We start from the raw sequence: 172,889 nt of genomic DNA, 5'->3' as shown, positions 1-172,889 counted from the left end.
ATAGCTATTAACTCGGAGGCCGTCTAAGGGCCACTTAGGCTAATGATTATCAGAACAAAATTAACTGCGGCTTACTGCTCTTGGCCTGCCCCGCAGTGTTATCAGCTAACGGTTTGTTATTACCACGCTGAATAACGTGCTCTGGCACACCAGCCAGATGAACCCGGGGAAGCCTTGCCATAGCGCTTATTTTCCATTAAAACGAGTAAACACAGATAAAGCGTAGCCGATAATTTAATTTTGTTCTGACCCTAATTTAGACCCTAATTTAAAGCAAGGCACTATAAACTTGAATAAGTGCTAAATGCTGGCATAATCAAGGCATTCACACAAAATTCATAGCATATTGGGATAATCAGGCTGTATGGCGGTTAATGCAAACTCTACTCTGTTAAAGCGCTTGCTGCAGCAAGGCATTATTGATAACGATAAGGCCGCCAAAGCCATTAGCGAAAAAAGCAGCCAGTACCGCACCCTGCCCGAGCTGTTAATTAATGAAAAACTGATTGGCCCGGCCCGGCTGGCTGAAATGGCCACCCAGGTTAGCTCGGCGCTGAGTATTGACCTTGACTACTACGAACTGGAGTATGTGCCGGAAGATTTACGTAACGAAAAGCTAATTCGCAAAAACGATATGCTGCCGCTGTCTAAACGTGGCCGTACTATGTATTTAGCGGTAATAGACCCCACCAATATTGCCGCCATTGAAGATTTTGAATTTAACACCGGCCTTAATGCCGAAGTGGTGGTGGTAGAATTTGATAAGCTGCAAAAGCTGATAGAAAAGCTGTTCGACAGCAGCTTTAATCTGGCTGGCGACGCCGCCGACTGGGATTTAGGCTCGTTAGGTATTATTGAAGAAGCCGAAGATGAAGGCATGCAGGCTGATAAAGAAGACCAGCCAATTATTGCCTTTATTAATAAAATGCTGCTGGATGCCATTCGCAAAGGCGCCTCTGACTTACACTTTGAACCTTATGAAAAAATGTACCGCATTCGCTTTCGCATCGACGGCATTTTAAACGAAGTAGCCAACCCGCCGGTGGCACTGGCCAGCCGGCTGTCGGCGCGGTTAAAGGTAATGTCGCGGCTCGATATTGCTGAAAAGCGCGTACCGCAGGATGGCCGCATTAAACTAAAGCTGTCGGCTAAAAAATCGATAGATTTCCGGGTTAGCAGCCTGCCCACCTTGTGGGGCGAAAAAATTGTAATGCGGATACTCGATTCCGACAGCGCCATGCTGGGTATCGATGTTTTAGGCTATGAAGATGTGCAAAAACAGCGCTATTTAGCGGCGCTGGCCCAGCCCCAGGGTATGATACTGGTTACCGGCCCTACCGGTAGCGGTAAAACGGTATCGTTGTATACCGGCCTGGCCATTTTAAATACCAGCGAAACCAATATTTCCACCGCGGAAGATCCGGTAGAAATTAACTTAACCGGTATTAACCAGGTGCAGGTAAACCCGCGCGCCGGCTTAACCTTTGCTACTGCGCTGAAATCATTTTTACGGCAAGACCCTGACGTAGTAATGGTGGGCGAAATACGCGATTTAGAAACCGCCGAAATAGCCATTAAGGCCGCCCAAACCGGCCACCTGGTATTATCTACCCTGCACACCAACTCGGCACCCGAAACGCTAACCCGTTTACTGAATATGGGCGTACCGGCCTATAATGTCGCCAGCTCGGTTAGCTTAATTATTGCCCAGCGCCTGGCGCGGCGCTTATGCCCGCACTGCAAGGCGCCCGAACACCTGCCCGAGGCCGAGTTACTGCGCCAGGGCTTTACTGCCGGGCAGCTGGGCAGTATCACTATTTTTAAACCGGTGGGCTGCGACCACTGCACCAATGGCTATAAAGGCCGGGTGGGCATTTACGAGGTTATGCCCATTAGCGGTAAAATGGCCGATATTATTATGGCCGACGGTAACTCGTTAGATATTGCCACCCAGGCCGCAAAAGAAGGCATTAACAGCTTACGCCAGTCGGGGCTGATAAAAGCCGCTGCCGGCGTAACCAGCCTGGCAGAAGTAAACCGGGTAACCAAGGGCTAAGGCGCTGTTAGCGCCAGCAGGCTGTTCGGCCGCGGCTAAAGATTACGTAACAAGCGTGTAATTACCAAAAGGCGCCCAGCGCCACAACAGGACACATAACATGGCTCAGGCACAAAAATTTAAAATTAAAGAGCTGGAAATTTACCAATATAAAGGGGTAAACCGCCGCGGTAAAAAAACCGATGGCGAGCAAAAAGGCAGCAGCATTGCCGAGGTAAAGGCGCTGCTACGCCAGCAGGGTATTACGCCATCGCGGGTAAAACGTAAACCAAAATCGCTGTTTAGCGGCGAGCGCAAAATTACCCCGGCCGATATCGCCGTGGTTACCCGGCAAATTGCTACCATGTTAGGCGCCGGCGTGCCGCTGGTGCAAAGTGTCGACTTAATCGCCAACGGCTCTGACAATAAAAGCCTGCGGGTGTTAATGCAGAAAATATCGGCCAAAATTCAATCGGGCTTGCCATTATCGGAAGTGCTGCGCGAGCACCCGAAGTACTTTGATGAGCTGTACTGCGATTTAGTGAAATCGGGCGAGCAATCGGGCGCGCTCGACCGCATTTTCGACCGCATCGCCATTTATAAAGAAAAGGCCGAAGCGCTTAAATCAAAAATTAAAAAAGCCATGTTCTACCCCGCGGCAGTGCTAGTGGTAGCCGGTATTGTTACCTCTATTTTATTAATTTTTGTGGTGCCGCAATTTGCCGAAATTTTTGCCGGCTTTGGTGCCGAGCTACCGGCCTTTACCCAATTTGTATTGGGCATTTCTGAGACGATGCAACAGTACTGGTGGGTAGTGCTATTTGGCCTGATCGCCTTTGGCTGGGCCGTTAAAAAAGCCTATGGTAACAGTTTAAAATTCCGCACCCGGGCCGATGCGTTAATTTTAAAGGCACCGGTTATTGGTAATATTTTAAATAAAGCGGCGGTAGCGCGCTTTGCCCGCACGTTATCTACCACCTTTGCCGCCGGTGTGCCATTAATAGAAGCGCTGGAATCGGCCGCCGGTGCCTCGGGTAACGAGATATACCGCAACGCCATTATGTATATTCGCGAAGAGGTATCATCCGGTACCCAGATGTATTTAGCCATGAAGCAAACCGACCAGTTTCCGGAGATGGTAGTGCAAATGGTGTCGATTGGCGAAGAGTCGGGCGCACTGGATGGCATGCTGGAAAAAGTGGCCAATATTTATGAGCAGGAAGTAGACGATGCGGTAGATGGCTTAACCGCGCTGCTGGAGCCAATGATCATGGCGGTGTTAGGCGTGGTAATAGGCGGCTTAATTATTGCCATGTACCTGCCAATTTTCGGCATGGGTGCGATTGTATAATGCACGATTTAACGCATTACCTAAGCCAGCATAGCTGGCTTTTTATTAGCCTGGTAGCGTTTGTTAGTTTACTGATTGGCAGCTTTTTAAATGTGCTGGTATACCGCCTGCCAAAAATGATGGAGCGCGAGTGGCAGCAGGAATACCAGGCCTATTTTCAGGCAGACGCCGCAGCCACTGGCAGCAGCGCCGGCAACAGCACGCCGGGGCGCTATAACCTGGCCGTGCCACGCTCGGCCTGCCCCAGCTGCGATACGCCGATAGCCGCGCGCGATAATATACCCGTGCTTAGCTGGTTGCTGTTAAAAGGCCGCTGCCGCCATTGCAACGCGGCTATCAGCAGCCGCTACCCGGCGGTAGAGGCGTTAACCGCGCTGCTGTCGGGCTTAGTCGCCTGGCAATATGGGGTTGGCATGCTGGCGCTGGTACTTATTTTTATTACCTGGGGCTTAATAGCGCTGAGCTTTATTGATATTGATACCATGCTGTTACCCGACAGCCTTACCCTGCCGTTGTTATGGCTGGCTCTGCTATTTAGCTTAACTGATTCAGCACTGGTTAACCCGGCCGGGGCCATTATGGGCGCCGCTGCCGGTTACCTCAGCTTATGGCTGGTGTACTGGGGCTTTAAGCTGCTTACCGGTAAAGAAGGTATGGGCTATGGCGATTTTAAATTGCTGGCGGTTTTTGGCGCCTTATTAGGCTGGCAACAACTGCCGTTGATTATTTTATTGTCGTCGTTAGTGGGCGCGGTAATAGGTGCCAGTATGCTGGCCATACAGGGCCGCGACAAAGCCACCCCTATTCCGTTTGGGCCTTATATTGCCGCAGCCGGTTTTATTGCGCTATTGTGGGGCGAGCAGTTAACCAATGCCTACCTGGGTTACCTTGCCAACTAAGGCCGCCGCTACACCGCCGCCGCGATTTATAGTTGGCTTAACCGGTGGCATTGGCTCGGGTAAATCGACAGTGGCGAATTTATTCAGCCAGCTGGGCGTACCGGCAGTAGATGCCGACATTGTGGCGCGTGAAGTGGTTGCTAAAGGCAGCCCCTTGCTGGCGCAAATTGCCGGCCATTTTGGGCCGCAGGTATTAACAGCAGAGCAAAGTTTAAACCGGGCCGCACTGCGCCGCATTATTTTTAGTGATAGCAGCGCTAAGCAATGGCTGGATAACCTGCTGCACCCGGCCATTCGCAGTGCCATGCTGGCCCAGCTTAACAGCTTGCCAGCAGCACCTTATGTGCTGTTAATTGCCCCTTTGCTGCTGGAAAATAAGCTAAACAAGCTGGTTAACCGGGTACTGGTAGTAGATATAACGGAACAAAACCAGCTGGCGCGCACGCTAAGCCGCGATGCTGCCAATGCCGGTGCCACCGCAGCACAGGTGCAGGCGATTATAGCCAGCCAGATCAGCCGGCCAGCGCGCTTAGCCTTAGCTGATGATATTATTGATAACAATGGCGCAGCTAACTTGCTACTGCCGCAGGTGCAACAGTTGCACCAGCACTATTTAACCCTTGCAGCAACTTAATGCCACGGGCAGCAGGTTGCAGCGGGAAAACCTGCCTGACAGGGTAGGTTTCGTTTAACACAGGCCAACACCCGATGACGGACACCAGCGATATTATCTACGAACACCCGCTAAACGAGAAAATCCGCACCTATTTGCGCCTGGAGTTTTTATTCCAGCAGGTTCACGCCCAGTTGGCACTGGCCGATGAAAACCAGCAGCAAAGTTTTTTCAGCAGCCTGTTTGCGTTAATTGAGGTAATGGACCGCAATGACGTAAGGCCCGATTTAATTAAAGATATTGAACGCTGCGAAAGCCAGCTGGTGGTGTGGTCGCAGCACCCTTCGGTATCAGACAGCAAGTTACAAACCATGTTGCAGGCAGCCGTGCGCATGCAGTCGGAGCTATTACGCAGTGGTAAGCTTTTGGGCGGCTTAAAAGATGATAATTTTTTAGCGCCTATTCGCCAGCGCTTTAGCATTCCGGGTGGTTGTTGTTATTTTGACCTGCCGCAGTTGCAATACTGGTTCAGCCTGCCACTGGCCGAACGCCAGGCCCAGGCCGAAGACTGGCTGAACCAGGTAGCGCTGGCCGATCAGGCGATACGCTATGTATTAACCTTTATTCGCGAACGCAGCCATTATCAGAATGTGGTAGCCGAAAACGGCTTTTATCAGCAAAATGCCGAGCAATACGAATTACTGCGGGTTAAATACCCGGCCGGCCAGGGCATTTACCCCACAGTAAGTGGTAATAAATACCGCTACGCTATTCGCTTTATGCAATTAGACGCCGACAGCGCCCGCAGCGCCGCGGCAAAATCGCAGCAATTTCAGCTGGCTTGTTGCTGAGCGTATTGGATAAAGCTGAAACAAGCACAGGTTAAACGGGTCGAGCCTGCTTACCCACACAAACACGCCGTAAATACATCCCTGTAGGCTCGTTTCCGCCCGTCCAGGGCTTCAACGGTTTGTTTAGGGTAAGCAGACTCTCGCTCGTGGAATTCGAGATGCTCATCCTGTTCGTATTTAGCGGATCTGTTATACTTAGCGCCGTTTTTAGAGTTTCAAACAGAGTTTTTACTATGCCAACCACTGTTAAATGTCCTACTTGTGACACCGCTGTAGTGTGGGATGCCAGTTCCGCTTACCGGCCCTTTTGCTCAGAGCGCTGCAAACTTATCGACTTAGGTGACTGGGCCGCCGAAAACCATCGCATTCCTGATAAAGCCCCAATAGATGCCGATTTATCCGAGCAATACCTGGCAGAGCTAGAGCAAGAATTTATTGCCCAGGATAATCAGTTTTTTAAGAATTAAACAATAAAACCCAATAATTAAATAATTTATTTACATTAACTATCCGGAAAGTTATGCTTTTGAGAAATTGACTCTCATAAAGGCTCACGGATATGAAATGCCCAACGATAGTAAATCTTGAACTTAGCGAAAGTAGCCTTGAAGCGATTAAGGAAATTGCCGAACTAAGTGACCTGGAGAAGCTAGCAAGATCCGCGTTACTTTTTGGCCAACTCTGGTCAATTTTCGGCGGTGCGTCGAAAAAGGGTGCCAGCGGATCAGGGCTTGAGCAATATGAAAAATCACTAGCTTTTAAGGTGGCTTCTTCCGACACCGCTCAATCTGGCTATGCCATTTATGCAAGCAACTGGGAGCTGTTCTTTAAAGCTAACAGCTCTTTAAGCGCCATTAAATTAAGCCAGATTGAAAAGATTGCCTTTCGTCAGGCCAGCCTTCATTTCCAAAAACCAAAAGAGTATCAATTCTGGCGCGCTATTTACCTGGGGTGCAGCATCGATGAGTAAACCTTTCCTCTCTTTTGTTATTTTCCTTTTTATTTGCTCGCCTGTTATGGCAGCAGAAATAGATTATGCATTTGACTATAGTAAGTCTGTATTGAAAATTTATGAGCAGAAAATTATTAACTGCAGAGCAAAGCAGAAGCAAAATACAAGCTTAACAGAGGAAGAAAAGTTACGTTTAAAAGATATTGCCTATAATCCCGATGTCTTGCCCTATCTCGCCGAGCGAGCGTTTAACGGTTGTGTCCTACCTGAGAAAGCCGATTATATGGAATCGCTGTTGATATTAGGCCAATTGAACCAGTCTGCGAACAATATAAAAGTGACAAACTATTTAAAGCAGCAGCAAGCTGTCAGTTTTACCTACGATAATCTTGCCATTATCAGAAGCTACCAAGCACTACCAGCAGAGTTAAGACAGACCTTTGAATCGATAGAAAGCCTAAAACGACCTTTCAACGGTATCATGATTCTGGAAACTATATGGCCACCTGAACTATAAAATAAGCAGATGGCGCAGCGCAGTAAAGAAGAGCAGCAAATAGCCAAAGCATACGATAAGGGGCCCTGCAGTCGATTGATTTAACAGATATAGCTGTGTTTCACGCGGAAATATTAATAATGGCCAAATAACGCCAGGAATAATAAATGTCCATAGGCCGGTAATAGAAAGCCCTCGGCCCATTTTATAGTGGTAATCGTTGAAAAGTTCCAGCATTCCCTCTTTGCCAGTAACCAGACAACAACCCAGATAGCTGATAAAAAGACCCAGCCCTGCTATTTGATAAAATGAAAGTGGCTTAGCAGAAGATCGATATTCTTCGTAATACCAGAACCCGCTAGTTAACAAGAGTGGCACGACCAAAAACAGATACAAAAACATTTTCAGTGTGCCACTAGCGTAATAGTATTTGCCATGGCAATTACACCAACAAGCCAATATCCTGCTGTAATTTGGTCACTATAGGTTGATTGGCATCAGGAAATTGAATGTCGGCTAAATCGGCAATATTAACCCACTGTAATGGCTGGCCTTCCAGCCCTGCTGGCGTGCCGCTGAAGGCCGTTACCAGCCATATATCCAGGGTTACCTGTCGCTCCGGGTACGTATGCTGTAACAGCATAAAGGGCTCGGCCTGGGTGACGGTAATGGCCAGCTCTTCCTGCAATTCCCGCTTCAGGGCGGCGGCGACAGTTTCACCCGGCTCAATTTTGCCACCCGGAAACTCCCACTTACCACCCTGATGCTGCTTGCTGCTACGCAGCGCTAACAACACCTGCTGCTTACGCAGGATAACCCCTACTGCCACATGCAACTGCGGCAATAAGGTTAATGCGCTATCAGCTAAGTTTGCCATGACACTGTTTATATTTTTTACCAGAGCCACATGGGCAGGGGTCGTTGCGGCCGACTTTATCGCCCTCGCGCACCACAGGGGCTGGCATGGCATCGGGCGCGGCAGCGGCTGGCGCCGGTGCGGCCCCACCCATCTGGCCGGCTTCAGCATGCTGATAGCTGTGTGGTACGGCATCGGCTTTACGGCGCTGTTCTTCCACGGCTTCTACGTCTTCAGCGGCTTTTACCTGTACCCGGCTTAAAATGCCGATAACATCGGTTTTCAGCTCGTCCAGCATGGTAGAGAACAGTTCGAACGCTTCGCGCTTATATTCCTGCTTCGGGTTTTTCTGGGCGTAACCACGCAGGTTTATGCCCTGGCGCAGGTGATCCATCGCTGCTAAGTGTTCTTTCCAGTGGGTGTCGAGGCTTTGTAACATAATGGCTTTTTCAAACTGGCGCAGTACCTCTACCCCAACCATTTGCTCTTTGTGCTTATAGCCTTCGCTAAATTCCTGCTGAATTTTGTCGCGCAGTTTTTCTTCAAACAGTTTTTTGTCGTCGGCCAGCCACTGGCTAACCGGCAGCTGCAGGCCAAAATCGGCCTTTAAGCGTTGCTCCAGGCCCGGTACGTCCCACATTTCGTCTAACGACTGTGGCGGAATATACTGGCTGAACACCGAATCGACCACATCCTGGCGAATGGCGCCGATGGTTTCGCTGATATCAGTGGCATCGAGTAGCTCGTTGCGCTGCTCGTACACCACTTTACGCTGATCGTTGGCAACATCATCAAACTCCAGCAATTGCTTGCGGATATCAAAGTTACGGGCCTCGACTTTACGCTGGGCGTTTTCAATGGCGCGGCTAACCCACGGGTGTTCAATGGCTTCACCTTCTTCCATACCCAAGCGGCGCATCATGCCAGCCATGCGGTCAGAGGCGAAAATACGCATCAGCGCATCGTCCAGCGACAGATAAAAACGCGATGAACCCGGATCACCCTGCCGGCCAGAGCGGCCGCGCAGCTGGTTATCGATCCGGCGTGATTCATGCCGCTCGGTACCAATAATATGCAAGCCACCAGCGGCAATCACTTCGTCGTGCCGTAGTTGCCAGTCGGCGGTGATTTTCGCCACGGCCTCGTCAGTTTTTTCAGCTAAGGCAGCCAGTTCAGACTGTAAGCTACCACCCAGCACGATATCGGTACCGCGACCGGCCATGTTGGTGGCAATAGTGACGGTGCCGGCCCGGCCGGCGTCGGCGATGATTTGCGCTTCGTTGGCGTGGAACTTGGCGTTAAGCACCTGGTGCTTAATTTTGGCTTTATTCAGCAGCTCTGACAGGTACTCGGAGCTTTCAATAGAGGCAGTACCCACCAGCACCGGACGCTTGGCGTCACGGGCTTTAATAATGTCGGCAATAATGGCGTTGTACTTATCTTCCGAATTTAAGTACACCAAATCGGCCATGTCATCGCGCACCATAGGCCGGTTAGTCGGCACAACAATGGTTTCCAGACCATAAATTTGCTGGAACTCAAAGGCCTCGGTATCGGCGGTGCCGGTCATGCCCGACAGTTTGTTATACAAACGGAAGTAGTTCTGAAAGGTAATAGAAGCCAGGGTTTGGTTTTCGTTCTGAATACGCACCCCTTCTTTGGCTTCAACCGCCTGGTGCAAGCCTTCTGACCAGCGCCGGCCTTCCATGGTGCGGCCGGTGTGCTCGTCAACAATAACAATTTCACCGTCTTTTACCACGTAATCAACGTCGCGTTTAAACAGCTGATGCGCGCGCAAGGCAGCATACACGTGGTGCAGCAGGGTAATATTAGCGGCGGAGAACAGGGTGTCGTGCTCGCCCAGCATGCCGGCTTCACGCAGCATGTCTTCTACTTTAATCTGGCCTTGCTCGGTTAAATACACCTGGCGGGCTTTTTCGTCGACGGTAAAGTGGCCATCGCCATGATTACCTTCTTCGTCTTCTTTTTCCTGCTTTTCCAGTTGTGGCACCAGCAGGTTAATTTGCTTGTACAGCTCTGAGCTGTCTTCGGCCGGGCCGGAAATAATCAGCGGGGTGCGGGCTTCGTCAATTAAAATCGAGTCAACTTCATCGATAATGGCAAAGGCTAAATCGCGCTGCACCCGGTCTTGTGGCGAGAACGCCATATTGTCACGCAGGTAATCGAAGCCAAATTCGTTGTTGGTACCGTAGGTAATGTCGGCCTGATACGCCTGCTGCTTGGCCTGATGCGCCAGGCCAGGCACGTTAACGCCCACCGTTAAGCCTAAAAAGTTAAATAACGGCTCGTTAGTTTCGGCATCGCGCCGGGCCAGGTAGTCGTTTACGGTAATAACATGCACACTTTTACCGCTTAGAGCATTTAAGTAAGCCGGTAAGGTAGCCGTTAAGGTTTTACCTTCACCGGTACGCATTTCTGATATACGGCCCTGATGCAGTACAATACCGCCCAGCAGCTGCACATCGAAGTGGCGCATATTAAATACCCGGTTGCTGGCCTCGCGTACGGTAGCAAAGGCTTCAGGCAGAATATCATCCAGGCTGGCGCCCTGCTGCACCCGCTGCTTTAACTCAACCGTTTTTTGCTTTAAGGCATCGTCTGACAACGCCTGACATTCGGCCTCTAATGCATTGATTTGCTGCACCAGTTTCTGTTGTTTCTTTAAGAAGCGGTCGTTGCGGCTGCCAACTAATTTGGCGAAAAGTTTTCCAAACATTATCCAGATACCATTTAAGTTAAAACTGCTTTGCAGCCCTGGCCAGGCCAGTTATTTATTGTCGTTGTTGTTTACTGCCTGCCGGCTTAGCGGCTATTGGCAGGATATGGTGCCAACCGGGATAACTTTCAAGCCCGGTGGATTGTGGCAGCACCGATAAAACCTGTTACACTTAACCGGCCTGCTGTTAAGCCCGTTAAGTAAGCTGTTGATGAAACGCTATAACCATAAACCCGAAGATTTAACCAAGCTGTTTGGCCAGAGCTCTCTGGTAACCATGCAACAACAGTATGAACTTGTTCGCAAATTAAATACCGAGTTATGCCACATTCTGCAGCTGGAACACCTGAGTTTTTGTCAGGTATCGAGCATTAATGCCGGGCGGGCGGTTATTTTATGTCAATCGCCTGGCTGGGCTAACCGGTTAAAGATGCAGCGCGATGCCATTCTAGACAATTTCCGCCGAAAAATCTTGCCTGATTTAGCCGGAATTGATATTGAAGTGTCGCCGCACGGCCAGATCGCCCGCCCTGCCAGCACAACCAGCGCCAAAGCGCAGGCCCCGGTTAAGCAGCAAAACTTATCAGACAGCGCACGCGCCGCCCTGGAGCAAGCACTGCAGCATAGCGACGATAAAGTAAAACAAGCATTGGCCCGCCTACTCGCTAAATAAATCTCGCTGACTCATATTATTTTGGGTACAAAAAAACCGACTGAATGTCGGTTTTTTTAATTTTATCGCTGAATTATGCCAGTTGCGGTGCCAGGTAAGAGATAGGCATTTTCGCTTTATCTTCAAAGCTGACAAATTCCCAGTTTTCCTGCTCGGCTAATACAGCGCACAACAGTTGGTTATTTAAGGCGTGGCCGGTTTTGTAAGAAACAAACTCGCCCAGCACGCTGTAACCAGCCATATATAAATCGCCGATGGCATCTAAAATTTTGTGCTTTATAAATTCGTCTTCGTAGCGCAGGCCGTCCTGGTTTAATACCCGAAACTCGTCCAGTACCACAGCGTTGTCGAAACTGCCGCCCAACGCCAGGTTATTAGCCCGCAGATACTCGATGTCGTGCAAAAAGCCAAAGGTACGGGCGCGGCTGATGTCTTTGATAAAGCCGGCCGCTGAGAAATCCATTTGCATGCGCTGGGTGGTTTGAGCAATTACCGGGTGATCAAAATCAATGGCGAAATCGATTTTAAAGCCGTTGTGCGGCTTGATTTCCGCCCATTTGTCGCCGTCTTCTACCCGCACAGTGCGCTTGATGCGGATAAACTTTTTCGCCAGTTTCTGCTCGCTGATACCAGCTTCCAGTAACAGGTAGACAAACGGATTAGCACTGCCGTCCATAATCGGAATTTCAGCCGAATCAACTTCAATAATCAGGTTGTCGATACCCAGGCCGGCAATAGCGGCCATTAAATGCTCGGTGGTAGACAGGCGCACACCCTGTTCATTAATTAAACAGGTACACATAACCGTGTCACCCACCATTTCTGGGGTAACTTTAAAGTCAACTATCGGGTTCAGGTCAACACGACGGAACATAATGCCCGTGTTGTCAGGTGCAGGCCGGAGAGTGAGCGTAACCTTTTCACCCTTGTGTAACCCAACACCAATAGTACTGACTGTGTTAGCGACGGTACGTTGTTTAATCATAATTTCTTCCTGCTCAAATTTTAAGCAATCACAAAATGGCGGCGAAGCTTAGCACAACATTGGCTAATGTGCCAGTTGACCATAGCAGCTATGTTGACAAAAGCCAACTGAACAGCGGCTTAATTTCAACCGTTGCTAATATTCTTTTCACCACGCCGGGCGCGCGCCACACCGGAGTTAACCGGCCGCTAGCTGCAGTTTAATCTGCCTGCTTGCGTAAAAACGCCGGGATATCGAAAATATCGATGCCGCCTTTGTTTTCTGGCTGGGTTTTCGCCTGTGCCACATCTTCTTTGTGGGCGTGGTGCGCGTGAACCGCAGGTGCCGCCTGACGCATGGTATTGCCCTGCTGCACATAAGCCTGCACTGGTTCAGCACGGTGGCTTGGCACCAGGCTGATATCTGGCCGGCGATCGGCACCAATTCCGGTAGCCACTACGGTTACCCGCAGTTCGTCGTGCATGTCCGGGTCGATAACTGCACCCACTACTACAGTGGCGTTTTCAGAGGCAAAGGCTTTAACCGCGTTACCGACGATTTCAAACTCTTCAATGCTGATATCCAGGCCAGCGGTAATGTTAACTAAAATACCTTTGGCACCTGACAGGTCGATATCTTCCAGCAGTGGGCTGGAGATAGCCTGCTCGGCTGCTTCTTCGGCACGGTCCGGGCCTGACGCACGGCCGGTACCCATCATGGCAGTGCCCATTTCCGACATCACGGTACGAACGTCAGCAAAGTCGACGTTGATAAGGCCTGGCCGGGTAATCAGTTCTGCAATACCCTGCACGGCGCCTAATAACACGTTGTTAGCGGCTTTAAACGCATCCAGTAAGCTGGTGCCTTTGCCTAATACTTTTAACAGCTTGTCGTTAGGAATGGTGATCAGCGAATCAACATATTTGCTTAATTCCAGAATACCTTCATCGGCATAAGCAGTACGCTTTTTACCTTCGAACGGGAACGGCTTGGTAACAACCGCTACCGTTAAGATCCCCAGCTCGCGCGCCACTTCAGCCACGATAGGTGCTGCGCCAGTACCGGTACCACCGCCCATGCCGGCTGCGATAAAAATCATATCCGCGCCTTGCAGGGTTTTCTTGATGGTTTCGCGGTCTTCCTCAGCAGAACGACGGCCGATTTCCGGATTAGCACCGGCACCTAAGCCTTTGGTGACACCGGCACCTAACTGCAGGGTAACGTTAGCAGACGAATTACGCAGCGCCTGGGCGTCGGTATTGGCCGCTACAAACTCTACGCCTTCGATATTGCTGGCTACCATATATTCGACAGCATTACCGCCACCGCCACCAACACCTATTACTTTAATTACAGCTTCTTGGCTGTGGTTTTCCATTAACTCAAACATAGCTCTCTCTCCGTTTTTACGCTCTTAAAACTCACCTTTGAACCAGCTGCTGATTTTCTTCAGCAAGCTGCTAACTGGATCGCGGCTTTGTGCCGCGTTTTTTTGCTGGGCACGCACATCTTTGCCATACAGCAATAACCCCACTACGCTGGCGTAGGCAGGGTCTTGTACATATTCTTTTAAACCGCTGACATGCATTGGCTGGCCAACCCGCACCGGCATTTGAAACACGTCTTCGGCAAATTCTACCGCACCTTCCATTTTCGAGGTGCCGCCGGTTAACACTAAGCCGGCAGCAATTTGCTCTTCTAAGCCAGAGCTGCGAATTTCTTCCAGCACTAACTCGAACAATTCGTGGTAGCGCGGCTCGATCACTTCGGCCAGGGTATGGCGCGACATCGAACGGGCGGGCCGGCCACCGACGCTGGGCACTTCAATACTTTCTTCTTTGCCTACCATGCTGCGCAGGGCGCAGGCGTATTGCACTTTAATATCTTCGGCATGGCTTATCGGCGTGCGGAAAATTTTGGCAATATCGCTGGTTACCTGGTTGCCGGCCACCGGTATAACAGCGGTGTGGCGCAAGGCACCATTGGTGAAAATGGATAAGTCGATAGTGCCACCGCCCATATCCACCACACAGACCCCCAGTTCTTTTTCATCGTCGGTCAGCACCGCATAGCTGGAGGCCAGTGACGAGAAAATCAGCTGGTCTACCGCTAAACCGCAGCGCTCAACGCATTTTTCAATATTCTTCGCCATATCGTTGGCGCAGGTAATAATATGGGCCTTGGCCTCCATTCTTACCCCGGACATGCCCACCGGGCTTTTGATGCCTTCCTGCATATCGACCGAAAACTCCTGCGGCAACACATGCAACATGCGCCGCTCGGCCGAAATAGGCACCGATTTCGCGGCGTGGATCACACTGGCGACATCGTCTGCGGTCACTTCAGTGTCGTTAATCGGTACCATACCGCTTTCGTTCTGGCAGCGAATATGTTTGCCGGTAATACCTAAATACACCGATGATATCTGACAATCGGCCATCAGCTCGGCTTCGTTGATAGCCCGCTGTACCGCCTGCACCACCAGGTTTAAATCGTTAACACCGCCTTTATCCATACCCCGCGAGGCATGGGTACCCACGCCAACGATGCTGAGCCGGTTATCAGAGGTAATTTCGCCTACTACTGCTTTGATCTGCGACGTGCCAATATCCAGCCCTACTATCAGATCTCGTTCAATCGACTTTGTCATGCTTTTCTCTTTGGCTCCGTACTGGCATAACGCACGGCAATGCCGGTGTCATAGCGCAGATCGACTTCAGCTAATGCCTGCGCCCGATGTTGTTGCATAGTCGGGTACAGCTCAATAAAACGTTGTAACCGCTTCATGGTGTCCTGGCGGCCCAGTTGCAGCACCAGGCCATCCTGCAGTTGCAAGCGCCAGGAAAATCGCTCGGTTAACCACATTTGCTCAGCGCTGAACTGGTGCAACTGCAGTAAACTTTGCATATGGCGAAACATTGTCAGGGCATCCTGCTCACCGCCCTCTGGGCCGTGTAACCGGGGCAGTTCCGGGATCAGCTCGCTTAGCGGGGCGCTGAACAACTCCCCTTTATTATTGAGCAAGTGCTGCTGATTCCAGACTGCGACCGGCTGCTGCTCTGTCACAACCACCACCAGGGTATCAGGCCATTGTTTGCGCACGGCTACCTGATATATCCAGGGTTGTTGCTGCAGGAACTGCTGCACCTGATCAACGTCCACCCGAAAAAAATTACCGACATATTCCTGCTGCAACCGTTGTTGCAGCTGCGTAGCCTTTATATGGTTAAAATCACCATACAAGCGCACCTGATTAATCGGCGCGCCCTGCTGACTTTGTACCCAGCTATGGATTTTTAGCCCACCCCAGACCAGCAGCGCCAATGCCAGCAGAAAAAACACCAGGCCACCGACAAAGCCGGGCCTGTGGTTTAACTGCTGGTAGTACTGGCGCAGGCTCACTGTTATTCTCCTTGCACTGCGGTTGCGCTCTGCTGCTCTGGCGTCTGGGTTTGCTGCAAAATACGCAGCACCAGCTCGCTGAAATTTAAACCCGCTGCTTTGGCAGCCATCGGCACCAGAGATTTTTCGGTCATGCCCGGTACGGTATTTACTTCCAGCAAAAAGTGTTCGCCCTGCTCGTTCAGCATTAAATCAACCCGGCCCCAGCCCGAGGCCCCCACCGCTTTAAACGCGGCCAGCGCATCGTGCTGCATGGCAGCCGTTTGCCCGGCGGTTAACGGCGCCGGACATAAATATTCGGTACTGTTAGCCTGATATTTGGCTTCGTAATCGTAAAAAGCCCGCGGCGTGCGCATTTCGACAATGGGCAACACGGTATCGCCCAAAATCGCAATGGTAAATTCGCGGCCGTTAATCCAGCGCTCAACTAAAATTTCACTGTCGTATTGCAGCGCCGCAGCAATAGCCTGTTCCAGTTCTGCCGCGTTGACCGCCGCACTCATGCCAATGCTGGAACCTTCGTTGGCCGGTTTTACCATAACTTTACCGCCCAGTTCAGCCAGCAAACCGGCGTAATCAAGCGTGTCGTTATGCACTACTGCAAATGGCGCTGTGGGCAGGTTTTGCGCCACAAACAGGCGCTTACAGCGAATTTTATCCATCGCCAGCGCCGAGCCCAGCACGCCACTGCCCGTGTACGGCAAACCCAGTAATTGCAGCGCGCCCTGCATGGTGCCGTCTTCACCGCCGCGTCCGTGCAACACAATAAACACCCGGTCGGCCTTAACATCATTCATCAGCGCGGTTAATGGTTGCTCTGCCGGGTCAAACGCTACGGCGTTAACGCCCGCTTGCTGCAGGGCATTCAGGACCGCTGTGCCTGAGCGCAGCGATACCTCACGCTCCGCTGAGCTGCCGCCAAACATCACCGCCACTTTACCAAAAGTGTTCATGCGGCTCCCTCCGATAATTGTTTTAAGCGGACAATATCCAGCTTTACCGCGGCCAGCTCTTTTACCAGGCTGCCAATATTGCCCGCGCCCTGAGTCAATACAATATCGCCATCGGCTAATACCTCGGCCAGCGCGCCGGCTAAGGCTGCGGGCTCTGCCACGTATACCGGCTCCAGCTGGCCACGGGCGCGGATAGAGCGGCACAGGTTGCGGCTATCGGCACCGGCAATCGGTGCTTCGCCGGCGGCGTACACTTCCAGCAGCAACAGTTTGTCGACACTGGACAGCACCTGGGTGAAATCTTCGTATAAATCGCGGGTACGGCTAAAACGGTGTGGCTGATAGGCCATCACTAACCGCCGCTCAGGCCAGGCACTGCGCACCGCCGCAATAGTGGCAGCCACTTCCGTGGGGTGATGACCGTAGTCGTCAACCAGCAGTACTTTGCCACGGCCGGTGTCAAATTCGCCGTATTGCTGAAAACGCCGGCCAATACCTGCAAATTTGCGCAGTGCTGCCAGGATAGCCTGCTCGCTAATGCCTTCATCTGCTGCCAGCGCAAAAGCCGCGGTGGCATTTAACGCGTTGTGTTTGCCAGGCAAATTTAACTGCACTTCGCGTTGATTGCCGGCCGGGTCGGTAATTACAAACAAGCTGCGGGTGCCCTGCTGGCTGAATTCAGTGATCTTGTAATCGGCATCTTCACTAAAACCATAGGTCAGCACGGTACGGCCAATCGCCGGAATAAGCTCGCGCAGCACCTTGTCGTCAATACACACTACCGCCATGCCATAAAACGGCAGGTTGTGGCAAAACTCCAGATAGGTGTCTTTTAGCTTTTCAAAGTCGCCCTGGTAGGTGTCCATGTGGTCCGCTTCGATATTGGTAATCACCGTGGCCATCGGCTGCAAATGCAAAAACGATGCATCGCTTTCATCGGCTTCGGCAATCAGATAGCGGCCAGCACCTAAGCGGGCATTAGAGCCGGCAGAATTCAGTAAGCCGCCAATCACAAAAGTTGGGTCGGTGCCGGCTTCAGCAAATATCGAGGCCAGCAAACTGGTGGTGGTGGTTTTGCCATGGGTACCGGCAATGGCGATGCCATGGCGAAAGCGCATCAGCTCGCCAAGCATCTCGGCGCGGCGCACCACTGGTATACGCAGTGCTAACGCGGCAGCCACTTCCGGATTTGCCGCTTTAATGGCACTGGATACTACTACCACACTGGCGCCTTCTACCTGGCTGGCATGATGGCCAAATTTTACTGTTGCTCCCAGGCTTAGCAGCCGCTCTACCACCGGGTTGGTTGTCAGGTCTGAACCGCTGACCTGATAGCCTTCGTTTAACAATACTTCGGCAATACCGCCCATACCCGCGCCGCCGATACCGACAAAATGAATGCGCTCGACCCGGCGCATGGCCTGTTTTTTCTGTTGCAGGGTGGTAATCATACTACTTGTCCTGTTACTTGCCGGCACAGGGCGGCGATATGCGCTGCCGCATCGTCAGTTGCCAGGCTGCGAGCCCGCTGTGCCATCTGTGCCAATGGCGTTTTATCGGTTAACCAGGGTGCCATTAATGCCTGCACGCCCTCTGTTTGTAATTGGTTTTGCGCCAGTAATACGGCGGCATCGCGCTCAGCCAGCACCCGGGCATTGGCCGTTTGATGGTCGTCAATGGCGCCCGGCAACGGTACAAAAATTGCTGCAACCCCTACTGCCGCCACTTCGCTGACAGTAAGTGCACCCGCGCGGCAGATCAGCACATCAGCCCAGCGATACGCCGCGGCCATATCATCAATAAAGGCGCTAACCTCGACCTCGGCGCCGCTGCTACGCAGCGCCTGGTAAGCTTGCGTTACTTCCGCTTGCATGGCACTGCCAGTTTGGTGGCGCACGGCAATATCGCCGGATTTTGCCAGTTCAGTCAGCTGCGCCGGTAAGGCCTGATTCAGTGCCTGCGCTCCCAGGCTGCCGCCGACAATTAAAATATTCAGGCTGGCACTGGCAGGCCGGTTCAGCCGGCTTTGCAACAGCTCAGCCCGGATAGGGTTACCGACCAACTGGCGTTTGCTATGGCCGGCAAAAGCCCCATCAAAAGCCACCAGTACTAAATTAGCCAACCGGGCCAGTAATTTATTGGTGCTGCCGGCTACCGCGTTTTGTTCGTGGATCAGTAACGGCGTACCGCTAAGCCAGGCGGCTATACCACCAGGGCCGCTGGCATAACCACCAAAACCTATCGCCAGCTTTGGTTTTAACTGACGACACAGCCGATGCGCCTGCCACAGTGCTTTTAGCAACATCCAGGGCGCCGTTACTTTGCTGGCCAGGCCTTTGCCACGTAAGCCACTGACGGTGATGCCATAAAACGGCCAACCGAAAGCCGGCACTAATCTGGCTTCCATCCGATCGTTGCTGCCCAGCCAGGCAATATCCCAACCGTCAGCCAGCAGCGCTTGTGCCACTGCCTTAGCCGGAAAAATATGCCCGCCGGTGCCACCGGCCATGATTAACGCCAGCGGTTTAGCCATGTTTGCCTCCGCTTAGCGCCTGCTTGCCTTTTAAGCGCACTTCAAAATCAATGCGCAGCAACAGGGCCGCCGCCATCAGCATAATAACCAGACTGCTGCCGCCGGAACTGACAAAAGGCAAGGTTAAGCCTTTGGTTGGCAGCGCGCCGGTAGCCACACCAATATTGACCGCCGACTGAAAGCCAATCCAGATGGCCAGCGCATAGGCCATAAAGCCGTGGAAACTTAAATTTTTCGCCAGCGCCCGCTGGCCAATCCACAAGGCGCGATACACCAGCATAAACAGCAAACCCACCAGCACCGTTACGCCGATAAAGCCGGTTTCTTCGGCAATTACCGCCAGAATAAAGTCGGTATGGGCTTCTGGCAGGTATTCCAGTTTCTGAATACTGTTGCCCAGGCCCTGACCAAACCAGCCACCACGGCCAAAGGCCATTAACGACTGAGTTAGCTGGTAACCACTGCCAAACGGATCAGCCCAGGGGTCGAGAAACGCGGTAACCCGTTTCCAGCGATATTCGCTGTAGACAATTAACACCGCCACCGCCAGCAGGCCGGTGGCCATTAAACAAATAAATTGCCAGATTTTGGCGCCGGCTAAAAACAGCAGCGCCACGGCAGTGGCAAACATCACAATAACGGTGCCAAGGTCTGGCTGCATTAACAGCAATACCGCAAATAAAAACAACACCAGCAAGGGTTTCAGGAAGCCTTTCAGGTTGTCGCGCACTTCTTCATGCCGGCGCACCAGATAACTGGCCAGGTAGACAAAAAAGAATAACTTGGCCGGCTCAGCCGCCTGTAAGCCGATAGGGCCCAGCGACAACCAGCGGGTACTGCCGTTAACATTGCGGCCAAACAACAGCACCGCCACCAGTAACAACAATGCCAGCAGCAACAGCCACATATTGCCGCGGTGCCACCAGCTAACCGGTACCCGTAGCACTAATACCGCCAGCGTCAGGCCAATACCCAGGTACACCAGATGGCGGATAGTAAAATGCAGCGGATTATTGAAAATACGATCGGCCACCGGCATAGAAGCGCTGGTAACCATTACCACGCCAATGGCCAGGATCAGCATCAGCAAGGTTAAGAATAATTTGTCATAAGCGGCGTTGTCATCGCGCTGCCATAAATTACTGATACTTTGCCATGGGGTCTGCCAGGCAGTTAAGGCCAGCTGTTTCATAACGTCAGCTCCTTCACAGCTTTGGCAAATAACTCACCACGCTCAGCGTAATTTTTAAACATATCCAGGCTGGCACAGGCTGGCGATAACAGCACCATGTCACCGCTTTGCGCCAGTTTGGCTGCCTGCTGCACGGCCGCGGTTAAATCTTTAACTTGTATGGCATGTGAATGCAGCGCGGCAATGGCCGGACCATCCTGGCCCAGGGTTATAACATGGCTGACATCGCGGGTTAATACCGGCCTTAACTCGCTTAAATCAGCGCCTTTGGCATCGCCACCGGCAATTAAAATCAGCTTACCGCGCACGTCTGGCCGTAGGCCGGCGATCGCCGCCAGGGTAGCGCCAATATTGGTGGCTTTAGAATCGTTAATCCAGCGAATGCCCTGATGAGCCCGCACCAGCTGGCAGCGATGCGCCAGGCCGGTAAAGTGCTGCAACGTCCGGGCAATAGCCTCACGGCTGGCACCGGCGCTCAGCGCCAGGGCAGCCGCGGCCAGTGCATTAAACTGGTTATGGCTGCCGCTTATAGCCAATCGGCTAAGCGGCAGTAACGGCTCGCCGGCGACATTCAACCAGCGCTCGTCGTGTATTTCAACAATGCCATAGTCGGCATCATCCAGGCTGATTGCCAGTGACGGCGCCTGGCCTGCCGTAGTGCCCGGATAGCTTAGCGGGTCGGCCTGGTTATACACTGCAAGTTTGGTTTGCTGATACACCCGTTGTTTTGACGCGGTATAAGCGGCCATATCGGTATAGCGGTCTAAGTGGTCGGCACTGACGTTCAGTACACAACTGGCCTGGCTTTGCAGGCTGCTGGTGGTGTCGAGCTGAAAGCTGGACAGTTCCAGCACAAAAACGTCGATATCCGGCTGGCGCAACGCCTCCAGCACCGGCAGACCAATATTACCGGCAGCAATGGCTTTAATACCACTGTGTTGCAGCATGTCGGCTACCAGCGTAGTAACGGTCGATTTACCATTAGAGCCGGTAATGGCAATCACTGGTTTTTGATTAAAACGGGCAAACAGTTCAACATCGCCCAGTATTTCCACCCCCTGAGCTTTGGCAAAGCGGATAGCCGGGTGACTTAGTGCCAGGCCCGGACTCAGTACAATCATATCCATCTGCGCCAGGCGGTTGGCGTCAAACTCACCGAGGTAAATGCCATCAACTTTATCGGCGGCAATGTGCTCCAGCCCGGCAGGCTTAGTGCGGCTGTCCATCAGTACCGGCTTAACCCCCTGCGCCAGCAAAAAGCGTACTGTGGCCAGACCTGACAGGCCCAGCCCCACTACCGCTATGCGTTTGGCGTGCAGGTTAGTTAGCATCTGTTATCTCAGCTTCAGGGTCGCCAGACCCACCAGTACAAAAATGATTGATAAAATCCAGAAGCGGACAATCACCCGCGGCTCTGGCCAGCCTTTTAACTCGTAATGATGATGAATAGGAGCCATCCGGAAAATTCGCTGGCCGCGCAATTTATAAGAGCCCACCTGCAGGATCACCGACACCGTTTCCATCACAAAAATGCCGCCCATAATAAACAGCACAATTTCCTGGCGCACTAAAATGGCAATCACGCCCAGCACGGCACCCAGCGCCAGTGAGCCGACATCGCCCATAAAAACCTGGGCCGGATAGGTGTTAAACCAGAGGAAACCCAGGCCAGCACCAATCAGGGCCGAGCACAGCACCACCAGCTCGCTGGCATAGGGTAAATAAGGAATATTCAGGTAACCGGCAAAAATAACATTACCACTGGCGTAGGCAATAATGGCAAAGGCACCGGCCACCATAATGGTCGGCACTATGGCCAGGCCATCCAGGCCATCGGTTAAGTTGACAGCATTACTGGTACCGACAATCACAAAGTAACTCAGCGCCAGAAACAGAATGCCCAGCTGGGGCATCACGTCTTTTAAGAACGGCACCAGCAAGGCCGTTTCGGCCGGGCGTTCGGCGGTCATATATAAAAACAGCGCAGTAATAATGGCAAATACCGACTGCCAGAAATATTTCCAGCGGGCGATCAGCCCTTTTGGGTCTTTGCGGATCACTTTGCGATAGTCGTCAATAAAACCAATGGCGCCAAAACTGACCAGCACAAACAGCACCACCCAGATATATTTGTTACTCAGATTGGCCCACAGTAAGGTACTGATCAGAATAGAGCCCAGAATCAGCAGGCCACCCATGGTAGGCGTGCCTTTTTTCGAGAAGTGACTTTCCGGACCATCGCCACGCACCACCTGGCCTATTTGCATTTTCTGCAGGCGGGCAATCAGGATCGGGCCGAAGTACAAGCTTAAAAATAATGAGGTTAACACGCCCAGGATCGAGCGAAAGGTCAGATAACTGAACACATTAAAAAAGCTGATATACTGGGTTAAATATTCGGCTAACCACACTAACATGGGCTACGCTCCTGCTGACATCGTTCTAGCAAGTCCTGTACAACTAACTCCATTTTCGCGCTGCGCGAACCCTTAACGAGTATGGTGACATTTTGCTGGGTTGTAATTAACGGCATAAGTCGGTCTAACATTGACTGCCGCGAGCTGAAATGCGCGCCTTGTCCGTTGAACAAGTCACTCGCGCTCTGTGATAACACACCCAGGGTGAATAACAGATTAATACCGGCATTTTTGGCGTATAAACCAATTTCTTCATGGTATAAACGGGCGTTAGCGCCAAGCTCTGCCATGTCGCCCAGCAACAGCACCTGACAACCCGGGTAACTGGCCAGTAAATCGATAGCCGCCTTAGCCGATTCGACGTTAGCGTTATAACTGTCGTCGATAAGGGTTATCTGTGGGCTTAACTGCACAATGTTGGTGCGGCCTTTTACTGCCGCCATCTGGGCCAGCCCCAATTGCACATCACTTAGCTGCGCACCAACAGCAATGGCCGCAGCGGCTGCGGCCAGCGCATTGGCGACGTTGTGCTTGCCCGGCAGGCTCAGCTGTACCAGCACCCGCTCGTTACCGTATACCAGGGTAAAGCGGGCACAGCCTAAACTATTCAGTTCAATTTGCTCTGCGCGGATGTCGGCATCGCTCTGTGGAGCATCGGCACTGTAGTTACTGGCAAAACGCACTACCTTTAATTCCTTGCAGCGGTTAAGCCAGTAGTCAGTGAATTCACTGTCATGCTGAATAATGGCGGTACCGCCAGGACTTACGCCAGAGAAAATCTCACCTTTAGCGCGGGCTACGCCATAGGTATCGCCAAAGCCTTCCAGATGAGAGGCTGCTGCGTTGGTAATAATGGCCACGTCGGGTTTAACCAGTGAGGTAGTATAAGCAATTTCACCGGCGTGATTGGCGCCCAGCTCCATCACGGCATACTGGTGTTGTGCGGTCAGCCGTAATAACGTCAGCGGCACACCAATATCATTATTAAAGTTGCCCTGGGTCGCTAACACCTGGCCACAGCGGCTTAAAATGGCCGCCAGCATTTCTTTTACTGTGGTTTTACCGGCACTACCGGTAACTGCGATGGTTTTCGGTTGCAAACGCGCCTTAATGGCCGCACCAAGCTGCCCTAACGCCAGCCGGGTATCGGCAACGATAATCTGACTGATGCCAATATTGTCCAGTGGCCGCTCAACCACTATAGCCACAGCCCCTTTGGCCATAACATCCGCAGCAAAGCGGCTGCCATCAAAGTTTGGCCCCTTCAGGGCAATAAACAAGGCGCCGGCGCTTATCGTTCGGCTATCTGTGCTGACCTGACTGATCAGGTGATCGTCGCCAATTAACTGCCCCTGCAACAGGGTGGCTATTTCTGCACAGTGTAGCGTTATCATGATGCCATCTCCGACATTAGTTGCCGCACATAGGCACGTTCATCATAGTGTTGCTGTTCGTGCCCGATAATTTGGGTTGTTTCATGGCCTTTGCCAGCCAGTAAGATCACATCGCCCGGCTGGGCACTTACCAGCGCCAGTTTAATGGCCAGCTGCCGGTTAGGTTCCAGCCGGTAGTTGTCTGTACTTTGCATACCCGCTGCGATGTCCTGGCATATTTGCAGTGGATTTTCGCTGCGCGGGTTATCAGAAGTCACAATGCAATGATCAGCATATTGCTGTGCTAACTGGCCCATTATTGGCCGCTTGCCTTTGTCGCGATCGCCTCCGCAACCAAACACACACCATAGCCGGCCGCCGCAATGCTGACGCAAGGCTTGCAGGGCTTGTTGCAGCGCATCGGGGGTGTGGGCGTAATCAACCACCACGGTAACACCGTGGCTGAACGGAAATTGCTCCATCCGCCCGGCCAGCGGCTGCAAATGGCCGGCAGCGTGCAACAGTGCGGTTAAGTCATAACCCAGTGCCAGTAAGCTGCTAATTGCGGCTAAAGCATTCTGCACATTAAATTCACCCAGTAATGGTAGGTGCAATTCATGCTCGCCGGCATGGCTGCTTAACAGGCAGCGGTAACCTTGCTCGTAGGCGGTTAACTGGTGATAGCCCAGAAAGCGCGGCTGCCCCTGGCAATCTTCGGCTTTACCATAGGCCCACACCGGAATATCGTGCCGGCTGGCCAGGGCTTTACCCAGGGGATCAGAAACATTCAGCACGGCGCAGCGGCTCATATCAGGTTGAAACAACAAACTTTTTGCCTGGCCATACTCTGCCATGCTGCCATGGTAATCCAGATGATCACGGCTTAAATTGGTAAACACAGCAACCTGAAACTGTAAACCCGCTACCCGCTGCTGCACCAGCGCATGTGACGAGACTTCCATCGCTACCAGCTCGGTTTTCTGTTGCAGCAATTCACTTAAAATGCGTTGTAAATCAATATAGTGCGGCGTGGTATTAAGCAGTGGTGTTAACTGCTGCCAATGGCCGTAACCTAAAGTACCCACTACCGCAGCCGGCGTAGCGCACTGTCCGGCCAGCTGATTAATGTAACAGCAGGTGCTGGACTTACCATTGGTGCCGGTAACCCCCACTAACTGCAGCTGCTTTTGTGGCTGATGATAAAAACGCGCCGCCAGTGCCGGCATTTGCGCGACCAAATCGCTGATCACCAGCACTCGCTCGTCCTGATAACTGCCACTGTCAGTTAGCACCAGCGCGGCGCCCTGAGCCAGCGCCTGGTTGATATACTGATTACCGTGCTCACGGGTACCCGGCAGGGCAATAAACACATCATCGCGGCTAACGTTACGGCTATCCAGCTGCAAATAGCGCAGTGGCCGGTCGGCCAGCTGTTGCGTGCGCTCTGGTAACCATAAATGTAACTGGTTAGTTGGCATGGCGGCCCCCTGCATGACTGATAAGCGCCGGGCCGGTATTGGCGTCGGGTGTAACATTCAGTAGTTGCAGACTGGCGCCCATAATGCTGGCAAATACCGGTGCTGCAATTTCACCACCGTGATAAAAATCACCGGCAGGCTCGTTAATTACCACCACAGTGGCAATACGTGGATTAGAGACCGGACCCACCCCGGCAAAAGAGGCAATATAGTCATCGCCATAACCCCCGGCGATGGCTTTGCGCGCAGTACCTGTTTTACCACCAACCCGATAACCCTGCACCTGCGCCCGGGTGGCTGTGCCACCGGGGCCAATATTGGCTTCCATCATTTCCAGCATGGCCAGCGCATGTTTATGTGCCAGCACCCGTTGGCCAGGCTCAGGCTCGGTAGTTTTAATAATACTCAGCGGCCGGTTAACGCCGCCGTTGCCCATGGTGGCGTAAGCACGGGCCAGCTGCACAGCGGTGACCGATAAACCATAACCGTAAGAAAAGGTTGCTCGCTCAAAATCAGACCAGCGCTGCCGATAGCTGAAAATACCACTGCTCTCGCCATTTAAGCCCATGCCGGTATCTTCGCCCAGCCCCATATTATTGTATAAACCCAATACATGCTGATGCGGCATATCCAGTACCAGACGGGCTACCCCGATATTACTGGATTTCTGAATAATGCCGGTCAGATCCAGTTTCTTGTAGTTAATGGCATCGCGTACCCAGCTACCGCCGATGCGCATGGTACCAGGATGGGTATCAATTACCGTATCCAGAGTGGCACTGCCAAACTCCAGCGCACTGAGTACCGCCAGCGGTTTCATGGTGGAACCGGGCTCAAAAGTATCGGTAATGGCGCGGTTGCGAAAGCGATGCACCGGGGTATTGCGCCGGTTATTCGGGTTAAACGACGGGCTGTTCACCATGGCCAGAATTTCACCGGTTAGTACATCTACCACCACTGCAGATCCTGAGGTGGCGCCGTGCGACAGTACCGCTTTTTTCAATTCGCGGTAGGCCACGGTTTGAATGCGCTGGTCAATGCTCAGCTGCAGGTTGGCCGGCGCAGTGGCATCCTGGCGCTCCAGCACTTCAATTTCCCGGCCTTTGGCATCTTTGCGAAATACCTTGCGTCCAGCGGTGCCGGTCAGCAGGGCATCGAAGCGTTTTTCAATGCCTTCCACGCCTATATCATCGACATTGGTAAAGCCGATTAACTGGGCGGTAACTTCACCAGCCGGATAATAGCGACGCGATTCCTGCCGAAAGTAGATACCCGGCACTTTTAATTTTTTAACGTAGTCGACCACGGCCGGATTTACCTGGCGCTGCAGATAAACAAAGCGTCGCTGCGGGTTATCACCCACCCGGCTTAACAGCTGCTGTGGCGTCATTTGCAGTATTTCTGCCAGCGCATGCCAGCGCCGCTCATCGCCTGGGGCATTGCGCTCTATGACAATTTTCGGATCAGCCCAGATGGCTTCAACCGGCACACTGACGGCCAACGCTTCGCCATGGCGGTCGAATACCATGCCGCGCATAACGGTATCGGCTTCTACCCGCAAGCTACGACGGTCGCCCTGGCTTACCAGCATGTCAGGCTCGACTACCTGCAACCAGGCAGCGCGGGCCAGCAATGCCACAAACACCAGCGATAAACTCAGCATCACAAAAGCGAAACGCCAGTTAATCACCGACGGATACTGGCGGGCTTTAGCCTGGCTTTTGCGTGGTTTAGCACTCATTGCGGCCTCACCATAATATCGTTGTCACCACTTGGGCGTTGCATATTCAAGCGGCGCCGGGCGATGTCTTCTACCCGGCTATGCTCTGCCAGCGCGCGTTGTTCCAGCAATAAATTGCGCCATTCGCTATCGAGCTGATCACGCTGCTGATAGTAGGTATCCTGCGCAATGGTCAGCTGGCGGTTTAAATGGGCCAGATACACCACGGCCAGCGCCGCAGCTATACAAGCCAACAGTAACACTGCCACCAGTTTGTGCTGGCGCCAGTCCTGACTGATTAAACGTTCCAGCTGAATCTGGCTCATATGGCTTGTTTCTCCGCTATACGCAGCACGGCACTGCGGGCGCGCGGATTGGCATCAAGCTCGGCATCAGATGGCATAATGGCTTTGCCGATCAGTTTCAGCGGAATGGCCTGCTTTAACTGGGCATCGGTCAGCGGCATGCCACGTGGCACCGGCTCGCCTTTAGAGAAGCGGCGCATAAATTGTTTTACCAGCCGATCTTCCAGCGAATGAAAACTGATCACCACCAGCCTGCCACCAGGCTTTAATACTGCCATCGCCGCATGCAGCGCCAGGTTTACCTGCTCCAGCTCGCTATTAACGTAAATGCGGATCGCCTGGAAGCTGCGGGTAGCAGGGTGCTTTTTCTCTTTATGACTTTTCGGCACACTGTCACTAATCAGCTTCGCCAACTGGGCAGTGCGGGTAAAGGGGGTTTCCAGCCTGGCCGCGACTATGGCCTGGGCAATACGCCAGGCATAGCGCTCCTCGCCATATTCGCGTAGCACAAAGCTGATCTGTTCTACATCGGCAGTGGCCAGCCAGGCTGCTGCCGACAGGCCGTTGCTGGGGTCCATCCGCATATCCAGCGGGCCGTCGCGCATAAAGCTAAAACCACGTTCAGCGTCATCCAGTTGTGGGGAAGACACGCCTAAATCCAGCAAAATGCCATCTAATTTGCCACTGAGCTGTTGTTGCTCAGCCACGGTTGCCAGGGCGGCAAAGGGGGTATGGGTGATGTGAAAACGCGCATCAGCTTGCAGTGGGGCTGCAGCAGCAATGGCGGCGGGATCGCGGTCTATCGCAAATAAACGGCCATCCGGGCCAAGTAAATTAAGAATGGCCCGGCTATGACCGCCACGACCAAAGGTGCCGTCCAGGTAAACCCCGTCGGCTTTGATAGCGAGTCCGTCCAGTGCTTCCTGCAGCAGGACAGAGATATGGGCTTGATTGGTCATTTACAGTACAAAGTCCTGTAATCGTTCAGATAATTCAACGTTGCCCGCCTGGGCTTGTTCCAGCTCGATATCAGCGTTTAACCGCTCGTGCCAGGCAGCTTCGTCCCATATTTCAAATTTATTCAGCTGGCCAACCAGCCGGATATTTTTCGACAATCCAGCGTGCTGGCGCAGTGGCGCCGGCACCAAAATGCGGCCGCTTTTATCCATATCACAATCGGTGGCGTTACCCAGCAGCAAACGCTGTAAACGGCGTTCCTGCGGGTTCAGGCTGGACAGGCACTTCAGTTTTTCTTCTATTTCTTCCCAGTCAGCCAGTGGGTACAATAATAAGCAGGGATCGTGCAAATCGATGGTGCAGATCAAATGGCCCTGATTTTCAGACAACAGGATTTCCCGGTAACGCGCTGGTAGCGCTAACCGTCCCTTATCATCCAATGTCAGTGTAAATGACCCACGAAACATAACTTATCTGCCTGGTTAATCTGGCTGCGTTTTTTAGCGCAGCGCCAGCCTGAATCGTCTGGAATATTCCAAATTGATCCACAATTACCCACAAATCCCCACAACGATACAGTTTAGGGCTCAGCTTTGACCAATGTCAAGGTAAAAACGGACTCTGTTGATCGATATAGATCCAGTAAAAACAGGCGCTCGGTAGAAGTGGATGATTTTGGTGGGGAAAAGTGGTGCATGCTAGCAGGACGATGCTTAACTCAACTCAGAATTTATTTCGCCGCCATAGCTTTTTCACCGGAAAACTTGCTATTGCTGAATAAATTATTCAATATAAATTTACATATCGCATAACTCATTTTTTATAGTCGGCCACCGGGCCGGCTGAGCCTAAGATCACCGCCTATGCTGAGTTTACTAAAGATCCGTGGCATGCTGGACCAGATGTCGGTTATTGAGCGCAAGCTGGCCGAGTTTATTCTGGACAATGCCCATATGCTACGCGATTACTCATCGCAGCAATTAGCTGATGCGGTTGGCATCAGCCAATCCAGCGTGGTGAAGTTTTGTCAGAAACTGGGCTACAAAGGGTACCCTGATCTGAAACTGGCCATTAACGAAGCCGTGGTTACCGCCAGTACCCTGAACCGGGATCAGGCTGATAAAAATAATGACGATGGCAGCTTGCTGGGCATTGGCGAGCAGTTGCAGTTCAGCCTGCAGCAACATCTGCGTACCCTGCTCACCATTAATGATGAAAAAACCCTGCTACAGGCCGCCCGCTTATTACAAGCTGCCGATAAGATACTGCTGGCCGGTTTTGCCAAGTCCGCAATAGTGGTGGCCGATATGCAGTTCCGCTTATTGCAGCTGGGCAAGCTGGCTCTGCATCATGCCGATCCGGCGTTAGCATTACAACTGGCCCGCAGTTTAACCGACACCAGTGTGTTGCTGCTGGTATCAGATTCCGGCCAAAACAGCGATTTACTGAAACTGGAGCATTATGCCAAAAGCCGCCAGCTGAAAATTATCTCGCTGACCAGCTACAGCACCAATGCCCAGAGTCTGGCGGCCGACATCACCTTATTTACGCTAAGCGCCGAAGAAGATATCCGGCTCAATCCGCTGTTAACCCAGTTAGCGCAGCAACACCTGTGCCATATGCTGTATTTGCAACTGTGCCAGTGGCAGAACAACGATTTGGCGCTGACCGAAAGCACCGAGTTACTGGGCTTACTGGAAAAACCCTAAACTCAGCACTCAGCACTCAGCACTCAGCACTCAGCTATGCTAGGGCAGCATAATCAGACCATCAATAGCGGTAATGCCCAACCCCGGCGCATTGCCAATGGTAATATCGGCATCATTAAAGTTAACACTGCTGCGCACCGGATCAAAGGCACACAGCGACGGGCCGTCTAAGTCTATTTTGGTGATGACATCTGATTTGGCCACCGCGACGTGCACTGCAGCCGCCACACTGATACTGCCTTCCAGCATGCAACCTATCATGCATTGCATATCGTAGAACGAGCAAATATCGGCAATTTTTATGGCATTGGCAATACCGCCGGTTTTCATCAGCTTAATATTGATAATATCGGCAGCGCGCATTTTAATCAGCTCAATCACCTCGCGCGGGCCAAAACTGCTTTCGTCAGCCATCACCGGCGTATGCACCCGCTCGGTAATGTATTTTAAACCTTCTAAATCGTAGGCTTTTACCGGTTGCTCTACCAGCTCCAGCCGCACCCCGGAGTCTTCCAGTTTGCGCAGCGCATACACCGCCTCTTTGGCGGTCCAGCCCTGGTTGGCATCCAGCCGGATCAGCGCTTTACCGGCCACGGCGGCATAGATGGCTTTTACCCGCTCAATGTCCACCCCGATATCTTTACCGACTTTTACTTTCAGGGTTTCAAAACCGCGGTCGATAGCGCTTAACGAGTCGGCGACCATTTTGTCAATATAGTCGACGCTGATGGTGATATCTGTAGTTATTTTTGGCACACCACCACCGAGTATTTTATATAGCGGCGCCTGATACAGCTGGGCAAATAAATCATACACCGCCATTTCCACCGCCGCTTTGGCACTGTAGTTTTTCATAATGGCGCCCTGAATAAGGCGGATAATATGGTTGAGATCGGCAATTTGCTGACCAAGCAGCTTTGGCTTAATCACGCTTTTGATGGCATCGATAATAGAGCCATGAATATCGCCGGTAATCACAGCGGTGGCAGGGGCTTCACCATAGCCAATATGGCCGGTATCAGTTTCAATCATTACCACCACATCTTCAATTTGCTGCACAGTGCGCAGTGCCGTTTTAAACGGCGTTTTCAGCGGTATGGTCAGCATGCCCAGCCGGATATCGGTAATTTTCATACAAGCCTCGGTTAACGCAACGATTTAATCGCGTATATTTTATCCAGATAACTGCTGTCAGCCTTTAGCTGCAGCGGTGTCAGCGGTGTTACCGCCACCCCGTTTAATACCCCCTGATACAACTGCGGCGGTGCAGCGCCAGCTGTTAGATCAGCAGCATCCACAAAGTACGCCAGGTCATGTACCGAATGGATCACAAAGGGTTCGTCCTTATCGCTGCCCTCAACAGGGGCGCTACCTAAGTACAGCATAACGTGGCCTGGCCGATAAATTAAGTCGCCGGCATTGGCCTGACGTATTGCTGTCAGTTTATCGCCAGTACTGCTTTGCGCGCTGAAGCGGATATTCTGACCATAACTGCCCTCACCCTGCTGGCCGGAATTACGCGGCATCAGCAACCCAAAGCTGCGGTATATTTCGATAATAAAGCCGGTGCAATCGCGGCTGTCATAAGCATGGCCCCAGCCATAGCGGTCGCCCAGAAACTTAAACGCCTGCTGCAGGATATTGGCCGGGGTATAGGGCAAATAGCCAATGCTGACATCATACTGGCGCGCAATTAGCGCCGGGGTAAAATCCAGGCTGCCATCGGGGTTCCTGACCGGCAACTGCACAATATGGCTGGCATGTGGGTTCTGGCCATGCACATTGTGGCCGGTATCCGCGGTAGTCAGCAGCGGTAAGCGCGTGCCCATGTCGAGCATCAGCGCTGAAATATCGGCTCTGGCCGGGGTATAGCTGGTATAAGCGCGGGCAGCGGTTACCACCAGAAACGGCGTTTGGGCGCGATAAGCCAGTACCTGTTGCCGGCTGCCCAGCGCGACATGCTGCGCTTGCACCCAGCCGGTATAATGATAATTCTGTACCAGCAGCCAGCTCGCATCACGGCTTTGATGTAATACTGCCACGGCTTCGCCCGGAAACAAGGCGGTTTCCTGAAAGCGATCTAAATCCAGCGCCATCTGCTGGTTGTGCACCCGGTCGGTGCTGGGCATGCTGCGTAAATCAGCACGTTTTACCACTAACGCAAACTGCAGCGGGTTATCGGCCTGCACCGCCTCAATATTCAGCTGATGCCGGTAGGCTTGCCACTGCTTTTGACTTACTGCCGTGCCATCGGCATAAAACCGCGGCTGGTCTGATTGAGCACTGGCCTGCGTAATCATCGCCGTTAAAGCGGCCGCCGACACGCTGGCAGGCAGCGTAGCCAGTTCGGTCATGGTTGCCTGGCGGGCAAAGGTATCTTTATTTCTGGCGCTGATTTGCTCTGGCGTCAGTAATATCGTATTGGCATCGGCCAGCTTTGCCTGCCAGTAGCTGGCATGCAACTGATCAGTTTTTAGCATCGGAATATCTGACCCGGCATAAGCAATTCCCTGAAAAAGTAGCGCGCTTAACCAAAGATATAAATATAAACAGTAACTTAGCTTCATCTCACCCTCTTAACGGCCTGCTAAAAGCACGGGCTGACTTTTATCATAGCTGCAAATAGAATCAAATATTCCAATTATTAGTGATTTTTAGCATAAATTATTTTCAAAACCAAAAATTTATTGCTATGTTAATTTTGTGCAGAAAATAAACATCTGTCACCAGCAATAATAACGGGCGATCAGAACCCGACTAACGGATAGCGATAATAAGACACAACTGCCAATCCAGGAGAGAGTGATGAAGTTGACTAAAATTATTCAGGCCCTTGCCCTAGCAGGCCTCAGCACCCAGGTTATGGCGCAGGATAATCTGCCGCCAGCCGACGCATCCGACACCGATGCCAAAGTAGTGGAACGTATTCGGGTTACCGGCTCCAGCATCAAGCGTACTGCACTGGAAGGTGCCTTACCTATTACCACTTTCAGTCGGGCAGATATTGATGCCGCCGGTATTACCTCTGCCGAACAATTGCTATTACAGTTGAATATCGCCGGTAACTCGTCTGACAATCTGGCCAGTAATGGCGGTATTGTGTCGGAAGAACAACGCGGCAACAACGGGGTATCGGGCGCCAACCTGCGTGGCCAGGGTGCAGATGCTACGCTGGTGCTGCTAAACGGCCGCCGCGTAGCCACTCATGGTTTAAAAGGCCGGGCAGTAGACTTAAACTCTATTCCGTTTGCTGCATTGGATCGGGTAGAAGTATTACGTGATGGTGCGTCTGCCGTTTATGGCACCGATGCCATCGGCGGCGTGATTAACTTTATCACCAAACGTGACTATACCGGCGCAGAAGCGTCAGCTTTTGTCGATCATACCCAGGCTGGCGGCGGTAATATTTACCGTACTAACTTGCTGGTTGGTACCGGCGATTTTAATAAAGATGGCTGGAATGCTTTTGCAACCTTGTCATTAAAGAAAAACGAAGTACTGAAAGGCTCAGATCGCGACTTCTCAAATACCTTTCAACCTGAACGGGGGTTATCACCCGATACCCGTGGCACGCCTTTTGCGACAGTATTTAACCGCGGCGCAACTCAGCCAAACCTGATTGGTACCGGCCTGATTGATCCACTCGATGGCCAGTCGGTTATTGCCGTGAATATTCTGGATTTACCGGGGGCGGCGGGCTGCGAAAGCGGTGGCGATATGATGGGACCTTATGATCACAGGCTATGGAGCTCTGAGTCATCCCGTTATGCCTGCGCCTGGGATTACCCTGCAGCGGCACGTATTCAGCAACCACAGGAAAGCATCGACTTTGTCGGCCGGGCTTCCTTTAAACTGGCTGAACAGCATACTGCCACTATTGAATTTGTTGCCTCAAAAGTGGATGTCAGTAAGGCCTTTGAACCCTACCAGATTTCGCCAAGTGGCACCTTTGGCCCCAGTACCTGGTACCCCAGCACCGGCGCATCCTATGACACTATTTACAACGCTCTGGCCAGTTATTTTGGTGCCGATCAGCTCAATTACGGCGAAAGTATTGCTTATCGTTGGCGCTGCATGGCCTGTGGCGGGCGTGAAATTGATACGACGACTAAGTCTTATCGCTTGCTGGCGTCGTTTGAGGGTGTGGTCGCTGACTGGGATTACAACGTTGGTGTCTCGCGCGCATCAAGCGAATCAGAGTCGCAATTGGGTGGCGGCTATTATTACACCGATGCGTTACAACAAGTATTAGGCAGCGGCGACCTTAATCCCTTCCTGTTACCAGGGCAAAGTCAGTCGGCAGCCGGTTTAGCTGCATTGCAAAGTGCATCGGCTGCCGGTGTTACCTTATATGGCGGCGAGTCGATTATGACTCAGATTGACGCCACCGTATCAGGAGAAATTGGCCTGGAGTTGCCTGGCGGTGCCATTATGATGGCAGTCGGTACCGACTTACGTCGCGAAGAATTTAAATTTAATGGTGATGAGCGGGCTGAAATGCGTCCGGTGTTTTTAGCACCGTTTGATAATGCCAACGTGCTGGACAAAGTCAGCCGCGATATTAAAGCCCTGTTTGCTGAGTTCTACTTACCCGTCACGGATCAGCTGGAAGTTACCCTGGCCGGCCGTTACGATAAATATGATGGTTTTGGCAGTACCACCAACCCAAAAGTGGCGTTTAGCTATAAACCAATGGACCAGCTAATGTTTCGTGGTGCGTTTAGCACCGGCTTTAAAGTGCCGTCTTTTAACCAACTGTTTAATGGCGTGACAGAGTCACAGTACACCGGCCTGGACTTGGCCGACCCCGCCACTTGTCCCGGCGGCGTTGCCGATGAAACCGTTGCCGGTTGTGGCCGGATCCAACCCGTTGAGCTGTTTGGCGGTAAGCCAGACCTGGATCCGGAAGAATCCGAACAAAAAAGCTTTGGTTTTATTGTGGTACCAACCGATTATTTGAACTTTAGCCTGGACTGGTGGGAAATTGAGCGAACTAACACCATCCGCTCAGCGCCACGCAATGTGCTGATTGATAACTACGATTTATTTACAGGCAACTGGATAAGAAATGCCGCGGGCGAAGTAGTCGCGATTGACCGGCGCTTTATTAATTCCGGCGGTACCCTGACTCAGGGTATTGAACTGGATGTAAACGTGATTGGCGAACTGGCTGGCGGTGCCTGGAAAATTAACCTGAACGGCAGCTACATCGACACCTTTAAAAGCAAAGGCATCGACAGCTTGCCTTACAGTGACAATTTGGTGGGCGAGTACGTACGTTATTACAACCTGCCAATAAAATGGAAACACACCCTGAACTTCAGCTATGTGCGTGGTGACTGGAGCCACAGCCTGACTCAGTTGTATCGTGATGGCTATAAAGACGAATTGCCGGTTAGTGTCCGTAACGGCAGCTATATCCCGTCGGGTTGGAATCCTAATGTCTCCAGCTACCTCACTTACAACTACAGTGTAACCTACAAAGGCATGGAAGATTTAAGCGTGACTTTCGGGATTAAAAACCTGTTTGATCGAGACCCGCCCTTTACCGCGCACCAGAACGATTTTGCTGCCGGTGCGGCCTGGGAGCCAAGAATTGCCGACCCACGTGGCCGGGCGTTTACCCTGTTACTGGAATACAAGTTTATGTAACAAGCTCCATACGTTCCTGGTACCTTTCGCCCGCCTTGCGCGGGCTTTTTTCTGCCGGAAAACTGCCGTGAACCTTGCATAAAAAAACCGCACTCAGCAAAGCTGGGCGCGGTTTTTTAGTTATTAGGTGAGTTAGCCATTAAGCCGGGTTCTGTGCTCTGTTGCCAGAGTGACAATCATTCCTCTAGGACTTAGGTCACCCTAAGCCTCAAGCAATCTACCCGCCCTCAACGCGGGCCGCGCCATAGAGGGCCTATTTGATCTTGCTCCGGGTGGAGTTTACCGTGCCACGAACTGTTGCCAGTCGCGCGGTGCGCTCTTACCGCACCCTTTCACCCTTACCTGATCCCGAACTTACGTACGGGCCATCGGCGGTTTGCTCTCTGTTGCACTGGTCGTAGGCTCGCGCCCCCCAGGCGTTACCTGGCACCCTGCCCTGTGGAGCCCGGACTTTCCTCCCCTTGCTTACGCAAGCAGCGATTGTCTTGGCCAACTCAGCGCGGATTATACCCGAATCGTCAGCTTTCACCAGACCATTCTAACGCCAGCTTATACAGTGGGTTTTTCTTTTCATTGTGAATTTGTGCCGTCAGCGCTGCGGCCTGCTTTACCGGTAGCTCGGCCAGCAGGATTTTTAACGTTTGCTGTGCCTGCTCGCTAATATCGCCGGCCGCTTTGGCGGGCTCGGAGGCAATCATTAACACCATTTCACCCTGGCAGCGCTGCGGGTCGTCATTCAGCCAGGCTTGGATCTCTGCCGCTGTACCATGACAAAAAGCTTCAAAGGTTTTGGTTAATTCTTTAGCCAGCACCAGCTCGCGATCAGCGCCCAGCACCAGTGCCACATCGTCCAGACAGGCTTGAATACGCCGGGCTGTTTCATAACAGACTATAGTGCCGACATCAGCCGGCAATGCGGCCAGTTGCGCCTGACGCTGGCTACTTTTGGCGGCCAGAAAACCAATAAACAAAAATTTATCCGTTGGCAACCCGGCGGCGCATAGCGCAGTAATCACGGCGCTTGGCCCAGGTATAGGCACCACCCTGACACCTGCGGCACGACACTGGCGCACCAGGCTATAGCCAGGGTCGCTGATCAGTGGCGTGCCGGCATCGGACACCAGCGCAATATCCTCACCGGCCTGACAACGGGCAATAATACTGGCAGCGCGTTGCTTTTCATTATGGTCGTGCAATGCCAGGGTGCGGGTTTGCACCCCTAAGTGCGCCAGCAACTTGCCGGTGTGGCGGGTATCTTCAGCGGCGATACAGCTAACCTGTTTTAACGTAGCCACCGCGCGCTCGCTAATGTCAGCTAAATTGCCGATGGGTGTGGCAACAACATACAAAGATCCGGTTTGTTTTGTCATATTTCGCTATTTAATTGAGCTTGGCGGGCAGTCTAAGTAAGATAGCCCTATTAAAAGTCTAATGGTACTGTGCAACGTGAATTCCAGCAAATTAAAGCCTCTGCTATTTTTATGCCTTAGCGGCCTGTTGGCCAGCTGTGCCCAGCAACCTAAACCCGCTACTGAGCGCCCAGTTACCTCAGTTGGCGAGGACATAACACCGACGGTAAGCGAAGATGCCCGTGAATTGTATCAAAAAGCCCGTGATTATCAGGGTGAAGCGCGGCAAATTCATTTATTACGCGCCGCCCGGGTAGCGCTGGAACAACAGCAGTACCCATTGGCGTTAGCCATTACTCAGGTACTAAGCAACAGTGAATACCGATTAATCCGCCAGCGCAATACCTTGCCGTTATTACAAGCGTATATTGCTAACCGCGAAACCGAGCGGGCCAACGCCCTGCTGGAGCAAACCAGCCTGGATACCCTGCCCACAGCTGATGTCAGCGAATATTTATGGCACGGCGGCCAGTTTTACGCGCAGCAGCTACGCAGCCTGGCAGCCAGCCGCTGGCTGCTGCAACTGGACCAGCTGCAGCAAACCAATAGCCAGTACCCTGAACTATGGGACTTGCTGTGGCAGCAGCTTACCGCGCTGAACCAGAGTAACCTGGCCAGTTTACGCACGGGTGCCGGTAACCGCCAGCTGGCATGGTTAAGCCTGGCTGAACTTAGCCGGGTTAATGTTGGCCAACAGCAAGCGTTACAGCAAGCACTGAGCGACTGGCACCGCCGCTACCCCTTTATGCCCGAACAGGATGCCCTGCCGCAGGCACTGCAGCAACTGACAGCCTTAACCCCGTATCAGCCAGCCAGAATTGGAGTGCTGCTGCCTCTAACGGGTAACTTCCGGGCCCACGCCAAGGCCCTGCAGTATGGTTTAATCACCGCCGCCACTGAACAAACCGCCGGTACGGTACAGCTGATTTTTATCGACAGCCAGCAAAGCCCCGAGCAAATTACTGAGGCCTTAAAGCAACAACTGGTTGATTTTGTGGTGGGCCCGCTGCTGCGCGATCAGGTAGATAAAGTCAGCAAACAAAGCGACTGGCCCTGGCCAACGTTATTTTTAAACAGCCGAGAACCGTTGCAGCAAAAGCGCCCGGATCATTTCTTTTTTGCCTTGAGCATGGAAGATGAAGCCAGCCAGATGGCTGAATTATTTCAGCAGAAAAACTACCGGCGGCCGGTGGTGATCAGTGTCCGCAATAATATCAGCCAGCGCATGCAGCAGCATTTTGCCAGCGAATGGCAGGCATTAGGCCATGGCGCGCCCGAGCTATATCAGTTTAGTGCCAAAGCCGAGCTGGAAGCGATTGTCAGCAGCCTGCTGGAAACTGATGCCAGCCAGAGCCGGATCCGCAGTATCAGCAGCTTGCTGGACCGCAATACCAAGCTGGAAGCCGAACCGCATAGCCGGTTGGATATCGATGCTATTTACCTGATAGCTGATCCGGTGCAAACCCGGTTATTTAAGCCCTATGTCGATGTATCGGTCAATCAGACTGCACCACGCTTGCCGGTATACGCCAGTTCCCGCAGTTTCAGCGCCAGCCTGGATCGCAATGAACAGCGCGATTTAAACGGCCTGACCTTTACCGAGATGCCCTGGATGCTGGGCGAACAAAGCAGCGTTGCGCTGCGCGAGCAATACCAGCAGTTATTCAGTGATCAGGATGAAGTGCTGCAACGCCTATTTGCCATGGGCCATGATGCCTTTCAGCTGATTGCCCGGCTGAAACAACAACAACATTTGCCGGCACTGGTGTTTCCGGGGCTGACCGGCCAACTGAGCCTTGATAGCAATGGCAGCATAGTGCGCAGGCTGAGCTGGGCCAGCTATCGCAATAACCGGTTAATTGCCGTGCAAGAACCCTGAACATGAATAACAAAGGCGAGTACTATGAGCAATTGGCCCTGGCCTATCTGCAACAGCAAGGCCTTAGCCTTTTATGCCGTAATTTTCAGTGTAAAGCCGGTGAAATAGATTTAGTGATGCGCCATGGCAGCCAGCTGGTGTTTATTGAGGTAAAATACCGTGCCAGCTCGGCTTTTGGTGGTGCACTGGCGGCCGTTACACCAGCCAAACAACAAAAGCTGCTAAGGGCGGTGCGTTGGTATTTGCAGCAACATGGCGGCCATAATCAGCCTTGCCGCATCGATGTATTAGCAATAGAGGGGCGTGAGCCTTTTTATTACAACTGGTTGCAAAACGCATTCAGTTAGAGGAACAGGGTAATGCAGGAACATATCCGACAGCTTTTCAGCGAAAATATTCAAACCATGATCGCCACCAGCGAAGCACTGGCCCAGCCAATAGAAAACAGTGCTCTGGTTATCGTCAATACCCTGATTAACGGCGGCAAAGTGCTGTGCTGCGGTGCTGGTGCCAGCCACGGCCTGGCAGGCCATTTTGCCCAGCTGCTGCTGGACCAGTTTGAAACCGAACGCCCTTGCCTGCCAGCACTGGCGTTGCAAAACGACATATCAAGCCTGCACCCGAATAACCATATTAATCAGGATTATCTGGCGCGCCAGGTACGGGCGCTGGGTAGCGCGGCAGACGTGCTACTGGTGATTTCGCTGACGGGTTCCGAACAAAGCTTGATTAAAGCGGTCGAAGCGGCAGTCACCAGTGATATGAAAGTAGTGGCGCTGACCATCGATAACGACAGCGATCTGGCCGGGTTACTGAACCAGCAAGACGTTGAGTTAAAAGTGCCGGCGCATCGGCCTGCACGGGTGTTTGAGTGTTATACCTTTTTACTGCATTGTATTTGCGAGTTAATTGACACTACGCTGTTTCCACAGCAGGGAGAACTATGAATATCAGCAAAATAATCGCGTTAGCAGCAGCTGTACTGTTGTTGCAGGGCTGCGCGGCAGCCGTCGTCGCCGGTGGCGCCACCGCTGCAACCAGTGCCAATGACCGCCGCACCCTGGGCTCACAACTGGATGATAACAGCATAGTGATCAGGGCGCGCCGTGCTATCGGCACCGCCGACAGTATTCCCAAAACCAGTAATATTAATGTCACCAGCTATAACGGGGTCATTCTGCTGACCGGCCAGGTCAGTAACAATACCGTAAAACAGCAGGCCGAACTGCTGATTAAAGACACCCCCGGCGTACGGGACATACACAACCAGCTGCGCCTTGGTAACAGTACCTCACTGACCACCCGCACCCGCGACAGCTGGATCACCACCAAGGTTAAAAGCCAGCTACTGGCCAATGATGAAGTGGCCGGCCTGAATATTAAAGTGGTAACGGAGAATGCCGAAGTCTTTCTGATGGGCTTGGTGCAGGGCGCGGAAGCCGACAAGGCAGTCGATATCGCCCGCCATGTCGAAGGGGTGTCGCGGGTTATTAAAGCGTTCGAGCGACGCTAACCCCTCAGGCTGCAGGACTGCTGAGTCCTGCAGCGCTTTTAGCACTTTCAAGTGACACTCGCGCTGCTTCATTACAAATAAGAAAAGGGGAGCCCACAGACTCATGCCCCATTTTCGACCCTTTGTTTTGACTTGCTCTTAAACCGTTAATTTCAACCCAGCCCCATTTGACACAATTCACAACAACAAACTAAATAACAATAAATACACATAAAATTGGCAAAATATCATTCTGGGCTATCTTTTAAAACGAGGCTAAGAATTACCTCAGCTGTAAAATCATAACTGCTGTTAAACAGGACCATTTTACTAACCTAGTGAGGTATCAAATGATTAAAAAACTACTTTTACTACTTAGCTTTACGGTTACTGCTGCTATTGCTAGTACCAGTATTGAAGCTACGAAAGCTTTGGATAGTAATATTGTGGCTGAGTTAAATCGAATCGAGAATGCTCGTAAGATAGTAGCTTGGTAAAGAGCCATTGTTAAAACTGAAACTGATTTAGCAAACTTTTTAGCTTCGGATGTAAAGTCACCTTTAGATAATTTATCTTCAGGATCTAAGGCTGAGTTTTTATCTAGCATTGTTTTTAGGGATAATGGCATAGGTGGTTTCTCTATGCGAGGACTGGAAGCGGAGTTAAGCGTTTCAGAAATTTATGAAGTGCTTGAACTCTTTGGTATTCAGCATACGATAAAATATTTCAGCAATGCTCGGATCGAAAACTCTTTAGACTTGGTGTTATTACAAAGCGAGTTTGCTCCAACGTTGTTTGAGCGTGAACTTCAACCAGAAATATTAACAGATGGAGTGGTACGTCGTGACCATACTGGCTATAGATGTTGGGAACGAGGTACATGTAAGCAAGCTGCTAATTATATATGCACGTCAAATTGTTAATAAGTAGGGGAAGTTTACTTCCCCTAACCTAAAGGAGTCTGCCGTGTTTTTGATTTTGATTTATTTGTCCTTATTTGAACCTGCATGGGAAACGCCTTGTGAGCGTTATCTTAGTATAGAGCATCTTTCTGAGCAGATGACTCAGACTCTATTAGACGATTATGAAGTCACTGAGCAGGTGAACGGTGTGGAAATTATTGCTGATAAAAAAAATACGCTCTTACAACAATTTATAACGACTGCATGTCGACCTTCATTGAGCAACAAATTAATAGCCCTGGTTTAAGTTCAACACATGCTAATATATTGTTTTTACTACTGTCAGATTTGCATTTTTATACCAATAATTTAGCTGTATTACAGCATTTAATACGCTTGGCACACCACCCAGTGATTGAATCAAACCAACAAAGACAATACCTACATATTCTTTATCAACGTTTGGTGGCTGCTTGGATGCTTACTGAAGCAACAGCTCTGGCTGAACAACATACGCTGGATGTGATTGAGGCTTTGCCAGCTATGAATGAAGAAATTAACAACTTCAAGAGCTTACTGTTTTTTGATGATAACAACCAGCTCAGGTTGAAAACATGGCATAGACCAGAACAGCCTCATGTTATTGTAGTTACTAATCCTCAGTGTAATCCGTCAAGGCGATTTTTATCTTGGTTGCAGCATGAGCCAAGATTATATTCGTTGTTTGAGCAACAATCTATCTGGCTGACAAGTCAGGGCGGTTATTTACAGCAGCAGGCAATAAAGACTCACAATCAGAATCATCCACAGCTGATATTGAACTATGTGTATTCTGAATCCGCATGGCCAGAGATCCCCTTATGGGATACGCCGACACTGTATTTTTTTAACGCTGAAGGTAAATTAAGATATCAACTGATTGGATGGCCAACCGAAGGGCGCATTAAGGAATTAGAGACAGCTCTGAAGTTAATCGATATCAGTATCAACAAAACAGAATTGGAAAAAGAGGTTGCAGTTAATTAAATTGAAATTAGGGGGGGGCAGCGGGGCAATGGCACAACAAAATGGCTAATAACATCATGCATTTACGGCTCAACTGATAAGGACTGCCCTTTGCCCCACATCTGGGGCAAGCGAACCCTTCTGGCCACCGCATTTTCAACAAATAGTCAACGCAGCTTATTTCATCATGAAAACAACTGCGGTTTCAGTTGTGCCAGTCCATGATCTTTACTAACACTCCTGCAGCGCTTTTAGCACTTTCGAGTGAAACTCGCGCTGCTTCATGACTATCATCACCACCACCGCTGATACCATAAACAGGATCGGATCAATAAACCATGATAGTGCCGACAGGGAAAAGTAAATGGCCCGCAGGCCATAATTGAAAGAATGGCCTGCCTGGTCAATCACTTTGGCGGCGCGGTTAGCATACAACGCCTGATCATCTTCATTTAAATTGCGGCCATCGGGCGCGGCACCAATTAATACCCCGCAAAAGCCATACTGACGCAATGACCAGGTAAACTGAAAAAACGCAAACACGAAGATAAAGGTCAGCAATAATAACTTCAGCTGTATTGAGCCTTCAGTATATTCGGCCCAGGGCACCAGATTAGATAACATCAGGCTGAGTTTATCTGCCGATGACATGGCGGTCAGTAAACCAGCTAAAATCAGCAGAGAGCTGGATGCAAAAAAGGTGACATTGCGTTCCAGGGTGGAAATAAGCCCTACATCTGCCATTTTGTTGTCACGCAGCAACATTTTCTGCATCCAGTCGGTGCGCTTGCGCCTCAGCTCAAACGACAGACAACTGACCACCTTCGCCCGGCGTTTGGCAAATAAGGTGTAGCCTATCCACAATATAAAAAACCAGATAACGGCAATTAAATCTAACGGGCCTGGCATAATAAGCTCCAGCTATAAGAGGGGAAACAACAACGATGTGTGTTTGGCTGGCTTAGCACACCGCACTGCGTAACAAATTGCGTTGCTCTCGGATATGGCGCCAGGCGTCCATACTATAGATAAGCAGCGCCAGCCAGATAAAACCAAAGGTAATCAGGCTGGCCGGTTGCAACGGCTCCTGATACAGCCAGACTCCAAACACAAACATCAGGCTGGGACCAATATACTGAAAAAAGCCCATGGTCGACAACTGCAGCCGCCGGGCACCCGCGATAAAGCATAGCAGCGGAATAGTAGTAACAAAGGCAGCCGCCACCAGCAGCAGGTTTAAACCAGCACTGTTGTTAAACATATTAACCGCACTACTGTCAGCATAAAACCACCAATAAGCTATTGCCAGCGGCAGTAATAATAACGATTCGACAAAAAGCCCGGTGATGGCCTCAATCGCCAGTTTTTTTCTAAGCAGGCCATAAATAGCAAAAGAGCCAGCCAGTGCCAGTGCTACCCAGGGAATAGAGCCAAAAATCACTACCTGGATCAGTACACCGCTGGCAGCCAGGGTCAGCGCCAACCATTGCAGGCGCCGCAGCCGCTCTCCCAGAAACAGCATCCCCAGCAAGACATTAAGTAAGGGGTTAATGTAATAACCCAGGCTGGCTTCCAGCATATGATTGCTATTCACCGCCCAGATAAACAGGCCCCAGTTAGCTCCCAGAATTACCGCGGTAAACAACAGCCACAGCATCAGTTTGGTCTGGCGCAGCAAACGCAGTAACTGCGGCCCCTGTTTCAGCGCCAGCAATACCAGCAGCAACAGCAGGCAGGACCAGACAATTCGGTGTACCAGAATCTCAGTCGCGGCAATAAAGTTAATTTGTTTAAAATACAGCGGGGCAATACCCCAAAGGGTGTAAGCGCTGGCAGCAAAGGCACCACCAAGCTTCTGTTCCCTGCTTAACGACATTGTGTTACCCCAGAAAGCAGGTTGTTAACCCACCAGATAAGTACCGGTACCCAGTGCAATATGCACGCCTTGCTCGTTATGCAGTTCCATCCGGCACACGGCCACTTTGTTACCTGAGCGGATCACTCTGGCCGTGGCAATAAACTCACTACCCCGGCCTGGGCGTAAATAATCGGTGCGAATATCGATAGTGCTCATTTTACCAAAACGTTGCACCAGCTCGCTTTGCTCAATTTCGCTAAACCGGCCAAGGGCACTGGCCACCGCCATCATGCCGCCCGCCACGTCCAGCACAGTGGCAATAACACCACCATGCAAAATTTGTTGAATAGGATTGCCCACCAACTGTGCCGCCCACGGCAAGCGCACTTCTACCTCGTCATCGGCAAAACGGCTTACCTGCAACCCCAGCAAACGGTTAAAGGGCATCTGGTCAAAGGTAGCAGCAATATAGGGCAGTAGCTGCTCAGCAGACTGGGCCATGTTAGCGTAACCAACCGCTTAAGGTCAGCACCGCGGCCAAAGCCAGAAAAAACAGCATGTTGCGCTTGGCCAGCTGCACCATCGCACTGGTTTCATCTACGGTATTGAGCAGCTCCGGCTCCATCGGCTCCGCCGCACTTGCCACTTCTGTCAGCACTTGCTCATTACTGACGGTAAAATCCAGAAAATAAGCCAGTAAGGCATTAGAGGCCCGGGAGAAATACCCCACCAGGGCGAAACCCAGCCCAAACAAGCGGGCCGGCAACCACTGCGCCCAGTGGTTCAGACATTGCACCGCATCCTGGCCATCGCCTTCGGGTTGTAATGCCGTGTATTCTTCAGCCGTTGCTTCTGCTTCTGCTGCCGCTGACTCGCCCGGTGCCAGCGTGACCGGCTCCTGCAACTGTCGCAACAGCGCATAGGTAATCACCCCAAAAGCACCCAGCAGTAAAAACCAGAAAGCGGTAGCGGCGTAATAACGGAAGTTAAGCCAGACCAGGCTTTGGCCATAACTGTTTTGATCAGCGCTACTGCCACTGTCAGTACGGATCTGCTGCATGGCCAGATGGGCCGCCTCAGCATCGCCGCGCTCCTGCGCATTCAGATACTGCTTATACAACTGACGATAGTGCCAGCAACCAATGCCAACCAGCAACACCAGCGTATTCACAATTAAGGTCAGTAAGCGGTTATCAACCAGACACAATACCAGCGCGACCACAGCACCCGGCAACAGCAGCCACAAGTACTGACCAAACTGATGCCGGGCCAGGGTGGCTAACGGTGTTTTCAGACTAAAACGTAAATAGGCCCGCACATAGCCCTGCGCTTGCCAGGCATGGCTGCGCACTGCCAGCCGCTCGATAATTAGTGCCAGTAACATACTTATTAACGTCATTGCCTGCTCTCCTTATTTACTGCAACACTCAAGCGCTGCCCGGTAAGCTAACCAGTCAAACGCCGGGCCTGGGTCGGTTTTGCGCCCGGGCGCAATATCGCTGTGGCCGACTATCCGCTCGGGGCTGATATCCTTATAACGCGCCAGTAAATACCGGCTCAACGTTATCAGGCTTTGATACTGGCGCTCAGTATACGGCAAATTGTCGCTGCCTTCTAACTCTATCCCTATGGAAAAGTCGTTACAATTGGCCCGACCAGCAAACTCGCTTGGCCCGGCATGCCAGGCTCTTTTGTCAAAAGGCACATACTGAAAAATACTGCCATCGCGCCAGATCACACAATGGGCGGCCACGGTTACCCCTTGCAAATCAGCGAAAGTCGGGTTGGCATTGCAGTCAAGCGTGCCACAGAACAAAGCATCCACATAGCTACCCTGCTGCGGTGCGCTGGCAAAACAGCCGGCAGGCAGGCTGATATTATGAATAACCAGCAAACTGATCACTGCGCCCGCTGGCCGCTCGTTAAAATGGGGGGATGGCCGTTGCGTAAGCGGCGGGCAAGCAGGAGACAACGAGGTTTTCATCGGTTTTTTTGCCTTTAGCCAGCACTGTGATTAAGCTAGAGCACTATTGTCTAGGTTGAGGCCGCTGAATGCAAGCACCCGAGCAACGTACCCCCTTCGCCAAAGCCTTTAGTTGGTTGGCCTGGCTGTTATTACTGGTGATGCTGTTTTTGTTTTTCCAGGATTATCTGGCAGGCAAGCGCAACCCTAATCAGCAGTTGCAGAGTATCCAGGGCAGTGGCGGTGAAATCAGCACCGTGCTTATCCGCAATCGGGCCGGTCACTATATTGGCACCGCTTTAGTTAATGGCCAGCCGGTTGACTTTATGCTGGATACCGGTGCCACCACGGTTGCGGTTGCCGCCAGCACTGCAGACAAACTGGGCCTGCCCCGTGGCCGCGCCATTCAGGTGGCAACCGCCAATGGCATTACCACTGCTTATTTAAGCCAGATTAACAGCTTGCAGCTGGGTGATATTGTGCTGCAGCAGGTGTCAGCCAGCATAGTACCCAATTTAGGCGGCACCGAGATATTGTTAGGCATGAGTGCCTTAAAACAGTTAGAATTCCGCCAGCAAGGCAATCAACTGACCCTCATTCAGCGAAATTAATATGACAAAGCACGTAACAACCGTAAGCCATCATCAGCATTTAGCCCCGGAAATTAAACGCAATGTGCAGGCCGCCCTGGCTGAAGATCTGGGTTTTCTGGCATTAGCCGATGGCGACATTACCGCCAGCCTGATCCCGGCAAGCCAGGACGCCACGGCAACGATCATCAGCCGTGAAGCCTGTGTAGTATGCGGTACGGCCTGGGTCGACGAAGTATTTGCCCAGCTTAATCGTGCCTCGGCCGCTGGCCAGGTAAGTATTAGCTGGCAGGTTAATGATGGCGATAACGTGCCAGCCAACAGCCTGCTGTGCACGCTGAGCGGCCCGGCCAGGCTGCTGTTAACCGGCGAGCGCAGTGCCCTGAATTTTCTGCAGCTGCTAAGTGGTACTGCCACAGTAACGGCCCAGTATGTCAGCTTGCTGGCCAGCAGCCACACCCGCCTGCTGGATACCCGTAAAACCCTGCCGGGCCTGCGGTTTGCTCAGAAATATGCGGTGCAGTGTGGTGGCGGTTTAAATCACCGTTTTGGTTTATTTGATGCCTTCTTAATTAAAGAAAATCATATTGCGGCCGCCGGTTCGATCAATGCGGCGGTGGTGCAGGCGCGCCAAAACTTCCCCGGTAAACCAGTAGAGGTGGAAACCGAAAACCTCGACGAGTTACAGCAGGCCCTGAGCGCCAACGCCGACATTATTATGCTGGATAACTTCAGCCTGGCGGACATCCGTACTGCTGTCCGCTTAAACAACGGTAAAGCAAAACTGGAGGTGTCGGGCAATATTACCGCCGAACGGCTGAGCGAACTGGCGGCCAGCGGCGTCGACTTTATCTCCAGCGGCGCACTTACCAAGCATGTGCAGGCTATCGATTTATCCATGCGGCTGAGCATTTCTAACTAGTTAAACCACTGTTCAGTTATCTTCTGATACACTCAGCTCATCGGAATAACCGGAGTTTGGTAACAGCCGATGCAGCTGACAGGTAAAGTGGTGCACTGGCGCGACGATAAAGGCTTCGGCTTCGTAGTGCCCGACAACGACACCCAGCAATTGTTTTTCCATATCCGTGACTTTGCCGATAGCAAAATCCGCCCGGCAGAGGGCTGTCGGCTGCAATTTAGCCTGGGAAAAGATAAGCGTGGCCGGCCGTTGGCGACTCAGCTGCAGGTTATCCAGGCTAGCAGCACAGCCAGCAGCGCAACTGTCGAGTCGCCCGTCATTGATCTGGACTATACCCGCGATGTCTCGCTGTATTTCCGCTGCGCTTTTCTGGTGTTGGTGGTTATCGCCCTGCTATTTGGCACCCTGCCTTATGTGTTACCTATTTTATATATTGAAGCCAGCTTGTTTACCTACTGGCTGTACCGGGCGGATAAAGCCGCTGCGGTTGCCCGCCAGCGCCAGCGGCTGCCAGAGCAAAGTTTACAGTTATTCAGCTTAATTGGTGGCTGGCCCGGTGCCTTGCTCGCCCAGAAAAGGCTGGCGCATAAAAGACGCAAATTTCTGTTTCAGCGGGAGTTTTTACTGGTGATTATTGGCAACGGCATTTTATTGCTGTGGTTGTTATCACAACATGGCCAGTTATTCTTAGGCCGGCTGGCGCTTTGGTCTTAATCAGCAACCGGCTTAAGCCGGTATTTGCGGCGCGCTGCTCAGCGCTGCTACCGGCACCGGCCGCCCCAGCAAATAGCCCTGAAACTGCTGGCAGCCCAGCTGCTTGAGTGCCAGATACTGGGCTGTGGTTTCTACCCCTTCAGCAATAACATGCAATTCTAAACTGCTCCCCAATGCCAGAATCGTTCTGATTATCGCTTCATCACTGGGGTCATCCAGTAAATCACGCACAAAACTGCCGTCTATCTTCAGCTGATGCAGCGGTAAACGTTTTAAGTAGCTCAGCGAGGAGTAGCCGGTGCCAAAATCGTCCAGCGAAAAGCGTACCCCCAGCGCACGTAACTGCTGCATTTTACCGATAACGGCTTCAATGTCCTGCAGCAGCTGGGTTTCTGTCAGCTCCAGCACCAGGTTTGCCGGATTGGCGCCGGTTTGTTGCAGGGTGTCGGTCACCAGCGCGACAAAGCTGGGATCATGTAACTGGCGCACACTTAAGTTTACCGCCAGATGCCAGCTGGCTTTGAGCGGATCAGTCTGCCAGCTGGCCAACTGCTGACAACTCTGTTGCAAGACCCAGGCGCCGATCGGTAAAATTAAGCCGCACTCTTCAGCCAATGGAATAAAGTCCTCAGGAGATACCGCTCCCAGTTCAGGGTCGGTCCAGCGCAGCAACACTTCCGCCCCTAATACCTGGCCATTACTATGATATTGCATCTGGTAGTGCAGACAAAAACGTTGCTCGCTCAAGGCCAGCCGTAAGCCCTCCAGCATAGACGCCCGGGCCAGCACCTTGGCTTGCAACGTGCTGTCATAAAAACAATACTGATTGCGGCCCCGGTTCTTGGCATCGTACATGGCTAAATCGGCCCGCTGCAGTAGCTCGTCGACATTGCCGGCGTCACTGAACATGGCAATGCCAATACTGGCACTGATGCTATAACTGCGCTCAGCCAGTTTAAATGGCAGGGTCAGCATATCCATCAGCTTCATCGCCAGCAGCTCTACCCGCTGCCCGGCTAAATCGGCGCGGGGTTGTAACTCGGGCAGCAACACCACAAACTCGTCACCGCCAAACCGGGCCAGGGTATCGCTTTTACGCAGCTGTTCACTAAGCCTGCCGGCGACCTGGCTCAGTAGCTCATCCCCCACCGCATGGCCCAGGGTATCGTTTAAATCTTTGAAATGGTCCAGATCGATAAACAGCACCGCGCCCTGACAGGAAATACGTCCAGCAAGACTAAACGCCTGTTCCAACCGCTCCAGCAATAACCTGCGGTTGGGTAGCGACGTTAATGCATCGTAAAAGGCCAGCTGATGAATGGCAGCCTGATTTTGCTTATGCTCGGTAATATCGGTCGAGATACCACACAGCGCGTAAATCTCACCATTGGCATAGCGTAAAGGTAGCTTCACCGATAAATAGGTATGTACCTGGCTGCCATCCGCCATGGTGTTAATTTCTTCTGCAACAACCCGCTCACCGGCAGTTAGCACCCGTTGATCATTCAGCTGCAGCTGACTGACGGTTTTGGCATCAAAAAACAAACTGTCGGTGTGGCCAATAATTTGCTCTGCCGGACGCCCAAATAATGCAGCAACTTTATGATTGACGTACTGATAACGCGAGCGGCGGTCTTTAATATAAATATGGGCATCGACACTGTTTAAAATAGTAGTAAGCCGCGCCAGCTCCAGCTGCATTTGCTGTAACTGGCCGCGGCTGCGACGCCAAAACCAGTACATTGCCGCGCCAGCAAGTATGAGTAGCAAGGCACTAAGTGCCGACCATAGCTTCAGCAGGGAAAAATTCACCACCTTAGTGCCTGGCTGACTCCAGCGGCTAACGGTTTGAAAATAAAATGACTGCGGATCGGCCTGCCACTGCTGCAACTGCTGGTCGATAACCGTTAGCAATTCCAGATTGCGGTCCGGGGCCACCGCAAAATACAATGCTACCGGATCAAAACGTATCGGGCTGGCTTTAAGCTGAAATTCTGCCGCCCGCAAGTCACCAAATAAATGATTGGCCACCGCAGCATCTGCCTGGCCGGCGGCCACTAAATTAAAGGCGGCCTGCAGCGACTGCACCGGCAACAGGGTCAGCGGCAGCTGCTGTTGCCCATTGTAGTGTTGCAAATAAAGGTGCTGCGAGCTGTGTTGCAGCACCGCGATTTTGCGGCCGGCTAAATCAGCCAGCTCTGCAACAGGCTGGCCAGGCAGGCTATAGAGTGTAGACCAGCTGTGTAATACCGGCGTCTGGTGAAAACGCATGCTCAGTGCGCGCTCGGGGCTGTAAGCCACATCGGGTAACAGGTCAATATCCCCGCTTCTGAGCAGTTCCAGGCAGTAGGCCCAATCACAGCTCACCGGCTTTATCTGCCAGTTTTGCTGCTGCGCAATATGTTGCAGCAAATCACCAAAGATACCGCTGGGCATGCCATCCGCCGCCACGCTGATCTTTGGCGGGTTTTGATAAATACCTATGACTAGCTGCCGGCCATTCGGCCGAACCGGCTCGCTTGCCCCAATCTGCTGACTGGTTGCCACAAACCCGCTAAAGATAACCAATGCCCGCAGGGCAGAACAACGCATAAACACATCACTTTATAGTTAATTGCCCTTTGAGCTTACTGCAGGCAGGCCAAATTGCAAATGCCACCAGGGGCCAACTCACTACACTTTGAAAATATGCCCTTTGCGGTAACACCAGTGCATCAGCAGATACGATAACAGCAAAAAAACCAGCGCAAAGGCCAGTGAGCCATTCAGGTTGCCCAACAACGGTTGCAACAGCCGGTTGAACAACCAGCTTTTTAATACCGTATCGCCGACCGGGATCATCACCAGTATCCTGGCTGCCACCCCTGCCAGCATAAAAAATAAAATAGCGTTGGCGCCAAATACCAGAAAAGGTGCACTCCAACGCCGCCAGCGTTTAACATCACACAACCAGACACAGGCCGCCATGGCGATAGCGCAGTAACCGCTGCTCAGCAACACGAAACTGGGCGTCCACAGACTTTTATTAATCGGTAAACTAAAATGCCATAGTTCTGCCAGCCATACCGCTATCAGCCCCACGAACAATAAACCGCGAATTTTCTGGGCCAGGTTACGGCCACTTTGCAGCCATTGCATCAGCAACACCCCGCTTAAACAACTGGCCACCGCCGGTAAGCTGGACCATAAGCCTTCGGGGTCGAAGGCAAAAGGCGTGGCGTTACGGTAATAAACGTGACTGGCTCCCAGCACATTATGATCGAGCCAGGCCGCAAAGCTGTTGCCAAACAGCCACAGGCCGCGGAACTGATTGCCATAGCTATCCTGATAGGGTGCGTACAACATAGCCGCCAGGTATACCGCGCATAGCCCGATTAACCAGGCAATCCGGCCGCGGCTGCCGCAATACAACACAATAAGGACGGTAGCAAAATACACCAGCGCAAGCCGTTGCAGCACGCCCAACCAACGCACGGTTAACAGCTTTTGCTCGAGATAACTGTATGCAGGGTCGGCAAAGTTGTAGTAAAACAGCGCCAGAAACAGCCCCAGCCCAAACAGTCTGGCACTGCGGAATACCGCCTGGCGAATTACCAGCGCCTGTGACAGCTGCTCTTGCCGCTGCAGGCTCAGTTGCAGCGACATGCCAACGATCACAATAAAAAACGGGAAAATCAGATCGGTTATCGTCCAGCCGTGCCACTGTGCATGGCGTAGCGGGCCATAGACATGACTCCAGCTACCCGGGTTGTTTACCAGGATCATGGCAGTAATGGTCAGGCCACGTAACACATCCAGCGCCAGTAAGCGCTGTGGCGGCAATGCCGCCAGAATAGTATCGCAGTGACGCCACAGCCAGCTCAGCATCAGCGAGCAGCTTCAGCCACTGAAGATGGCTGCAAGGCCGCTGCCGGTAAAACCGTTACCGGCAGGCTGCCGCTGGCGCTGGTCTGGCCCAGCAATACTCTGGCCAGGGCAGTATAGGTCGCGCCGGGGTCGCCGGCGGCTATGGCGTTATCGTCACTGTTATAGGCATAACTGGCCAGCACCAGATCGGCGTACTGACCATAAATGGCAGCATCATAGGGCGCCCGCAGGCTGATATAAACATGGGGTGTTTGTTGCTGGCGCAGCTGGCTGAGTAAATTCAGAAAGTCCTGTTGCTGGCGCTGGTAACGCGCCGCCAGCGGTCCCATCGCTGCAATATCATCCATGCCACCAATTTCGGCTAAGGATGGCATTGGCGTAATAAAGCCACTAACTACCACGTCGGCTTGCGCCAACAGCTTACTGGCCTCACTTAAGTCGTCCTGCAGCAAGCTCAGATTAACGATATTAAGCGGCTGCGGGCTTTGTTGTTGTAATGCCAGGCGCAGCGCGGCGGCTTTATTACTATCAGGCATTAATAAAACGATTTTATTGCCTGCGGCCAGGGTTAGCGGTTTGGGCTGTGGCTTGCTGTTTAGCGCTATCTGGGTAATCGCCGCCTGAGCCAGTGCCAGTTCAACCTGCCGATGCATTGGGCTACCCAGTATCTTAGCGGCCTTGGCCAGTTGCCCGGCAGCGCTGCCAGCTGGCAACAGCGGGTACTGCTGTTTCAGGGCAATAATCCGCTGGTAGGACGCCTGTAACTCCGCCCTATCCAGCTGACCACTGGCCACCGCCTGTTCCAGTGCGCTTAGCAGGGCCGCTAAATCGGCCAGCTCGGCCGGGTTTTGCAGTTTAACCGGCATCAGCGCAATATCGGCACCCGCCGCAAAGGTTGCAATTACCGCCTCGTGCGGGCTGAAGAAATGACTAATACCCGCCATATCCAGCGCATCGGTAACAATAACGCCGTTGTAGGCCAGTTGCTGGCGCAGTAAATCATGCAAAATGGCCCGTGATAAGGTGGCCGGTTTCAACATTTGCTGGCCGTCTTTACCACTAAAAGTACTGCTGTCCAGCGCCGGATACTGAATATGGGCTGTCATAATCATCCCGGGATTGCTGCTGCGGATGATCTCAGCAAAAGGCAGTAAATCGACCTGATCAATCTGCTGGCGGCTATGCTCTACCCGCGGTAAGCCTAAATGGCTGTCGATATGCGTATCGCCATGGCCGGGAAAATGTTTTAAAGCGGCGATTACCCCGCGCTGCTGCATAGCGTCTGTCATGGCACTACCGAGCGTAGCGACTACGCCCGGATCCTCGGAAAAAGCCCGCACATTAATCACCGGGTTCTGCGGGTTAACATTAACATCCACCGTTGGCGCAAAGTTAACGTTAATCCCCAGCGCCAGCAGCTCATCGGCCAAAATGCCGCCTACTGCTTGCGCAAAATGGCTACCGTGTAACGGGTAAGTGGCACCAATGGCCATATTGCCGCTAAACGAGGTGCCCAGCTGGCGCGGCAAACGAGCCACCCGACCGCCTTCCTGGTCAATACTGATAAACAACGGCTGCGCTAACGCCGAGCTGGCCGCCGCCTGTTGCAACTGGCGGTTCAGCCTGATGATTTGCGCGCTATCCTGCAGATTTTCAGCAAATAAAATTACCCCACCAATATTATGTTCGCTAATCAGGCTGGCTAACTGTGGCGGTAAACTGGTCAGCGGCGTCCGACAGCGGCCAGCCGCTACCGCCTCATCGCAGTAATAACGCAAGTCGAGCATCAGCTTTTGCCCCAGCATCTGACTGATGCTCGGCTCTTCCACGGCTAACACCGGGCCGCTCATGGCCAATACCCCTGGCAGCAGCATCCCCGCCCACCGCAACCGTTGCCACCAATTTTGCTGATCCGACACACTGTCTACTCCACTTATGTTAAGGTAAGATTTGTTCAGAAACGGCTTGCAGTAAAACAAAAAAAACAGGCAACCGCCAGTAGTGGCCGCTTGCTACCTAACAATTAACCGCAAACATGAGCCCGCAGGAAGCCTGCTATGCAACTCACCCTATTAGACTGGATAATATTTTTCGGTTATTTTCTGCTATTAGCCACGCTGGCTATTTGGGTAAACCGGCGCCGGGCCAACAACAGCAGCGATTACTTTCTGGGTGGCAATAACATGCCGCCGCTACTGGTGGCGATTTCGGTGCTGGCCACCTCGCAATCTGCGGCCACCTTTCTTGGCGGCCCCGATATGGGGTTTCGCGGCAATCTTAGCTATCTGGCCACCAATATTGGCGCCATCATTGCAACCTTGCTGGTGATAAAATGGCTTATTCCGCGTTATTACCAGCTGAAAGTGACTACCGTGTACGAACTGCTGGAAAGCCGTTTCGATGCGACAGCCAAAAACCATGCCGGCAAAATGTATTTATTTGGCCGGGCTTTTGCCAGCGGCGCCCGCTTGTATATGGCGGCGCTGGCCGTTGCCATGTTGTTATTTAACAATATTGAGCCGGCCAGTGTCATCCTGGCCATCGGCTTACTGGCCATTGTCGGCCTGGCGTGTACCATGGCCGGGGGTATTCGCTCGGTTATTTATACCGATGCACTGCAATGCGCGGTGTATGTTACCGCCGCGCTGGTGGTGCTGGGTTATTTATACAGCAGTTTACAGTTAGACCTGGCCAGCCTGTATCAGGTGCTGGCTGCACCGCTGGCCGATGGCAGCTCTAAATTATTATTGTTTGATTTCAGGCCCGATTTTAGCAGCAGCGGCGTATTTACTATCTGGTCGGCGCTGACAGGTTTTGTGCTGCTGAATATCGCCGCTTTCGGCCTGGATCAGGATATGACTCAACGGGTATTAACCTGTAAAACAGCCGCCGGCGGTGCCAAAGCCTTGTTATCATCGGCGTTAATGGTGATCCCGGTGATGCTGCTGTTTATTGTCATTGGCTTATTGTTATATATCTATTATCAGCGGCCCGATGTCTTTAGTCACAGCGGCCAGTACAGTGGCAGCTTTGCCGGTGAACAAATTACCGTCTTTATGTATTATGTCTTAAATGAATTACCATCAGGCTTACGCGGCCTGGTGGTGGTGGGGGTGATAGCCGCCGCCTTATCAACCATTACCTCGGGTTTAAATTCGATGGCGTCAGTGCTGGTAGCCGATATTTACCAGCCCTGGCGCCAGCGCCGGCAGCCGGCAACCGGCGAGCGCCACTATGTGCGGGCTGGCCAGTACGCCATGCTGTTAACCGCACTGACGCTATCGCTGATGGCGGTCCTGTGCTTTTACTGGCAGCAATACTCGGCCATGCCGTTATTGGCCTTTGCTCTGAGCGTGATGGTATTTTCATACAGCGGCTTGCTGGGCGTATTTTTTACCGCGCTGTTTAGCCAACGTGGCAATAGCCGTAGCGTAACAGCGGCATTGATAGCAGGATTTACGGTGACACTGCTGATGCAACCTTATTTACTGACGCTTATCAGCCCCACCCTGGCCAGCTGGGATCTGGGCTTTAGCTGGCAGTTATGTATCGGCACCCTGGTCGCCTGGTTAGTGTGCCTGAGCGGCAAAGCCCAACCCGGCGCAGCAGTAATAACCCGAGTGGAGAACTAACATGTATTTACTGGCCATAGACGGCGGCGGTAGCAAAACCCTCGCCAGGCTGAAACAGCCTGGCAGTAACCAGCTATGGCAGGCTGCCGGCGGTCCGGCCCAATTGTCTAATAATCTGGAGCAGGCACTTTGCAATGTCCGGCAATTAAGCTTACAGCTCTGTCAGCAAGCCGGGATAAGTCCTAGCCAGGTGGTTGCCTGTATTGGTCTGGCCGGTGCCGGCAACCCGCAACTGCACCGCGAGTTTAGCCAGCAACTGGCGCTGAACTTTGCCGCCTGGCAACTGACCACCGATGCGCGCACCTCCTTGTACGGCGCCAATAGTGGCCAACCCGTAGTGATGGTGGCGCTGGGCACCGGCTCGGTAGCCATGCGCTTACTGGATGATGGCAGCGAGCAACAAACCGGCGGCTGGGGTTTTAACATTGGCGATGAAGGTGGCGGAGCCTGGCTGGGTAAGTTGGCGGTACGCCAGTTATTATGGCAACTGGACAGCGATAGTGGCCTGAACAGCCCCCTGACCCTGGCACTGGCTCAGCACTGTGGTGACAACGCTAACAGGGTGCTACCCTGGTTAAAGCAGGCCACAGTAGCAGATTTTGCCGCGCTGGCGCCATTAGTGTTTCAGCATCACGCTTGCCCGCTGGCCCAGCAGTTGCTGCAACAACAAGCCGATGCGATTGCCGAGCTTATTCACTGTTGCCGCGGCCAGCGGCCACTGCCGGTGGTACTGCTGGGCGGCCTGGCCAGTAGCTGCCAATCGTTGCTCAGCGCTGATATCAGCTCGCTGTTACAGCAAGCCAAAGGCGACGCCCTGGATGGCGCCCTGATCCTGGCGGCACGCCAGCTGGCCCAGCTAAACCCCGTTAACCTAACCTGAGTGAACGTCTGATGAGCCAAACCGAATTACTGCAACAACTGGCCAATATGAATACCGAGGCCCGCAACCCGGCGTCAACCAGGCTGGACCAACTGGACAGTCTGGCCATTGTCAGCCTGATTAATCAGGCTGATCATGCGGTTGCCGCGGCAATCACCCCAAGCTTGCCGGCGGTAGCCCAGGCAGTAGACGCTATTGTAAGTGCCTTTAGTCTGGGCGGCCGGTTAATTTATCTGGGTGCCGGCACCAGCGGCCGCCTGGGTATTTTAGATGCCGCCGAATGCCCGCCGACCTTCAGCGTGCCGGCTAATCAGGTGGTGGGGCTGATTGCCGGGGGCAGCCATGCAATCCAGCACGCGGTAGAAGGTGCAGAAGACAGCCCCGAGCTGGCAGTAGAAGAATTAACCGCCATTAACTTTGGCCGCAATGACATTCTGGTGGGCATCGCTGCCAGCGGCCGCACGCCTTATGTGCTTGGCGCACTGGCCTATGGCCGTAAACTCGGTGCCACCACCGTGGCCATTAGCTGCAATGCCAGCGGCCCCATTCTGGCCGCCGCCGATATCGCGATTTGTGCTGAAGTGGGCCCGGAAGTACTGACCGGCTCTACCCGGATGAAAGCCGGTACCGCCCAGAAAATGCTGCTGAATATGTTAAGTACCGCCGCCATGGTACTTACTGGCAAGGTGTATCAGAATCTGATGGTCGATTTACATGCCAGTAATCAAAAGCTGCAGGCCCGGGCCGTCAGAATTGTGATGCAAGCCACCGATTGCGACAGCGTCACCGCCAATGCCGCGCTGCAACAAGCCAATATGAGTGCCAAACTGGCTATTTTGCTGATCCTGACCGGCCAGGATCTGCCACACTGTCAACAGGCACTGGCCGCCAGCCAGGGTTTTGTGACTAAAGCGCTGCAGGCGGCCAAATGATCCGTTGGCTCAGTATACTGGCCCTGCTGTGGCTGGCCGGTTGTGGTGTCGCAAACTTGCCAACCCAGGCTGAGCCTGCAGCCGCCCCCATCACTCCGGGGGCCGAGCGCCTGGCTGAGTACCTGCCGCTGCTGCAAGGCAAAAGGGTTGGCCTGCTGGTTAATCAAACCTCAAGGGTCGGCGAGCAGCACCTGGTCGATGTCTTGCTGGCCCATCAGGTGAATATTGTCAGCATTTTCGCGCCGGAACACGGCTTTCGGGGCGATCACGACGCCGGTGCCAGTGTCAGCTCCGGCGTCGACAGTAAAACCGGCATCCCGCTGTTATCGCTGTATGGCCCCAGTAAAGCCCCCAGCGCCGCCCAAATGCAGGCTGTGGATCTGGTGATCTTCGATATTCAGGATGTCGGGGTGCGCTATTACACTTACATCAGTTCCATGCACTACCTGATGCAGGCCGCGGCTGAGCATAATGTAGCGATGCTGGTACTGGACCGGCCCAATCCAAACGGCCGCTATCTGGATGGGCCGCTACTTGATTTAGCCTATCAGTCGTTTGTTGGTATGCACCCTATTCCGCTGCTGCACGGCATGACAGTGGGCGAGCTGGCATTAATGATTAAAGGCGAGCGCTGGATAACTCAGGCCGAACAACTGGCGCTGACGGTGATCCCGGTTGCCCATTATCAGCGCGCTATGACCTACAGCCTGCCAGTGCCGCCCAGCCCGAATTTACCCAATGATCAGGCCATAGCGCTGTACCCGTCACTGGGCTTTTTTGAAGCCACGCCACTCAGTGTCGGCCGCGGCACGCCGATGCCATTTCAGGTTATTGGCTATGATAAGTTCAGCCTGGGCGATTTCAACTTTACCCCGGTAGCAACCCCCGGCGCCGCTCTAAACCCGCCGCTGAAAGACACCCCCAGCCAGGGCCAGGATTTACGCCAGGTTAGCGCCGGCGGCTTAGACTTAAGCTATGTCATTAACTGGTATCAGCTGTTTGCCGCGCAGCAGGCCACTTTTTTTAACTCCCCGCAGTTTATGGATAAGCTGGCCGGTACTGCCAGCTTGCGCCAGCAAATTGAGCAAGGCTTAACCGAGCAGCAAATTCGCGCCAGCTGGCAACCGGCGCTTAAGGCATTTGCCGCACAGCGCCAGCCGTATTTACTGTACCGTTAATGGCGCGTTGGCGCTGGCTTTAATGTTCGCTGGCGTCAGCCAGCCGCTTAAACCGGGCCAATGGCGCCATCCTGGCCCGGTTCAGGCTTAGCTCGTCACCGGCAATGCTGATATTATCAACCTTGCTCAGCACATCCAGCAGTTGCGGCTCTATGGTATCTTGCAAACAGGCCTTACGGGTGGTGGCCAGCGGACTAAAACTTAGCCGGGGGCCTTGCAGCTGATAGCCACCAGTCAGGTTATTACAGCCGGTATAGCCACTAACCCGCCCCTCAGCATCAAATTGCAAAAATACCTTGTTATCAACGTCAACGGTTTTTTGCAGCAATTCGGTCAGTTGCCACTTGCCGTTAAGGCTCAGTAGCTCACCTGAGGGCTGCGGGTCTTCGTCTGCTTGTTTGGCTAACCAGTATTGCCCGGCCAGCTCACCCCCGATCCGTTCGCCCTGTGAGTCCAGCAGTAACAGTCGATTTTCCCCCACCAGCAAGCGGCTGTTATCCGCATCATCCAACTGAATGATGCGCCCGTCACTGCTCCAGCGAAACTGGCCCTCGGTCAACTCGGGTTCATCTGCCCGCTCCTGGTAATAGCGCGACAAGCTGTACTGCTGGTTGGCTTCCAGTTGCAGGGTCATTTTAATGCCAGGGCAATCGGCACAAGGGATCACCCCCTGATAACGGCCTGGCCAGTCCAGCGCATTCTGGCTGGTGTCGGCAGGAGCCGCCGGCAATTGCGGGATCTGTTCGTTTAACGCCGGGCGGCTTTGATCCGGCTGACAGCCGGCCAGCACAACTAAACATAATACGCTGCAGCCAAGCAGGCTTAATGGGTAACGCATAACAGGCTCCTGAAACGGCTTTTAACCCGATAAATGGTGACAGTATAGCGGCCATTTTGCGGCTGCCAACTTTACCGGCGCTGAACTTCCGCACGAAAAAACCTACCAATGAACTACACTCTACAAACTGTTTTAGACATCAGGAGTCAAAATGAGTATCAATGTGCTGGCCATTTGCGGTAGCTTGCGGGCCAAATCCACCAACCGGGGACTGCTGCGTTACGCCATGGCCAATAGCCCCGACGGCATGAAAATTCACCTGGCCGATTTATTAGACGTACCATTTTACAACGCCGATCTCGGGGCCAAACCGCCGGCCGTTGACACCCTGTGCCAACAACTGGCACACGCCGACGCCTTACTGCTGGCCTGCCCGGAATATAATTACTCGCTGGCACCCGCCTTAAAAAACGCACTGGACTGGGCCTCACGTGAACCCGACAACCATCTGCTCAGCGGCAAACCGGTAGCGATTATGGGCTCTGCCGCCGGCATGGGCTCCAGCCGCGCCCAATACCATTTGCGCCAGGTTTGTGTCTATTTAAATTTGCATCCGCTGAATCAGCCTGAGGTGTTTGCCAATGCCTTTAGCGGCGCTTTTGATACCGACGGCAATTTAACCGACGACAAAATTCAGGCCAATGTGCGCAAGCAACTTGCGACCTTACTGGCCTGGCAGCAGCGACTTAATGGCAACAAAGCCTGAATTACGTGCCAGCTGTCAGTTACCGCTATAGGCATCAACCAGGCTGGCATCGGCCAGCCGGATCAGCCGGCCATTGATCACGGCCCATTGCACAGCGCCCTCTAGCGTCAGCAAAAAGGTGGTGCTGAGCTGCCGCTGCGGCCATAGCGTATTCACACCGCGCGGGTTTATCGCCACCGGCAAGCCAGAGTTATTGGTTAGTAGTCTGGCCTCACCACTAAAATGGCTGTAACCCTCGGCCAACAGCTGCACATAGCGCTCAGCGCTTAAATTAAGCGGCCCGGTAAGTGGATACGCCTTACCAGCGCTATATACCATGCCACTGGCGTCCAGGCTGTGGTACCCACCGTAAATACTGGCATCGCCAATTTCATTTAACACCACCGGGCCCCGGCCATTGCCGCCGGCGGTAAATGCCAGGTCTACCTTAGCCAGCGGACCACTGCCATCGGCCCGTTGCAGCGTCACATCACTGATAATCAGATCTTTCATGCCGTTGCTGTTGTTCATTGGAATGCTGTTGTAACCGCTTAAATCATAATCGCGATAGCTGCCGTTGCTAATCATCGCCAACCAGCTTAAATACAATTGCAGATTTAACTGGCGGGCCTGCTGGCGGAAGCGGTCATTATACTGGCCGCCGGACTCCACCAATACTGTGCTGATGCCCATCGCCGAGAAGGTATCGCCAAAAGAGCGGATAGAATATTCGTCATCATAGCGGCCCAGCTGCTGCGGCAAGGCCTTATCCAGCATGGGTTTTACCGCACTGATTAACTGCATGGCCGCATGGCGGCTGGGGTTTATCTCGCGCGCCTCGTTATAGGCCGGTGCCAGCAAAGAGATAGTTGCCGGCTTTTTACTATCTCCTGCGCCGTGGTAGCGGTTCTGATCATGCAGGTTAAAGCCGTAATGCGGCTTTATTTGCTTGGCTGCCTGCATTAACAGCTGGCCTTCCGGCGTTTGCAGCGCTAAAGCATCGCGGTTAACGTCAATACCCAAAGCATTAAAGCGACTGTTGCGCTCAGCACCATCCGGGTTAAGCATCGGAATTAAATACAGGCTGATGTTATCCAGCCAGGCCGGGGAGGCTTGAGTACTATCAGTTTGCTGTTGTGCCTGCAGCACTGCCAGTAAATCAAACAGCGCCGCGGTGGCGGTGGGTTCATCGCCATGCATTTGCGACCAGGCCAGCACTTTACGCTCACCCTGGCCAATTTTAATTAAGTATATTGGCCGTTGTTCGACCGAGCGGCCCAGCTCTGTGACTTCAAGCCAGTCTTGCTGCTGATAATAGTGAATAAGGGGTGCTATATCGCCATGGGTTATCTGGCCCTTGGCCAGGCCCGGCACGGTAAATTCGCTATAGTCTGCCGCCGTTGCCAGCCCCGATAACACGGTACTTAATGCTAACCATAATGATACACGCTTTAACATGGACCCTCTCTTTCGTTTATTTCGCCCCTAACCGCTGCTAACCATACCACAGCCAACGGCGCTCAGCACACTGGCCAATCCTGGGCTAAGCTTAGCATTCGCTTAGCCAACAGGGATGCTCGCCTTGCTTCGCCCAGGTCAGTTTTACCAGCAACTGCTTCGCCGTAAGGTACTGAACACCATACTGCCTTATCTGGCCATGGTCTGGCTGATTTTGCAGGTGGTGGCGGTGGTTAGCCAACTGTTAAACCTGCCGCCCTATGTGGGCAATATTATTGCCATTAGTCTGTTTGCCGCAGTGCCACTGCTGCTGTATCTGGCCTGGTTTTATCAGTATCAACATGGCCAGCTGCAGGCTATCGCCAACGCCGATGGCAGCGTGCCAGCCCCTTTTGGCTACAAACAACTGAGCATCATACTGCTGCTAAGCATCGGCTGTGCCCTGCTCGGTTATCAGTATTACCTGGCAAGCCGGCCGGCAACTGAGCCCGAACCCGTTAATATACTGGCTGCCAATTCTATTGCCGTATTGCCCTTTACCCAGCTCAGCCAGGATCAGGATACGACTGAGCTGGTATTATTAGCCAGCAGCCTGGCTGAAGAAATCAGCAGTCAGCTTGGCCGCACCCCGGGGCTAACGGTGGCATCTGCCAGCTCGGGTCAGATACTCAGCCGCCAGCAATTAAGCCTGCCCGACATTGCCCGCCGGCTGCAGGTTGCTACCTTACTTACCGGCAGCATCAGCCGCGAGGGCCAGCAACTGCAGATCCGGCTGAATTTGCTCGATGGCCAGAGCGGCCAAACTTTATGGAGTCAACAGTTACAGCGTGAGTTAACCGATATATTTGCACTGGAAACCGAAGTGGCCCGCTCGGTAGTCAATGCGCTGCAGGCCAGTCTAGCGCCCGGCAGTGCCTTACAGGATCTCTCGGCCAATGCCAGTACCCAAAGCGCCGATGCCTATTTAAGTTACTTAAAAGCCCGTGAGCAATACCGGCTGCAAACCAGCGAGGGCATGCAGCAGGCCCGTAAGTTGTTTGAACAAGCCATAGGCCAGGACCCGGAATACGCCCAGGCCTATGTTGGCCTGGCGGATACGCTATTGTTGATGGCGGATAGCGGCAAAGAATTCGGCATCCTTAAAACCGACATAGCCACTTCACTTGGTCAGCAATATTTGGAAAAAGCACTCAATCGGGCACCACAACTGGCTGAAGCTTATGCTGTCAGAGGTAGATTATTTGATATGTTGCAACAGGAGGAACAGGCTCTTAGCAACTTTGATCTAGCAATACAGCTTAATCCTAATCTGGCCATTGCCCACATGTGGCAATACCTGACACTTAAACGTTTGGGCCACTATGGGCAGGCCGTAATGTCTCTGGAGCGGGCTTATCAGCTGGATCCGGTGTCGGTGGCGGTACTGTATAACCGTGGCTATGAACAGGCGATCCGCGGCCAGTTTGCTGAGGCACTAAGTAGTTTTAATCAGTTAGTGCAGGACTTTCCGACGTCACCAATGGGTTATGCCGGCCTGGCGTTAAATGCTTTTCATCATGGCCAATTGGCCGACAGTTTGCATCACTGGCAGCAGGCTTGGCAGTTATCACCAGATAACCTTTTTTATAAGCAAAATTACCAATCTTTACTGTTAACTCTCAATTTGGCAGCTGACCATCCTGAGCTGCACGAAGATCCCAACAACTTGCTACGCCAGGGAAATTATCAAGCTTTGTTCAGTGAAATGGATTTTCGTATGGCAGCCCAACCAAATGACTACTGGCTAATTTTTTGGACAGCCTGGTACCAAATGTTAGTTGCTGAGCAGCATGTTGCAATTAACTTACTGATAAAAAGCTACCCTTTTTTTACTGAGGACGAGCTATTTGCTATGCCAATGTGCAGCCCGGCTATTGAGATAGCCTGGGCTTTGCAACAACAAGACCAAACTCAGCAAGCTGATAAGCTACTGGCGCAATGCCAGCAACAATTAGATGACGCCATGCAAGGCGAGCTAAGAGATAGTTATATTAATCATCTGGCGGCGCGGCTGGCGGCTTTGCAGGGCAATAACGAACTGGCAGTGCTACAACTGCAACAAGCTATGGCCTTTGGCTGGCGTGAATGGTGGACTTTTAATGATCCTATTTTCCAGAGTATTCCGGCAGAGCAGCTGGCGCCACTGCGCCAGCAGTTAGAAACAGCACTTAGCGAGCAACGCCAGTTAGCGCTGGCGCGAACGGAACAGGAATCGATGGCGGCAAAACCACAGCAAACCGATAAATAAGCTTATTGTTGCCGGCCCTGACACCTGCACCGCCCGTTGTTCCAGAATAAATACCTGTTCAGAAGGCGAGCTAAAGCTCAGCACGTCAGAGCGGTTGCCAGTGTAGTAATAGCAATTTTCATCACCGTCATCCAGAAACACCGGATAACATTCATCGCGATCATTGCGATAGTAAAAATCACTGTCCGGGCCGGAATAAAAGGTACTGTTAAAAGTCAGCCAGTATTCACCGGGTAGCAAGTCAGCTGGCATAACGGCAGCAGGGTTAAAGTCATTTCCGCGTAAACCGGAAAATACCCAGCTTTGCTCGCCCTGGCGTAAGGTCCAGCTAAATTCCGCAGCAAAAGCTGCCGGAAAATCCCAAATCAATGCGCTTTCAAAATCCAGCTGTTCGCCCAGTTCAAACTGATAATAGCACGGGTCTTCCTGCCAATATTCCGGTGGTGGAAAAGAATCAAAAGGCAATATCAGCCAGCAGTCCCGCGGCACCGCCAGCAGTGGCAAATCGCCGCTGGTAAAACTAACCCGGTTAATGGCCGGGGCGCCGGCCAGCAGATAGCTGTCAATAAAATAGCTGTTATCATGCAAACCATAACTTTGCGGGCTGGTGGCGGTTTCTGAGCCACGACCACCACCACGTACTAAAGTGGCCTCTACCAAAAAACTACAAAACAGCAACCCTACTACAGCATATTTAAAAAAACGCATAACCAACCTCCATGGTACTGATGCTGCATTTCACCGGCTAACGGCATACCAGACCACGAGGGCAAGCTTCAGGTTAAGAAAACTTAAGTCAGAATGACTTAGTTTAGAGCCCACTAAGTAAAGCAGAAAACCGTTAAAACACCAGTGGCTGGCTTGCCCGCTGCAGCTGATAGCTGTATAAAAGTAACAGCTTGTCTTAAATCTTTGAAAATGACTAAGCCTGACAATAAGAACAATAAAAGGAGCCTATGGTGGCAGACTGGTTAACCCTACTTCCGGCCCTGGTCGCTATTGCCGTGGTGCTGTGGCGCAAAGAAGTGATTCTGGCGCTGTTGTTGTCGCTATGCAGTGCTGAACTGTTAATTTTTCTGCAAAATGGCCAGCGCTTTGGCGCCGGTTTACTGCTCGATGGCAGTATTCAGACCCTGGAGCGGATTATTGCCGTGACCGGTGATGCCGATAACGCCCGCATTTTAATGTTCTCGTTACTGGTCGGCGGCTTACTGGCCTATATGCGCTATTCAGGCGGGGTGTCGGCCACCGTGGCGATGCTGGTCAATAAAGGCATTGCCCGCAATGGCCGCCAGGCCGGTTTACTGACGTTTTTTATCAGCAGTGTCACCTTTATTGAATCTAACCTCAGCTCGTTAACCGCCGGTATCAGCTCGCGCGGCCTGTTTGATAAATTTAAAATGAGCCGGGCCCGGCTGGCTTATATTATCGACAGTACCAGTGCGCCGATTTGCATTCTTATTTTACTTAATGGCTGGGGCGCCTATATTCTGGGGCTGCTAAGCACTTACGACCTACCGCAAAGCCCGGTGGCTATTTTAATTGGCACTATACCGCTGAATTTTTATGCGCTGATAACTTTAGTGGTGGTGCTGTATACCATTATCAGCGGCAAGGTGCACGGGCCAATGCGTAAATCTGAGCAGCAGCTGCATACCTTGTCGCACCACAGCGAAATTGAAACCCCGGCCAGCCATCCCGCTTTTATGCTGGTGCCGTTAATTACCCTGGTGGCGGCGATGCTGGGCTTTATGCTGCTTACCGGCAATGGCCAGCTGGTGCAGGGCTCTGGCTCAAAATCGGTGTTATACGCTACCGCCCTGTCATGCGTGGTGGTGTACTGCATGATGCTGCTAAGCCGCCGCTTTGCCCACCAGCAACTGGTTGATATCGGTTTTAAAGGCATTGGTGAATTACTGCCATTGGTTACCATAGTGCTGTTATCACTGGCATTAGGTGCCAGTTTAAAACTGCTGGGTACCGGCACCTTTATTGCCAGCATTGTTGATCAGAGCCTGCCACAGGTACTTATTCCGGCGCTGCTGTTTTTAGCCGGCGCCCTGATTTCCTTTACCACCGGTACCAGCTGGGGCACCTTTGCTATTCTTATTCCGATTGGTATGCCAATGGTCAGCCTGCTCGGCTTACCCCCTTCGCTTATCCTGGCAGCCATTTTAAGTGGCGGGGTGTTTGGCGATCACTGCTCGCCTATTTCCGACAGCACGGCAGTAAGCTCGGTGGCCGCCGGTTGTGATTTGCTGGAGCATGTAAAAACCCAGCTACCCTATGCCCTGGTGTGTGGCGCTATCGCCTTAATCAGCTTTGTTGTTGCCGGAGTATTGATGATATGAAACTGTTTTCACTCAAACCCATTTGCTTGTTTAGCCTGCTCAGCGTACTGCCGTTGCCAGTGTTGGCCAGTTCACAGCCGGCAACCGACGTACCGGCCGACTTTACCGATGTCACCAGCCTGCTACCTGAAGCGCAAATTCATATGGCATACCTTGGCAGCCATAACTTTGTCGGCAGCCCGGTTGATGGCTATCAGGCCAATAAATGCTATTTACAAGACAACGCCGCGCAGGCGCTGGTAACCGCGCAGCAAGCCGCCGCAGCCAAAGGCTTAACGCTGTGGATTTTTGATTGCTACCGGCCACAGCGCGCAGTAAACCACTTTATGCGCTGGGCCGCCGATTTAGCCGACACCAGCACTAAAGCACAGTACTACCCTAACCTGGATAAAGACCAGCTGGTCGGCGAATACATTGCTGAAAAGTCCGGCCATAGCCGCGGCAGCACTATCGACTTAACCCTGGCAGCCAAAGATAGCACTGGCAACTGGCGGCCCATCGATATGGGCTCACCCTTTGATCTGTTTGACCCGGTATCCAATGTCGGCCACCCCGGCATCAACAAAACCCAGCAAGCCAACCGCCAGTTGCTGGAAACCATTATGTTGCAGGCTGGCTTTAAGGTGTACAACATGGAATGGTGGCACTTTACCCATCAGCCACCGGTGTATACCGAGCAGTATTTTGATTTTGTCGTCCGTTAAATACCCATTTACTTGAACTAATGTGAGACATGGATATGCTAACAACCCTATTGCAAAACCTTTCTATCGGCAAACGTATCGGCTTTGGTTTTATTCTGGTTTTAGTAATCATGGCGGGTATGATTGTACCAGTCGTTAACCATCAAATTAGCAGCACACTTCATACCGCCGAGGAAAAGGAACTGCGACAATTGGCAATTAGTGCAGAAGCACAAATCGCCTCTGAGGGACGGTTAGCAGTGGCTCTGAGTACCTTTTATGCCAATATCCCTGCCCTGCAACAACCTTTAGCCGATGGTGAGCGGGATTACCTTACCACTCAATTACAACCCGCTTTTGCAATAATGCGCGAGAAATTTGGGGTTCAACAATTTCAAATTCATACCCCTCCGGCAACTTCATGGCTACGCTTGCATCGCCCCGAGCGCTTCGGTGATGATTTATCCGGCTTTCGCCAAACTGTAGTAGAAACTAATCGCAGCAAACAGCCCGTCCAAGGACTGGAATTTGGCGTGGAAGGGCTCGGAATTAGGGGTATCAGCCCCATCGGATTAAAGGGTGCTCATCTTGGTTCGGTGGAGTTTGGCATGTCTTTTGGGCAGCCATTTTTCGAACAATTTAAGTTAAAGTACAACGTTGACCTTGCTTTGTTCCTGATTGATGGTAACAGCTTTAAACGTTTCGGAGGTTCATGGGACGGAAATAACCTGCTTGCAGATTCATTAATGCAACAAACTCTGCGGGAAGATATTTATTTCAGTCAGGTTAGCGTGAAATCTGAAGACTATGCTGTTTTATTGAAAGCTGTTCGTGATTACAGTGGCAAAATTATTGGTGTGCTTGAAGTTAGTATGAACCGCAGTGATTATGTTGCAGCACTTAACAAGGCAAGGCTTACAACCCTCGGTATTTCTTTTCTGGCTATTCTAATTGGGATGGCTATTGCCTATATGATAGCTAAAACTATCACTACGCCAATAAAACAAGCTGTAGATGCTATGCATGATATCGCTCAGGGTGAAGGTGATTTAACCCGCCGCCTACCGCAGAAAGGCAACAACGAAATAACTGAATTAGCTGCTGCATTTAATCAATTTGCAGCGAAAGTTCAGGCAATGGTTCAGCAGGTCAGAAGCTCTGTAGAGCAAATAAGTTCAGCCTCTGAAGAGATGTCGTTCATTACCGATCAAGCTAGTAAAGAGGTCGTGCGTCAGCAATCTGAAACGGCTCAGGTTGCAACTGCTATGAATCAGATGACCGCCACCGTTCAGGAAGTAGCGAATCACGCTGCTCTGGCGGCAAGTTCGGCACAACAGGCAAATAATGAAACGCTGGAAGGTAAAGCTGTTATGCAACAAACGCTGAATACCATTAACGCTCTTGCACATGAAGTAGAAAGCGGTGCTGCGGTAATTTCTACATTAGCTGAAGAGAGCAACAAAATAGGTTCAGTGCTTGATGTAATTCGCGGCATTGCTGAACAAACCAACTTGTTAGCATTGAATGCAGCTATCGAAGCAGCTAGAGCTGGAGATCAAGGACGTGGTTTCGCCGTAGTAGCCGATGAAGTAAGAACCCTTGCATCACGAACTCAAAGTTCAACCACGGAAATTCACGCTATGATAGAGCGGCTGCAAACGGGTGCTAAAAACGCGGTAACAGCGATGGAGAAAGGGCGTCACCAGGCACAAAATGGACTTAATCAGGCATCCCAGGCTGAATCATCACTCACTACCATAAGCCGTTCTGTCACAAATATTAACGATATGAATATTCAGATTGCTACTGCTGCCGAGGAGCAAAGCTCAGTAGCCGAAGAAATTAACCGCAATATTGTCAATATAAATCAGTCAGCCGATGCCACAGCTAAGGGTGCGCAGCAGACTGCAAGCGCCGGAGAAGAGCTGGCAAAATTAGCTGCACAATTGCAAAGCCTGGTTGGTCAATTTAAAGTGTAGAACTTTCAATCACTACCACCTGCCAACAAAGCGCTGCTGCAATAGCAGCGCTTTTAATCAGCCAACCATTACATCCCCTTACATTTCATTAACCACTGATTCATCGGGGCTCTGGTATACCTGTTAGTGACTTTCACCCTGGCAATACTCACCCTGTAAAAAAGGAGTCACTATGAACAAGCTACTTCCAACCGCTGTTCTTGTCGGAGCATTTTTCAGCGCAGCTGCGACTGCGCAAACTTACGACACCGGCTTTTATCTGGGGGGCCACTATGGTCAGCATAAAGTAGATCTGGAGTCCGATTTTGCCAATACCGATATAAAATTTGGCGTGGCCGGAGTTAATGCCGGTTTTCAGCTTACCAGCTTTTTAGCGCTGGAAGCACGTTATGCCATTGGCGTAGAAGATGAGCACATTTTCGGTGACAACGACTCGGTGCGCTATGAAATAGACCGCCATATGGCACTAATGGCCAAAGGTTCCTTGCCATTAGGCGACCGCTTCGCGCTGTTTGCCACTGCCGGTTATGGCGAAACACGTTATGCTTTTGCCTATGATATTCCCGGGCTGTCCGGTTCACAAACCAGTACTGAAAGCGGCTTTATTTATGGCGCAGGTGCCACTTTTCATCTGACCAACCGCTTAAGCCTGGTTGCCGAGTATAATATTTTGCCTGATCTGGAAGATGAAGATAACGGTTTAATTGAATCGGACGTGTCGTTGCTGACCGTTGGCCTGAACTATAAGTTTTAATCCCTCCCCTGTCGCAGCTGCCCTTGCAGCTGCCGTTATTGCTATTAGAGCAATGGCGTAGGATCTGTTAGTATTAGGGCATGCTATTTTTTAACCACTTTACAGTAATTTAACTATGGCCAGACGTACTAAAGCCGAAGCAGAAAGCACCCGCGCCGCCATTCTGGATGCCGCCGAGCTGTTGTTTTTTGAACATGGCGTGTCGCGCACCACCCTGGAAAAAATAGCGGTCGCCGCCGGCGTCACCCGCGGCGCCATTTACTGGCATTTTCAGAACAAAGCCGATTTATTTAATGCCATGCTAGAGCGGGTACGGCTGCCATTTCAGCATTTGCTGGCCGCCGTCGACAACAACCCGGCTGCCGATCCATTCGGCCAGCTGCATCAGTTAATCAGCAATGGCTTACGCTTAATTGCTTCCAGTGAGCAGCACCACCGGGTGCTAACCATTGTATTTCATCGCTGTGAATATATTGACGAACTGAATCCGGCGGTAAATCAGCAGGATAAACTGGATGAACAAACGGTAGCGGTAATGCAGCGCGCCTTTGAACGGGCAGAGCAAGCCGGCTTGCTGCGTGCCGGGGTGAGCCCGCGCCTGGCAGCAATAGCTCTGCATATGTATATTGGTGGCATCATCAGCCATTTTTTATTAAAGCCGCAGCAATGCGATTTAATGCAACATGCTCCGGCATTAATAGATGCCATGCTGCTGGGGCTGCAACAAGCATAAAAAGCCTGAAACAGGCCAGCAAAGCTTATTAGCGGGCGCTAAAGCGCCCATATCAGAGTAGCAGCTGGCGTTGCTCAGGCAGGCCCATACTCAACACAAAGGGCATGGCTGCCTGTTGCGCGACGCTGAAATCCTGCTTACTGCTCAGCCCCTGCCAGTTAATGGCAATCAGGCTTTGCGCCACCGCGCTGCCCAGGCCACTGCCCGGGCCCAGTAAAATCAGATGCTCAGGCGCAAACTCTTTTACCGCCACCGCAATAGCCCGGCTGAAATAAAAGGTATCGCATACCTGCTGGCCCAGGGTATAAGCCTTCAGCGCACTGGGTTGGGCCAGCTGACTGGGCCAGATCACGCCGCGACCATCAATTAACGGCAATTGTGGCGTGGCAAAGTACTGCTCGCCAAAGCGCGCCAGCGCCTGATCGGCCGCTGGTTGCATTAAGGGGCTGTGAAAAGCCGCATGGCCCGGCAGTAACAGCGGAAAGCGCTCGTCGCACGGCGGCAGCGCCTGCATGGCCTGCTGTACCGCACTCTGGGTACCGGCCAGCACGGCATAGCCACCATAGGCTATCGACATAAACAAGGCACCCTGGTGCAAATACAGCTGTTCAGCCAGCCGCGCCTGTTTATCCAAATCAGGTTGCCAGTCAGTGTTCAGCAGCGGATAAATAAACTGTGCTCCGGCCGCATTGGCGGTCAGCTGCGCCATACCGGTTACCAGTTGCATGCTGTCGCTGCCCTGCCATACTCCGGCACAACCCAGCGCGGTATACCAGCCCATTGAGTTACCGGTAATGGCCACTATGTCGAATTTATCGCGGTTAATCTGGGCAAAATCATTCAAACCAGCACTGAAAATCAGTGCTGCCGCATTGTCGGCTTTTAAGTGCACCGCACTGCTGAAGCTGGCGGCACTATCAAGCGCGCTAACGGTTGGCACACCCAGTTCTGTGCGCAGCGCATCAAATTCTGCTAATTGTGACGTGAAAAGGCTCTCTGCCGGCAAATGCTGGCCAATATAGCCCAGCTCTGGCCGGTTATAACTGCCACGGCCCGGGCACACCACAACGGCGGTTTTTCTCTGGCTCATACGGCTTGCTTCTTCATTCAGGGTGCTCCGCGCTCAGCAACTGCTGCACTTTATCGATAATCTGTTGTTTCGACGGCAATACGCTATAGGCCGCTGCGCCCAGCGGTATAAAGCTGTCAGCTGCGGTAATCCGGCTAAGCTTAAAAAAGCCCGGCCGCGCTTCACACAGCCCGGTAAACAGCTCTTCGCTCAGCGAGCCGCGCCGCCGGCATTCATCAACTATCAGCACCTGCTGGCAATCTGCCAGCGCAGCGACAATGGCCTCAATATGCAGTGGTACCAGGCAGCGAATATCCAGCAAGCGCAGGCTGTAACCCGAGTCTGCCAGCTCGGCTGCCGCCTGGCGGCTTAAATAATAACCATTGCCATAGCTGATAATAGTCAGCTCGGGCTGTGCCGCCGGGCTCTGGTTAGGCCCTTGATTAGGCCCCTGATTAAAGACCGCCGGCTCACCCAGCGCCGGTAGCAAAGTATCGGGTGACGGGTAATCAGTTAACCAGAGCCCATCACCGGCACTCAGCAAATCGCGGGTCATATATAAGGCGATGGGTTCTAAAAAAATCACCAGCCGCTTTTGCTCATACGCCAGTTGCACCGCCTGGCGCAATAACAACGCCGCATCGGCGCCATTCGACGGACACAGCACAATAATGCCCGGAATATCCCGAAATACCGCAAACGAATTATCGTTGTGAAAATGGCCGCCAAAACCACGCTGATACGCCAGGCCGGCAATCCGCACCACCATGGCATTATGGTACTGACCATTCGAGAAAAACGGCAAGGTGGCAGCTTCACCGCGAATTTGATCTTCGGCATTATGCACATAAGCCAGAAACTGAATTTCGGCGATCGGAATAAACCCCTGCTGCGCCAGACCAATCGCCATACCCAGAATACTTTGTTCATCCAGCAGGGTGTTGATCACCCTGTTACCACCAAATGCCTGGAGTAAATGCTGCGATACGCCATAAACGCCGCCTTTTTTGGCGACATCTTCGCCAAACAGCACAGTATTACTGTACTGAGCGAACAAATCATGCAAAGTCCAGTTCAGCATTTTCGCCAGGTGCTGAGACTTGCCCATATTATGTTTATCGTAGTCGAAGATCGCACTGCGAATGCTGCTGACCGGCAACGGCGGCGCCGGCAGGGCGGGCCGCTCTGGCGCTATCGCCGCCATCACCTGTGCGGCGCTGCTCAGTTTTGGCCGGCTACTCGCCAGCCCGGCTACCCGGCTGATTTGGCTGGCCAGCTCGCTGACCGCGCTGTGCAGCCCGGCCTGGCTTAATATACCGCGCGCCAGCAGACAGGCCGTGCTGGCCAGTAACGGGTCGAGCGCCAGCTCTGCGTCAATTTGGCTTTTGCTGCGATAGGCTGTTTCCGTGTCAGCACCAGCATGGCCAAATAAGCGCACCGTCGATAAATGCAATATTGCCGGCTGGCGTTTGCTGCGCACATAATGCGCGGCTTTACGCGCCACGGCATAAGTCTGGGCTAAATCGCTGCCATCGGCGGCAAAGTAACGCAGCTCCGGCCGGTCTGCCAGGCTTTGCTCGATCCAGCCTGGCGGGGTCGGGGTAGAAATACCCAGGCCGTTATCTTCACAAACAAACAAAACAGGCAACGGTACATGCTGATACGCCGCCCAGCAGGCGGTATTAATGGCGCCCTGCGCCGTAGAATGGTTAGCCGAGGCATCACCAAAGCTGCACAGCACTATGGCATCGGCCGGCCAGTTACCGCTGTGGCCCAGCCGTTTGCTTAAATCTATGGCAAAGGCCGCGCCCACCGCTTTGGGCAGTTGCGAGGCAATAGTACTGGTTTGCGGTGGAATATTCAGCGCTAAGCTACCCAGCACCTTATGCCGGCCGCCGGAGATCGGGTCGTCACTGGCGGCACAAAACGACAACAGCATATCGTACAACGGCGTGCTGCCGGGTAATTGCTTGCTGCGCTCAATAAAAAAGGCACCGCTGCGGTAATGTAAAAACGCCGGATCGGTTAGGCGCAGCGCCGCGGCTACCGCCGCATTGCCCTCATGGCCGGCACTGCCAATGGTATAAAAGCTCTGGCCTTTGGCCTGCAGCAAACGCGACTGTAAATCCAGCAGGCGGCTGCACAGCTGGCTATGCCATAGCCGGTATAGTTCACTGTCACTCAGGCCCTGCTGCAAACTGCTGGCAGGGGCTAAGCTATTGCTGGCAATTTGCTGCAGAAATTGCTGCAGCCATGGATGAAACGCCGGCGCCACGGTTAACTGAACGCCTGTAAGCCGGTTTGCGCCCGGCCTAAAATCAGCGCGTGCACATCATGGGTGCCTTCGTAGGTATTCACCGCTTCTAAGTTCATAACGTGGCGAATAACATGGTATTCATCGGCAATACCATTGCCACCGTGCATATCGCGGGCCTGGCGGGCAATATCCAGCGCCTTGCCACAGGAATTACGTTTAATCAGCGAGATGGTTTCAGGCGCCAGTAAGCCTGCGTCCATCAGCCGGCCAGCCTGCAGGCAGCCCAGTAAGCCAAGGCTGATGTCGGTTTGCATATCGGCCAGTTTTTTCTGTACCAGCTGAGTTTGCGCCAGTGGCCGGCCAAACTGAATGCGGTCCAGCGTGTACTGGCGGGCCGCATGCCAGCAAAATTCAGCCGCGCCCAGCGCGCCCCAGGCAATGCCGTAGCGCGCTTTGTTTAAGCAACCAAAGGGCCCTTTTAAACCGCGCACTTCGGGGAAAATGGCATCGGCCGGCACTTCGACATTCTCCATCACAATTTCACCGGTGATCGAGGCGCGCAGTGAAAACTTGCCGTCTATTTTCGGCGCACTGAGGCCCGGCAGGCCCTTTTCCAGCACAAAGCCGCGGATCTCACCGTCCAGCTTGGCCCATACCACAAACACATCGGCGATCGGGCTGTTGGTGATCCACATTTTAGTGCCGTTCAGCAAATAGCCATTGGCGGTTTTCTTCGCCACAGTACGCATACTGGCCGGATCCGAGCCGGCATCAGGCTCGGTTAAACCAAAACACCCCACCCACTCGCCGGTGGCCAGTTTTGGCAGGTATTTCTGGCGCTGTGCTTCGCTGCCATATTCATAAATAGGGTGCATCACTAACGACGACTGCACACTCATCGCGCTGCGATAGCCGCTGTCCACCCGCTCCACTTCACGCGCCACCAGGCCGTAACACACATAGTTCACTGCCGAGCAGCCGTATTGCTCTGGCAAGGTGGCGCCCAACAGCCCCAGCTCGCCCAATTCGGTCATAATCTCGCGGTGAAAATGCTCATTGCGGTTAGCCAGCAGCACCCGCGGTTGCAGCTTGTCCTGACAATACTGGTGAGCGGTATCGCGGATCATCCGCTCTTCTTCTGTTAACATTGCCGATAATTGAAACGGGTCTTGCCAATCAAATACTGGGCGGGCCATATCGCTACCTCATGCTGTTCGATAAATATGCTGATGTTGAAAATTAATACGTATTGCTCACTCTACTGCGGCCTGATATAAAGTTAAAATATATTAATCCTGTATCTGGTATAGCTTTTAACTATGGACATTCGCCAGCTTAGTTACTTTGTCGCCGTGTATGAACAGGGCAGTGTCAGCGCCGCCGCGCGCCAATGCTGCGTAGCGCAGCCATCCTTATCTGCCGCCTTGCGCCAGTTAGAGCAGGAACTGGCGGTGAAGTTATTTATCCGCCTGCCCAAAGGGGTAACCCCAACGGAGGATGGCGATAAGCTGTATGGCCATGCCGGCAAACTGCTGAGCCAGCTGCAGTCGTTAAAAGCCTCGTTCCGCACCCCGGTTGACCGGGTGCAATTTCGCTTAGGCTTAATTAAAGCACTGGGTGTAGAGCGGATGAGCGCCTTACTACGCGAATTCAGCCAGCAGGTAGAGGGGCTGGAACTGCATTTAGTTGAGCCCGACCAACCCTGTGACGCACGCATTATCACGCCGCAACAGCTGAAGACCGGTGAAGTGCTGCAACCACTGTGGCAGGATCGCTATCTGCTGGCGCTGCCCCCTGCCTGGCCGCTGAGCCTGCAGTTGCAAATCGCCCTGGAAGACTTTGCCAACTTACCGCTGATTAAACGCCTGCCGTGCGATGCCTGGGCCACCTTTTATCCGGAGCTGGTGCGCCGCAATATCCGGCCCGATATCCGCGCCGATATTCAAACCATCGAATATGCCCTGGGCCTGGTCTCGGCCGGCGTTGGCTGCGCCCTGGTACCCGATTTAGACAGCCTGCGCCAACGCCCTGATGTCAGCTTACGCCCCATCCAGGGCCTGCAGCTGGAGCGCACCCTGGTGCTGGCACATGGCCGTAACCACGACAGCCCCGCTTTACAGGTACTACGCCAGCTCTGTCAGCAAGCCGCCAGTAGAAGCTGAGCATATTTTTCAGCCGCTGATCTAAACTGGTCATTAGACGTACATTTGGCAGACAACAGGGATCTTTGATGGAGAACAACACCGCCATGCACATTACCATTTTACTGCGCCAGGTATTGATGCTGCTGACGCTACTGGCCTTAACCTACCTTGCCGCGGGCATTGGTGCGCTGGGGTCAATTAATGCAGCCAATTTTTACCGTGAGCTGCAGTTACCGGCCTTTGCCCCGCCCGGCTGGCTGTTCGGCCCGGTATGGACAGCGCTGTATACTTTAATGGCTATTGCTGCCTGGCTGGTCTGGCGCAGCAGTAAAGCTCACCAGTTGGCATTGGTGCTGTACTTCAGCCAACTTTGTGTCAACGCGTTATGGAGCTGGGTATTTTTTGCCTGGTATCAGGGGGCGCTGGCTTTTATTACCATTATGCTGTTAATGGCGTTGCTGCTTGTTACAATGCTTCTCTTCTGGAAACATAATAAACTGGCAGCTATGCTGTTGCTACCTTATCTGCTTTGGCTGAGTTTTGCCGCCGCCCTTAACTTTAGTATCTGGCAGCTGAACCCCGGCTTGTTGTAAGGCTAATTGGGCCATCCAGACCATAGCAGCGGAGGGCGTTGGTGGTTTTAAGTTGATCTGCAGCAAAATCTTGGCACAATATAGTCCTATTTGCGGTTAATTTGCGCGCAGCAGGGTACAATGTGCGCGTTGCAGACCTAACAGGAGTTATTATGCCCATCAGCACTCAACACAAAGTTTATCTTCCGGCCAGCGCCAAATCTAACCAATATATTCTGGCCGAAATTAAAGCCACCCCAGAGCTGTACCGGCACTATAGCAACGAACAGGCCTGTTATCAGCAGCTCAGCCAGCAGCTGTTTACCCTGGCTGACAGCCTGAATTTACACAACGTGCACCTGATTGCCACCGACAAGTTACCGGTTGTGCGTTTTCATACTGAAGCCCACGTATTTCAAACGGCCGAGCAAATTTTATTTTTCTATAACCCGGCCTACCATGAAGCGCAAAATCTGTTTAGCCAAAACGGTTATCAGGCGCGGAAAATTCGCTTGCTGTTTTTAGCCACCGGCAATGACATCCGGGCAAATGCTGCCGACTTCCACAGCCGGGTGTTGCAGCTGTTGCAACAATTGCAACCGCAACTGCCTGAGCAGAACCTGAAAATTAAAATTCGTGATCACCAGCACTTATCATACGACTTACTGGCCAAAAGCAAAGGCAACCGCGAAAGCTACGGTTACAAGTTACGCGCTATTGCCGGCCGCTACGCCACCCGCCAGCTTAACCTGCCTGAGCACAGCGCCTTAACCTATGTGCATCTTACGCTGCCGCTTAGCCGGGCGCTGAAGCAACAATATGTAGCCAGCGACAGCCTCGACTACAGCCCACTGTATCAACAGCTGGAGCAACAGCTCAAAGCCGCTATTCAGGCAAAAGACTTAAACCGGGTGGCTATTGTTGCCAATGGTTTAACGCCACTGGTACGTAACAGTAAATTTGATAAGCCGGAAACCACCGCCGAGCTGCAGTTGCTGGGCTTTGACCCATCGAACAATGCACCGCAATTTATCAGCGACTGGCAGGGCGATAATCTGGTAGAAGCCGTCAATATTTTAATTGTAGCCGGCAATGACGATATGACAGAAACCGGCTTTGGCCGCTTTATGAATCAGGTTGAAGCCAGCTTGCGCAGTTTCGCCGATAAGTTGGGGGTTAATCCGGAAAAGCAGGATTTAACGGTGCGCTTTCATCAGCATATCAGCTACAGCAACTAACGGCTGAGTGGCACTAAAGGGCCGGTACATACCGGCCTTTTTTTATTCAACCCGCCCTTGTGTTAGATCAAGCCTGCGCCGCCGCCCTGGCGTTACAATATCGCCACCATGTAACCTGGATGCCGAAATATTGCCGATGCAGGATGTCACGCTTTCTTTTATTGCTGAGTTTGCCCCCGAGCTCCTTAACCCGGCGCTTGACGCCATCATGGTAACCAACTGCCAGGGCATTATTCAGTGGGTTAACCCACGTTTTAGCGCGTTAACCGGCTACAGCGCCAGCGAGGCCATTGGCAACACACCAAGGCTGCTTAGCTCTGGCGTGCATAGCCAAGGCTTTTATCAGGCCATGTGGCAGCCATTACTGCAACAGGGCTTTTGGCAGGGTGACATCTGGAACAAACGCAAAAATGGCCAGATATATCCGCAAAAGCTGACCATTAATGCTATTTACAACGCGCAGCAACAGGTATGTGCTTATGCCGCCTTCTTTACGGAAAAACAAACGCCTTAGGGCGTCGCCTCACCCGCTTTATCGGTGCGATCCAGCGCCCGGATAATATCGCGCCAGCTTAAAATACCCAGTGGCTGGTTGGCCGCGTTAACCACCGGAATACACGACACCCCTTCGGTATTAAACAAATGAATGGCATCCATTACCTTAGCGTGTTCACGCAGGGCCACCGGAGCGCGGCGCATCACCTGGTGCACTTTCTTTTTCAGGGTGGCTAAATCGCGCGAGGTTTCCGCAGCGGTGCCAATATTCGGGCTCAGTGCTTTAAATAAATCGCGGTCAGAAATCACGCCCAGCAACACACCATGCTCCACCACCAGTACATGGTGAAATTTCACATGGTCAAAAATCTCTTTTACCACAGTCAGGCTGTCGTCTGGTGACACACTCACCGGGTTTTTGCTCATTAACTGGATCAACGTTGACATGCGCCACCTCTTATAAGCTGTTTGTTGTAGCTTAGCGTATTGTAAGACGCTAAGCAGGCTTTTCAGCGACAAACATTAACCCTGCTTACTTGCCCAATGCCACGCCAGGGGCTGGTGGGCCGCAGACATCATCCTTGCCAGAGGGCAGATAAATAGGAAATGTTGCAGAGGCATGACACAGCTCTGTTATCGGTTTAAGCGCTGAATACTGGCATAATGCTTTATCATCACATTAGTTTAAGGTAAATTGGCTGCAGTTTGTTTCTGAAATAAAGAAAAGCCATGGATGAGCTCACCTTACTTACAGTAAACTTTATCGTTGCCTTTATTGTGCTGGTTACAATGGCGGGGCTGTATCAAACCTCAAAAGCTGACCATTGTCTTATTCACTGGAGCCTGGCAGGGCTGGGCTTTCTGGTTAACTCCGCTATTGGCTTAATTTACGCCCCTTTGGGTTTACCTTATTTTCTCGGGCCACCGCTGGGCAATTCGGCTCTGATAGCAAGCTACCTGCTGCTGTTAAGTGGCGTAGCCAGTTATTTAGCCAAACCAGTAAGCTGGCGACTGCTGGGCGTTTTGCTGGCCAGCATCTATCTGCTCAGCCTAAGTAGCTTCGCTCAGGCTGACGTAATACATCGTTTTTTACTGTCATACCCCATTTTAATAGCCGCCAATCTTTATACCATCTGGTTGTTAGTCAGTAGCCGCCAAGCCGGGCTACGAGCTAGCAGTATCGTGTTACTGGGTATACTCTGCTTTAATGCACTGCAACTGAGTTTACGACTGATAACCTTTTTACTTGACCAGATGCAGCTGACCGCGTTCAGCATTAACTGGCTATTACATACCATTGGTACCCTGGCGGTAATGCTGTTTATGTTGCTGTCTATGGTAGGGTGCGTACTGTTGTGGGCCCGTAAAAAAGAGCTGGCGCTGCGACAGCTCGCTGAAACCGACGCCCTTACCGGCTGGTTAAACCGTCAGTCGATGGCTGAAAAAATGCAAGCAGAATTGCACCTTTGCCAGCGCCAGCGCTTGCCATTCAGCTTGCTAACCTTTGATATTGACCATTTTAAACAAATTAACGACAAGCACGGCCACAGCATAGGAGATACCGTGTTGCAAGACATTGCCTGGCTTGGCAAAACTATCCTGCGTGACTACGACTTATTATTTCGTACCGGTGGCGAGGAATTTGTCGCCTGCCTGCCAGGGGTAACCCCCGACCAGGCCAGCGCCATAGCCCGGCGATTTAAAAATGCCGTAGCTAAGCACCACTTTAATAACAGTAGCACACTTAAGGTAACCATCAGTCAGGGCATTGCCGGCACCGCGAATGCTTACAGCAATCCAGAAACCATCGCCAGTTTGCAGCAACAGGCTGACCATGCACTGTATCAGGCAAAACAACAAGGCCGCGATCAGGTACGGTTGTTTGCAGCTACCTGCAGTTAACCTCTGGGGTAAGCAAGCAGCAATAAGCAAAACGCCAACCCTAAGGTTGGCGTTTTTAAACAGCTGCACACTAGCCTGTTATTTGTTGCGGCCTAAGCGACGGCCGCCTACCAGGGCTAACAACCCCAGGCCAAACGCTGCTAACGACACTGGCTCAGGCACCGCTACCGCCGGGCTGGGTAAGGCGCTTACCTGTACGTTATCAATAAAGTTACCGGTAGTGCTCGCATTTTGCGAGGTAAAGCCCAGCCTGGACAGGCTGTCAGTAGCCACAAAAACACTGCTGAACAGCGTCCAGCCCAGGTTGTTGTGATCAGACAGGGTCTGACTTAAGCCCGCTACACTAATGTCAAACCGCTCATTATTGTTACGAGCCCGATAAAAAAAGCTCAGCTGATACGCTTTGCCAATTTCAGTAGCAAAATCCTGGAAAATATACCATTTTCCACTGTTTGCACCGTGGGCATTTAACTCAATAAAGTTATCGCCACTGACAGCTAGCACGCCGTTCATGGCATTCCAAATCTCAATATTGCTACCCTGCCAACCGGCAACGTGGTTGCTGTTAAACACAGCCCAGTTCCCCGGGTTTACCGGATTCATTTCAAAATCACCATTAACAATCAGTGAAGCCTGGCTGCTAAAACTGGCGGCTAACAACGCGGTGGCACCAACTATATTACGAACTGCGGTAAATGACATCTTGATCCCTCAAAAATTATAATGACGATTGCTGATTATTAAACCAGCACATCTTACCAGTGATCTAAAATATTAGGAACGTATGTTAAGAAATATATTTTTGCTGCCCCGGACTACATAGGATTAAGTGCTTGAGGTAAATAATAAGCATGAAAAAGGAATTGTAAGTGTTTTTAGTAATTCTAAGATTGCTTTACTTCATGCCGCACCCTAAGCCCATATTTTAGCTTATAAGCAAATCGTAAAGTGAGTTCACTTCACCAGTTTCAGGTGCTGGCGCTTATGGGCTTTATCAATAGCCATATCTTTGGCAAGGGTTTTCTCGGGCATTACATCTTCCCAGTTGGGTGCTGCCGGTTGCTTCAGTCGTCCGCCTTATGGCCTTTCATACTGAGTGTGGCATACACGCCGGCGAAAATGACTACCGCGACCGCCAGGCCAAAGTACAGGGTTTCCAGCGTGGCGCCTACTTCAACTGCCTGCTCTAAAAACAGCACCACCAGAATCACCATGGCCACCTGGATTAGCGTCACTTTTAAATCATGAAAATTATTAATTTGCAGCGAGCTTAACAGGCTAGTCGGCCCCAGCGGCTGGCTGGAAACAAACAGGCGGTACAGCGCCACGGCAATAATCTGAAAGGTCACCGCTATTAGCAAGGTATCCAGTATTTTCAATAACTTAACTGCCAGCCGTTTACCGCCATCAGCAGATTGCGGCATGTTGCTCACGGTGTCAAACACTACATGAAACACAATGTTGGCACTGGCAGCATACAGCAGCACCGAGGCAACAGCACACACCAGTACCGTTACCAGCACCAAAAAGCGGCTACTTTTAAAAATATGCTCTATCATCCAGCCCCACCTGCAAAACCCGTTTTAACTTGGGTGTAGATTACACCACTGACAAAAGGTTGCACGGGTTTGCCAGTATTCAGCTATCACCTAGCCACCTGCAACCACTGTTTTACAGCAACCCCTACGCTGTCAGTTTAGCGGAGCGTTTAAAAAAAATTGCAACAAGAAATTAAAAATAGCCCTTCAATTTCAGGTCCAACTAATTTACTATCAGTTTAACCTTGCTTGCAGTAGGGTTAATAGCCTCATAAATAAATGAATGTTATTCAGGGATATAAAAAAAAATTCATAACCAATAATAAGGAAGAGGTGGAACAATGAAAAAGAATTTACCCGTTACCGGGGCAGAAAAAACCTTTCACTCCAGCGCTAACATTTTGTCGACCACCAGCCTGGACGGGAAAATAACCTATATCAACAACGACTTTATTCAGATTAGTGGCTTTAGCAAAGCAGAGCTTATTGGTGAAAATCATCATATCGTACGACACCCTGACATGCCACCGGCCGTGTTTAAGATGTTCTGGTCTGATTTGCACGCTGAAAAATCCTGGATGGGCATCGTCAAAAATCGCTGCAAAAATGGCGACCATTATTGGGTTGATGCTTTTGCCACACCGATAAAACAAGCCGGCCGGGTCGAGGAGTTTCAATCAGTTCGCCGCAAAGCGCACCCCGACGCAGTAGGGCGAGCTGAAAAGGTTTATGCCACCCTGATGTCAGGCAAAAAGTTACGGCAGCTAAATGACGCCATACCGGTATGGACCAAATTAACAATAGTGATGTTGCTCATTTTACTTTTGCCGCTGCTAACCGCCACTTTTGCTAATTCTGTTTTGTCTTTTATTGTGGCTTCGGTACTCGCAACCCTGGTGTCAATTGCCGCACTGTTTATCTTGTCTCAGCCACTGCGAAGTGCGCTGCAACAACTACAGCGCATTTCTGCTGATAAAGTTGCCAGGTTTGTTTATACCGGCCGCGCTGATGAAGCAGGCATGCTGCTGTTAGCCATAAAAAAATTAGAATCTGAAAATGCGGCGCTTATCGGCAGAATTAATGACATGTCAGCCATGCTCAGTGACAGTGCCCAAAATTTAAGTGCAGCGGTAAGCCAGTCTGAACAGGGTACTTTGCGTCAATTTGAACAAACCGAACAAGTTGCCACTGCAATGGAACAAATGACAGCCAGCATTGCCAGTGTGGCAACAAATGCTAAACAGACTTCTGTTGCCTCTGCTGCAGGTTTAGACATTACCAAAACCAGTAAACAGGTAGTGGATCAAAATGTGCAAACTATCTCGGAGTTAAAAGCCCTGATGAGTTCTGCTACCAGCATCATTCATCAGGTCGCTGATAGCAGCGATGAAATTGAAAAAATTCTCGAGGTTATTCTGGCAATAGCCAATCAAACCAATTTGCTGGCGTTAAACGCCGCAATAGAGGCCGCACGGGCAGGTGAGCTGGGCAGAGGGTTTGCCGTAGTGGCCGACGAAGTTCGCTCTCTTGCCAACCGCACGCAGAATTCCACCAAAGAGATCAACAGCGTGATTGAAAGGCTGCAAAGTGGTGTTAAACAAGCGGTACAGGCCATGAGTACGGGCGAGAGTGCGGCTGCAGAAAGCGAACTGAGAAGTAAACAAACCGCTATGTCGCTCGAGCAGATACTGGAGGCCATCAATAATATTTCGCATATGAGTGAACAGATTGCCCAGGCAGTAGCTGAGCAAACTCAAGTGGCCGATACCATATGTGAGAGTGTGGTCAGCATTAAAACGAATGCCCAGGAAAATCTGCAGGCTGCCGCACTTAGCAGCAAAGTTGCCGATGAAACCATGCTGATCACCAGCAAGCTGGATCAGCTCACTAATCAGTTCTGGGAATCGCAACAGGTATCGTAATATGCGACAGGTATCACATCAGTATGTATCAGCTGACAGCTTAGGTGAATTTATCACAGCGCACGGTTTAACCGCCTGCAAAGGGGTGGTGCAGGTATTTTCCGGCGCCAGCCTTGAATTAACCACCCGGCTGCAGCGAGAGCTGAAATGTCAGTTAGCCCACTTTGTGCTGATAGGTGCCTCCACCGCAGGTGAGATCTATAACGGCGCTTGTGTCGAGCAAGCCATCATCTTAAGTTTTCTGATCTTTGACAAAGAAAGCAGGGCTTTGCCCTTCAACCTGAGCCTGCAACCCGCCCACTGCGGGCCGGACACTATCCGTACGCTGTTTCCGCTGCCGCCTAAAGTTATTATTTTTTTCAGCAACGCCTTAGCAACCAGCCCTGAGTCTGTCCTTAAACTGCTGCATCAGCAGCTGCCCGGCTGTATTTTCGCCGGTGGCAACGCTGCTGACAACGCCAGCTTTATCGGTACCTATACGCTGCTGGAAGCTGAAGTCTTCCGCCAAGGCCTGGTCGGCGTAGCCTTATACGGTGACGCGCTGCAGGCACGGCAACACCAGTTTACCGGCTGGCATGCCATTGGCCAGACATTCAGGGTTACCGCCGCTGAACATAACGTGCTTTACCGTCTTAATGATCAGCCGGTACTGCAGCTGTATAAAAAATATCTGGGTGATGACATTGTCAGTGGCCTGCCAACGACGGCAATGGCGTTTCCCTTCAGGGTGCAACACGGCGAAAAAACCCTTCTGCGCGCCCCCGTTGGCGTCAGTCAGGACGGCAGCGGTATAATTCTGGCCGGTGACATTAATATCGGCGACAGTGTTACCTTTTCTTTTGCCGATATTCAGTTGCTAATGCAGGAAGTACAGACACTGGCAACGCTTAGCCAGACGGCGCTGGTTATTTACTCGTGCGCCGCAAGAAAGGCCTATTTAGGCCAGCATATTAACGCCGAGATACACAAGCTGGGCGCTAACAACCAGGCCGCAGGCGGCTTTTTCTATGGCGAATACTGCACAGCCGGCCAGCAGTTTGATTTACTGAACCTGTCAACCACCCTGCTGCTGCTAACCGAGCATGAATTACCCAGCCGCCTGATTTTTAACGACACTGCTACCCAGCCCATCCTACCGTCCCCGCTGTATACGCTGGCCCACCTGGCCACCGCCACCGGCAAAGAGCTCAACGATACCTTAGCCTTTCTGCAGCAGCATCAGCATGCCGTTAATCAGAGCGCTATTGTCTCCATCACCGATGCAGAGGGAATTATTGTTTACGTTAATAAAAAATTTGAAGATATCAGCGGCTACAGCGCCCACGAACTTATGGGTAAAACGCACCAGCTGATTAAACACCCGGCCATGCCGGCGAAAGTGTATCAAAACTTATGGCATACCATTAAACGCAACCGTACCTGGCAAGGCCTTATCTTAAATAAAAAGAAAGATGGCTCGCACTATTACGTTAAAACCGTCATCGTGCCGATCCTGGACCAACACAACACGCTAAGCCGTTATTTAAGTATTCGCCATGACGTTACCGACATTATTAAAGCCAGGCAAACCATCAGAATACAAAATACCGACGCCCTAACCGGCCTGCCAAATCGCACCCGGCTCAGTGCCGATGTTAAAAACAGCAACATTGTGCTGTTAGCGGTGTTTGATACCAGAAATTTCAAACTGCTGAACGATTTCTGGGGCATTGAACAGGGCGACAATGCCATCAGACAACTGGCGCAGCTGTTTAGCAGTGCCGCCACGTCGCTGCAATTGCAAAGCTACAAGTTTCACGGTGCCAGTTTTGCGTTCAGGCCCCTTAGCCAGATATCGCTGCCACAGTTTTCGGCAAAATGCGAACAACTCCGAAGCCAGGTAGAAGCAGCAACCCTGGAAGTGAACGGCCATCTGTTTGATATTAACCTGAGCATTGGTATCGGCGTATCTGAAACCCGGGCCATTGCGCTGGCAGAAAGCGCCCTGGCCGAGGCCAAAACATCTTATTGTTCATCGTTAGTAATAAAAACCGAGCAGGAGTTATCCGGCAATAATGCTTATCAATATATTGAACAAGTGCGCGACGCACTGCACGAAAACCGGCTAACAGCGTGGTTCCAGCGCTTAGCACCGGTAAATCATGCCGACCACCATTGTGATAAATTTGAAGCCCTGGTCAGAATAGACCAGGGCAACGGCGAATTTACCGCACCGGGCGTGTTTCTCGAACATATCAAGAAAACCCGGCTGTACGGCGCTTTAACCCGCGAAATTGTCACCATAGCGTTAAGCACCGCCCAGCGCTTTAACTGCACTATTTCGGTCAATTTATCTATTCAGGATATTCTTGATCCTCAAACCACAGAGTTCATTTTTCACAACCTTAAACTGCATAGCGGCCAGCAGATAATTTTTGAAATTACCGAATCAGAAGCAATTCGTGAATTCTCCAGCGTGGCCGAGTTCATCAGAAAAATAAGATCTTATGGTGCCCAGATAGCAATTGACGACTTTGGCAGCGGCTACTCTAACTTTGCCTACCTGGTTGATATCAAGCCTGAATACATCAAAATTGATGGCTCTATTATTAAAGGCATTGTCGATAACCAGAATAGCCGGCTGGTAACCAAAAGCATTATTGATATGGCGAAAAACTTGGGTATTAAAACCATTGCCGAGTTTGTCAGTACTGTCGAAATTTACCAGTGCTTACAACAGCTCGGCGTAGACATGGTGCAGGGTTATTATATTTCCAAACCGATACCGGCATCGGAAATTGCCGATAACCAGCAGGCTTATCTTGATGCTATGTCATAAAAAACAGGGGTTCCCCTACCACTCCGCCACCTGCAGCCGCTGTTTTATGCCTATGGCCTGAAATTGCAGGGCGTGGAATACTTCGTCAAAGTCACGGCAACCGCTGCTGATATTCGGCAGCGATAAACCGGCTTCAATAAAAAACCGTTGCTGCTCAGCGTCGCTGTGCCAGGCTTGCTGCCACCAGTCTTTTATCAGGGCACCGGACGATTTCAGCCGGGCCTGGCTGGGCAGCCGATCACGCTTTACCCGGTTTTCCTGGCTGCTGGCGGGCAGCAGGTTCCATAAATCATTATTCGGCCAGTAACTAAAGGGCACACAATGGTCGATATCGTAGCTGTACAAGCTACTGCCACTCCAGACACTGCAGACATCTTTGCCCTGCTGGCGCAGTTGCTCGACTTTTTTCCTGACCATGCCGGTATCGTGCTGCCGCTCTAACCAGCGCAACTGGTGGTGATAGCTATCCAGTGAGAACTGCTGTTGCTGGTTCAGCTCATACTTCTGCATTTCGGCAATCCATTGCTGCACCAGCAAAGGCTCAATCCAGCAGCCGTACTGGCGAAAACACAGCCACATCTCTTCGCTGAGAATAAAGCTGCCGAAACTGCCTAAAAAGGTTTTGTCCAGCAACACTGTGCTTTGCCGTGTGGTTTTACTGCGCACCATGCTAAACAGCGGGTTATCTTTATGGCCCTGCCAGATATAAGTAACCGGGCCGGCTTTAATAGTGGCCAGGGTATCGCTGAATAATTGCTGCAACGCGGCGGCGTCCTTACCGCTATAAAAGTTACCTATGGCAAAATCGTCAGCCGTAAGCTGGCTGAGTAAGCCCCAGCCTTCTGGCTTTACAAAGCCGAGGCCTTTGGCTGGATCTGAGTTTTGCTGCATATTGTTATCGACCAGCCGCTTAAACAGCCTGATCCAATACAGCGCCACTAAACCCAGTGAAATGGCGACACTGCCGTCTTGTCTGTCGACCACAGCACCAGGGTGGGCATCGGCAATCCGCACCAGAGTACGCAGCAGTGCCAGCTTGTAGGTGGAAGATTTATTGTCGTTTACTACGATATGCCGCACCTTGCTCAGGCTGCCACTGCCATCATCGGGCAATTCCAGCACCAGAGTTTGCCACTCTACCCCGGCGCGGCCACCGGCATCGGCGGTAATATCACTAACGAAACGCAGCACCAGGCCAAACTGTCTAGCCAGCGCGGCTATTTCATCGACACTTACCGGGTAGGCGGTGCGCTCATCGCTAAAGTCACCAAAGCGCAGGCTTAAAACAAAGCGGCCACCGGGCGCTAACAAGTTAGCTATTTTACGAAAAGCCCGTGGCCGCTCAGATGGCAAAATATGCATCCACACGGCACTGAGTAAGATGGTATTAAATTGCAGGTTCAGCTGATAACAGGCTTTCAGTTCAGGCAGGCTATCGTGCAGCCACTGCACTTTTTGTTGCTTCTCTCGAATTGACTGCGCATCAGTTTTTAACTGGCCCAGCCGCAGCAAATCAGCAGCCGGCTCTACCGCAATCACCTGGCAGCCCTGCCCGGCCAGCCATAAGGCATCACGGCCGCTGCCGGCACCTATATCAAGCACCAATTGCTCTTTTGGCCAGTAAGGCTGCCAGCAGGCATGCACCTGCTCAAAGCTCAGCGCATCATACTGGGCAGCAAATAACTCTGCCTGCTGGTGGTAAATATCAACGGTTTTGCTCATGCCGTAGGGTTAGGCCTTAAGGAGGTTGGGTAGTGTTGTAGCAATAATTCCTAAATCAGGCAATGCCTGTGCTTGATCAGAGCACGAAACGCTGTTGGTACAGCTCGCGATGATAGTGCAAATACTTCAGGTTTTGTGGGCGAACCTCTAAGCGCATGCCATGCCGTATGCCCAACACCTCTGGCCGCTCTAACGCCTCTGCAATCATTATCTCGCCGCTATCTGCAAATGAAATAAAGCCCCGGTCAAAAGCTTTATCCAGATTAGCCAGTAACAACAAGCCATTATCGGGGTCCAGCCGCTCAGTGTTAGTGGCTGAACGCCAGGGTTTGATATGCGACGCAACCAACATCGCCGGCATGCCATAGCCGGTAACGGCACAGCCTTGCCATTGCTCAAGCAAACTCTGTCTGAACTGGCCCTGGCCTACTCTGGCGCTTACCAGAACCGATTTTTCAGTTGCACTTAGCTCATCACTTTGCAGAATGTCGTCAACATCGTTTGTTACATCGACTTGTCCCAAGTCAGCTAAAAACTCACCGTAAGACTTTAAAGCACGGCTGTACATACTGTTGCCACGTGAGTCTTTGTCCTTAAACTCCTGCAATTCGTAAAGAGGTGTTGTAGCTAGTTGATACTCATGAAATGAACCAATTTTTGTGAGCTCGCCTATGGAAAATCGGTGCTTTATTGCCAAGTCACTTAATACCCCCCGCACTGCACCCAAATATTTTTGTGCAGTGCTTTCAGAATTACCGAATTCAAGTACCCATCGTCTATACAGTTCAGGCAAGCGCGTTAAATTTTGAGTAAGCGCTAAGCGCAGGTCTGAGCGGACTAAGCTGCTTTGCATTAAGGTGAATAGCTCATCGTCTAAATAAGCATAGGCAACCTTAGTTTTGCTATAGCCTTTAATGGTAGTAAGTTCCACACTTGGCTGCGGCTGCAGATGCCAGAAACCTTCAGAACTTAAATGGTAAAACGGGTTTTCTGGGGTATCTTGATCCTTGCCGGCTCGTAAACGCTGAAAATGCTCAGTAAAGCTTTGCTTTAAGGTCTGGTTAAACTCAATCCGGTTCTGGCTAATTACTCCCAGCTCAATCAAATCCATCACCGCCAGCAGCATGCAAACTTTATGTGGTTTGTTATGCCCTTGCAGGCGCATGGTATTTAATTCACGAAATTTAGACAGATAAAATTCCAGTGCCATCCCCAATCGCCTAATTTAACGAGCTTTTTTAATTACCCCAGTGTGCCAGGCTAAACTTCAGCCGCCAAGAAGTTATTTTCCCATTATCTCAACTTATTGTGTTTAGTGCCAAAACAGACATTCCTAGCCTTTGCAAGATTATGAACACTGTTGTTATATCCGGTTTTCATCTAGACGCCGCCATCGCTTGTTGGGCGGGTTCACCCGCATTTGTAGCGTACTCAAATATTAGCTGTACCTATAAGTTATTGTAAGTTTTACAAAAGCGGTGTAGTGTTCGGTACATTAAATTTACAAATGCAGGTTAACCCGTGTTTAAGTACAGGGCGACCGGCCCAATAAGCGTTAAACAGATAGAGGAATAGATCTAGTGTTATCACCTCGCACGAACCGACTGCTCCTAAGGCATTTCGATGCATTAGATGATGTGGTGGTTTGCCGACTCACACGTAAACGACCCTGGCAAGAGGAAGCTCTGACTGGGCTTCTCTGTGATTTACTAGATGCGGAAACCCGAGAGGAGGAAAGGGTCTCTTATACGCTTTCGCAACTCCTCGAAGATCTTGGGGAAACCGACGAGGTAAATTGCGCATAAGTCCCAAGACCTGAGACAATCGAAAAAGCGGGAAGAAGCGGACTTGATCGTACTTTCCTTACCATGTTGATAAACTCATCATGTTGATGATGAAGACGGTGATGAAGAATATGGCAGCACAACATCGCGTTGCTCGGCGGTCCCTCCCGACAGGCCCCGTGACAGCGGCGTATAAACGCAAGGTGGATGCGGAGGAGGTGCGACGAGATGACGCGCAAGTCGCTCTGGCGGCAAAACTCGATGCCCTGCACGAGTCTCTTACCTCGCTCCCACCAGTACCCATGCGCACCGACAGACCGTCAGAGAGCAGCTCTACAAGCAGCAGTCCGCTGTTACTGTTACTGACGCGATCCTTGGCATCCGCTCAGTCCTTTCTTCGAAAGAAATTCCATTTGTGGTCTTTTGGTCCACCACCGCGAGGCATGTACATTCATGGACCGGTCGGGGTCGGCAAGAGCTTTCTAATGGATCTCTTTTACGCGTCGGTTAATGTTCCTGATGATGATTCTTGCTGTAATAATGACAGCCACAGCCTCAAACACGTAAAAATTACCAAACGCCGCGTCCACTTTCATGAATTCATGCTAGACGTCCATCATCGAATCTTTGTCTACAAACAGAAGCACCCACGAGATGATGCGATACCCATCATTGCGCAGCAATTGGCACAGGAAGCCCAACTCCTCTGTTTCGATGAATTTCAAGTAACAGACGTTGCCGATGCCATGATTTTGAAACGACTTTTTTTATTATTATTGGATTGGAATGTCGTGGTGGTGGCCACCTCGAATCGCTCCCCCGATGCCTTGTATGAGGGAGGCATTAACCGATCCCTCTTTTTGCCATTCATAGACATGTTAAAACACACGTTCGACATTATCTCCATGGAGGATTCCGCCATGGATTATCGACTCGAAACTCGAGCTGATGGTCAATCCTATTTTTGGTCAAACAAGGATGTTCACGGCGATAATAATAGTGATAACAACATGCAGGCGCAGTTGAAAGAAATATTTGGTGGCACTGCATCCAGAACTGAGGCCGAGGCCATTCACGTACCCTTCGGTCGCACCGTCCAGGTCGCCCGATTGAATGACCGGTGCGCCTGGTTTGACTTTTCCGAGTTATGCTACCAACCACTCGGCGCGGCTGATTATATTTCCCTCTGCGACCGATTTCAGGTCCTCATCATGGACCGGGTGCCGCAATTAGACGCCAATCACCTCGACGAAGCGCGACGATTCGTGACCCTCATTGACGTGTGTTATGAATCTCGCACCCGCTTGGTGCTGGCGGCAAAAGTCCCGCTCGATGAGTTATTTGTCGAGTTTAAAGCGCAAGTTGAAAGCAGTGATGGAAATGAAGAGTTGTTTGTCAGTGAGAAGGGGGGAAACTCGAGTTCCTTTGCGACGACCATGATTCGCACCAAAGAGGGTGAAGAATTTGAGTGGTCGGCGACGGGTCGAAGTGGCGTGTCACTGGCACAATTATCGGCCGCCAATGATCTCGCCTTTTCCTTTAGGCGAGCCGCGTCTCGGTTGGTAGAAATGGGTGGAAAGGAATGGGGACGGCAATGACGAAAGCTTTTTACCTTGCAAACCATTGAACCTATGGCAGATTTTTACCTAGGGAACATGCGAAGCAGGGAGTGAGTTACTTTCGTCAGACAACTTCCAGATTGCGAAGGTGCAGCAGTGGCAGTTTTTTGAGCAGTACAGTCACGAACCATATATAGCGGTTGCGCGCTTCATCGCCAAGTATCTTGGTTTACCTCAAGAAAGGATGGCAGAATACGAAGCCAAGCAGTCTGGGGGACATAAGGCACTGGCAGTTATGGAGAAGCAGCTTTCAACTTCTCCCTACTTAACCGGCTACTGCCTGTCCACAGCGGATATCAGCCTATATGGGTATACTCATGTGGCTCATGAAGGTGGCTTTGATTTGAATGAGTACCCATCAGTCCTGGCATGGATTGGCAGGATACAAAAACAACAAAAGTACATTGGTATGGTGCAGGTTGGCATTTAACAATTTGCTGCACCGGAAAAACAACTCGCTGGCGCTCGCAATTTTCCGGTGAGCAAAGGCGTTAGCTATACAGGAGAATATCTTTGACGATTAAGTGGTGGGAAAAAACAGTAGAATATCTATTTGTTAAAAAACATGTCTCTGAGACTAACCTTGTAATGCCTCTGGATGGTAAGGATGAGTCTCAAGGAGACACAATTCTTGGAAATAAAAATCAATGGATTTTAATCGAGTTTAAAAAAGACAAAGATTCAATTGTCTCTGAAAAAAAGAAATTTCATGATTTTAATGCCGCATATAATCAGTTGAAAGATCGAGATGGGCATCATCATATTATTTACGGGAGCCCAGTCAGACAGGGAATCAAGGTCACACTAGCTCTTAAATCTCAAACGTACTTCTCTTTTGTTGAGAATAATAGTATTGAGTCAGCCCTTCAAACAGGCATTAAATTTGAAGTTTTTCATCAGTACGTAAAGGAGTTTATATCGTTTAAAAAATCCACAGAAAAAGACTCTGGTGGCGTTGTATTAGATACTAACTCCAATGTAATTGGTGTGTCATCAACAGGAGAAGTCATCGAATGTATGACAATGAAAGAATATGTAATCAAGTACATTCCAGAGCTAGCTCCGGTACAACGTGTAACAAACACTAATACATTAAAGCGCTAATATAACCAACGATCTGTTTAACAAGGAAAAATACCGTTGGCTTGTACTCCTCCGTCGCTAAGTCTAACCAACTGTATTTTTTATGTTAGCAGTGCGTTACTCATTCACTGGTGTCACAGACATGGAGCAATAATGCGTTTCAAATTACTGAATTTTTTGCTTTTACTGATTACATTGGTAACCAAGCCAAAGTCTTGGATAGTCACAGGAAAAAGGGCGCGTCCCTAAATACCACTAAATACCATGGAAAAAGGGCGCGTCCCTAAATACCACTAAATACCATTGGCTGACCTGACCACCATGGCTAAGGCAACAATGGGCCCCCCGCTCGCTGGATGAGGCATTGGTATTTTTGGTTAATAGCAAGGCTGGTTGTTAATTATCTGGTAAATTAATTGTTTCTTTATTCTTGTGCCTCATATCTTCCTTGTTATAATTGGCACTATTGTTAATCAAGGAAGACACAACATGCGAGTTCCTAATAGCCACCGCTATGCCAGCCATCAAGCCGAAAAAATAAAAAGAATTCAGCGACAAAACGAAATTGCCCACGTGCTGGAGCAGCATAACACCACCTTGCTGGTGATGAATTCTGCTGAATTTGTCGAGTTAGCGCTTAATATTAAACAGCAAAGCGGCATGACCGAGTTGCAATCCCGGCAGTGGCTGATAGCTTTGCTTAACCTAACAGATGCCTCGAAAAACGCATGGCAAGTGAATGATACTAAAATAAAATTTATCTCTGGTTTTACCTCAGCGGGGTTAGATGCCGCGGCTATGGCCATTATTGCCCGGGACCTGCAGCGTGGCGGTAATGTTTTTGCGAAGTTTCAGGTGCAGCAATTCCAGGGGCAGCAACATATTGTTTTCGAAGGTTATGCAGGCCTGAGACAACACCTTACCGGCACCCGGTATTTGGCGGCCAATCCAAAAATTGTTTCTATGGGTATAGGCAAACTTGGTGCACTAAAAGCGATTAAAATTGGATTTGCCGTAACTATTGTTGTCTCGGTAGCGTTTCATGGCCTGGATCAGTTAATGAATGATCAACGTACCTGGCATCACTTTGTCGGCGGTGTGGCGGCTGACGCGATATACAGTTGTGCAGTGGCTGTTGGCTCATGGTCCCTAGTTGCTTCAGTGGTTGGGGGGGCTTCCATGATGGCGATTGGACCTATACTGGCAGTAGTTTTGGTTGGTGTGGCTCTCGGCTTGATTGTCTACCTTTTCGATAGCCATTTTGAGCTTTCAGAAAAATTAGCGGCGTTATTAGTAGAATTCGAAGCACAACTAAACGCCGATGTAGCCAGTCTAAAACAGCTTAAGGTTGATTATCAACGCGACCGGCAGGGCTTCCTTAAAAGGTTGTTTGCCATTCCGGACATAAGGCCGTTCCATGACAATTAATTCTCGGACTGCTAAACCCTTAACGTTTTCCGGCCTAGTTTCCACTGGCTTGATTCTGCTTTTTATTCTTACTGTTAGCATTTATGGAAGCTTTGAATTATTTCTTATTATCCGGCAGTTGGTTAATATTGAGGATAGGCCTTTATATATTATGGGTAGTCATAATGTAATGGCTCTGGTATTTGGTATTCCGGGTCTATTGCTAGTTGCAGTTTCTCATATTTTGAAAGACTTAAATAAGCTGACTGCAGAGCGACTTAATTTAGGTTTTAAAATAATTGGTTTTCTTTTGGTCGCGATGATAGCAACCCGAATTATTTACGGCGGCTTTTTTCTGGATGGTTATCTGGAAAAATATGGTTATAGCTATTGTGGTCCTATGACAGCGCCAAAAGCCATGGCTATGGAAGTTTGGGTAAGTGACCCTGGTTACTGTCTGGAAGATAGTCGCAACGTTAGTAGCGAAGTACGGGATTGGTTGGATGCAAAAAGGGCAGCCGGTGAGCGGCCTACCGCAGCAGAGGCGGAACAAAAAATAAAGCAATTGGCACAGGCTAATCAGGCGCGCTTTAATCGATTCTAGTTTGATGCAACTTTAAGCAAGACAGGTATACTACCCAATTACGCTCCCCTCTCAGACTTTAGAAGGCCCGATGACAGCCGACACCCACTATCACCTACTCGTTCCCACCTACAGCAATGACTTTAACACCTGCTTTTACTGCGGCTGCATTTCGGCCGCGCATGACTATGCCCCGCCAAAGCAATACTTTGAGTTTTATGTTGCCACCCGCGAGCCCAGTGAGTTTTTACAGGTACCCAGCTGCTTGGAATGTCATGAACACCTGAAGGCCTGCAAGGCCGGTACGTTGGAGGAGCGGCGCAAGTTTGCCAATGACAAGTTAGCCAAAAAATACGCCAAAGCGCTGACCATTTATGACATGTGGACTGAGGACGAGCTGGCCGGGCTGGATTTTAGCCTGCGCCACAGTATTGAGGCCGGTTTAAAGCTGGGGGCGGAAACTACCGAGCGGCTGAGTTACCCGGGCTTTGCTTTTGAAGCGGCCGGGGTGCAGCATAATCTGGCAGAACAGGCCCCCAGTTGCTTTGATGTATTTGGCGAGCAGTTTACCCACTTTCGTGAGGCGCTGGATTTTGCCAGTAAAGCCTACCGTATACCGAAAAACGCCTTAAAAGAAGCCTTTGCCGATAACGACAATAACTTTGAGCAGGCCATTCAGGCCGTGCATAAAGCAGTGGCCGCTAAAGAATTTAGCCAGCAGCTGAAACAGCAGTGCAGCGACTTTGCTAAAAAGCATAAACAGGCGGTGATTTTTGTGCATAAACAGGTAGAGCGCTACCTGAGTGAAAACGAAGAGATGACCATTAGTGAAGCGCTGATGCATTTATTTGAAACCCGGATTAAGCCGCAAAGCCGACCCGGTTAGCCTGATAGATAAAGTTAAACAGTATGCATTTTGAGTAAACAAAGATTCCCGCCTGGCAGAATCGGTTTACTCTAAACCGACCGTTGAAGCCCTGGACGGGCGGATAAAAGCGTCAGGAACGCTTTTAAACAGCCTGGCTGGCCCAACGGGTAAACTTCATGGATGAAGTTTATAAACGAGCCCCCATGGATGGGTTTACGGCGTGTCGGTGTGGGTAAATCGGTTCAGCCCATACCCATGTTTACCAAGTTAAACCTATTCAGCCCGCTGCCGATACCCTGTTACTTAGCACAATAAGGGCCGGAATATGCAACTTACCTCACCCCCCTACTCTATAACCATAAAAGCCCGGGCGCCGAGTTCCCGCGCCAGTGCGCGTAATTCTGCCGCCTGGCGGCAGGGCGCAAAGGCAAAGCAGCTAACATGTAAGCCGGCATCACTGGCAGTATGAATAAACTGACACAGCTCGCTAAAACCATGCTGTGTTGGGTGTACCGCCTGCTGATAGGCCGGCGGGTTAGTGGCCGGCAAATACAACTCCAGCTTTTCTACCCCCAGTTCAGTTAGCTGCTGGCAAAGCGCCGGTGCCCCTGCCGGTGCGACTAAACCATAACTGACCAGGGTAACCGGCACACCGTGGCGCTGCGCTTTAAAGGCCGGCAGCAACTGCGCTAACAACGCAGTATGCAATAAAGGGTCTCCCACCCCGGCGATGGCCAGCCCCTGCAGCTCAAATTCGGTAGAGGCCTGCTGCTCATAACCGGCCTGATAGGCCTGCTCAATCGCCGCCAATAACTGCTGCGCAGTAGGTGCAGGCGCCAGCTGCGCCTGCAAATCTGGCTGCCCCGCCAGTTGCAATAAAGATTGCGCCGCCGGCAAGGCCGGGCCGCATTGCAGCGTTAGCCGATGTTGTGCCATATAGCTGTAAGGGTTAACTAACATGTACCACTCCTGCCCGGATAACTCGTGTATTAAACCAGTGTACTAAAACCAGTGCAGTGTACTACGCTAGCGCATTGATAAGTAGCTTGGGGCGCTGGCACTGGCTTTGTGCCTGGCTATCATAGCAAAGCTTGATCCAGCTCAGCTAATGCGCAGCAGTGATGTACTATTATCACCCAGTACATTAGCAGAACCTAATTAGAGGGTGTAACAATGAGTGATATTAAAACAATAACCGTAAATGCCAGCATGGCCGGCGGCTTTGCTATTAGTGGCGAAATTGATGGCCATACAGTGATGATTGACCAGCCCGTGGCCGCCAAAGGCAGCGGCACCGGCCCGACCCCACTGCAAATGCTGCTTTTTGCTATTGGCGGCTGTATTGGCACTATTGGCCGCATTGCCGCGTTTCAGCAAAAAATTACCCTGCGCGGTATGCAGGTTAAGGTAGAAGGTGATTACAACCCGGCCGGCTTACTGGGTAAAGTCAGCGACGACAGAGTGGGCTTTACCGAAATACGCATCAGCGCCGTGATTGACGCCGATTTAAGCGAGCAGCAAAAGCAGCAGTTTTTAGACGAAGTATGCCAGCGTTGCCCGCTGCACGATAACCTAAGCCATACCACGGCCGTAGTGCATAGTTTGACTTAGCGGCTGAGCAGCCGGCGCGCCTCGGCGCGCTTATCGGGAACTTCTTAATTTTATTGCTCATTTTAAATATGCGGCTACGCTTAATTAGAGTTTGTAACCTCACTTACTATCTTGCATCTTTGCTGGGGGTGTTATGAAGTTATTTAAGTTAATTATGTTGCTTGCCGGTTGTACATTGCTGCAAACGGCACGGGCAGATCTGGTTATTGTGGTGCATCCGTCAATGAATGAGATGGTAACCATTGACGATATTAGCCGGGTTTATACCGGCCGCTCCTCGGTACTGGAGCCGGTTAACCTGGCGGATGCTAATCCGCTCAGAAGTGTGTTTGATGAAAAGGCGCTGGGGCGCACGTCATCGCAGATTAAAGCCCACTGGTCAAAGTTAGTGTTCACCGGCAAAGGCACGCCGCCAAAAGAGTTTGCCAGTGACGACGAAGTTGTTAATTACGTAGCGAATAATGAGTTTAGCATTGGCTATATCGATAGCTCAAAAGTCACGACCAGCGTAAAAGTGCTGCATACGATTAAATGACACTTTGTTCTCTACTTGGGGGCTTTATGAAATTTTTCATTATTATTTTACTATTTTGTCTGCCTACCACATTGCTGGCAGCCGAGTTTAAAGTAAGCGGATACGGTTCAATTGTTGGTGGCAAAGTGCTCAGCGGTCAGAAAGATCCTGCTGGTGAGGTTGAATTCCAGGTCGACTTTTACGACTACGCCTATTACGACGAAGACTGGGCGTGGGACAAAGAGTCCAAGGTTGCGTTGCAGCTGGTGGCGTCAATCAATGAACGGCTGGATGCCACCATTCAGCTGGTGGCAAAAGCAGCTGATGAGTGGTCGCCCGATATTGATTGGTTTTACCTTACCTACAAGCTGAATGACGCCAGCAAAATAATGGCAGGCCGCAGAATGCTGCCGATGTACTATTTTTCTGAGTATATGGAAGTGGGTTTTGCCTACCCCTGGATCCGGCCGCCGGCCAATTTATATTGGTGGGAAATTACCCAGTTTAATGGTTTAACCTATTTGTATAACTTTGAACTTGGCAACTGGGATTTTGATTTCAGCGCCTTTTTCGGTAAAGAAACCCAGACTAAAATTAAATCGCATGATTTCTGGCGCAACAGAGGTGGTTATTACTTCCCGCCGGAAGGCGTTTATATCTCGGGCACCGCAGATGTCACCTGGAGTGATATTATGGGGGTGAATTTGGCGGCCGCCAATGACTGGCTGGATATCCGGGCATCTTATTTCTCTACCCGCTATACCACCACTTCTGACATTATGTTTTTTGATGAAATTGACACTAATGGCGATGGCATCGCCGATACCGTTATCGAACGCAGAACCAACCCGGATGGTACCCCTATTCGCTCAGGACAATGGTCGCTAACCGATTTTGATTTGTCTTTTTATGGCCTGGGCGGCTCGATGTACTTTACCTATGCCACTGTGTTGTTTGACTATAACTATGTGACCTACGACGATGGTTATGGCTCACGCTTCCCCACTTTTTATATCAGTGCTGTTTATAACCATGATACCTGGCAACCTTATGTCGGTATTTCCCAGGCTAAATTAAAGATCACCAGGGATTTTGACGGTTTTGGTACCGGCGAGGCGGAAGAGCATCAAATTATGACGCTGGGTTTGCGCTATAACGTGATGCCCGGCGCAGCGTTAAAGTTTGAACTCAATAAATTCAAGGACAAAGGCGATAGAAGCCCCTGGTATGACTTTAGTTATCATAATGATGCAACGCTATTCAGTGTTGCCCTGGATTTTATTTTCTAACCGCCTGCCCGCCGTTAACCAAGATAAAGGAGCCTGCCGGCTCCTTTATCTTTACTGTTTAAACCAAAACGTACCGGCTTTATGCTTTGCTATCACACCAGCAACGGCGTAAGCGCCTGCGCCAGCAAGGGTGCCATGCTGATGGCATTGCTGGGATGAGCAATGCAGTCGGTGCTCCATACTTCGTTAACCCCCGCGGCTTTAATTACCGTTAAGGCATCACCGGCAAACAGCGCATGGGTTACCGCCACATCCACCGAGGCGGCGCCGGCGGCCAGCAACAACTGGCCGGCGCCGGCCAGGGTGTGGCCGGAGCTGGCAACATCGTCCATTAATACCACCTGGCGGCCTTTAACGCCGATAGCTGGCAGCTGAATGTGCACCTGGGTATCACCCAAACGCTGTTTGCTGCACACGCCGTAATCACAACCAATTTGCGCCGCGGCCAGTGCCACCCATTGCGCCGATTCCGCATCTGGCCCGATTAACAGTGGCCTGCTACGCTCACGGCCAATCAGCTCGGCCAAACGCGGTGCGCCGCTTAGCGCTATGGCCGCACCTGTCGGTATGGCCTGGCTTAACTGCGCAATGCGATGCAGGTGCGGGTCTACCGTAATCACCCCATCAAACAGCCCGGCTAAAAACTGGCCAATGATCTGCTGGCTGACAATTTCGCCGGCGTTAAAGGCGATATCCTGGCGCATATAGGCCAGATAAGGCGCCACCAGCCACAGCCGCTTCACCCCAACCGAGCGGGCATGGCGGGCCAGCAGCAACAGTTCAACCAGCTTATCATTGGGGTTATCCAGGCTGCGATATAGCACCAGCTGCTCGGGCACCGCATCGGCAAACGGCAGGGTGAGTTTTAACTCCTGATCCGGGAAACGGTGCTGCTGGTACAGCGCCAGCGGCAAGCCGGCGGCGTCGGCCAGGCGCTGGGCTGCCGCTTGTTCATCCTGACTGCATAGCAGTAATACTGACATAGGGTGTGATTCCTCAGGGTTTAATATTCGACAGACTAATACTCGACAAACAACGGCTGCAACGCCTCGGGCGGGCCAATAATATAACCTATGCTGCGCTCGCAGGCCTGGCGGGCAAAGGCCAGTTCGGTGGGGTACGCCGCATATACCCGGTACAACAGCTGGCCCTGGCTTACCACCGTGCCCAGCTTGGCCAGCAAGTCGACCCCCGAGCCTTTGGCCCGTGGCGCGCCGGCCGAACGGGCAATCCGGGCTAGCTGCACATTGTCGATGGCCACCACAGTGCCGGCAACCGGTGCTTTCACCTCAAAACTCAGCGCCGATAACGGTGGCTGGTTGGGGTCGAAGTCTTTTTTACCCTGGGCGGCAATAATATCCTGCATTTTAGTCAGCGCCCGGCCCGAATCAAGAATATCGCGGGCAATGCCAAAGCCATCACCGCCGCGCACATCGGGCGCAAACTCCAGCATGCGCCCGGCCAGACGCAACGATTTCTGGCGTAAGTCCATTGGCGCGTCGGCATGGTTTTGCAGCACCTGCATAACATCGCGTGCTTCCAGCGCCGGGCCTATGCCATTGCCTATCGGCTGGCGGCCGTCGGTGATCACCACATCGATGGTAATGCCCATGCGTTTGGCCACAAATTCAAATAGTTTACGCAGCCGCTGGGCTTCCGGCATCGAGCGCACTTTGGCAGTGGGGCCGATTGGAATATCCAGCAACAGGTGGCTGGAGCCGGCCGCCACTTTTTTTGATAAAATAGAGGCCACCATCTGGCCCGGTGAGTCAATCGACAAAGGCCGCTCTACCGAGATCAGCACATCATCCGCTGGCGATAAATCGCTGCTGCCGCCCCAGGCTAAACAGCCGCGGTGCCGGTGCACAATCTCGGTCAGTAGCTCAAACGGCATATCAACCGTGGCCAGCAGCTCCATGGTGTCCGCCGTACCGGCTGGCGAAGTAATGGCCCGCGACGAGGTTTTCGGGCATAACATGCCGTGCGCAGCGACAATGGGCACCACCAGCATAGAGGTGCGGTTGCCGGGAATACCGCCAATGCAATGTTTGTCTACCACCGGGTGTTCGTGCCAGTCGAGCTTGCGCCCCACTTTACTCATGGCGTCGCTTAAAAAGAACACTTCTTCCCGGTCGAGCTCGCCCTGATTACAGGCCACCACAAAGGCGGTAAGCTCAATTTTCGAGTAGCGGTGGCTGGCAATATCCTTCACGATGCGGTTAAAGTCATCAGCGCTTAAGCGTTCGCCGGCAATTTTACGGTGCAGCGCCGGAATAGAGCGCGCCGGCTCGGCCGGTGACACCGTTACCGCCTCGCCATCCGGCACACCTAAAATGGCAAAGGCCTCTTCTGACAGGCCTAACTGCTGGCAGCCGACAATGCTGGTGTCATCTACCACATTCAGGCTGGCCAGAATACGCTTGCCTCTGGCCTGCACTTCTATTTTGGCCAGCGCCTGAAAGCCCTCGGCCCGGTATATTTCGCAATCGCGGTGCAGGTAGGCTACGTTCTCGCGGTAGGTGTCTATGCCTACCCGTTTTAGGGTAAGTTGCATACTTTTGCTGCCGTTATCGGCTTTGCCAGGCGTTGTCATACTGCTGTCTCAAAAGGCTTTTAGTTAATCTAGCCGCCAATGGCCGCTGAGCCAAGCACTTTGCTGATTATCTGCTGTCGCTTTGCGACAGATCAGGTTGTGGCCGGCATAAAAAAAGGCGCTGTGTCAAACACAACGCCCTGGTTTACTGCGAGCGGTTGCTTACTTTGCCCCTGGCTCGGCGAATTTAGTCATCCAGTCTTTTACCTGGTTGTACCAATAAATCGAATTATTCGGCTTTAAGATCCAGTGGTTTTCATCCGGGAAGTAAATCATCCGCGATTCCACGCCACGGCTTTGCAAGGTACGGAATAATTCAAAACCCTGGCCGACCGGTACCCGGTAATCGAGCTGGCCATGAATAACCAGGGTAGGCGTGTTGAATTTATCGGCTGCATAATGCGGCGAAATACTTTTATATATTTCCGGGTTATCCCAGTAACCGCCAAAGCGGGTGGAATGCACGGCAAAATCGGCCGCCATTTGCGAGTACATATTGTACACGGCGGCATGGATCAGCAGCGCTTTAAACGGGTGCTCGGTACCCAGCAAAATAGAGGTGAGATAACCGCCATAACTGGCACCACCGGCAACCATCCTGTCGCTGTCTATCCAGCTTTGGTTTTCAAACCAGTTAGTGGCAGCCTGAATATCGGCCAGCGGCTTAGTGCGCCAGTCCGGGTTGATGGCATCGGCAAAATCCTGACCAAAAGTACTGGAGCCATGGAAGTTCGGCCAGGCCGTGACATAGCCCCAGGATGAAAAGGTTTGCGAGTTCCAGCGGTAGCTGAAACTGTCGGTAAAGGCATTGTGCGGGCCGCCGTGAATCAGCAAAAACAGCGGGTATTTTTTGCTCTTGTCAAAACCCGGCGGGTAATGCAACCACATTTGAATGTCTTTGCCCTCCGCGCCCTGATAAGTGACCGACTCGTAACTGCCCAGCTCCACCTGCGCTAAAATATCATCGTTAAAGCTATCGAGCCGTGTCGTATTGCCGCTACGCGGGTCGATACTAACTAAGCGCGATGGGAATAAAAAGCTGTCGTTAGTGGCAATCAGCCGGTTGCCGGCCAGGGCCGGCTGGCCAAAGCTGGTGGCTTTAGTAATAGCCCGCGGCTTACCACTGCGGCCATCAATAAAGTATAAACGGTTGGTAGCGGCGTCACCGATGCTGGCGTAAAAACCGCGGCTATCGGCAGCCCAGACAAAGTTACTGACCGAGCGGTCCCAGTCGGTGGTGAGCACCCGGCTGGTTTTTCTGGCTAAATCGTATAGCACCAGGCGGGCGGTATCGGCATAAAAACCATGAATTTTCTGCTGGCTGAACGCCAGGCTTTTGCCATCCGGGCTGAATTGCGGGTTGCTGTCGGGCGCCTGGTTAGCGGCAGTAATATTCTCGGCACTGTGGTTTTCTGGATTAGCACCACCAATTTGTGCTAAAAACACATCAATTTTGGCATCAACCTGGTTGTCCCAGCCATTGGCGTTAAAAGCAATGTAACGTTCTTGCGGGTGAATATCGTAACTGGCAGCGCTCTGGCTGGATCGCGGTAATTGATAACCCAGTGGCTGGGTTACCGGCTGTACTGCACCGCCGGTGGCGGCAATACGAAACACATGCGCCTGGCGGTTTTCGTCAAGCCAGTGGTCAAAATGCGAGTAGGGTAAGGCATTCCACTGCCGGGCTGACAGCTTGCTGTCTTTATTGGTTTTCAGCTGGGTTTTCATCTCGTCCCAGTTTTTATCCGGCCACACCCGGCTGATAAAATACAGATGCTGACCCACCCACTTAATACCATAGACGCCGGTCGGCACGTCGGTTAAGCGGCGCGCTTCACCCGGGCCCTGCATTGGCAGCAGGTAAATCTGGCCGGCGTCGTCTTTGTCACGCTGGCTGATAAAGGCCAGGGTGTTGCCGTCGGGCGAAAAAGTGGGCTCGCTGGCACGCAGGCCTTCTGCGGTTAACGCCGTTTGCTGTTTGCCATCGCTGCTAAACAGCCACAAGCGGCCATTGGCTTTGTCGGCGGCCACATCATAGCTGGTAACCGGCGCCACTATATGCTTGCCGTCATTTGACACCACAGGCGAGCCGATGCGTTGCATTTGCCATAAGCGTTCAACGCTGAGGCTGGTGTCGTCCTGTGCCCACGCCAGTAGTGGCAGCAGGCACAACAGCAACACAAGGTGCAGTTTTTTCATTGGTATAACTCCAAAGTTGTAAGGCCGTGTTGATCTTTGCTGATTACTTTTGCAATAGCTGAAAATAACACAGCCAGTAAGGTACTGGCTGTGCTTCGCGATAATCAGCAGTTATAACAGGTTAATGGGCACCTTTAAATAGGTGGTGCCATTGTCTTCCGCCGGTGGCAGCTGGCCGGCGCGGATATTCACCTGCACTGAAGGTAAAATTAACCGCGGCATGGCTAAGGTGGCATCGCGCGCCTCACGCCGTTGTACAAAGTCGGCTTTACTGACGCCGCCGCCAACATGGATATTATGTTGCTTTTGCGCCGCAACCGAGCTCAGGTACTGATGCTCGCGCCCGGCTGGCGGATAGTCGTGGCAGATATAAATTTCTGTGTCAGCAGGCAGCGCCAGCAACTTTTCAATAGAGTCGAATAAGGTGCTGGCACTACCGCCCGGAAAATCGCAACGGGCGGTACCGACATCCGGCATAAAAATGGTATCGCCGACAAAAGCCGCCTGCTCGTTAATAACATAGGCTAAGTCGGCCGGCGTATGGCCCGGCAGATGCATGGCCCGAATACTCATGTTGCCTACCTGCAGCGTGTCGCCATCGGCAAACAAGCGGTCGAACTGCGAGCCATTGGGCAAAAATTCTTTTTCAAGGTTAAACACGTCTTTAAAAATAGCCTGTACCTGGGTAATTTCAGCGCCAATACCAATGCGGGCCCCCAGCTTGCTGCGCAAAAAAGGCGCGGCCGATAAGTGGTCAGCATGGGCGTGGGTTTCCAGCACCCAATCCACCTGCAAATTGTGCTGCTTAACATAAGCCAGTATTTGCTCAGCACTGTCGGTACTGGTGCGGCCGGCTTTGTAGTCAAAGTCGAGTACCGGATCAATAATCACCGCTTGGCGACTGGCAGTGTCGCTCACTACATAGCTGAAGGTTTCACTGTCGTTGTCTAAAAAAGCTTGTACCTGATAGCTCATCATTGTTACTCCCCAAGATAGTCTGGATATTCACGCCTAAAGTTAAGTGTATACTAATATAGTATAAGCTTATTCTTTTTGGAAATAACTTTAACTGATTAAACTCATCATTTAAAGCAATTAGAAACTGAACACCTTTACCTCTGGTGCCAGCATCTGCTTCGCAATGTCGGCTGGCTGAGCCGGAGTAATACCCTGCAGCAAATCAGCCGCTGTCAGCCCTTTGTTCGGCAAATATAATGCACAAACCTGCACCTTAGCACCGCCCTGACGTAACTTAGCCAGTAACTGGCCTGGTGTGGCGCTCATTGGTTTTAACATCTCAGCCTGATGATCCGGCAACGCCAGGTCGGCCGCGCTGTCGCACAACAACACTGATACTGTCGCACCCTGTTGTTGCATCTGACTGGCCAGCACCATCGCCATGCCCTGTGTCTGGCCGGAAGCACTGGCCAGATTGATCAATACCTGTTGCTCAGCCAGCAGCGCGCTGCTAAAGATTGCAGCCAGACTGGCCGCCAGCATAGCCCTTTTTTTCATTGCACTTGTACGATGTAACATAGTAATAACTCCGGTTGATAAAAGCAGTTTAAGGTTGATTGCCAGGTGCTTGCCAGGCCACATCGGCCGGCACCCGGTAGCTCCAGGGCAGGCCAGCATTGCGCCAGCCATCCAGCGCCCGCACGCCTTTGGAGGGCCCCTCTTTTAAGGTATTGCCTTCAAAGCCATCAGTAACAGACCAGACATTGCGGTAACCGTATTCGGCCAGCCGATCCACTGCCGGTGCGCTACGGGTGGCACCACTGCGACAAATCAAAATGATCGGGGTATCTTTTTGCGCGCCCAGTGCCGCCAGACGGCTGAGAATTTGCGCATCAAAATCCGGGTTTTGCTGCATGGGCCAGCTTTGCTGCTGTGCATGCCAACTGCTGGTGTCAGTCAGTTGCCAGGGCACATGTATTTTGGTTGGGGTGGCAAAACCGGTAAATTTCACTTCTACCGGGTCGCGTACATCCACCAGAATGGCAGCGGGTTGCTGCTGCAGCATCTGATACGCTTCCACTGCTGTAACATACAGCCCCAGCTTGCTTTTGGTTAAGTCCTGCGCCACGGCGGGGGTTACAGCAAAGCAACTGGCTGCCAGTAAACCGGCCAGTATTAATGTTTTCATGGTTTAACTCCTTCTCTACGGTTGTTAATATCAGCACTGAGCCAGGCATAGCACTTACAGGGCTAATTGCCGCCACTGGCTGCCGGCTAAAAACGGCGGCGCCTGATGCAGCAGCAATAACACCCATTTGTCCGCCAGCCAGGGCTGCATGTTGTGCCAGATGCGCGCCGCCATCTCGGGGTCAAGGCCATTAAAGGGTTCGTCCAGCACCACCAGCTGCGGCGCACGCAGTAACAGCCTGGCCAGACATAAACGCCGCGCCTGGCCGCCGGATAACTGCTGGCCGGTATCACCCAGCCAGCTATCGAGGCCCTGGGGTAACCCTTCGGCCCACTCGGAAAGTTCCAGCAGCCTGAGTACCTGCCATAACTGCGGCTCGCTGATCTGGCTCAGCCCCAGGGTTAAATTGGCGTACAGCGTATCGGCCAGCACGCTGTTGTGCTGCGTAAGATAAGCGCTATGCTGCCGGATAGTCAGTTGAGCAGCAGCAGTGAGTGGCTGGTTATCAATAAGATAGCGACAGCTCGCGGCCAGTTGCTCAGCCTCTGTTAACCTTTCGGCCAGCATTAAACCGGCTAACGTCGATTTGCCCGACCCGGAACGGCCGGTAACCAGTAATCTGGGCTGGCTTGCATGCAGCTGCAGCTGCAACGGCGCAGCCTGACTGGCTGGCAGCCGCGGGTGCCCTGCTACTGTAAGTTGCAGACTTTGCCATGTTAATGGCGCAACTGGCTGCGTTGTCGCAGTTGACTGTTGCTGCCGGGCCAACGGATAAAGCCGCTCGGCGGCAAAGCGGGTTTTACCCAGCTGGCTGAGCTGAGCGGGCAGCAACTGCAGTAATTCTCCCAGGCCAAATACGGCCAGTACCAGCAGCACGGCCAGCGGCGCATTAAACAGCCCGGCATTAAAACCAGCCATCGCCAGCAGCGCTGCCAGTACCACCTGCAGGCTGTGTAAGGCGTTGACGGCTAACTGGGCGTTGGCCTGCTGCCTGGCACTGTGCTGTTGCAGCTGGCCAAGCAGCTGGTTAAGCTGGCACAAGCGCTGTTGCTGCTGCGCCTGCAGCCTGGCTGCTCTGAGTTCAGGCAGGCCCTGTAAATGGTTGATCAGCAGCGCCCGCGCCTGATTAACCTGGCCGGCCAATTGCTGGCTAAGGGGTTGCTGGTAACGAATAAGCAAGCCAAAAATAACGCTGCATACCAGCAAGCTAGTGCCCAGCAACAGCAAACCCGCTGGCCATGACCAGATACTGACTACCGCGCTGAGCAATATTACACTCAGTAATGCCGTTAGCGGTGGCAGTAACAAACGTAACAGCAGGTTGTCGAGGCTTTCCAGATCGGCTGTTAAACGGCTGAGCCAGTCGGCACTGGCCTGCTGCTCGATAGCGGCCGGGCTCAGACCAGCCAGGCCCTGAAATAACTGTTGGCGCACCAGTGCCAGTTGCCGCAGCACAGAATCATGGTTATACAATCGCTCCAGATAGCGACTGACAGTGCGGCCCAGCGCAAAAAAGCGGATACCACTGCCTGGCAGATACACGTCCAGTGCCAGCATGGCGCCGGCGGCAACGCTGATACCGGCAATGGCGGTAGCGGTGATAAACCAGCCAGACAGGCCCAGCAAAGCCAAACCAAAGGCCGCCGTTACAAAGGCCAGCAAGGTCCCCAGCAAAATCCGACGCCGCTGCGGCCATAACAGTTGTTTGCTCCAGTACGCCAGCGCCCTGTTGTTTGCCGTGGGGTGTGGGCTGTTAATTTTCATAGACGACCTGCCCTGTTGGCTGTGTTACCTGTTGCCCTGGCGGTGCCAGTTGCCAGTGCTGATCGGCCAGGGTCAGCAGTGCCGGGTCGTGACTGACCAGGATCAGCATAACCTGCGGCTTAAGCTGCTGCAGAGCGCTGAGCACCAGATCCCGGCTTTGCTGATCTAAGCTGGCGGTCGGTTCATCTAGCAGCACCACCGCTGTCGGCGCCAGTAATACCCGGGCCAGCGCCAGCCGTTGTAGCTGGCCACCCGACAAGCCCTGCCCCAACTCACTGATTTGCCGGTACAGCCCCGCCTGGGTTTCCAGCACCAGTTCGGCTAAACCCAGTTGCTGTAACACCTGCAACATTTGCGGCTCGGTCGCCGTCGGCGCTAATAATTTCAGGTTGTCGGCCCAGCTGCCATTGATTAACCAGGGCTGCTGTGGCAAATAAGCGATGGCATGCTCTGCCAGCGGCTGCTGGTTAAGTAACATGCTGCCCGGCGGTGTATTAAGGCTGAAGGGTGGCAGTAAACCGGCCAGGGTTTGCAAAATGGTGGTTTTGCCCAGGCCGGACTCGCCACTGATCAGCAGACACTGGCCGGTATGCAAACTGGCATTTAAATTAGCCTGTAAACAGCCCGCTGCAGGGTAACCTACCGCCAGCTGGTTAATAAGCAGATGTTGCCTCGCTGGCGGCGCTGACGCCTGGAGCGGGGCGACCGGGCTGGCTGGCTGGCCTGCTTGAAAATCGGCCGGGCATAGCAAGGGGGCTAACTGGTTGGCCGCAGCCAGTGCGCTGGCTCTGTCATGGTAGAACTGGGCAAAGCTGCGCAGTGGTTGAAAGAACTCGGGCGCCAGTATTAAAATAAACAAGCCGGAAAATAAGGTAAGGCCAGCCGCCGGCCCCCAGCTGATGGCCCCCAGTAAACCAAAGCCGATATACAGCGCTACGCTGGCAATGGCGACACTACTGAAAAACTCCAGCACGGCGGAGGATAAAAACGCGACTTTTAAAGTACGCATTAATACCCGCCGATACTGATCGCTGCGACTGGCCACTTCCAGCTGACTGGCCTGCACCGCCTGTAAGCGCTGAATGGTGGCTAACTGCCTGATCCGATCCAGAAAATGGCCGGCCAGCCGCTGACGCAGCACAAAATGGCGCTGGTTAAGCTGCTCAGCGCCCAGCCCGACTAATACCATAAACAACGGAATAAGCGGTGCGCTGATTAACAGCAGTAAGCCGGCCAGCCAGTCCACACTGCATACCGCCAGCAAAATCAGCAGCGGCGACAGCAAGGTTAAGTATTGTTGTGGCCAGTAACGGGCTAAATAGCCATCGAACGCCTCAACATCTTCCAGCCATTGGCTGGCCAGCGCGGCCGGTGATTGCAACTGCAGCTGATCCACCGGCCGGCGTTGCCAGCTTTGCAACAAGGCCTGGCGTAAAGCCTGGCGGCCGGCGACACTGGCGTTACTGGCTAACAGCTCCTGCGCCCGCAACAACAGCAGACGCAGCGCAATAACGGCCAGTATGCCCGCCAGTACCGGTAGCGGCAGCGCAAAACCGGGCGCGGCCAGCAGGTTCTGATATAACAGCCAACATAACAGATACCACTGGCCAATTAAGCAGGCGCTGGCCAGGGTACCGCAAACCACAGCTAAGCGCAGTTTGCCCGCTTGCTGCTGACTGATAAAGCGCAGCAGCGGTTGCGCCGAGCCAAACTCAGCAGCCATAACGGCTCTGTTGCACCACGGCGTTAATGATAACCGCCGGCTTTAACTTTGCCGCGAAATACCCAGTAGGTCCAGGCGGTGTAGGCCAGCACTATCGGAATGACAAACAAGAAGCCCAGCAGTAAAAATAACTGCGATTCAAAGGCCGAAGCGGCATCGTACAGGGTGTAGTTTGGCGGCACCATATAAGGCCACTTGCTGGCCAGTAAGCCAAGGTAGGTAAACAAAAACAACCCCATGGTGGCGACAAAAGGCATGCCTTCCTGCCGCTTACGTAACGCGTTAAAAATAACGAAGGCACAGTATAACGCCAGCACTGGCAACAACCAGATAGCACTGAAACCGCTGAACCAACGCGTTTTAACATAGGGGTCAACAAAGGGGGTGTAAACACTGATCACCGCAAACACTACCAGCACCATTAACAGCAAACGTGGTGCCAGTTTATAGGCCCATTGCTGCACCTCACCTTCTGATTTCATAATCAGCCAGGTGGCCCCTAACAGCGCATAACCGGCCACCAGCCCCAGGCCGGTAATCACGGTAAAGGGCGTCAGCCAGTCCAGCGCGCCGCCGACATAGCGGAAGTTTTCGGTCTCAAAGCCCTGAATATAAGCGCCAACTACCGCGCCCTGGGCAAAAGCTGCCACGGTAGAGCCGCCGGCGAAGGCCCAGTTCCACAGGTATTTCGAGGTTTTGGCTTTAAAGCGAAACTCAAAGGCCACACCGCGGAAAATTAACCCCGCCAGCAATAAAAACACCCCGATATACAAGGCCGGTAAAAATACCGAGTACACCAATGGGAAGGCCGCCAGCAAGCCGGCACCGCCCAGTACTAACCAGGTTTCGTTGCCATCCCATACCGGTGCCACCGAGTTCATCATCACATCGCGGTGATGCTCATCAGGGGCAAACGGAAACAAGATACCCTGCCCCAGATCAAAACCATCCATCAGCACATACATCATCACGCCAAACGCGATGATGCCTGCCCAAATCAGCGTTAAATCAAATGGCTGTTCCATTAGTTGTCTCCTTCCAGGCTGGCATGGGCGGCTGAGAAAGGCCGCTTGGCGCGTTCAACTTCGTCTTGCTCATGTGGCCGGTTGGCTTTTTCCACACCGCCACGGAATACTTTCAGTAAGTAATACACGCCGGCACTGAACACCATTGCATACACCAGGATATAACCAATCAGGGTAAACAGTGCCATACCACCGGTCAGCGACGGTGTTAAGCCTTCGGCATGGGTCATCTGGTTGTAAATTAACCAGGGCGCGCGACCCGATTCAGTCACCACCCAACCGGCCAGCACTGCAATAAAGGGGCTTAAACTCATTAAGCGCAGGCCCTGTAAAAAGCGACGGCTGCGGTGATAGTTACCTTTATAGCGCAGCAGCAGGCCCCAGATGGCAAACACCACCATCAATAAGCCCATGGCCACCATAATACGGAACGACCAGAACACGATAAATACCGGCGGCTGCATGTCCGGCGCCACTTCATTTAAGCCCGGTACTTCACCATCCCAGTCGTGGGTAAGCACATAGCTGGCCAGTTTCGGTATTTTTACTTCAAAATGATTGGTTTGCGCCTGCTGATCCGGTATCGCAAACAAAATCAGCGGCACGCCAGTGTCGGTTTGCCAGTTCCCTTCCATCGCCGCCACTTTCATCGGCTGATGTTTCAGGGTATTTAAACCATGAAAGTCACCCACTACCACCTGCAGCGGCGCCAGAATAAGCAGCATCCACAGCGCTATTGATAGGGCTTTGCGGTTGGTGTCAAATTCACGTTTTTGTAAAATAAACCAGGCGCTGACCCCGGCCACCACTAAGGCTGCAGTTAAAAACGACGCCAGTGCCATATGGATAAAGCGGTAAGTAAACGAGGCCGTAAACAACGCCTCGCTCCACGACACCACATGGTACATGCCGTTGCGCAGCTCCAGCCCGCCCGGGGTTTGCATTAACGAGTTAGCCGATAAAATCCAGAACGAGGAGATAAAGGTGCCCAGCGCTACCATAATGGCCGCAAATAAATGCACGCCTTGCGGTACTTTGTCGCGGCCGAATAACAACACCCCTAAGAAGGCGGCCTCCAGGAAAAACGCGGTGATCACTTCATAACTCAGCACCGGCCCGAGGAAATTGGCGGTGGCATAGGAAAAGTTACTCCAGTTGGTACCAAACTGGAATGACATCACTATACCGGAGACCACGCCCATGCCGAATACCACTGCAAACACCTGGATCCAGAATTTGGACAGTTTTTGCCATAAGGGGTTACCGGTTTTAAAGGATAACGCCTCTAATACCGCAATAAAGCTGGCCAAACCGATAGTAAATACCGGAAAGATAGCGTGAAAACACACCACAAACGCAAATTGAATGCGCGACAGAAAAAGCGGGTCAAGTTCCATAACGACTCCTGGGTAAAGCATTAATAACGCTAACTGTTACAGTATAACTAAATTACTTAATACTTTTCTTATATAACGGTGTGACATATTGTCGCAGATCATACTTTTGGTTGATGAAAACATCGCCAGGCAGCCAAAACTATACTACCCTAAATAAGATATTACTAATTATAGGGTGACAAAATGCAAAGCAATGTAGGTGGCATCGATAAAGTACTGCGGATTATCGCCGGCGTAGTGTTAATTGCCCTGGCAGCGACCGGCACTATTGGCCTGTGGGGCTGGATAGGTGTGGTACCGCTGTTAACCGGGCTGTTTAATTTTTGCCCGGCATACAGTTTGCTGGGCATTAAAACCTGTAAGCTGAAATCCTGATTTGTTTTTTAAGCCATGGGCACAATGCTGCGACAGGCAGCCGGATTGTCCGACTGGAGCAGTAGATATGAACCCAAACAAACCAGCACAACCGTTACGCCGCCGGATGTTAAAACTGGGCCTGACAGCGGCGGCTCTGTCAGCCAGCCCGTTGCCGGCCTTAGCAGGCAAACAACACAGCACAGCACATATTGTGATTATTGGCGTGGGCGCCGCAGGTCTGGCGATGGCCAACCGGCTGCGCCGCAATGTAACCGGTAACCGCATTACCCTGGTTGGCCAGCGGGCTGAACATCACTATCAGCCTGGCTACACCATGATTGCTTCGGGTTTGTGGCCGGAAAAAAAAGTGCTTTCCACGACCAGTCAGTGGTTACCAGAGGGCGTTGACTGGCAGGCAGCCGATGTGACGGCTATTGATGCCGCACAACAGCAGCTTAGCCTTAGCAATAACACCAGATTGCATTATGACCTGTTAGTGGTGGCCACCGGCTGCCAGCTGAACTATAGCCAGATCGAGGGCTTTAGCCCTGAGCTGATTGGCCAGCACGGCATTGGCAGTGTTTATGCCGGCCCACAGGCCGCCGCTGCCACCAGCCGCCAGATTGAACAACTGATCAGTCAGGGCCAGGGCCGGGCTATTTTCACCCTGTGCGATACGCCGTTAAAATGTGCCGGCGCCCCTCTGAAAATGACCTTTACCACCTTATCGCGGCTGGAAAAAAGCGGTAAGCGTCAGCAATTCCAGGTCGACTTTTTCAGCCCTTTTAAACAACGGGTTTTTTCGGTGCCGGTGTACAACGATTTTGTGTTGCAGCGCTGGCAAGAGCAACAAGTGGGCTTTTTTGACCAGCGTAAGCTCACTGCCATTGATGCTGGCGCCAACACCGCCTATTTTACTGGCGCTGATGGCCTGAGCCAAAGCGAAGCCTATGATTTTATTCACGTAGTACCGCCAATGAGCGCACCCGATGTGGTGCGTCAGTCGGATCTCGTCTGGCAGAGCGGTGCTTTTGCCGGCAACTGGCTGGAGGTTGATCAGTACAGCTTGCAACACCGGCGTTACCCGAATGTATTCGGGGTGGGCGATGTTATCGGCACGCCCTTTGGTAAAACGGCAGCCAGCGTTAAACTGCAGGCACCGGTGGCCGAGCAAAATATCTTAGCCTATCTGGCCGGGCAACCGCTGCCGGCTCGTTACAATGGTTATACCTCCTGCCCGCTGATCACCAGTATCGGCCGGGCTATTTTGTCGGAATTCGGTTACGAAGGTAAGCTGATGCCCTCATTCAGCTTTATCAGCCCGACAGAAGAATCCTGGACAGTATGGATGATGAAAGAACAAATGCTGCAACCGGCGTATAACGCCATGTTGCATGGCCGGGTATAGGAGCTTAGCATGACATTTAGTGGCGTAATGATGATTATGTGGTATGCCTTACAGCCCTGGTTGTGGCTATTGGCATTGCTGCTGGTGGCACTGCTGCTCAGTTACGGCTTTGGCCGCAGAAACCCGGGCAAACCGCGCAAAACACTGTGGCTGCTGGCAGTAATAGCCGGGCTGATCGCCATGCTGGTGGCACCGGCATTAAGCCACTCGCAACTAAGTTATGTGGCAACCTGGCCGGACAAAGCCGCCCTGGCTGCCATTGGCCTGGGGGTGGCATGCTATGTGGCACTGCTGCTGGCCCCCTGGTTGCGGCGCTAACTGATGCGGCAGCGGTGGCTAAAACTGCCAGTTAAGATTTAACCACCAGGTACGCCCGGCTTCGTTAATCTGCCCTACAGGTAAATAACCGCTCACCATAGTGCCGGCTTTACTCAGATGTTCGTGGTAACGCTGATTTAGCAGATTATCAACGCCGGCAACGACAGTGAACTGCTGAGTGACGCGCCAGCCGCTATGCCATGATAACACCGCAAAACCGGGGCTGGCTTCAATATCGGTACCCACTATATTGCCCTGGCCTGGCGCTACCCGGTGCTGTGCCGCAACCAGGCGCCATAACACACCACTGTACCAATTTTGCTTATCGTAGTTTAACGCCAGCTTTAGCTCCAGCGGTGGTTGCTGCGCCAGCGGCAGCTGGTCGGTCAGGTTACGCCCCCGCACATACGCCAGTGCCAGGCTACTCTGCCAGTGGTGGTTAAAGCGGTAACTCAGATCCAGCTCAGCACCGGCACTGCGGGCATCGATATTACGGCTGACAGTGACACTTTGCATAGCCAGCGGCCAGTTTTGCTGCGTCAACAGATAATCATCAATATGATTGGCAAATAATGACAGCCCTAATTGCCAGGCCTGCTGCTGATAAACCAGCCCTAAGTCCAGCTGTGTGGTTTGCTCCGCTTTTATGTTAAAGGCGCTGACACTCTGTTCTGAGGCGCGGTTGGCCCCGGCCAGCTCCCAGTAATCTGGAAAGCGCTCGTTGTACCCCAGCCCGATATACCATTGCCAGGCGGCCTGCTGTTGTTGATACCGGGCAAAACCTGCCGCTAAGTAAGCATCGCGACGCTGACCAAAACTGGGATTCAGCTGCTGTTGTGCCATGCTGCCCAACACCGGCCGGCTATCCTCGGCCTGCCAGTAATCGAGCCTGGCACCAGCGATCAGCTGACCCGTATCATGTAACTGATACACCAGCTCGTTAAACAGCCCCAGCTGAGCAAAGCGCAGATCTTGCTGACGCTCGCGCTGCTGGTAAGGCATGGCCGCTTGATTCATGCTGTTGCGAATACGATGAACATTCTGAGCGCCATCTAACCCCAGTTGCCAGCTAACATCAGCGCTTAACTGCCACTCGGTGAACAAGCGGCCGCCCAGTGTGCGGCGGTCAGGGTTGCTGGCAGCCGGAGCCGGCATCAGCATGCTGGGGGTAAAGGTGCGCAGGCTGAAGTTGTCCATCACATGGTCGATATAGTTGTAATACCACTGTATATCCAGCCGTTGCAGATAACGGTTAATATTAGTCAGCGACCATTTCAGCCCGATGTTTTGCCGTTTAAATTCGCTGCCATCCATCAACCGGTCGGCGTAAGCCGCCTCGCCATTACTGCTGCCGAGCTTCAGCAGCAGGATATTGTCATCTGACGGGGTGTATGCCAGTTCTAATTGCGAGCTCCAGCGCTGATAGGCCGAATGAATACGCTGCCCTGCGCCATCCTGATAATCATCGGCGTTGGCAAAGGTGGCAATAGCCCTGGCATAGCCTGACGTGGTACCGGCGGTTAAATCAATTGCGCTGTCTGAACGTGCGGCACTGGCCAGCGTGCTATTGAGGCTGCCACTGAGCCCTGGCTGAGCCAGTCGCTGATGATTCCGCTCAAATAATACGGTAGCAGCACTGCTGCCCGGGCCATAGCTTACCGTTTGCGGCCCTTTGATCACGGTAAGCTTGTCATAAGCCTGGGGAGCGATATATGCCGTTGGTGGGTCCATCCTGCTGCCACAACCGCCCAGCAGCATATCGCCGTCGGTCAGGATGTTCAGCCGGGAGCCGGCCATACCGCGAAACAGCGGATCGCTGCTGGCCCCGCCTTTGCGAATTGCGCTAAAGCCGGTGATGCTGCGCAGATAGTCGGCACCATCATGTGCCGGTAATGGCTGACGCGGCTGTTTCGGATCAGTTACCACTGTCAGTGGATCCAGCATTGCTACTGTTGTCACCACGATACGCTCAATATCGCTGTCATCAGCATGAGCCGGCAACGTTGCTGCAGCCGATAGCGGATAAGCCAGCACCACACTGACCACAAACATAGGGCGGAACATTAATGTTGCCACGACAACCTCTTACGTTACATCAATTAACCATAGCGACAATGTTAACGGCAAGAGGACATCAGCACGATGCGACATATTGTCGCAGTATAAACCATCTGTATTCCACGAATGGCCAGCTTCGTTTAGCAGGATAAAACCGCCTGCATGTATGCAGGCGGTTTTATTTTTCCAGAAAAGCTTGTTCGATCACGTAATCACCTTGCTCACGGGACGTGGCTTTTTTAAAGCCCCGCTGATTTAAAATGGCCATAGTGTCATCCAGCATGGCCTGGTTGCCACATAGCATAAAGCGATCGGTAGCAGGGTTTAAATCTGGTAAGCCAAGCTGACGGGTTAAGATGTTGGCGCTGAGCAGTGCGGTGATGCGTTGCTGATGCTCAGCGCTGCGATAAGGCTCACGGGTGACGCTGGGGTAGTAAATCAATTTTTGCTGCACCAGCTCACCGAAAAATTCATTGTTGGGCAGGGTCTCACAAATCGTCTGTTGATAGGCCAGCTCAGAGATCAAGCGTACGCCATGTACTAAGATAATTTTGTCAAATTGCTCATATAAATCAGGGTCTTTAATAATGCCCATAAAGGGCGCCAGGCCTGTACCTGTCGCTAGCAGGTACAAGTGCTTGCCCGGTTTCAGGTAACCTGCCACCAAAGTGCCGGTTGGGCGGGTTGATAGCGTGATCGAATCACCTACCCGGATATGTTGTAATCTTGAGGTGAGGGCGCCGTCAGGTACCTTTATACTGAAAAACTCCAGTTCATGTTCATAATTGGCGCTGGCAATACTATAGGCCCGCAGCAACGGCTTACCTTCGATTTCCAGACCCAGCATCACAAACTGACCATTTTCAAAGGTAAATGTTGGCCGGCGGCTGGTTTTAATGCTAAATAAGGTGTCGTTCCAGTGATGTACCTGCGTCACAGTTTCGGTAATGGTATTTCTCATTAAAAACCCTTAAATGCCATAATAACAAATTGATAGTTATTGTTTTTATTGCTGTTAGCGCGCCGCTTATCTGCAACAACGCTACTGGCTGATCTCAGACTGCGCCCGTTTAGCCATACTGATTATTCTGGCCACTATGGCTCGCAGGCCATTGCCACGCAACGGACTGATATGACGTTCTAAATCCAGTGTTTTAAAATAGTCATCAATAGCAAAAGCCAGGATCGCCGCTGGTGTTTGATTGTGATACGCTGCCAGTACCACAGCCAGTAAGCCATTGACGATAACGGCATCACTGTCAGCCTGAAATTGCAGCCGCCCCCCTTGCTGCTGACTGGTAAGCCACACCTTGCTCTGACAGCCGGCAACCAGATGCGCCGCTGTTTTATGCTCAGCAGCCAACGGCGGGATACTTTTACCCAAGTCAATGATGTACTGGTAACGCTGCTCCCAATCATCAAAAAAGGCGATATCTTCTATGATTTGTGCATAACCGGGTAATGTCATAAGCCTCTCTTTGTGGGTGATGCTGTTGGTTAACAGTCACTGCCTGCGTTAAATAATGTGAGTATTAAAAAAACAGGCCAGCTTCCAGCTGGGCTTCTTCGCTCATCATATGCCGGGCCCAGGGCGGGTCAAAAACCAGCGTAACCTGCACTTTCGCAACGTTAGGCACCATACTTACCCGGTATTCAACATCGCCAACCAGCACCGGCCCCATACCGCAGGCAGGTGCGGTGAGGGTCATAGCAATATGCACCGTATGCGTTGCCTGCTCTATTTTCACGGTGTAAATCAGGCCAAGCGACACCAGATTGATAGGTATTTCTGGGTCATAAATGCTTTCAAGCGCCTGAAACACCTGTTTTTCATCAATTTCGCCATGCGCAGGGGGGCTAAATACAAGCTGCAGTGGCTTGCGGCCAATCGCATCGGCATCGGTACCATCGATGCGGTACATATTGCCACGCCAGGTGATAGTGTAATTACCACCCAGCTCCTGGGTAATGCTGACAAATTCGCCGGCGGCGATCAGTATCCGGTCGCCATTAGGTACGCGTCTGACAATACAGTCACGGTGGATAGCGACGATTTTTTGTGGCATCTACTTCACCTTATCTGAAACAGCAATAGCAAGGCGCAAAGGCTTAACCGACGTTAAAACTTTCGCCGCAACCGCATTCCGCCACTATATTCGGGTTGTTAAACTTTAACACCCCGTTCAGGCCCTGTTTGACGTAATCAATTTCAGTATTTCTAACCAGATTTAATGCATCAGGTGAGACGCAGAAAATCAGTTTATCGCTGGCGTTAATCACGGTATCGCCCGCGACCGGCTGTACAGCGATGTCTAACACATAGGCATAGCCGGTGCAGCCGCTGGTTTTGGTGGAAAGCCGTACCACATGGCCGGGCGTACTGGCCAACTGGCATTCAAAATGGTGAATCGCCATGTCGGTCAGGCAAACTATGTTGTCCGCTGCAATATCAGGTGTGAAGGTTTCTACTGTCATTCCGGGTTCCTCAGGCCAGCATTTGCTGGGTTTTGTGTAAGGCTAAAAACAGGGCATCCACTTCATCCAGGGTGTTATAGACTGAGAATGAAGCTCTTGCCGTACCGGGCAACCCTAACCGCTGCATCAGAGGTTGCGCACAATGTGATCCGGTACGAATGGCGATACCTTGTCGGTCGAGGATAAAACCAATATCAGCTGGGTGGCAGCCTTGCAGTAAAAAACTGAACACGCCGATTTTGTCAGGCGCGGTACCCACCATCTGCAGGCCAGCAAAGGCCTGCCCCAGTTTAGTGGCGTGCGCTAATAAGGCACGTTCATGTGCCTGCACCGCTTTGATATCAAGCTGTTGAAACCAGTCAATGGCCGCAGCCAGACCAATAGCGCCGGCAATATTTGGTGTGCCGGCTTCCAGACGATTAGGCAGTTCGCCCCAGGTCGCCGTTTGGTAGCTTACCTCAGCTATCATTTCGCCGCCGGTTTGCCAGACTGGCCAGTTATGCAGTACCTCAGCCTTGCCCCAAAGCACCCCTACACCGGTGGGGCCAAACAGTTTATGGCCGGAAAAGACATAAAAATCAGCGCCAATATCGATAACATCCACAGCGCCATGCGCAATACCCTGAGCGCCATCAATCAGCACCAGAGCCCCTTTAGCTTTAGCTTCTGCCGTTAGCGCCTTAATGGGGTTGATGGTGCCCAGCGCATTCGACACGTGCGGTAGCGCAACCATTCTGGTACGTTCGGTTAATAAGCGGGAAAACGCCTCAGTGTTCAGCGCACCATTGTCGTCAATAGGCACAATTTTTAAGCTGGCACCGCTGCGCAGGCAGGCTTGTTGCCAGGTGACCAGATTAGCGTGATGCTCCATTTCCGTCACCAGCACTTCATCGCGCGGTTGCAGGCGCTGGGCCATGCCATGTGCCACTATATTTATCGCTTCGGTGGTGCCGCTGGTCCAGATAACTTCGTTGCGATTGGCGGCATGAATAAAACTGGCCACGGTATCCCGTGCTTGTTCAAAGCGCCGGGTCGCTTCGTCGGCCAGCTGATGGGCCCCACGATGCACATTGGCATTGCACTGGGTATAAAAATCAGTGATAGCCTGAATTACCGCCACTGGTTTTTGGGTGGTAGCGGCATTATCCAGATACACCAGCGGCTTGCCGTCAATTTGCCTGTGTAAAATAGGAAACTGGGCACGTATCGCCTCAAGATTAAGGCTGTCAGGTGATCGCATCATCGCACTTCCATCTCCTTAAAACGCGCTCTTAACTGTGGCTCCAGCCATTGCGCCAGCAGTGGGTTTGGCATTTGGTTAATCAGCTCCTGAATAAAACCGAAGTTAAGCATTATCAGCGCCTTTGAGCGGCAGATACCGCGTGTGCGCAAATAATACAGTGCTTCTTCTGCAATTTCAGCGACGGTGGCGCCATGCGCACATTGCACGTCATCGGCATAAATTTCCAGTTCTGGCTTGGTGTTGATTTGACCACGCCGTGACAATAACAGGTTGCGGTTTTGCAGCGCCGCCTGGGTTTTTTGTGCCCCGCGATGAATGTGAATGCGGCCATTAAAGACGGCATTGGCTTTATCACCGACAATACCCCGCACATTTTCTTCTGTGCTGCCATGAGGTTTGGCGTGTTCTATGGTGCTGTGCAAATCAAAGTGTTCTGACTCGCCCAGCAGGTATATGGCGTTAAGTTTGGCCCTGGCGTGCTGGCCATTGTGCATGATGTCGATATCTGTGCGCGACAACTCGCTGCCATAACCAAGCATAGTGCTGTTAAGTTCAGCTTTATCATGCAGGCAAATATGACAGCCGCCAAAGTAAATGGCCTGACGGGTATGCATAACCAGCCTGTAATGCTCCAGTTTTGCCTGCTCGCCCAGTTCAATTTCGGTAAAGCCGGTACTGAAGCTGGCGTGTTCGCTTTGCGTTTGCTCAATAATCGTAACGGTTGCCCGGTCGCCAACCCGCACTAATACCCGATGGTGTGACTCCTGCCCCTCGCTAACCCGGCTGATAATACGGATAGGCTGCTCAATATGGCTGTCATGAGCAATATCAATAAATAACACCTCATTTGCCAACACATCGTTCACCAGGCCAAACAGGTGCCGTTGCGGCTTTACCTGTGCATACATAGAGGTGGTGATCACTCGCTGTATTGCACTGGCGCTGCGCAGGGTATGCAGCTGCAATCCGGCAGCTAACGGCAGTTGGCTAATATCCGTTTGTAACACACCATTGACAAACAACAGATCAAGGCTGTTTAAGCCGGGAATAGCCGTTTGCGGCGGCTCTGCTGGCGGTGTTGCCGGCTGCGCTAACCGCAGCTGCTGCTGCTCTAACGCAGCCAGAGAGGTATACTTCCAGCTTTCTGTGCGGCGGGTAGGCCAGGCAGCCTGCTGCAGTGTCTCAATGGCTTGCAACCGCAACGGGCTGAGCCAGTCGTCTATCTGCTGACCACGGTCTATCACCTGTTGCAGCCATGTCATGCGCTGGCCTCCGCGCTGTTATCTAAACCCAGAAAGGCGTAGCCCTCTTTTTCAATTTGTTTCGCCAGTGCGGCATCGCCCGTTTTAACTATTTTGCCATTGGCTAAAATATGCACGAAATCAGGTTCGATAAAATCGAGTAAGCGCTGATAATGGGTAATGACAATAAAGCTGCGCTTGCCATCACGTTGACTGTTGACGCCATTAGCCACTATTTGCAAGGCATCGACATCCAGCCCGGAATCGGATTCGTCTAAAATGCAGAGGCTGGGTTCAAGTAAAATCATCTGCATGATTTCATTTCGTTTTTTCTCGCCGCCTGAAAAGCCTTCATTAATACCACGCTTTAAAAATTCCAGTGGTAGTTGCACTTGCTGACAGGCTGCTTTGGCTTTTTTCAGAAACTCAGCTGCCGTTAGCGGCGTTTCGGCCCGGTGCTGACGCACGGCATTGACCGATTCTTTCATTAATTCCATGTTGCTAACCCCGGGTATTTCAACCGGGTATTGAAACGCCAGAAACAGGCCATGACGAGCCCGTTGTTCTACGTCCAGCTCCAGCAGATTATTGCCCTGAAAGTCTACCTCGCCATCGGTAACCTGATAGCCGTCGCGGCCAGATAAAACGTAACCCAGGGTGCTTTTACCTGCGCCGTTCGGGCCCATAATGGCATGTACTTCACCTTGTTTAATCGACAGGTTTAAGCCGTTCAGGATATTTTTTTGTTCTACGCTTGCGTGCAGGTTTTTAATGGTTAGCATTGACTGATTATCCTACTGAGCCTTCGAGACTGATTTCGAGTAATTTGCCCGCTTCAACAGCGAACTCCATTGGCAATTCTTTAAACACCGCTTTACAAAAGCCGTTGACGATCATCGAAACCGCTTTTTCAGCATCCAGACCGCGTTGCTGACATAAAAATAACTGATCATCACCTACTTTAGAGGTGGTTGCTTCGTGCTCAACCTTAGCACTGGGGTTTCGGCTTTCGATGTAGGGAAAGGTGTGGGCGCCACAGAGATCACCAATCAATAACGAATCACATTGGGTGAAATTACGGGCACCATCTGCTTTGGGGCCCATATGCACCAAGCCGCGGTAGGTATTATTGCTGTGTCCGGCGCTTATGCCCTTAGCAATAATGGTTGATTTAGTGTTTTTACCCAGATGGATCATCTTGGTGCCGGTATCTGCCTGCTGGCGACCGCGGGTCAGTGCTACCGAGTAAAACTCACCGACACTGTTATCGCCTTTCAGGATGCAACTGGGGTATTTCCAGGTAATAGCCGAGCCTGTCTCTACCTGAGTCCAGGAGACTTTCGCATTGGTATGACATAAAGCCCGCTTAGTGACAAAGTTATAAATACCACCTTTGCCATGCTCATCGCCGGGATACCAGTTTTGCACCGTGGAATATTTAATTTGTGCATCATCCATCGCAATCAGCTCAACCACGGCAGCATGCAGCTGATTTTCGTCACGCTGCGGCGCGGTACAGCCTTCGAGATAACTGACAAAACTGCCTTCATCGGCAATAATCAGGGTGCGTTCGAATTGTCCGGTGTTTTGCTCATTAATCCGAAAGTAAGTAGAAAGCTCCATCGGGCAGCGCACACCCTTGGGAATGTAAACAAAGGAGCCATCGGTAAAAACAGCACTGTTTAATGCCGCAAAGTAATTGTCAGAGCGCGGTACTACCGAGCCAAGATATTTTTTTACCAGCTCAGGATAGGTTTGAATAGCTTCAGATATCGGGCAGAAAATAACCCCCGCTTCTTGCAGCTTCTCACGAAAAGTGGTGACAACCGACACCGAGTCGAATACCACATCCACCGCAACACCCGCCAGCATTTCCTGTTCATACAGGGGTATGCCCAGTTTTTCGTAGACCCGCAACAGCTCAGGATCCACCTCGTCGAGAGATTTAGGTTTGTCTTTCATACTTTTAGGCGCTGAATAGTACGAGATAGCCTGATAATTAATTTTTGGATAATGCACATGAGCCCACTCAGGCTCTGTCATCGTCAGCCAGTTTTGGTAAGCTCGCAGACGCCATTCCAGCATCCAGTCAGGCTCGTTTTTCATGGCAGAGATCCGCCTGATTACATCTTCATTCAATTCTGCAGCGAATGTCTCAGACTCAATGTCGGAAATAAATCCGGCATCATAGGTGCGGGATAACGCCTGGTCGATTTGTTCAGTCATACTCTGATTGTTCCCCGATAGTGTTAAACCTGCTTGCCACCTGACAATACAAAATAAAAGGTGGTTTGCATCCCTGCTGGGCTGATTTTTTTACGACAATAGCAGCATAGTATAATACTTGAGTAATTTACTCAAGTATTAATCCCGACTGTTTTACTAGGGTATTTACGCCAAAGCGGCAGTCCTGGCTCAATGGTTGCCAACATTATTTATACGCATAACTTGCCGGCCCTGACTCCGTGCTGTTTATTGCCGGGGACGCTTAAAAAATCTGAGTTTTTGTGTCGGTTTTATTGACGATAATTACGCCAGGTGCAACCGATGGCCACGCGAAAAACCGCTCAATTTATATTGAGCAGCAAGACCAGTACCGGCTTACACCGCTATACGATATTTTGTCAGCCTTTCCGGCATTTATTTCAGTGCCAATCTTTGAAGAAATGCGCAGATACAGCAAGCGTATTCTAACCTAAGGAGTGTCTGGTTTTTTAGAGGAATATCTCGCTCATTTCTGCCTCACCCTAAAGGGCCAGCTAAAGCTGTTCCAATTTACTCCAGGCAAATTGGTCGAACAACGCGTTCTCACTGGGCAAAGTGCCTAAAACACATCCAAAAAATATATTTTCCTTATTTATTATTGGCTTAATAAGTTACTAAGCAATAAAACAACACTAAATTTGTGCCATTTTACACCGATTGGTCACATTTTTGGTCACAGTAATCTTTTTAAAAAATGACTTCTGCCCTGTTTCACTCACGACAAAATTTTTTAAATTCTGAAAAAAAGCTGAGTTTTCCTGTCGGAAATTTTCGACACTTTTTAGATTATTTTTGGTGTTCGAATTGCTATAAATACCCACTATGTTCCAGCCGTAAACCACCAAGCTCAACTTCCTTTATTACGCCACAGCGTATACAAATGTAAATTACGCCTTAGCGTATATTGACAAAATTTACGGTAAGGCGTATACATTCATAACAAAGTACATCTAATAAGGTGGAGTGTGTTTGATGCAGATCACTCGTCCAGAACAACTTAGCACCCTGATAAAAGCATATCGCAAAAAGCACGGTGTTACGCAAGCAGAGATCGCTCAGTTGGTCGGTCTTCGGGTGGCGACAATTTCTGATTTTGAGAACAAACCTGAATCCTGCAAGTTAGCCACATTTTTCAAAATCCTTGCCGCGTTGCAGCTACAGCTGGATATCTCCCCCCGCGATAAATCCGCAGAACCAGACCAAAGTAAATGGCAGGAGGGCTGGTAAATGGACACGCTTGATATTTACATGAATGGGATCAGGGTGGGTGAATACCAGCGCGATAGACGGGGTACGAATGTTTTCACTTACGATACTGATTGGCTGGACTCGCCAGGACGTCGAAGCTTATCGCTTTCCTTAACGCTTCGACCAGAACGTTATACAGGGCCGGAAGTCTATAACTTTTTTGACAACTTACTGCCCGACTCTCGCGAAATTCGCGAGCGAATGGTGGCACGCTTTAAAGCAAACTCAACCGAACCTTTTGATATCCTTAGCCAGGTCGGCAGGGATTGTGTCGGTGCAATACAGCTGGTTCCATCAGGTGCAGCTGCGCCTATCATTAAACGCATTGAGGCGAGTTCGCTAACGGATACTGATCTAGCAAAAATATTAAATGGCTATCAGTCAAAAAAACCCTTAGGCATGTTGGACGATACACAAGATTTTCGTATTTCACTGGCCGGTGCACAGGAAAAAACGGCACTATTATTCCATCAAGGCCATTGGTGCTTGCCGCATAACGCTACACCAACAACGCACATTATTAAGCTGCCAATAGGTGAGATACGCTCACATGATCGTGTGATTGATATGACGCACAGTGTTGAGAATGAGTATCTATGCCTTAAAATCGCCAAGGCCTACGGCTTTGAAACTGCAAACTGTCAGATGATAATGCCGGACGGCATTAAGGCGTTAGCGGTTGAGCGCTTTGATCGCAAGATGGCGGCCGATAACAGCTGGATCATGCGACTACCACAAGAGGATTTCTGCCAGGTTAGCGGCACCTCCCCCGCTCGAAAATATGAAGTAGACGGCGGCCCTGCCATTTCAACCATAATGCAGGAACTACTAGGTGCTGCAAATCCCAGGCATGATAGAGAAACTTTTATGCGCACCCAGGTTTTATTCTGGCTGCTGGGTGCAACCGATGGTCACGCTAAAAACTTCTCCATTTTTCTTGAACGGCAAGATCAATACCGGCTAACACCGCTATACGATATCTTGTCCGCATTTCCTGCAATCTCTAAAAAGGGTTTACATGAAAAAGACTTGCGCTTGGCAATGTCATTAAAAGGCTCTAAAGGAAGAAAAACAGAATGCCGGTTGATCGGCCCTAAACACTTCTTCAACACCGCTAATGAAGTTGGTTTTCCATTATCGGGCATGGAGCGGATACTGCATGAAATGGGAAGCATGACTGCAGATGTAATCAATCAAGTTGCTGATGAACTGCCCGCTGGTTTTCCCGGTTTTATAGCCGAACCAATTTTTGAAGGGATGCGCAGATACAGCCAGCGCTTGCTTTAATCCTACCATTGAAGCTGATACAACAGACTTTTCAGGTGCACCCTAAGTGACTAGGAAGTGCTCTCACGTATTGATGAGGATTATCCACACAAGAGACTATAAAATCTTTTGTGTAAGTGGCTGTTTATCATAACGATACTCGGTCACCATACATAATCATAAACTGCGTCATTGCAGGCTTCCAATCTCGTAGTGGCATTGTCCACTTTTTAGCAATCTGGTGTAAAGCCAGATATAGCAACTTCAACACCGCATCATCACTTGGGAATGACCGTCTGGTCTTGGTGACCTGACGCAGGCTGGCATTCAGTGATTCAATGGCGTTGGTGGTATAAATCACCTTGCGTATTTCTGGCGGATAGTCGAAGAACACGCTAAGCCTTGTCCAGTTATCACGCCAGGATTTGCTGATGCTTGGATGCTGGTTATCCCAGGTTTCTGCGAACTGCTCCAACGCCTGTTCGGCTTGCTGCAAAGTGGCTGCGCCATAAATGGTTTTTAAATCTGCTGCGACGGCTTTACGCTCTTTCCAGCTGACGAAGCGCAGGCTGTTGCGGATTTGATGTACGATGCACAGCTGTACCTGGGTTTTAGGGTAAACCGCTTCTATCGCATCCGGGAAGCCCTTTAAGCCATCAACACAGGCGATGAAGATATCTTCTACACCGCGGTTTTTTAGCTCGTTCATCACCGACAGCCAGAACTTGGCACCTTCGGTTTGTGCTATCCATAAACCCAGCAGCTCTTTCTCCCCATCGGTGTTCACACCAAGGGCAAGGTAGACAGACTTATTTTGGATGCTGCCTGAGTCACGGCTGCGCACGACTAAACAGTCCAGATACACTATCGGGTATACGGGAGCCAGTGGCCGCTGCTGCCAGGCTTTAACCTCGTCCAGTACGGCGTTGGTTACCTGCGAGATAAAGGTCGGCGAAACTTCAACACCATAGGCTTCTTCAAAATGGGCCTGAATGTCGCGGGTAGACATGCCTCTGGCATACAAGGAAACGATGCGCTCATCAAAGCCACCGAGCTGTTTCTCGCCTTTCTTAATCAGCATAGGCTCAAAGCTGCCGTTGCGGTCACGCGGTGTTTCAAGCTCGATGTCGCCATGAATACTGCGTACGGATTTACGGCTTTTACCATTGCGTGAGTTACCGGTATTCTTACCGATAGCATCATGTTTGGCGTAGCCCAGATGTTGCTCCATCTCAGCTTCAAGGGCACGCTCAGCAATTTTCTTAGTTAACTGCTTAAGGATACCTTGCTCACCAAGCAGGTCTTCAGGGGATTTGTAGTCAGCTAATAACTGATCGATAAGCCGGTCTGATACTGGCATTCTTTATTCCTTTCAAATACATGGATAGAATGCCACTTACACAGATTTTTTACACTCTCTCAGCTGGAACGCGCGGTGCTTCAGAGGTACATCCGTCAGATTATTATCAGATGCGAGAGTCTGAGCCTAAAATTTATTATCAACTGCCGCGGTGGCCGAAACACCGTTTTGCAGAGCAAACCATTGAAAAGATTGTATCTGTATTTAAATCGCTATCTGACAAGCAGCAACAGCAAATTCTCAGAGCCTGCGAAAAAACAGTCTGGTACCGCACTAACGATTGGTCCGGCTTTAATTTTTGGCAGCCAGATGAACTCTGGAATTACCTGAATGCGCTCTTGCCCATATTTACCTCTCTACCAGATGCTTTTGAGCTGGCATGTACATTAAGAGTTAACAGGGTAGCCAGTGATCCGACCTGGAGTACCCTGATTGCAAAATGGCAACCGCCAACAGAGCTACAACACCTAGTCACTATTAAAACTAAACCCTATCGAGATACAGGTAAAAATGGCTATACCGTGCTAACGCTCAAACGGAATAGCGACAAGCCCTTAAAGCATCACGTTGGCGATCATGGTTTCTTTGTTGCTCTAGCCGTTATTTATTTTTGTTTTTCAAATGCAAATAGGTCATTTCATCAGACTTAAAGTTTGTTGATTTGACTGAGAAAAGCCGCCCGTACATTTTCAAGCGCAGTTCTCGTAACGAGCTTATCCCCCTGACTCTTCAGCTTATTATTAAGTAATGCCAACTGCTCCGGGTAATCTAACAATGACACTACTGTCTCAAGGGGTGTTTTTCCTGTTATGTCTTTCTTGTTTGCAAGGCTGACGTCTCTTTGTAATATCTGCTCAACCGCATAAACATTACAGCGCCAGGCAGCGGTATGCAAAGGCGTCCTGCCACCCAATGCTTCTGCATCTATAGCGCAGCCAGCATCAATTAATAATTTAACACAGGTATTGTTCATTGATTTTATCGCACCATGCAACGCTGTCTTGCCTGTAAAATCTTGCTTGTCTACTTCTGCACCATTATTTAAAAGCATTTCTACAAACTCCGCGTCACCATGACCAGCGGCCAACATCAATGGCGTTTGTTGTTTAAAGTCACATAAATTAATTTGGTTAGGCGCAAATTCTGCTAAAACCACTAACCCATTACGGATATTATTAAGAATACCGTTAACCATGTCTCTTTCAGATAACTTCCCCCCTGTAAAACCGGGTAAAATGTTCTTGCGGATCTTCTGAAAGCCTTTTAACCAAAACATTAAGATACTGTCGGCTTTTACATAGGGCAAAGGTTTGCTCAAAAGCTTCTTGTGCTGCTTGAGCCACATCAATAGGGCAGAGTTATCGCCCGTAAACACCAGTTTTGTAACATGCTCCAGCTGTGATTGAATTAGTGGTAATTGTTTTTTAAACTGTGGGTAAGGCTTATATAAGTTGTCCCAGAAAAAAGTAGCACACTCAACAGCAACGTCTTCTAAATCAGGCTGCTGCAAAATTCCTGTCATATTCTCCAGACAATTCCATTCCAGTATCGACTCGTAATACGTGGTATGGTTTTCCGGGATTAACCTTTGATTTGAAACAGCCAATGCCAGACAATCTCTTGCAAGCTCACCTTTCATTGAACCAAAACTTCCGGCACCGCAGCGTTTAAATGCTGCACGCATCACTTCAGTTGCTTTATCAAACTGATTCGAATTGACCAAATGTCTGGATTCCAGTCTGAGCAAATTGACGTTTTGCCAACCTTCGTATGCAGCACTTATCTTCGCTTGACCCAGTAAACCATCGACAAGGCTATATGAGTCTTTACTAAATCTATTATTTCGGATCAGTATATTTTCCAGTTTTAATGCAATAATCTGCAGCTTCTCATCATCTGTAACTGCTATCTCTTCCAACCGCTGGTATGCCGCCGCATAGCCTTTATTACTGAGCTGTTGGAGAACCAACGTTGTCATAGCTTGAAATATCGTAACTTTCTGAAATGCCCTCCATGGCGATCCTGCTTTTACCTCTTGCATTGCTGTTGAGACCTGCTCTGATAACTTCACATGAAGTGAGATCAGCTCCACCCGGGCTTCAGAGGGGAAGATCATGCCTCGCTCATTACAGCTAAAGATATCTATTATCCCAGCTTCTGGTTGCAACTGAGAAAAGATAAAATTCAGTGGCCCCGCCAAATCCTGTGGCGTATCTTGTGAACCTGAATTTGTAACAGACTGGTACATCATTGCCTTTTCTAAGGGTGGCAATTTATTGTCAAACCAAATATTTTCATGGGCAATACGAGTTGCTGTATCGTCGATATGTGAGTATTTACGCTCTGCCGCAATGGTTAAGTTGTAAATTGCCTGAAAGCTGAACAATAACTGTAACAGCTTATTTTTATTCGGATCGGAGCAATATTGGTTAACACCAGGACAAAGAAGCTTAAGTAAACGACGATAGCCGTCTTGCACCATTCTGGCAAAAAGTAAGCGCGTTCTGACTAATCCAAAAGATGGCTTGGCATACCGAATAGCCAGTAGGTTAATAAAATGCATTACCTCACCCTGCTCTGCATTACCTGATAACACATTATCAATACGACCCGGTTCAATCATTGGAATTTCATGGCGCAGCTTTTCCGCATTGAGATTTTTTCTGGTTACAAAATCAAGAGCTTCTTTATATACATCCTGATACTTTAAGTCTGTCGTTGGCGTAAAAGTGCCATTAAAAACGAGCATGGAATCATCGGAAAAATATTTTTCTATCGTATCAGGTGAAGGCAATGTGCCTTTTTTCCAGTTATTTAACGATCGATAAACTGTCTCATAGCGGTCAACATCTGGATCAGAATTCATAGCCAAATCCTGTGAAACTCCATGAATAGAAGCGCCCAGCAAGTCCAACAGCCAATCTACAACGTGGGTAACAGGTAATGTTACCGCCTCATTTTCCAGGTTAGGCAAATACCAGAAACGCCCACCGGGCATACCTTTATCGACTGGTTCTTCTAAACTCCAGAATGCAGCTTTCCTGGCAAAGAAAGGGACTATCCTGAATGCTGCTACCCACCAAACAACCTGCTGTTGAGAGGCGTTCTGGGTGAAACAATGCGCCTCGACGGCTTTGTTCGATGCTGAGAATTCAAAAAAGTTGTGCAGGATGTCGCTTATATCAGCTTCCACACCCAGTTTTCCGATGATTGCAGAAAAAATGTTACCGAGCATCTCTTGTCGTTTTTGCAACGACATCCCGGATTTGAATTTGTTCTTTGTTTTTGTTTGAAAGCTGCCGCAACCAAGACTTTCATACACTTCGAGCAGAGTGGATTCAACTGATGGAAATCGGACCAAAATAAATTCTCTTTTTAATTAATTCAAAAACAACAACTTATGCGAACAGATCAGGGTGGGTACGGCACATTTCATAACGGCTAGTCCGTCTCGGCGGCAAGCTTAGCAGGCTTAACATAAGGAGCCTGAAACATGAATACTAACCATACCGATACACTTGTAATTAACTGGCATATCACCGAAGTATGCAATTACAGCTGCCATTATTGCTACGCTGCCTGGAAAAAACCTGATGAGAAACGCGAGTTATTCCATGACTCAAATTCAACTACAAAGCTTCTACTCGAACTATATAACTGTATCCAGTTCCAGTACAACACATTGGATACCTCAAAGTCCCCGACTTACAAAAAAGTACGATTGAATTTTGCCGGGGGAGAACCATTACTGTTATCAAAGAAACTTCTGCCAATTATGCTTGAGGCAAAAAGAATCGGATTTGACGTGTCCATTATCACTAATGGCAGTCTGTTGACGGAAGAGTTAATGGCTCAGATGGCACCGCTACTAACCTGGTTTGGCATAAGCATTGATTCAACTCGGCTATCTTCTAATCATTTAATCGGGCGCCATACCACCCATCAGCAAAAACTCGACGTTGAGCGATTACTTTCCATTATTGATATTGGGAAACACGCCAACCCATACCTGAAAATAAAACTAAACACCGTAGTAAATGCTATCAATGTATTTGACGATTTATCTGATTTTGTTGAGCGTTTATCGCCTCAGAAGTGGAAAGTTCTGCAGATGCTTCCCATCATCACAACGAAAAATGTGATTGATGAGGCACGTTTTGAAAAGTTTATCGCCCGTCATCACGCTTTTCAGAACATCATTTGTGCTGAAAAAAATGACGATATGCGTAATTCCTATCTGATGATCGACCCTCATGGTCGCTTTTTTCAGAATAGCCCTGCTGAGGCAGGCTCTGATTATGTTTACAGCAGTCCAATACTTTCGGTTGGAGCATCACTGGCGCTGCAGGAGATCCAATTTTCTACAGAAAAATTTGATAGACGCTATGCCAGCAACAACGTTGGAGATAGCTGTGATGTACTGTAGTAATAAAGATATCAACAAGCTGATTAGACGCTTTATTAGCCTGGGCTGGACGTTCATAAAAGGGAAAAAGCACGGCAAATTAATCCATCCAAGTGGTAAAGAGTCTGTAGTTATTGCTTCATCACCCAGCGACAAGCGTGCTATGCACAGCATACAAAAACATATCAGACATGCCTCCAGGAAGGCTTGCGAGATGTAAATATCGACGTCGGTATATTTGCTTAAAAAGTAAGTATTTAATAGATCATACTGTAATGCTGCCGTTCGGTGTTTGCATCGCAACGGTTAGCATTCCATCATGCCAGGCAACTGACTTATTACGGCCTTCAGCCTTAGCATGGTATAGTGCATCGTCAGCTCGTTTAATTAATGCATCAAGCTCCTGTTTTTCTTCAGCTATCGCAAATCCGATACTAACAGTTATTTTTTCTTCAGACAGAAGGTCGAGCGCCTCAATTCGCAGCCTTAACTTTTCAGCTTTATGCGTTGCTTGCGTTGCGTTTGTGTCAGGTAAGCAAATCAAAAACTCCTCCCCTCCTATTCGAAAAAGCAGGTCATAATTCCGAAGGTTTTTCTGCGCAACATCTGCTACCGCTTGAATCACTTTATCGCCGACTTGATGACCATATTTATCATTTACGCCTTTAAAAAAATCAATATCGAAGATCATTAACGTTAATGGCTGGCCCTGCCGTTGGCAGCGATTTAATTCCGCATTTAGTTTCTTTTGCATAGACGATCGGTCAAGCAAACCAGTTAATGAGTCTCGCTCGGCGCGATGCTCAAGCTCTAGCTGCCGCTGTCGCGCTAGAATCATTAAACCACCAGTAAGAATCAAGGCGCCATAAATTGTCAGACTGAACCAGCCAAGTTGATAAACAATGGGATTAGGCGCTGGTGTTGTAAAGCCATATTTGCCCGTAATAAACAGGACTCCCCTGATAGTCATCTGCGTAATATTAAAATACATGACCCATTTGAAATACGTGACTACTGAAGAAAACGTATCATTGTTGGCTCTGGCTAACACTCTTAAACAAAGCACGTTAATAAGAATAATGATGCCAAATCCTAACAACAGCCGGGACAGCTGATCCTGCTGGATTAACGGAGTAAGCTGTAAAAAATAAAAAGTTATCGCCACTACCAGCAGATAAAGGCGCTGCAATGGTTGCTCTAGCAACCGGTGTAGTGCGCTCAGCACCATTAGGTGGAGAGCCACAGTAACAGTGTTAATCACAAAAGGACTGATAAAACCAGGCAATGTATGGTACTGATACAGCATCGAAAAAGCGGAGTGAGCAACCAAACATACCCCAGCGAAACATAAATCCAGCAAATACTTTTGCGAGCTGGTTCGGCGAAACTCAATAAAGAAATAAACTGTGGCAAAAAGGCCAATAACCAAATTTATGGCTGACAGGGTAAAAAGGTCCATCTACACTCCGAATTTCACTACCAACAGAACAAGCCCATGTAGTGCATCAATTAGTTTAAGAGAAAAATAACTTGATGTACCTATTATTTGTATTAGTACAAGCATTACAAGTTTAAATCAACCCTGCATCAGCATTTAGTGTGTCACTACACCATTTATGCAATAGCTTTGGTATTGCCCGCCAGCAAGCATCGAAAGACATTAACGGCTATTTACGCGACGTTGCACCGGACAACCTGGAATATGACGGCAAATTAAAAGGCTATAAACCCTCGGCTACTTTTACACCCAAAGTGACCAGTGGCCTGGCAGATGAATACCTGCATGCGCTAGCCAGCATTAAAGATTTTGCCCACACTTTTAGCCAACTCGATTTAGGTTTTGCCCATACTGAAATGCTAACACCACCACTGCGGCAGGTTAATCCGGATATTCTACGCGCCCTGGTACAAGCGGCTCGAGATGGCAAAAAGATAGATATGGGTTATGTGTCGCTAGGCTCACCTAATGAAGAAAGCCGCATCATCGCCCCGCACACCCTGGTATGCACCCCACTTCGCTGGCATGTGCGTGCTTACTGCGAAAAGAACCGGGAGTATCGCGATTTTGTGCTTAGCCGGTTTCGTGGCATTAATGGCCTAGAAGGCGAGGCCGATATGACCAAAGCGCAGGATGAGCGCTGGAGCAACAAAATTGATATCGTGCTGGTACACGACTCCCGCTTATCAGACTATCAAATGGCTATTATCGCCGAAGATTACAATATGACTGACGGTAAACGGGTTATTTCAGTTCGCTCTGCGCTGGTGCCATATGCTGTGCAAGCTCTAAACCTGGACCTGGCCAAAATAGAAGCGCGCCCGGAAGCGCAGCAAATTATGGTGGCGAATTTGGATGAAGTTAAAAGGCATGCGTTTTGAATAAGTAATTAACTCGCGTTCCTGTAAGCTAATAACGAAATACTGTCATCGCTTAACCACTCAACACCTAACTGGCCGGCATTAAGCAGCAAGCGACCTTGCCGGTTTGGCCGGATACGCTTTTGCTTACGCTGTTCCACCAGGGTATCCAGCAGCTCTAAAATTGCGCCTTTTACACCCAGCTGTTTCAGCATTAGGTTATCAGCTTCAGTTAAATGCCATGCTGTCGCAGTTAGCGTGGGCGATTCGTTTTCAGCTACAAACATAATGCTACCGCTGAGTTGTTGTAATAGTGGGTAGTTATGACGCAGTGCTTCCAGGCTCTGCTGTTCAAGTTGGATGACATCATGATCCATAGCGCATCTCCTTAGGCTCTGTTTCAGTGTAGCCAAATTATTTGCTATAAACAGCTCTGAACAGTCCGGATATTTCTGATATTTACGCTAATGATACGGGTGGCAGATTTCATATTTGTGTTTGAAAATGCTTCACAACATTCCGACACGAACTGGTTATCCAATTTATAGAGCAGAGGTCATATCGCGGCAGGTGTTACGTAGTGAATTTCTCAAGCTGGCACAAACATGGCACATTAAACAAAAAAACCACTCAGCTTTCGCGTAAGTGGTTGATTGTTTTGGTGCACCCGCCGCGATTCGAACGCGGGACCTCTGCCTCCGGAGGGCAGCGCTCTATCCAGCTGAGCTACGGGTGCAACCGTCGCACTTTGGTGCGAGCGCGCATTATAGACAGCCTTTGGCTGTAAGTCTATTGTCTGACAGTGCGTTTTTTAGGCAAACAGTTCCTGGCTGGTGATTGCACCGCCGCCGACGACAGGCTAGAGTACCTTAACTGCTATTACGGAAGCTGTTTAATGCTTGGTTTTTTTAGTCTGCTGCGCTTTTGGCACTGGTTATTATTGGTCGGTTTGGCTGGCGCAGCGCTAGTGGCAACTGAAACGTTAGTACAACATGAGCAGCAGTTTAGCCGCAGCCAGCAATTGCGCCAGGAAGTGGCCAGTGCCGGCCAGCTCAAGGCTATGCTGGAATCAGAGCTGAATATTCCGCTGTATTTAACCGTTGGCCTGGCTTCTTATATTAAAGCCAGTGGCGGTTCGGTAAACCAGGCAGAGCTGGATATTTTATTGCCGGGCCTGGTGCAGCAAGCCAAGCATATTCGCAATATTGGCCTGGCGCCCGGCAACCGCTTGCAATACCTGTATCCGCTGGCCGGTAACGAGCGGGCGCTGAATTTATACTACCCCGACCTGCCCGACCAATGGCCGGTTATCGATGAAACCATTCGCAGCGGCCAGGCCCGGTTGACTGGCCCGGTGCGCTTAGTACAAGGGGGCCAGGCCTTTATTTATCGCTTACCTGTTTTTGTTCCGGATGATAGCTACTGGGGTATTTTAAGCACTGTGGTCAATATCGAGACCATCTGGTCATTACTGGCCGCCAGTGCCGCCGAACAACAGGTAACGATTGCCCTGCGGGCCAGAGACCCCGGCAAAAGCGATTATGGCAACAGCTTTTTTGGTGAACCACGGTTGTTTTTTGACGACAGCCTGCGCCTGGATCTGGCGATCCGGGGAGCTGACTGGCAAATGGCGATTCGGACAACAGATAGCTCGCTGGATCGCAGCAACTTGCTCCGCTCAAGCCTGAACCTCACTACCTTTTGTTTACTCACTCTACTGGCCTGGCTGTTTTATTCGCGCCAGCAACTGCGCCAGACAGCCAGCGAACTCAGCCACAGCGAGAGCTATTTACGGGCCGTAACTGACAACGTGCTGGACGCTATTGTTGTCACCAATGACGAGGGCATGATTGAAGATGCCAACTTGTCTTGTTATCGCATGTTTGGCTATAGCAAAAACAGCTTGCAGGGCCTGCATTGGTCTATGCTGCTGGCTACTCCACACAGCATTGAAGCCATTTACAGTGCCACCTCAGCACCTGAGCAGGAATTTGAAGGCCTTGGCCTGCGCCAGGACAGCAGCCATTTTAACTTAGCCTTGTCACGCACCCGGCTGGTGCTGGGACAGCAGCAACATCAGTTGCTATTGATCAGAGATATCACTGAACGCAAACGAATAGAAAAACTGAAAAACGACTTTGTCGCCACTGTCAGCCATGAGTTACGCACCCCACTAACAGCCATTAACGGTGCCTTAGGCCTGGCCATTGGTGGTGCCCTGGGTGACTTAAACCGCCCGACGCAGAAAATGTTAAGCATGGCGCACAGTAGCTGCGGCCAGTTAAATCAGCTGATTAATGATTTGCTGGACACTGAGCGGCTGGCCAGCGGTAAAATGCGTTTTGATACGGTTGCGGTAGACTTAGTACCCGTACTGGAACAAAGCGTTACCCAAATAGCGGCAATGCAGCACCAGCAAAAATTAGTTATCGACTACGACCAGCACAAAGCCTACCTGGTGATGGCTGACAGGGGCCGTTTAAGCCAGGTTTGCCTTAATTTGCTCTCAAACGCTGTTAAGTTTTCGCCGGCCAACAGCGTAGTGACCATAAAACTCACTGAGCAGGAGCAGCTGATCCGGGTCAGCATTATTGACCAGGGCAATGGCGTCAGCTCAGAGTTTTTACCGCAGCTGTTTCAGCGCTTTGCCCAGGCCGACCAACAGGATAGCCGCCAGTATGCCGGCACCGGGCTGGGCCTGGCGATCAGTAAAGCGTTGATAGAGCAAATGCACGGCCAGATAGGCTACCAACGTCAGCAGCAAGGCAGCTGTTTTTACTTTGAACTGCCGGTAGCCCAGCCAATGCAGCGCTAAAATTTGCACTTGGCTGGCTTTTGTCTTAATTTGCTTACCATTGGCTGCAAAGCCCGGCAATTTATTGCCAATTTTGGCATACTAGGCCCGATACAGCGCGCCCACGCCGGCGCAGCTGATAATAATGACTAGCGGCCTTAGCCGCAACCACGCCACGGAGACATAATAATGCGTAAAACACTACTCGCTACCGCGATAGGTACCATATTTGCACTGAGTGCCTGCTCAGACAATACTGCCCCTACTCAGGTTACCACTAGCCCCGCAGCCGTTGAGAGTACCGAAGTGAGCAGCAGCAACCCATTTTTCCAGCAAAGCAGCCTGCAATATCAGGCGCCTGATTTTAACGCCATTAACGATGATCATTTCCTGCCAGCCTTTGCTGAGGGCATGGCCCGGCATATGGCAGAAGTTGAAGCTATCGCCAATAACCCGGCGGCCCCTACCTTTGACAACACCCTGGTGGCGCTGGAAAAAAGCGGCGAGATGCTCACCCGCGTTTCCCGGGTGTTCTACAACCTGACCGGCACCGACAGCAACGAACAGCGCCGCGCCATTCAGTCAGAGCTGGCGCCGAAAATGGCAGTGCACTCCGATAACATCAATCTAAACCCGGCGTTATTTGCCCGGATTAAAACCATTTATGACAATCGCAACGACTTAGGTCTGGATGCGGAAAGCGTGCGGCTGGCCGAAGTTTACTACGAGCGCTTTGTCCGGGCAGGTGCCGAGCTTACTGAACAGCAAAAAACCGCTATTCGGGCACTGAACGAAGAGCACTCTACCCTGACCAACAAATTCTCACAGAACCAACTGGCCGAAACCCGCAACATTGCGGTGGTGGTGGACGACAAAGCACAACTGGCCGGCTTATCTGACGCCCAAATCACGGCAGCGGCCAACGCCGCCACCGCCGCTGGCCATGAAGGTAAGTACCTGCTAAGCATTACCAATACCACCCGCCAACCGGTATTAAGCCAGCTGGATAACCGCGAATTACGTCAGCGGGTATGGGAAGCATCAGCTAACCGTGGCCAGAGCGGTGAGTTTGACAGCACACCTTTGGTTAGCCGTTTAGCACAGCTGCGGGCCGAGCGCGCCAAGTTACTGGGCTATGCCAACTGGGCCAGTTACGGCCTGGAAGCGCAAATGGCTAAAACGCCAGAAGCCGTGTTTGATATGCTGGGCAGTATGGTGCCGGCGGTAGTGGAAAACACTAAAAAAGAACTGGCTGATATCAATGCCATGATCAAACAAATGGGTGGGAATTTTGAAGCCCAGGCCTGGGACTGGGAGTACTACGCTGAGCGGGTACGTCAGGCCAAATATGATTTGGACGAGAACGAAGTTAAAAAGTATTTCGAGTTTAACCGCGTGCTGGAAGATGGTGCATTTTATACCATGAACCGTTTTTATGGCATTCGGTTTGAGCCACGGCCAGACTTACCGGTTTACCACCCGGATGTGAAAGCCTATGAAGTTTTTGATGCTGATGGCAGCAGCATGGCTATCTTCTATGCTGACTACTTTGCCCGCGAAGGTAAACGCGGTGGTGCCTGGATGAGTTCTTTTGTCGGCCAGTCACACTTACTGGGTACCAAACCAGTAGTGGTGAATGTGATGAACATTCCCAAAGCAGCTGATGGCCAGCCTACCTTAATCAGCTACGACCATACCACCACCATTTTCCACGAGCTGGGCCATGGTATTCACGGTATGTTCTCTAATGTTAACTACCCAACACTGGCCGGCACCTCGGTATCACGCGACTTTGTAGAGTTCCCGTCTACCTTTGAAGAAGACTGGGCGCAACACCCTGAAGTACTGCCGAACTACGCCAAGCACTATGAGACCGGCGAGCCTATTCCACAGGATTTGCTGGATAAAGTATTGCGTTCACGCAGCTTTAATCAGGGCTTTGATACCCTGGAATATATGTCAGCAGCACTGTTAGACATGGAATGGCATTCACTTTCAGCCGATAAGCCGTTGCAAAATGTGAACGAGTTTGAAGCAGCCGCCCTGAAAAAGCATGGCGTAGATTTACCTGCAGTACCACCGCGCTATAAGTCAGCCTTTTTCTCACACTCTATGGGCGGTGGCTACTCAGCCGGTTACTACGCTTATATGTGGAGTGAAATTCTGGCAGCCGATGCCTTTGCCTATGTGCAATCGCGTGGCGGTTTAACCCGCGAGAACGGTGATCATTACCGCAAGAACATTCTGGAAGTGGGTAACTCACGGCCCACCATGGACTCGTACAAAGCATTCCGTGGCCAGGAACCGACCACAGATGCACTGTTAATCCGCCGCGGCCTGAAAACCAAAGTAGATTAAGCCAACGCTTGAACTAAAAAGCCCCGCTTTTCAGCGGGGCTTTTTTTTGGGTAAGTAACGTTGCAACGGCTAACCCCGCTGCAGTTTAAGCACCGGCTAACTGCATCTGGCTGATCAGCACCGAGCCGGTCAGCACGCCGCCACGGCGGTCAACATCGTTACCGACGGCGGCAATATTCATAAACATATCGGCCAGATTACCGGCAATGGTCACTTCGGCCACCGGAAACTGAATTTCGCCATGCTCGACCCAGAAGCCGCTGGCACCACGCGAGTAATCACCGGTAACGGTATTCACCCCCTGGCCCATCAGTTCAGTAACCAGCAAGCCTTTGCCCATTTGCCGGCATAGTGCGGCTAAATCGTCATTGCCGTGGCTTACCAGCCAGTTATGAATGCCGCCGGCGTGGCCGGTACTGGCCATACCCAGCTTACGCGCCGAATAACTGGTGGTCAGATAGGTATTGAGTACGCCGTTGTCTATGACCGCTAAGTCATGGGTTTTCACGCCTTCGGCATCAAACGGGCTGGACGCTAAGGCCTGCTTTAAATGTGGTTGTTCGGCAATGGTGACACCGGCCGCCATCACCTGCTGGCCCACTTTATCCAACAGGAAACTGGATTTGCGGTAAATACTGCCGCCACTAATCGCCGACACTAAATGGCCAAACAGGCTGCTGGCAATATCGGCGCGGAAAATCACCGGTACTTTCTGCGTTGGCACCTGGCGCGCACCCAGCCGGGCAATAGTTTCCAGTGCGGCTTCCCGGCCAATTTGTTTCGGATCTAGCAGTTTGCTGTACTGGCGGGCCACGGTAAAGCTGTAGTCGCGCTGCATATCGTCATCTTGCTCGCCAATCATCACGCAGCTGAAGCTATGGCGCGAGCTGGGGTAACCCACCAGCTGGCCGTGGCTGTTGCCGTAAACCTTTAAGCCCTGATGCGACGAAAACGAGGCACCTTCAGAGTTGGTGATCCGCTTATCGGTGGCAAAAGCGGCTTCTTCAGCGCCGGCACACAGGCTAATGGCCAACTCAGTGCTGATGCTGTCGGGGTAAAATAAATCTAAATCGGGCGGGCTGAACTCCAGCCAGGCGGCTTCAGCTACTCCGGCATGCGGGTCTTCCGAGGTATAACGGGCAATATCAGCAGCAGCGGCCACGGCCCGCTCCAGCGCCTGCGGGCTGAGATCGGCGGTAGAGGCCGAGCCTTTACGCTGGCCAAAATATAAACTGATGCCCAGGCCACCATCCTGATTAAACTCGACCGTTTCCACTTCGCCATGGCGGGTTTCCACGCTTAAACCACGGGTGCGGCTCATCGACGCTTCGGCGCTGGTAGCACCCAATGCTTTGGCGCGGGCCAGTACGGCACTAACCGCCTCTTTCACTTCGGCTATTTCCTGCCAGACATTTTGTTCTGTTGCTTGCATAGTCACTCTTGCTGATCACTCTAGTTGTGCCAAGCTTACCATAGACTGCTGACGGCTGCTGCCAGCAGGCCTTAGTTTTAGTGAACTAAGTTTAGTCAGTTAAGTTTAGTGATATACTTAACCAAAATCTGCTAACGAAGAAGCACCATGACCGAAACCGAATTTAAATACGGCGACAGCAAATGGCTGGACCAACCAGACCATATCAGCAAAAGCCAGATCAAACGTGACATGCTCGCCTTACAAGCGTTGGGCGAAGAGCTGGTAGCATTAAGCCCGGCTGCCCGCGCCAAAGTGCCGCTGGACGAAGAGTTAGTGGACGCCTTGCAGCTGGCCGACAAGCTGGCGAAGAAACGCGAAGCGCTGCGCCGCCATATCCAGTTTATTGGTCGCTTAATGCGTACCCGCGATATTGAACAAATAGAGCAGGCGCTGGCGGTAATGCGTAACACTAAGCAAGCTGCAGATAAGCAGTTTCATAAAGTGGAAAAGTGGCGGGAGAAGCTGCTGACTAACGACGATGCGTTAACCGAGTTTGTTGCCGCCTACCCGGCAATAGAAATACAGCAACTGCGTTTATTAATTCGCCAGGCCAAGAAAGAGCAGGAAAAAGCGCAGCCGCCAAAAGCGTTTCGTGAGCTGTTTCAGTTGATCCGGCCGGTGATTATGGAAAACGAGAGCTGATTGCACCATTTGGTTTTACCCGTAGGGGCGCATATTTGCGCCCCTTTTGCATTTGGTATCAATTGATAGGGCGCAATTATGCGCCCCTACATTGAAACAGCGGTTACAGTACTACAGCTTAGTTAACCAACCATGCTTATCTTCGGCCTTGCCCCACTGAATATCATTCAGCGCCTGGCGTAGCTTTAATGTTGCCGGGCCGGCTTCGCCACTACCGACGGTATGCTCGGTACCGTTGGCAATTAAGGTACCAACCGGGGTAAGCACAGCGGCCGTGCCCGACAACGCGGCTTCAGTACCTGGTTTGGCTGCACGCTCTAATAGCTCAGTAACACTCAGCTCGCGTTCTGACACCACCATGCCCATGTCGCGGGCTAAGGTGAGTACCGAATCACGGGTCACCCCATGCAGGAAGCTGCTATCCAGCGCCTTGGTAATAATTTCGTTGCCATCGATCAGGATAAAATTGGCCGCACCGGTTTCCTGCACGTCGCCACCCGGGCAGAACAATACCTGATCAGCCTGCACACTGGCGCGGGCTTTTAAAATAGGTTGCAGCGCGCTGGCGTAATTGCCACCGCTTTTTACCATGCCCATATGGGCGGCGCAGCGGGCACCATTTTGCTCCAGCAGCAACCGCAGTGGCTTGCTACCACCGGCAAAGTAGTCGCCTACCGGTGACAGCAACACATACAGCATTGAGCTGGCGGTCGGCGCCGCCGCTTTGCCAATCGCGGCCTCGGTACCAATATGGGTAGGCCGGATATACATTGAACCCGGTGGCTCGGGTACATCGCTGGCGTACTGACGCACGATATCGATAATCATCTGGCTTAGCGTAGCCGCATCAGGCTGCGGTAAGGATAACAAAGCGCTGCTCTGAATTAAGCGCGCCACGTTTTTTTCCATCCGGAATAAGTTAATTGAGCCGTCGCTGTGCTTAAAGGCTTTTAAGCCTTCGAAGCAGGTGCTGGCGTAATGCAGCACATGCGCGCCCGGGTGCAGGCTGATACTGTCTGCAGAGACAATCTGCGGGGTGCTCCAGGCGCCCTGTTCAAAACGGGTTAATGCCATCTGTGGCATAAAAACACTACCAAATGCAGCCATTGTTGTTTCCTGTTGTTTGTTTCAAATTATTATTGGGTGCCGCCAACGGTCATGGCATCCAGTTTTAAGGTCGGCTGGCCAACGCCTACCGGCACACTCTGGCCCTGCTTACCACAAACACCAACACCGGTATCCAGCGCCAGATCGTTGCCCACCATCGACACCTGCTGCATGGCTGCCGGGCCATTGCCAATTAAGGTGGCGCCTTTGATCGGGCTGGTAATTTTACCGTCTTCAATTAAATAGGCTTCAGAAGCCGAAAATACAAACTTACCCGACGTAATATCCACCTGACCACCGCCAAAGTTGGGGGCGTAAATGCCTTTTTTAACGCTGGCGATAATGTCGCCCGGATCATGCTCGCCGGCCAGCATATAGGTGTTGGTCATGCGCGGCATCGGCAAATGGGCAAAAGACTCACGCCGGCCATTACCAGTGGGGTTGACACCCATTAACATCGCATTGTGTTTGTCCTGAATATAGCCTTTCAGAATGCCTTTTTCGATCAGTACATTGTGCTGGCTCGGTACGCCTTCATCATCGATATTCAGCGAGCCCCGCCGATGTGCCAGGGTGCCGTCATCAACAATGGTGCACAACTTAGAGGCAACTTGCTGGCCAATCTTGCCACTAAAGGTCGACGAACCTTTGCGGTTAAAATCCCCTTCCAGGCCATGGCCAACCGCTTCGTGCAGCAGTACACCCGGCCAGCCTGAACCCAGTACCACTGGCATGGTGCCGGCCGGGGCATCAATCGCCGTTAAGTTAACCTGCGCCATGCGCACTGCGTCCCGGGCATACTGTTGCCAGCGTGGCTGGCCATCAACCAGTTCGCTAAAATACAGGTAATCTGTGCGGCCGCCACCGCCGGCACTGCCGCGCTCGCGCCGGCCATCCTGCTCCAGCAGCACCGAGCAGTTCAGCCGCACCAGTGGCCGGATATCGCTGGCAAAGGTACCGTCACTGGCGGCAACTAAGATTTCTTCATACACGCCGGATAAACTGACCATGACCTGCTCAGCGCGACTGTCGAGGGTACGGATAAAGGCTTCAATTTGTTTAAGCAGCGCCACTTTGTCGGTATTGCTCAGGCTTTGCAGCGGCTCACACGGCAAATAAATGTTGCTGTTGCCGCTTTTGCTAAAGGCTTTGACCCGGCCTTGCTGGCCATGACTGGCAATGCCACGCGCAGCGCCAGCTGCTTGTTGTAACGCGGCAGCACTAATGGTGTCGGCATAGGCAAAACCGGTTTTTTCACCGCTTATCGCCCGTACCCCCACGCCGCGTTCAATATTAAAAGAACCATCTTTCACCAGGCCATCTTCCAGTACCCAGGATTCATGTACGCTGGATTGAAAATATAAATCGGCATAATCGAGCTGGTGGCCAAACAAATAGCCAAGGGTGTGTTCCAAATCAGCCATGCTGAGATCGGAGGCGGTAATTAAATTCTGTTCAACTGCATTCATGATTTCAGCTCACTGTTAAAACGATTATGCTGGTGCACCGGCATTTTCTGGCCCAACTGCTGGCACTGGCTGATATCAACCAGCGCTGATACCCAACCCGGATTAGTACCCGCATCGGCCAGCACCTCACCCCAGGGGTCGATAATCAGGCTATGACCATAGGTTTCACGGCCATTGGCATGCACCCCGGTCTGGTTCGCTGCCAGCACAAAACACTGGTTTTCAATAGCCCGGGCTTTTAGCAACGTATGCCAGTGCGCCGCGCCGGTTGGCCGGGTAAAGGCAGAGGGTACGGTTAGCAGCTGCATCCCTTGCGCTGCCAAGGCCTGCATTAAGCCAGGAAAGCGTACATCATAACATATACTCAACCCCAGTTTCAGATCAGGTAGCTGGCACAGGCTGATCTTTTTACCCGGCAGCGTCGTGGCCGACTCGCGATAACTGCCAGTACTGTCTGTGACGTTAACATCAAACAAATGTAATTTCTGGTAATCAGCCAGCAGCTCGCCGCCAGGGCTGTACACCAGGCAGGATGCAGCAAAGCGGCCTGGGTCTGCCGTCATGGTGGGCTGACTGCCCGCCACCAGGTATACCCCAAACTCGGCGGCTAGCGCCTGACACGCTTGCTGAATCGGGCCCGCGCCAATGGCAGCCTGATGACTCAGCTGCAGCTTATCGCCACCGCCAAACACAGCAAAGCATTCCGGCAACAGCACCAGGTGCTGCTCGGCTTGTGGTATTTGCTGTAAATAATGCCGCACCGCCGCCAGATTAGCCGCGGGCTCGGGGCCACTGCTAAGCTGAATAGCGGATAGCCGCCAGTTAGTCGCCACGAGGTTGTTGCTCCTCTAAATTAATCAGCGCCTCTGGCTGGGCGATCCGCACCGGCACCGGTACCTGGGTACTATGGCGGTTAACTTCAGTGACCAAAGGCTGCTCAAAACTGCCGGTAACGGTAAAATTGATCCGCGAAATCACTTCGGCCGACTGAAATACCTCATCCAGCGCCAACGCGGCCAGGCCGGTCACCGGGTTCACCATCCAGGCGATGATCACCGGTAAGCTGGAGGTCACTTTGGGCGAAAATGACATTTGGTAATCCAGCTGCTGACTGACCAAATCAGCATAGCCCTGAATCGCCAGGTTGCCAGGTACCCCATCAATACTGGTATTGCTGGTTTGCACCACTCCCCGCTGAATTGCCAGGGCACCGCTCATTCGGTTGTAGAAAAAACCTTTTGAGAACACATCACGAAAATCTAAGCGCAGTTTACGGACCAGTGAATCAAGGCTGAAAATAGAGAACAGCCGGGCGCCCTGATCGCTGACTTCAGTAAACGCCCCCTCGCCCAGACTGAAATCAACCTGGCCATTAAGCAGCGCTAAATCAAATTGGGTGGGGGCCGCTGGCCAATCGAGACTAAAGTTGATATCGGCCCGGCTGCCGCTAATGCCGGCAGTGAGCTGAAACTCATGTAATAAGGCTCCCAGATTGGGGCTTTTAAAGCGGCCCTGTAACCGGGTAATACCCAGCTGCTGGTCGGGCTGCCAATCGCCTTGCACATCCAGTTCGTTGCGTTTGTAGCGACTACGCAACTGGCTCAGTTGCCAGTGATCGCCCTGGCCTTTGGCCTGCAGCTCCACCTTGCCAAAACGATAATTACCAATAGAGCAGTCATTACAGGTTAGCGTTAACGGCGGCATGCTGAGCAAGCCGGATTGCAGCTCTGGCAAAAGTGCCGTCAGCGCTGCTGGCGGCTCGGTCGCGGGCGGCGTATGGTACGGCAAGTGCAGATAATCGATGTCAGCGGTCAGTCCCTGCTGCTGCCATTGCCGGCTGAACACCCAGCGGCTGGCAATCTCGGTACCATGCAAGCGCAGTTGCCAGCTATCGGCTGCTGGTTCCAGCTCAAACACCGTGTTATTCAGCGCACTGCCGGCAACCAGCTCCAGTTTAGCAATTTGGCCGCGCACCCGGCTTAACGCCGGCATTAGCCCATTGTCATCATTTTGATGACTTAACAACTGCTCACTCAGCAGCTGCTGCCAGGGCAACAGGGTGACGTAGGGTAAATCGATATCAATGGTAAATTGTGCCCCATGCAAGCCAGCATTTGCTGCGCCCAGGCTCAAATTAGCCCGAGCAATATGTACACTGCCATGCTCAAGTTCAGCCGTGAAGTACAATTGATCACTATAATTTAGCGCCAGTAAACTTTGCTGGCTGTCACCATTAGCCCGTAGCTGCAGCTTGCCTGACTGAGCAGCTGTTTTAGTGTAGGGCGCGGGCAGTAACAGGGCTGTGGCAGTAAGATCAGCGTCAAGGGTCGCCTGATAGGCAACATCGTCAGGCAGCAGTTGCAAGGCCAACGCCAGTTGCCAGTCCAGGTTGCCGTCGATCAATTCTGCCGCTGCCGGCCATAACGCCTGCATCGCCTGACGACTGGCATTGTCGCCACTGGCATTAAGGTTGAACAGGTAGTTACCGTCCTGCAATGTACCGCTGATATAAGCAGTAGCGGCTAAATCACGCCAGTTAAAATTAAGGCCCCTGCCACTGATCTGGTCGTCTTTAAACTTAAGCTGGCCAGACAATTGCCGGATAGCCAGCTCTGGTGCAGTTAAATCCAAGCTGACATTGTTCAGTGTCAGCTCACCGTGCGCCTGCACCGTCGGTTGCCGCAAACCAATTTGTAAACCAATCTGAGCCTGAGCAGCACCGGCTGGCGCCAGCTGTTGCAACACTTTACCCAGATTCTCTGCCAGCGGTGAGGCACTGATCAGCTGATTGGCCTGGCTTAACTCCAGCGCACTGTTAATCTGAATATTCAGGTATTGTGCATCGAATAAATCAACAATGCCGGCTGCAACCTTACCGTTTAGCGCAATACCGCCGATATTGGCGCTGCTGGTATCAATTTGCATGCTGGCATTTTCAAACCATAACTGGCTGTGTAACTGCTGCACTGCCGGCCAGGCCGGGTCAAAGCGAAAACTGGCGTCGTTAACCTCGGCGGCAACCTGAAAAATGCCTTCGCTGCCGGCAAAAGGAAACTGCCCCGGCGGGCCCTGCCACAGCACCCGGGCTTGCGTAACCTCACCATCTATAACGGCGTCGCTTAAATAGTCCCGCACCCGCTGCGGCAGGTAGCGCAGTGGCAGATAATGGCTGACATTGGCCGCGCTGGCGCCAGTTAGCTCAGCAAATAAACTGAGCTCTGGCTCTGCTTGTACACGCCATTGCATAATGGCGCTCAGATTAAAATCGGTGGCCTGCAGTTGTAACTGGGGTAGCTGCACCTGCCAGATACCGTCGCGGCTTTGCCTGGCCAGCAATTCCAGCTGTAGCTGCTGGTAGGCAACCGGCGCACTGAACATGCTCTCCCAATGCAGTTCGCCTGGCCCGCCAGTCAGGGTTAAGCCGGCCGCCGTGGCACTGGCCCAGAACTGCCCCTGCAAAGCACTGAGCGCCGGTAATGCAGCACCGGACTGCGAGCTGATCTGCTGCAGCTGTCCCTGCAACTGCCACTGCTCGCGGCTGTTGAATTGCCACTGCATCTGGCTAAGCTCACCTTGCAAGCCACTGCGGCTAAGGCTGGCAAGCTGTGGTATTTCATCACTCAGTAATTGGCTTAATGGCAACATGCCATCCAGAGTAAACTGCCGCAGCTGACCACGCCAGCCGGCGTTATCTTTATGCAGCTGCAGCTGAAAGTCAGGCCATTGTGTCAGACCATCAGATAAAGCCAAACCACTGGAATACAAAGCCCAACCCTGTTGTTCCGGTACCCATAGTAACTGGCCTGGCCCCAGTTTCAGTTGCCGGGCCTCTCCCTGGCGTTGCCAGCGCAAACTGTTCTGCGCCAGTTCAATTTGAAAACGTTGTAACTCGCCCTTATCAACCCTGCCCCAGGCCTGAAAATTAATATCGGCTTCAGCCAGCCGCCCAGTTTCAGGTAACCATTGACGAAACCACGGCAGGACATCAAGCTCACGGCTTTCCAGAAATATCTGGCCAAAGGCCTGATCGAGAGTGGGGCCATACAAGTCGATAATAAAAGAAAAGGTATTAGCAGTAACATTGGCGACAGCCAGCTCGCCAATGCCCTGATGGCGCTCACCGTCGTTGCGCCAGTCCAGTTTTTGCACGGCGATAACAAGATCGTCACTGTCTGAAGCGGAGAGTACCAGCTCGCTATTTAGCAGCGTAAAGTGATTTAACTGGCGAAAAAACAGCTGCTCCAGACCGTCCAGCGCCGGTATGCTCCCCCCTTGCTCAGCGGCGGGACCACTTAACAGACTGCTGCTGTTGATAGCGTAGCGCAGGCCGGTTAGTTCAAAATGCTCTGCCCGTAACTGCCAATGGCGCAGACTCTGCCAGAAATCAAAGCGCACCCGGGTTTGCGCAATACTCAGATAGACCTCTTGCCCGGGGTGACCTATCTGCACCTGATTTAGCACCATAGCCGGGCCGAGCTTTTGCCAGCCGGCACTGATTTCGGCAATTTGTACTTGTGTACCCAACTGACTGGCAATAAGGTGTTCCAGATGATGTTTGTAACTATCGGCATAGGGTAGTGCCAACCGTAACAGCGACACTAAAGTCGCAAGCAGCACTAAACCAATGGCCAGCAACAGCCAGATTTTATGAAAACAATAAAAGCAGACTTGCTTTGCCTGTTGCACTACATCATCACCACATCAAATTGCTCCTGGCTATACATTGGTTCACCATAGATGGTTATTTGTTTGCCGATAAACACCTGTAACTCCGCCAGGCTATGAAACTCATCGGTGGTCAGGGCGTCTTTCACCACAGGCGACACATACACCGCAAATTTATCTGCGGCATAAGCCCGGTTTACCCGGACAATTTCCCGCAAAATTTCGAAGCAGACGGTTTCAACGGTTTTCAGGGTGCCACGCCCCTTACAAATCGGGCACTCGGCACACAGAATATGTTCCAGACTTTCCCGGGTGCGCTTGCGGGTCATCTCTACCAGCCCCAGCGCAGAGAAACCATGAATATTGGTTTTAGCCCGATCCCGCGCCAGCGCCAGCTCCAGGCTATGATGAACCCGCCGTTGGTGTTCGGTACTTTGCATATCAATAAAATCGATAATAACAATACCGCCGAGGTTGCGCAGCCGCAACTGACGGGCTATAGCCTGGGTCGCTTCAGTATTGGTATTAAAGATAGTTTCTTCCAGGTTGCGATGGCCGACAAAAGCACCGGTATTGACATCTATGGTGGTCATGGCTTCGGTCTGGTCGATAATCAGGTAACCGCCGCTTTTCAACGGCACCTTACGCTCCAGCGCCCGCTGAATTTCGTTTTCAACATCAAACATATCAAAAATCGGCCGCTCGCCCGGATAGTACTCCAGCAACGGCGAAATATGCGGCATAAACTCCTCGCAAAAAGCGGTAAGTTGCTGATAGGTTATTTTCGAATCTATCCGCACCCGCTCCAATTCACTGCCAACAAAGTCGCGCAGGATGCGGTAACACAAGGTTAAATCTTCATACACCACGCCTTCTTTGCGGGTTTTCTGCTTGCGCTTAACAATTTTGCTCCAGAGCTTTTTCAGAAATTTCGCATCCTGGATTAGCTCTTCACTGCCGGCGCCCTCGGCGGCGGTGCGCACAATAAAGCCGCCACTGTCGTCCAGGCAACCGCTGACTATCTCTTTTAAGCGCTGACGCTCGGCTTCGCTTTCCAACCGCTGCGATACGCCAACATGGTTGGAGTCTGGCATAAACACCAGATAACGTGACGGCAGAGTAATATCAGTGGTTAAACGAGCGCCTTTAGTGCCCAGCGGATCTTTGACCACCTGCACCAGCAAATGCTGGCCTTCGCGCACCAGTACCCGGATATCTTTGCTGATGGCCGGTTTACTGTCGGGCTCGGTACTTTCATTGTGCTGCACAATGTCGGAGGCATGCAAAAACGCCGCTTTATCCAGACCAATATCGACAAAGGCGGCCTGCATGCCGGGTAGCACCCGGCTGACTTTACCAACATAAATATTGCCAACCAGGCCCAGTTTGGCCTGGCGTTCAATATGTAACTCCTGCAGTACGCCGTTTTCAATCAGCGCTACCCGGGTTTCGGTGGGCGTAACGTTTAACAGTAGTTCTGCACTCATGCCTGCTCCTGCCAGTTACGTAATAACAAATCGGTTTCGCACAGCGGTAACCCTACCACTGCACTATAGCTACCATTAATCCGGCTGACAAAGCGGCCACCCTGGCCCTGAATACCATAACCACCGGCTTTGTCACAGGGCTCGCCTGTTTGCCAGTAGCGGGTAATCTCCTCAGCGCAAAGTACCCGGAAACACACTTCGGTGCTAACCAGACATTGCTGGCTGTTGTGCTGACTCAGCAGGGCCACCGCCGTTAATACCTGATGGCAACGACCTGATAACAGTTGCATCATCCGGCTAAAGTCGGCCTGATCAACCGGTTTACCTAAAATATGCTGATCAACCACTACAATGGTATCAGCCCCTAATACGGGCAACTGGTATTGCAGTTTGGCGGCACCGGCCTGCGCCTTGGCCCTGGCCAACCGGCTGACATAAGCAGTGGGGCTTTCTTCACCTTGCCGGCTTTCGTCTACATCAACCTGCACCAGACGAAAAGGAACAGCGATTTGCTGCAGCAATTCACGACGACGGGGTGAAGCAGAGGCGAGCGCTATTTCTGGATACATGGTTATAGGGTCTTCGTAGTTGTGGTGCTATACATTATTGAATTTTAAATTGACGGCGATAACGCCTTAATAACCAGAATAACCATGGCCAGACCAGCATGCCAGTTAATACCGGCCATAAGTAAGCGGGCAAGAAGTACACCCCGGTTAAAAAGTGACTCAGCCAAAATAACAGCAAATGGTACAAGGCTAAAAACAAGCCTATTAATAAGGCCTGCTGGATCACTGAAAAGTTCCTGATCTTTAAATGGTTAACCGCCACAATAAAGGTGACGACCGAGAAAGCCAGCGCATTCACCCCCAGCACGGTACCTATCAGCACGTCAGTTAAAAACCCCAGCAAAAAAGCGGTCAGAATATTGACCCGCCCCGGCAGCGCCATGGTCCAGTACAACACAACCAGCAAGGCCCAATCTGGCCGGAACAATTTCACCTGTTGCGGCATCGGCATCACCGTTAAGAGTAGAGCCACCAGCAGGGTCAGATAAATAAAGCCCAGGCCACCGTTTCGGCGCATTAGTTTAACTCCTCTGGCCGCAGCACATCTTCTGCTCTGGCTCCCGGCCACAGTAATAACACGTGGCGGATCCTGTCCAGCTGCGCAAAAGGCCTGGCATACACTATCATAAAGGGCTGGCTTTCATCTTTTTGTACCCGGCTGACTTCTGCCACCGGATAGCCTTCGGGAAATAAGCCATCTAAGCCCGAGGTCAGCAGACGATCCCCCACCCTGATATCAGCGCTTTGCGGCAAGTGAATAACCCTTAGCAAATCCCACTGGCCCAAGCCTTCGGCCACGGTGCGAATACCAGTACGCTCGGCCCGGACAGAAATAGCGTGCGTATTATCAGAAATAAGTAAGGCACGGCTGCTGGTAGGGCCGACACTGACGACTTGGCCGACCACACCGCGCTCGTCGATCAGGGGCTGGTACTCGGTTACGCCGTCGTTGCTGCCTTTATTTAATACCACCTGATGGCTGAACGGATGGCTGTACACCGCCAGCACTTCTGCTACCAATCGCTGGCCGTCCGTTAAGGGTGCTGAGCCTAACAAGGCACGCAGCTTGTTGTTTTCCTGCTGTAAATAGCCCAGCAGTTGCAACTGGCCATTCTGGCGCAGCAAGGTTTCTTTTAAACGGGCATTTTCATCCAGCAAACGCTGGTGTGACATAAATTGTTCAGAGGCACCGGAGAGCAGGGTTTCGGGTAAACTGGCAACATAAAAAAGTGGACTGACCGCAGAGGTCAGAAAACTACGCAACTGGGTAGATCGCTCGGTGTAGCGGTCTACCAGCATCAACCCGACACTGCAAAGTACGGCCAGTAGCAGGCGCAGTCCGAGCAGCGGGCCCCGGCTGAATATTGCGTTCATAACATATCTATTGTAGTGAGAGCACTATCACTCATAACTGAATACATCACCACCGTGCATATCAATCATCTCCAGCGCTTTACCACCGCCGCGGGCCACACAGGTTAACGGGTCATCCGCAACGACCACCGGAATACCGGTTTCTTCCATTAACAACCGATCTAAGTCTCGCAGCAAGGCGCCACCACCGGTTAGTACCATACCCCGCTCGGAAATATCAGACGCCAGTTCAGGCGGTGCTTGCTCCAGTGCCACCATCACCGCACTAACAATACCGGCCAGCGGCTCTTGCAGCGCTTCTAAAATTTCGTTGCTGGTCATGGTAAAGCTGCGTGGTACGCCTTCAGCCAGATTGCGGCCGCGCACTTCAATTTCCAACACATCATCACTGGGATAAGCAGAGCCAATTTCGGTTTTAATGCGCTCTGCGGTGGCTTCACCAATTAAAATGCCGTAATTACGACGAATATAGTTAACAATAGCATCGTCAAATTTGTCACCGCCAATCCGGACGGAGGAAGAATACACCACGCCATTTAGTGAGATAATGGCCACTTCGGTGGTACCGCCGCCAATATCGACCACCATAGAGCCGGTCGCTTCTGACACCGGTAGGCCAGCACCAATAGCGGCAGCCATCGGCTCGTCAATCAGGTACACCTCACGGGCACCTGCGCCCTGGGCTGACTCGCGAATGGCACGACGTTCTACCTGGGTTGAACCGCAAGGTACACATACCAGTACCCGTGGGCTTGGCCGTAAAAAACTGTTGCTGTGGGCCTGACGAATAAAATGCTGTAACATTTTCTCAGTAACATAGAAATCAGCAATAACGCCGTCTTTCATTGGCCGGATAGCCTTGATGTTGCCCGGGGTACGGCCCAGCATCCGCTTCGCCGCATGGCCGACGGCGGCGACACTTTTCGGCCCACCGGCTCGTTCCTGCCGAATGGCTACCACTGAGGGCTCGTTCAGCACTATGCCCTGATCTTTAACGTAAATCAGAGTATTGGCAGTACCTAAATCGATAGATAAATCGTTTGAAAAGAGGCCACGCAATTTATTAAACATGTAGACGCCAAATCCTATTAACAAGTACTCTGCAAGCAGCGGCACCATTGGCGGGCCAGCTACATTTAACATACCAGAGTGAAAAACCGTTACTCCGGCTATTCTAAGTAAGTCTCTGCCAAGAAAATAGCCTTTTATGACATTTTTCAGAAATTAATCAGCCATATTGCGCTGATTGTCAGAGTAGTGTGCGCTGACTTAGTTCAACAGCACGCTTTAGCCGCTAAAAACGTTCACGCCAGTAGATTTGCCGTGGGTTACCGCGATAGCGGCCGAACATAAACTCGGCCACCGGCGAGTTGGTGTAACTGCCATCGTCATTCCAGTCATATTGCAGCCATAGCGGCACCTGATAAATGGCACTGACGGTCCCCGGCTCATCCGGTGCGAGCAATACCAAGCCGCCAACCGGCGTTTTGCCGCTGCTAAGCTCAACTGCATTGGCCTGCGCTGTAGTCAGGCTATTGCTTAAATTCAGGTTACCGACACTGATCACGCTGCAATTATCGGCACTGTTGCTTTGAAAAAGACTGCCATCCCAATATTCTGCTGTTAAGTTAACCGGTAAATCGTCAAATTCCGGGCCAAAGCCATTGGCCATTTGCAAGCGACCATAGCGCATATCGGTTAACATCAGCGCGGCGGCATTACAGCTGTTATCGGCGGCACAATTACTATTAGTAACGTTAGTATCGGGGTTCGCCACCAGGCTACCGTCGGGGTCTATGATATTTAACGCCACCGTTAACGCGCTAAAGGGTCCATCGGCTGCGCCGCTGCTTTGGCGGTTAAGCCGTAACTCTGTGGTACTGAACAACTGCTGCCCCAACGCCCAGCTGCCAAAACCGCTGCTGGTTAGCCTGTTGGTTAAATCGATACCATCGTCGGCGTTTTCAGCCTGTAACAGCAAACTACTGTTGGCAAAGGCACCAAAATAATTTTGGGTGCGCTGGCCTGCAGTATTGCGGGCTGTCAGGGTGAAGCCCAGCGTAAAGGGCTGCTGCATATAACTAAAACTGCCACAAGCGGCGTCGCTGCTGATATCACTAAGGGCAAAATCAGCCGGCACAAAGCGGCCGCTTGCCTGGCCGCTGCCAGCTGGCAGCGGATCTGTCATGGTTAAATAATTCACCGGCGCCGTATTAAAGCGGAACACCCCAACTTCTGAGACGCTTTGGCCAATGCTGGTGCTGCCATTCAGCGCACGCTGATGCGAGTAACTTTGCTGGCCAAGATCGCCAGGCACACCCACAGGCGCAATTAAGCTGTGACTAAGGGCAATATTAGTCTGTTGGAAATTCGGGGTAACCGGGTTAGCGCAAATATCGGTGCTACCTTGCTGCCAGGCATGGGCACTGATGTTCAGCGGGAAAACCTCGCCAGCGCGCCGGAATACCGGGCAACTGGCATCGGCAGCCGGACAATGCCCCAGGTTTTGTATACATAGGCCTGCCGGGCGACGGATAAACTGGTCGGCACCATTTAATACCAGGCCGCTATCTTCAGTAGCAACACTGCCATTGTAACGGGCACTCAGCTGCACCTGTCCCGCATCAGCATAATTAACACTGATCAGTGCCTCGCCATTCTGGTCAAAATTAAGCGCCAGACTGGTCGGGCTGGCCGCAATTAAACTGACATTGCTGCTGTTAACCTGCAAAGGTAGTGATGCCGGCCGGGCCGCCGGGCCCGGATCAATATAGCTGCTCCAGAAACTGACAGTACGGCTGACATTGGCAAACTGCGGCACACATTGCTGCGTATTATCGCCCTGCCTTACTGCCGCCACCCTGATGTTATCAGCCGGCTGGTTGGCAATACCATCTGGCACCGCAAACACTAAACCGGCTGTAGCAAAACTGACATTACAGGCCGCGGCACTTAAGCCCCCACCACCGGCGCGGCACAGCGTTTGGCTTAGCGGCCGGGTAGTGGGCACCGAACCGCTGACCCCAATCAGCGTAGAACCTGCGGTACTGCGGCGCAGGGCAACGGTGGTGGTGCCGCCGGCAAAGTTGATGGTATTGCCGCCCACCCAGCCACCGTCAGCCAGGGTAGCCGGGCTTAGCGTGGCGGTGACCGGGTTGGTGATCAACTGGCTGCAGGCCGCATTGGCACAAGCCCGCACGGTAAAGGTTTCCGGCTTGCAGGTTAATGCCTGGCCGCTGTAATCAAACTCAAAATGGTCAATTTGCTGGCCCACAGGTGTAGATCGCAGCGCACAAATACTGAGATTGTCCAGTTCATGAATATTAGTGGAGCCGCCGGTAGAACCGGTTAATGATAGTAAAAAATTCTCCGGCACAGCAGCCTGCCCCGGTTCGGTCAGTGCATTAAATGGCTCGATCAGCGTAATAAAGCCAGTACCATGATCCCGTTCCACGGCTACTAAGGCAGAACCTGCACTGCGGGAATCCACTGTGATGCGATAGCGATGCGGATTATTTTGATTACCATCAACCCGCGGACTCAGACAACCGCCAGCAGGGTTAGTAGCGCCATTGTTACAGGTGCCCCGTAAATATCTGTAGCCAGTGGTGCCCTGCCCGGAGCCACGAATAGCAACTGATTGCTGTCGGCGACCCGGCCCGCCCGGCCCGCCTTCAGTGGAAAAGTTACCAAATTCATCCAGGCCTATACCCAGCCAGCCACCAGCAAAGCCTGATATATTCTGGTTAGCTCTGCTTCCATATCCCAGCGGCCCGCCAAAACTGCCAGGCTGCGGTGTCACAGCCGCATCCGATAACACTACCGCCAGACCATCGGCGCCGCTACCGCCATAGGCCAGATAATCAAACTCAACAATGACCAAATTATCGGCCGCCGGATATAAACGCTGATACGTCGCCGACGTTGCCTGATTACCGACGGCCTGAGTCATCCGCAAGCGGTTATTAATCACCTGCGGGGTAAAAGTACCACTGCTGCGTGCCGTCACCCAGCTGTCACTCAGGCTGGCACTATTAAAATCGTCAGCCAGACAACTCAGACAGGTATCGGAACGGCTGTTACCATCATAATTAAAACCGTCGCGTTGCAGTGAATATATCTGGCTGATTTCGTTGACCGATAACCGGTTTTGATAAACTAAAACTTCATCCATACGCCCGGTAAAAAAATCAGCAAAACTGTTCGCACTCTGCCACCAGACGCCCAGCGCAGCGCGGGTCACGACTAAGTCCCCCATCTGAGCAGTGGTGCACCCCACCAGACCTGCATTCAAGTACAGGCAGACCTCGCCACCGCTACGGGTAAAAACCAGATGCTGCCAGCTATTGGCCTGAATCGTCGGCGGATTGCTGGCAAAACTGTGATAAGTGCCTTTTATCCCGGTGCGTATGGTATTTTCCGGAGTCAGATAAAGTTCAAATTCATTATTCCTGGCGTTATTTGAAGCCGAAATGATTTCCCTGAAACCACCGGTAGTTTCAGGATTAATCCATAACGACAGAGAAAAATTGTCCAAACCATTTAATAGTGCTGCGGGCAACTCGGCTCTACTTTGCACATTGCCGGCAAAACGCACAGCCTGTTTAACGACGCCCTCAGCCCGGGACAGGTTTAAGCCGGCGCCATTATAGTTACCGGTTAATTCTGTCAGCACACTGCTGATTTCATCAAAACACTGGTCCAGCGGATAATGTGCCCGCAATACCGCGGGCGGCAACAAGGCATCGCATACTACACCGCCACTTAGCAGAGGTATCGCGGCAGGCAGGTAATTCACCGTACCAAAGTTAGCTACGGCGCCTTTTGCGGTTAAAGCACCATTGATAACACTATTATTATTAAGCTGTACTGCACCCCCTACTAACACAAAACCATTAATAACGGCGTTGTTGTTTAAAATTAAGCTACCACTGACTACCAAAATAAAATTTTGCGCTGGCCCTCCGGCATTCAGCACCACGTTATTTTCAATGGTCAGGTTACCATTTACAAACACCCGGCTTGTTGCACCGGAAGTAGTGCGGATAGTGCCATTAACAATTTGATAGTTGTCGTTATCAGCATAGTAGTAATCAATGGGCGCTAAAGGCTCAGGAAAGCTGGGATTGGGACTTGCCGGAAAAGGAATGCTTGCTGGTATCGCACTATTGCTGCGAACCGCCTGGGTCCAGATATCATCACAATTAATTGCCAGTGCATTGGCACTGATCAATAACATGAAGCTGGCGATTAACCACCTCATTGCCTGACCTCCAGCTCAATACTGCGACTGGTTATAAATTCATTGGCATTGCAGCTGGCGGTGCTTTGCAGCAAGAACAACTGGCTCAGCTCCGGGCTGGCAATAGCCCGGGCGGTGCACTGCACCTGCGCCTCGCAACCGGTTAGACCCGCGGTGGCAAAACTAAAATTCCAGCTGCTGCAATTGCTGGCACCAGCACGCGGAAACAACTCAGTTAGCGCCAATTCCATGCCACTTTGTGCGGCAAATAAGGCGCGGGTGCCCTGTACTTCGTATACCACACTGTCACTGCTGCTTAACAGAATGCGCGACAACGCCAACACGATAGCCAGCATCACCACAATAATAAATACCGCCACCACCAGCGCACTGCCCTGCTGTTTCGTTTTGGTTAAAGCCAGCTTAAGGAACATTGGGAATATGCACCTCATAGTTAAAAAACATGTCGCTGGCCTGGCTTTGGCCAAACTGCAGCAATAAATTAACCACACTATTGCGGGTTAGCACCGCATCATTAATAGCAAACCGTACCTGCTGCACATTGCCCGCCATTAAGCTGCCAACAGCAGCAGGGGGTAATGGCTGAGTGGCGTTATAACTATAGCCGCTGTAGCGACGAATACTGCCCTCTACCCCATTAAAGCAATAACTTACCGGGCTGGCCGCCAATAAATAAAACCGTTGCTCGGGCGAGTCGAGCGGAAAGCTATGGCTGCTGGCCAGTTGCACAGTGCGGGTGGCACTGTTGCCATCAGCATCGTCCTGTTCGCTGCCGCTAAGGGGTATGGTACTGCCGCTGCTGCCATAAATATCATGCAACTGGCGCGGGTAAATGGTAAAAGGCAAACCGAGGTAACTGTCCTGCCAGTTAAGCAAAGCTAAGCGCAATTCGTTACCGGCATCGGGGGCAACCGGCGCTTGCAAATAAACGCCACTGGCGACAATAGGGGCAAACTCAATACAACGCAGCAAAGGCCCGTCGGCCGCGCGAATGCTGTTGGGCGCGGCATTACGCAGTTCACGTTGCAGCCGTTCGGCGACAAAGCGGCTTTGGGTTAATACTTGTTCGCGCTCGGTGGCGTCGCTGTACATGCTGGCACCCAGGCCAATATAACTGCTGACACCCAGCGCCAGAATGGACAGCAGCACAATCACAATAGTCAGCTCTATTAAGGTAAAACCGCGCTGTATGCTGTACAACATCACCAGTTCCCTTTATAGCTGCTAAATTGCAGTTCGCTGCCAGTGGGGGTGCGCACGGTGACGGTAATCACTTTAACCTGATCAGCCACCAGGCTGATGCCGCCAACCTCGTCGGCGGCAGCATAACTGACGTTAACCCGCAGCTGATAGTTGCGATACACATCCAACAGGTCTTCTGCCAGAATATTGGTTAACAGGCTGCCATTAGCGGTAAAATTATGAAAATCGTCCACATCGTTAAAACGCAACCGGTTATCGGCATTCAGCTCGCCCGGATCTACCGGCCAACTGCCATCGGCATTTTGCACGGTGCAAGCGGGGGCACTACTTTCACCGCAGCGCAGCATACTGCCACTGCGCGGGCTTTGCTGGTCAAACGAGCGGGTCATAATATCGTTTAGCATACTCTGGCCCAGTTCAGTGGCCCGCACCTGATGCCAGGGGTCAGTGCTTTTTATGTATAAGGGCCCCAGCACCGCAGTAACCAGACTGAGCGCAATAGCCAGCACCACTATGCCGGTAATCAGCTCAATCAGGCTGAATCCTTGCTGACTGCCGGTTAACCTAAGTGGGGCTAACATAGATGAATATACCCTTCGTATTCGATACAAATAGCCAGGTTAACATTGCCCTGCACATTCACCCGACAACTGTTCTGGCATAAACGCGTGCCACCTTTGCCAATTGGCTGACCCAGGTTATTAAAATACAAATCGAGCTCAAAGGCCACCGGCCTAAGCTGAATGGTACTGCGGTCACGCGCACTAATACAGAGCCGGGTTGCGGTATTTTCGCAACCCGGGCTGCCGGCCGGATTAATGCTAAAATTGTCGACCTGAACCCCAACCGGGTTGCAACTGGTGCATTGCATCGACTGTATTTGCTGACGCTGAATTAAACTAAAAGCCTGATCGCGGTATAAATATTCGTTAGTGCCACTGCCAGAAAAAAAACGGGGCACTAAGCTAACCGCCAGTACCCCGATAATTACCAGCACCACTATTAGCTCTATTAAGGTAAAGCCTGTGTGGTGCTGCTTTTTGTTCATTACAACTCTCTGCGATTAGCAGCCTTGGCCATAAACCGTAATGACCGGCTTAACAGCAGGTCCGGTAGATTGTACATAAACCGCATGACAAGCAGTTTCTGCTGTAGTTCCCAAGGTAGAATTGGCAGTCGAAATAACTACGCTGGTAGCACCTACAGCACCAAAGCCTGGCGCATCATCAGCCGTACTAACCACAACATCCCATTCGGCAGTAGCTAGCTCAGCTGTTGCACGAATTGCGACAGGCGTCGCTACCGGATAGCCATATGCAATGTCAATTGCAGGATCAGTTAAGGTTCCCGTTTCAGCACTCTGTTTGCCAGCGATAATCGCTTTACCATACACCAATGCACCAGCCGATTCTAAAGCTCCCTTAACACCTGTCAATGTAGAGCGTTTTGCGTCAGCACCAAAATCTAAAAACTTAGGTGCAGCAGTTACTGCCAGAATACCCAGAATAACGATAACGATAATTAATTCTATTAATGTGAAACCTGCCTGATTACGTTTCATTGGTTTACCTCAAACTTCAAATATAAAAACTTAGTTAATGATGACTGCGACAGCACCCAATTGAGCATTGTATGTAAATAGTCGTCCCTCTGTTGTAGCGGTCGGTCTGTTAGCCAGCGCTGATCTCAAATAATAACGACATTCCCCCCCTGTGCCATCAACATACAAGTCTGTTGTTAATGCTTCATATCCGGCCTGGTCTGCCGCGGTAGCTGCGGAAGCAGAACCTGCCTGGAACAACGAATTATAGGCTGCCAGGCAACTGGCCGGAGACATCGCTGTTGCAACAGTCGCCGAAGCCAGCGCGCCACCAACTGGATAGCCAAAACGAGAGTCGACCGTAATAGTGTAAGGACTTGCCGTATTTGCGCTGCTTAACTCAACCAGGTTAGTTGCAGTATTTACTGGCCTGCCATCAATTTCCCACTGCGCCCGGGTTATCCCTATCGCACTGGCAAAACCGCCAGCAATACCCTCAAGGGATGCTGTTGTTGCCCGTTCTTCGAGATTTAAAAACCGCGGTAAGGCGGTAGCGGCCAGCAGGCCAAGAATAATAATGACTATTACCAATTCTATTAAGGTAAAGCCTGTTTGCTTTTTCATCGTTGTCTCTCCCAAGCACTTGTATTAATAAGTATATCGTTAATTATTGTTATTAGCTTAATTTGTGGCAAAGATTAACCGCCTTTGTAAGCATTTAGCATATCCCACATGGGGGTAAAAATTCCTAACGCCAGTAATAGCACCATAGCCGCTACTATGGCAATTAAGATTGGCTCTATTTTTGCGGTCAGGCTTTTTAAATCAAACGCCACTTCGCGCTCATAAAAGCCGGCCACTTCGGTGAGCATTTCATCCATTTGGCCGGTTTCCTCACCTACTGACACCATTTGTAATACCAGATCCGTAAACATACCACTTTGCTGCGACACCCGCAGCAAGCTTTCGCCCCGCTCAATACTGCGCCGCATTTCCCGGATCTTATCTCCAAGATAGTCGTTATCGACCGCTTCGGCAACCAGACTTAGTGCCGTGGTAATAGGTACCCCGGCTTTTAGCATCATCGAAAAGCTACGGGCAAAGCGCCCCAGCGTAGCGCGGTTGACAATGCTACCTATAATGGGCACTTTAAGTTGCCAGCGGCCCCAGCGCAGTTTACCGGCGGGGGTTTGTAAGTAAAAACTTACTGCAAAAATACTGGCGATAACGCACAGCAGTAACAATGGCCAGAAATTAATAAAAAACGCCGAACTGGCCAGCAATATCTGGGTAGACCAGGGCAGCTCGGCATTAAAGCGGGCGAACATATTGGCAAACTGCGGAATAACAAAAATATTCAGCACCACCATTGCTACCACCAGCGCAATTAACACAAAAATAGGGTAGCGGGTGGCCTGCTTAATTTGTTTGCGGGTTTCCAGCTCCTGCTCAAAATAGTAGGTAAGCTGTAAAAAGGCATCATCAAGCCGGCCGGTATTTTCGCCCACATGCACCAGACTAACGATCAGCCGGTTAAACACCTTAGGGTGGCTGGCCATTGCCACCGATAAACTACGGCCGTTTTCCAGCTCGCTGGCCAGTGCATTCATCACCTGACGCAACCGCGCTGAGCCCGTGCTTTCGGCCAGGCTTTTAATCGCCCGGATAATCGGAATACCGGCTTTCATCAGTGAATACATTTGCCGGGAAAAGATAATCAGCTCTGTCAGGCTGACTTTGGCTTGCCACAGCTCAAATTTAATGGTGTTGTCGGTTGCCACCACAGCTTCAATACTTAACGGAATATAGCGGCGCTGCTTTAACATATCGGCTGCAGCTGCCTGACTACCGGCTTCCAGCTGGCCACTGACAGCGTTGCCACTGGCATCCCGTGCTTTGTACTGAAAGCTGGCCATCGTTAACTTTCCTCTTCCAGACTAAGCGGCGTATCGGCCAATGGCGGTACTTCAGGTTCGGTCTCCAGATATTCAGATACCCTGATCACCTCTTCCAGGGTGGTTACTCCTTGCTGCGCATAGTCCAGCGCCATTTTCCCCAGACTAACAAAGTCGTCGCTATGATAAGCCAGATTACTAAAACCTTCGATGTCGGAGCGGCGCAGTGCATCGGCCAGCGGCTTGGTGATCACCAGCAACTCAAATACCCCCAGCCGCCCTTTGTAGCCAGTGTGGTTGCATGACTGACAACCGACACCCTGCCAGTAGCGGGCTTGTTCATTGGTTTTATGATGTCTCAGCCAGTTTTGCTCCAGCTCGTCGGGCTGGTGCGGCTGTTTGCAGTAGTCGCATAACCGGCGCACCAGGCGCTGGGCAATAATAGCCCGCAACGCGCTGGCTACCAAATAAGGTGCCGCACCCATATCAATTAAACGCAGGGTACTGGAGACGGCATCGTTGGTGTGTAAGGTAGACAACACCAGATGGCCGGTTAGGGCGCCCCGTAAACCCATTTCAGCGGTTTCCTGATCGCGCATTTCACCCACCATAATAATATCCGGGTCTTGCCGTAAGGTGGTACGCAGTACATTGCTGAATGTCAGGCCAATTTTATGATTTACCTGCACCTGATTAATCCGTGGCAAGCGGTATTCAACCGGATCTTCCACGGTAATAATTTTACTGCCGGCTTTGTTCAGTTCACTCAGCACGCCATACAAGGTGGTGGTTTTACCCGAGCCGGTTGGGCCGGTAACCAAAATCATGCCATGCGGGCTTTGCACGATGCGCCGCAGCCTGGCTAACATTGGGCCCGGGATACCGGTATCTTCCATTTTCAGCAAGCCGGCCGACTGGTCCAGCAAGCGCATTACTACCGACTCGCCGTACTGTACCGGCATGGTCGACATCCGGATATCAATTTTGTGTTGTTTGACGGTAATTTGAAACCGGCCATCCTGCGGCAGCCGCTTTTCGGAAATATCCAGGCTGGCCATCAGTTTCAGGCGCAAAACCAGCGCCGCTGCGATACTCACTTCGTTTAAGGTGCTTTCCTGCAAAATGCCGTCGACCCGCTGGCGAATGCGCAGTACTTTTTCATCCGGTTCAATATGAATATCTGAAGCCTTTACCTGTACCGCATCTTCAAAAATGGAGCGTAATAACTTGGCAATGGTATTGTCGGTTTCTTCGCGGTTTTCTTCTGCCAGCAGGGCGTCTTCAGTGTCGCTGCTATGCTCTTGCTTTAACTGGGTGGCAAAGTTTTCAATGTCTTTAGTACGCCGGTACAGCGAGTCAAAGGCATCCAGTAACTGGCTTTCCCGTACCACGGCAATTTTAATTTCCCGTGGCGCCAGCAGGGGGGCTATCTGGTCCAGTATTGCTAAGTCGGCCGGATCATTCATCCCCAGTAACACCGAGTCGCCCATATCCTCAATCACCAGTGCCCGAAACCTGCGGGCATGCACTTCAGCCAGCAGCTGCGCTGCTTTGGGATCAATTTTACGCTGGGCAATGTCTAAAAAAGGCACCTGCAGCTGCTGGGCTAAAAACTGTAACAGTTGCTGCTCTGACAAAAACTGCATTTCAATCAGGGTGGCACCCAGTTTACGGCCACTACTCTTCTGGCGCGCCAGCGCCTGCTCCAGCTGAGCCTCGGTAATAATGTGTTCGTGCACCAGTAAATCGCCTAGGCGCATCTTAAGCTTGGGTTTTTGCATACTAGGGTTCTGTTGCCTTAAGCCGTTGTTGAATAAAGTCGTGGCTGCTTGCCGATAATGCCTGCCGGTATTGCCAGGCTTTCTGATAATACTGGTTTGCCTGCAACGGCTGGCCCAGCTGCTCACTGCTAAGGGCGGCACCAAGGCTCCAACGCGCCTGCTCAGGTTGCAGCTGAGCTAAGCGCTGATACCAGCTAAGTGCAGCGGCAAACTGTTCTAACTGTTGTAACACAGTGGCTTTGAAGCCAAAGTACTCGGGCTCTGCGGCCAGTTCAAACTGATCCGGCAAAAACGCCAGTGCTTGCTGCCATTGACCTTGCCGAACCGCCAGTTGCGCCAGCTGCAGATTGATTTCTGCACTTTGCACCCCTTGTTGTCGCGCCTGCAATAATACCTGGCGGGCTGTGACCATCTGCTGTTGTTGCAGCCAGAGCCTGGCCAGATTAAGGTAAGCTTCCGGCTCAGCGGGCTGCTGCGCTGCAATCTGCTGCCAGATAGCAATGGCAGCGCTGGTATCGCCGGCGGCTTCACTGGCATTGGCCCGTAATTGCATGTTTTGTTGCTGCTCACCAGCGCTAAGATGCTGTTTTTCTATAGTGGCTTGTGGTTTGACCGCAGCTGGCCGCGTTACTGTCAGTAGTGGCTGCTGTGTTCTAGTTGCCGGTAAGCCTGGCGGCGTGGCAGCCTCTGCTTTAGTTGGCCCGCTATTAAGTGCCGCCACAATTTGGGCAGGCCCAGCACTGCCAATAGCTGTCAACTGGCGGTTATCCGTCACCATCTGAGCGGTTAACGTTGCCGTTTCTTGCTTAATTGATGTAGCCATCGCCAGCACAGGCTGGTTTGGCAAAGTCTGGCCGGGCTCTGCGCTTAATAACGGACGCTGCGCTAGCGCTGGTAGCAGCCACAACCACGCCAACAGCACCAGGCAAACCACTGGTAGCGCCAGCCACAGATACCAGGCTTTAGCGTTAGAGTGTGGCTGGGGAGCCATGGTATTTGGCCTGACCGCCGCCGGTTGCTGCCGCTGCTCTAAGTCTTGCAGCATTTTATTAATAACACTCATCGCAGCAGCCAGGCGTAACAGGCGGCGCTGAATATTGTCGCGCCAGCCAACAGCCAGGGATAACGCCGATGCGCTGGCCGGGTATCGTCTGTATCCATAGCGGCGAACCGGATATGCCGGGCACTTACCCCGCTTTTCCCCTCGCCGTATGCCAGCATCAGGCCTTTATGCGCCAACAAATTAACTAGCCGCGGAATGCCGCGGCTATAGCGGCTGATCGCCGCCAGCGCAAAACGATTAAACAAAGCGGGTGTGGCGCCGGCGATCTGTAAACGCTGCCGCACATAATAACGAATTTGCGCGCTCGACATCACAGGTAGCAGATAAGCAAATGAAATACGCTGACGCAACTGGCGAAACTGCTGACTGGCTAACCGCTGGTCCAGCTCTGGCTGGCCAAACAACACCACTTGCAATAATTTGCGCCGTTCTGTTTCCAGGTTAGTCAGTAACCGTAGCGATTCCAGCGTATCGTCAGGCAAGGCCTGCGCTTCATCAATAATAAGAATAATTTTTTTACCGTTTTGCGCCAGCAGGATCAGCTGTCGTTGCAGTAATTGCAGTAACTGGCTGGCATCAATATTGGCAGAGTATTTCAGACCCAGTTCAGCAGCCAGCGCCCAGCGCAACTCGAACGGGGTAACGCTGGGATCAGGCAAATAGGCCAGCTGCCAGTCGGGCGGAGCCTGCTTTAATAACAACCGGCATAACAAGGTTTTGCCGGTACCCACTTCGCCGGTAACTTTGATAAAGCCCTCACCGGCGTTTAACGCAGTATTCAGTACCGCTAACGCCGCCTGATGCTGGGGTAAGCCAACATAAAACTGGGTATCGGGCGTTAATGAAAACGGCGTTAAGGCCAGATTAAAGTGGGCTGCATACATAAACTTAGCGCTCAGGATACCAGTCGTTGATTAACTCAGCCGACTGCTGCAGCTGTTGTTGCCAGACCCCGTTGCCGACCACTGTCGGTTTTAACAAGATCACCAACTCCTTCTTGCGCTCAATTTTGTTTTTACTGGTAAACAACTGCCCTATTAAGGGTATCGCACCCAGCACCGGGGTGCGCGACACGCTGTCACTGGTCACCGTTTGCATCAGGCCACCAATCACTACTATTTCGCCGCTTTGAGCTTTGATTATGGTATCAGATTCACGAATGTTGCTTTGCGCCAACGGCAGTACTATTTGCTCATTGCTAAAACGGATAGTTTTGCTTTGCTCTGAGGTTTCGGTAACTGAAGGGTGAACATGCAGAATAACATTGCCGTGCTGATCTATCTGCGGTGTAACATCCAGTGCAATACCTGAGAAAAAAGGTTGCAGCGAAATATTGGGTGAGGTGGTGGTAGCACCTGTGCCGGCGATAGTGGTATTGCTGGTGACATCAGTCACAAAGTATTCGTCCTGCCCCACTTTAATGACCGCTTTCTGGTTATTCATAGCGGTAACCCGTGGGCTGGACAGCACCTGAGCATTACCCTGGGTTTCCAGTAAATTTATCACGCCGCTAAAATCAGCATTGCTGAAGGAGATTGCGGTAACCCCCCCTAAGTTTGTCGTCGTCGGATTAGTTGGAATAACCCCTGAGGTGGTAAAGTTAAAACTGGTAGAGCCAATAGTGGCCAGCGCGTTTTGCCAGTTGATGCCTTGCTGATACTCATCACTCAGCGTCACTTCAATGATTTTCGCTTCCAGCACAACCTGACGCTGCAACTGCAGCTCTGACTGGCCTAAAAAGGCTTTCACCGCGGCAATTTCATCTGGCATACCGCGCACAGTCACCAGGCCGGCCTGCGGGCTCACCACGACCATTCGTTGCGGCCCCTCGCCCAACACGCCTTCCACTGCCTCTTTTAGATTACTCCAGAAGTCAGTACGGCTTTCACTTTGAATCGAGCTGCCATTAAATTGCTGCTGACTATTTTGGTTCTGGTTGTTTCCGTTGTTACCAAGCGGGCTGTTCAATCCACTATTATTAGCTGAGTTCTGATTGCCACGATTATTATTGTTTTGGTTATTGCTATCCTGCGATACCCCGCCAGAATTTACTGAAATTGACGAGAAGCCGCTGCGCTGCAGCATTAAATAATTAACGGCAATTGTTTCAGTACGTAAGCCGGCCGGATAAACCTGATACACCATACCCTGACGCCGGATATCAAAACCATATAACGATTGCACTATTGCCAGGGTTTCCGCCAGGGTTACCTGCTTTAATTGCAAGCTAATGATGCCGCTGATACTGGGATGAACCACCAGGCTGTATGGTGTGTCGTGAACGATAGAATGAAAAAAGTCATTCAGTGCCACATCAGACGCAGAAACATTAAAACGCGGCTCATTACTGACTATCGCGGCGGCTGGCCGGGCCAGTAAATCCTGCGTAACCGCAGCCGGAATGGCCAGCGCTGGTTTCGCCGGTTCAGCGGCAGGTTGCAGCGCTTGTTTTGCCGCTGTTGGCCCAGCACTGGGCTGCAATGCCTGGCAAGCAGTTAATAACAAAACACTGCTGATAACACTTAAGCTTAAACGGGTATTATTTATCATAATTTTTTATCGTTTTATTATGTAACTGCAAAATTCGCTGCTCATCCCCGCGCTTCAGCACAACAGTTGCGGCACTGATTTCGAAAAGGGTATAGCCCTGATACTGCTCACCAAGCTGCAGTAAGCGGCCATTGATAATCGCCGTTTTGCCGGCATTGGTATCCTGGATAAGCTGCAACCTTAAGGTCTCCGGGCCGCTGGTTACCGACGAGCTACTGGCATAGCTGGCTTGAAAACCACTGGCCGGCCGCGTTGGGTCGGCCTGGCTGGCAAACGCCATGCACAAAATGACACTACAGCTGAATAAAGTTTTCATTTTCACTCACTGTAATAAATTCAATACTGATGTCAGCTGACGGGTGTTCCGTGACCCGATAATCTAATTGTTGCCATTGCACCAGCCAGGGGAGTTGCTCCAGTTCAGCTAGCAACCGTTGCACGGTACCATAAGCGCCACTGACCTCCAGAGTGGTTTTATGCTGATACAATAAAGGCGCCTCACCCACAAGCTGCCCTGCCAGCGCGACGGGTACTGCTGTCGAAGTCGATAATGATTTCAGCTTGAGTTGCTGACTTTTGCTAAGGATCTCGCGTAGCAAAGCCAGCATTTGCTCAGCGCCGATAAATAAACCGCTCTGGTTCTGGCGCTGCATGACCAGCTCTGCTTGTTGCTGATGCAGCGTAACAAGTTCTGCACGCAGCGGCTGCTCAATATCAACGGCTAATTGCTGCTGTAACAGTTGCAGTTGCTGCTGCACTTGCTGTTGTTGCAGCACCAGCTTACGCTGATCGCCCTGCAACTGTTGCCGATGCTGCCAGTTTGGTTCCAGCAAATACATCAATAGTAACCAGGCCAACAATAAGATTGAACCAAAATAAATCAGCCGTTTCTCTCTCAGTTGCAGGGCCTGATAGCGTTGGTTAAGCTGTTGCCAGTTCGCCATATTCAGTCCCCCTGCTCAGCAATCAAATGAAATTGCACCGCTTGTTGCTCTGGTAATTGAAGTAAACGCAACTCATTAAAGCGCTGCCCTTTAAAATAGTCAAAATGGCGCAGACTTTCCAACCAGCCAGGCACGGCGGCCGGTGCCAGCGTTAAACCTTGTAATTCGCTGCTGCCAGGCCGAAGTATAAATCGCGTTAACCACAGGCTATTAATATCGGCTGCAGTAAATTGTTGCAATACTTTACTAAAAGCGTAGTCGGCGCGCACTTGCTGCGCTGCCAGGTAGTGCTGCAGCGCTATCTGCTGCTCTACTTTGCGCTTAAGCTGATCCCGCTCTGCCACCAGTGCGGCCGCAGGCTGACGTTGCAACAGTGCTTGTTGCAACAACCCCAGCTGTTCTTGCTGGCGCTGTAGTTGCTGCTCTACCTGCTTATTTTGCTGTAATTGCTGATGCTGTTGCCACTGCATGCCGCCCCAGGCTAACAGGCTAATAACTACCACCACCAGCATCACGCCAAACAGCGATGCTAACGCCAGGCTTTCTATGCGCGGCTGTATGCTGGCCTGATACAGATTTATCCGCTGCTTCATACTGCCGGCTCCTCAGCTGGGCTGGCTAAAGCGGCAATAGCCGGCCAAAACTCATTGACATCAAGCTCAGCCGCCCATTGCAATGTCGGTTTCAACCGTAGCGCCTGCACCTGACTGAAGCCAGCCTGGTGGAACAGTGGTACTAAATCGGTGCGGTCTGAACCACTGCACAACAGATGAATACTGCGAACCGGCGGCAGCTTAAGCTGGCTTTCGATATAATCCATTGAACGTTGAATTTCCAGCAGCAGATTGTCAAACACCCCCTGCTGCAATTCAGGCTCGCTGTATTGATGCAAACGGTTAAAACCACGTAAGCGCCGGGAGAATTGCAACTGGCCTTGCCGAATAACTTGCAGCAAAACGTCTTGCTCAGGTTGATGCATCAGGACCAGAGCAGCATGATCGCCATATTCCAGCAACGCATGAATCAACCACTCTTCAATTAAAATCTGTTGCAAATTCAGCTTGTCGCGACTAACAATTGCCACCAGTTCCTGCAATTGACTTTTCACCGCAACAACAACATTGATTTTGGCAGGCTGGCCAGGCGCCGCTGGTAAATCAATGTAATCAAGTACCAGTTCTTCCAGGGCAATGTCAGTCATGTCTTTTACCTGCCACGGTAATGCAGCACGCAGTTCTTGCTCTGTTAATGCTGGTTTTTCCAATTGCACTATCTGATACATGGACGGTGGGATAATAACAGTAAGCGACATCGCTTTGCTGACATGAACCAGAGCGTGCTGAACCGCCAGTTGCCAGTTACCCTGTTTGACCGGCTGAATCTGTGCGGTAGCCATTTTACCTGAGGCAGGCTGCAGCAGCAGCTGTATTTCATGCTCACGAATATGCAACACGGCGACACCTGCTGCGCTATTCTGGCCCAACCTGATATGTTGCAAAATTTTAGCTAACATCTTAATGCTATTTAACCCTGATATCGGTTTATAATACCAGCCACTTTTTATTCAAAATTGCCAGTCTGTTTTATGTTATTGCCAACCTGTCACGCAACAATACCTGCTGCTCGCTGGCACCAGATTATTGAACCACTAACTGCAGCTGCTAAGGTTGAACTTTGGTTATATTGCCCTGTTACGGCAGAGCCTATGATATCTGGTAATAAATGGATGAAATTACAATATCATATAAATCTGATCCAGCAACAGCAATATCGCGGCTTTGTCACTTTTGGCGGGGCCTTCTCCAACCATCTGGCTGCCAGTGCTACAGCTGCAAAGCTGGCGGGGGTTTCAGCAACAGCTTATGTCAGGGCTGATACCATAGACCCTGATAATCCGACACTGCGCTACTGTCAGCAGCAAGGTATGCTCTTGCTGGCTACTGACCGCGCAACATATCGGCGTCGCCAGCAAACAGATTTTCTGGCCATACTGGCAAAGCGCCATCCAAACTGTTTAATCATCCCTGAGGGTGGCAGTTCTACCCTGGGCGCACAGGGCATTGCCAGCGCAGACCTCGGCAATACACCCGCCGGGCCTGCCAATATTCTTGCTACTGCTACTGCCAGCGGCGGTACTCTGGCTGGTTTAATTATGGCAAACAGCCAGGCAACGAAGATGAATAATCAGGTAAAAGACATCATAGGTCTCGCCGTATTAAACGATAGCGGCTTACATGACAAAGTTGCTCAATTGCTGCCAGCCTGCTTTGCCATGGCTGCACCATGGCGGATTATCGCCACAGCAACGGGCCATCGTTATGCAAAATGTCCTGGCGAGCACATTGAGTTTTGTTGCCAGTTTACCGCCAGGCACGGTATTGCAATTGAACCGATTTACACTGGCAGAGCACTGTATAAACTGTATCAGATGATTGCAGCAGGAGAGTTTGCCCCAGGCAGCAGAATAAGCTTCTTTCATACCGGCGGCATGCAAGGCCTGGCGGGCTTACTTTACCGCAAGTTAATCAGCTTCAAGCATTACCAGTTACTATCTGCGGCAGCGGCTGACTAAAATAAAAACCCTGACCTCCGGCAACGCCGAGCTTTTGCAACGCTTGCCATTCAGCAGCCAACTCGACCCCGGTACCAATAACCCGGATGCCACGTTCTGCAAAATGCGAGATTAATCCCCTGACAAACAACTGTTGTTCCAGGTGTTGATCTATATTGCGAACGACTGACGGATGTAACTTAGCAGATTCAATAGCTAAATCATCTGCATAAGGCGGAATATCAATAGTCAGTCCTACCTGATCTACCACCAGCGAAAAACCAAGGTTTATTACTTTATCTAACACAGGCTTTAACTTGTCGTAGTAGCGGATAAGGTGATGCTCAGCTAACTCGAGTGCCAGCTGAGACGGTTCTAGCTGACCAGCAAGCACCAGCTGCTCAAGCCACTGCAACCAGTCTTTGTTCAATAACGAATGTGCGTTAACGTTAACGCTACAACGAATAGCACTTCGGCTTTCCAGAGAGCCCAGTTTAGCTGCGCGTAATAAAACATGCTGATCAATCTGTAACGTTAAGCCACAGCTGTACGCCATTGGCAGAAAAATAGCTGCCGGGATAGTTTCGCCTTCAGAGCTTTGCAACCTAACCAGCACTTCCTGCTGCAATAATTCCTGATCTTGCCAGGAAAAAACTGGCTGAAAGCTCAAACTAAAGCGATGTTGAGTCAGAGCCTTGGTCAGCTCTGAGCGCCACCAGACTGATCCTTTAGCTGCGGGTTTCTTCTCTGGCTCAAAGCCAAAAGCACTGTTGTGACCATATAACTGCGCAGTACGCAGCGCCATATCGGCTTCTGACAACAACTGATAGGTTGTTTGATCTCGCTGATAAGCGACGTACCCTATATGAACAAAATCAGAACTCAGATAGTTAGCAAAACAGTTCGCTCGCCCCATCGCTACCACCAGCGTATCGGCCAGATTAGCCATCTCTCTCTCCGAGACACCGGACAGCAGTAACACTAAATCATTGTCAGAAAGCCGGGCAAGGATCCTGTCCTGATAAGGTTCACAATAACTATTGATCACTTCAACACAGGCTTTTAGGCAGGCCAGTTGCTTAACTGCACTAACACTATGGCCAGGGTGTGATACTTCGATGATAAATAAGGCACCGCTTCCTTCTTCAGAAACATCACTTAAAAAATGCTGCAGTTTGCTTTCAAAGAAAATCCGGTTACCTATAGCCAACTCGTGATCAATCAGGCCCTGCACTCTGACCAGATGGCGTACTTCGTGATCGCGCCGAATATAGTTCAGCAGACGAATATTAATTTTCTCTAACCGGATGTCTGGAGTTAAGTCAGCACGCTGGGTTAATTCCAGCCGTTCTTCCAGGCGTTTGATCGCGTGATCGACTTGTAAAACCGTAGTTGCCAACGAGCGGCGATGACGCTGTACAGCATAAAATAAGCCTGCGAGGAAAATAATAAGAGTGACATTAAACAACAGAATTAGCTGCCAGCTTGCCAAGCTGACTAATGCAGAAACGTGTGCCAGACCAAATAAAACATTGGCAAATATCAGGCAGGAAGCCAGAATAATTAACCAGCTGGAATAGGTTTTTTGTTTGAATAACCGGGCAAGTGACACGAGCAACTCCTTTTACTGTCGATACAGTGTTGTCTTAATTCGCTGCTTTGTCTAGATATTAGCCATTATTTATGGTGTAACTATACGCAATCGCAATGCAAAAAGCCCACTCGACTGAGTGGGCTCTTTGGCTTAATTGGGAGCCTGGCGGTGTA

The 172,889-nt window shown here is 51.4% G+C and carries 155 protein-coding genes, 1 tRNA gene, 1 other RNA gene and 1 pseudogene; 61 read left to right on the top strand and 97 right to left on the bottom strand.

The window, feature by feature from the left end; genetic code table 11:
* Positions 1-49: 49 nt before the first annotated feature.
* Entirely contained in the window at positions 50-181 is a 132-nt protein-coding gene (locus tag WG68_RS19935; protein ID WP_268753171.1) for a hypothetical protein, read from the bottom strand.
* Positions 182-364: 183 nt separating this feature from the next.
* Here WG68_RS19935 and pilB point away from each other — a divergent pair, with 183 nt between their 5' ends.
* The 8 genes from pilB to WG68_RS13060 all read left to right on the top strand — a co-directional run bounded on the left by pilB (position 365) and on the right by WG68_RS13060 (position 7,218).
* Positions 365-2,056 carry a type IV-A pilus assembly ATPase PilB gene (gene pilB, locus WG68_RS13095; RefSeq protein ID WP_046558146.1) on the top strand — a complete coding sequence of 564 codons (1,692 nt, stop codon included), beginning with the start codon at positions 365-367 and terminating at the stop codon, positions 2,054-2,056.
* 100 nt (positions 2,057-2,156) lie between these two features.
* Positions 2,157-3,386: a type II secretion system F family protein gene (locus WG68_RS13090; protein ID WP_046558145.1), complete on the top strand. Its 1,230-nt coding sequence runs from the start codon at positions 2,157-2,159 to the stop codon at positions 3,384-3,386.
* Entirely contained in the window at positions 3,386-4,285 is a 900-nt protein-coding gene (locus tag WG68_RS13085) for a prepilin peptidase (RefSeq protein WP_046558144.1), read from the top strand. Before WG68_RS13090 ends, WG68_RS13085 begins: the two co-directional genes overlap by 1 nt.
* Positions 4,257-4,919 carry a dephospho-CoA kinase gene (gene coaE, locus WG68_RS13080; protein ID WP_046558143.1) on the top strand — a complete coding sequence of 221 codons (663 nt, stop codon included), beginning with the start codon at positions 4,257-4,259 and terminating at the stop codon, positions 4,917-4,919. The genes WG68_RS13085 and coaE overlap by 29 nt, the downstream gene beginning before the upstream one ends.
* Before the next feature lie 74 nt (positions 4,920-4,993).
* On the top strand, positions 4,994-5,749 hold the full coding sequence (gene zapD, locus WG68_RS13075) for a cell division protein ZapD (protein ID WP_046558142.1): 756 nt from the start codon (positions 4,994-4,996) through the stop codon (positions 5,747-5,749).
* Between the two features lie 233 nt (positions 5,750-5,982).
* Complete coding sequence (gene yacG, locus WG68_RS13070) at positions 5,983-6,216, top strand: DNA gyrase inhibitor YacG (protein ID WP_046558141.1); 234 nt, start codon at positions 5,983-5,985, stop codon at positions 6,214-6,216.
* A gap of 92 nt (positions 6,217-6,308) precedes the next feature.
* Positions 6,309-6,719 (top strand): hypothetical protein, encoded by a 411-nt coding sequence (locus WG68_RS13065; protein WP_046558140.1) that lies wholly within the window; start codon positions 6,309-6,311, stop codon positions 6,717-6,719.
* Complete coding sequence (locus WG68_RS13060; RefSeq protein WP_046558139.1) at positions 6,712-7,218, top strand: hypothetical protein; 507 nt, start codon at positions 6,712-6,714, stop codon at positions 7,216-7,218. Before WG68_RS13065 ends, WG68_RS13060 begins: the two co-directional genes overlap by 8 nt.
* On the opposite strand, the gene WG68_RS19580 is transcribed toward WG68_RS13060, so the two are convergent.
* Genes WG68_RS19580 through secA form a run of 3 tightly spaced genes read right to left on the bottom strand, consistent with a single transcriptional unit; the run spans position 7,213 to position 10,790 of the window.
* The gene (locus WG68_RS19580; RefSeq protein WP_152663104.1) at positions 7,213-7,599 is read right to left on the bottom strand and encodes a hypothetical protein; all 387 of its coding nucleotides are present in this window, start codon (positions 7,597-7,599) and stop codon (positions 7,213-7,215) included. The two genes, WG68_RS13060 and WG68_RS19580, sit on opposite strands and share 6 nt — an antisense overlap.
* Positions 7,600-7,639: 40 nt before the next feature.
* The gene (gene mutT / locus WG68_RS13050) at positions 7,640-8,074 is read right to left on the bottom strand and encodes an 8-oxo-dGTP diphosphatase MutT (protein ID WP_052749085.1); all 435 of its coding nucleotides are present in this window, start codon (positions 8,072-8,074) and stop codon (positions 7,640-7,642) included.
* Entirely contained in the window at positions 8,058-10,790 is a 2,733-nt protein-coding gene (gene secA / locus WG68_RS13045) for a preprotein translocase subunit SecA (protein ID WP_046558137.1), read from the bottom strand. The genes mutT and secA overlap by 17 nt, the downstream gene beginning before the upstream one ends.
* A gap of 211 nt (positions 10,791-11,001) precedes the next feature.
* On the opposite strand from secA, the gene WG68_RS13035 reads away from it, so the two are divergent.
* On the top strand, positions 11,002-11,463 hold the full coding sequence (locus WG68_RS13035) for a DciA family protein (RefSeq protein ID WP_046558135.1): 462 nt from the start codon (positions 11,002-11,004) through the stop codon (positions 11,461-11,463).
* Positions 11,464-11,536: 73 nt separating this feature from the next.
* On the opposite strand, the gene lpxC is transcribed toward WG68_RS13035, so the two are convergent.
* The 16 genes from lpxC to mraZ all read right to left on the bottom strand — a co-directional run bounded on the left by lpxC (position 11,537) and on the right by mraZ (position 29,224).
* A complete protein-coding gene (lpxC, locus tag WG68_RS13030; RefSeq protein WP_046558134.1) occupies positions 11,537-12,448 on the bottom strand; it encodes a UDP-3-O-acyl-N-acetylglucosamine deacetylase in 912 nt (303 codons plus the stop codon).
* A 199-nt stretch (positions 12,449-12,647) separates the two neighbouring features.
* Positions 12,648-13,817, bottom strand: coding sequence for a cell division protein FtsZ (gene ftsZ / locus WG68_RS13025; protein ID WP_046558133.1), 1,170 nt, complete (start codon positions 13,815-13,817; stop codon positions 12,648-12,650).
* 24 nt (positions 13,818-13,841) lie between these two features.
* Positions 13,842-15,077, bottom strand: a complete 1,236-nt coding sequence (gene ftsA / locus WG68_RS13020) for a cell division protein FtsA (RefSeq protein WP_046558132.1) — start codon at positions 15,075-15,077, stop codon at positions 13,842-13,844.
* The gene (locus WG68_RS13015) at positions 15,074-15,829 is read right to left on the bottom strand and encodes a cell division protein FtsQ/DivIB (protein ID WP_046558131.1); all 756 of its coding nucleotides are present in this window, start codon (positions 15,827-15,829) and stop codon (positions 15,074-15,076) included. Before WG68_RS13015 ends, ftsA begins: the two co-directional genes overlap by 4 nt.
* A 2-nt stretch (positions 15,830-15,831) precedes the next feature.
* Positions 15,832-16,782, bottom strand: a complete 951-nt coding sequence (locus WG68_RS13010) for a D-alanine--D-alanine ligase (RefSeq protein ID WP_046558130.1) — start codon at positions 16,780-16,782, stop codon at positions 15,832-15,834.
* Positions 16,779-18,233 (bottom strand): UDP-N-acetylmuramate--L-alanine ligase, encoded by a 1,455-nt coding sequence (murC, locus tag WG68_RS13005; protein WP_046558129.1) that lies wholly within the window; start codon positions 18,231-18,233, stop codon positions 16,779-16,781. The genes WG68_RS13010 and murC overlap by 4 nt, the downstream gene beginning before the upstream one ends.
* The gene (murG, locus tag WG68_RS13000; protein WP_046558128.1) at positions 18,230-19,315 is read right to left on the bottom strand and encodes an undecaprenyldiphospho-muramoylpentapeptide beta-N-acetylglucosaminyltransferase; all 1,086 of its coding nucleotides are present in this window, start codon (positions 19,313-19,315) and stop codon (positions 18,230-18,232) included. Before murG ends, murC begins: the two co-directional genes overlap by 4 nt.
* Entirely contained in the window at positions 19,308-20,507 is a 1,200-nt protein-coding gene (ftsW, locus tag WG68_RS12995) for a cell division protein FtsW (RefSeq protein ID WP_046558127.1), read from the bottom strand. The genes murG and ftsW overlap by 8 nt, the downstream gene beginning before the upstream one ends.
* A complete protein-coding gene (murD, locus tag WG68_RS12990; RefSeq protein WP_046558126.1) occupies positions 20,504-21,838 on the bottom strand; it encodes a UDP-N-acetylmuramoyl-L-alanine--D-glutamate ligase in 1,335 nt (444 codons plus the stop codon). Before murD ends, ftsW begins: the two co-directional genes overlap by 4 nt.
* A gap of 3 nt (positions 21,839-21,841) precedes the next feature.
* A complete protein-coding gene (gene mraY / locus WG68_RS12985) occupies positions 21,842-22,924 on the bottom strand; it encodes a phospho-N-acetylmuramoyl-pentapeptide-transferase (RefSeq protein ID WP_046558125.1) in 1,083 nt (360 codons plus the stop codon).
* The gene (locus WG68_RS12980; protein WP_046558124.1) at positions 22,918-24,318 is read right to left on the bottom strand and encodes a UDP-N-acetylmuramoyl-tripeptide--D-alanyl-D-alanine ligase; all 1,401 of its coding nucleotides are present in this window, start codon (positions 24,316-24,318) and stop codon (positions 22,918-22,920) included. Before WG68_RS12980 ends, mraY begins: the two co-directional genes overlap by 7 nt.
* The gene (locus WG68_RS12975; protein ID WP_046558123.1) at positions 24,315-25,775 is read right to left on the bottom strand and encodes a UDP-N-acetylmuramoyl-L-alanyl-D-glutamate--2,6-diaminopimelate ligase; all 1,461 of its coding nucleotides are present in this window, start codon (positions 25,773-25,775) and stop codon (positions 24,315-24,317) included. The genes WG68_RS12980 and WG68_RS12975 overlap by 4 nt, the downstream gene beginning before the upstream one ends.
* Positions 25,765-27,516: a penicillin-binding transpeptidase domain-containing protein gene (locus WG68_RS12970; RefSeq protein ID WP_046558122.1), complete on the bottom strand. Its 1,752-nt coding sequence runs from the start codon at positions 27,514-27,516 to the stop codon at positions 25,765-25,767. Before WG68_RS12970 ends, WG68_RS12975 begins: the two co-directional genes overlap by 11 nt.
* Positions 27,513-27,821 carry a cell division protein FtsL gene (ftsL, locus tag WG68_RS12965; protein WP_046558121.1) on the bottom strand — a complete coding sequence of 103 codons (309 nt, stop codon included), beginning with the start codon at positions 27,819-27,821 and terminating at the stop codon, positions 27,513-27,515. Before ftsL ends, WG68_RS12970 begins: the two co-directional genes overlap by 4 nt.
* Positions 27,818-28,759 (bottom strand): 16S rRNA (cytosine(1402)-N(4))-methyltransferase RsmH, encoded by a 942-nt coding sequence (gene rsmH / locus WG68_RS12960; RefSeq protein ID WP_046558120.1) that lies wholly within the window; start codon positions 28,757-28,759, stop codon positions 27,818-27,820. Before rsmH ends, ftsL begins: the two co-directional genes overlap by 4 nt.
* Positions 28,760-29,224, bottom strand: coding sequence for a division/cell wall cluster transcriptional repressor MraZ (mraZ, locus tag WG68_RS12955; protein ID WP_046558119.1), 465 nt, complete (start codon positions 29,222-29,224; stop codon positions 28,760-28,762).
* A 396-nt stretch (positions 29,225-29,620) separates the two neighbouring features.
* On the opposite strand from mraZ, the gene WG68_RS12950 reads away from it, so the two are divergent.
* Positions 29,621-30,466, top strand: coding sequence for a MurR/RpiR family transcriptional regulator (locus tag WG68_RS12950; RefSeq protein ID WP_046558118.1), 846 nt, complete (start codon positions 29,621-29,623; stop codon positions 30,464-30,466).
* A gap of 39 nt (positions 30,467-30,505) precedes the next feature.
* Here the strand turns inward: WG68_RS12950 and WG68_RS12945 are convergent, their stop codons facing one another.
* On the bottom strand, positions 30,506-31,600 hold the full coding sequence (locus tag WG68_RS12945) for a dipeptide epimerase (protein WP_046558117.1): 1,095 nt from the start codon (positions 31,598-31,600) through the stop codon (positions 30,506-30,508).
* Between the two features lie 11 nt (positions 31,601-31,611).
* Positions 31,612-33,033 carry an SH3 domain-containing protein gene (locus WG68_RS12940; RefSeq protein WP_046558116.1) on the bottom strand — a complete coding sequence of 474 codons (1,422 nt, stop codon included), beginning with the start codon at positions 33,031-33,033 and terminating at the stop codon, positions 31,612-31,614.
* A 238-nt stretch (positions 33,034-33,271) separates the two neighbouring features.
* Between WG68_RS12940 and WG68_RS12935 the strand changes: the two genes are divergently transcribed.
* Positions 33,272-36,118 (top strand): TonB-dependent receptor, encoded by a 2,847-nt coding sequence (locus WG68_RS12935; RefSeq protein ID WP_046558115.1) that lies wholly within the window; start codon positions 33,272-33,274, stop codon positions 36,116-36,118.
* A 124-nt stretch (positions 36,119-36,242) separates the two neighbouring features.
* Here the strand turns inward: WG68_RS12935 and rnpB are convergent.
* Both rnpB and rsmI read right to left on the bottom strand, forming a co-directional pair.
* Positions 36,243-36,615, bottom strand: an RNA gene (gene rnpB, locus WG68_RS19160) — RNase P RNA component class A.
* A gap of 21 nt (positions 36,616-36,636) precedes the next feature.
* Complete coding sequence (rsmI, locus tag WG68_RS12930; protein ID WP_046558114.1) at positions 36,637-37,488, bottom strand: 16S rRNA (cytidine(1402)-2'-O)-methyltransferase; 852 nt, start codon at positions 37,486-37,488, stop codon at positions 36,637-36,639.
* Between the two features lie 76 nt (positions 37,489-37,564).
* On the opposite strand from rsmI, the gene WG68_RS12925 reads away from it, so the two are divergent.
* Genes WG68_RS12925 through dolP form a run of 4 tightly spaced genes read left to right on the top strand, consistent with a single transcriptional unit; the run spans position 37,565 to position 40,919 of the window.
* Positions 37,565-39,406, top strand: coding sequence for a penicillin-binding protein activator (locus WG68_RS12925; RefSeq protein ID WP_235357735.1), 1,842 nt, complete (start codon positions 37,565-37,567; stop codon positions 39,404-39,406).
* Between the two features lie 2 nt (positions 39,407-39,408).
* The gene (locus WG68_RS12920) at positions 39,409-39,753 is read left to right on the top strand and encodes a YraN family protein (protein ID WP_046558112.1); all 345 of its coding nucleotides are present in this window, start codon (positions 39,409-39,411) and stop codon (positions 39,751-39,753) included.
* A gap of 12 nt (positions 39,754-39,765) precedes the next feature.
* Positions 39,766-40,353 carry an SIS domain-containing protein gene (locus WG68_RS12915; RefSeq protein WP_046558111.1) on the top strand — a complete coding sequence of 196 codons (588 nt, stop codon included), beginning with the start codon at positions 39,766-39,768 and terminating at the stop codon, positions 40,351-40,353.
* On the top strand, positions 40,350-40,919 hold the full coding sequence (gene dolP / locus WG68_RS12910; protein WP_200897596.1) for a division/outer membrane stress-associated lipid-binding lipoprotein: 570 nt from the start codon (positions 40,350-40,352) through the stop codon (positions 40,917-40,919). Before WG68_RS12915 ends, dolP begins: the two co-directional genes overlap by 4 nt.
* 325 nt (positions 40,920-41,244) lie before the next feature.
* Here the strand turns inward: dolP and WG68_RS19575 are convergent, their stop codons facing one another.
* Positions 41,245-41,526, bottom strand: coding sequence for a hypothetical protein (locus tag WG68_RS19575; RefSeq protein WP_152663103.1), 282 nt, complete (start codon positions 41,524-41,526; stop codon positions 41,245-41,247).
* A 13-nt stretch (positions 41,527-41,539) separates the two neighbouring features.
* Between WG68_RS19575 and WG68_RS19570 the strand changes: the two genes are divergently transcribed.
* From WG68_RS19570 to WG68_RS12905, 3 genes are read left to right on the top strand one after another with little or no spacing between them, the layout of a single operon-like run.
* The gene (locus WG68_RS19570) at positions 41,540-41,821 is read left to right on the top strand and encodes a hypothetical protein (protein WP_152663102.1); all 282 of its coding nucleotides are present in this window, start codon (positions 41,540-41,542) and stop codon (positions 41,819-41,821) included.
* Between the two features lie 43 nt (positions 41,822-41,864).
* Positions 41,865-42,107 carry a hypothetical protein gene (locus tag WG68_RS19565; protein WP_152663101.1) on the top strand — a complete coding sequence of 81 codons (243 nt, stop codon included), beginning with the start codon at positions 41,865-41,867 and terminating at the stop codon, positions 42,105-42,107.
* The gene (locus WG68_RS12905) at positions 42,065-42,826 is read left to right on the top strand and encodes a hypothetical protein (RefSeq protein WP_046558110.1); all 762 of its coding nucleotides are present in this window, start codon (positions 42,065-42,067) and stop codon (positions 42,824-42,826) included. Before WG68_RS19565 ends, WG68_RS12905 begins: the two co-directional genes overlap by 43 nt.
* Before the next feature lie 7 nt (positions 42,827-42,833).
* Here the strand turns inward: WG68_RS12905 and WG68_RS20030 are convergent, their stop codons facing one another.
* Genes WG68_RS20030 through ampD form a run of 6 tightly spaced genes read right to left on the bottom strand, consistent with a single transcriptional unit; the run spans position 42,834 to position 46,647 of the window.
* Entirely contained in the window at positions 42,834-42,986 is a 153-nt protein-coding gene (locus WG68_RS20030; protein WP_407637679.1) for a transposase, read from the bottom strand.
* A gap of 50 nt (positions 42,987-43,036) precedes the next feature.
* Complete coding sequence (locus WG68_RS12900) at positions 43,037-43,714, bottom strand: DUF599 domain-containing protein (protein WP_046558109.1); 678 nt, start codon at positions 43,712-43,714, stop codon at positions 43,037-43,039.
* 52 nt (positions 43,715-43,766) lie between these two features.
* Positions 43,767-44,681: an EamA family transporter RarD gene (gene rarD, locus WG68_RS12895; RefSeq protein WP_046558108.1), complete on the bottom strand. Its 915-nt coding sequence runs from the start codon at positions 44,679-44,681 to the stop codon at positions 43,767-43,769.
* Positions 44,682-44,705: 24 nt separating this feature from the next.
* On the bottom strand, positions 44,706-45,164 hold the full coding sequence (locus tag WG68_RS12890; protein ID WP_046558107.1) for a thioesterase family protein: 459 nt from the start codon (positions 45,162-45,164) through the stop codon (positions 44,706-44,708).
* Position 45,165: 1 nt separating this feature from the next.
* Complete coding sequence (gene ampE / locus WG68_RS12885; protein ID WP_046558106.1) at positions 45,166-46,062, bottom strand: regulatory signaling modulator protein AmpE; 897 nt, start codon at positions 46,060-46,062, stop codon at positions 45,166-45,168.
* Positions 46,063-46,074: 12 nt separating this feature from the next.
* Positions 46,075-46,647: a 1,6-anhydro-N-acetylmuramyl-L-alanine amidase AmpD gene (gene ampD, locus WG68_RS12880; protein WP_046558105.1), complete on the bottom strand. Its 573-nt coding sequence runs from the start codon at positions 46,645-46,647 to the stop codon at positions 46,075-46,077.
* Positions 46,648-46,715: 68 nt separating this feature from the next.
* Here ampD and WG68_RS12875 point away from each other — a divergent pair, with 68 nt between their 5' ends.
* From WG68_RS12875 to WG68_RS12865, 3 genes are all read left to right on the top strand, one after another.
* Complete coding sequence (locus tag WG68_RS12875; RefSeq protein ID WP_046558104.1) at positions 46,716-47,237, top strand: retropepsin-like aspartic protease family protein; 522 nt, start codon at positions 46,716-46,718, stop codon at positions 47,235-47,237.
* 1 nt (position 47,238) lies between these two features.
* Complete coding sequence (gene nadC, locus WG68_RS12870; RefSeq protein WP_046558103.1) at positions 47,239-48,138, top strand: carboxylating nicotinate-nucleotide diphosphorylase; 900 nt, start codon at positions 47,239-47,241, stop codon at positions 48,136-48,138.
* A 69-nt stretch (positions 48,139-48,207) separates the two neighbouring features.
* Positions 48,208-48,852, top strand: a complete 645-nt coding sequence (locus WG68_RS12865; protein WP_046558102.1) for a cold shock and DUF1294 domain-containing protein — start codon at positions 48,208-48,210, stop codon at positions 48,850-48,852.
* A gap of 12 nt (positions 48,853-48,864) precedes the next feature.
* On the opposite strand, the gene WG68_RS12860 is transcribed toward WG68_RS12865, so the two are convergent.
* The 3 genes from WG68_RS12860 to WG68_RS12850 all read right to left on the bottom strand — a co-directional run bounded on the left by WG68_RS12860 (position 48,865) and on the right by WG68_RS12850 (position 54,638).
* Entirely contained in the window at positions 48,865-51,444 is a 2,580-nt protein-coding gene (locus tag WG68_RS12860) for an EAL domain-containing protein (protein WP_083981885.1), read from the bottom strand.
* An 81-nt stretch (positions 51,445-51,525) separates the two neighbouring features.
* A complete protein-coding gene (locus WG68_RS12855) occupies positions 51,526-52,719 on the bottom strand; it encodes an acyltransferase family protein (RefSeq protein WP_046558101.1) in 1,194 nt (397 codons plus the stop codon).
* A complete protein-coding gene (locus WG68_RS12850) occupies positions 52,719-54,638 on the bottom strand; it encodes a glycoside hydrolase family 3 N-terminal domain-containing protein (RefSeq protein ID WP_235357734.1) in 1,920 nt (639 codons plus the stop codon). Before WG68_RS12850 ends, WG68_RS12855 begins: the two co-directional genes overlap by 1 nt.
* 138 nt (positions 54,639-54,776) lie before the next feature.
* Between WG68_RS12850 and WG68_RS12845 the strand changes: the two genes are divergently transcribed.
* Genes WG68_RS12845 through WG68_RS12830 form a run of 4 tightly spaced genes read left to right on the top strand, consistent with a single transcriptional unit; the run spans position 54,777 to position 59,341 of the window.
* A complete protein-coding gene (locus WG68_RS12845) occupies positions 54,777-56,351 on the top strand; it encodes a sodium:solute symporter (RefSeq protein ID WP_046558099.1) in 1,575 nt (524 codons plus the stop codon).
* 1 nt (position 56,352) lies between these two features.
* Positions 56,353-57,231 carry a BadF/BadG/BcrA/BcrD ATPase family protein gene (locus WG68_RS12840; protein WP_046558098.1) on the top strand — a complete coding sequence of 293 codons (879 nt, stop codon included), beginning with the start codon at positions 56,353-56,355 and terminating at the stop codon, positions 57,229-57,231.
* A gap of 11 nt (positions 57,232-57,242) precedes the next feature.
* Positions 57,243-58,163 carry an N-acetylmuramic acid 6-phosphate etherase gene (murQ, locus tag WG68_RS12835; RefSeq protein ID WP_046558097.1) on the top strand — a complete coding sequence of 307 codons (921 nt, stop codon included), beginning with the start codon at positions 57,243-57,245 and terminating at the stop codon, positions 58,161-58,163.
* Positions 58,160-59,341 carry an exo-beta-N-acetylmuramidase NamZ family protein gene (locus tag WG68_RS12830; RefSeq protein WP_162836468.1) on the top strand — a complete coding sequence of 394 codons (1,182 nt, stop codon included), beginning with the start codon at positions 58,160-58,162 and terminating at the stop codon, positions 59,339-59,341. The genes murQ and WG68_RS12830 overlap by 4 nt, the downstream gene beginning before the upstream one ends.
* Before the next feature lie 19 nt (positions 59,342-59,360).
* Here the strand turns inward: WG68_RS12830 and WG68_RS12825 are convergent, their stop codons facing one another.
* Positions 59,361-60,179: an META domain-containing protein gene (locus WG68_RS12825; RefSeq protein WP_046558096.1), complete on the bottom strand. Its 819-nt coding sequence runs from the start codon at positions 60,177-60,179 to the stop codon at positions 59,361-59,363.
* Positions 60,180-60,330: 151 nt separating this feature from the next.
* Between WG68_RS12825 and WG68_RS12820 the strand changes: the two genes are divergently transcribed.
* Positions 60,331-60,885 carry an NADPH-dependent FMN reductase gene (locus tag WG68_RS12820; protein ID WP_046558095.1) on the top strand — a complete coding sequence of 185 codons (555 nt, stop codon included), beginning with the start codon at positions 60,331-60,333 and terminating at the stop codon, positions 60,883-60,885.
* Positions 60,886-60,900: 15 nt separating this feature from the next.
* Here the strand turns inward: WG68_RS12820 and WG68_RS12815 are convergent, their stop codons facing one another.
* Positions 60,901-62,322 (bottom strand): M14 family zinc carboxypeptidase, encoded by a 1,422-nt coding sequence (locus tag WG68_RS12815; protein WP_046558094.1) that lies wholly within the window; start codon positions 62,320-62,322, stop codon positions 60,901-60,903.
* A gap of 124 nt (positions 62,323-62,446) precedes the next feature.
* On the opposite strand from WG68_RS12815, the gene WG68_RS12810 reads away from it, so the two are divergent.
* Positions 62,447-64,609 (top strand): tetratricopeptide repeat protein, encoded by a 2,163-nt coding sequence (locus tag WG68_RS12810; RefSeq protein WP_152663098.1) that lies wholly within the window; start codon positions 62,447-62,449, stop codon positions 64,607-64,609.
* Here the strand turns inward: WG68_RS12810 and WG68_RS12805 are convergent.
* Complete coding sequence (locus WG68_RS12805) at positions 64,547-65,317, bottom strand: hypothetical protein (protein WP_046558093.1); 771 nt, start codon at positions 65,315-65,317, stop codon at positions 64,547-64,549. The two genes, WG68_RS12810 and WG68_RS12805, sit on opposite strands and share 63 nt — an antisense overlap.
* A 248-nt stretch (positions 65,318-65,565) precedes the next feature.
* Here WG68_RS12805 and WG68_RS12800 point away from each other — a divergent pair, with 248 nt between their 5' ends.
* From WG68_RS12800 to WG68_RS12780, 5 genes are all read left to right on the top strand, one after another.
* Entirely contained in the window at positions 65,566-66,960 is a 1,395-nt protein-coding gene (locus WG68_RS12800) for a Na+/H+ antiporter NhaC family protein (protein WP_046558092.1), read from the top strand.
* Complete coding sequence (locus WG68_RS12795; protein WP_046558091.1) at positions 66,957-67,664, top strand: M15 family metallopeptidase; 708 nt, start codon at positions 66,957-66,959, stop codon at positions 67,662-67,664. The genes WG68_RS12800 and WG68_RS12795 overlap by 4 nt, the downstream gene beginning before the upstream one ends.
* 29 nt (positions 67,665-67,693) lie before the next feature.
* On the top strand, positions 67,694-69,622 hold the full coding sequence (locus WG68_RS12790; protein ID WP_235357733.1) for a methyl-accepting chemotaxis protein: 1,929 nt from the start codon (positions 67,694-67,696) through the stop codon (positions 69,620-69,622).
* Between the two features lie 172 nt (positions 69,623-69,794).
* Positions 69,795-70,376 carry a porin family protein gene (locus WG68_RS12785; RefSeq protein ID WP_046558089.1) on the top strand — a complete coding sequence of 194 codons (582 nt, stop codon included), beginning with the start codon at positions 69,795-69,797 and terminating at the stop codon, positions 70,374-70,376.
* 115 nt (positions 70,377-70,491) lie between these two features.
* Entirely contained in the window at positions 70,492-71,109 is a 618-nt protein-coding gene (locus tag WG68_RS12780) for a TetR family transcriptional regulator (RefSeq protein ID WP_046558088.1), read from the top strand.
* A gap of 52 nt (positions 71,110-71,161) precedes the next feature.
* On the opposite strand, the gene WG68_RS12775 is transcribed toward WG68_RS12780, so the two are convergent.
* Genes WG68_RS12775 through WG68_RS12765 form a run of 3 tightly spaced genes read right to left on the bottom strand, consistent with a single transcriptional unit; the run spans position 71,162 to position 75,631 of the window.
* Positions 71,162-72,199, bottom strand: a complete 1,038-nt coding sequence (locus WG68_RS12775; RefSeq protein WP_046558087.1) for a malonyl CoA-ACP transacylase — start codon at positions 72,197-72,199, stop codon at positions 71,162-71,164.
* Between the two features lie 13 nt (positions 72,200-72,212).
* Positions 72,213-74,453, bottom strand: a complete 2,241-nt coding sequence (locus WG68_RS12770) for a dehydrogenase E1 component subunit alpha/beta (protein WP_046558086.1) — start codon at positions 74,451-74,453, stop codon at positions 72,213-72,215.
* A gap of 2 nt (positions 74,454-74,455) precedes the next feature.
* A complete protein-coding gene (locus WG68_RS12765) occupies positions 74,456-75,631 on the bottom strand; it encodes an acyl-CoA dehydrogenase (RefSeq protein ID WP_046558085.1) in 1,176 nt (391 codons plus the stop codon).
* A 123-nt stretch (positions 75,632-75,754) separates the two neighbouring features.
* Between WG68_RS12765 and WG68_RS12760 the strand changes: the two genes are divergently transcribed.
* The 4 genes from WG68_RS12760 to WG68_RS12745 all read left to right on the top strand — a co-directional run bounded on the left by WG68_RS12760 (position 75,755) and on the right by WG68_RS12745 (position 78,903).
* Positions 75,755-76,597, top strand: a complete 843-nt coding sequence (locus tag WG68_RS12760; RefSeq protein WP_046558084.1) for a LysR family transcriptional regulator — start codon at positions 75,755-75,757, stop codon at positions 76,595-76,597.
* Between the two features lie 68 nt (positions 76,598-76,665).
* Positions 76,666-77,172, top strand: coding sequence for a TspO/MBR family protein (locus WG68_RS12755; protein WP_235357732.1), 507 nt, complete (start codon positions 76,666-76,668; stop codon positions 77,170-77,172).
* 152 nt (positions 77,173-77,324) lie between these two features.
* Positions 77,325-78,389, top strand: coding sequence for a DUF3083 family protein (locus tag WG68_RS12750; protein WP_046558083.1), 1,065 nt, complete (start codon positions 77,325-77,327; stop codon positions 78,387-78,389).
* Between the two features lie 136 nt (positions 78,390-78,525).
* Positions 78,526-78,903: a PAS domain-containing protein gene (locus WG68_RS12745; protein ID WP_046558082.1), complete on the top strand. Its 378-nt coding sequence runs from the start codon at positions 78,526-78,528 to the stop codon at positions 78,901-78,903.
* Here the strand turns inward: WG68_RS12745 and WG68_RS12740 are convergent.
* Complete coding sequence (locus tag WG68_RS12740; RefSeq protein WP_046558081.1) at positions 78,900-79,331, bottom strand: CBS domain-containing protein; 432 nt, start codon at positions 79,329-79,331, stop codon at positions 78,900-78,902. The two genes, WG68_RS12745 and WG68_RS12740, sit on opposite strands and share 4 nt — an antisense overlap.
* Before the next feature lie 282 nt (positions 79,332-79,613).
* Here WG68_RS12740 and WG68_RS12735 point away from each other — a divergent pair, with 282 nt between their 5' ends.
* A complete protein-coding gene (locus WG68_RS12735) occupies positions 79,614-80,786 on the top strand; it encodes a GGDEF domain-containing protein (RefSeq protein WP_046558080.1) in 1,173 nt (390 codons plus the stop codon).
* Positions 80,787-80,864: 78 nt separating this feature from the next.
* Here WG68_RS12735 and WG68_RS12730 read toward each other — a convergent pair whose 3' ends face one another.
* Together WG68_RS12730 and WG68_RS12725 are read right to left on the bottom strand one after the other, a co-directional pair.
* Complete coding sequence (locus WG68_RS12730) at positions 80,865-81,488, bottom strand: DUF642 domain-containing protein (protein ID WP_046558079.1); 624 nt, start codon at positions 81,486-81,488, stop codon at positions 80,865-80,867.
* A 362-nt stretch (positions 81,489-81,850) separates the two neighbouring features.
* Positions 81,851-82,345, bottom strand: a complete 495-nt coding sequence (locus WG68_RS12725) for a YqhA family protein (RefSeq protein WP_046558078.1) — start codon at positions 82,343-82,345, stop codon at positions 81,851-81,853.
* A 320-nt stretch (positions 82,346-82,665) separates the two neighbouring features.
* Between WG68_RS12725 and WG68_RS12720 the strand changes: the two genes are divergently transcribed.
* Together WG68_RS12720 and WG68_RS12715 are read left to right on the top strand one after the other, a co-directional pair.
* Positions 82,666-84,246, top strand: a complete 1,581-nt coding sequence (locus tag WG68_RS12720) for a methyl-accepting chemotaxis protein (protein WP_046558077.1) — start codon at positions 82,666-82,668, stop codon at positions 84,244-84,246.
* Position 84,247: 1 nt separating this feature from the next.
* A complete protein-coding gene (locus WG68_RS12715) occupies positions 84,248-87,064 on the top strand; it encodes a bifunctional diguanylate cyclase/phosphodiesterase (protein ID WP_046558076.1) in 2,817 nt (938 codons plus the stop codon).
* A gap of 15 nt (positions 87,065-87,079) precedes the next feature.
* Here the strand turns inward: WG68_RS12715 and WG68_RS12710 are convergent, their stop codons facing one another.
* Positions 87,080-88,786: a class I SAM-dependent methyltransferase gene (locus WG68_RS12710; protein ID WP_046558075.1), complete on the bottom strand. Its 1,707-nt coding sequence runs from the start codon at positions 88,784-88,786 to the stop codon at positions 87,080-87,082.
* Between the two features lie 76 nt (positions 88,787-88,862).
* Positions 88,863-89,996 carry an HNH endonuclease gene (locus tag WG68_RS12705; RefSeq protein ID WP_046558074.1) on the bottom strand — a complete coding sequence of 378 codons (1,134 nt, stop codon included), beginning with the start codon at positions 89,994-89,996 and terminating at the stop codon, positions 88,863-88,865.
* 705 nt (positions 89,997-90,701) lie between these two features.
* On the opposite strand from WG68_RS12705, the gene zapE reads away from it, so the two are divergent.
* The 6 genes from zapE (at position 90,702) to WG68_RS12675 (ending at position 96,148) form a co-directional block, all read left to right on the top strand.
* On the top strand, positions 90,702-92,168 hold the full coding sequence (gene zapE, locus WG68_RS12700; protein ID WP_200897595.1) for a cell division protein ZapE: 1,467 nt from the start codon (positions 90,702-90,704) through the stop codon (positions 92,166-92,168).
* Between the two features lie 109 nt (positions 92,169-92,277).
* Positions 92,278-92,619: a glutathione S-transferase C-terminal domain-containing protein gene (locus tag WG68_RS12695; RefSeq protein ID WP_200897594.1), complete on the top strand. Its 342-nt coding sequence runs from the start codon at positions 92,278-92,280 to the stop codon at positions 92,617-92,619.
* A gap of 83 nt (positions 92,620-92,702) precedes the next feature.
* On the top strand, positions 92,703-93,293 hold the full coding sequence (locus tag WG68_RS12690; RefSeq protein WP_046558072.1) for a hypothetical protein: 591 nt from the start codon (positions 92,703-92,705) through the stop codon (positions 93,291-93,293).
* A gap of 468 nt (positions 93,294-93,761) precedes the next feature.
* Entirely contained in the window at positions 93,762-94,700 is a 939-nt protein-coding gene (locus WG68_RS19155; RefSeq protein ID WP_052749083.1) for a hypothetical protein, read from the top strand.
* Positions 94,690-95,283: a hypothetical protein gene (locus WG68_RS12680; protein ID WP_046558071.1), complete on the top strand. Its 594-nt coding sequence runs from the start codon at positions 94,690-94,692 to the stop codon at positions 95,281-95,283. The genes WG68_RS19155 and WG68_RS12680 overlap by 11 nt, the downstream gene beginning before the upstream one ends.
* A gap of 70 nt (positions 95,284-95,353) precedes the next feature.
* Positions 95,354-96,148: a hypothetical protein gene (locus WG68_RS12675; RefSeq protein ID WP_046558070.1), complete on the top strand. Its 795-nt coding sequence runs from the start codon at positions 95,354-95,356 to the stop codon at positions 96,146-96,148.
* A gap of 327 nt (positions 96,149-96,475) precedes the next feature.
* Here the strand turns inward: WG68_RS12675 and WG68_RS12670 are convergent, their stop codons facing one another.
* Positions 96,476-97,090, bottom strand: coding sequence for a hypothetical protein (locus tag WG68_RS12670; protein ID WP_046558069.1), 615 nt, complete (start codon positions 97,088-97,090; stop codon positions 96,476-96,478).
* 213 nt (positions 97,091-97,303) lie between these two features.
* On the opposite strand from WG68_RS12670, the gene WG68_RS12665 reads away from it, so the two are divergent.
* The 3 genes from WG68_RS12665 to WG68_RS12655 all read left to right on the top strand — a co-directional run bounded on the left by WG68_RS12665 (position 97,304) and on the right by WG68_RS12655 (position 99,544).
* Entirely contained in the window at positions 97,304-97,741 is a 438-nt protein-coding gene (locus WG68_RS12665) for an OsmC family protein (RefSeq protein WP_046558068.1), read from the top strand.
* Positions 97,742-97,874: 133 nt separating this feature from the next.
* Positions 97,875-98,276 carry a type 2 periplasmic-binding domain-containing protein gene (locus tag WG68_RS12660; protein WP_046558067.1) on the top strand — a complete coding sequence of 134 codons (402 nt, stop codon included), beginning with the start codon at positions 97,875-97,877 and terminating at the stop codon, positions 98,274-98,276.
* Between the two features lie 26 nt (positions 98,277-98,302).
* Positions 98,303-99,544 carry a hypothetical protein gene (locus WG68_RS12655; RefSeq protein WP_046558066.1) on the top strand — a complete coding sequence of 414 codons (1,242 nt, stop codon included), beginning with the start codon at positions 98,303-98,305 and terminating at the stop codon, positions 99,542-99,544.
* A gap of 92 nt (positions 99,545-99,636) precedes the next feature.
* Here WG68_RS12655 and WG68_RS12650 read toward each other — a convergent pair whose 3' ends face one another.
* From WG68_RS12650 to WG68_RS12605, 10 genes are all read right to left on the bottom strand, one after another.
* Positions 99,637-100,527 carry a ribose-phosphate diphosphokinase gene (locus WG68_RS12650; RefSeq protein WP_046558065.1) on the bottom strand — a complete coding sequence of 297 codons (891 nt, stop codon included), beginning with the start codon at positions 100,525-100,527 and terminating at the stop codon, positions 99,637-99,639.
* 35 nt (positions 100,528-100,562) lie between these two features.
* Positions 100,563-102,137 carry a thymidine phosphorylase family protein gene (locus WG68_RS12645; RefSeq protein ID WP_046558064.1) on the bottom strand — a complete coding sequence of 525 codons (1,575 nt, stop codon included), beginning with the start codon at positions 102,135-102,137 and terminating at the stop codon, positions 100,563-100,565.
* A 162-nt stretch (positions 102,138-102,299) separates the two neighbouring features.
* A complete protein-coding gene (locus WG68_RS12640; protein ID WP_046558063.1) occupies positions 102,300-104,336 on the bottom strand; it encodes a S9 family peptidase in 2,037 nt (678 codons plus the stop codon).
* Between the two features lie 111 nt (positions 104,337-104,447).
* Positions 104,448-105,314, bottom strand: coding sequence for an MBL fold metallo-hydrolase (locus tag WG68_RS12635; protein WP_046558062.1), 867 nt, complete (start codon positions 105,312-105,314; stop codon positions 104,448-104,450).
* Between the two features lie 117 nt (positions 105,315-105,431).
* Entirely contained in the window at positions 105,432-105,872 is a 441-nt protein-coding gene (locus WG68_RS12630; protein ID WP_046558156.1) for a DsrE family protein, read from the bottom strand.
* A 28-nt stretch (positions 105,873-105,900) separates the two neighbouring features.
* The gene (locus WG68_RS12625) at positions 105,901-106,482 is read right to left on the bottom strand and encodes a rhodanese-like domain-containing protein (protein WP_046558061.1); all 582 of its coding nucleotides are present in this window, start codon (positions 106,480-106,482) and stop codon (positions 105,901-105,903) included.
* Positions 106,483-106,536: 54 nt separating this feature from the next.
* Positions 106,537-108,246, bottom strand: a complete 1,710-nt coding sequence (locus WG68_RS12620; RefSeq protein ID WP_083981881.1) for an amino acid ABC transporter ATP-binding/permease protein — start codon at positions 108,244-108,246, stop codon at positions 106,537-106,539.
* Entirely contained in the window at positions 108,236-109,969 is a 1,734-nt protein-coding gene (cydD, locus tag WG68_RS12615) for a thiol reductant ABC exporter subunit CydD (RefSeq protein WP_046558060.1), read from the bottom strand. Before cydD ends, WG68_RS12620 begins: the two co-directional genes overlap by 11 nt.
* A gap of 23 nt (positions 109,970-109,992) precedes the next feature.
* Positions 109,993-110,994 carry a cytochrome d ubiquinol oxidase subunit II gene (cydB, locus tag WG68_RS12610; RefSeq protein WP_046558059.1) on the bottom strand — a complete coding sequence of 334 codons (1,002 nt, stop codon included), beginning with the start codon at positions 110,992-110,994 and terminating at the stop codon, positions 109,993-109,995.
* Positions 110,994-112,391 carry a cytochrome ubiquinol oxidase subunit I gene (locus WG68_RS12605; protein WP_046558058.1) on the bottom strand — a complete coding sequence of 466 codons (1,398 nt, stop codon included), beginning with the start codon at positions 112,389-112,391 and terminating at the stop codon, positions 110,994-110,996. Before WG68_RS12605 ends, cydB begins: the two co-directional genes overlap by 1 nt.
* 183 nt (positions 112,392-112,574) lie before the next feature.
* On the opposite strand from WG68_RS12605, the gene WG68_RS12600 reads away from it, so the two are divergent.
* From WG68_RS12600 to WG68_RS12590, 3 genes are all read left to right on the top strand, one after another.
* Positions 112,575-112,766, top strand: a complete 192-nt coding sequence (locus WG68_RS12600; RefSeq protein ID WP_046558057.1) for a YgaP family membrane protein — start codon at positions 112,575-112,577, stop codon at positions 112,764-112,766.
* Between the two features lie 67 nt (positions 112,767-112,833).
* Entirely contained in the window at positions 112,834-114,156 is a 1,323-nt protein-coding gene (locus WG68_RS12595; RefSeq protein WP_046558056.1) for an NAD(P)/FAD-dependent oxidoreductase, read from the top strand.
* Between the two features lie 9 nt (positions 114,157-114,165).
* A complete protein-coding gene (locus WG68_RS12590) occupies positions 114,166-114,474 on the top strand; it encodes a hypothetical protein (protein WP_046558055.1) in 309 nt (102 codons plus the stop codon).
* A gap of 18 nt (positions 114,475-114,492) precedes the next feature.
* Here WG68_RS12590 and WG68_RS12585 read toward each other — a convergent pair whose 3' ends face one another.
* From WG68_RS12585 to sufB, 9 genes are all read right to left on the bottom strand, one after another.
* Positions 114,493-116,550 carry a TonB-dependent copper receptor gene (locus tag WG68_RS12585; protein ID WP_235357731.1) on the bottom strand — a complete coding sequence of 686 codons (2,058 nt, stop codon included), beginning with the start codon at positions 116,548-116,550 and terminating at the stop codon, positions 114,493-114,495.
* Between the two features lie 160 nt (positions 116,551-116,710).
* The gene (locus tag WG68_RS12580; protein WP_046558053.1) at positions 116,711-117,493 is read right to left on the bottom strand and encodes a ferredoxin--NADP reductase; all 783 of its coding nucleotides are present in this window, start codon (positions 117,491-117,493) and stop codon (positions 116,711-116,713) included.
* A gap of 81 nt (positions 117,494-117,574) precedes the next feature.
* Complete coding sequence (locus tag WG68_RS12575) at positions 117,575-118,000, bottom strand: SufE family protein (protein WP_046558052.1); 426 nt, start codon at positions 117,998-118,000, stop codon at positions 117,575-117,577.
* Positions 118,001-118,064: 64 nt separating this feature from the next.
* Positions 118,065-118,598, bottom strand: coding sequence for a putative Fe-S cluster assembly protein SufT (gene sufT, locus WG68_RS12570; protein WP_046558051.1), 534 nt, complete (start codon positions 118,596-118,598; stop codon positions 118,065-118,067).
* A gap of 43 nt (positions 118,599-118,641) precedes the next feature.
* Complete coding sequence (locus tag WG68_RS12565) at positions 118,642-119,007, bottom strand: HesB/IscA family protein (protein ID WP_046558050.1); 366 nt, start codon at positions 119,005-119,007, stop codon at positions 118,642-118,644.
* 10 nt (positions 119,008-119,017) lie between these two features.
* Complete coding sequence (locus WG68_RS12560; protein WP_200897593.1) at positions 119,018-120,250, bottom strand: aminotransferase class V-fold PLP-dependent enzyme; 1,233 nt, start codon at positions 120,248-120,250, stop codon at positions 119,018-119,020.
* Positions 120,247-121,512 (bottom strand): Fe-S cluster assembly protein SufD, encoded by a 1,266-nt coding sequence (sufD, locus tag WG68_RS12555; RefSeq protein ID WP_046558049.1) that lies wholly within the window; start codon positions 121,510-121,512, stop codon positions 120,247-120,249. Before sufD ends, WG68_RS12560 begins: the two co-directional genes overlap by 4 nt.
* Positions 121,509-122,273 (bottom strand): Fe-S cluster assembly ATPase SufC, encoded by a 765-nt coding sequence (gene sufC / locus WG68_RS12550; RefSeq protein WP_046558048.1) that lies wholly within the window; start codon positions 122,271-122,273, stop codon positions 121,509-121,511. Before sufC ends, sufD begins: the two co-directional genes overlap by 4 nt.
* A gap of 7 nt (positions 122,274-122,280) precedes the next feature.
* On the bottom strand, positions 122,281-123,717 hold the full coding sequence (sufB, locus tag WG68_RS12545) for a Fe-S cluster assembly protein SufB (RefSeq protein WP_046558047.1): 1,437 nt from the start codon (positions 123,715-123,717) through the stop codon (positions 122,281-122,283).
* Positions 123,718-123,998: 281 nt separating this feature from the next.
* Between sufB and WG68_RS12540 the strand changes: the two genes are divergently transcribed.
* The 3 genes from WG68_RS12540 to WG68_RS12525 all read left to right on the top strand — a co-directional run bounded on the left by WG68_RS12540 (position 123,999) and on the right by WG68_RS12525 (position 126,291).
* Complete coding sequence (locus WG68_RS12540; protein ID WP_046558046.1) at positions 123,999-124,190, top strand: HipA domain-containing protein; 192 nt, start codon at positions 123,999-124,001, stop codon at positions 124,188-124,190.
* A gap of 538 nt (positions 124,191-124,728) precedes the next feature.
* Positions 124,729-124,983 carry a helix-turn-helix domain-containing protein gene (locus tag WG68_RS12530; RefSeq protein WP_046558044.1) on the top strand — a complete coding sequence of 85 codons (255 nt, stop codon included), beginning with the start codon at positions 124,729-124,731 and terminating at the stop codon, positions 124,981-124,983.
* Positions 124,984-126,291 (top strand): type II toxin-antitoxin system HipA family toxin, encoded by a 1,308-nt coding sequence (locus tag WG68_RS12525; protein ID WP_046558043.1) that lies wholly within the window; start codon positions 124,984-124,986, stop codon positions 126,289-126,291.
* Positions 126,292-126,418: 127 nt separating this feature from the next.
* On the opposite strand, the gene WG68_RS12520 is transcribed toward WG68_RS12525, so the two are convergent.
* The gene (locus WG68_RS12520; protein WP_046558042.1) at positions 126,419-127,630 is read right to left on the bottom strand and encodes an IS256 family transposase; all 1,212 of its coding nucleotides are present in this window, start codon (positions 127,628-127,630) and stop codon (positions 126,419-126,421) included.
* Positions 127,631-127,659: 29 nt separating this feature from the next.
* Between WG68_RS12520 and WG68_RS12515 the strand changes: the two genes are divergently transcribed.
* Complete coding sequence (locus WG68_RS12515; protein WP_152663097.1) at positions 127,660-128,280, top strand: hypothetical protein; 621 nt, start codon at positions 127,660-127,662, stop codon at positions 128,278-128,280.
* Here the strand turns inward: WG68_RS12515 and WG68_RS19150 are convergent.
* Positions 128,277-130,991 carry an ankyrin repeat domain-containing protein gene (locus WG68_RS19150; RefSeq protein ID WP_152663096.1) on the bottom strand — a complete coding sequence of 905 codons (2,715 nt, stop codon included), beginning with the start codon at positions 130,989-130,991 and terminating at the stop codon, positions 128,277-128,279. The genes WG68_RS12515 and WG68_RS19150 overlap by 4 nt on opposite strands.
* 132 nt (positions 130,992-131,123) lie before the next feature.
* On the opposite strand from WG68_RS19150, the gene WG68_RS12505 reads away from it, so the two are divergent.
* A complete protein-coding gene (locus tag WG68_RS12505) occupies positions 131,124-132,056 on the top strand; it encodes a viperin family antiviral radical SAM protein (protein ID WP_046558040.1) in 933 nt (310 codons plus the stop codon).
* Between the two features lie 244 nt (positions 132,057-132,300).
* On the opposite strand, the gene WG68_RS19145 is transcribed toward WG68_RS12505, so the two are convergent.
* Entirely contained in the window at positions 132,301-133,494 is a 1,194-nt protein-coding gene (locus tag WG68_RS19145; protein WP_052749081.1) for a GGDEF domain-containing protein, read from the bottom strand.
* 140 nt (positions 133,495-133,634) lie between these two features.
* Here WG68_RS19145 and WG68_RS12490 point away from each other — a divergent pair, with 140 nt between their 5' ends.
* A complete protein-coding gene (locus tag WG68_RS12490) occupies positions 133,635-134,414 on the top strand; it encodes a helix-turn-helix transcriptional regulator (RefSeq protein WP_235357730.1) in 780 nt (259 codons plus the stop codon).
* Between the two features lie 8 nt (positions 134,415-134,422).
* On the opposite strand, the gene WG68_RS12485 is transcribed toward WG68_RS12490, so the two are convergent.
* Positions 134,423-134,770, bottom strand: a complete 348-nt coding sequence (locus tag WG68_RS12485) for a hypothetical protein (RefSeq protein WP_046558037.1) — start codon at positions 134,768-134,770, stop codon at positions 134,423-134,425.
* A gap of 282 nt (positions 134,771-135,052) precedes the next feature.
* Positions 135,053-135,129 (bottom strand) — tRNA-Arg (locus tag WG68_RS12480).
* A 159-nt stretch (positions 135,130-135,288) separates the two neighbouring features.
* Between WG68_RS12480 and WG68_RS12475 the strand changes: the two genes are divergently transcribed.
* Both WG68_RS12475 and WG68_RS12470 read left to right on the top strand, forming a co-directional pair.
* A complete protein-coding gene (locus WG68_RS12475; RefSeq protein ID WP_046558151.1) occupies positions 135,289-137,208 on the top strand; it encodes an ATP-binding protein in 1,920 nt (639 codons plus the stop codon).
* Between the two features lie 168 nt (positions 137,209-137,376).
* On the top strand, positions 137,377-139,545 hold the full coding sequence (locus WG68_RS12470) for a M3 family metallopeptidase (protein WP_046558036.1): 2,169 nt from the start codon (positions 137,377-137,379) through the stop codon (positions 139,543-139,545).
* A gap of 85 nt (positions 139,546-139,630) precedes the next feature.
* On the opposite strand, the gene pmbA is transcribed toward WG68_RS12470, so the two are convergent.
* Entirely contained in the window at positions 139,631-140,977 is a 1,347-nt protein-coding gene (pmbA, locus tag WG68_RS12465) for a metalloprotease PmbA (protein ID WP_046558035.1), read from the bottom strand.
* Between the two features lie 147 nt (positions 140,978-141,124).
* On the opposite strand from pmbA, the gene yjgA reads away from it, so the two are divergent.
* Complete coding sequence (gene yjgA / locus WG68_RS12460) at positions 141,125-141,661, top strand: ribosome biogenesis factor YjgA (RefSeq protein WP_046558034.1); 537 nt, start codon at positions 141,125-141,127, stop codon at positions 141,659-141,661.
* Positions 141,662-141,772: 111 nt separating this feature from the next.
* Here the strand turns inward: yjgA and WG68_RS12455 are convergent.
* The 25 genes and pseudogenes from WG68_RS12455 to WG68_RS19135 all read right to left on the bottom strand — a co-directional run.
* Positions 141,773-142,774 (bottom strand): annotated as a pseudogene (locus WG68_RS12455) (branched-chain amino acid aminotransferase); the annotation flags it as partial.
* 23 nt (positions 142,775-142,797) lie between these two features.
* Positions 142,798-144,237 (bottom strand): metalloprotease TldD, encoded by a 1,440-nt coding sequence (gene tldD, locus WG68_RS12450; RefSeq protein ID WP_046558032.1) that lies wholly within the window; start codon positions 144,235-144,237, stop codon positions 142,798-142,800.
* Entirely contained in the window at positions 144,234-145,070 is an 837-nt protein-coding gene (locus WG68_RS12445) for a carbon-nitrogen hydrolase family protein (protein ID WP_046558031.1), read from the bottom strand. The genes tldD and WG68_RS12445 overlap by 4 nt, the downstream gene beginning before the upstream one ends.
* The gene (locus WG68_RS12440) at positions 145,060-148,923 is read right to left on the bottom strand and encodes a YhdP family protein (protein WP_046558030.1); all 3,864 of its coding nucleotides are present in this window, start codon (positions 148,921-148,923) and stop codon (positions 145,060-145,062) included. Before WG68_RS12440 ends, WG68_RS12445 begins: the two co-directional genes overlap by 11 nt.
* A complete protein-coding gene (rng, locus tag WG68_RS12435) occupies positions 148,923-150,389 on the bottom strand; it encodes a ribonuclease G (protein ID WP_046558029.1) in 1,467 nt (488 codons plus the stop codon). Before rng ends, WG68_RS12440 begins: the two co-directional genes overlap by 1 nt.
* Positions 150,386-150,958 carry a Maf family protein gene (locus tag WG68_RS12430; protein ID WP_046558028.1) on the bottom strand — a complete coding sequence of 191 codons (573 nt, stop codon included), beginning with the start codon at positions 150,956-150,958 and terminating at the stop codon, positions 150,386-150,388. The genes rng and WG68_RS12430 overlap by 4 nt, the downstream gene beginning before the upstream one ends.
* A 34-nt stretch (positions 150,959-150,992) precedes the next feature.
* A complete protein-coding gene (mreD, locus tag WG68_RS12425; RefSeq protein ID WP_046558027.1) occupies positions 150,993-151,475 on the bottom strand; it encodes a rod shape-determining protein MreD in 483 nt (160 codons plus the stop codon).
* Complete coding sequence (mreC, locus tag WG68_RS12420) at positions 151,475-152,332, bottom strand: rod shape-determining protein MreC (RefSeq protein WP_046558026.1); 858 nt, start codon at positions 152,330-152,332, stop codon at positions 151,475-151,477. The genes mreD and mreC overlap by 1 nt, the downstream gene beginning before the upstream one ends.
* Before the next feature lie 27 nt (positions 152,333-152,359).
* A complete protein-coding gene (locus WG68_RS12415; protein WP_019677307.1) occupies positions 152,360-153,403 on the bottom strand; it encodes a rod shape-determining protein in 1,044 nt (347 codons plus the stop codon).
* Between the two features lie 223 nt (positions 153,404-153,626).
* Positions 153,627-157,595 carry a DUF6701 domain-containing protein gene (locus tag WG68_RS12410; RefSeq protein WP_046558025.1) on the bottom strand — a complete coding sequence of 1,323 codons (3,969 nt, stop codon included), beginning with the start codon at positions 157,593-157,595 and terminating at the stop codon, positions 153,627-153,629.
* Positions 157,592-158,008, bottom strand: a complete 417-nt coding sequence (locus tag WG68_RS12405; RefSeq protein WP_046558024.1) for a PilX N-terminal domain-containing pilus assembly protein — start codon at positions 158,006-158,008, stop codon at positions 157,592-157,594. Before WG68_RS12405 ends, WG68_RS12410 begins: the two co-directional genes overlap by 4 nt.
* Complete coding sequence (locus WG68_RS12400) at positions 157,998-158,798, bottom strand: PilW family protein (RefSeq protein ID WP_152663095.1); 801 nt, start codon at positions 158,796-158,798, stop codon at positions 157,998-158,000. The genes WG68_RS12405 and WG68_RS12400 overlap by 11 nt, the downstream gene beginning before the upstream one ends.
* Positions 158,798-159,379, bottom strand: a complete 582-nt coding sequence (locus WG68_RS12395; protein WP_046558023.1) for a type IV pilus modification PilV family protein — start codon at positions 159,377-159,379, stop codon at positions 158,798-158,800. The genes WG68_RS12400 and WG68_RS12395 overlap by 1 nt, the downstream gene beginning before the upstream one ends.
* A complete protein-coding gene (locus WG68_RS19985) occupies positions 159,373-159,846 on the bottom strand; it encodes a type II secretion system protein (RefSeq protein WP_052749080.1) in 474 nt (157 codons plus the stop codon). The genes WG68_RS12395 and WG68_RS19985 overlap by 7 nt, the downstream gene beginning before the upstream one ends.
* Before the next feature lie 15 nt (positions 159,847-159,861).
* A complete protein-coding gene (locus WG68_RS19980; RefSeq protein ID WP_046558022.1) occupies positions 159,862-160,359 on the bottom strand; it encodes a prepilin-type N-terminal cleavage/methylation domain-containing protein in 498 nt (165 codons plus the stop codon).
* Between the two features lie 30 nt (positions 160,360-160,389).
* Positions 160,390-160,962 (bottom strand): prepilin-type N-terminal cleavage/methylation domain-containing protein, encoded by a 573-nt coding sequence (locus WG68_RS19975; RefSeq protein WP_046558021.1) that lies wholly within the window; start codon positions 160,960-160,962, stop codon positions 160,390-160,392.
* Positions 160,963-161,036: 74 nt separating this feature from the next.
* Positions 161,037-162,254 (bottom strand): type II secretion system F family protein, encoded by a 1,218-nt coding sequence (locus WG68_RS12375; RefSeq protein WP_046558020.1) that lies wholly within the window; start codon positions 162,252-162,254, stop codon positions 161,037-161,039.
* Between the two features lie 2 nt (positions 162,255-162,256).
* A complete protein-coding gene (locus WG68_RS12370) occupies positions 162,257-164,014 on the bottom strand; it encodes a GspE/PulE family protein (protein WP_046558019.1) in 1,758 nt (585 codons plus the stop codon).
* 1 nt (position 164,015) lies between these two features.
* Positions 164,016-165,077 carry a tetratricopeptide repeat protein gene (locus WG68_RS12365; protein WP_046558018.1) on the bottom strand — a complete coding sequence of 354 codons (1,062 nt, stop codon included), beginning with the start codon at positions 165,075-165,077 and terminating at the stop codon, positions 164,016-164,018.
* On the bottom strand, positions 165,074-165,961 hold the full coding sequence (locus WG68_RS12360; RefSeq protein WP_046558017.1) for an ExeA family protein: 888 nt from the start codon (positions 165,959-165,961) through the stop codon (positions 165,074-165,076). The genes WG68_RS12365 and WG68_RS12360 overlap by 4 nt, the downstream gene beginning before the upstream one ends.
* Positions 165,962-165,965: 4 nt before the next feature.
* Positions 165,966-167,627, bottom strand: coding sequence for a pilus (MSHA type) biogenesis protein MshL (gene mshL, locus WG68_RS12355; protein ID WP_046558016.1), 1,662 nt, complete (start codon positions 167,625-167,627; stop codon positions 165,966-165,968).
* Positions 167,617-167,943, bottom strand: a complete 327-nt coding sequence (locus WG68_RS12350; RefSeq protein WP_152663094.1) for a hypothetical protein — start codon at positions 167,941-167,943, stop codon at positions 167,617-167,619. The genes mshL and WG68_RS12350 overlap by 11 nt, the downstream gene beginning before the upstream one ends.
* The gene (locus WG68_RS12345) at positions 167,921-168,571 is read right to left on the bottom strand and encodes a type II secretion system protein M (RefSeq protein ID WP_046558015.1); all 651 of its coding nucleotides are present in this window, start codon (positions 168,569-168,571) and stop codon (positions 167,921-167,923) included. The genes WG68_RS12350 and WG68_RS12345 overlap by 23 nt, the downstream gene beginning before the upstream one ends.
* Before the next feature lie 2 nt (positions 168,572-168,573).
* A complete protein-coding gene (locus WG68_RS12340; RefSeq protein ID WP_046558014.1) occupies positions 168,574-169,164 on the bottom strand; it encodes a hypothetical protein in 591 nt (196 codons plus the stop codon).
* On the bottom strand, positions 169,161-170,084 hold the full coding sequence (locus tag WG68_RS19135; protein WP_052749078.1) for a hypothetical protein: 924 nt from the start codon (positions 170,082-170,084) through the stop codon (positions 169,161-169,163). The genes WG68_RS12340 and WG68_RS19135 overlap by 4 nt, the downstream gene beginning before the upstream one ends.
* 72 nt (positions 170,085-170,156) lie before the next feature.
* Here WG68_RS19135 and WG68_RS12330 point away from each other — a divergent pair, with 72 nt between their 5' ends.
* On the top strand, positions 170,157-171,143 hold the full coding sequence (locus WG68_RS12330) for a 1-aminocyclopropane-1-carboxylate deaminase/D-cysteine desulfhydrase (protein WP_046558013.1): 987 nt from the start codon (positions 170,157-170,159) through the stop codon (positions 171,141-171,143).
* Here WG68_RS12330 and WG68_RS12325 read toward each other — a convergent pair.
* On the bottom strand, positions 171,103-172,734 hold the full coding sequence (locus WG68_RS12325; protein WP_046558012.1) for an EAL domain-containing protein: 1,632 nt from the start codon (positions 172,732-172,734) through the stop codon (positions 171,103-171,105). The genes WG68_RS12330 and WG68_RS12325 overlap by 41 nt on opposite strands.
* Positions 172,735-172,889 lie beyond the last annotated feature (155 nt).

The sequence above is a fragment of the Arsukibacterium ikkense genome, assembly GCF_000987775.1.
GTDB classification, from domain to species: domain Bacteria; phylum Pseudomonadota; class Gammaproteobacteria; order Enterobacterales; family Alteromonadaceae; genus Alishewanella; species Alishewanella ikkense.
Note: the sequence above shows the minus strand (reverse complement) of the source record. Positions and strands in the feature narration are given on the sequence as shown.

What these genes read in the sequence shown, in the direction of transcription:
- rng (WP_046558029.1), bottom strand. Translation starts at nt 150,389, where the DNA reads ATGAGTGCAGAACTACTGTTAAACGTTACGCCCACCGAAACCCGGGTA.
- WG68_RS12430 (WP_046558028.1), bottom strand. Translation starts at nt 150,958, where the DNA reads ATGTATCCAGAAATAGCGCTCGCCTCTGCTTCACCCCGTCGTCGTGAA.
- WG68_RS13035 (WP_046558135.1), top strand. Translation starts at nt 11,002, where the DNA reads ATGAAACGCTATAACCATAAACCCGAAGATTTAACCAAGCTGTTTGGC.
- WG68_RS12820 (WP_046558095.1), top strand. Translation starts at nt 60,331, where the DNA reads ATGAGTATCAATGTGCTGGCCATTTGCGGTAGCTTGCGGGCCAAATCC.
- WG68_RS12940 (WP_046558116.1), bottom strand. Translation starts at nt 33,033, where the DNA reads ATGAAGCTAAGTTACTGTTTATATTTATATCTTTGGTTAAGCGCGCTA.
- rsmH (WP_046558120.1), bottom strand. Translation starts at nt 28,759, where the DNA reads ATGACCAATCAAGCCCATATCTCTGTCCTGCTGCAGGAAGCACTGGAC.
- yacG (WP_046558141.1), top strand. Translation starts at nt 5,983, where the DNA reads ATGCCAACCACTGTTAAATGTCCTACTTGTGACACCGCTGTAGTGTGG.
- WG68_RS12365 (WP_046558018.1), bottom strand. Translation starts at nt 165,077, where the DNA reads ATGAGTGTTATTAATAAAATGCTGCAAGACTTAGAGCAGCGGCAGCAA.
- WG68_RS12635 (WP_046558062.1), bottom strand. Translation starts at nt 105,314, where the DNA reads ATGATGAGCTATCAGGTACAAGCTTTTTTAGACAACGACAGTGAAACC.
- mutT (WP_052749085.1), bottom strand. Translation starts at nt 8,074, where the DNA reads ATGGCAAACTTAGCTGATAGCGCATTAACCTTATTGCCGCAGTTGCAT.
- WG68_RS13065 (WP_046558140.1), top strand. Translation starts at nt 6,309, where the DNA reads ATGAAATGCCCAACGATAGTAAATCTTGAACTTAGCGAAAGTAGCCTT.
- pmbA (WP_046558035.1), bottom strand. Translation starts at nt 140,977, where the DNA reads ATGCAAGCAACAGAACAAAATGTCTGGCAGGAAATAGCCGAAGTGAAA.
- WG68_RS12580 (WP_046558053.1), bottom strand. Translation starts at nt 117,493, where the DNA reads ATGAGAAATACCATTACCGAAACTGTGACGCAGGTACATCACTGGAAC.
- WG68_RS12890 (WP_046558107.1), bottom strand. Translation starts at nt 45,164, where the DNA reads ATGGCCCAGTCTGCTGAGCAGCTACTGCCCTATATTGCTGCTACCTTT.
- WG68_RS12525 (WP_046558043.1), top strand. Translation starts at nt 124,984, where the DNA reads ATGGACACGCTTGATATTTACATGAATGGGATCAGGGTGGGTGAATAC.
- WG68_RS12915 (WP_046558111.1), top strand. Translation starts at nt 39,766, where the DNA reads ATGCAGGAACATATCCGACAGCTTTTCAGCGAAAATATTCAAACCATG.
- WG68_RS12595 (WP_046558056.1), top strand. Translation starts at nt 112,834, where the DNA reads ATGAACCCAAACAAACCAGCACAACCGTTACGCCGCCGGATGTTAAAA.
- WG68_RS12415 (WP_019677307.1), bottom strand. Translation starts at nt 153,403, where the DNA reads ATGTTTAATAAATTGCGTGGCCTCTTTTCAAACGATTTATCTATCGAT.
- murQ (WP_046558097.1), top strand. Translation starts at nt 57,243, where the DNA reads ATGAGCCAAACCGAATTACTGCAACAACTGGCCAATATGAATACCGAG.
- WG68_RS12730 (WP_046558079.1), bottom strand. Translation starts at nt 81,488, where the DNA reads ATGTCATTTACCGCAGTTCGTAATATAGTTGGTGCCACCGCGTTGTTA.
- WG68_RS12745 (WP_046558082.1), top strand. Translation starts at nt 78,526, where the DNA reads ATGCAGGATGTCACGCTTTCTTTTATTGCTGAGTTTGCCCCCGAGCTC.
- WG68_RS12560 (WP_200897593.1), bottom strand. Translation starts at nt 120,250, where the DNA reads ATGATGCGATCACCTGACAGCCTTAATCTTGAGGCGATACGTGCCCAG.
- WG68_RS12405 (WP_046558024.1), bottom strand. Translation starts at nt 158,008, where the DNA reads ATGTTCCTTAAGCTGGCTTTAACCAAAACGAAACAGCAGGGCAGTGCG.
- WG68_RS19985 (WP_052749080.1), bottom strand. Translation starts at nt 159,846, where the DNA reads ATGAACAAAAAGCAGCACCACACAGGCTTTACCTTAATAGAGCTAATA.
- WG68_RS12505 (WP_046558040.1), top strand. Translation starts at nt 131,124, where the DNA reads ATGAATACTAACCATACCGATACACTTGTAATTAACTGGCATATCACC.
- WG68_RS19145 (WP_052749081.1), bottom strand. Translation starts at nt 133,494, where the DNA reads ATGGACCTTTTTACCCTGTCAGCCATAAATTTGGTTATTGGCCTTTTT.
- WG68_RS12760 (WP_046558084.1), top strand. Translation starts at nt 75,755, where the DNA reads ATGGACATTCGCCAGCTTAGTTACTTTGTCGCCGTGTATGAACAGGGC.
- WG68_RS12575 (WP_046558052.1), bottom strand. Translation starts at nt 118,000, where the DNA reads ATGACATTACCCGGTTATGCACAAATCATAGAAGATATCGCCTTTTTT.
- WG68_RS12825 (WP_046558096.1), bottom strand. Translation starts at nt 60,179, where the DNA reads ATGCGTTACCCATTAAGCCTGCTTGGCTGCAGCGTATTATGTTTAGTT.
- WG68_RS12620 (WP_083981881.1), bottom strand. Translation starts at nt 108,246, where the DNA reads ATGAAAATTAACAGCCCACACCCCACGGCAAACAACAGGGCGCTGGCG.
- WG68_RS12350 (WP_152663094.1), bottom strand. Translation starts at nt 167,943, where the DNA reads ATGAAAACTTTATTCAGCTGTAGTGTCATTTTGTGCATGGCGTTTGCC.
- WG68_RS12860 (WP_083981885.1), bottom strand. Translation starts at nt 51,444, where the DNA reads ATGCGTTGTTCTGCCCTGCGGGCATTGGTTATCTTTAGCGGGTTTGTG.
- WG68_RS12765 (WP_046558085.1), bottom strand. Translation starts at nt 75,631, where the DNA reads ATGGCCCGCCCAGTATTTGATTGGCAAGACCCGTTTCAATTATCGGCA.
- WG68_RS12345 (WP_046558015.1), bottom strand. Translation starts at nt 168,571, where the DNA reads ATGGCGAACTGGCAACAGCTTAACCAACGCTATCAGGCCCTGCAACTG.
- ampE (WP_046558106.1), bottom strand. Translation starts at nt 46,062, where the DNA reads ATGACGTTAATAAGTATGTTACTGGCACTAATTATCGAGCGGCTGGCA.
- WG68_RS19935 (WP_268753171.1), bottom strand. Translation starts at nt 181, where the DNA reads ATGGCAAGGCTTCCCCGGGTTCATCTGGCTGGTGTGCCAGAGCACGTT.
- WG68_RS12600 (WP_046558057.1), top strand. Translation starts at nt 112,575, where the DNA reads ATGCAAAGCAATGTAGGTGGCATCGATAAAGTACTGCGGATTATCGCC.
- mreD (WP_046558027.1), bottom strand. Translation starts at nt 151,475, where the DNA reads ATGCGCCGAAACGGTGGCCTGGGCTTTATTTATCTGACCCTGCTGGTG.
- WG68_RS13090 (WP_046558145.1), top strand. Translation starts at nt 2,157, where the DNA reads ATGGCTCAGGCACAAAAATTTAAAATTAAAGAGCTGGAAATTTACCAA.
- WG68_RS12970 (WP_046558122.1), bottom strand. Translation starts at nt 27,516, where the DNA reads ATGAGTGCTAAACCACGCAAAAGCCAGGCTAAAGCCCGCCAGTATCCG.
- WG68_RS19575 (WP_152663103.1), bottom strand. Translation starts at nt 41,526, where the DNA reads ATGCCATTATCCCTAAAAACAATGCTAGATAAAAACTCAGCCTTAGAT.
- WG68_RS12565 (WP_046558050.1), bottom strand. Translation starts at nt 119,007, where the DNA reads ATGACAGTAGAAACCTTCACACCTGATATTGCAGCGGACAACATAGTT.
- WG68_RS12530 (WP_046558044.1), top strand. Translation starts at nt 124,729, where the DNA reads ATGCAGATCACTCGTCCAGAACAACTTAGCACCCTGATAAAAGCATAT.
- sufT (WP_046558051.1), bottom strand. Translation starts at nt 118,598, where the DNA reads ATGCCACAAAAAATCGTCGCTATCCACCGTGACTGTATTGTCAGACGC.
- pilB (WP_046558146.1), top strand. Translation starts at nt 365, where the DNA reads ATGGCGGTTAATGCAAACTCTACTCTGTTAAAGCGCTTGCTGCAGCAA.
- WG68_RS12705 (WP_046558074.1), bottom strand. Translation starts at nt 89,996, where the DNA reads ATGGCACTGGAATTTTATCTGTCTAAATTTCGTGAATTAAATACCATG.
- WG68_RS19570 (WP_152663102.1), top strand. Translation starts at nt 41,540, where the DNA reads ATGCGAGGACTGGAAGCGGAGTTAAGCGTTTCAGAAATTTATGAAGTG.
- WG68_RS12900 (WP_046558109.1), bottom strand. Translation starts at nt 43,714, where the DNA reads ATGCCAGGCCCGTTAGATTTAATTGCCGTTATCTGGTTTTTTATATTG.
- WG68_RS12640 (WP_046558063.1), bottom strand. Translation starts at nt 104,336, where the DNA reads ATGAAAAAACTGCACCTTGTGTTGCTGTTGTGCCTGCTGCCACTACTG.
- mshL (WP_046558016.1), bottom strand. Translation starts at nt 167,627, where the DNA reads ATGATAAATAATACCCGTTTAAGCTTAAGTGTTATCAGCAGTGTTTTG.
- WG68_RS19155 (WP_052749083.1), top strand. Translation starts at nt 93,762, where the DNA reads ATGCGAGTTCCTAATAGCCACCGCTATGCCAGCCATCAAGCCGAAAAA.
- secA (WP_046558137.1), bottom strand. Translation starts at nt 10,790, where the DNA reads ATGTTTGGAAAACTTTTCGCCAAATTAGTTGGCAGCCGCAACGACCGC.
- yjgA (WP_046558034.1), top strand. Translation starts at nt 141,125, where the DNA reads ATGACCGAAACCGAATTTAAATACGGCGACAGCAAATGGCTGGACCAA.
- WG68_RS12520 (WP_046558042.1), bottom strand. Translation starts at nt 127,630, where the DNA reads ATGCCAGTATCAGACCGGCTTATCGATCAGTTATTAGCTGACTACAAA.
- ampD (WP_046558105.1), bottom strand. Translation starts at nt 46,647, where the DNA reads ATGAAAACCTCGTTGTCTCCTGCTTGCCCGCCGCTTACGCAACGGCCA.
- WG68_RS13010 (WP_046558130.1), bottom strand. Translation starts at nt 16,782, where the DNA reads ATGAACACTTTTGGTAAAGTGGCGGTGATGTTTGGCGGCAGCTCAGCG.
- WG68_RS12645 (WP_046558064.1), bottom strand. Translation starts at nt 102,137, where the DNA reads ATGACAACGCCTGGCAAAGCCGATAACGGCAGCAAAAGTATGCAACTT.
- murG (WP_046558128.1), bottom strand. Translation starts at nt 19,315, where the DNA reads ATGGCTAAACCGCTGGCGTTAATCATGGCCGGTGGCACCGGCGGGCAT.
- WG68_RS12875 (WP_046558104.1), top strand. Translation starts at nt 46,716, where the DNA reads ATGCAAGCACCCGAGCAACGTACCCCCTTCGCCAAAGCCTTTAGTTGG.
- sufC (WP_046558048.1), bottom strand. Translation starts at nt 122,273, where the DNA reads ATGCTAACCATTAAAAACCTGCACGCAAGCGTAGAACAAAAAAATATC.
- zapE (WP_200897595.1), top strand. Translation starts at nt 90,702, where the DNA reads ATGGCAGCACAACATCGCGTTGCTCGGCGGTCCCTCCCGACAGGCCCC.
- nadC (WP_046558103.1), top strand. Translation starts at nt 47,239, where the DNA reads ATGACAAAGCACGTAACAACCGTAAGCCATCATCAGCATTTAGCCCCG.
- WG68_RS12485 (WP_046558037.1), bottom strand. Translation starts at nt 134,770, where the DNA reads ATGGATCATGATGTCATCCAACTTGAACAGCAGAGCCTGGAAGCACTG.
- sufD (WP_046558049.1), bottom strand. Translation starts at nt 121,512, where the DNA reads ATGACATGGCTGCAACAGGTGATAGACCGTGGTCAGCAGATAGACGAC.
- mraY (WP_046558125.1), bottom strand. Translation starts at nt 22,924, where the DNA reads ATGTTAGTGTGGTTAGCCGAATATTTAACCCAGTATATCAGCTTTTTT.
- rarD (WP_046558108.1), bottom strand. Translation starts at nt 44,681, where the DNA reads ATGTCGTTAAGCAGGGAACAGAAGCTTGGTGGTGCCTTTGCTGCCAGC.
- murD (WP_046558126.1), bottom strand. Translation starts at nt 21,838, where the DNA reads ATGCTAACTAACCTGCACGCCAAACGCATAGCGGTAGTGGGGCTGGGC.
- cydD (WP_046558060.1), bottom strand. Translation starts at nt 109,969, where the DNA reads ATGGCTGCTGAGTTTGGCTCGGCGCAACCGCTGCTGCGCTTTATCAGT.
- WG68_RS12655 (WP_046558066.1), top strand. Translation starts at nt 98,303, where the DNA reads ATGAAATTTTTCATTATTATTTTACTATTTTGTCTGCCTACCACATTG.
- WG68_RS12950 (WP_046558118.1), top strand. Translation starts at nt 29,621, where the DNA reads ATGCTGAGTTTACTAAAGATCCGTGGCATGCTGGACCAGATGTCGGTT.
- mraZ (WP_046558119.1), bottom strand. Translation starts at nt 29,224, where the DNA reads ATGTTTCGTGGGTCATTTACACTGACATTGGATGATAAGGGACGGTTA.
- WG68_RS12400 (WP_152663095.1), bottom strand. Translation starts at nt 158,798, where the DNA reads ATGTTGTACAGCATACAGCGCGGTTTTACCTTAATAGAGCTGACTATT.
- ftsW (WP_046558127.1), bottom strand. Translation starts at nt 20,507, where the DNA reads ATGAAACAGCTGGCCTTAACTGCCTGGCAGACCCCATGGCAAAGTATC.
- WG68_RS12975 (WP_046558123.1), bottom strand. Translation starts at nt 25,775, where the DNA reads ATGCCAACTAACCAGTTACATTTATGGTTACCAGAGCGCACGCAACAG.
- WG68_RS13085 (WP_046558144.1), top strand. Translation starts at nt 3,386, where the DNA reads ATGCACGATTTAACGCATTACCTAAGCCAGCATAGCTGGCTTTTTATT.
- WG68_RS12980 (WP_046558124.1), bottom strand. Translation starts at nt 24,318, where the DNA reads ATGATAACGCTACACTGTGCAGAAATAGCCACCCTGTTGCAGGGGCAG.
- WG68_RS12710 (WP_046558075.1), bottom strand. Translation starts at nt 88,786, where the DNA reads ATGAGCAAAACCGTTGATATTTACCACCAGCAGGCAGAGTTATTTGCT.
- WG68_RS13060 (WP_046558139.1), top strand. Translation starts at nt 6,712, where the DNA reads ATGAGTAAACCTTTCCTCTCTTTTGTTATTTTCCTTTTTATTTGCTCG.
- WG68_RS12680 (WP_046558071.1), top strand. Translation starts at nt 94,690, where the DNA reads ATGACAATTAATTCTCGGACTGCTAAACCCTTAACGTTTTCCGGCCTA.
- WG68_RS12395 (WP_046558023.1), bottom strand. Translation starts at nt 159,379, where the DNA reads ATGTTAGCCCCACTTAGGTTAACCGGCAGTCAGCAAGGATTCAGCCTG.
- WG68_RS12845 (WP_046558099.1), top strand. Translation starts at nt 54,777, where the DNA reads ATGCAACTCACCCTATTAGACTGGATAATATTTTTCGGTTATTTTCTG.
- WG68_RS12330 (WP_046558013.1), top strand. Translation starts at nt 170,157, where the DNA reads ATGTTATTGCCAACCTGTCACGCAACAATACCTGCTGCTCGCTGGCAC.
- dolP (WP_200897596.1), top strand. Translation starts at nt 40,350, where the DNA reads ATGAATATCAGCAAAATAATCGCGTTAGCAGCAGCTGTACTGTTGTTG.
- WG68_RS12475 (WP_046558151.1), top strand. Translation starts at nt 135,289, where the DNA reads ATGCTTGGTTTTTTTAGTCTGCTGCGCTTTTGGCACTGGTTATTATTG.
- WG68_RS12720 (WP_046558077.1), top strand. Translation starts at nt 82,666, where the DNA reads ATGAAAAAGAATTTACCCGTTACCGGGGCAGAAAAAACCTTTCACTCC.
- WG68_RS12785 (WP_046558089.1), top strand. Translation starts at nt 69,795, where the DNA reads ATGAACAAGCTACTTCCAACCGCTGTTCTTGTCGGAGCATTTTTCAGC.
- WG68_RS19135 (WP_052749078.1), bottom strand. Translation starts at nt 170,084, where the DNA reads ATGTTAGCTAAAATTTTGCAACATATCAGGTTGGGCCAGAATAGCGCA.
- WG68_RS12360 (WP_046558017.1), bottom strand. Translation starts at nt 165,961, where the DNA reads ATGTATGCAGCCCACTTTAATCTGGCCTTAACGCCGTTTTCATTAACG.
- WG68_RS12665 (WP_046558068.1), top strand. Translation starts at nt 97,304, where the DNA reads ATGAGTGATATTAAAACAATAACCGTAAATGCCAGCATGGCCGGCGGC.
- zapD (WP_046558142.1), top strand. Translation starts at nt 4,994, where the DNA reads ATGACGGACACCAGCGATATTATCTACGAACACCCGCTAAACGAGAAA.
- WG68_RS12840 (WP_046558098.1), top strand. Translation starts at nt 56,353, where the DNA reads ATGTATTTACTGGCCATAGACGGCGGCGGTAGCAAAACCCTCGCCAGG.
- WG68_RS19580 (WP_152663104.1), bottom strand. Translation starts at nt 7,599, where the DNA reads ATGTTTTTGTATCTGTTTTTGGTCGTGCCACTCTTGTTAACTAGCGGG.
- WG68_RS12675 (WP_046558070.1), top strand. Translation starts at nt 95,354, where the DNA reads ATGACAGCCGACACCCACTATCACCTACTCGTTCCCACCTACAGCAAT.
- WG68_RS12650 (WP_046558065.1), bottom strand. Translation starts at nt 100,527, where the DNA reads ATGTCAGTATTACTGCTATGCAGTCAGGATGAACAAGCGGCAGCCCAG.
- WG68_RS12470 (WP_046558036.1), top strand. Translation starts at nt 137,377, where the DNA reads ATGCGTAAAACACTACTCGCTACCGCGATAGGTACCATATTTGCACTG.
- WG68_RS12605 (WP_046558058.1), bottom strand. Translation starts at nt 112,391, where the DNA reads ATGGAACTTGACCCGCTTTTTCTGTCGCGCATTCAATTTGCGTTTGTG.
- WG68_RS12515 (WP_152663097.1), top strand. Translation starts at nt 127,660, where the DNA reads ATGCCACTTACACAGATTTTTTACACTCTCTCAGCTGGAACGCGCGGT.
- WG68_RS12625 (WP_046558061.1), bottom strand. Translation starts at nt 106,482, where the DNA reads ATGAAAACATTAATACTGGCCGGTTTACTGGCAGCCAGTTGCTTTGCT.
- WG68_RS12800 (WP_046558092.1), top strand. Translation starts at nt 65,566, where the DNA reads ATGGTGGCAGACTGGTTAACCCTACTTCCGGCCCTGGTCGCTATTGCC.
- WG68_RS12410 (WP_046558025.1), bottom strand. Translation starts at nt 157,595, where the DNA reads ATGAGGTGGTTAATCGCCAGCTTCATGTTATTGATCAGTGCCAATGCA.
- tldD (WP_046558032.1), bottom strand. Translation starts at nt 144,237, where the DNA reads ATGAATGCAGTTGAACAGAATTTAATTACCGCCTCCGATCTCAGCATG.
- WG68_RS12855 (WP_046558101.1), bottom strand. Translation starts at nt 52,719, where the DNA reads ATGCTGAGCTGGCTGTGGCGTCACTGCGATACTATTCTGGCGGCATTG.
- WG68_RS12590 (WP_046558055.1), top strand. Translation starts at nt 114,166, where the DNA reads ATGACATTTAGTGGCGTAATGATGATTATGTGGTATGCCTTACAGCCC.
- ftsL (WP_046558121.1), bottom strand. Translation starts at nt 27,821, where the DNA reads ATGAGCCAGATTCAGCTGGAACGTTTAATCAGTCAGGACTGGCGCCAG.
- WG68_RS12935 (WP_046558115.1), top strand. Translation starts at nt 33,272, where the DNA reads ATGAAGTTGACTAAAATTATTCAGGCCCTTGCCCTAGCAGGCCTCAGC.
- WG68_RS12375 (WP_046558020.1), bottom strand. Translation starts at nt 162,254, where the DNA reads ATGGCCAGCTTTCAGTACAAAGCACGGGATGCCAGTGGCAACGCTGTC.
- ftsZ (WP_046558133.1), bottom strand. Translation starts at nt 13,817, where the DNA reads ATGTTTGAGTTAATGGAAAACCACAGCCAAGAAGCTGTAATTAAAGTA.
- WG68_RS12905 (WP_046558110.1), top strand. Translation starts at nt 42,065, where the DNA reads ATGTCGACCTTCATTGAGCAACAAATTAATAGCCCTGGTTTAAGTTCA.
- WG68_RS12370 (WP_046558019.1), bottom strand. Translation starts at nt 164,014, where the DNA reads ATGCAAAAACCCAAGCTTAAGATGCGCCTAGGCGATTTACTGGTGCAC.
- WG68_RS12715 (WP_046558076.1), top strand. Translation starts at nt 84,248, where the DNA reads ATGCGACAGGTATCACATCAGTATGTATCAGCTGACAGCTTAGGTGAA.
- WG68_RS12945 (WP_046558117.1), bottom strand. Translation starts at nt 31,600, where the DNA reads ATGAAAATTACCGATATCCGGCTGGGCATGCTGACCATACCGCTGAAA.
- ftsA (WP_046558132.1), bottom strand. Translation starts at nt 15,077, where the DNA reads ATGACAAAGTCGATTGAACGAGATCTGATAGTAGGGCTGGATATTGGC.
- WG68_RS12750 (WP_046558083.1), top strand. Translation starts at nt 77,325, where the DNA reads ATGCCCATCAGCACTCAACACAAAGTTTATCTTCCGGCCAGCGCCAAA.
- WG68_RS12755 (WP_235357732.1), top strand. Translation starts at nt 76,666, where the DNA reads ATGGAGAACAACACCGCCATGCACATTACCATTTTACTGCGCCAGGTA.
- murC (WP_046558129.1), bottom strand. Translation starts at nt 18,233, where the DNA reads ATGATTACCACCCTGCAACAGAAAAAACAGGCCATGCGCCGGGTCGAG.
- WG68_RS19975 (WP_046558021.1), bottom strand. Translation starts at nt 160,962, where the DNA reads ATGAAAAAGCAAACAGGCTTTACCTTAATAGAATTGGTAATAGTCATT.
- WG68_RS12740 (WP_046558081.1), bottom strand. Translation starts at nt 79,331, where the DNA reads ATGTCAACGTTGATCCAGTTAATGAGCAAAAACCCGGTGAGTGTGTCA.
- WG68_RS12780 (WP_046558088.1), top strand. Translation starts at nt 70,492, where the DNA reads ATGGCCAGACGTACTAAAGCCGAAGCAGAAAGCACCCGCGCCGCCATT.
- WG68_RS12735 (WP_046558080.1), top strand. Translation starts at nt 79,614, where the DNA reads ATGGATGAGCTCACCTTACTTACAGTAAACTTTATCGTTGCCTTTATT.
- WG68_RS12805 (WP_046558093.1), bottom strand. Translation starts at nt 65,317, where the DNA reads ATGCGTTTTTTTAAATATGCTGTAGTAGGGTTGCTGTTTTGTAGTTTT.
- sufB (WP_046558047.1), bottom strand. Translation starts at nt 123,717, where the DNA reads ATGACTGAACAAATCGACCAGGCGTTATCCCGCACCTATGATGCCGGA.
- WG68_RS12815 (WP_046558094.1), bottom strand. Translation starts at nt 62,322, where the DNA reads ATGTTAAAGCGTGTATCATTATGGTTAGCATTAAGTACCGTGTTATCG.
- WG68_RS12865 (WP_046558102.1), top strand. Translation starts at nt 48,208, where the DNA reads ATGCAGCTGACAGGTAAAGTGGTGCACTGGCGCGACGATAAAGGCTTC.
- WG68_RS12795 (WP_046558091.1), top strand. Translation starts at nt 66,957, where the DNA reads ATGAAACTGTTTTCACTCAAACCCATTTGCTTGTTTAGCCTGCTCAGC.
- WG68_RS12630 (WP_046558156.1), bottom strand. Translation starts at nt 105,872, where the DNA reads ATGTTACATCGTACAAGTGCAATGAAAAAAAGGGCTATGCTGGCGGCC.
- mreC (WP_046558026.1), bottom strand. Translation starts at nt 152,332, where the DNA reads ATGAACGCAATATTCAGCCGGGGCCCGCTGCTCGGACTGCGCCTGCTA.
- rsmI (WP_046558114.1), bottom strand. Translation starts at nt 37,488, where the DNA reads ATGACAAAACAAACCGGATCTTTGTATGTTGTTGCCACACCCATCGGC.
- WG68_RS12670 (WP_046558069.1), bottom strand. Translation starts at nt 97,090, where the DNA reads ATGTTAGTTAACCCTTACAGCTATATGGCACAACATCGGCTAACGCTG.
- WG68_RS12830 (WP_162836468.1), top strand. Translation starts at nt 58,160, where the DNA reads ATGATCCGTTGGCTCAGTATACTGGCCCTGCTGTGGCTGGCCGGTTGT.
- WG68_RS12725 (WP_046558078.1), bottom strand. Translation starts at nt 82,345, where the DNA reads ATGATAGAGCATATTTTTAAAAGTAGCCGCTTTTTGGTGCTGGTAACG.
- lpxC (WP_046558134.1), bottom strand. Translation starts at nt 12,448, where the DNA reads ATGATTAAACAACGTACCGTCGCTAACACAGTCAGTACTATTGGTGTT.
- coaE (WP_046558143.1), top strand. Translation starts at nt 4,257, where the DNA reads ATGCCTACCTGGGTTACCTTGCCAACTAAGGCCGCCGCTACACCGCCG.
- cydB (WP_046558059.1), bottom strand. Translation starts at nt 110,994, where the DNA reads ATGGAACAGCCATTTGATTTAACGCTGATTTGGGCAGGCATCATCGCG.
- WG68_RS12340 (WP_046558014.1), bottom strand. Translation starts at nt 169,164, where the DNA reads ATGAAGCAGCGGATAAATCTGTATCAGGCCAGCATACAGCCGCGCATA.
- WG68_RS19980 (WP_046558022.1), bottom strand. Translation starts at nt 160,359, where the DNA reads ATGAAACGTAATCAGGCAGGTTTCACATTAATAGAATTAATTATCGTT.
- WG68_RS12790 (WP_235357733.1), top strand. Translation starts at nt 67,694, where the DNA reads ATGGATATGCTAACAACCCTATTGCAAAACCTTTCTATCGGCAAACGT.
- WG68_RS12920 (WP_046558112.1), top strand. Translation starts at nt 39,409, where the DNA reads ATGAATAACAAAGGCGAGTACTATGAGCAATTGGCCCTGGCCTATCTG.
- WG68_RS12660 (WP_046558067.1), top strand. Translation starts at nt 97,875, where the DNA reads ATGAAGTTATTTAAGTTAATTATGTTGCTTGCCGGTTGTACATTGCTG.
- WG68_RS12775 (WP_046558087.1), bottom strand. Translation starts at nt 72,199, where the DNA reads ATGAGCCAGAGAAAAACCGCCGTTGTGGTGTGCCCGGGCCGTGGCAGT.